216 protein-coding genes, 6 tRNA genes, 5 pseudogenes and 1 riboswitch (2 of these 228 cut by a window edge) are annotated in these 227321 nt (G+C 59.5%); of the genes and pseudogenes, 110 read left to right on the top strand and 117 right to left on the bottom strand.

From position 1 onward, the window contains the following. Positions 1-121: the 3' portion of a hypothetical protein gene (locus ACA065_RS04855; RefSeq protein WP_497693533.1), read on the top strand. The gene continues 1562 nt to the left of window position 1, outside the view; 121 of the gene's 1683 nt are visible here — the last part of the coding sequence; its start codon lies off the left edge, out of view; its stop codon occupies positions 119-121. A gap of 292 nt (positions 122-413) precedes the next feature. On the opposite strand, the pseudogene ACA065_RS04850 reads toward ACA065_RS04855, so the two are convergent. Then, a pseudogene (locus ACA065_RS04850) lies at positions 414-606 on the bottom strand (IS5/IS1182 family transposase); the annotation flags it as partial. 471 nt (positions 607-1077) lie between these two features. Here ACA065_RS04850 and ACA065_RS04845 point away from each other — a divergent pair. From ACA065_RS04845 to ACA065_RS04830, 4 genes are read left to right on the top strand one after another with little or no spacing between them, the layout of a single operon-like run. Further along, positions 1078-1668 carry a paraquat-inducible protein A gene (locus ACA065_RS04845; protein ID WP_497693532.1) on the top strand — a complete coding sequence of 197 codons (591 nt, stop codon included), beginning with the start codon at positions 1078-1080 and terminating at the stop codon, positions 1666-1668. After that, complete coding sequence (locus tag ACA065_RS04840) at positions 1665-2309, top strand: paraquat-inducible protein A (protein WP_497693531.1); 645 nt, start codon at positions 1665-1667, stop codon at positions 2307-2309. The genes ACA065_RS04845 and ACA065_RS04840 overlap by 4 nt, the downstream gene beginning before the upstream one ends. Next, on the top strand, positions 2290-3951 hold the full coding sequence (locus ACA065_RS04835; protein ID WP_497693530.1) for a PqiB family protein: 1662 nt from the start codon (positions 2290-2292) through the stop codon (positions 3949-3951). Before ACA065_RS04840 ends, ACA065_RS04835 begins: the two co-directional genes overlap by 20 nt. A 14-nt stretch (positions 3952-3965) precedes the next feature. Next, positions 3966-4526 carry a PqiC family protein gene (locus ACA065_RS04830; RefSeq protein ID WP_497693529.1) on the top strand — a complete coding sequence of 187 codons (561 nt, stop codon included), beginning with the start codon at positions 3966-3968 and terminating at the stop codon, positions 4524-4526. Positions 4527-4528: 2 nt separating this feature from the next. Here the strand turns inward: ACA065_RS04830 and ACA065_RS04825 are convergent, their stop codons facing one another. The 4 genes from ACA065_RS04825 to ACA065_RS04810 all read right to left on the bottom strand — a co-directional run bounded on the left by ACA065_RS04825 (position 4529) and on the right by ACA065_RS04810 (position 12860). Further along, positions 4529-7258: a winged helix-turn-helix domain-containing protein gene (locus tag ACA065_RS04825; RefSeq protein ID WP_497693528.1), complete on the bottom strand. Its 2730-nt coding sequence runs from the start codon at positions 7256-7258 to the stop codon at positions 4529-4531. 285 nt (positions 7259-7543) lie between these two features. Then, positions 7544-8908 (bottom strand): DUF1329 domain-containing protein, encoded by a 1365-nt coding sequence (locus ACA065_RS04820; RefSeq protein WP_497693527.1) that lies wholly within the window; start codon positions 8906-8908, stop codon positions 7544-7546. Between the two features lie 43 nt (positions 8909-8951). Continuing rightward, positions 8952-10844 (bottom strand): DUF1302 domain-containing protein, encoded by a 1893-nt coding sequence (locus tag ACA065_RS04815; protein ID WP_497693526.1) that lies wholly within the window; start codon positions 10842-10844, stop codon positions 8952-8954. Between the two features lie 333 nt (positions 10845-11177). Continuing rightward, positions 11178-12860: a fatty acid--CoA ligase gene (locus ACA065_RS04810; protein ID WP_497693525.1), complete on the bottom strand. Its 1683-nt coding sequence runs from the start codon at positions 12858-12860 to the stop codon at positions 11178-11180. 1222 nt (positions 12861-14082) lie between these two features. Here ACA065_RS04810 and ACA065_RS04805 point away from each other — a divergent pair. Continuing rightward, entirely contained in the window at positions 14083-15390 is a 1308-nt protein-coding gene (locus tag ACA065_RS04805) for an IS4 family transposase (RefSeq protein WP_497695301.1), read from the top strand. 113 nt (positions 15391-15503) lie between these two features. Here the strand turns inward: ACA065_RS04805 and ACA065_RS04800 are convergent, their stop codons facing one another. After that, on the bottom strand, positions 15504-16136 hold the full coding sequence (locus ACA065_RS04800) for a LysE family translocator (protein WP_497693524.1): 633 nt from the start codon (positions 16134-16136) through the stop codon (positions 15504-15506). A gap of 84 nt (positions 16137-16220) precedes the next feature. Here ACA065_RS04800 and ACA065_RS04795 point away from each other — a divergent pair, with 84 nt between their 5' ends. The 3 genes from ACA065_RS04795 (at position 16221) to ACA065_RS04785 (ending at position 19060) form a co-directional block, all read left to right on the top strand. Further along, positions 16221-17186 (top strand): 2-hydroxyacid dehydrogenase, encoded by a 966-nt coding sequence (locus ACA065_RS04795; RefSeq protein WP_497693523.1) that lies wholly within the window; start codon positions 16221-16223, stop codon positions 17184-17186. A 30-nt stretch (positions 17187-17216) separates the two neighbouring features. Then, positions 17217-18215, top strand: coding sequence for a methyltransferase (locus tag ACA065_RS04790; RefSeq protein WP_497693522.1), 999 nt, complete (start codon positions 17217-17219; stop codon positions 18213-18215). A 50-nt stretch (positions 18216-18265) separates the two neighbouring features. Further along, a riboswitch (yybP-ykoY riboswitch) is annotated at positions 18266-18387 on the top strand. A gap of 88 nt (positions 18388-18475) precedes the next feature. After that, positions 18476-19060 carry a TMEM165/GDT1 family protein gene (locus ACA065_RS04785; RefSeq protein ID WP_016974259.1) on the top strand — a complete coding sequence of 195 codons (585 nt, stop codon included), beginning with the start codon at positions 18476-18478 and terminating at the stop codon, positions 19058-19060. 123 nt (positions 19061-19183) lie between these two features. On the opposite strand, the gene ACA065_RS04780 is transcribed toward ACA065_RS04785, so the two are convergent. Beyond that, positions 19184-20002: a M48 family metallopeptidase gene (locus ACA065_RS04780; RefSeq protein ID WP_497693521.1), complete on the bottom strand. Its 819-nt coding sequence runs from the start codon at positions 20000-20002 to the stop codon at positions 19184-19186. A gap of 227 nt (positions 20003-20229) precedes the next feature. Here ACA065_RS04780 and ACA065_RS04775 point away from each other — a divergent pair. After that, positions 20230-21462: pseudogene (locus tag ACA065_RS04775) on the top strand (cache domain-containing protein); the annotation flags it as partial. A 63-nt stretch (positions 21463-21525) separates the two neighbouring features. Next, a complete protein-coding gene (locus ACA065_RS04770) occupies positions 21526-22368 on the top strand; it encodes a methyl-accepting chemotaxis protein (RefSeq protein ID WP_497695300.1) in 843 nt (280 codons plus the stop codon). Between the two features lie 116 nt (positions 22369-22484). Here ACA065_RS04770 and ACA065_RS04765 read toward each other — a convergent pair whose 3' ends face one another. The 3 genes from ACA065_RS04765 to ACA065_RS04755 are packed head-to-tail and all read right to left on the bottom strand — an operon-like array spanning position 22485 to position 23596. Next, the gene (locus ACA065_RS04765) at positions 22485-23105 is read right to left on the bottom strand and encodes an SOS response-associated peptidase (protein WP_497693520.1); all 621 of its coding nucleotides are present in this window, start codon (positions 23103-23105) and stop codon (positions 22485-22487) included. 36 nt (positions 23106-23141) lie between these two features. Continuing rightward, the gene (locus ACA065_RS04760) at positions 23142-23402 is read right to left on the bottom strand and encodes a putative signal transducing protein (RefSeq protein WP_497693519.1); all 261 of its coding nucleotides are present in this window, start codon (positions 23400-23402) and stop codon (positions 23142-23144) included. A gap of 11 nt (positions 23403-23413) precedes the next feature. After that, positions 23414-23596 carry a CPXCG motif-containing cysteine-rich protein gene (locus ACA065_RS04755; RefSeq protein ID WP_083360104.1) on the bottom strand — a complete coding sequence of 61 codons (183 nt, stop codon included), beginning with the start codon at positions 23594-23596 and terminating at the stop codon, positions 23414-23416. Positions 23597-23727: 131 nt separating this feature from the next. Here ACA065_RS04755 and ACA065_RS04750 point away from each other — a divergent pair, with 131 nt between their 5' ends. Continuing rightward, positions 23728-24891, top strand: coding sequence for a 1-acyl-sn-glycerol-3-phosphate acyltransferase (locus ACA065_RS04750; protein ID WP_497693518.1), 1164 nt, complete (start codon positions 23728-23730; stop codon positions 24889-24891). Between the two features lie 121 nt (positions 24892-25012). Here ACA065_RS04750 and ACA065_RS04745 read toward each other — a convergent pair whose 3' ends face one another. Continuing rightward, entirely contained in the window at positions 25013-25270 is a 258-nt protein-coding gene (locus tag ACA065_RS04745) for a hypothetical protein (protein WP_497693517.1), read from the bottom strand. Positions 25271-25453: 183 nt separating this feature from the next. Here ACA065_RS04745 and ACA065_RS04740 point away from each other — a divergent pair, with 183 nt between their 5' ends. Beyond that, complete coding sequence (locus ACA065_RS04740; RefSeq protein WP_497693516.1) at positions 25454-25663, top strand: hypothetical protein; 210 nt, start codon at positions 25454-25456, stop codon at positions 25661-25663. Positions 25664-25766: 103 nt separating this feature from the next. Here the strand turns inward: ACA065_RS04740 and ACA065_RS04735 are convergent, their stop codons facing one another. Continuing rightward, the gene (locus ACA065_RS04735) at positions 25767-26351 is read right to left on the bottom strand and encodes a YajG family lipoprotein (RefSeq protein WP_497693515.1); all 585 of its coding nucleotides are present in this window, start codon (positions 26349-26351) and stop codon (positions 25767-25769) included. Between the two features lie 182 nt (positions 26352-26533). On the opposite strand from ACA065_RS04735, the gene ACA065_RS04730 reads away from it, so the two are divergent. Both ACA065_RS04730 and mqo read left to right on the top strand, forming a co-directional pair. Next, a complete protein-coding gene (locus ACA065_RS04730; protein WP_497693514.1) occupies positions 26534-26767 on the top strand; it encodes a hypothetical protein in 234 nt (77 codons plus the stop codon). 725 nt (positions 26768-27492) lie between these two features. Beyond that, positions 27493-29001: a malate dehydrogenase (quinone) gene (mqo, locus tag ACA065_RS04725; protein WP_497693513.1), complete on the top strand. Its 1509-nt coding sequence runs from the start codon at positions 27493-27495 to the stop codon at positions 28999-29001. Positions 29002-29098: 97 nt separating this feature from the next. Here the strand turns inward: mqo and ACA065_RS04720 are convergent, their stop codons facing one another. Further along, on the bottom strand, positions 29099-29386 hold the full coding sequence (locus tag ACA065_RS04720) for a PA4642 family protein (RefSeq protein WP_497693512.1): 288 nt from the start codon (positions 29384-29386) through the stop codon (positions 29099-29101). Between the two features lie 109 nt (positions 29387-29495). Next, on the bottom strand, positions 29496-29981 hold the full coding sequence (locus tag ACA065_RS04715) for a hypothetical protein (protein WP_497693511.1): 486 nt from the start codon (positions 29979-29981) through the stop codon (positions 29496-29498). Positions 29982-30131: 150 nt separating this feature from the next. Here ACA065_RS04715 and ACA065_RS04710 point away from each other — a divergent pair, with 150 nt between their 5' ends. Beyond that, complete coding sequence (locus tag ACA065_RS04710; RefSeq protein ID WP_497693510.1) at positions 30132-31325, top strand: M20 aminoacylase family protein; 1194 nt, start codon at positions 30132-30134, stop codon at positions 31323-31325. 3 nt (positions 31326-31328) lie between these two features. Here the strand turns inward: ACA065_RS04710 and ACA065_RS04705 are convergent, their stop codons facing one another. Together ACA065_RS04705 and ACA065_RS04700 are read right to left on the bottom strand one after the other, a co-directional pair. Continuing rightward, complete coding sequence (locus tag ACA065_RS04705) at positions 31329-31796, bottom strand: WbuC family cupin fold metalloprotein (protein WP_497693509.1); 468 nt, start codon at positions 31794-31796, stop codon at positions 31329-31331. A 3-nt stretch (positions 31797-31799) separates the two neighbouring features. Continuing rightward, positions 31800-32357 (bottom strand): hypoxanthine-guanine phosphoribosyltransferase, encoded by a 558-nt coding sequence (locus tag ACA065_RS04700; protein ID WP_028618868.1) that lies wholly within the window; start codon positions 32355-32357, stop codon positions 31800-31802. Positions 32358-32521: 164 nt separating this feature from the next. On the opposite strand from ACA065_RS04700, the gene upp reads away from it, so the two are divergent. Further along, on the top strand, positions 32522-33160 hold the full coding sequence (gene upp, locus ACA065_RS04695; RefSeq protein WP_003188608.1) for a uracil phosphoribosyltransferase: 639 nt from the start codon (positions 32522-32524) through the stop codon (positions 33158-33160). A 2-nt stretch (positions 33161-33162) separates the two neighbouring features. Beyond that, the gene (locus tag ACA065_RS04690; protein ID WP_497693508.1) at positions 33163-34437 is read left to right on the top strand and encodes a uracil-xanthine permease family protein; all 1275 of its coding nucleotides are present in this window, start codon (positions 33163-33165) and stop codon (positions 34435-34437) included. A gap of 126 nt (positions 34438-34563) precedes the next feature. On the opposite strand, the gene hisC is transcribed toward ACA065_RS04690, so the two are convergent. From hisC to hisG, 3 genes are all read right to left on the bottom strand, one after another. Then, positions 34564-35616: a histidinol-phosphate transaminase gene (gene hisC / locus ACA065_RS04685; RefSeq protein WP_497693507.1), complete on the bottom strand. Its 1053-nt coding sequence runs from the start codon at positions 35614-35616 to the stop codon at positions 34564-34566. Between the two features lie 3 nt (positions 35617-35619). Continuing rightward, positions 35620-36939, bottom strand: a complete 1320-nt coding sequence (gene hisD / locus ACA065_RS04680) for a histidinol dehydrogenase (RefSeq protein WP_497693506.1) — start codon at positions 36937-36939, stop codon at positions 35620-35622. A gap of 377 nt (positions 36940-37316) precedes the next feature. After that, a complete protein-coding gene (gene hisG / locus ACA065_RS04675; protein ID WP_003188599.1) occupies positions 37317-37952 on the bottom strand; it encodes an ATP phosphoribosyltransferase in 636 nt (211 codons plus the stop codon). Between the two features lie 115 nt (positions 37953-38067). Here hisG and ACA065_RS04670 point away from each other — a divergent pair. Next, positions 38068-38160 (top strand): annotated as a pseudogene (locus ACA065_RS04670) (N-acetyltransferase); the annotation flags it as partial. 26 nt (positions 38161-38186) lie between these two features. On the opposite strand, the gene murA reads toward ACA065_RS04670, so the two are convergent. The 7 genes from murA to ACA065_RS04635 all read right to left on the bottom strand — a co-directional run bounded on the left by murA (position 38187) and on the right by ACA065_RS04635 (position 42864). Then, on the bottom strand, positions 38187-39452 hold the full coding sequence (gene murA / locus ACA065_RS04665) for a UDP-N-acetylglucosamine 1-carboxyvinyltransferase (protein WP_497693505.1): 1266 nt from the start codon (positions 39450-39452) through the stop codon (positions 38187-38189). A gap of 23 nt (positions 39453-39475) precedes the next feature. Next, positions 39476-39715 (bottom strand): BolA family protein, encoded by a 240-nt coding sequence (locus tag ACA065_RS04660; RefSeq protein ID WP_008434291.1) that lies wholly within the window; start codon positions 39713-39715, stop codon positions 39476-39478. Between the two features lie 114 nt (positions 39716-39829). After that, on the bottom strand, positions 39830-40135 hold the full coding sequence (locus ACA065_RS04655; RefSeq protein WP_497693504.1) for an STAS domain-containing protein: 306 nt from the start codon (positions 40133-40135) through the stop codon (positions 39830-39832). Beyond that, positions 40132-40779 (bottom strand): MlaC/ttg2D family ABC transporter substrate-binding protein, encoded by a 648-nt coding sequence (locus tag ACA065_RS04650; RefSeq protein ID WP_497693503.1) that lies wholly within the window; start codon positions 40777-40779, stop codon positions 40132-40134. Before ACA065_RS04650 ends, ACA065_RS04655 begins: the two co-directional genes overlap by 4 nt. A gap of 11 nt (positions 40780-40790) precedes the next feature. Further along, positions 40791-41258, bottom strand: coding sequence for an outer membrane lipid asymmetry maintenance protein MlaD (gene mlaD / locus ACA065_RS04645; protein WP_005784855.1), 468 nt, complete (start codon positions 41256-41258; stop codon positions 40791-40793). Beyond that, positions 41258-42055, bottom strand: coding sequence for a lipid asymmetry maintenance ABC transporter permease subunit MlaE (gene mlaE, locus ACA065_RS04640; RefSeq protein WP_094950435.1), 798 nt, complete (start codon positions 42053-42055; stop codon positions 41258-41260). The genes mlaD and mlaE overlap by 1 nt, the downstream gene beginning before the upstream one ends. Next, positions 42055-42864, bottom strand: a complete 810-nt coding sequence (locus tag ACA065_RS04635) for an ATP-binding cassette domain-containing protein (RefSeq protein ID WP_105520876.1) — start codon at positions 42862-42864, stop codon at positions 42055-42057. Before ACA065_RS04635 ends, mlaE begins: the two co-directional genes overlap by 1 nt. A 298-nt stretch (positions 42865-43162) precedes the next feature. Here ACA065_RS04635 and ACA065_RS04630 point away from each other — a divergent pair, with 298 nt between their 5' ends. The 10 genes from ACA065_RS04630 (at position 43163) to ACA065_RS04585 (ending at position 50215) form a co-directional block, all read left to right on the top strand. Continuing rightward, positions 43163-44137 (top strand): KpsF/GutQ family sugar-phosphate isomerase, encoded by a 975-nt coding sequence (locus tag ACA065_RS04630; RefSeq protein ID WP_497693502.1) that lies wholly within the window; start codon positions 43163-43165, stop codon positions 44135-44137. Next, positions 44138-44662 carry a KdsC family phosphatase gene (locus ACA065_RS04625; RefSeq protein ID WP_233893909.1) on the top strand — a complete coding sequence of 175 codons (525 nt, stop codon included), beginning with the start codon at positions 44138-44140 and terminating at the stop codon, positions 44660-44662. It abuts the gene before it with no gap. A gap of 8 nt (positions 44663-44670) precedes the next feature. Beyond that, a complete protein-coding gene (lptC, locus tag ACA065_RS04620) occupies positions 44671-45243 on the top strand; it encodes an LPS export ABC transporter periplasmic protein LptC (protein WP_497693501.1) in 573 nt (190 codons plus the stop codon). After that, the gene (lptA, locus tag ACA065_RS04615) at positions 45230-45805 is read left to right on the top strand and encodes a lipopolysaccharide transport periplasmic protein LptA (RefSeq protein WP_497693500.1); all 576 of its coding nucleotides are present in this window, start codon (positions 45230-45232) and stop codon (positions 45803-45805) included. Before lptC ends, lptA begins: the two co-directional genes overlap by 14 nt. Further along, complete coding sequence (gene lptB, locus ACA065_RS04610; protein WP_003171806.1) at positions 45805-46530, top strand: LPS export ABC transporter ATP-binding protein; 726 nt, start codon at positions 45805-45807, stop codon at positions 46528-46530. Before lptA ends, lptB begins: the two co-directional genes overlap by 1 nt. Before the next feature lie 184 nt (positions 46531-46714). After that, complete coding sequence (locus ACA065_RS04605) at positions 46715-48208, top strand: RNA polymerase factor sigma-54 (protein ID WP_497693499.1); 1494 nt, start codon at positions 46715-46717, stop codon at positions 48206-48208. Between the two features lie 75 nt (positions 48209-48283). Beyond that, positions 48284-48589: a ribosome hibernation-promoting factor, HPF/YfiA family gene (hpf, locus tag ACA065_RS04600; protein ID WP_017138237.1), complete on the top strand. Its 306-nt coding sequence runs from the start codon at positions 48284-48286 to the stop codon at positions 48587-48589. A gap of 12 nt (positions 48590-48601) precedes the next feature. Continuing rightward, complete coding sequence (gene ptsN / locus ACA065_RS04595; RefSeq protein WP_497693498.1) at positions 48602-49066, top strand: PTS IIA-like nitrogen regulatory protein PtsN; 465 nt, start codon at positions 48602-48604, stop codon at positions 49064-49066. A 2-nt stretch (positions 49067-49068) separates the two neighbouring features. Beyond that, positions 49069-49926 (top strand): RNase adapter RapZ, encoded by an 858-nt coding sequence (gene rapZ / locus ACA065_RS04590; protein WP_497693497.1) that lies wholly within the window; start codon positions 49069-49071, stop codon positions 49924-49926. A gap of 16 nt (positions 49927-49942) precedes the next feature. After that, positions 49943-50215 carry an HPr family phosphocarrier protein gene (locus ACA065_RS04585; RefSeq protein WP_497693496.1) on the top strand — a complete coding sequence of 91 codons (273 nt, stop codon included), beginning with the start codon at positions 49943-49945 and terminating at the stop codon, positions 50213-50215. Between the two features lie 37 nt (positions 50216-50252). Here the strand turns inward: ACA065_RS04585 and ACA065_RS04580 are convergent, their stop codons facing one another. From ACA065_RS04580 to pmbA, 6 genes are all read right to left on the bottom strand, one after another. After that, the gene (locus ACA065_RS04580; protein WP_497693495.1) at positions 50253-51146 is read right to left on the bottom strand and encodes a ZIP family metal transporter; all 894 of its coding nucleotides are present in this window, start codon (positions 51144-51146) and stop codon (positions 50253-50255) included. A 33-nt stretch (positions 51147-51179) separates the two neighbouring features. Further along, the gene (locus ACA065_RS04575; protein WP_497693494.1) at positions 51180-51791 is read right to left on the bottom strand and encodes a superoxide dismutase; all 612 of its coding nucleotides are present in this window, start codon (positions 51789-51791) and stop codon (positions 51180-51182) included. Between the two features lies 1 nt (position 51792). Further along, positions 51793-52236: a DUF2753 family protein gene (locus tag ACA065_RS04570; RefSeq protein WP_497693493.1), complete on the bottom strand. Its 444-nt coding sequence runs from the start codon at positions 52234-52236 to the stop codon at positions 51793-51795. A 27-nt stretch (positions 52237-52263) separates the two neighbouring features. Further along, complete coding sequence (locus ACA065_RS04565) at positions 52264-53640, bottom strand: class II fumarate hydratase (RefSeq protein ID WP_497693492.1); 1377 nt, start codon at positions 53638-53640, stop codon at positions 52264-52266. Next, the gene (locus ACA065_RS04560) at positions 53633-54028 is read right to left on the bottom strand and encodes a FagA protein (RefSeq protein WP_497693491.1); all 396 of its coding nucleotides are present in this window, start codon (positions 54026-54028) and stop codon (positions 53633-53635) included. Before ACA065_RS04560 ends, ACA065_RS04565 begins: the two co-directional genes overlap by 8 nt. A gap of 149 nt (positions 54029-54177) precedes the next feature. Next, positions 54178-55524, bottom strand: coding sequence for a metalloprotease PmbA (pmbA, locus tag ACA065_RS04555; RefSeq protein ID WP_497693490.1), 1347 nt, complete (start codon positions 55522-55524; stop codon positions 54178-54180). Between the two features lie 108 nt (positions 55525-55632). On the opposite strand from pmbA, the gene yjgA reads away from it, so the two are divergent. After that, complete coding sequence (gene yjgA / locus ACA065_RS04550; RefSeq protein ID WP_497693489.1) at positions 55633-56154, top strand: ribosome biogenesis factor YjgA; 522 nt, start codon at positions 55633-55635, stop codon at positions 56152-56154. 45 nt (positions 56155-56199) lie between these two features. Here yjgA and tldD read toward each other — a convergent pair whose 3' ends face one another. The 8 genes from tldD to mreB all read right to left on the bottom strand — a co-directional run bounded on the left by tldD (position 56200) and on the right by mreB (position 67416). Then, positions 56200-57642: a metalloprotease TldD gene (gene tldD / locus ACA065_RS04545; protein ID WP_497693488.1), complete on the bottom strand. Its 1443-nt coding sequence runs from the start codon at positions 57640-57642 to the stop codon at positions 56200-56202. 19 nt (positions 57643-57661) lie between these two features. After that, positions 57662-58507 (bottom strand): carbon-nitrogen hydrolase family protein, encoded by an 846-nt coding sequence (locus ACA065_RS04540; protein WP_497693487.1) that lies wholly within the window; start codon positions 58505-58507, stop codon positions 57662-57664. Positions 58508-58555: 48 nt separating this feature from the next. Next, positions 58556-62371, bottom strand: a complete 3816-nt coding sequence (locus ACA065_RS04535) for a YhdP family protein (protein ID WP_497693486.1) — start codon at positions 62369-62371, stop codon at positions 58556-58558. A gap of 76 nt (positions 62372-62447) precedes the next feature. Further along, positions 62448-63905, bottom strand: coding sequence for a ribonuclease G (gene rng / locus ACA065_RS04530; RefSeq protein WP_053254407.1), 1458 nt, complete (start codon positions 63903-63905; stop codon positions 62448-62450). A 70-nt stretch (positions 63906-63975) separates the two neighbouring features. Further along, on the bottom strand, positions 63976-64572 hold the full coding sequence (locus ACA065_RS04525) for a Maf family protein (RefSeq protein WP_497693485.1): 597 nt from the start codon (positions 64570-64572) through the stop codon (positions 63976-63978). Positions 64573-64623: 51 nt separating this feature from the next. Beyond that, positions 64624-65112, bottom strand: coding sequence for a rod shape-determining protein MreD (mreD, locus tag ACA065_RS04520; protein WP_497693484.1), 489 nt, complete (start codon positions 65110-65112; stop codon positions 64624-64626). Next, positions 65112-66209, bottom strand: a complete 1098-nt coding sequence (gene mreC / locus ACA065_RS04515) for a rod shape-determining protein MreC (RefSeq protein ID WP_497693483.1) — start codon at positions 66207-66209, stop codon at positions 65112-65114. The genes mreD and mreC overlap by 1 nt, the downstream gene beginning before the upstream one ends. A 169-nt stretch (positions 66210-66378) precedes the next feature. Continuing rightward, positions 66379-67416, bottom strand: a complete 1038-nt coding sequence (mreB, locus tag ACA065_RS04510) for a rod shape-determining protein MreB (protein WP_002555108.1) — start codon at positions 67414-67416, stop codon at positions 66379-66381. Positions 67417-67626: 210 nt separating this feature from the next. On the opposite strand from mreB, the gene gatC reads away from it, so the two are divergent. The 6 genes from gatC (at position 67627) to ACA065_RS04480 (ending at position 72856) form a co-directional block, all read left to right on the top strand. Then, entirely contained in the window at positions 67627-67914 is a 288-nt protein-coding gene (gene gatC / locus ACA065_RS04505; RefSeq protein ID WP_083360145.1) for an Asp-tRNA(Asn)/Glu-tRNA(Gln) amidotransferase subunit GatC, read from the top strand. A 17-nt stretch (positions 67915-67931) separates the two neighbouring features. Further along, positions 67932-69383 (top strand): Asp-tRNA(Asn)/Glu-tRNA(Gln) amidotransferase subunit GatA, encoded by a 1452-nt coding sequence (gene gatA / locus ACA065_RS04500; RefSeq protein WP_497693482.1) that lies wholly within the window; start codon positions 67932-67934, stop codon positions 69381-69383. 10 nt (positions 69384-69393) lie between these two features. Then, positions 69394-70839 (top strand): Asp-tRNA(Asn)/Glu-tRNA(Gln) amidotransferase subunit GatB, encoded by a 1446-nt coding sequence (gatB, locus tag ACA065_RS04495; protein WP_497693481.1) that lies wholly within the window; start codon positions 69394-69396, stop codon positions 70837-70839. A 159-nt stretch (positions 70840-70998) separates the two neighbouring features. After that, positions 70999-71370 (top strand): septal ring lytic transglycosylase RlpA family protein, encoded by a 372-nt coding sequence (locus tag ACA065_RS04490; protein WP_497693480.1) that lies wholly within the window; start codon positions 70999-71001, stop codon positions 71368-71370. Positions 71371-71429: 59 nt separating this feature from the next. Beyond that, on the top strand, positions 71430-72476 hold the full coding sequence (locus tag ACA065_RS04485) for a calcium/sodium antiporter (RefSeq protein WP_497695299.1): 1047 nt from the start codon (positions 71430-71432) through the stop codon (positions 72474-72476). Further along, a complete protein-coding gene (locus ACA065_RS04480; protein ID WP_065875108.1) occupies positions 72473-72856 on the top strand; it encodes a carboxymuconolactone decarboxylase family protein in 384 nt (127 codons plus the stop codon). The genes ACA065_RS04485 and ACA065_RS04480 overlap by 4 nt, the downstream gene beginning before the upstream one ends. 109 nt (positions 72857-72965) lie before the next feature. On the opposite strand, the gene ACA065_RS04475 is transcribed toward ACA065_RS04480, so the two are convergent. The 5 genes from ACA065_RS04475 to kdgD all read right to left on the bottom strand — a co-directional run bounded on the left by ACA065_RS04475 (position 72966) and on the right by kdgD (position 79602). Further along, positions 72966-73907 carry an AEC family transporter gene (locus ACA065_RS04475; RefSeq protein WP_497693479.1) on the bottom strand — a complete coding sequence of 314 codons (942 nt, stop codon included), beginning with the start codon at positions 73905-73907 and terminating at the stop codon, positions 72966-72968. Between the two features lie 174 nt (positions 73908-74081). After that, the gene (gene garD / locus ACA065_RS04470) at positions 74082-75635 is read right to left on the bottom strand and encodes a galactarate dehydratase (RefSeq protein WP_497693478.1); all 1554 of its coding nucleotides are present in this window, start codon (positions 75633-75635) and stop codon (positions 74082-74084) included. Between the two features lie 11 nt (positions 75636-75646). Further along, a complete protein-coding gene (locus ACA065_RS04465; protein WP_497693477.1) occupies positions 75647-77011 on the bottom strand; it encodes an MFS transporter in 1365 nt (454 codons plus the stop codon). Positions 77012-77190: 179 nt separating this feature from the next. Next, positions 77191-78636, bottom strand: coding sequence for an aldehyde dehydrogenase family protein (locus tag ACA065_RS04460; RefSeq protein WP_497693476.1), 1446 nt, complete (start codon positions 78634-78636; stop codon positions 77191-77193). Between the two features lie 54 nt (positions 78637-78690). After that, positions 78691-79602, bottom strand: coding sequence for a 5-dehydro-4-deoxyglucarate dehydratase (kdgD, locus tag ACA065_RS04455; RefSeq protein WP_159954238.1), 912 nt, complete (start codon positions 79600-79602; stop codon positions 78691-78693). 236 nt (positions 79603-79838) lie between these two features. Between kdgD and ACA065_RS04450 the strand changes: the two genes are divergently transcribed. After that, on the top strand, positions 79839-80996 hold the full coding sequence (locus ACA065_RS04450) for a phospholipase (protein WP_497693475.1): 1158 nt from the start codon (positions 79839-79841) through the stop codon (positions 80994-80996). 162 nt (positions 80997-81158) lie between these two features. Here ACA065_RS04450 and ACA065_RS04445 read toward each other — a convergent pair whose 3' ends face one another. The 8 genes from ACA065_RS04445 to rplM form a co-directional block, all read right to left on the bottom strand. After that, positions 81159-81908: a FadR/GntR family transcriptional regulator gene (locus ACA065_RS04445; RefSeq protein WP_497693474.1), complete on the bottom strand. Its 750-nt coding sequence runs from the start codon at positions 81906-81908 to the stop codon at positions 81159-81161. A gap of 158 nt (positions 81909-82066) precedes the next feature. Continuing rightward, on the bottom strand, positions 82067-82486 hold the full coding sequence (locus tag ACA065_RS04440; protein ID WP_497693473.1) for a ClpXP protease specificity-enhancing factor: 420 nt from the start codon (positions 82484-82486) through the stop codon (positions 82067-82069). A 17-nt stretch (positions 82487-82503) separates the two neighbouring features. After that, on the bottom strand, positions 82504-83121 hold the full coding sequence (locus ACA065_RS04435; protein WP_065911577.1) for a glutathione S-transferase N-terminal domain-containing protein: 618 nt from the start codon (positions 83119-83121) through the stop codon (positions 82504-82506). 149 nt (positions 83122-83270) lie between these two features. Continuing rightward, on the bottom strand, positions 83271-84050 hold the full coding sequence (locus tag ACA065_RS04430; protein WP_497693472.1) for a cytochrome c1: 780 nt from the start codon (positions 84048-84050) through the stop codon (positions 83271-83273). Next, positions 84050-85261 carry a cytochrome b gene (locus tag ACA065_RS04425; RefSeq protein ID WP_497693471.1) on the bottom strand — a complete coding sequence of 404 codons (1212 nt, stop codon included), beginning with the start codon at positions 85259-85261 and terminating at the stop codon, positions 84050-84052. Before ACA065_RS04425 ends, ACA065_RS04430 begins: the two co-directional genes overlap by 1 nt. Next, positions 85261-85857 (bottom strand): ubiquinol-cytochrome c reductase iron-sulfur subunit, encoded by a 597-nt coding sequence (petA, locus tag ACA065_RS04420; RefSeq protein ID WP_003216040.1) that lies wholly within the window; start codon positions 85855-85857, stop codon positions 85261-85263. The genes ACA065_RS04425 and petA overlap by 1 nt, the downstream gene beginning before the upstream one ends. Positions 85858-86123: 266 nt before the next feature. Beyond that, positions 86124-86516, bottom strand: a complete 393-nt coding sequence (gene rpsI / locus ACA065_RS04415) for a 30S ribosomal protein S9 (protein WP_003216038.1) — start codon at positions 86514-86516, stop codon at positions 86124-86126. A gap of 14 nt (positions 86517-86530) precedes the next feature. Further along, positions 86531-86959 (bottom strand): 50S ribosomal protein L13, encoded by a 429-nt coding sequence (gene rplM / locus ACA065_RS04410; protein WP_003171742.1) that lies wholly within the window; start codon positions 86957-86959, stop codon positions 86531-86533. 248 nt (positions 86960-87207) lie between these two features. Here rplM and ACA065_RS04405 point away from each other — a divergent pair, with 248 nt between their 5' ends. Continuing rightward, a complete protein-coding gene (locus tag ACA065_RS04405; protein WP_017138269.1) occupies positions 87208-88248 on the top strand; it encodes an NADP(H)-dependent aldo-keto reductase in 1041 nt (346 codons plus the stop codon). Between the two features lie 117 nt (positions 88249-88365). Here ACA065_RS04405 and ACA065_RS04400 read toward each other — a convergent pair whose 3' ends face one another. Beyond that, a complete protein-coding gene (locus ACA065_RS04400) occupies positions 88366-89502 on the bottom strand; it encodes an acyl-CoA dehydrogenase family protein (protein ID WP_497693470.1) in 1137 nt (378 codons plus the stop codon). Positions 89503-89722: 220 nt separating this feature from the next. On the opposite strand from ACA065_RS04400, the gene ACA065_RS04395 reads away from it, so the two are divergent. Both ACA065_RS04395 and ACA065_RS04390 read left to right on the top strand, forming a co-directional pair. Continuing rightward, positions 89723-90643: a GlxA family transcriptional regulator gene (locus ACA065_RS04395; RefSeq protein ID WP_497695298.1), complete on the top strand. Its 921-nt coding sequence runs from the start codon at positions 89723-89725 to the stop codon at positions 90641-90643. A 258-nt stretch (positions 90644-90901) separates the two neighbouring features. Further along, complete coding sequence (locus tag ACA065_RS04390) at positions 90902-91135, top strand: hypothetical protein (RefSeq protein WP_497693469.1); 234 nt, start codon at positions 90902-90904, stop codon at positions 91133-91135. Positions 91136-91196: 61 nt separating this feature from the next. Here ACA065_RS04390 and zapE read toward each other — a convergent pair whose 3' ends face one another. The 3 genes from zapE to ACA065_RS04375 all read right to left on the bottom strand — a co-directional run bounded on the left by zapE (position 91197) and on the right by ACA065_RS04375 (position 94380). Continuing rightward, on the bottom strand, positions 91197-92291 hold the full coding sequence (zapE, locus tag ACA065_RS04385; RefSeq protein WP_497693468.1) for a cell division protein ZapE: 1095 nt from the start codon (positions 92289-92291) through the stop codon (positions 91197-91199). Between the two features lie 79 nt (positions 92292-92370). After that, positions 92371-93726 carry a tryptophan--tRNA ligase gene (locus ACA065_RS04380; RefSeq protein ID WP_497693467.1) on the bottom strand — a complete coding sequence of 452 codons (1356 nt, stop codon included), beginning with the start codon at positions 93724-93726 and terminating at the stop codon, positions 92371-92373. A 24-nt stretch (positions 93727-93750) separates the two neighbouring features. Continuing rightward, positions 93751-94380: an alpha/beta hydrolase gene (locus tag ACA065_RS04375; protein ID WP_497693466.1), complete on the bottom strand. Its 630-nt coding sequence runs from the start codon at positions 94378-94380 to the stop codon at positions 93751-93753. A gap of 147 nt (positions 94381-94527) precedes the next feature. Between ACA065_RS04375 and ACA065_RS04370 the strand changes: the two genes are divergently transcribed. Continuing rightward, complete coding sequence (locus ACA065_RS04370) at positions 94528-94965, top strand: Z-ring associated ZapG family protein (protein WP_003171734.1); 438 nt, start codon at positions 94528-94530, stop codon at positions 94963-94965. Between the two features lie 771 nt (positions 94966-95736). On the opposite strand, the gene ACA065_RS04365 is transcribed toward ACA065_RS04370, so the two are convergent. Then, positions 95737-97461 carry an ABC transporter ATP-binding protein/permease gene (locus ACA065_RS04365; protein WP_497693465.1) on the bottom strand — a complete coding sequence of 575 codons (1725 nt, stop codon included), beginning with the start codon at positions 97459-97461 and terminating at the stop codon, positions 95737-95739. A 255-nt stretch (positions 97462-97716) separates the two neighbouring features. Here ACA065_RS04365 and ACA065_RS04360 point away from each other — a divergent pair, with 255 nt between their 5' ends. After that, positions 97717-100116 carry a dermonecrotic toxin domain-containing protein gene (locus ACA065_RS04360; protein WP_497693464.1) on the top strand — a complete coding sequence of 800 codons (2400 nt, stop codon included), beginning with the start codon at positions 97717-97719 and terminating at the stop codon, positions 100114-100116. Between the two features lie 171 nt (positions 100117-100287). On the opposite strand, the gene ACA065_RS04355 is transcribed toward ACA065_RS04360, so the two are convergent. Beyond that, a complete protein-coding gene (locus ACA065_RS04355) occupies positions 100288-100848 on the bottom strand; it encodes a response regulator transcription factor (protein ID WP_003171731.1) in 561 nt (186 codons plus the stop codon). Further along, positions 100841-102103, bottom strand: coding sequence for an ATP-binding protein (locus tag ACA065_RS04350; protein WP_497693463.1), 1263 nt, complete (start codon positions 102101-102103; stop codon positions 100841-100843). Before ACA065_RS04350 ends, ACA065_RS04355 begins: the two co-directional genes overlap by 8 nt. A gap of 205 nt (positions 102104-102308) precedes the next feature. Between ACA065_RS04350 and ACA065_RS04345 the strand changes: the two genes are divergently transcribed. From ACA065_RS04345 to ACA065_RS04290, 12 genes are all read left to right on the top strand, one after another. Further along, positions 102309-103022 (top strand): SIMPL domain-containing protein, encoded by a 714-nt coding sequence (locus ACA065_RS04345; protein WP_497693462.1) that lies wholly within the window; start codon positions 102309-102311, stop codon positions 103020-103022. Positions 103023-103357: 335 nt separating this feature from the next. Next, a complete protein-coding gene (locus tag ACA065_RS04340) occupies positions 103358-106567 on the top strand; it encodes a dermonecrotic toxin domain-containing protein (protein ID WP_497693461.1) in 3210 nt (1069 codons plus the stop codon). 102 nt (positions 106568-106669) lie between these two features. Continuing rightward, the gene (locus ACA065_RS04335) at positions 106670-108271 is read left to right on the top strand and encodes an ABC transporter substrate-binding protein (protein ID WP_497693460.1); all 1602 of its coding nucleotides are present in this window, start codon (positions 106670-106672) and stop codon (positions 108269-108271) included. A gap of 258 nt (positions 108272-108529) precedes the next feature. Beyond that, positions 108530-110158 (top strand): ABC transporter substrate-binding protein, encoded by a 1629-nt coding sequence (locus tag ACA065_RS04330; RefSeq protein WP_497693459.1) that lies wholly within the window; start codon positions 108530-108532, stop codon positions 110156-110158. Positions 110159-110521: 363 nt separating this feature from the next. After that, positions 110522-112066 (top strand): ABC transporter substrate-binding protein, encoded by a 1545-nt coding sequence (locus ACA065_RS04325; RefSeq protein ID WP_497695297.1) that lies wholly within the window; start codon positions 110522-110524, stop codon positions 112064-112066. Between the two features lie 170 nt (positions 112067-112236). Further along, positions 112237-113634 carry an OprD family outer membrane porin gene (locus ACA065_RS04320; protein ID WP_497693458.1) on the top strand — a complete coding sequence of 466 codons (1398 nt, stop codon included), beginning with the start codon at positions 112237-112239 and terminating at the stop codon, positions 113632-113634. A gap of 80 nt (positions 113635-113714) precedes the next feature. Continuing rightward, positions 113715-115313, top strand: coding sequence for an ABC transporter substrate-binding protein (locus ACA065_RS04315; protein WP_497693457.1), 1599 nt, complete (start codon positions 113715-113717; stop codon positions 115311-115313). A 76-nt stretch (positions 115314-115389) separates the two neighbouring features. Beyond that, a complete protein-coding gene (locus ACA065_RS04310) occupies positions 115390-116400 on the top strand; it encodes an ABC transporter permease subunit (protein ID WP_003215992.1) in 1011 nt (336 codons plus the stop codon). Positions 116401-116410: 10 nt separating this feature from the next. After that, on the top strand, positions 116411-117322 hold the full coding sequence (locus ACA065_RS04305; RefSeq protein WP_064450679.1) for an ABC transporter permease subunit: 912 nt from the start codon (positions 116411-116413) through the stop codon (positions 117320-117322). A 10-nt stretch (positions 117323-117332) separates the two neighbouring features. Continuing rightward, positions 117333-118301: an ABC transporter ATP-binding protein gene (locus tag ACA065_RS04300; RefSeq protein ID WP_012722187.1), complete on the top strand. Its 969-nt coding sequence runs from the start codon at positions 117333-117335 to the stop codon at positions 118299-118301. Next, the gene (locus tag ACA065_RS04295) at positions 118301-119272 is read left to right on the top strand and encodes a peptide ABC transporter ATP-binding protein (protein ID WP_497693456.1); all 972 of its coding nucleotides are present in this window, start codon (positions 118301-118303) and stop codon (positions 119270-119272) included. Before ACA065_RS04300 ends, ACA065_RS04295 begins: the two co-directional genes overlap by 1 nt. 247 nt (positions 119273-119519) lie before the next feature. After that, positions 119520-120656, top strand: a complete 1137-nt coding sequence (locus ACA065_RS04290) for a hypothetical protein (RefSeq protein ID WP_497693455.1) — start codon at positions 119520-119522, stop codon at positions 120654-120656. A gap of 140 nt (positions 120657-120796) precedes the next feature. On the opposite strand, the gene ACA065_RS04285 is transcribed toward ACA065_RS04290, so the two are convergent. Continuing rightward, on the bottom strand, positions 120797-121057 hold the full coding sequence (locus tag ACA065_RS04285) for a hypothetical protein (RefSeq protein ID WP_497693454.1): 261 nt from the start codon (positions 121055-121057) through the stop codon (positions 120797-120799). 96 nt (positions 121058-121153) lie between these two features. Beyond that, positions 121154-121429: a hypothetical protein gene (locus ACA065_RS04280; protein ID WP_497693453.1), complete on the bottom strand. Its 276-nt coding sequence runs from the start codon at positions 121427-121429 to the stop codon at positions 121154-121156. A gap of 398 nt (positions 121430-121827) precedes the next feature. On the opposite strand from ACA065_RS04280, the gene ACA065_RS04275 reads away from it, so the two are divergent. After that, on the top strand, positions 121828-122004 hold the full coding sequence (locus ACA065_RS04275; protein ID WP_497693452.1) for an EF-hand domain-containing protein: 177 nt from the start codon (positions 121828-121830) through the stop codon (positions 122002-122004). A gap of 95 nt (positions 122005-122099) precedes the next feature. Here ACA065_RS04275 and ACA065_RS04270 read toward each other — a convergent pair whose 3' ends face one another. Further along, positions 122100-123683, bottom strand: a complete 1584-nt coding sequence (locus ACA065_RS04270) for a peptide chain release factor 3 (RefSeq protein ID WP_497693451.1) — start codon at positions 123681-123683, stop codon at positions 122100-122102. Between the two features lie 331 nt (positions 123684-124014). On the opposite strand from ACA065_RS04270, the gene ACA065_RS04265 reads away from it, so the two are divergent. From ACA065_RS04265 to ACA065_RS04245, 5 genes are all read left to right on the top strand, one after another. Then, positions 124015-124731 carry an ABC transporter permease gene (locus ACA065_RS04265; protein WP_025856261.1) on the top strand — a complete coding sequence of 239 codons (717 nt, stop codon included), beginning with the start codon at positions 124015-124017 and terminating at the stop codon, positions 124729-124731. Positions 124732-124751: 20 nt separating this feature from the next. Continuing rightward, the gene (locus ACA065_RS04260; RefSeq protein WP_497693450.1) at positions 124752-125648 is read left to right on the top strand and encodes a glycine betaine ABC transporter substrate-binding protein; all 897 of its coding nucleotides are present in this window, start codon (positions 124752-124754) and stop codon (positions 125646-125648) included. A gap of 11 nt (positions 125649-125659) precedes the next feature. Beyond that, a complete protein-coding gene (locus ACA065_RS04255) occupies positions 125660-126313 on the top strand; it encodes an ABC transporter permease (RefSeq protein ID WP_497693449.1) in 654 nt (217 codons plus the stop codon). Continuing rightward, the gene (locus ACA065_RS04250) at positions 126310-127467 is read left to right on the top strand and encodes an osmoprotectant ABC transporter ATP-binding protein OsmV (protein ID WP_497693448.1); all 1158 of its coding nucleotides are present in this window, start codon (positions 126310-126312) and stop codon (positions 127465-127467) included. The genes ACA065_RS04255 and ACA065_RS04250 overlap by 4 nt, the downstream gene beginning before the upstream one ends. Before the next feature lie 477 nt (positions 127468-127944). Continuing rightward, a complete protein-coding gene (locus tag ACA065_RS04245; protein WP_497693447.1) occupies positions 127945-129108 on the top strand; it encodes a type III PLP-dependent enzyme in 1164 nt (387 codons plus the stop codon). A 77-nt stretch (positions 129109-129185) separates the two neighbouring features. On the opposite strand, the pseudogene ACA065_RS04240 reads toward ACA065_RS04245, so the two are convergent. Further along, positions 129186-129486, bottom strand: a pseudogene (locus ACA065_RS04240) (sel1 repeat family protein); the annotation flags it as partial. A gap of 17 nt (positions 129487-129503) precedes the next feature. Beyond that, positions 129504-129725 (bottom strand): annotated as a pseudogene (locus tag ACA065_RS04235) (PKHD-type hydroxylase); the annotation flags it as partial. A gap of 308 nt (positions 129726-130033) precedes the next feature. Between ACA065_RS04235 and ACA065_RS04230 the strand changes: the two are divergent. Next, complete coding sequence (locus ACA065_RS04230; protein ID WP_497693446.1) at positions 130034-132559, top strand: PepSY domain-containing protein; 2526 nt, start codon at positions 130034-130036, stop codon at positions 132557-132559. Between the two features lie 132 nt (positions 132560-132691). Here ACA065_RS04230 and ACA065_RS04225 read toward each other — a convergent pair whose 3' ends face one another. From ACA065_RS04225 to ptsP, 4 genes are all read right to left on the bottom strand, one after another. Next, positions 132692-134233 (bottom strand): alkaline phosphatase D family protein, encoded by a 1542-nt coding sequence (locus tag ACA065_RS04225; RefSeq protein WP_497693445.1) that lies wholly within the window; start codon positions 134231-134233, stop codon positions 132692-132694. Positions 134234-134426: 193 nt separating this feature from the next. Beyond that, positions 134427-136142 carry a PTS fructose-like transporter subunit IIB gene (locus ACA065_RS04220; protein ID WP_497693444.1) on the bottom strand — a complete coding sequence of 572 codons (1716 nt, stop codon included), beginning with the start codon at positions 136140-136142 and terminating at the stop codon, positions 134427-134429. 11 nt (positions 136143-136153) lie between these two features. Continuing rightward, positions 136154-137095 (bottom strand): 1-phosphofructokinase, encoded by a 942-nt coding sequence (gene pfkB, locus ACA065_RS04215; RefSeq protein ID WP_497693443.1) that lies wholly within the window; start codon positions 137093-137095, stop codon positions 136154-136156. Further along, positions 137096-139954, bottom strand: coding sequence for a phosphoenolpyruvate--protein phosphotransferase (gene ptsP, locus ACA065_RS04210; RefSeq protein ID WP_497693442.1), 2859 nt, complete (start codon positions 139952-139954; stop codon positions 137096-137098). Positions 139955-140248: 294 nt separating this feature from the next. Between ptsP and cra the strand changes: the two genes are divergently transcribed. Both cra and ACA065_RS04200 read left to right on the top strand, forming a co-directional pair. After that, positions 140249-141244, top strand: coding sequence for a catabolite repressor/activator (gene cra / locus ACA065_RS04205; protein ID WP_497693441.1), 996 nt, complete (start codon positions 140249-140251; stop codon positions 141242-141244). A 2-nt stretch (positions 141245-141246) separates the two neighbouring features. Next, entirely contained in the window at positions 141247-142023 is a 777-nt protein-coding gene (locus ACA065_RS04200; protein WP_497693440.1) for a TatD family hydrolase, read from the top strand. Here the strand turns inward: ACA065_RS04200 and ACA065_RS04195 are convergent. The 5 genes from ACA065_RS04195 to ACA065_RS04175 all read right to left on the bottom strand — a co-directional run bounded on the left by ACA065_RS04195 (position 141970) and on the right by ACA065_RS04175 (position 148427). After that, positions 141970-142398, bottom strand: coding sequence for a hypothetical protein (locus ACA065_RS04195; RefSeq protein WP_497693439.1), 429 nt, complete (start codon positions 142396-142398; stop codon positions 141970-141972). The genes ACA065_RS04200 and ACA065_RS04195 overlap by 54 nt on opposite strands. 127 nt (positions 142399-142525) lie before the next feature. After that, the gene (locus ACA065_RS04190) at positions 142526-143230 is read right to left on the bottom strand and encodes a methyl-accepting chemotaxis protein (protein WP_497695296.1); all 705 of its coding nucleotides are present in this window, start codon (positions 143228-143230) and stop codon (positions 142526-142528) included. A gap of 1582 nt (positions 143231-144812) precedes the next feature. Next, positions 144813-145649 carry a regulatory signaling modulator protein AmpE gene (gene ampE / locus ACA065_RS04185; RefSeq protein WP_497693438.1) on the bottom strand — a complete coding sequence of 279 codons (837 nt, stop codon included), beginning with the start codon at positions 145647-145649 and terminating at the stop codon, positions 144813-144815. Further along, positions 145646-146209 (bottom strand): 1,6-anhydro-N-acetylmuramyl-L-alanine amidase AmpD, encoded by a 564-nt coding sequence (gene ampD / locus ACA065_RS04180; protein WP_497693437.1) that lies wholly within the window; start codon positions 146207-146209, stop codon positions 145646-145648. Before ampD ends, ampE begins: the two co-directional genes overlap by 4 nt. 61 nt (positions 146210-146270) lie before the next feature. Then, the gene (locus tag ACA065_RS04175; RefSeq protein WP_497693436.1) at positions 146271-148427 is read right to left on the bottom strand and encodes a DUF1631 domain-containing protein; all 2157 of its coding nucleotides are present in this window, start codon (positions 148425-148427) and stop codon (positions 146271-146273) included. 244 nt (positions 148428-148671) lie between these two features. On the opposite strand from ACA065_RS04175, the gene nadC reads away from it, so the two are divergent. Then, positions 148672-149520, top strand: coding sequence for a carboxylating nicotinate-nucleotide diphosphorylase (nadC, locus tag ACA065_RS04170; RefSeq protein ID WP_497693435.1), 849 nt, complete (start codon positions 148672-148674; stop codon positions 149518-149520). Positions 149521-149564: 44 nt separating this feature from the next. Here the strand turns inward: nadC and ACA065_RS04165 are convergent, their stop codons facing one another. The 5 genes from ACA065_RS04165 to ACA065_RS04145 form a co-directional block, all read right to left on the bottom strand. After that, positions 149565-149870 carry a DUF6388 family protein gene (locus ACA065_RS04165; protein ID WP_497693434.1) on the bottom strand — a complete coding sequence of 102 codons (306 nt, stop codon included), beginning with the start codon at positions 149868-149870 and terminating at the stop codon, positions 149565-149567. Positions 149871-150212: 342 nt separating this feature from the next. Next, a complete protein-coding gene (locus tag ACA065_RS04160) occupies positions 150213-151238 on the bottom strand; it encodes a methyltransferase domain-containing protein (RefSeq protein ID WP_497693433.1) in 1026 nt (341 codons plus the stop codon). Positions 151239-151306: 68 nt separating this feature from the next. Continuing rightward, positions 151307-152455, bottom strand: a complete 1149-nt coding sequence (locus ACA065_RS04155) for an acyltransferase family protein (RefSeq protein WP_497693432.1) — start codon at positions 152453-152455, stop codon at positions 151307-151309. A gap of 586 nt (positions 152456-153041) precedes the next feature. After that, positions 153042-153114: transfer RNA gene (locus ACA065_RS04150), tRNA-Thr, on the bottom strand. Positions 153115-153178: 64 nt separating this feature from the next. Further along, positions 153179-153592: a pilin gene (locus ACA065_RS04145; protein ID WP_497695295.1), complete on the bottom strand. Its 414-nt coding sequence runs from the start codon at positions 153590-153592 to the stop codon at positions 153179-153181. 203 nt (positions 153593-153795) lie between these two features. Here ACA065_RS04145 and ACA065_RS04140 point away from each other — a divergent pair, with 203 nt between their 5' ends. From ACA065_RS04140 to yacG, 4 genes are read left to right on the top strand one after another with little or no spacing between them, the layout of a single operon-like run. Next, positions 153796-155004, top strand: a complete 1209-nt coding sequence (locus ACA065_RS04140) for a type II secretion system F family protein (RefSeq protein WP_497693431.1) — start codon at positions 153796-153798, stop codon at positions 155002-155004. Beyond that, positions 155001-155867 (top strand): prepilin peptidase, encoded by an 867-nt coding sequence (locus ACA065_RS04135; protein ID WP_497693430.1) that lies wholly within the window; start codon positions 155001-155003, stop codon positions 155865-155867. The genes ACA065_RS04140 and ACA065_RS04135 overlap by 4 nt, the downstream gene beginning before the upstream one ends. Then, positions 155864-156487 carry a dephospho-CoA kinase gene (gene coaE, locus ACA065_RS04130; RefSeq protein ID WP_497693429.1) on the top strand — a complete coding sequence of 208 codons (624 nt, stop codon included), beginning with the start codon at positions 155864-155866 and terminating at the stop codon, positions 156485-156487. The genes ACA065_RS04135 and coaE overlap by 4 nt, the downstream gene beginning before the upstream one ends. Further along, entirely contained in the window at positions 156484-156684 is a 201-nt protein-coding gene (gene yacG, locus ACA065_RS04125) for a DNA gyrase inhibitor YacG (protein ID WP_497693428.1), read from the top strand. Before coaE ends, yacG begins: the two co-directional genes overlap by 4 nt. On the opposite strand, the gene ACA065_RS04120 is transcribed toward yacG, so the two are convergent. From ACA065_RS04120 to ACA065_RS04110, 3 genes are all read right to left on the bottom strand, one after another. Then, a complete protein-coding gene (locus ACA065_RS04120; protein WP_497693427.1) occupies positions 156681-156896 on the bottom strand; it encodes a hypothetical protein in 216 nt (71 codons plus the stop codon). The two genes, yacG and ACA065_RS04120, sit on opposite strands and share 4 nt — an antisense overlap. 66 nt (positions 156897-156962) lie before the next feature. Further along, positions 156963-157652, bottom strand: coding sequence for an energy-coupling factor ABC transporter permease (locus ACA065_RS04115; RefSeq protein WP_497693426.1), 690 nt, complete (start codon positions 157650-157652; stop codon positions 156963-156965). Next, a complete protein-coding gene (locus ACA065_RS04110) occupies positions 157649-158116 on the bottom strand; it encodes an FAD/FMN-containing dehydrogenase (RefSeq protein WP_497693425.1) in 468 nt (155 codons plus the stop codon). Before ACA065_RS04110 ends, ACA065_RS04115 begins: the two co-directional genes overlap by 4 nt. 100 nt (positions 158117-158216) lie before the next feature. On the opposite strand from ACA065_RS04110, the gene ACA065_RS04105 reads away from it, so the two are divergent. The 3 genes from ACA065_RS04105 (at position 158217) to ACA065_RS04095 (ending at position 160468) form a co-directional block, all read left to right on the top strand. Further along, a complete protein-coding gene (locus ACA065_RS04105) occupies positions 158217-158846 on the top strand; it encodes a DUF1780 domain-containing protein (protein ID WP_083360208.1) in 630 nt (209 codons plus the stop codon). A gap of 89 nt (positions 158847-158935) precedes the next feature. Further along, positions 158936-159109, top strand: a complete 174-nt coding sequence (locus tag ACA065_RS04100) for a DUF3094 family protein (protein WP_048724181.1) — start codon at positions 158936-158938, stop codon at positions 159107-159109. A gap of 60 nt (positions 159110-159169) precedes the next feature. Continuing rightward, positions 159170-160468: an NAD(P)/FAD-dependent oxidoreductase gene (locus ACA065_RS04095; protein ID WP_065900570.1), complete on the top strand. Its 1299-nt coding sequence runs from the start codon at positions 159170-159172 to the stop codon at positions 160466-160468. A 60-nt stretch (positions 160469-160528) separates the two neighbouring features. On the opposite strand, the gene ACA065_RS04090 is transcribed toward ACA065_RS04095, so the two are convergent. The 9 genes from ACA065_RS04090 to rluD all read right to left on the bottom strand — a co-directional run bounded on the left by ACA065_RS04090 (position 160529) and on the right by rluD (position 167462). Continuing rightward, positions 160529-161416, bottom strand: a complete 888-nt coding sequence (locus tag ACA065_RS04090; RefSeq protein ID WP_497693424.1) for a LysR family transcriptional regulator — start codon at positions 161414-161416, stop codon at positions 160529-160531. A gap of 30 nt (positions 161417-161446) precedes the next feature. Beyond that, a complete protein-coding gene (locus ACA065_RS04085) occupies positions 161447-162181 on the bottom strand; it encodes a cysteine hydrolase family protein (protein ID WP_497693423.1) in 735 nt (244 codons plus the stop codon). A 167-nt stretch (positions 162182-162348) separates the two neighbouring features. Next, positions 162349-162425, bottom strand: a tRNA-Pro gene (locus ACA065_RS04080). A 94-nt stretch (positions 162426-162519) separates the two neighbouring features. After that, a tRNA-Lys gene (locus ACA065_RS04075) sits at positions 162520-162595 on the bottom strand. A gap of 5 nt (positions 162596-162600) precedes the next feature. Next, positions 162601-162677 (bottom strand) — tRNA-Pro (locus ACA065_RS04070). A 10-nt stretch (positions 162678-162687) separates the two neighbouring features. Continuing rightward, a tRNA-Asn gene (locus ACA065_RS04065) sits at positions 162688-162763 on the bottom strand. A gap of 303 nt (positions 162764-163066) precedes the next feature. Further along, positions 163067-165631, bottom strand: a complete 2565-nt coding sequence (gene clpB / locus ACA065_RS04060; protein WP_446434647.1) for an ATP-dependent chaperone ClpB — start codon at positions 165629-165631, stop codon at positions 163067-163069. A gap of 146 nt (positions 165632-165777) precedes the next feature. Continuing rightward, entirely contained in the window at positions 165778-166503 is a 726-nt protein-coding gene (gene pgeF, locus ACA065_RS04055; protein WP_497693422.1) for a peptidoglycan editing factor PgeF, read from the bottom strand. Next, positions 166500-167462 (bottom strand): 23S rRNA pseudouridine(1911/1915/1917) synthase RluD, encoded by a 963-nt coding sequence (gene rluD, locus ACA065_RS04050; RefSeq protein WP_005784662.1) that lies wholly within the window; start codon positions 167460-167462, stop codon positions 166500-166502. The genes pgeF and rluD overlap by 4 nt, the downstream gene beginning before the upstream one ends. A 149-nt stretch (positions 167463-167611) precedes the next feature. Here rluD and ACA065_RS04045 point away from each other — a divergent pair, with 149 nt between their 5' ends. Both ACA065_RS04045 and ACA065_RS04040 read left to right on the top strand, forming a co-directional pair. Next, a complete protein-coding gene (locus ACA065_RS04045) occupies positions 167612-168637 on the top strand; it encodes an outer membrane protein assembly factor BamD (protein ID WP_497693421.1) in 1026 nt (341 codons plus the stop codon). Between the two features lie 126 nt (positions 168638-168763). Continuing rightward, positions 168764-168997: a PP0621 family protein gene (locus tag ACA065_RS04040; RefSeq protein ID WP_497693420.1), complete on the top strand. Its 234-nt coding sequence runs from the start codon at positions 168764-168766 to the stop codon at positions 168995-168997. Here ACA065_RS04040 and thiO read toward each other — a convergent pair. The 5 genes from thiO to pilV form a co-directional block, all read right to left on the bottom strand. Continuing rightward, the gene (gene thiO, locus ACA065_RS04035) at positions 168984-170093 is read right to left on the bottom strand and encodes a glycine oxidase ThiO (protein WP_497693419.1); all 1110 of its coding nucleotides are present in this window, start codon (positions 170091-170093) and stop codon (positions 168984-168986) included. The genes ACA065_RS04040 and thiO overlap by 14 nt on opposite strands. A 62-nt stretch (positions 170094-170155) precedes the next feature. Continuing rightward, positions 170156-170557, bottom strand: coding sequence for a type IV pilin protein (locus tag ACA065_RS04030; RefSeq protein WP_497693418.1), 402 nt, complete (start codon positions 170555-170557; stop codon positions 170156-170158). Positions 170558-170568: 11 nt separating this feature from the next. Continuing rightward, positions 170569-171099, bottom strand: a complete 531-nt coding sequence (locus tag ACA065_RS04025) for a pilus assembly PilX family protein (RefSeq protein ID WP_497693417.1) — start codon at positions 171097-171099, stop codon at positions 170569-170571. Positions 171100-171105: 6 nt separating this feature from the next. Beyond that, positions 171106-171813: a PilW family protein gene (locus ACA065_RS04020; RefSeq protein WP_497693416.1), complete on the bottom strand. Its 708-nt coding sequence runs from the start codon at positions 171811-171813 to the stop codon at positions 171106-171108. Beyond that, entirely contained in the window at positions 171810-172295 is a 486-nt protein-coding gene (gene pilV, locus ACA065_RS04015) for a type IV pilus modification protein PilV (protein WP_497693415.1), read from the bottom strand. The genes ACA065_RS04020 and pilV overlap by 4 nt, the downstream gene beginning before the upstream one ends. 206 nt (positions 172296-172501) lie before the next feature. Between pilV and ACA065_RS04010 the strand changes: the two genes are divergently transcribed. Next, positions 172502-173083, top strand: a complete 582-nt coding sequence (locus tag ACA065_RS04010) for a GspH/FimT family pseudopilin (protein WP_497693414.1) — start codon at positions 172502-172504, stop codon at positions 173081-173083. Here the strand turns inward: ACA065_RS04010 and ispH are convergent. The 6 genes from ispH to murJ form a co-directional block, all read right to left on the bottom strand. Then, on the bottom strand, positions 173037-173984 hold the full coding sequence (gene ispH, locus ACA065_RS04005) for a 4-hydroxy-3-methylbut-2-enyl diphosphate reductase (RefSeq protein WP_106578589.1): 948 nt from the start codon (positions 173982-173984) through the stop codon (positions 173037-173039). The genes ACA065_RS04010 and ispH overlap by 47 nt on opposite strands. A gap of 204 nt (positions 173985-174188) precedes the next feature. Beyond that, positions 174189-174626 carry an FKBP-type peptidyl-prolyl cis-trans isomerase gene (gene fkpB, locus ACA065_RS04000; RefSeq protein WP_010213263.1) on the bottom strand — a complete coding sequence of 146 codons (438 nt, stop codon included), beginning with the start codon at positions 174624-174626 and terminating at the stop codon, positions 174189-174191. Positions 174627-174633: 7 nt separating this feature from the next. Next, complete coding sequence (lspA, locus tag ACA065_RS03995; protein WP_053254292.1) at positions 174634-175146, bottom strand: signal peptidase II; 513 nt, start codon at positions 175144-175146, stop codon at positions 174634-174636. Further along, positions 175139-177970, bottom strand: a complete 2832-nt coding sequence (gene ileS, locus ACA065_RS03990) for an isoleucine--tRNA ligase (RefSeq protein WP_497693413.1) — start codon at positions 177968-177970, stop codon at positions 175139-175141. Before ileS ends, lspA begins: the two co-directional genes overlap by 8 nt. Before the next feature lie 14 nt (positions 177971-177984). Continuing rightward, positions 177985-178923 (bottom strand): bifunctional riboflavin kinase/FAD synthetase, encoded by a 939-nt coding sequence (ribF, locus tag ACA065_RS03985; protein WP_083360223.1) that lies wholly within the window; start codon positions 178921-178923, stop codon positions 177985-177987. A 119-nt stretch (positions 178924-179042) separates the two neighbouring features. Then, positions 179043-180581 carry a murein biosynthesis integral membrane protein MurJ gene (gene murJ, locus ACA065_RS03980; RefSeq protein ID WP_497693412.1) on the bottom strand — a complete coding sequence of 513 codons (1539 nt, stop codon included), beginning with the start codon at positions 180579-180581 and terminating at the stop codon, positions 179043-179045. Positions 180582-180834: 253 nt separating this feature from the next. Between murJ and rpsT the strand changes: the two genes are divergently transcribed. Next, positions 180835-181113, top strand: coding sequence for a 30S ribosomal protein S20 (rpsT, locus tag ACA065_RS03975; protein ID WP_003171647.1), 279 nt, complete (start codon positions 180835-180837; stop codon positions 181111-181113). Positions 181114-181303: 190 nt separating this feature from the next. Here the strand turns inward: rpsT and ACA065_RS03970 are convergent, their stop codons facing one another. Further along, positions 181304-181789, bottom strand: coding sequence for an FKBP-type peptidyl-prolyl cis-trans isomerase (locus tag ACA065_RS03970; protein ID WP_017737905.1), 486 nt, complete (start codon positions 181787-181789; stop codon positions 181304-181306). Between ACA065_RS03970 and ACA065_RS03965 the strand changes: the two genes are divergently transcribed. From ACA065_RS03965 to yihG, 3 genes are all read left to right on the top strand, one after another. Further along, positions 181758-182078 carry a DUF3565 domain-containing protein gene (locus ACA065_RS03965; RefSeq protein ID WP_497693411.1) on the top strand — a complete coding sequence of 107 codons (321 nt, stop codon included), beginning with the start codon at positions 181758-181760 and terminating at the stop codon, positions 182076-182078. The two genes, ACA065_RS03970 and ACA065_RS03965, sit on opposite strands and share 32 nt — an antisense overlap. Before the next feature lie 79 nt (positions 182079-182157). Then, positions 182158-184257, top strand: a complete 2100-nt coding sequence (pta, locus tag ACA065_RS03960) for a phosphate acetyltransferase (RefSeq protein ID WP_159954096.1) — start codon at positions 182158-182160, stop codon at positions 184255-184257. Further along, positions 184258-185157, top strand: a complete 900-nt coding sequence (yihG, locus tag ACA065_RS03955) for a 1-acylglycerol-3-phosphate O-acyltransferase, YihG family (protein ID WP_497693410.1) — start codon at positions 184258-184260, stop codon at positions 185155-185157. 174 nt (positions 185158-185331) lie between these two features. Here the strand turns inward: yihG and cysN are convergent, their stop codons facing one another. From cysN to ACA065_RS03940, 3 genes are all read right to left on the bottom strand, one after another. Next, entirely contained in the window at positions 185332-187230 is a 1899-nt protein-coding gene (gene cysN / locus ACA065_RS03950; protein ID WP_497693409.1) for a sulfate adenylyltransferase subunit CysN, read from the bottom strand. A 9-nt stretch (positions 187231-187239) separates the two neighbouring features. Continuing rightward, positions 187240-188157: a sulfate adenylyltransferase subunit CysD gene (cysD, locus tag ACA065_RS03945; protein WP_003171640.1), complete on the bottom strand. Its 918-nt coding sequence runs from the start codon at positions 188155-188157 to the stop codon at positions 187240-187242. 256 nt (positions 188158-188413) lie between these two features. Next, positions 188414-189172, bottom strand: coding sequence for a Nif3-like dinuclear metal center hexameric protein (locus ACA065_RS03940; RefSeq protein WP_497693408.1), 759 nt, complete (start codon positions 189170-189172; stop codon positions 188414-188416). Positions 189173-189274: 102 nt separating this feature from the next. Between ACA065_RS03940 and algW the strand changes: the two genes are divergently transcribed. The 3 genes from algW (at position 189275) to ACA065_RS03925 (ending at position 193378) form a co-directional block, all read left to right on the top strand. Further along, positions 189275-190429 (top strand): Do family serine endopeptidase AlgW, encoded by a 1155-nt coding sequence (gene algW / locus ACA065_RS03935; protein ID WP_177016570.1) that lies wholly within the window; start codon positions 189275-189277, stop codon positions 190427-190429. A gap of 108 nt (positions 190430-190537) precedes the next feature. Beyond that, the gene (locus ACA065_RS03930; RefSeq protein WP_497693407.1) at positions 190538-192646 is read left to right on the top strand and encodes a TonB-dependent siderophore receptor; all 2109 of its coding nucleotides are present in this window, start codon (positions 190538-190540) and stop codon (positions 192644-192646) included. A gap of 12 nt (positions 192647-192658) precedes the next feature. Continuing rightward, the gene (locus ACA065_RS03925) at positions 192659-193378 is read left to right on the top strand and encodes a DUF4198 domain-containing protein (protein WP_497693406.1); all 720 of its coding nucleotides are present in this window, start codon (positions 192659-192661) and stop codon (positions 193376-193378) included. A gap of 155 nt (positions 193379-193533) precedes the next feature. On the opposite strand, the gene hemH is transcribed toward ACA065_RS03925, so the two are convergent. Together hemH and ACA065_RS03915 are read right to left on the bottom strand one after the other, a co-directional pair. Further along, entirely contained in the window at positions 193534-194559 is a 1026-nt protein-coding gene (gene hemH / locus ACA065_RS03920) for a ferrochelatase (protein ID WP_497693405.1), read from the bottom strand. Between the two features lie 14 nt (positions 194560-194573). Continuing rightward, positions 194574-195473: a TIGR01777 family oxidoreductase gene (locus ACA065_RS03915; RefSeq protein ID WP_497693404.1), complete on the bottom strand. Its 900-nt coding sequence runs from the start codon at positions 195471-195473 to the stop codon at positions 194574-194576. A 212-nt stretch (positions 195474-195685) separates the two neighbouring features. Here ACA065_RS03915 and ACA065_RS03910 point away from each other — a divergent pair, with 212 nt between their 5' ends. The 12 genes from ACA065_RS03910 (at position 195686) to ACA065_RS03855 (ending at position 205692) form a co-directional block, all read left to right on the top strand. Beyond that, positions 195686-196672: an NAD(P)/FAD-dependent oxidoreductase gene (locus ACA065_RS03910; RefSeq protein ID WP_497693403.1), complete on the top strand. Its 987-nt coding sequence runs from the start codon at positions 195686-195688 to the stop codon at positions 196670-196672. Beyond that, entirely contained in the window at positions 196669-196884 is a 216-nt protein-coding gene (locus ACA065_RS03905) for a TIGR02450 family Trp-rich protein (RefSeq protein ID WP_497693402.1), read from the top strand. Before ACA065_RS03910 ends, ACA065_RS03905 begins: the two co-directional genes overlap by 4 nt. Before the next feature lie 114 nt (positions 196885-196998). After that, positions 196999-197958, top strand: a complete 960-nt coding sequence (locus ACA065_RS03900; protein ID WP_497693401.1) for a YbgA family protein — start codon at positions 196999-197001, stop codon at positions 197956-197958. A 15-nt stretch (positions 197959-197973) separates the two neighbouring features. Further along, positions 197974-198903 carry a MerR family transcriptional regulator gene (locus tag ACA065_RS03895; protein ID WP_497693400.1) on the top strand — a complete coding sequence of 310 codons (930 nt, stop codon included), beginning with the start codon at positions 197974-197976 and terminating at the stop codon, positions 198901-198903. Further along, complete coding sequence (phrB, locus tag ACA065_RS03890; RefSeq protein ID WP_497693399.1) at positions 198904-200346, top strand: deoxyribodipyrimidine photo-lyase; 1443 nt, start codon at positions 198904-198906, stop codon at positions 200344-200346. Further along, the gene (locus tag ACA065_RS03885; RefSeq protein WP_497693398.1) at positions 200339-200761 is read left to right on the top strand and encodes a nuclear transport factor 2 family protein; all 423 of its coding nucleotides are present in this window, start codon (positions 200339-200341) and stop codon (positions 200759-200761) included. Before phrB ends, ACA065_RS03885 begins: the two co-directional genes overlap by 8 nt. Then, the gene (locus tag ACA065_RS03880; RefSeq protein WP_497693397.1) at positions 200758-201540 is read left to right on the top strand and encodes an SDR family NAD(P)-dependent oxidoreductase; all 783 of its coding nucleotides are present in this window, start codon (positions 200758-200760) and stop codon (positions 201538-201540) included. The genes ACA065_RS03885 and ACA065_RS03880 overlap by 4 nt, the downstream gene beginning before the upstream one ends. Then, on the top strand, positions 201537-202784 hold the full coding sequence (locus ACA065_RS03875) for an NAD(P)/FAD-dependent oxidoreductase (protein ID WP_497693396.1): 1248 nt from the start codon (positions 201537-201539) through the stop codon (positions 202782-202784). Before ACA065_RS03880 ends, ACA065_RS03875 begins: the two co-directional genes overlap by 4 nt. Continuing rightward, the gene (locus ACA065_RS03870; RefSeq protein ID WP_497693395.1) at positions 202781-203590 is read left to right on the top strand and encodes a DUF1365 domain-containing protein; all 810 of its coding nucleotides are present in this window, start codon (positions 202781-202783) and stop codon (positions 203588-203590) included. The genes ACA065_RS03875 and ACA065_RS03870 overlap by 4 nt, the downstream gene beginning before the upstream one ends. After that, complete coding sequence (locus tag ACA065_RS03865) at positions 203577-204848, top strand: class I SAM-dependent methyltransferase (protein WP_497693394.1); 1272 nt, start codon at positions 203577-203579, stop codon at positions 204846-204848. The genes ACA065_RS03870 and ACA065_RS03865 overlap by 14 nt, the downstream gene beginning before the upstream one ends. After that, complete coding sequence (locus ACA065_RS03860; protein ID WP_497693393.1) at positions 204841-205332, top strand: DUF2878 domain-containing protein; 492 nt, start codon at positions 204841-204843, stop codon at positions 205330-205332. Before ACA065_RS03865 ends, ACA065_RS03860 begins: the two co-directional genes overlap by 8 nt. 54 nt (positions 205333-205386) lie before the next feature. Then, positions 205387-205692: a YkgJ family cysteine cluster protein gene (locus ACA065_RS03855; protein WP_016977069.1), complete on the top strand. Its 306-nt coding sequence runs from the start codon at positions 205387-205389 to the stop codon at positions 205690-205692. Between the two features lie 153 nt (positions 205693-205845). On the opposite strand, the gene ACA065_RS03850 is transcribed toward ACA065_RS03855, so the two are convergent. The 6 genes from ACA065_RS03850 to hemA form a co-directional block, all read right to left on the bottom strand. After that, positions 205846-206364 carry an acyloxyacyl hydrolase gene (locus ACA065_RS03850; protein WP_497693392.1) on the bottom strand — a complete coding sequence of 173 codons (519 nt, stop codon included), beginning with the start codon at positions 206362-206364 and terminating at the stop codon, positions 205846-205848. A gap of 112 nt (positions 206365-206476) precedes the next feature. Further along, positions 206477-207271, bottom strand: coding sequence for a glutamate racemase (gene murI, locus ACA065_RS03845; RefSeq protein ID WP_497693391.1), 795 nt, complete (start codon positions 207269-207271; stop codon positions 206477-206479). Beyond that, positions 207264-208019, bottom strand: coding sequence for a molybdopterin-synthase adenylyltransferase MoeB (gene moeB, locus ACA065_RS03840; protein WP_497693390.1), 756 nt, complete (start codon positions 208017-208019; stop codon positions 207264-207266). Before moeB ends, murI begins: the two co-directional genes overlap by 8 nt. Beyond that, positions 208013-208843 (bottom strand): peptide chain release factor N(5)-glutamine methyltransferase, encoded by an 831-nt coding sequence (prmC, locus tag ACA065_RS03835; protein WP_497693389.1) that lies wholly within the window; start codon positions 208841-208843, stop codon positions 208013-208015. Before prmC ends, moeB begins: the two co-directional genes overlap by 7 nt. Beyond that, a complete protein-coding gene (gene prfA / locus ACA065_RS03830) occupies positions 208844-209926 on the bottom strand; it encodes a peptide chain release factor 1 (RefSeq protein ID WP_497693388.1) in 1083 nt (360 codons plus the stop codon). After that, complete coding sequence (gene hemA / locus ACA065_RS03825) at positions 209923-211212, bottom strand: glutamyl-tRNA reductase (RefSeq protein WP_497693387.1); 1290 nt, start codon at positions 211210-211212, stop codon at positions 209923-209925. Before hemA ends, prfA begins: the two co-directional genes overlap by 4 nt. A gap of 182 nt (positions 211213-211394) precedes the next feature. On the opposite strand from hemA, the gene ACA065_RS03820 reads away from it, so the two are divergent. The 17 genes from ACA065_RS03820 to hrpT all read left to right on the top strand — a co-directional run bounded on the left by ACA065_RS03820 (position 211395) and on the right by hrpT (position 225321). Continuing rightward, positions 211395-213119 carry a tetratricopeptide repeat protein gene (locus ACA065_RS03820; RefSeq protein WP_497693386.1) on the top strand — a complete coding sequence of 575 codons (1725 nt, stop codon included), beginning with the start codon at positions 211395-211397 and terminating at the stop codon, positions 213117-213119. A gap of 4 nt (positions 213120-213123) precedes the next feature. Beyond that, the gene (lolB, locus tag ACA065_RS03815) at positions 213124-213741 is read left to right on the top strand and encodes a lipoprotein insertase outer membrane protein LolB (RefSeq protein ID WP_497693385.1); all 618 of its coding nucleotides are present in this window, start codon (positions 213124-213126) and stop codon (positions 213739-213741) included. Positions 213742-213799: 58 nt separating this feature from the next. Further along, entirely contained in the window at positions 213800-214603 is an 804-nt protein-coding gene (gene ispE, locus ACA065_RS03810) for a 4-(cytidine 5'-diphospho)-2-C-methyl-D-erythritol kinase (protein WP_497695294.1), read from the top strand. Positions 214604-214639: 36 nt separating this feature from the next. After that, a tRNA-Gln gene (locus ACA065_RS03805) sits at positions 214640-214714 on the top strand. A 46-nt stretch (positions 214715-214760) separates the two neighbouring features. Beyond that, entirely contained in the window at positions 214761-215702 is a 942-nt protein-coding gene (locus ACA065_RS03800) for a ribose-phosphate pyrophosphokinase (protein WP_003208392.1), read from the top strand. Between the two features lie 139 nt (positions 215703-215841). After that, positions 215842-216441 (top strand): 50S ribosomal protein L25/general stress protein Ctc, encoded by a 600-nt coding sequence (locus ACA065_RS03795; protein WP_497693384.1) that lies wholly within the window; start codon positions 215842-215844, stop codon positions 216439-216441. 168 nt (positions 216442-216609) lie between these two features. Further along, positions 216610-217194 carry an aminoacyl-tRNA hydrolase gene (gene pth / locus ACA065_RS03790; RefSeq protein WP_497693383.1) on the top strand — a complete coding sequence of 195 codons (585 nt, stop codon included), beginning with the start codon at positions 216610-216612 and terminating at the stop codon, positions 217192-217194. A gap of 21 nt (positions 217195-217215) precedes the next feature. Continuing rightward, entirely contained in the window at positions 217216-218316 is a 1101-nt protein-coding gene (gene ychF / locus ACA065_RS03785; protein WP_497693382.1) for a redox-regulated ATPase YchF, read from the top strand. A 292-nt stretch (positions 218317-218608) separates the two neighbouring features. Further along, the gene (locus ACA065_RS03780) at positions 218609-219532 is read left to right on the top strand and encodes a sigma 54-interacting transcriptional regulator (protein WP_497693381.1); all 924 of its coding nucleotides are present in this window, start codon (positions 218609-218611) and stop codon (positions 219530-219532) included. Between the two features lie 213 nt (positions 219533-219745). Further along, positions 219746-219898, top strand: coding sequence for a hypothetical protein (locus ACA065_RS03775; RefSeq protein ID WP_497693380.1), 153 nt, complete (start codon positions 219746-219748; stop codon positions 219896-219898). 86 nt (positions 219899-219984) lie between these two features. Next, positions 219985-220341, top strand: coding sequence for a hypothetical protein (locus tag ACA065_RS03770; protein ID WP_497693379.1), 357 nt, complete (start codon positions 219985-219987; stop codon positions 220339-220341). A gap of 3 nt (positions 220342-220344) precedes the next feature. Then, positions 220345-221127, top strand: coding sequence for a type III secretion system inner membrane ring lipoprotein SctJ (gene sctJ / locus ACA065_RS03765; RefSeq protein WP_497693378.1), 783 nt, complete (start codon positions 220345-220347; stop codon positions 221125-221127). After that, complete coding sequence (locus ACA065_RS03760; RefSeq protein ID WP_497693377.1) at positions 221124-221699, top strand: type III secretion protein; 576 nt, start codon at positions 221124-221126, stop codon at positions 221697-221699. The genes sctJ and ACA065_RS03760 overlap by 4 nt, the downstream gene beginning before the upstream one ends. Further along, positions 221683-222273 carry a type III secretion system stator protein SctL gene (gene sctL / locus ACA065_RS03755; RefSeq protein ID WP_497693376.1) on the top strand — a complete coding sequence of 197 codons (591 nt, stop codon included), beginning with the start codon at positions 221683-221685 and terminating at the stop codon, positions 222271-222273. Before ACA065_RS03760 ends, sctL begins: the two co-directional genes overlap by 17 nt. A gap of 98 nt (positions 222274-222371) precedes the next feature. Then, positions 222372-222605 carry a hypothetical protein gene (locus ACA065_RS03750; protein ID WP_497693375.1) on the top strand — a complete coding sequence of 78 codons (234 nt, stop codon included), beginning with the start codon at positions 222372-222374 and terminating at the stop codon, positions 222603-222605. 389 nt (positions 222606-222994) lie between these two features. Next, the gene (gene sctC, locus ACA065_RS03745) at positions 222995-225121 is read left to right on the top strand and encodes a type III secretion system outer membrane ring subunit SctC (RefSeq protein ID WP_497693374.1); all 2127 of its coding nucleotides are present in this window, start codon (positions 222995-222997) and stop codon (positions 225119-225121) included. Continuing rightward, positions 225118-225321, top strand: a complete 204-nt coding sequence (hrpT, locus tag ACA065_RS03740; protein ID WP_497693373.1) for an HrpT family type III secretion system protein — start codon at positions 225118-225120, stop codon at positions 225319-225321. The genes sctC and hrpT overlap by 4 nt, the downstream gene beginning before the upstream one ends. A gap of 104 nt (positions 225322-225425) precedes the next feature. Here hrpT and sctU read toward each other — a convergent pair whose 3' ends face one another. The 3 genes in view from sctU to sctS are tightly spaced (at most 10 nt apart) and all read right to left on the bottom strand, a layout consistent with a single transcriptional unit that may run on beyond the window. After that, entirely contained in the window at positions 225426-226523 is a 1098-nt protein-coding gene (gene sctU, locus ACA065_RS03735) for a type III secretion system export apparatus subunit SctU (protein WP_497693372.1), read from the bottom strand. Then, positions 226520-227308, bottom strand: a complete 789-nt coding sequence (gene sctT / locus ACA065_RS03730) for a type III secretion system export apparatus subunit SctT (RefSeq protein WP_497693371.1) — start codon at positions 227306-227308, stop codon at positions 226520-226522. The genes sctU and sctT overlap by 4 nt, the downstream gene beginning before the upstream one ends. A 10-nt stretch (positions 227309-227318) precedes the next feature. Then, positions 227319-227321, bottom strand: partial view of a type III secretion system export apparatus subunit SctS gene (gene sctS / locus ACA065_RS03725; RefSeq protein WP_497693370.1) — the end only. 261 nt of this gene lie beyond the right edge of the window; the window shows 3 of its 264 coding nt (coding positions 262-264); its start codon lies beyond the right edge, outside the window; its stop codon occupies positions 227319-227321.

Below are 227321 nucleotides of genomic sequence, written 5' to 3'. Positions count from 1 at the left end.
ATTCGGTGTGAATCGCGCGAAAACTCTCGATCAGGTCAACTCCGAGCTCGATGCATCCCTTCACTCCCTGGAAAATCAAGAATCTACCCTTATTGGTCATTTCCGATCTCTGGCTTTCTAACTGCGCGCACGGATGGGGAAGCTGGTTAAACACTGAGGTCTGGCTAGCTTCCTGCCCGACATGGGCGATAGCAGGAGATGCGAGTTTCACCTTTTGGTCGATGGGTGGTCCTAGTCATCGATGGCTGTTATTGGCCGTCTTCTGCCGGTCATGGCCACGGAGCGTACTGGTCCAATCCGTTGCAAATGACTGGTCAGGTCGAATGCAAATGTGGGGTAAGTCTGTGCGATTACCCACCTGATGTCATACAGCGCCTTTCCATCGCCGGGTCGCTCTGAGAGAACCAGTTTTACGCTATAGGGATGCGCAGCACGGTTTCTAGAGGATAGGGCTTGCGACTACCGTCAGCCTTGGGTAATACGGTTCGATCAGCTTCAGTAAACCGCTGTTGAGCACAATATGATCCATCTCGGCAAGGAACCGTTCGCGGCGACTTCGCTTAGTTCGCCGGCGTATTCGAGGTCGGAAAAGCTCATCTGGCTCATGCCGGGCTCGGGCCAGGTGATGAGGGCATATTTCAGAATATTTGGGGATCTGTTCTGGGTCTCCCTAGGGCTCTGACCCAACACTTGTGCGGGCACAATTTTGGCACACTGAGAGAGCAAAACACTGCAAAAGTACGCTTCGAAACGCACATCACTGCATGAACACAAACATTTGAAATAAAAGGTGTTTTAACATAAATACCTTGTAGATCAACGTGGGAGCCACGTCACGCATCATTGCAGTTGCACTGCAACGGGCCAACGGGGAAGGTTTCGCGGATCAGCGCGGCTTTTTCGATATTCATGGGCGTTCCTGCAAGCTCTATGGCACATTCCAGGCGCAGTATGGTTGACCTTGCCCCTGATCCGGAAGGGATCAAGCCGCAACACTTCAACTGCTAAACTGTCCAAGCGCCATTCAACCAGCAGCACTGTCCAAGACCGCAGCGCGTCGCGTTTGGAGCAAGACATATGGCGAATCAACGGGTCATCTGCGAACACTGCGACTGCGTGTACGAAAAAGTCACGCTCGCCAAACACCAAAAAGCCCTGTGCACCCGCTGCGAGGGCGTATTGCAGCGTTACAACGGCCTGTCGGTGCAGCAACGTCTCGCCCTGAGCGTCACCGCCGCCGTCCTGTGGACGTTTGCCAACTTTTATCCGGTGATGAGTATCAGCCTGCAAGGCTTGAAAAACAGCGCAACCCTGTGGGATTCGGTGGTCGCGCTGAGCCTGGGGCCGATCACGTTTATTGCGCTGGTGGCAGCGATTTCCATCATCATTGCGCCGGTATTCCAACTGGTGCTGCTGATCTGGGTTTTGAGTTTCGCCCTGTCCGGCAGGCGCTCTCCCGCGTTCAAGCTGTGCATGCGCTGGCTGGAAGCACTCAGGCCCTGGAGCATGCTGGAGGTCTGCCTGCTCGGCGCCATGGTGGCGGTGTTCAAGCTGGCCGGCATGCTCGATGTGGTGCCCGGCACCGGCCTGTTTGCGCTGGCTGCACTGAGCCTGTTGCTGATCCGCATCGCCGGGCGTGATGTGCGCGATTTGTGGGACGTTCTATGAGTTCGCCCCCGACTGCCCGCGAGCTCAACCTGTGCCTGTGCCACACCTGCGGCCAGCCCTGCGACATGAGCACCGCGCCCATCGAGTGTGACCGTTGCGGCGCGACCCTGCACCGGCGCAAAGTGCACTCACTGACCCGCACCTGGGCCTATATGCTCACGGCACTGGCGTTTTATTTTCCGGCGAACCTGTTGCCGGTGATGAACACCACGATGCTCGGCTCGGGCGCGGACAGCACTATCATGAGTGGTGTGCTGGAGTTCTGGCAGCACGGCGCCTGGGACATTGCCTTGATCATTTTCATCGCCAGCATTGCGGTGCCCGGCATCAAGTTCGTGTCGCTGACGCTGCTGCTGGTCACCGTGCAACGCAACAGCCGGTGGGCGCGCAAGGAGCGCTCGAAGCTGTTTCGATTTGTCGAGCTGATCGGCTACTGGTCAATGCTCGATGTGATCGTGGTGGCGCTGGTGGCCGCACTGGTGCAGTTCCAGGCCTTGGGCACTATTGAGCCGCGCCTGGGCATTTTGTTTTTTGGCTTGGTGGTGGTGTTTACGATGCTTGCAGCCATGAGTTTCGATCCGCGGTTGATCTGGGAAACGCAACACAACGAGGAGCGCTTGGATGACGCCACACAACGCTGACACCCCAGCAGGCACATCGGCAGGCACGCCTGCAATCAAGACGCGGCGCTTCAGCATTTCGCTGGTGTGGATCGTGCCGATTGTCGCGGTGCTGGTGGGCATCTCGCTGGTGGTCCACAACGTCCTGCAACAGGGCCCGACCATCACCCTCAACTTCAAGACCGGCAGCGGCCTGGTCGCCAACAAAACCGAAGTCAAATACCGCAACGTGGTGATTGGCCAAGTTTCCGACGTCGCCTTGAGCGATGACCAGAAAAGCGTCAACGCCACCATCAAACTGGCTAAACAGGCGGAAAGCTTTACCCGCGAAGACTCGAAATTCTGGGTGGTGCGCCCGCGCATCGGCGCCGGTGGCGTGTCTGGCATCGACACCTTGCTGTCCGGCGACTACATCGGTGCCGACATCGGCCAGTCCGACACCCGCGCCAAACAGTTCAAAGGCCTGGAAAACCCGCCCCCCATCACCTACGGCGAGCCCGGCAAGCGCTTCACCCTGCATACCCAGGGCCTGGGGTCGCTGGATATCGGCTCGCCGGTCTATTACCGCAAAATCCCGGTGGGCCAGGTGGTGGCCTATGAGCTGGATGATGATGGCAAAGGCGTGAAGATCGAGGTCTTCGTGCATGCGCCCAATGATGTGTATGTCACCGAAAACACCCGCTTCTGGAATGCCAGCGGTATTGATCTGAGCGTCGGCGCCAATGGTTTCGCGCTGAAAACCGAGTCCTTGTCATCGATGCTGGCCGGCGGCATCGCGTTCCAGGCGCCACCCTACAGCCCTAATGACAAGCCGGCCGATGAAGATCACACCTACGAGTTGTTCGACGACCAGCAAAGCGCCCTTGCCCCGCCCAATGGCCAAGGGCAATACATGGCCTTGCGGTTTGATCAGGCATTGCGCGGGCTCAAAGTCGGCGCACCGGTGGAATTCCTTGGCGTCGAATTCGGCAAAGTGGTGTCGATCAACCTGGATTTCGACGCGAAGAAGCGCAGCTTTCCGATCAACGTCGGCATCGTGATTTATCCACAGCTGCTCGGGGAGGCCAATACCAAGCTGCTCAAGGCCACGAAACATGACCCGAACGATGAAGCGGGCGGCGTACGCTTGATCGGCACGTTTATCGAAAACGGCCTGCGCGCCCAGGCGCGCAGCGGCAGCCTGCTGACCGGCCAGTTGTACATCGCCCTGGATTTCTTCCCCAAGGCCGAGAAAGTCGCGTTTGACCCGAGCCTGCGCCCGGTCAGCATTCCGACAATCCCCGGTAACCTGGAACAGTTGCAGGAAAAACTCGAAGGCATCGTCAACAAGATCAACCAACTGCCGATGGAACGCATTGCCGGCAACCTCGACGGCAGCCTGGTCGAGCTGCGCAAGGGGCTCGCCCAGCTCAACGCCAAGACCCTGCCCGGCGTGCAGAACACACTGGGCGACGTGAGCAAAACCCTGCAATCGGCCAACTCAACCCTGGCCGAAGACTCGCCGCAACGTGAGCAACTGACCCAGACCCTGGATGAATTGGGCCGCATGTCGCGCTCCTTGCGCGAGCTGTCGGATTACCTCGGCCGGCACCCTGAATCGCTGATTCGCGGCCGCCCCGACAACGCCGCGCCGACAGACCTGCAAGGGCCACCCCGCAAATGAGGATTGGAGCAGCCATGACGTTTCCATTGAAGATCACCTGGGTCGCCACCTTGCTGTTCCTGGCGGCCTGTAGCAGTGAGCCGATTGCGTTCCACACCCTGACCCCGGCGCACTGGAGCAACAGCACGCGCGCCGATGCCGCGGGTATTCGCATCGAAAGCATCAGCGTGCCGCCGCAGGTCGACCGGCCTCAGATCGTGATTCGCCAGGGCGACAGCGGCATAGCGATTCTCGAAACCCAATGGTGGGCTGCCAGCCTCGCGGATGAACTGAAAAGTGCGCTGGTGGATCAATTGGCCAACAGCAGCGCCCGGCAAGCCATGTCGTTGCGTGTTGAAGTGCAGCGCTTCGACTCGGTGCCCGGGCAGTACGCGTTGCTCGACGTGAGGTGGCGGCTCAGGCCTACCGGCGGTGGTGATCGCCCTGCCCTGACCTGCCGAACCACCTTACAGTCACCGGCCGGCCCGAGCATCGACGACGTGGTGGTTGCGCACCAGAACAACGTCAAACGCTTCGCCGCGCTGATCAGCCAAGTGGTCGACAAGTCCCTGCAAGCGTGCCCGACCGCGCCGTGACGTCAGGCCAGCAAGCCCATCGATTTGGCGCGCGCCACTGCCTGGGTGCGCCGCTCCACACCCAGCTTGCTGTTGATATGGCTGGCGTGGGTTTTCACCGTGTGCAGGGAGATGAACAGCTGATTGCTGATCTCCTGGTTTGAACAGCCCTGGGCGATCAGTTGCAGCACCGCCAGTTCGCGGGTGCTGAGGGTTTCGTGAGTGGGCGGCGCCTCGACGGCAGCAACCACCGGCAGCAGCGCCAACAGGCTCTGGCTCAACACACCCTGCGGGTCTTTGCCCAGTTGTTCGCGCATCCAGTCCGGGTAGCTTTCCAGCAAGCGCTGGAACGGTTGCAGCGCACCACCCGCGCCGGCCTCAAGCGCCTGGGCCACGATCGGCCGCGCCTTGGCTTCCTGGCCACACGCCAACAATAAATGCGCCTGCTGGGTCAGGGCCATCAAGGCAATCATCTGGCGCCCGCTGTTATGCGCCTGCTGCGCCAGTTCTTCGAGGCGTTGCAGGGCCGCAGCCGGTTGATGGCGGATGGCATCGAGGGCAGCCTGTTGCAGCCCTATGTGTTGCGGCAAATGTGGATGGAATTCCGGCGCGGCGGCGGCCTGCTCACCGTTGTAGGTCTGCCCCAGACGGGTTAGCCAGGCGTCGGCAAGGTCGGTGCGGCCTTGGGCCAGCCACAGCTCGCATTTGATCAGGGTGATCATCGCCAGGTAATAGATCGGCGGCACATCCCAGATGTGCATCAAGCGCTCCGCCTCGGCAAGTTCGGCGAAGGCCTTCGCAAAATCACCGCGTCGCCCTTCGAAGTTGGCGATCACGCAGTGCCCGATCAGCACACTGATGTCCCGACAGGCACGGGCTTCGCTCAAGCCGGCACGCAGACGGGCCAAGCCGGCTTCGGGCTGATAACGCACCAGCAGCAGGTAGCCTTCGTACAGCGATAACCGCGCGCGCACGGCGTACAGCCGCTGGGGCGCCAGGCCGTGCAAGCGTTGCAGGCCTTGGCGCACTTCGTCCAGAGAACGCAGGATTTCGCCGCGCGCCTGTAAGACGCGTGCACGGTCGTAGTGGGCCAAGGCTTCAAACAGCGGGTTGCCGACGCGCTGCGCCAGCTCCAGCGATTCGCGATTCAGGCCACGGGCGCGCCACAGGTCGGCGTCCACGATGGCCAGGTTGGACAGGGTCGACAGGCACATCAGACGCTGGCCGTAGCGCTTGTGCGGCAGGCTTTCCAAGGCCTCGCTGCAATAGCGCTGGGTCAACTCGCGATCACCTCGCCCACGGGCGATGATCCCGCTCAGCGCCAGCCATTGGGCCAGCATCGATTTTTGTGCGGTGGCCGACGGCGCCGGCAGGAAGCGACTGAGGTAGCCGGACAATTCTTCGGCGGCATCCAACTGGCAAGCCAACCCCAACGCCCAGCTGTACAGCACGATCAAGCGCGGCGTGCTGATCAGCAGGCTGTCGGGCAAGTCCATTTTCCAGCGCAGCAGCATGCCGACATTCTGTTCGGCCAGCAGTTGCTCCTCGGACAGGTTCTGCACCAGGTTCGCCGCCACATCGAGGTGGCCGGCGCGCAACGCCTGCTCCACCGCTTCGTCGATCAAACCTTGGGCGTTGAACCAGCGGCAGGCCCGCAAGTGCAGGCTGGCAATCGGCAAGGTGGCATTGCTCGCACGGCGGGTGCGCAGCAAGTCGGAAAACAGGTGGTGATAACGATACCAGTGGCCTTGTTCGTCCAATGGCACCAGAAACACTTGATGGGCCTGCAAATAACGCAGGATTTCCGCGCTGTCGTGGGATTCGCGCACGGCGTCGCACAACTCGCTGCAAAAACGATCTTGTGGCGCGGTGTCGTACAGGAACGCTTGCACTTCAACCGGCAGGCAGTCGATGACCTCTTCGAGCAGGTAATCGCGAATCAGCCCTTCACCACCGTGCAAGCTTTGCGGCAGCGCGCTTTCATTGCCGGCTTCGGCGATGGCCAACAGCCAGAAACGCAGGCCGGCCACCCACCCTTCACTGCGGCGGATCAAGTTGTCCAGCGCCTCGCCGCGCAACGAACTGCTGTGCCGGTCCAGCACGGCCAGGGATTCGTCGTGGGTCAGGCGCAGGTCTTGTTCGTGCAGTTCCAGCAGGTGCCGTGACAGCCGCAACCGCGCCAGGTGCCAGTCGGGGCGCTGTCGGCTGGTGACCATGACCACCAGGCCATCAGGCAAATGATTGAGGAAAAATTGCAGGCAGCGATCCAGCACCGGGCCCTGGGCCAGATGGTAGTCATCCAGCACCAGCAATAACGGCGCGCGGGTGGACAGGTGCAGCGTCAACTCATCGAGCAGGCCGTCGAGCCACTCTTCAAAGGCAAAGGGTTGGTGACGCTGGCGCATTTTCAGCAGGCCCAGGGATTGGGCGCCAAGTTGCGGGAAGTACTGTTGCAAACCGTCGAGCAGGCGCTCGAGGAAACGGCCGGGGTCGTTGTCCCGTGGGCTCAAGCCCAGCCACAGGCTTTGCCAATGCGTCGGCAAACTCTGGCAAAACTCCACCGCCAACGAACTCTTGCCAAAACCCGCCGGGGCGCTGACCAGCAACAGTCGCCCTGCAAGGCCGGCACTCAGCCGTTCGCACAGGCGTGGGCGCAGCACATAGCCGTCAGGCAACGGTGGCCTGTAGAAACGCGCTTCCAGCGTTGGAATTACCGCGCTTGCAGGCCCTTGGATTCGGGACAGATCAGTCATCGCCGGGCTCTTGTAGAAGGCTGTTGTCGGCATTGCAGATGTCCGCAGACTAGCGGTAAAAGCGGCAGGTTTGTAGATCTTTGCAACATTTGCCTGAAAAAGAACTGCGACAAAAAATGTGGGAGCTGCCTCGTGCAAGGCTGGCTTGTGTGGGAGCTGGCTTGCCTGCGATAGCATCAGCTCGGTGTAACTGATACACCGAGGCGCCTGCATCGCGGGCAAGCCCGACTCCCACACAAGCCAGCTTTACACAAGCCAGCTCCCACAGTGTCGAGCGAGTGCGGCTTAGCGAACACCATCCTGGCGCAAGGCCGCTGGGGTGAAGTCGCTGGTGGTGGCGGTGAAGCCGAAGTCATACGCCTGTTTCTCTTCGTTCTTCATGCCCAGGGCCAGGTAGCGGCCGGACTGCAGGTCGTAGAGGGTTTCGATGGCGTACCACGGCACTTGCTTGTCGTAGTAGTTCTCGGCATGCGCTTCGGCGACGCGCCACAGTTGGCCACGGCCGTCGTAGTGGTCGATCACCGCCGCTTGCCAGGTGTCTTCGTCGATGAAGAAGTCACGCTTGGCGTAGATGTGGCGCTGACCTTCCTTCAGGGTGGCGACCACGTGCCAGACGCGGCGCAGCTCATAGCGGGCCAGGTCCTGGTTGATGTGGCCGGCCTTGATGATGTCGGCATACTTGAGCTTAGGGTCGTCGATCTTGTAGCTGTTGGAGGCGATGTAGATTTCTTTTTTGCCTTCCAGTTTCCAGTCGTAGCGGTCCGGTGCACCGTTGTACATGTCAAGGTTGTCGGAGGTGCGCAGGCCGTCGGCCGCCGTACCCGGGCCGTCATAGGACACTTGCGGCGCCCGGCGCACACGGCGCTGGCCGGCGTTGTAGACCCACGCCGAACGCGGCTCTTTCACCTGGTCCAGGGTTTCGTGCACCAGCAGTACACCACCGGCCAGACGCGCCGGCGCGGTCACTTGCTGCTTGAAGTAGAACAACACGTTGCCCGGGTTTTTCGGGTCGAAGTCCTTCATTTTGTCGCGGAATACGAACTGGTCCTTGAAATACACCAGGCTGAACGAGCCGTTGGTTTGCGGGGTGGCCTGGGTCACGAGGCGGGTCACGCTGCCGCCGCGATAGCGGGTGATGTGGTTCCAGATCACCTCTACGCCGCTTTTCGGAATCGGGAACGGCACCGCGGTTTCGAAGTTTTCCAGGCCGTTGCCGCCGGACACCAGGTTGGTGGTGGTGGCGTTCTTCTTGATGGCCGCGAACACATCAGCCGGCACAGTGGCGCCACGATGAGTCGGGTAGACCGGCATCTTGAAGGTGTCCGGGTAGCGCTTGAACATCGCGTACTGCCCCGGCGCCAGCTTGTCTTTGTACTGTTCGACGTTTTGCGCGGTGATGGTGAACTGCGGTTGTTCGCTGGCGTACGGGTTGGCCAGGAAACCCCGGGCGTCCACGGCGCCGGCATTCGTCGGCAAAGGTGACCATTTGGGGATGGTGCCGGCCGCGTTACCGGCCATTTCAGCGCCCATTGGGGTCAGGCTCGTGCCCAGCTTGGCGGCTTCATCCGCCGAGACTGCCGCCATGACGCTACCCGCCATGATCGACAGCCCAAGCACACCCACGTGCAACAGACTTTTCGTTATTTTCATGTTCTGGTTCTTCCTGAAAACAGACTGCTTAAAGAGAGTGTGCTTAGAAGTTCATGCCTGCGCTCAAGGCGATAAAGTCACGATCGTCCACGGTGGTGAACTTGCCACCAAAGAAGTTGGTGTAGTTCAAGCCCACGGTATAGGTGTTTTGATACTCGGCATCCACACCCAGGCTGACAGCCTTGCGGCCTTCTTCGAAGTTGCCGCCAGGGCCTGGCGAGTAACCTTTGACGTCGTGGGACCAGGCCACGCTTGGCTTGAGGTTCACACCGGCAAACGTGTCCGGGTATTCCCAGATGGCGCGGCCACGGTAGCCCCAGGAGGTGGCAGTGGTGAAACCATCGTTGTCGCAGTATTTGGAAACATTGCTGGCATCTGCGCCTGGGCCGGCGCCGCCGATGGTGGACGGGTTGAGGATCTGCGAGCAGGTGTTACGCCCGCCAGTAGACGGCAACGCCCCAGGGCCGAAGACGGGGTCGCGGCCATAACGCACCTTGTTCTTGCTTTCAAGCCCGCCCACATGGGTTACACCCACTTCACCCACCAGGGTCAAGCGACTGGCGCCCATCACCTGATCAAAAAAGTGCGTCAGTGTGGTCTGGAACTGAGTGATTTCCTTACGACGGTAACCATTCAGGTCCTGGCCCTTGGCGCCGCTGAGCAGGGAGGCGTTCGAAAATGCGCCACCCAGGTCTTTCACGCCCGCATAAAGGATGTCGGTGGTATTGAGCTGCACCGGTGCGTTAGGGCGATAGCTCAGCTCACCGCTCCAGGCAGTCCCCGTCGGCAATGTGGTCGAGAAACTCAAGCCGTACAGACGGATATCTTCCGGGTACTCGATAAAGTACTTGGAGTTACCGGCGATAAACACCGGCGCCAGCGAGCCGAAGGCCGGCGCAATGGCATAAGCGGACGCGGGCGCCGCGGTTGCGCTGAAGATCGGCGCGCGGCTGTGGTAGTTCATGAAGAAGGCACCGAATTCGGTGTCCAGTGGTTCGAAGTTGTAGTGCATGGCTACGCCAAACTGGCCGCTGTCACGCGCATCCCGATCACCGCCACGACGGACCAGGGTGCCCTCTTCGTTGGTGTCCACGCCCCGCGCCGCGAACTGAGCGAGCGCCCCACGACCCGCCGCCGTAGCGGCAATGGTCGAGCGCTTGGCAAGCAGGCGCAGGTTATCGCTGCAACCGTCGGAGACCACATCCGGCTGGGAGAAGAAGGTGCCGCAGTTATCGGTAACGGTCTGGTCCCACTCCAACTGGTAGAACGCTTCGGCCGACAGGTTATCGGTCAGCGTCTGCGACACGTAGAACATGTTGACCGGAATCAGGCCTTCCTTGATTTCAGCCCCCGGGCGACGGAATGCGGACACGTCGATCGGGTTGATGGAGTTGATACCGCCACCAATGAAGGTACTTTCACCCCAACTCACCACCTGCTTACCGAAGCGCACGTTGCCTGGCTGATCGGCGATGGTGTAGTTGTGATAGATGAAGGCATCGAGGATCTGCCCGCCGGAGGATTTGGCGCCCTCTTTACGGTTGTTGTTGCTGACGTTCTTGAAGTCCAGGTCTTCGTTTTGCAGCGCAAAGTCGTACCAGTACTTGCCACGCACAAAGATGCCGGTGTCGCCGTATTTCAATTCAAGGTCGTGAATACCCTTGAAGATCTTCGAGAAGGCATCGCCCTTGTCAAAGTTCAAGTGGCCGTCATCGGAGGTTTGCGACAACCCCTTGCCACCGTTGTTGACGCCGATCAGGTCCTTGTTTCGACCCGCCGTCGACCAGCTCGCCCCCACCGACAGGGAGGAGTCAAAGCTACCTTCGATTTCACCGATATTGAAACTGACGCCGAATGCGGGCCCGGCGAGCGTAGAAGCGAGACTGACGGCCAAGGGCAGTCTTGCCCGGCGCCAGAACTGGTTTACTGAGGTCATCGACGCTACTCCATGTGCATTATTGTTATGGCAGTGAGTTCTGTCTTCTGGATGCATGTATCGGCCGGAACACAACGATTCCAATGCCGAACGACAACCGGGCCCCCATGGCCCGAAGTGCAACATCCTTGAAAAACTCTGAAGGGGACTATAGCCAGCGGGGGGTATCGCTTGATCCCTCTAAAGTGTGATTTGCATCACCAACCCGTCTGCCACAACCCTTTCGCCACGCCAACGAAGGTCGGCGTGGCAAGGATGGCTGAAAATTGGCAAATCACAAGTGAAGGCGCGAGATAGAGCATTGCCGCGCCCGAATGGGCGCGGCGAGGGGCGTCAGAGGGTGGACAGGAACGTACTGTTGTTGGCCTGCCATTCAATGATGTCGATGCGGATACGTTTTTTGTCGAGTTTTCCTACACTGGTCTTGGGAATTTCCGTAACAACGGCGATCTGGCTTGGAATCGCCCACTTGCTCAAATGGCCCAGTTCCACGAAAGGCTTGAGGTGTTCCTTGAGCTCGCGAGCACCTATCACATGGCCATCACGCACTACCAGAAGCGCAAATGGGCGCTCGCCCCACTGCGGGTCGGCGATGCCCACCACCGCTACTTCGCGTACCGCTGGGTGGCGGCTCACGAGGTCTTCGAGGGCCAGCGAGGAAATCCACTCGCCGCCGGTCTTGATCACGTCCTTGATGCGGTCGCGAATATCGATCACGCCAAACGCGTCCAGGGTGGCCACGTCGCCGGTGTGCATCCAGCCGCCTTCCCACAACTCAGCGCCCTTTTGCGGCTCGTTGTAATAGCCCTCGGTCAGCCAGGGTGCGCGTAGCACCAGCTCACCTTGGGACTCGCCGTCGGCGGGCAGGAAGTTGCCCTCGCTGTCGACAATCGCCGCCTCCACCAACGGCCCAGGCACGCCGGCCTTGATGCGGTAGGTGGTGCGCTCGTCCTCGGTGCCGGCCATCAGTTCTTCGTTGAGGTGGGCGCAGGACACCAGCGGCCCGGTCTCGGACATGCCGTACGCGGCGGTCAGTTGAATGCCACGCGCCTTGGACGCTTCATACAGCGTGCGATTAAGCGCACTGCCGCCGATGACGATTTTCCAGCCACCAAAATCCACGTCTTGGGCAGCCTTGGCGTTGAGCACCATTTGCAGGATGGTCGGCACGCAGTGGGAGAAGGTGACCTTTTCCTTGCGCCACAACTCCACCAGGTATTCCGGGTCGTAGCGGCCGGGGTAGACCTGTTTCAAACCGAGCATGGTCGCCACATACGGCAAGCCCCAGGCGTGTACGTGGAACATCGGCGTGATCGGCATGTACACGTCGTTGGTGCCCAGCAGGCGCACGCTGTCGACGCTGCCCATGATGGTCGCCACGCCCATGGTGTGCAGCACCAGTTGGCGGTGGGTGAAGTACACGCCCTTGGGGTTGCCGGTGGTGCCGGTGGTGTAGAAGGTGGTGGCGACGGAATTTTCGTCGAAGTCCTGGAAGTCATACTGGGGGCTGGCGGCCGCCAGCAGGGTTTCGTACTCGCCGACCAGGTTGGGCAACTCGGCGGTCTTGGACTCGCCGTCGGTGAGCAGCAGGGTCTTGTCGACCGTGGTCAGGTGCCCGGCGATGGCCTGGTAAAGCCCCACGAACTCACTGTTGACCAGTACAAAGCGGTCTTCGGCGTGGTTCATGGTGTAGAGAATTTGTTCCGGGGACAGGCGCACGTTGATGGTGTGGATCACCGCGCCGATCATCGGGATGGCGAACATGCATTCCAGGTAACGGTGGCTGTCCCAGTCCATCACGGCGACGGTGTCACCGGCCTTGACCCCGGCTTCGGTCAGCACGTTGGCCAGGCGCGCAACGCGCTCGATCAGGGTTGGGTAGGTGTAACGCAGTTTGTCGCGGTAGATGATTTCCCGGGTCTTTTCGTAGCGCGCCCCGGACATCAACAGGCGTTTGATCAACAGTGGGTATTGGTAAGCGCCTTCGGCGGGTGGGATAACACGGGTCTGCAACATACGAATCCCTTATCTGACTGCACGGTCTTGGCTTGAAGATCTGCACTTTAGAGAGCTTATGTGTCAGCTAAATCAGCCAAAGGAATGATTTGCAGAGGCCGATGAATGCTAGCTTTGGGCCATCACCTGGGTGGTTGGGTTGTCGCTGGGCCGCTGGGCCGCCGGGTGAATATCCGTTATTTGGGTGATGGCTTGGATTGGTTCCGCTCTTACAGCGGGTCACTTTTGAAAAGAGCCCAAAAGTAACCAAAAGGCTCTTGCCCCACCACTCGGCACCTCGCCTCCGGCTCGGTGTGCCCTCACGCAGGCTTTGGAGCGGGGGCCGCCGCGATGGGCCATCCTTGGCCCAGCGCGGCTAAACCGGCGTCCTGCCGGTTTACCCCCGCTCCAAAGCCTGCGTTCGGCCAGCGTGGTTTAACGGGGCGCCTAAGATCAAAATCAAGATCAAAAGCAAGAGCACGGCGGCCTAGTAGCCGACCTGAGTGGTTGAATCAAAAGCAAAGCCAAGGCGGCCTGACAGCCGACCTGCTCTTGGAAGCTGAACTGGGTTAAATGTGGGAGGGACTTGCTCCCCATGGCGGTGTGTCAGTCAGCTCATTTGTAACTGACACACCGCATTCGCGAGCAAGCCCGCTCCCACATTTTGAGCTCAGTACATCAGGTAGGTGTGTGTTTACTCGGTCAATGTGGGAGCTGGCTTGCCTGCGAAGGCATCAACTGGGTTTGCCTGATGTACCGAGGTGTCTGCATCGCAGGCAAGCCAGCTCCCACAGAAAAGCAGCTCTGCTTTTGCTCTGCTTTTGCCCTGTTTTTGCTTCAACCACTCAGGTCGGCTACTAGGCCGCCGTGCTGTAGATTTTGATCTTGATCTGACAGGCCCCATTAACCACGATGGCCGCAAGTAGGCACGGTGGAGCGGGTAAACCGGCAGGGATGCCGGTTTAGCCGCGCTGGGCCATGGATGGCCCATCGCGGCGACCCGCGGAAACGGGCCGGAGTGCGGGCATGCCGAGCCTAGGCGAGGCACCGAGTGGTGGGGCAAAGACCTTTTGGTTACTTTTGGCTGGGCCGGCATTCCGGGCGTTTGCCAAAAGTGACCCGCTGTAAGAGCCATGCCTTTCAAGGTCTTGGTTTAAAATCCCCCCCAAACTTCAGTCAGGATGACGAAACCATGTGGGAAAAGGTTCTAGAGCGGTTCGAAAAACAAGCACCGGCCAGTGTCATGACCAAGCTGGTATTAGAGCAGGCCGTACCTGCCGAATGGGTTGATAAGGTGTTCAATGATCACCGCCAACGTCAGTACTCCCGTGAGCTTTTATTTTCAACCGTTGTAGAGCTGATGTCCCTAGTTTCATTGGGCCTGAGACCCTCTCTACACGCGGCAGCGCGCAAGATGGAGGGGCTTTCAGTCACCCTTTCGGCGCTCTATGACAAGATTAATCGGACCGAGCCCGAGCTGCTTCGAGCCCTGATTTCGGGTAGCGCAGAGCGTTTAGAGCCGACCATAAAAACGCTCGGCCATTCATCGATCCTACCCGGCTGGCAATTGCGTATTGTTGACGGCAACCACCTGCCCTCCACTGAAAAACGTCTTGGCGCTTTGCGCACTGAACGAGCTGCGGCTCGCCCGGGCTTTTCCGTAGTGGCCTACGACCCTGATCTGGATTTAGTCGTTGATCTTCAGCCTTGTGAAGACGCCCATGCCAGCGAGCGGGTCAGTGTTTTACCGCTGTTGGCCCGCGCAAGCGCGGGCCAACTGTGGGTGGCTGACCGGCTCTACTGCACGCTGCCGGTCCTACAAGCCTGCGAAGACACGGGGGCTTCGTTCATCGTTCGCGAACACAGCAAACATCCTCGCATAATTCAGGAAAGCGACTGGCAAGAGTCAGGGATCGTCGACAGCGGAAGCGTTCGTGAGCAAATCATTGAAGTAAAAGGTGGCCGCCGCTGGCGACGCGTTGAGTTGAGCCTGCAAACGGCAAATGATTCAGGCGATTCGGTGATGCGGTTCTGGAGCAACTTGCCCGACACCATTAGCGCTCGGCAAATAGCTGATTTGTACCGCCGCCGCTGGACTATTGAGGGAATGTTCCAACGCCTTGAATCGGTGCTGGACAGTGAGATTAAGAGCCTTGGTAGCCCTAAAGCCGCGCTGCTGGGCTTTGCCTCAGCGGTTCTGGCTTACAACGTTTTGTCGGTTCTCAAACGCAGTGTTGATCAGGCCCACCGCGAAACGCAGCCAGCGGGTTGGGAGGCCTCGATTTACCATTTGGCGGTGCATGTTCGCAGTGATTATCAGGGAATGCAGATCGCATTGCCTGCGGAGAATTTCCCTATTGAAAAGACCTCGCAAGGGCTGGCAGAGCGGTTGTTGGCCCTGGCGAGGTTGATCAAACCCAAGGCCGTCGCGAAAAGTCCTCGTGGTCCTAAAGTCGCCAAACCTAAGGAGTGGCTGGAAGGTAAGGCTGCACGGGCCCATGTCTCAACAGCTCGGGTGCTCAAGGCTGCCAAGTCGGATAAACAAGCTTAAACATGACTTTAAACGGATCTTTAAACGCAGACCTTGAAAGGCATGGCTGTAAGAGCGGAACCATACGAAGCCGTTACCGCAGCAACGGATATGCCCCCAATCTCCCGCACGCCTCATTTCATGCTAGTAAACGCAAGCTTCACCCCAATCGCAATCAACACCGCACCCATGGTCCGATCAAACCAGTGCCCCATGCGCGCAAACCCTGCACGCACCCGCTGCTGGCTGAACAACATCGCCACCAGGCAAAACCACAGCGCCGTCGCCACCGCCAGGTACACGCCGTAACCGGCCTGAATCGCCAGCGGCGTATGCGGGTTGATCACCACAGTGAACAACGACAGGAAAAACAACGTGGCCTTAGGGTTCAAGCCATTGGTCACAAAACCTGCAGTAAACGCCCCACGCGGGGTGCGTTCGCCCACTTCACGGTGCAACTCGCCCTCGGCGACAGGCTTGGCCGGCTGCGCGCGCAACGCCTTGAAGCCGATGTACAGCAGGTACGCCGCCGCCGCCCACTTCAGCGCGTTGAACAGCACGATGGACTGCGACACGATCAAACCAATGCCCAGCAACGAGTAACCCACGTGCAGGAAAATCGCCGAACCCACACCCAATGCCGTCCACGTCCCAGCACGACGGCCATGGGTCACACTCTCGCGCACCACCACGGCGAAATCCGGGCCGGGGCTGGCCACCGCCAACAAGTGAATCAAGGCTACGGTCAAAAACTCGGCGGCGTACATGCTCACTCCATTAAGTAACTGATTATTTCATCTGATAGGCTCGGCAGATTACGCCTTCGAACCCTGTCGCAAAAGGTACAGTTGATGACGAACAATCGCCGCGCCGCCTTCCTTGATCACCCGTCCCTCGACTTGGGAGACCTCGACCTCAGCGAATTGCGCAACAGCTTCAGCGACCTGCAGCTGTACGCGCATACCACGCCGCAAAATGTGATCGAACGCCTGCAAGGCGCCCAGGTGGCCATCAGCAATAAGATCGCGCTGAATACCGAAACCCTGGAGGCCTGCCCCGAGCTCAAGCTGATCCTCGTTTCAGCCACCGGCACCAACAACGTCGACCTCGCCGCCGCCCGCGCCCATGGCATCACCGTGAGCAACTGCCAGGGCTACGGCACGCCGTCGGTGGCGCAGCACACGATCATGCTGTTGCTCAACCTGGCAACCCGCTTGAAGGACTATCAACGCGATGTTGCCGCAGGCAAATGGCAAGAGGCCAAGCAGTTCTGCCTGCTGGACTACCCGATTGTCGAGCTGGAAGGCAAAACCCTTGGCCTGCTTGGCCACGGCGAACTGGGCAGCGCCGTGGCGCGCCTGGCCGAAGCCTTCGGCATGCGCGTGCTGCTCGGCGCAATTCCCGGGCGCCCTGCCCGCGCCGACCGCGTGCCGCTGGATGAACTGCTCGCGCAGGTCGATGCGCTAACCCTGCACTGCCCGCTCAACGAACACACCCGCGACTTTATCGGCGCCCGCGAACTGGCATTGCTCAAGCCCGGCGCGTTTATCGTCAACACGGCGCGTGGCGGTTTGATCAACGAACAGGCGCTGGCGGACGCCCTGCGCAGCGGCCATCTGGGCGGCGCGGCCACCGATGTGCTGAGCGTGGAGCCACCGGTGAATGGCAACCCACTGCTGGCTGATGACATTCCTCGGCTGATCGTCACGCCGCACAACGCCTGGGGCAGCCGCGAAGCACGGCAGCGCATCGTCGGCCAATTGGCGGAAAACGCCCGAGGCTTTTTCAGCGGCGCCCCGCTGCGCGTCGTCAGTTGATAAACTGCGCCCCTTTTCAAGGAGCAGACCATGGATCCGCGCAGTGAAGTACTGCTTCGTCAGGCCGAACTTTTTCAAGGCAACCTGTTGCTGGTAGGGTTGCCCGCCGACGACTTACTCGGCCGCCTGCCCAACGCGCACGGCTGGAGCTGGCACGCCGGCGACCAGGCGGCGCTCGACGCGCGCTTCCCCGAGCGCAGTCAGTTCGGCGTAAACGTGCCCGATCGCGGGTTTGATGCGGCGGTGATTTTCCTGCCCAAATCCAAGGACCTCACCGACTACCTGCTCAACGCCGTGGCCGCGCGCCTGCCCGGTGCCGAGCTGTATCTGGTCGGCGAGAAGAAAGGCGGTATCGAAAGCGCTGCCAAGCAGATGACGCCGTTCGGCAAGCCGCGCAAGCTCGACAACGCGCGGCACTGCCAGCTGTGGCAGGTCACCGTGGTCAATGCCCCGCAGGCGGTTGAACTGGAGAGCCTGGCGCAGGTGTTCGACGTGCCGCTGGCCGAAGGACCGCTCAAGGTGGTGAGCCTGCCGGGCGTGTTCAGCCACGGCCGCCTGGATCGCGGCACGCAGCTGTTGCTTGCGCACCTGGACAAGTTGCCCAGCGGGCATTTGCTCGACTTTGGTTGCGGCGCCGGCGTGCTCGGGGCGGCGGTCAAGCGGCGCTACCCGCATAACACGGTGACGATGCTCGACGTGGATGCGTTTGCTGCCGCCAGCAGTCGCCTGACATTGGCGGCCAATGGCCTGGACGCCGAGGTGTTGACCGGTGACGGCATCGATGCCGCGCCGATGGGTTTGAACGCAATTTTGAGCAACCCGCCGTTCCATGTCGGGGTGCACACGGATTATTTCGCCACGGAAAACTTGCTGCGAAAAGCCGCGAAACACCTGGCAAAAGGCGGCGAACTTCGCTTGGTCGCCAACAGCTTCCTCAAGTACCAACCGCTGATCGAAGAGCATTTGGGCGTGTGTGCGATCAAGGCTGAAGGCAATGGCTTCCGCATTTACCGTGCCAAACGCGGCTGATGGCGCTTTGAAAAAGAAGGCTTGCCGAATGGGTTTTGCCTAGGCAGAATCCGCTCCGTCCTAGGGGAGTAGTCTCCCACGAGCGAAACGCTCGTCCGGCATACGTCAACATACTTGGTCAGCAGACCATGGCGTATGCGACCCAGGAGTCCGCACAGACGGACCGGGGTTTGACAAGACCTATGACACGCACACCTTACCCGGGGCGGGAAGGCTGTACGTGTCATAGCCGTGTCGACCCGCCCCTGGAAACTTACCTGATGCTGGATTCATTACTCGTTCCTACCGCAATCGTTGCCTTGGCCGAAATCGGCGACAAGACGCAGCTGCTCGCGCTCATCCTTGCCGCACGCTTTCGCAAACCCTGGCCGATCATCGCCGGCATCGTCGCCGCGACCCTGGCCAACCATGCGGCTGCCGGTGCCGTGGGGGCCTGGTTCGGCAGTTTCTTCTCGGATGCGGTGTTGCACTGGATCCTCGCGGCAAGCTTCTGCGCCACGGCGCTATGGACCTTGGTGCCGGACAAACTCGACGATGACGAAGCCAGTACTACGCGCAAATTCGGGCCGTTCCTGACCACGCTGATTGCGTTCTTCCTTGCAGAAATCGGTGACAAGACGCAGATCGCCACGGTGATGCTGGCGGCGCAATACCCTGAGCTGTGGCTGGTGATTATCGGCACCACGCTGGGCATGCTGATTGCCAACGTGCCGGTGGTTCTGGCGGGGAATTTCGCGGCGGAGAAACTGCCATTGACGTTGATTCGCCGGCTGGCGGCTACGGCGTTCTTCGTTCTGGCGGTGGTGGCGGTGTACAAGGCCATGCAGAGCAGCGGTTGGATCTAGCCCGACCTGATCATTCCCACGCTGCGCGTGGGAATGCATTCTGTGACGCTCTGCGTCGCGCTTTTAAGAGCGGACGCAGAGCGTCCAGAGCGGCATTCCCACACGGAGCGTGGGAACGATCAATCAGGACTTTTTGGCCTGCTGGTACAGCGGCATCACCTTCGGAATCGCCGCCTGCAACGAGGCGATTCGGCTGTCGGACGCCGGGTGCGTGCTCATGAACTCCGGTGGAGAACCTTCCGACGCCTTGGCCATCTTGTTCCACAACGTGATGGCTGCGTTCGGGTTGTACCCGGCACGAGCCGAGAGCTCCAGGCCGATCAGGTCCGCTTCGTTTTCATTCGCGCGGCTGTTGGGCAAGGTCATGCCGTAGTTGGCCACAGTATCAGCCAACGCCAGGCTGTCCTGGCCCAGACCGAACAACGCACCGGCGCCTTGCTTGGCCATCTGGATGCCGTAGGCCTTGGACATGGCTTCACGCCCGTGCTCGCGCAAGGCGTGGGCGATTTCATGGCCCATCACTGCAGCCAGCTCATCATCCGTGAGCTTGAGGTTGTCGATCAATGCGCTGTACACAAAGATCTTGCCGCCAGGCCCGCAGTTGGCGTTCATCTCATCGCTTTTGATCAGGTTCACTTCCCACTTCCACTGCGCCGCATCCGGGCGGAAGGTCGGTGCCTGGGCGATCAGGCGATTGGCGATGGCCTTCACGCGCTTGGCGTTGGCGCTGGTCTTGTCGAGCATGCCCTTGCCGCTCGCCTCACCCAGCGTCTGCTGGTAGGACTGGGCATACATCTGGTCGACTTCTTGGCTCGACAGCATGCTGAACATGTACTGCTTGCGCTCTACCCCAACGGCACCGCCGCTGGTGGTATTGACCGACTGACAACCGGCCAGCAGCATCGCTGCACTGAGTACGCTTACTGCCAATGATTTTTTCATGACGCTCTCCCTGGATACCTGGCGCGTATCGTAGGCGGTCAAATGTATCTGCGCCAGATACACAGGAAGTGTAACCGCTGATTTTCAGATACATCCCACACACCACAACGGCGGCGACCAGCCCATTTGCGACATCCGGCACTATTTCACAGGCCCGGCCTTAAGCCTCCCGAGCCCGCGGCCGATACAAAAAAGGCAGCCCATCTGCCCCTGCGCCCGGAGCCTTCATGAAATTCAAGTCGATTCAGTTTTCTGTCGCCGCACTGACCGGGGCCATCGTGCTGAGCGTGGTCGCGGTGCTGGTGCTCTACGCCGTGTTTGCCGGCGCGCGCACTCAGGAACTGGTGCAGGAACGCACCCAGGCGCAGTTCGAGCAGATCATCGAGCAGCGTCTCACGGCGCTGGCGCAAACCCAGGCCACACTGATCCAGCGTGAATTGGAAGCGCCATTGGTGACCGCCAAAGGCCTGGCCACGGCCAACGCCCTGCTCGGCATGAAAGACGCCAAGGGCGAACCCGCCTTGCACGTGGGCCGCGAACAACTGATCAACTTGCTGCACGAGACCGTGGTGCGCAACCCGAAAATCCTCGGCGCCTATATCGGCTGGGAACCCAATGCCATCGACCACAACGACGCCGCCTACGTGAACACACCGATTGTCGGCATGGCCGCCGACGGCCGCTTCCTGCCGTGGTGGTATCGCAATGCCGATGGCAGCCTGGGCCTGGATAAACTCGCCGACGTTAACGACCAGAACATCCTCGCCACCGGCGTGCGCGCCAGCGAGTACTACCTGTGTTCCAAAGAAAGCAAAAAGCCCTGCGCCATCGACCCCGCGCCTTATAAGGTCGGCAATGCGATGGTGATGCTGGCCTCGTTTATCGAGCCGATCATGATCGACGGCGCCTTCCAGGGCATCGTCGGCGCCGACCTGTCGGTGAACTTCATCCAGGACATGCTCACCCGCGCCGACCAGAACCTCTATAACGGCGCCGGCGAAATGGCGCTGATTTCCAGCAACGGACGCCTGGTGGCCTACACCAAGGACGCCAGCAAGCTCGGCGAAAAAGCCACTGACTTGCTCGACAGTAAGGAGCTGGCAAACCTGGGCCAACTGAAAGTCGGCGAAGTGCGCTACGACATCGACAAGGAACACGGGCATATCGAGCTGTTCCTGCCGTTCAATATCGGCCAGGCCGAAGCGCGCTGGACCCTGATGCTGCAACTGCCACTGAACGCGGTGATGGCCGACTCGCAGAAACTGCAAAGCGACCTGCAAGCCCAGCGCAAGACCGACACCTTCGGCATGGCCATGGTTGGCCTGCTGATCGCCGGCATCGGCTTGCTGGTGATCTGGCTGGTGGGCCACGGCATCGCCCGGCCGCTCAAGCAAATGGTGGCCATGCTCAACGACATCGCCCAAGGCGAAGGCGACCTGACGCGCCGCTTGACCAGCGATCGCGCCGATGAATTGGGCGCAATCGCCACGGGCTTCAATACGTTCCTGATCAAGCTGCAGGGCATGATTACTCAGGTGGTGAGTTCGGTGCAGAAGGTCAGCGATTCGTCGGAGCACACCGCCGACATCGCGATCCGCACCAACCAGGGCGTGCACAAACAGATGGTCGAGATCGACCAGGTGGCCACCGCCGTGCACGAGATGACCGCCACCGCCCAGGACGTGGCGCGCAACGCCACCCAGGCGGCACAAGCCGCCAGCCATGCCGACCAGGCCGCCAGCCAAGGCATGCGCATCGTGCGCGACACCTCGACGTCTATCGGTGCGCTGGCGCAAGAAATCGGCAAGGCGGTGGGCGCGGTGCAAGCCCTGGCCAAGGACAGCGAGAACATCAACGCGATCCTCACGGCGATTCGCGGGATTGCCGAGCAGACCAACCTGCTGGCGCTCAACGCCGCCATCGAGGCGGCGCGGGCCGGCGAACAAGGCCGTGGTTTTGCCGTGGTGGCCGATGAGGTGCGCAACCTGGCGCAGAAAACCCAGAAGGCTACCGAAGAAATCCAGACCATGATCCAGCAGCTGCAACAAGGCACGCGGGACGTAGTGAAGGTGATGGAGGACAGCCAGAACCGCACCGATGAAAGCGTGCAGCATGCGGCCAAGGCAGCGCAGGCGCTGGAGACCATTACTCAGGCAGTGTCAGTGATCAACGACATGAACACCCAGATTGCCAGCGCGGCCGAGGAGCAGAGCGCGGTGGCTGAGGATATCAATCGCAATGTGATCAATATCGGCCAGGTGGCGAATGAAGTGGCGGGCGGCGCGGATGAGTCGAGTGCGGCCAGTGCGGATTTGACCAAGCTGGCGGAGCAGCAGCGGCGGTTGATCAATCAGTTTAGGGTTTAGGAATTGGCGGTGGTCTTCAGGCCGCTATCGCAGGCAAGCCAGCTCCCACATTTTGATGTGTGAACACCTTCAAATGTGGGAGCTGGCTTGCCTGCGATGGGGCCAGTGAATCCAACTCAACCCGGGGTCAGGCACTCCGGCCCATTCAGCTTCGGATCATTTACCATGTTGGCCAACACCCGCTCACGCAACGCCGTGGGCTCACCCGCCAACAACCCCTGCAACACATGCAACGGCGTCTGCGGATCCAGCCACGCCTCTTGCCCCGCCGCATCCAGTATCAACGGCCGCCGCTGACTCTGCGCCGCCTGGGTCACCACGGCCGTACTCAGCCACACTTGCTCCTGCACCGGGTACGCTTCCCAGATCGCCGCAAAAAACAACGTAGAGCCCTCCCCCGGCGTCAGCCAGTAGGGGCGCTTGCGCTGGGTGCCGCGCCATTCGTAAAACCCGTTGGCCGGCAGCAGGCAGCGACGCTGGCGAAAGGCTTCGCGAAACATCGGCTGCTCGGCCAGGGTTTCGGCGCGGGCGTGGGCAGGCGTACGGGAAAGGTCGGTCAGCCAGGGCGGCGTGAGGCCCCAGCGTGCACGCGCCAGGGTGCGCTGGCCTTCGTCCAGGCGCTGGATCAGCACCGAATCATTTGGGGAGATGTTCCACTGAGCCTGCTGATCTGCCGGGAAACCGGGCAAGGCAGCGAAGGCGGGGTTCCAGCGAAACAGGGCATAACGTCCACACATGGGGTAACACGACTCTTGGGTAAACCGACCGACAGCCTAACAGACCAATACGTCGGGGAAGCTGTCGGGTTCATCGCCGGGCAGCGGTTGCGCCAAGTTGTAGGCCGTAATCAGCTCGCGTGCGTAACCGGCCTGGTCGTTGCCCACTTCCAAGCCCAGCAGGCCGAAAATCGGCAGCTCGCCGGTGCCACCGAGCAAATGGCGCCCCACCAGGTGCGCCTCGATGCCTTCGCTGGCGAGCATCTGTTGCAGCAGCTCGCCTTCCATCAGGTTTTCCGGTTCGTAGATTCGCTGCATGGGCGTACCTGTTATTCGTTCTCGCTGCGTACCGAGAGCATCCATTCGTCATCGTGTACCTGCAGATCAAAGATAATCGGCCGGCAACACACCGGACAGTCTTCAATGTATGACTGATCGCCGCCGGAAAGATCCAGTACGGCCTCGGCCGGCTCACCACAATAAGGACAATCGTACGACTCGGTTTCCAGCATCGCGGTCTCCCAGGTGACTTGTGCGTATAATCGCCGGTCTATTTACAGGGCTATTCACGGCAGAGCCAATATTGCGGCCGCACCCTGATATTTCCTTTACTTACCCTAGCCGTTTCTAACAAGAGAGCATGATGGGCGAATTCGATACCATCCGACCTTACAACGACAGCGAAGTCCCGGCAGTGCTGGCACGTCTGTTCAGTGACAAGGCCTTTCTGGACATCCTGACTCACTTCCGTTTCCCGCGCTTTGCCGGCGCCCTGGGCTGGCTGCTCAAGCCAATGATCGCCCGCAAGCTGCGCCGTGAGTTCGCCGGCGTCACCACCGTGGCCACGCTGCAGGACAAAGTCGAGTATTACGTCGACCACACCATTGACCGCGCGACCGACGGCGTTACTTATACCGGCGTCGAGCAGCTCCAGTCCGGCACTGCCTACCTGTTTCTGGCCAACCACCGCGACATCGTGATGGACCCGGCCTTCGTCAACTATGCCGTGTACCACGCCGGTCTGCCGACACCGCGCATCGCCATTGGCGACAACCTGCTGCAAAAGCCGTTCGTCAGCGACCTGATGCGCTTGAACAAGAGCTTCATCGTGCACCGCTCGATCACCGGGCGAAAGGAAAAGATGGCGGCGTATAACCTGCTGTCGGCTTACATCAACCATTCGATTCGCAACGATTGCCAGTCGATCTGGATCGCCCAGGCCGAAGGCCGCGCCAAAGATGGGGATGATCGCACCGAGTCGGCGATCCTCAAGATGTTTCACGTCAGCCGCAAGGATGAGCCGTTCGCCGAAGTGATCCAATCGCTGAACCTGACGCCGGTGTCGATCAGCTACGAATACGACCCGTGTGACACCGCCAAGGCCCGCGAGCTGTACATCCGCGCCACCACCGGCACCTACAGCAAAGCGCCGGGCGAAGACGATGTGAGCATTGCCTTGGGCATCACCGGCTACAAGGGCCGTGTGCATGTGAACTTTGCGCCGCCGATCACTGAGCGGTTTGAAGACACCAAGCTGCTGGCGGTAGAAATGGACCGGCAGATTCTGGGCGGCTATCGGTTATTCCCGGTGCATTACCTGGCGTATGCGCAGTGGAGCGACGCCGACCCGCAATTGCAGGTGCCGACGGCTGCCGAGGTGTTCGCGGCCGATGAATTGGCCAAGGCGAAAGCAGAGTGGGAGCGGCGCTTGAATGAGTGCCCGGCGGAGCACCGGCCATTTCTGGTGGTGCAGTATGCGACGCCGGTGAGGAATCAATATCGGGTCAAGGCCGGGATTCCACTGTAAACACCGTATCAAAATGTGGGAGCGGGCTTGCTCGCGAAAGCGGTGGTTCAGTCAAGGATGTATCGACTGAGACCCAGCATTCGCGGGCAAGCCCGCTCCCACATTTGTTTTGTGGTGTTTTTTAGAGGTGAGTACTGAGCCAAGATGTGGCCAGCGCCAGCCCAAGGCAGGCAAACCCGACGCGGTAAGCCAGGCGATGCGCCCGTTCGGTGCGCACATCCAGAAACAACATCGGTTGGTCGATCGCGCGATCTTCGCTTTGCGCGGTCAGCTTGGCCAGCGCACGCTGCTCGCGCAGGCGGGTAATAAACAGCAGCGCCGCACCCAAGCAGGCCACCAATAAAGCCACAGCATTGATCAGCAGTACGGGCAGCGCCATCGCAAACCTCAATCGGACAGTGTTCTGGTATCAATTCAGATACAAACCTGAACGATATTGGCCTCCTGCCGCTGAAACGTTCCGTCCCCCATGTACGATTAATGTATCCATTAATTTACAGCGTCACCTGAACGTCACCTTAACAAGCCACTCTGTTGCCCTTCGAACGCTCGGGAGCTTGTCATGTTGCATGCGCAGAACCAGGATCGGCTGTATTTGATCGCCCAGACGGATGAGCAGGAGGCGCTGGTCGGCGGCTTGGCGTTCAATGTTCAGGATCGCCACTGGCTGGTGTATTGCGCGCTGGGCGGGCACCAACATGCCGACCTGCCGGAGCTGGACCTGCTCACGGGCGTGAGTGTGCTGGACTTGTATGTCGAAACGGCTGCATGAACGTTACGGGCGTAAAAAAACCGGGCTCATCACTGAGCCCGGTTGATCGTTCCCACGCTCTGCGTGGGAACAGCACTTGGGGCGCTCCGCGCCCGCCCGACGGTTACTGCGAGCTGAGAAGCGAACCGATGCTTGGGTCCTTGAACAGACGCGTCAGCGCGTCGCTCAACACATCGCTGACCAGCTTGGTGTTGGTTTCCTGGTTCGGCGACATGCCAAAACGCTGGTTCAGCGACGCACCGTAGCGGCCACTGTAGCGGCGCGTGCCAGCACTGACGTCGGACTTGAACGTCGCGCCAATCGCAGCTTCAGTCACATACAGCCCGTCTTTGGGCGACTGATATTTCAACTCGGCCAGGGTGATGGTCAATTGAGGCGCGCCCGGCGAGTTGGCCGGCGTAAAGCCCAGCAGGCGCACGGCCGCTTCAGCCTGGGCTTGCAGCTTGGGCAGTACGTCCTGGCCGGTCACCGAAATCAGCGCGGTCTCAGGGTACAGACCGCCACGCGAACCCAAAGTCGGCGACGGACGACCATCCACAACACGCACCGATACCGGCTGACCGTGGCCAACAGGGGCCAACTGCGCGGTAACTTTAGGTTGCGGGCTGAGTTGTTGCGGGCTGTTGGCGCAGCCAACCAGGGTCAAACTGGTCACAGTGATCAAACCGAACAGCAGGCGTTGCAACATACTCATTTCTCCAGGACTAGGTGCAAACAGGCCGCCAGTATAACGGTGCACACGCGCCACTCACCAGCCATCCTGAACGGCAGCTGAAGGCTTGCTGAAATTACAATTTCGCATAAATCCGTCATTCCAGTGTCATGGCACACTGGCAACCTTCGAGCAAGTAACGTAACAGGTACAAAGCCATGCGCCTTCTCAAGTCATTGTTCATGCCCCGCGGCCGTCATCGCCACTATGCGCTGCTCGATTCCCGCGGCCATTGCCTGGCGTTCAAACAGTGCAGCTTGCCGCCCGTCGGCGAAGGCTGGGTAGAGGTCGCAGAGACCCACCTTGGCTGGATGCACCGTCCGCTGCCGGCAAGTGCCCGGATCAGCCCGAAGGTTGCACACGCACAAACCCGGCATGCGTTGGCCTCCTGACCGAGACACGAATAAAAGTCATAAAACACGCCCATTTCCCTGACGTTCTTCGCTACAATCTCCCCCCGATTATAAGGACGTCTCCTGATCGGGCCTCGCAGCATCGTTAATGCCTCGGTATTAACCCCAAAAATCGCCCACAGAGAGCCGCCCACACAGATCGAGTGAAGCTGGCGCGCTTGCTGTTTTCTTTGCAAACCACCCGCCTTACCGAATCTGCCAGAGCTGCCATTGCGCTCGGCCACTTGAGTTGTTTGCCCGTCTTGCCGCGTGTCGGCAGAGGTTTGCGGGCCAGGTGCCAGGCTGGGGCAGCCCTTTTTTGAGGTTCACGTCTTCAAAAGAGCGTGAAAAAACGGGTTTTCACAACTTCACAAGAGTGTGGCGAGCAAATGAATAGTTTGGCGTTTGTACAAGCACCATCAGCGTCTGGAACAGCCCAACCACACAGGACCGAGTACTCCTCAAACACCGGAGCTTGAGCCTGTCCGCTACGGATTGGTTGCACGAATCACACGCTTTGACCATAAGTCGAATTGCCACAGGCGCCCATGAATGCGTTCATAGGCAGATTAGCCCGGCAGGAAGCGTGTGCTGAAAATGCAAAGAATTGCGAATCGGACATGGCGATCCTGGCCATGGGTAACCTGGGGCAACACGTGAACCGCCCCGTCACTCCTGGCAGCCATGCCGTCAATTTGGTGCTGCAGATTTTGGAGACGCGTTAAATGGCGCATAACGAAGCAGTCGACGTAGTACTGGTAGGGGCCGGCATCATGAGTGCCACCCTGGCCGTACTGCTCAAAGAGCTCGACCCCAGCCTGACGCTGGAAGTCGTTGAGCTGATGGATTCGGGTGCCGCGGAAAGTTCCAACCCGTGGAACAACGCCGGCACCGGTCACGCCGGGCTGTGTGAGCTGAACTACACACCGCAGGCTGCCGATGGCTCCATCGACATCAAGAAAGCCGTGCACATCAATACCCAGTTCGAGGTGTCGAAGCAGTTCTGGGCGTACCTGACCCAAAAAGGCACCTTTGGCTCGTCCAAATCCTTTATCAGCCCGGTGCCGCACCTGAGCTTCGTGCAGGGCGACAAAGGCGTTTCCTTCCTCAAGAAGCGCTTTGAAACCCTCAGCCAGCACCACGCGTTCTCGGACATGCACTACACCGAAGACCGCAGCGAGATGGCCGAGTGGATGCCACTGATGATGCCGGGCCGCCCGCTCGACGAAAAAATCGCCGCCACCCGCGTGATGAATGGCACCGACGTCAACTTCGGCGCCCTGACCAACCAACTGCTGTCGCACCTGACCAGCGCGCCGGATGCGCAGGTCAAGTACAGCAAGCGCGTCACCGGCCTCAAGCGCAACGGCGCCGGCTGGACCGTGAGCATCAAGGACGTCAACAGCGGCAACAGCCGTGAAGTGGACGCCAAGTTCGTGTTCCTCGGCGCCGGTGGCGCGGCGCTGCCGCTGCTGCAAGCTTCGGGCATCGAAGAAAGCAAAGGCTTCGGCGGCTTCCCGGTCAGCGGCCAGTGGCTGCGTTGCGACAACCCGGAAGTGGTCAAACACCACCAGGCCAAGGTCTACAGCCAGGCTGCCGTGGGTTCACCGCCGATGTCCGTGCCGCACCTGGACACGCGCGTAGTCGACGGCAAAAAGGCCCTGCTGTTCGGGCCATACGCCGGGTTCACCACCAAGTTCCTCAAGCACGGCTCGTTCCTGGACCTGCCAATGTCGATTCGCGCCGGCAACATCGGCCCGATGTTGGCCGTGGCCCGCGACAACATGGACCTGACCAAGTACCTGGTCAGCGAAGTGCGCCAGTCCATGGAACAACGCCTGGAATCCCTGCGCCGCTTCTACCCTGAAGCGAAAGCCGAAGACTGGCGCCTGGAAGTGGCCGGCCAACGGGTGCAGATCATCAAGAAAGACCCGAAAAAAGGCGGCGTGCTGCAATTTGGCACCGAGCTGGTTGCGGCCAAAGACGGCTCGCTGGCAGCCCTGCTGGGCGCGTCCCCAGGCGCTTCGGTAACGGTTTCGATCATGCTGGACCTGATCGAGCGTTGCTTCCCGGAAAAAGCTGCCGGTGAATGGGCAGCCAAGCTGCACGAGATCTTCCCGGCTCGGGAGAAAGTCCTCGAGACCGACGCCGAGCTGTACCGCAAGATCAACACGCAGAACAACATCAGCCTGGAACTGGTTGAACAAAGCAACGAAGCCGAAAGCTTCGCTTGAGGACGTGACGCAGAGCGTCACAAGATGCACTCCCACGCAGAGCGTGGGAACGATCAAAAAAAACGCCCCTCGGGGCGTTTTTTTATGCCTCGTATAATCAGCCGCGGGCGGCTTTGATCAACTCGATGTACTCGGCGGCGTTGCGCTGATCCTTGATCACCTCAACGAAGGTCTGGCCGTGCTCGTCCTTGCCGTCCAGATCCAGGCCTGCTTCCTTGAAAAAGCCCAGGAACCTCTCGAAGTCGTCGATACGCAGGCCGCGGTAAGCCTTGATCAGTTTGTGCAGGGACGGTGAAGTCGCGTCAACCGGCTCGAAGTGCAGGAACAACTTGATCTGCTCGTCGCCGATCTCGTCACCAATCACCTGTTTCTTATCTTTACGCATTACCGACTCCAGCCTGCAGACATTTACACGGGAAACGCAGTTTACCTGCGGGGCACACGCTTCGGAAGCGGCACTGGTTCAATGTGGGAGCTGGCTTTTTGTGTTCAAACTACCGCGCGCGAACGGCGCCAGTGTGCAGGTCCGCCCAGATATGCCCGTTGGCATAACTGAGGAACTGCACATACACCGTGTCGTTGCGCAGCAGGTCGACAATCACGCGGTACTGGGCCACCGGGTAAGACAAGGTCAGGGTTTTACTGCTCTCATCGAACACCGGCTTTTTCAGGCTTTTGCTTTCGGCATCAAAATTGAGCACCACCTGCGCAATGGTCGCGCCTTTGTTCAAGGGTTTGCCCTTGAGGCGAATCATCAGCGGCGACGTCACCGGGATGGGTTGTTGAGTGGACTGGCGCTGGTTACCCACCACCACCGCGTACTCGGTGATTTGCAGCAGTTGCTGCTGGTCGGGGGTTTGCGCCCGCAGGGTCAGGTCGTCAGGCGGCAGGAATTGGCTGTGCATCAGTGCCGGAGCGGCAGACAAAGGCAAACTGAAGATCAACGCCAAGACGGCGCAGGTGCGGATCAAAACACTCATGTACACCTCCGAAGGGGCAGCCATGCTAGCACGCAGGTCGCCTTTGAGCGGCCCCATCACGCTCGACATCTCTGGTTGCACAGGCCTGATTGAAACAACATGCGAAGACTGTAGATTCCAAGCTCAACCAAAATAACAAGAGTCCCGCCCATGGCCACGAATCCTGTCGAACACATCCAGGCACAGCTTCCAGCACTTACTGCCTTGAGACGCGACCTCCACGCACACCCTGAGCTGGGGTTTGATGAACACCGGACCAGCGGGATTGTTGCCGGTTTTCTTGAAGAACACGGTATTGAAGTACACCGCGGGCTGGCGGGCACGGGCTTAATCGGCGTTATTTCTGGCGCGCAGCCTGGTGCGAGCATGGGCCTGCGCGCCGACATGGATTGCCTGCCCATGTTCGAAGCCAACGACTTCGCCCACCGCTCCATCCACCCGGGCCTGATGCACGGCTGCGGGCATGACGGGCATACAGTGATGCTGATGGCCGCTGCACGTTATCTGGCCCAGACGCGCCGATTCAGCGGCAAAGCCGTGGTGATTTTCCAACCGGCCGAAGAAGGTGGTGGCGGTGCCCGCGTGATGATCGAACAAGGGCTCTTCAAGCAGTTCCCAGTGGACTCGGTGTATGCCCTGCACAACAACCCCGACTACCCCGCCGGGGTGATTGCCGTACAGCCCGGCCCGGTGGAAGCTGCGGCGGACAGCTTTGAAATTATCGTAACCGGCCGCGGCGGCCATGCGGCTATCCCTCATGCTGCAATCGACCCGGTACTGGCTGCCAGCCATATCATTGTTGCCTTGCAAAGCATCATCAGCCGCAACCTGCACCCGCTGGAGTCGGGCGTGGTGACGGTGGCCAGCCTGCAAACCAGCCAGCTCACCGCGAACAACGTGATTCCCGCCCACGTGAAGATGATCGGAACCGCACGCAGCTTTACCAGCGCCAATCGAGATCTGCTGGAGAAACGCATTGGCGAAATCGCCCACGGCGTCGCGACCGCGTTTGGCGCTACCGTCACCTATAACTTTCAACGAGGCTATCCCGCAACCGTCAACCATACCGAGCAGGCATTGTTCGCGGCACGCGTTGCCAGAAGTCTGGTTGGCGAGGCAAACGTGAGGTGCGACGAACCCCTCACCATGGGGGCCGAAGACTTTTCATACATGCTGCAGGAGCGGCCGGGCGCCTATATTTATCTGGGCCAGGGCGGCTCGTCGAGCGAAGGTGCTGGCCATTGCCAATTGCACAACGACCGGTATGACTTCAATGACAGCATCATCCCGCTGGGCGCGGGCCTGCTGGCCTCGCTGGTAGAGCAAGGGTTACCGTTGCGCTGAGGCTCAATCGAACTGGGCAAGCATCCAGCGCTGGTACTCGGCAACACCGGCATCGCCTTCGCGCGGTGCCCAGTCAGCCAATTCGCCCACGCCTACCGGTCGATACGGCCCGGCCTTGCATTCGAACATCACGCTGTCGGGCTCCAGCACCACCAGGCCGTGAAACACGCCCGGTGGCAGGTCAACGCCCGAGCACTCCCCGCCCGCCTGCATCACGCGCTTGGCGATAACCTCGCCGGTGTCGCTGAACACCAACAGGCCCAGGCTGCCCTTGAGCACCAGCAGGGTCTCCGCCTTGTCGGCGCTCAGGTGTCGATGCGGCGGCACATACGTGTCGGGCTGCAGGCCCACGGCCAGGCGATGGCAGGGCTCTTCCATCTGATGGAAGTTGTGGTGGTGCCGACCACGAGGGTTGGCGGCCGCTTTCTCGGCCAATTCGGTGAACAGCGACTGATCAAGAAAGCGGGCCATGGGTTACATCCCTTTAACGGCGTAGATCCCATTGGCGTTACGCCAGTAGCCTTTGTAGTCCATGCCGTAACCGAAGATGTAGCGGTCGATGCACGGCAGGCCGACGTAATCGGCTTTCAGGTCAGGGCGAGCTTTGCGGTCGTGCTCTTTGTCGATCAGCACGGCGGTGTGCACTTTGCGCGCGCCGGCGTGCTTGCAGAAGTCGATGATCGCGCCCAGGGTGTGACCTTCATCAAGGATGTCGTCGATGATCAGCACGTCGCGGTCAATGAACGAGACTTCCGGCTTGGCCTTCCAGAACAGGTCGCCGCCGCTGGTTTCGTTGCGATAACGGGTGGCGTGCAGGTAGGAGGCTTCCAGCGGGAATTGCAGGTGGGTCAGCAATTTGCCGGCGAAGATCAGGCCACCGTTCATCACGCAAAAGACCACCGGGTTGGTGTCGGCCATTTCGCGGGTGATGTGAGCGCCGACCTTGGCGATTGCCTCTTCGACTTGCGCTTCGGTGTACAGGCAGTCAGCCTCGCGCATGATTTGACGGATATGCTCGAGATCAGCGGACATGGCGCTCTCCAAGGGGGTGCTGTGGCAAGAAAAGCGGGCAAAGGTACGCATGTGAGGCGCAACGATCAAGCCTTAATGGACTAACGTACTAGATGTCTATAGGACAACACCCTCGGATAGATTAATCTAGGCCGGTTTTTTTGCCCGCCGCCGGAGCTTTTCCCATGCCCACTCGCGAGATCCGCCACCCGCTGATCAGACACAAACTCGGCCTTATGCGCCGTGCCGACATTAGCACGAAGAACTTCCGTGAGCTTGCTCAGGAAGTCGGAGCGCTGCTCACTTACGAAGCCACCAAAGATTTGCCCCTGGAAACCTACGAGATCCCCGGTTGGGCCGGTCCCGTGCAGGTGGAGAAAATCGCTGGTAAGAAAATCACCGTGGTGCCGATCCTGCGCGCCGGTATCGGCATGCTCGAAGGCGTACTCAGCCTGATCCCGGGCGCCAAAGTCAGCGCCGTCGGCGTGGCCCGCAACGAAGAAACCTTGCAGGCCCACACCTACCTGGAAAAACTCGTTCCGGAAATCAACGAGCGCCTGGCAATGATCATCGACCCGATGCTCGCCACCGGTAGCTCCATGGTTGCCACCATCGACCTGCTGAAAAAGGCCGGTTGCAGGGACATCCGCGCCATGGTGCTGGTCGCCGCCCCCGAAGGCATCGCTGCCGTCGAGAAGGCCCACCCGGACGTGCAGATCTACACCGCGTCTATTGATGAGCGCCTGAACGAACACGGCTACATCATCCCAGGCCTGGGCGATGCCGGTGACAAGATCTTCGGCACCAAGCAGAAGGACGCGTGAGCATGCAGGATGATTTCAACGACCCGCTTTGGCGCCAGATCCTGTCTGGCGCACAGATGCTCTTTGTAGCATTTGGTGCGTTGGTGTTGATGCCGCTGATCACAGGTCTTGATCCAAACGTCGCACTGTTTACCGCAGGCCTGGGCACGTTGCTGTTCCAGGTGGTGACAGGGCGGCAGGTGCCGGTATTCCTGGCATCGAGCTTTGCGTTTATCACCCCGATCATTCTCGCCAAGGGCCAATTCGGCCTCGCGGCGACCATGGGCGGGGTGATGGCGGCCGGTTTCGTTTATACCTTCCTGGGGCTGGCCGTGAAGGTCAAAGGCACCGGTTTTATCGACCGGCTGCTGCCACCCGTTGTGATCGGCCCGGTGATTATTTCCATCGGCCTGGCCATGGCACCGATAGCCGCCAACATGGCGATGGGTAAAGGCGGCGACGGTGCCGAACTGATCCCCTACAAGACGGCCATGCTGATCTCGATGCCGGCGCTGCTCACCACGTTGATCGTGGCAGTGTTCGGCAAAGGGATTTTCCGTTTGGTACCGATTATCTCCGGCGTGCTGGTCGGCTTTGCCATGTCGTTCTACTTTGGTGTGGTCGACACGGCGAAGATCGCCGCTGCGCCCTGGTTCGCCCTGCCCCACTTCACCGCGCCGGAATTCAACTGGCAGGCGATTCTGTTCATCGTCCCCGTGGCCCTGGCCCCGGCGATCGAGCATATCGGTGGTGTAATTGCGGTGGGCAGTGTGACCGGTCGCGACTACCTGAAGAAGCCTGGCCTGCATCGCACCCTGCTGGGGGACGGTATTGCCACCACGGCTGCCGGCCTGTTTGGCGGCCCGCCGAACACCACTTATGCCGAAGTGACCGGCGCGGTCATGCTGACCAAGAACTACAACCCGAAAATCATGACCTGGGCGGCAGTGTTTGCCATCAGCCTGGCGTTTATCGGCAAGTTCGGTGCACTGCTGCAAAGCATTCCGATTCCGGTAATGGGCGGGATTCTGTGCTTGCTGTTCGGCTCGATTGCGGCCGTGGGCATGAACACGCTGATTCGCCACAAGATCGACCTCGGCGAGGCGCGCAATCTGGTGATTGTGTCGGTGACCCTGGTGTTCGGCATTGGCGGTGTGCTGGTCGGCACCGGCACTGGCCCGGATGATTTCGGCCTCAAGGGCATCGCCCTGTGTGCGGTGGTAGCAATTGGTTTGAACCTGCTGCTGCCGGGCAATGATGGCTGGAAGAACAAGAAGCCGGATGAGCCTCTGCTCTAACTAACACCACAAAACTAAATGTGGGAGCGGGCTTGCTCGCGAAAGCGGAGTGTCAGTCGATACGTATGTGACTGATACACCGCCTTCGCGAGCAAGCCCGCTCCTACATTTGCTTTTCAGCGGATGTTAAAGCTCGCCGAGCCCGTCAATCAACGCCTGGTTCTGCTCCGGCGTACCGATGCTGATCCGCAGGAACTGGGCAATCCGCGCCTGCTTGAAGTGCCGCACAATCACGCCCTGCTCACGCAACTTGGCCGCCAGGCCTGCTGCGTCGTGCCGTGGGTGGCGGGCAAAGATGAAGTTGGCCGCCGACGGCAACACTTCAAAACCCTTGCCTTCCAACTGCGCGACCACCTTGTTGCGACTGTCGACCACCCACTGGCACGTCTTCTCGAAGTATTCACGGTCGTCGAACGCCGCTGCCGCGCCGACAATCGCCAAGCGATCCAGCGGGTAGGAGTTGAAGCTGTTCTTGACCCGCTCCAGCGCCTCGATGAGGTCTGGGTGCCCCACCGCCAGGCCCACACGCAAACCGGCCAGTGAGCGCGATTTGGACAGGGTCTGGGTCACCAGCAGGTTCGGGTAACGGTCCACCAGGCTGATAGCCGTTTCGCCGCCGAAGTCGATATAGGCTTCATCGACCACCACCACCGAATCCGGGCTGGCTTTGAGGATCTGTTCTACCGCATCCAATGCCAATACGCAGCCGGTGGGCGCGTTCGGGTTGGGGAAGATGATCCCGCCGTTGGGCTTGGCATAATCGGCCACGCGGATCTGGAACTGCTCATCCAACGGCAACGGGTCGGATTTGATGCCGTAGAGCCCGCAATAGACCGGATAGAAGCTGTAGCTGATGTCTGGAAACAGCAGCGGCAAATCGTGCTGGAACAGGCCGTGGAAGATGTGCGCCAGCACTTCATCGGAACCGTTGCCGAGGAAGACCTTGCCGGCGTCGATACCGTAATACTTGGCCACAGCCTGCTTGAGCAGATCGCTGTTGGGGTCCGGGTACAAGCGCAAGTTGTCGTTCAACTCGGCCTGCATCGCCGCGAGCGCCTTGGGCGATGGGCCGTAGGGGTTCTCGTTGGTGTTGAGCTTGACCAGCTTGGTCAGCTTCGGCTGCTCGCCGGGCACGTATGGCACGAGATTCTTGACGAAGGGGCTCCAGAATTTGCTCATGTCTCAGTTCCCTTCTTCAAGGATGCGGTATTCGGCGCTGCGGGCGTGAGCGCTGAGGGATTCACCACGGGCGAGCACCGAGGCGGTCTTGCCCAGCTCGGAAGCGCCTTGTGGCGAGCAGAAGATAATCGACGAACGCTTCTGGAAGTCGTACACCCCCAGCGGCGACGAGAAACGCGCGGTGCCGGAGGTCGGCAGCACGTGGTTCGGGCCTGCGCAGTAGTCGCCCAGGGCTTCGCTGGTGTGGCGGCCCATGAAGATCGCACCGGCATGGCGAATCGACGGCAGCCAGGCTTGTGGGTCGGCGACGGACAATTCCAAGTGCTCCGGGGCGATACGGTTGGCCACTTCGATAGCCTGCTCCATGTCACGCACCAGGATCAGCGCGCCACGGCCATTGATCGACTTCTCGATGATCTCGGCACGGTCCATGGTCGGCAGCAGCTTGTTGATGCTGGCGGCAACCTTGTCGAGGAACTCGGCGTCTGGGCTGACCAGAATCGCCTGGGCGTCTTCGTCGTGCTCAGCCTGAGAGAACAGGTCCATGGCGATCCAGTCCGGGTCGGTCTGGCCGTCGCACACCACGAGAATTTCCGAAGGACCGGCGATCATGTCGATGCCGACCTGGCCAAACACGTGGCGCTTGGCGGTGGCCACATAGATATTGCCTGGACCAACCACCTTGTCGACTTTCGGCACGCTTTCGGTGCCGTAGGCCAAGGCCGCAACGGCTTGTGCGCCGCCGATGGTGAACACGCGGTCGACACCAGCGATGCACGCGGCGGCCAACACCAGCTCGTTGATTTCACCGCGCGGCGTCGGCACCACCATGACCACTTCGGTCACGCCCGCCACTTTGGCCGGTATAGCGTTCATCAATACCGACGAGGGGTACGAGGCTTTACCGCCCGGCACGTACAAACCGGCGCGATCCAGCGGCGTGACCTTCTGGCCCAACACGGTGCCATCGGCCTCGGTGTAGCTCCAGGAATCCTGCTTCTGTTTTTCGTGGTAGCTGCGCACACGCGCTGCCGCCACTTCCAGGGCTTCACGCTGAGGCGCGGTGATGCGCGTCAGGGCCAGCTCGAGGCGTTCGCGCGGCAGGATCAGGTCGGACATCGACGCCACATCCAGGCCGTCGAACTGGCGGGTGAAGTCCACCAGCGCCGCATCACCGCGCTCGCGCACGGCCTTGATAATGTCGAGCACCCGCTGGTTGACCGAGTCGTCGGACACGCTTTCCCAGCTCAGCAGATGATCCAGATGATGGGCGAAATCCGGGTCGGCAGCGTTGAGTCGGGCAATTGCAGTGGACGTGGTCATAGCGAGGGCCTCATAGGATTGGCAAAAACTCAGGCGCCCGAAGGTGCGCTGACGTTCAATAACGAAGCGCGTTGGTACTGTGGTTGTGCCAGGCAAGGCGCGGGACGCTGGTAAGGGTTGTTTCCTTACCAAGTCCCGCAACGCAGCATGGCGCGACCACAGTGCCAACCCGCAGGGCCTTACCTCAAAAGGCAAGCTGCTACGCGTCGCTAATTATTGAAAAAAGAATCTTCTACTAACATAAGTTGCCTTTTGGGGTAAGGCGCGCTTCGTTATTGAACGTCAGCGCACCTTCCCAGCAGTCGATCCGCTTGGGCACCTGAGAATTCTGGCTATGAGGCGGATAGACGGGCGCGACCCAGGGTCGCGCAGGTGAGTCAACCGCGGTGTCGAGACTCCACTGCCTTGCGCAGGGTGTCGATCAACGCCTGGATACGGGCGTGTTGCATTTTCATGGAGGCTTTGTTGACGATCAGGCGGGAGCTGATGTCAGCAATGAAATCCTGAGGCTCGAGACCGTTGGCACGCAGCGTGTTGCCGGTATCGACCACGTCGATGATCTTGTCGGCCAAGCCAATCAGCGGGGCCAACTCCATCGAGCCGTAGAGCTTGATGATGTCGACCTGACGGCCCTGCTCGGCGTAGTAGCGCTTGGCAACGTTGACAAACTTGGTGGCCACACGCAGGCGGCCTTTGGGCTCGACGTCACCGACACGGCCGGCGGTCATCAGCTTGCACAGCGCGATACGCAGGTCCAGCGGCTCGTACAGGCCCTGGCCGCCGTATTCCATCAGCACGTCTTTACCCGCCACGCCGAGGTCGGCCGCGCCATGTTCAACGTAGGTCGGCACGTCGGTAGCCCGTACGATCAGCAGGCGAACGTCGTCCTGGGTCGTGGGGATGATCAGCTTGCGGCTCTTGTCCGGATTCTCGGTCGGCACGATGCCCGCTTCAGCCAGAAGCGGCAAAGTGTCGTCAAGGATGCGGCCCTTGGACAGTGCGATGGTCAACATGGGAAACGTCAGTCCTTCATCAGGCTATTGCTGTCCGGTCGCAAACGGCGCCAGACACAGATCGAGGCCATTACAGCCTCGATTTGAAACAAACCATTTAACAACAAACACCTTCCTGTGGCGAGGGAGCTTGCTCCCGTTGGGTCGCGAAGCGGCCCCAAAGAGCGGGACTGCTACGCAGTCCAGCGGGAGCAAGCTCCCTCGCCACAGTGACGGTGTTTGCAGCTACTGGGACTAGCCCGGTACGCGGCGGATTTTGGCGCCGAGCATCTGCAGTTTCTCTTCGATGCACTCATAACCACGGTCGATGTGGTAGATGCGGTCGATCAAGGTGTCGCCGTCGGCGCACAGCGCCGAGATTACCAGGCTGGCCGAAGCACGCAGGTCGGTGGCCATCACTGGCGCGCCCTTGAGCTTGTCGATACCGGTAACGATGGCCGTGTTGCCTTCGACTTGAATCTTGGCGCCCATGCGGTGCAGTTCGTAAACGTGCATGAAGCGGTTTTCGAAGATGGTCTCGATCACAGCACCGGTGCCTTCGGCAATCGCGTTCAAGGAAATGAACTGCGCTTGCATGTCGGTCGGGAACGCCGGGTAAGGAGCGGTGCGCACGTTCACGGCTTTTGGCCGCTTGCCGTGCATGTTCAGCTCGATCCAGTCGGCACCTGTGGTGATTTCAGCGCCGGCTTCCTTGAGTTTTTCCAGGACAGCTTCAAGGATGGTCGGGTCGGTGTCCTTGACCTTGACGCGGCCACCAGTAACAGCAGCGGCTACCAGGTAGGTGCCGGTCTCGATACGATCCGGCATCACTTTATAGGTGGCCGAGTGCAGGCGCTTAACACCTTCGATGGTGATGGTGTCGGTGCCGGCGCCGGTGATGTTGGCACCCATGGCGATCAGGAAGTTGGCCAGGTCGACCACTTCCGGCTCGCGCGCGGCGTTTTGCAGGACGCTGCGACCGTTGGCCAGGGCTGCGGCCATCATGATGTTCTCAGTACCCGTCACGCTGACGGTATCAAAGAAGAAGCTGGCACCACGCAGGCCGCCTTCCGGCGCCTTGGCCTTGATGTAACCGCCTTCGACGTCGATGGTCGCGCCCATGGCTTCAAGGCCACGGATGTGCAGGTCGACCGGACGCGAACCGATGGCGCAACCGCCAGGCAGTGCCACTTCGGCTTCGCCGAAACGGGCAACCATCGGGCCCAGTACCAGGATCGAGGCACGCATGGTTTTCACCAGTTCGTACGGGGCGATCAGGGTTTTGATGGTGCGCGGGTCGATTTCGACGGAGAGTTTCTCGTCGATCACCGGCTCAATGCCCATGCGACCGAACAGCTCGATCATGGTGGTGATGTCGTGCAGGTGCGGCAGGTTGGCCACAGTCACCGGACCATCGCACAGCAGGGTCGCTGCCAGAATCGGCAAGGCGGAGTTTTTCGCACCGGAAATGCGAATCTCGCCATCTAGGCGGGCACCGCCGGTAATAATCAATTTATCCATAAGAATCTCGACGCCTTGGGGGCTCAGGTGCGCTCGGCCCAGGCCGCGCGGCTGAAAAATTTCATAGTGACCGCGTGGATGCTGCCATCGGTGATCCACGGGTTCAAATGGGCATAGATCTGCTGTTGACGCTTGACCGGGCTCAGTGCCGCCAGTTCATCGCTAATCACGTTCAGCTGGAAATTGCAGCCTTCGCCTTCAACTTCTACGTTCGTTTCGGGCAGCTTTCCTTCAAGGAAGCTTTTAACTTCTAGGGCCTGCATGCTCAACCTCTATCGGCGCCCAGTGCGCACGGGTCGCACATCATACAAAAAAGCCCCGCGCCTGCGAACCCCGCATAGCAGGACTCTGACGGGGGGCTTCTTTAATAATGTGTATTAAGGATGTGCCAACAGCTCGGTCAGACCGGAAACCTGAGCAATTTCACGCATATCTTCAGGCAGTGCGCGAATGCTGACCGGCTTCTTGACCGCTTCGGCATCGCGCATGAAGCACAGCAACAACGACAAGCCGACGCTGCTGGACTTGGTCACCGCAGAGCAATCCAGCACCAGCGCAGGCGCGTTGCTGCTGTTGATCAGCGCCTGGCCCTGCTTGCGCAGGTCAGGCCCGGAGCGGTAATCCAGCACGCCGCTGAGGAACAACTCACCGGCGTCGCCAAGACGAACAGCCGATCCGGTCATTGCGCAGGCTTCCCAGCTTGTTTGTCGGTTTCTTCCTTGGCCTTGGCAACTTCACCGGCCCAACCATTGATGGTCTTGTCCAGGTCATTGCCATTGCGCTGCATCGCATCAGCGAACTGATCGCGGAACAGCTTGCCGATGTTGATGCCATTGATGATCACATTGCGCAGCTTCCACTCGCCGTTAACCTTCTCCAGCGTGTACTGCACAGGATAAACGGCGCCGTTGGTGCCCTTGACGCTCATGTTGACGCTGGTGCGATCACCCGATTCATCGCCGGCTGGAGCAACGGTAATGCCCTGGTTGTTGTATTCCAGCAGGGCGTTGCCGTAGAACTGGAACAGGCCCTTCTTGAAGTTTTCCTGGAATGTTTTCATCTGCGCAGGCGTAGCCTTGCGCGAATACTTGACCGTCATGATGCTGCGGGAAATGCCTTCGGCATCGACCACCGGACCGACGATGGTATTCAGTGCATCGTAAAACCTGGTCGGGTCTTGCTTGTACTGCTCTTTGTTGGCAGTCAGGTCCGCCAACATCTTGTTGGTCGTGTCCTGCACCAGATCGTGCGCAGAACCCGCCGCGTTGGCCATCAGTGGCAGTGCCGCAAGCAGCACCAGCAGGCCACGTCGCAAGGTAGAGATCATGAACAGATTCCTCATTTGGCGTCTTTATTGACCGTATTGAGCAGGAATTTACCGATCAAGTCTTCAAGCACCAACGACGACTGTGTGTCGTGGATTGTCGAACCATCCTTGAGCAGGGCTGTTTCCCCGCCCACGCTGACACCGATGTACTTCTCGCCCAGCAGACCCGCAGTGAGGATAGATGCAGTGGAGTCAGTCGGCAGATTATCTACCTTCTTGTCGACTTGCATGGTCACCCGGCCGGTGAAGCTGTCGCGATCCAGATCGATTGCCGTGACCTTGCCGATGGTTACACCGGCCATGGTCACTTTAGCTCTGACAGTCAAACCGGCGATATTGTCGAAGTACGCGTAAAGTTTATAAGTATCGGCGGTGGGGCTGGCCGACAGGCCGCTGACTCGCAGGGCCAGCAACAGTAAAGCCAGGATGCCAGCCAGCAAGAAAAGGCCGACACCGATTTCCACAGTGCGGTTTTGCATCAGAAATCTCCAAACATCAAGGCGGTCAAAATGAAGTCAAGGCCCAGTACCGCCAGCGAGGCGTACACAACGGTCTTGGTGGTGGCGCGACTGATCCCTTCTGAAGTGGGCTCACAGTCATAGCCTTGGAATACGGCGATCCAGGTCACTACAAAGGCGAAGACGATGCTCTTTATGATGCCGTTGAGCACGTCACCGCTGAAGGTCACGCTGTTTTGCATGTTGCCCCAGTACGAGCCGTCATAGACGCCCAACCAGTCAACCGCCACCCACGAACCGCCCCAGATACCGACCACACTGAAAATCATTGCCAGCAGAGGCAGGGAAATGAAGCCGGCCCACAGGCGCGGGGCAACAATGTACTTGAGCGGGTCCACGCCGATCATTTCCAGGCTGGACAACTGCTCGGTGGACTTCATGTTACCGATCTCGGCGGTCAGTGCAGAACCTGCGCGCCCGGCAAACAGCAAGGCGGTGACCACCGGGCCGAGTTCACGCAACAGCGTCAAGGCAACCATCTGCCCTACCGCCTGCTCCGAACCGTAGCTGGAGAGAATATTGAACCCCTGCAGCGCCAGCACCATGCCGATGAAAATCCCGGAAACCACGATAATGACCAGGGACATCACGCCGATCGAATGCAGTTGCTTGAGCAGCAGGCCAAAACCGCCGCCAATGCCGCCGCGACCGAGCAACGCGTGAAACAGGAAAATCGTCGAACGCCCCAGCACCTCGACCAGGTCGATGCCGGAACGACCGAAAAGGCGAACCTTCTCGAGTAAAGATGTCTTGCGCATCAGCGCTTCCCCAGAAGATCTGCGCGGTAGTCCGCTGCCGGAAAATGAAAAGGCACCGGGCCATCGGGATCGCCGGTCATGAATTGGCGAATACGCGGGTTATCAGCATTCATCAGTTCTTCAGGTGTGCCCTGCCCCAGTACCTGTCCATCGCCTACTACATAGAGGTAGTCGGCAATGCTCGCGGTTTCGGCCAGGTCATGGGACACCACGATACTGGTGATCCCCAGCGCATCGTTGAGCAGGCGGATCAGGCGCACCAATACGCCCATGGCGATCGGGTCCTGGCCTACGAAGGGCTCGTCATACATGAGGATCTGCGGATCGAGGGCGATGGCCCGCGCCAGGGCGACACGGCGCTTCATGCCGCCGGACAACTCGTCGGGCATCAGGTCGATGGCACCGCGAAGGCCGACGGCCTGCAGTTTCAGCAACACGATGTCACGAATCATCTCATCAGACAGCTGCGTATGCACCCGCAGCGGAAACGCCACGTTTTCGAAAACATCGAGGTCGGTGAACAGCGCGCCGCTCTGGAACAGCACGCCCATATGCTTGCGCGCATCGAACAGATCGCTGCGCGACAGCGTCGGCAGGTTCTGGCCATTGACCCAAACTTCGCCGGCACTAGGCCGCAATTGCATGCCCATCAGGCGCAACAGGGTGGTCTTGCCGCAACCGGAAGGCCCCATGATGCCCGTGACCTTGCCGCGGGGAATGCGAATATCGACGTTATTGAAGATGCTGCGCGTCCCGCGCTTGAAGGTAAGGCCCTTCAGCTCGACCGCGTAGGCGTTATCGGCACTCATCTAATCTCCTTGGGATGCAGCCTTTCACTCAGACACCACGCTTGCGACTTTCGTTTGCGACAGATGCGCAATAATTAGCAACATGGGTTGGGCGGACCGAACTGGCGGCGAACTATATCACTGCTGGTACAGCGCCCCCAAGGCCGGAACCGCGCTCGTTCAGATTTGGGACAGGGAAAAATCGCTGCTGGGGACGAATCTCAGGCAACTGCAGAATAAAGCCTGACGAACTTGCGTGAGGGAATTGATCATTACCGCTATAATCGCCGACTTTTCGTCAGGCTATACGATTTCAGACATGAGCCAATCCAGCGACCTTATTCAATCCGCACAACGCACCATTCGCCTCGAGCTTGAAGCCGTAGAAGGTTTACTGGCCCATATCGACGCGGATTTCGTACGCGCCTGCGAGATGATTCTGGCCAGCAAGGGCCGCGTTGTCGTGGTGGGCATGGGCAAATCCGGCCACGTCGGCAACAAGATCGCCGCCACCCTGGCGAGCACCGGCACCACGGCTTTTTTTGTGCACCCGGCCGAAGCCAGCCATGGCGACATGGGCATGATCACCAAGGACGACATCATTCTGGCGCTGTCGAACTCCGGCACCACCAATGAAATCGTGACGTTGCTGCCGCTGATCAAGCGCCTGGGCATCAAGATGATCAGCGTCACCGGCAACCCGGAATCCACGCTGGCCAAGGCCGCCGAAGTTAATCTGAATGTGCATGTAGCCCATGAAGCCTGCCCGCTGAACCTGGCACCGACCTCCTCCACTACCGCCGCTTTGGTCATGGGCGACGCGCTGGCCGTGGCACTGCTGGAAGCCCGCGGTTTTACCGCTGAAGACTTTGCGTTTTCCCACCCAGGCGGTGCCCTCGGCCGTCGCCTGCTGCTGAAAGTCGAAAATGTCATGCACTCGGGCGATGAGTTGCCCCACGTGCAGCGCGGCACCTTGCTGAAGGACGCGCTGATGGAAATGACCCGCAAGGGCCTGGGCATGACCGTGATCCTGGAAGCCGACGGGCGACTGGCCGGGGTGTTCACCGACGGTGACCTGCGCCGCACCCTGGACCGCACCATCGATATCCACACCGCAACTATTGACGCGGTAATGACGCCACACGGCAAGACCGCCCGCCCCGAAATGCTTGCAGCCGAAGCATTGAAGATCATGGAAGACCACAAGATCGGCGCGCTGGTGGTGGTCAATAGCGACGACCGCCCGATTGGCGCCCTGAACATGCACGACTTGCTGCGTGCGGGAGTGATGTAAATGTCCAGCGACCTGTTGCAACGCGGTAAAAACATCAAGCTGGCGATTTTCGACGTCGATGGCGTGCTGACCGATGGCCGCCTGTACTTTCTCGAAGACGGCAGCGAATTCAAGACGTTCAACACGCTCGACGGCCAAGGCATCAAGATGCTGATGGCCGCGGGCGTGCAAACGGCGATTATCAGTGGTCGAAAAACACCGGTAGTGGAACGCCGCGCACAAAACCTGGGGATTCCTCACCTGTATCAGGGCCGTGAGGATAAACTGGTGGTTCTGGACGAGCTTCTTGGCCAACTCAACCTAAGCTATGAGCAAGTCGCCTACCTGGGTGACGATCTGCCTGACCTGCCGGTGATTCGCCGGGTGGGCCTGGGCATGGCCGTCGCGAATGCCGCGGCGTTTGTTCGTGAACACGCCCACGGCATTACTACCGCACGTGGCGGTGAAGGTGCTGCCCGCGAGTTCTGCGAGTTGATCCTGCGCGCCCAAGGCAGCCTTGAAGCGGCCCACGCCGCCTACCTATAGAGCTTTTTATGCTGAGCAAAAAGATTCGCAACTTCCTGCTATTCGCAGTGATCGCCGCGCTGTTCCTGGCGGTGGGCTACTGGAATATCAGCCCGGAGCGCTTCCTAGACAAGCCTGTAGCGGCTGTCGATGAAAGCGCTATCGCCTATTACGCCATCAACGCTCACACCATACAGTTCCTGCCCGATGGCAAGGTTCAGTACGAAATGACCGCTGACAAAGTCGAGAACCTCAAGGCCACGGATGTCAGCCTGCTGACCAATCCCGACCTGAACCTCTACCGGGGCACCGAGTTCCCATGGCATGTCACCAGCAAGCGCGGTGAGGTGAACAAGGGCGGCACTCAGGTGGAACTGATCGACTCGGTGCGCGTTGCGCGCACTGACGACAAGAACCGCGACACCATCATTACCAGCAGTCGCATGACCGTTTTCCCACAACAGCAATATGCGCAGACCGAGCAAGACGTTAGAATCGACGGCGCTGGCGGTGTATCGACTGGCAAGGGAATGAAAGCGTATTTGAAAGAAAGCAGGATACACCTGCTATCGAACGTAAGAGGACAGTATGAGGCTCGTTAAAACCCTCCCTATTTTGCTCGGTCTGGGCGCAGCACTGGGAAGCGTGAGCGCCTGGGCTCTGCCGAACGATAGCCAGCAACCGATCCACATTCAGGCTGACGATGCGCAGCTGGATGACAAGCAAGGTGTAGCCACCTACACCGGCGCCGTGATCATCACCCAAGGTTCGATGAAAATCACCGGCAATACGGTGACGCTCACGCGCACCCCGGCCGGTGACATTGACGTGGTGACTTCGGTGGGCAACCTGGCCTATTTCGAACAGAAGCAGGCGCCTGCCGATACTGCCCCGATGAAAGGCTACGGCAAGACCATCCAGTACCACGCCCAGCAGAACCGCATTGTCCTGATCGATCAGGCCAAAGTGGTCAGCACCGATGGCAACACCACGGAAGGTGAAAAAATCACCTATGACACCGTGAAACAGATCGCCCAGGCCGGCCGCGCCAATGGCACCAAGGTCTCCACCGCTCGCCCGCGTATCGACATGGTTATCCAGCCTAAGCAGAAAGCTGACGCGACCAAGCCGGCGCCGAAACCCGACGCGAAGAAGGCGAACTAATGGCAACCCTGAAAGCCCAGCATTTGGCCAAGGCCTATAAAAGCCGTCAGGTCGTACGCGACGTGAGCCTGTCGATCGACAGCGGCCAGATCGTCGGCTTGCTTGGCCCGAACGGTGCCGGCAAGACCACATGCTTCTATATGATCGTCGGCCTGGTTCAGGCGGATCAAGGGCGCGTACTGATCGACGACCTGGACGTCAGCCACCAGCCGATGCACGGTCGTGCACGCGCCGGTATCGGCTATCTTCCCCAGGAAGCGTCGATCTTCCGCAAACTGTCGGTTGCCGATAACATCATGGCGATCCTCGAGACCCGCAAGGAACTCGACCGTGACGGCCGTCGCAAGGAGCTGGAAAGCCTGCTGCAGGAATTCCACATCAACCACATTCGTGACAACCTGGGCATGAGTTTGTCCGGTGGTGAGCGTCGTCGCGTCGAAATCGCCCGCGCCCTGGCCACTGCACCGAAATTCATCCTGCTGGACGAACCGTTTGCCGGCGTCGACCCGATCTCGGTTGGCGACATCAAGCAGATCATCCATCACCTCAAGGCCAAGGGTATCGGCGTGCTGATCACCGACCACAACGTCCGTGAGACCCTCGATATCTGTGAAACAGCTTATATCGTCAACGATGGCCAGCTGATCGCCGAAGGCGACTCCGCCACCATCCTGGCTAACGAACTGGTCAAGGAAGTGTACCTGGGCCACGAGTTCCGCCTGTAAGCACTGTGGTGTCTGGCCATTCGCCAAGGCGCGCGGGAGTCAATAAAAACCTCCATTTTTTTATTGTTACCGCGCTCTAGGCAAAGCCCCCGATATCAGGCATATAATTTGCTTATGTTTGGCGCTCACGCGCCCTGTCGTGGATGGCGCATTGCGCCGGCGAATAAGGTGTTAAGCCCCTGCCATGAAACCATCGCTAGTCCTGAGAATGGGCCAGCAGCTGACGATGACACCGCAGCTGCAACAGGCCATCCGCCTGCTCCAATTGTCGACCCTGGACCTGCAACAGGAAATCCAGGAGGCCCTGGAGTCCAATCCGATGCTCGAACGCCAGGAAGAAGGCGACGACTTCGATAATGCAGACCCGCTGGCCGACAACATCGAGCAAAAACCCAACGCCGACGTGCAGGAACCCTCCTATCAGGAAACCGCCCCTACGGTGGACAACCTTGAGGAAGGCGAATGGAACGAGCGCATTCCCAACGAGCTTCCCGTGGACACCGCGTGGGAAGACGTCTACCAGACCAGCGCCAGCAGCCTGCCGAGCAACGATGATGACGAGTGGGATTTCACCACCCGCACGTCCGCCGGCGAGAGCCTGCAGAGCCATTTGCTGTGGCAGCTGAACCTGGCACCGATGTCCGACACTGATCGCCTGATCGCCGTCACCCTGATCGACTGCATCAATAACCAGGGCTACCTGGACGAAACCCTCGATGAAATTCTCGAGGCGTTCGACCCGGAGCTGGACATTGAGCTGGACGAAATCGAAGCCGTCCTGCACCGCATCCAACAATTCGAGCCTGCCGGCATTGGTGCCCGCACCCTCAGCGAATGCCTGCAGCTGCAACTGCGTCAACTGCCCGCCAAGACCCCTTGGCTTGCCGAGGCCCAGCGCCTGGTCACCGACTACATCGACCTGCTGGGCAGCCGCGACTACAGCCAGTTGATGCGCCGCATGAAGCTCAAGGAAGATGACCTGCGCCAGGTCATCGAGCTGGTACAGAGCCTCAACCCTCGCCCAGGCTCGCAGATCGAGTCCAGCGAAGCCGAGTATGTCGTGCCCGATGTGATCGTGCGCAAGGACAATGAGCGCTGGCTGGTGGAGCTGAACCAGGAATCGGTGCCACGCCTGCGCGTCAACCCGCAATACGCAGGCTTTGTGCGCCGCGCCGACACCAGCGCCGACAACACCTTCATGCGCAACCAGTTGCAGGAAGCGCGCTGGTTCATCAAGAGCCTGCAAAGCCGCAACGAAACCCTGATGAAAGTGGCTACCCAGATCGTCGAGCACCAGCGCGGCTTCCTGGAATATGGCGACGAGGCCATGAAACCGCTGGTGCTGCATGACATCGCCGAAGCGGTGGGCATGCACGAATCGACGATTTCGCGGGTGACCACGCAAAAATTCATGCATACCCCACGGGGTATTTATGAGTTGAAATACTTTTTCTCCAGCCACGTCAGCACCTCCGAGGGCGGCGAATGCTCGTCCACGGCGATCCGCGCGATCATCAAAAAACTGGTTGCCGCGGAAAATCAGAAAAAGCCATTGAGTGACAGTAAGATCGCTGGTTTACTGGAGGCACAAGGCATTCAGGTCGCCCGTCGAACCGTCGCCAAGTACCGCGAGTCCCTCGGGATCGCGCCTTCCAGCGAGCGTAAGCGTTTGATGTGACGGGCGGGCCATAGCGTTCCAGTGGCGGGTATTCCTACCCGTCGCTTTATGCACTGGCAACGAAGGAGAAGCTGTATGCAAGTCAACATCAGTGGACACCATGTAGAAGTCACCCCTCCATTGCGCGAATATGTCGAGCAGAAGCTGAAGCGGCTTGAGGGTCATTTTGACAAGATCACCAATGTGCAAGTGATCATGAAGGTCGACAAACTCCAGCAGAAAATCGAGGCGACCCTCCAGATTCCCGGCGGCGAAGTAGTCGCCAATGCCGAGCATGAAGACATGTATGCATCAATTGATGCCTTGACTGACAAGCTTGACCGCCAACTTAAAAAGCATAAGGAAAAGCAGCAGAGCCTTCTTCAGGGCACAGGCCGCTAACACTCCCCACCCATGATCCGACTTGAAACCATCCTGACCCCCGGCCGTTCCCTCGTGAACGTGCCGGGCGGCAGTAAAAAGCGCGCCCTCGAACAAATTGCCAACCTGATCGGCCGCGAAGTGCCCGAACTGGATACGCAAGCTGTGTATGAGGCACTTATCGCCCGTGAAAAACTTGGTTCAACCGGTTTTGGCAACGGTATCGCGATTCCACACTGCCGCCTGCAAGGCTGTGAAGCGCCAGTGAGTGCCCTGCTGCACCTCGACGCCCCAATCGATTTCGACGCCATCGACGGCGCGCCGGTCGACCTGCTGTTCGTTCTGCTGGTCCCGCAAGCCGCCACCGATGCGCACCTGGAACTGCTCCGGCAGATTGCCAGCATGCTCGACCGCAAGGAAGTACGCGACAAACTGCGCAGTGCCAGCAGCAACGAGGCGCTCTATCAGGTTGTCCTGGATGAACAAAACGGGCAGTAATCATGCGTTTGATCATCGTCAGCGGCCGCTCCGGCTCGGGTAAAAGTACTGCCCTCAACGTTCTTGAGGACAACGGCTTCTATTGCATTGATAACCTGCCCGCGGGCCTGCTGCCGGAACTGGCGGAGCGCGCGCTGATCCACACGGAACTGGCGCAACCTCTGGTTGCCGTTTCGATCGATGCCCGTAACCTGCCCAGCCACCTTGAGCGATTCCCGCAATTGCTCGAGGAAGTACGTGCCAAGCATATTCATTGCGACGTGCTGTACCTGGATGCCGACGAGGAAACGCTGCTCAAGCGCTTCTCCGAGACCCGCCGACGCCACCCCCTCAGCAGTTCCCACCGCTCGCTGGCCGAAGCCATCGAGGACGAGACCACGCTGTTAGGGCCGATCATTGATCTCGCCGACCTCAAGATCAACACCACCGGCCTGAACCTGTATCAGTTGCGCGATGCCATCAAGCTGCGTTTGCTGAACCAACCCGAGCCCGGTACGGCATTTCTCGTCGAGTCATTCGGTTTCAAGCGCGGTATGCCCGTGGATGCCGACCTGGTCTTCGATGTGCGCTGCCTGCCCAATCCTTATTGGAAGCCGGAACTGCGCGATCAGTCCGGGCTGGATCAACCGGTGGCTGAATACCTGGCCGCGCAACCGGATGTGGAGGAGATGTTCCAGGATATCTCCAGCTACCTGCTCAAATGGTTGCCGCGCTTTGCTGCGAGCAATCGGGCCTATGTCACCATTGCCATTGGCTGCACCGGTGGTCACCATCGCTCCGTCTACCTGACAGAACGCCTGGGCCAGGTGCTGCAACAAACCCTCAAGAACGTCCAGGTTCGCCACCGCGACCTTAGCTGAAAGGAACACCCCCGCGATGCCCGCTCTGGAAATTGAAATCATCAACAAGCTGGGCCTGCACGCTCGCGCTTCCGCCAAATTCGTCGGCGTTGCCGGGCAATTTCCCTGCGAGATCTACGCCGGGCGCACGCCGCAATCCATGGTCAACGGTAAGAGCATCATGTCCATGATGATGCTGGCCGCCGGCAAGGGCACCAAGATTCACTTGAAGACGCAAGGCGAGCAAGAACAGGAAGCGATGGACGCTTTGGTGAAGTTGATCAATAACTTCTTTGACGAGGGTGAGTAAACTCACCGTTTAAGACAGGCGTGAGGCCGCAATAGCCTCACCCTAACGCAGTATCCATCACCATCATCAAGCAGAACCCGATGCACAACCCGAGGCTGGCGAGCTTTTCGTTGCCGTTACGCCGTGATTCGGGAATGACTTCATGCGTCACCACCAACAGCATGGCCCCCGCGGCCAGCGCCAGCCCCAAAGGCAACAGCACTTCGGCCAAGCTCACCAGCCAGGCACAGAGGACGGCAAACACCGGCTCAACCAGGCCTGACGCCGCGCCGATCAGAAAAGCTTTGACTCGCGACATCCCGGCCCCAGCCAAAACCAAGGCAATCACCAAACCTTCCGGCACGTCCTGCAGGGCAATGCCCATGGCCAAGCTGTCGGCATCCGGCATCCCGCCACCTGCCGAGACGCCCACGGCCATGCCTTCCGGGATGTTGTGGGCAATGATGGCAAACACAAAGAGCCAGATTCGCGGCGGAATAACCGGTTTATCCGGCGTGCCCACCAGCATTTCCGGGCTGGCACCAGAGACCTTGCGGTCGACCAGGTACAGACCGAATGCCCCCAACATGATGCCGAAACTGATCAAGCCACTGGCGCCCCAAGGCGAAAGCCCCAAGCTCTCAGCGGCGGCAATACCGGGGACGACCAGCGAAAATGCCGTCGCCGCCAACATGACCCCGGCACCGAAGCCCAGCAAAGTATCACTGAGCGCCACCGGCATCCGACGAATCACCAGCACCGGGACCGCGCCCAGCGCCGTGCCAAGCGCGCAGATCGCTCCGCCCTGCAAGGCACGCAGGATGCGCGGTTCAAGATCCAGCCAGGCCAGCCCGTGGGCCACCAGCAATGCAGTGCCTGCCAATAGCAGCAGCGAGCCAAACGCATAACGAAACATTCGTCCGCTGCTGATCGCCAGTGTTTCAGTGCCCATAGTCGGCCTTAGATCTTGTTATAGAGGTAAATGTCAGGACAAAGCGGCCTGGTAGCGTGCGGTAACTTCCGGCCAATTGATGACACTGTAGAACGCATTGATGTATTCCGGGCGACGGTTCTGATAGAGCAGGTAGTAGGCGTGCTCCCAGACGTCCAGGCCGAGGATCGGCGTATTGCCGCTCATCAGTGGGCTGTCCTGGTTACCACTGCTTTCGACCACCAAGGTCTTTTGCGGCGTGACGCTGAGCCAGGCCCAGCCGCTGCCGAAACGGGTCAAGGCCGCCTTGGTGAAGGCCTCCTTGAAACTGTCGAAGCCGCCCAACTGTTCATCAATCGCTTTGCCCAACGCACCTTCGGGTTTGCCGCCGCCCTTTGGCGACATCACCACCCAGAAGAGCGAGTGGTTAGCATGACCACCGCCTTGGTTGATGACCGCAGCACGCAACTTTTCCGGCAGTTGCTGAACGCTGGAAACCAGCTTCTCAACTGGCCAGCCCGCGAACTCAGTGCCCTCGACCGCCGCATTCAAGTTGTTGATATAGGTCTGGTGATGTTTGGTGTAGTGGATTTCCATGGTTTGCGCATCAATATGCGGCTCCAGGGCATCATAGGCGTAAGGCAAGGCAGGCAAGGTGTAAGACATATCAATGTGCTCCGTAATAAGGACTGTTGCGGGTCGATGCATCCGGTTGCGCCGCAGTGCCACCGAGCAAGCGATGAGTTCGCGGGTACTCACCGTGATCGCTGATGAAGTTCAACAACTCGACGTAAGTCTTGCTGCTCTGGCGCAACGCCGCCTCGCGCAATTGCGGGCTCAGGCGCGGGTCCTGCATGGTCTGCAGCAGGCGCTGATGGATAGCGCAGAGGTATTCCGCGCTTTCTTCGGGCTGGTTAAGGCGCAGGTGCAGGTCCGCCAGGTTGTGATGGGAAATGACGCAAGCCGCCACTGCTTCGTCGGCATCCGCCCACCGCTCGAATAACACTTGAGCCAGCGCCAGGGCTTGCAAATAAGCCTCGCGAGCGTCAACCAGTTCGCCCTGCATAAAGCAGCGATTGGCCCGTTCGATCGTGCGTTTCCAGTGCTCCATGGTGAGCCTCCAAAGCAGAGTCGGTGATTACACGCCGCCAGCCGTGAGCTTTTCCGGATCCAGCAGGACTTCCAGTTGGCTACGGGGCAAGTCGGTGTGTTCGAGGGCGACATCAATTACCGGACGGCCTTGCTGATAGGCCTTCTTGGCGATTTCAGCGGCTTTTTGGTAACCAATGATTGGGTTGAGTGCAGTGACCAGGATCGGGTTGCGCGACAGCGCCTCCTTAAGCTTGGCTTCGTTAACCTTGAAGCTGGCGATGGCCTTGTCGGCTAGCAAACGGCTGGAGTTAGCCAGCAGTTCGAGGCTGCTGAGCAGGTTCTGCGCAATGATCGGCAGCATCACGTTCAGCTCAAAGTTGCCAGATTGACCAGCAACGGTAATCACCGTGTCATTGCCGATCACCTGGGCCGCGACCATGGCGGTCGCTTCCGGGATCACCGGGTTGACCTTGCCCGGCATGATCGAGGAGCCTGGCTGCAGGCCTTCCAGTTCAATCTCACCCAGGCCTGCAAGCGGGCCGGAGTTCATCCAGCGCAGGTCGTTGGCAATTTTCATCAGCGAGACGGCGGTGGCTTTCAACTGACCGGAGACGGCGACGGCGGTGTCCTGGGAGCCGATCAACGCGAACAGGTTCTTGCCCGGAGTGAATTTCACCCCGGTCAGGCTGCTCAGTTGCTGGCTGAAACGCGCCGCGAATTCCGGGTGTGCGTTGATCCCGGTGCCGACCGCCGTGCCGCCTTGGGCCAGGGCCTGCAAGCTCGGCAGCAGGTCCTGCAAGTGGCCGATATTGGCCTTGAGCTGCTGCGCCCAGCCGTTGAGCACCTGGCTCATGCGCACCGGCATGGCGTCCATCAAGTGCGTGCGGCCGGTCTTGATGAACGGGTGAACCTCCTCGGCCTTGCGTTCGATTACCTGCACCAGATGCAGCAGGGCCGGCAGCGTTTGCTCATGCAGCACCAACGCCGCGCTGACGTGAATGGTGGTCGGGATGATGTCGTTGCTGCTTTGGCCGCAGTTCACATGGTCGTTAGGGTTGACCGCCTCGCCCAACAACCGTGTGGCCAGAGTCGCAATCACTTCGTTGGCGTTCATGTTGGAGCTGGTGCCGGAGCCTGTCTGGAAGATATCCACCGGAAAATGCGGCATGTAATCGCCCTCCAGCAAGCCTTGGGCGGCATCGACAATGGCTTTGCCCTGCCCTTCGCTGATCTGCTTGAGGTCGACGTTAACCTTGGCGGCGGCGGCCTTGGCCAGGATCAGCGCGCGGATAAATTGCGCAGGCATGCGTTGGTTGCTGATCGGAAAATTGTTCACCGCGCGCTGGGTTTGCGCACCATACAAGGCCTCGGCTGGCACTTGCAGTTCGCCCATGCTGTCGCGTTCGATACGGGTGTTACTCATCGGAGGATCCTTGCACCAGGTCAGAAACAGAAATGGAAGGCAGCAATTCGCAGGTCGCCAATTGCCAGGCAAAGGTCTGCCAGCGCTTGAGGCGGCAGGCACAGTGAGAGAGTTTTTCCAGGTCGCGCAGCGGGCGCCACGCTTGGTCGAGACACATGGATCGCCAATGCCAGGGCAAGGCAATATCGCTGGCGGTGTCGATCAACAGGTGAAAGGACGTTTCGGCGATCGTCCACGGGTGAGTCGCGGTGCAACACGCCAGGTATCGCCCCTCGTTGAGGTAATGTTCGATCAGGCGAGGTTCATTGGGATCGAGGCCGCAGCGAATCTGACGACTCATCCAACGCCAGCTTTCCAGGTACGGATCCTCATGCAGGACAGAACTCATGAGCCACACTCATTCGGTAATGATATTTATTATTAAATGATATTGAGAATCAAAACAAGAGTGGCACCTTAATCCACTTGTGACACAGCCATAAAAAAAGGCGCGCCATCTATAAGATGGCGCGCCTTTTTGATTGAGCGTCGCGGGGTTTAGCTACCGGCGACGGTCATCCGCTCGATCAGTACCGAACCCGTGCGAATGTTGCTGCGCAGCTCCAAGTCATTACCCACCGCGACGATTTGCTTGAACATATCGCGCATATTGCCGGCAATGGTCACTTCCTGGACGGCGAACTGAATCTCACCGTTTTCCACCCAGAAACCAGCAGCACCGCGTGAGTAGTCACCGGTCACCATATTCAGGCCACTGCCCATCAATTCGGTTACCAGCAAGCCGCGGCCCATACGACGCAACAGCGCAGCCTGGTCTTCGTCGCCATGGGTGACGAACAGGTTGTGCACGCCACCGGAGTTGGCCGTACTGGGCAGGCCAAGCTTGCGGCCGGCGTAAGTACCCAGGACATAGGAGACCAACTCGCCCTTCTCGACGAACGGTTTGGCATACGTGGCCAGACCATCACCGTCGAACGCCGAACTGCCCATGGCGCGCATCAGGTGCGGACGCTCATCAATGGTCAACCACTCAGGAAACAGCTTCTGGCCGATTGCGCCCTCAAGGAATGAGGACTTGCGGTACAGGTTGCCACCGGAAATCGCCCCCAGAAAGCTGCCGAACAAGCCCCCGGCGAGTTCGGCCGAAAACAGCACCGGCACTTCACAAGTCGGCACTGGGCGCGCGCCCAGACGGCTCGCCGCGCGCTGTGCAGCGCGCTGGCCAATGCTCACCGGGTCCGCCAGCAATTCGCCTTGGCGGCTCACGTCGTACCAGTAATCACGCTGCATCTGGCCATCGGCTTCGGCGATCATCACGCAGCTCAAGCTGTGGCGAGTGGAGGCGTAACCGCCAATAAAACCGTGGCTGTTGCCGTATACGCGGCAGCCCTGGTGCGTGCTCAAGGTGGTGCCGTCAGCATTCTTGATACGAGGATCCGCATCAAATGCCGCCGCTTCGCAGGTCAGCGCCTGTTCGATCGCTTGTTCTGGCGTGATGTCCCACGCGTGAAACAGGTCGAAATCCTTCAAATCCTTGGCCATCAGCGCCTTGTCAGCCAAGCCCGAGCTCTCATCTTCGGACGTGTGCTTGGCAATCGCCAATGCAGCAGCGACAGTCTCGCGAATCGCTTCCGGCCCGCTGGCCGACGTGCTGGCCGAGCCCTTGCGCTGCCCCAGATACAATGTGATGCCAAAACCTTGGTCGCGATTGAATTCGACGGTTTCCACTTCCCGCTGGCGCACCGACGTCGACAGCCCCTGCTCCAGCGACACCGCCACTTCACAGGCACTGGCACCCTGGCGCTTGGCCTCGGCAAGGATCTGCTCGACTTGTTCCTGCAGTGCCGGTAACGCTTGCGGACCGACGCTTTGGGCTGCACTCATGGTTTTCTCCACTCAAATTCTGCTTTCGGTTAAGGCCATCGAGCGACCGGGCCGGACAAGCGGCCCCCGACTGGTTATCATGGCGGCGTTTCTTTGCGGACTGCCACCATGGTTGATTCTTACGACGACTCCCTCGATGGGGAGAAAAGCAAAACCCAGGTCAAACGTGAGCTGCATGCTCTGGTTGACCTCGGCGAGCGCCTTATAACGCTCAAGAAAGACTTGATTGCAAAATTGCCACTGACTGACGAAATGCGCCGAGCACTTGCGGATGCACCCAAGCACACCGCAAATATCGCGCGTAAACGGCACATCATGTTTATCGGCAAGCTGATGCGCGATCAGGACATTGACGCCATTCTGGCTTTGCTTGATCAAACCGATGCCTCCACTCGCCAGTACAACGAACGTTTCCATAACCTGGAACGTTGGCGTGACCGCCTGATCTCGGGCGATGACGCAGTGCTGGAGAAATTCGTGTTGGACTACCCGGATGCGGACCGCCAGCAATTGCGCTCCCTGATCCGTCAGGCCCAGCACGAGCAGGCGCACAACAAAGCGCCCGCCACCAGCCGTAAAATCTTCAAGTACATCCGTGAGCTGGACGAGACTCAACGCGGCCTGCGCTGATCCTCTTCCCCGGGTGGCGTTCTGCGCCACCCGAAGCTCCACCTCTTACGACCCCGTGCCACCCACGGTGATCGCATCAATCTTCAAGGTTGGCTGGCCAACGCCGACTGGCACCGACTGCCCATCCTTGCCGCACGTGCCCACGCCGCTGTCCAGCGACAGGTCGTTACCGACCATCGACACCTTGCTCATGGCTTCCGGCCCATTACCAATCAACGTCGCCCCTTTGACCGGCGCGGTAATCTTGCCGTCTTCGATCAGGTACGCCTCGCTGGTGGAGAACACGAACTTACCGCTGGTGATGTCCACCTGGCCGCCGCCGAGGTTCGCGCAGTAGATCCCGCGTTTTACCGAGGCGATGATCTCCGCCGGGTCGCTTTCGCCACCGAGCATGTAGGTGTTGGTCATACGCGGCATCGGCAGGTGCGCGTAGGACTCGCGACGGCCGTTACCGGTACGCGCAACGCCCATCAGACGAGCATTGAGCTTGTCTTGCATGTAGCCCTTGAGCACGCCGTTTTCAATCAGCGTGGTGCATTCGGTGGGCGTGCCTTCGTCGTCGACGCTCAGCGAGCCACGGCGACCAGCCAGGGTGCCGTCATCAACAATGGTGCACAACTTGGAGGCGACCATTTCACCCATGCGACCGCTGTAGGCTGAGCTGCCCTTGCGGTTGAAGTCGCCTTCCAGGCCGTGGCCCACCGCTTCGTGGAGCAGAACCCCGGACCAACCCGAACCCAATACCACCGGGAATGTACCGGCCGGCGCCGGAATGGCCTCCAGGTTGACCAGTGCCTGGCGCAGCGCTTCACGGGCGTAGCCCATGGCGCGGTCTTCAGCGAGGAAATAACGATAGTCCGTACGCCCGCCCCCGCCATGACCACCGCGTTCGCGGCGACCATTTTGCTCGACGATCACGCTGACATTGAACCGCACCAGCGGCCGCACATCCGCGGCCAGGCCGCCGTCGGTGGACGCCACCAGAATGCGTTCCCACACACCGGCCATGCTCACGGTGACTCGCTGGATACGCGGGTCGAGGGCGCGGGTAGCGGCGTCGATACGCTTGAGCAATTCAACCTTTTCCGCACGGCTGATCACCTCCAGGGGGTTGTCCGGCGCATACAACTGCGCCACGTCCTGAGTGCTGAATGCCTGCACCGTGCCGTTCTGGCCCGCACGGGAAATCGAGCGTGCCGCACGCGCCGCCAGGCCCAGGGCTTCAAGGGTGATTGCGTTGCTGTAGGCAAAACCGGTCTTTTCACCGGATTGCGCGCGCACGCCCACGCCTTGATCAAGGTTGAAGCTGCCTTCCTTGACGATGCCGTCTTCGAGGGCCCAGGATTCGGAAATCTGCCCTTGGAAATACAGGTCGGCTGCGTCGATGCCTGGCCCGGCCAGATCGCCGAGCACGGTTTGCAAACTTTCGATGGTCACGCCACCGGGTGCCAGGAGGTGTTCACTGACTGAGGACAACAACTCGCTCATAGGTTTGGCCTTAAATTCATCATTCCGAGGCAGGCCGCTGCGCGCCCTGCGAAAAAAAGCGCCGATGGTTGACCACCGGCATGCGCGCCCGTATCGACGCTTGCTCACTGCTATCGCGTTCGGCCAATAACACCGCTTCGCCTTGATCCTGTTGTGTCAGTACGCGCCCCCAAGGGTCGACAATCGCCGCGTGGCCAAAGGTTTCCCGCGGGCCGGGGTGTATGCCGCCTTGAGCGGCCGCCAGCAGGTAGCACTGGGTTTCGATGGCTCGCGCACGAATCAGCACATCCCAATGCGCAGCACCGGTCACCGCCGTAAAGGCCGAGGGCGCGGTAATCAATTCAGCCCCCGCCGCGCGCAATTCGCTGTACAGCTCGGGAAAGCGCAAGTCGTAGCACACCGTCAGGCCCAAGCGCCCCACCGGCGTGTCCGCTACCACCACATTGCCACCGAAAGCATAGTCGTCGGATTCGCGATAACGACCTCGAGCGTCCGCCACGTCGACATCGAACAGGTGCAGCTTGTCGTAACGGGCAACAATTTCGCCCTGATCGTCGATCAGCAGCGAGCAGGCGTTGGACTTGGCGTTGGGTTGGTCCTTGGGCGGCAACGGCAAAGTGCCGGCCACTATCCATAAGGTGAGGTCGCGGGCGGTCTGTTTCAACCATGGCAGGATCGGGCCGTCACCTAATGCTTCGGCACGGCCAATATCGGCTACGTCACGGCGGCCCATAGCGGCGAAATTTTCCGGTAATACCGCCAGCTTCGCACCGCCTGCCGCCGCGCGCTCCAGCAAGCGACGCGCCTGGGCCAGGTTGGCCAGGACATCGCTCTGGCTGACCATTTGAATTACCGCAAAAGACATAGGCCGACACTCCGCAAAGGGCATGCGGCCATGCTACTCCACAGGCTCTCAGTTTGGTTTTTCAAATGGCTTGTCGAAGGTGATTTTTGGATCCTTCCAAGGACCTTGCACCTTGTATTGCACGCTGGCGAAGCGCGACACACGGTCACCGATCAACTTGTCGATCAAGAACAGCGCGCCACCAATGGCCGGCGCACCCACGAGCAGCGCGGCAATCGGCAGGTTATTGGTCACCGGCAATGTAACCAGCAGCTTGGCATCGACCCGATCGGCCACCAGGTCCAACGTGCCATTGAGCTCCAGGTTAGTGGAGGGCCCGGTCATGGTGATGGGCTCACGGGTCACGAACGCACCATTACTGGCCGCCAGCAAACCTTTGACCCGGTCATAACTCAAGCCTTTGCCAAGCAAGTCCGAGAAGTCCAGTCGCAAACGCCGCCCGATAGAGTTGAAGTTCAGCAAACCAAACACCCGCAGGGCTTGGGCGCCGCCTTCCACCTCAACGAACTGGCCTTTGCGGAACGCCGCATCCAGGCTACCGGAGAAGCGCTTGGGCCCAACCCAGGCGGGCGAACCCGGCCAGCGACCATCCACGTCCAGGTGGAAATCCTCGCTGGTCACCGTTGGCGCAAAGCCCCAACCCTTGAGCACATCGGCGATGTTCTTGCCATCCAGACGGCCTTTGTACCAACTGCTGCTATCGCCTGGCGCACCTTCCCAACCACCGGCGCCTTTGAGTTGCATGCCTTTGAGGCCCAGGTCCAGGTTGTTGAAGGCCAGGCCTTTGGCGGTTGGCCGGATCTTCAACGACCAGGCCCCCACCAGGTCCGGCCCCTGGAACAATTGATCAATGGCGATATCCAGTGCCGGGATATCTTTTGGGTCAATATCAGCCAATGGGTCCGGCGCGTTCTCGTCCGCCTGTACCGTTGGGTCCACCGCCGGCAATTTCACGTACTGCAAGTTGATCGCAACAGGCGCGCCCTTGGCATCCGGCAGGTTCACCGCGCCTTTGGCCTGCTGGCTGTCGAGCTGCAAACCCCAGGCAGCCGGCTTGCGATTGAGTTGCAAGCTGACCTGATCAAACTGTGTACCAAACCCGGTCAGCTTGCCTACCTTGAAATCAGCGCCACTGAGCAGTTGCTTGGCACTGCCGCCTGGATCATTGCCGGCGTAGCGGTTTACCAGCTTTTTCCAAGGGTCGATGTCCAGTTCCGACAACACACCGCGAATGCGCAAGCCTTTGCCAGCCGGCAGCACGGCATCCCCATCACCCAGGAACAACTCCCCGCGACCGTCGTTGAATTTGTCCGGAGGCGAGGCAAAGGTGAAGCTTGCCAGCTCGCCGTAATCAAACCAGTAGCGACGCTCGGCGCCCTGCAAGGTCATGCGGAACACGCTGTCACGACCTTGGCTTGCGGGCATGCCAAACGGTGCCGGCAGATCCACCGCTACGCCTTTCATATTGGAGCTGACCATCATTTGGCTATCAGCACCGTCCAGGGTCAACTGTAATTGGTACGGGATATCGCCAGACACCGGCAGCGGCTGGCTGATTTTCAACCAGTCCGTCAGGCGCTTGACCGTGACTTGGCCCTTGGCGGCAACGCGCGTGCTGATATTGCCCGGCTTGCCATCGGCAAAGATCTGCGCAGTGATCGGACGGTCGAACGCCTGCGCCGAGATATTCTGACCACTCAGGCCCTTGGCGCTGTCGAAGCGGAAATTACCTTTGAGCTGAGTCAGGTCAAGGGTCGGCTCGGCCAATTGCAGGCGGGACTTGTCGGTCTGGAAGTCCACCACGATTTTCGGCTCGGTACCTTTGACCAACGGAATGTCCAGATCCAGCGAGCCTTGCAGGTCACCCTCGCCTTTCCAACCGGCAAAGGTCGAGCCCGTGCCTATCGGCGCATCCTGGAGAATCTTCAAGCCATCGCCCAAACCGCCAGCAAAGCCACCGGTGATCAACAGGTGACTGTCCTTGCCGGCTGGCGCATGGGGAATATTGACATAGACGTCCTTGACCTTGGTGTCGAGCAATTGGCCCTTGCTCGCCAGGATGCGCACGCCGCTCTCCTCGACAAACACTTCGCCATTGACTTTGCTCACATGAGGCCAACCTGGCTGGAACGCCAGTTCGGCATCATGCACCTTGAAGAACAGGCTGATATTACGCGCGGCCGGCAGTGCATCGTGGTTCAGCGAGCCTTGGTACTGGAAAAAGCCTTGGTCAACCGCACCTTTGAGAATCGCCGTGCGCAACCACTCATCCAGTGACGGGCTCAACACCGCCGGCAAGTACTTGGGCGTAAAACGGCCATCGCCATCGACCATGCCGACCCGCAGGTCCATGTAGTCTTCCTGGCTGTGGTCAAAATGCAGACGAATCAGGAAATCGGCAGCGACCTTACCCTCTTCGCCCAGCACCTTGATGTACGGAGCGATCAGCGTGAAGCCTTCCTTGTCCAGCTTCCATGTCAGGCGTGCATTGGCCTGGATGTACTGCCATGGCTTGGCGAAGATCGGGGACAGGTGCAAGGAAAAGTCCTTGCTGTCCATACGCAACTCGCCGTGGCCCAAGTCGCCGCTGATGCTGCCGGACACGTTCCGCGCGGCCGGCGCGCCGGAGTAAGCATCAAAGCCGATACGCTCAAGGTTGGCGGCAAAGCTGACCTTTTGGTCGCTGGTGTCCTGGGGGCGGAAATCCACCAGCACATTGCGCAGCAAGCCGGTGGCTTTGAGGTGTTCAATGGTTTTGGCAAAGCCTTCCGGCAAGGGTGCCAAGGCATTCAGCAGCGGCGTGATGGGCGTCAGGTCGAGGCGGTCGGCCTGCAGCTTCCAGACTTCCAGATTCTTGTCGGTGGCCAGGCGCTGCTGCAATTGCAGGCGTGACTCCCAGCGCGTCTCGCCGATGTTCATCGCAAGCGAATCAAACAGCACGTTGAGGCCGGTATCGCTACGTTGCAGGTAGGCCGTAAGGGCGAGATTTTCAATATGGACGGGCTTGCGGTCGGCGTAGCTGCCCTTCACCTGGGGTGAATTGAGGCGTACCACTGCGTTTTGCACAGTGCCCTTTGCCCAAGTCAGCCAGAACTCGCCACCCGCTTTGAATTGGGTGAGTTTCCACTGTTGGGTCAGCTTGGCCGGAATCCATTTTGCCCAGTCGCTTTGGGGCAGGCTCAGGTAGGCCTCGATTTCGCCCTGCTTCCATTGACTGGCACGAATGCGGCTGCGCAGGCTCAGGGCAAGGGGCTGGCCATCAGGCAAGGTCAGGCGGGCATCGAGACGTTGGCGGGCGCCGCCGGTGTGCAGGCTCAGGCCCACGTAAGTCAGGGTCAGCGGCGCCTGCTCGAAAGGTTGCAACGTGACCTGGCTATCGAGCAAAGACACACGCTTGACCACCTGCATGCGCTTGAGCAATTGCTCCGGGTCCAGCGGCTGGTCATCCTGCACCGGCAAGCCTTGCAGGGCCCAGTGCCCATCCTTGTCTTCCTTGATGCTCAATTGCAGGCCGCTGACTTCCAAGTGAGCAATGCGTACTTCGCGAGCCATCAGGCTGGCCCAGAGATCCGGCACCACTTCAACCTGGTCCAGGCGCAAAGCACTGCTGCCCTCGCCGACCATCACGTCGTGGGCCAGCAATACCGGCGCGAAGCCGCTCCAACGCCCTTCCAGGCTGCCGATTTGCACGGGCATGTCCACCGCGGCCTGGGCCTTGGCTTCGATTTCGGCGCGGTATTCAGCCACCAGCGGGGTCAATTCACGACCCAGGCTCACGTACACCGCCGCCAACACCAGCAGCAAGGCGCACAAGCCCAGGCCCCAACGGGTCAAAGCGGCAAAAAAGCGTTTCAGACGCTCCATGTCGGGCGACCCTCAAGGCAGTTAGCGAACGGCAGATAAAGGCCTGCCGGTCTCGAAGAAAGAAAGCGATTGGGGATCAGAGCAGCACCACGTCGTATTGTTCCTGGGAATACATGGTTTCGACCTGGAAGCGAATCGTGCGCCCGATAAAACCCTCCAGCTCGGCGACGTTACCGGACTCTTCATCCAGCAACCGATCGACCACTTTCTGGTTGGCGAGCACTCTATAACCTTCGGCTTGATAGGCGCGCGCCTCCCGTAGGATTTCGCGGAAAATCTCGTAGCAAACCGTTTCCGGGGTCTTCAACTTGCCGCGCCCCTGGCAACTGCTGCAGGGTTCGCAGAGCACTTGCTCGAGGCTTTCGCGGGTACGCTTACGGGTCATCTGCACCAGGCCAAGCTCGGTGATGCCGATGATATTGGTCTTGGCGTGATCGCGCTCCAGCTGCTTCTCAAGCGTACGCAGCACCTGGCGCTGATGCTCTTCATCTTCCATGTCGATGAAGTCGATGATGATGATCCCGCCCAGGTTGCGCAGGCGCATCTGGCGGGCAATGGCGGTGGCCGCCTCAAGGTTGGTCTTGAAGATGGTCTCTTCAAGGTTGCGGTGGCCGACAAACGCGCCCGTGTTAACGTCAATGGTGGTCATGGCTTCCGCCGGGTCCACCACCAGATAGCCGCCGGACTTGAGCGGTACTTTGCGCTCCAGGGCCTTCTGAATTTCGTCTTCGACGCCATACAGGTCGAAAATCGGCCGTTCGCCTGGGTAGTGCTCCAAGCGGTCGGCGATTTCCGGCATCAGTTCGGCGACAAATTGCGTGGTGCGCTGGAAGGTTTCCCGCGAGTCGATGCGAATCTTCTCGATCTTCGGGCTGACCAGATCACGCAGGGTACGCAGGGCCAGGCCGAGGTCTTCATAGATCACGCTCGGTGCGCCGATGGTTTTGATCTGCGCGCCGATTTGATCCCAAAGGCGCCGCAGGTAACGGATGTCCATGAGGATTTCATCGGCGCCGGCACCTTCTGCGGCAGTGCGCAAGATAAAGCCGCCCGCTTCCTTGATGCCTTCGGCAGCCACGCAGTCGCTGACCACCTTTTTCAGGCGCTCGCGCTCGGCTTCATCTTCAATTTTCAAGGAAATGCCGACGTGAGCAGTACGGGGCATATACACCAGGTAACGCGAAGGAATCGACAGCTGAGTCGTCAGCCGCGCGCCTTTGGAGCCGATGGGGTCTTTGGTGACTTGCACCACCAGGCTCTGCCCCTCATGCACAAGTGCACTGATGCTTTCGACCGCCGGGCCTTCGCGCAGGGATATTTCCGAGGCATGGATAAACGCGGCGCGGTCCAGGCCAATGTCGACGAATGCAGCCTGCATCCCCGGCAATACACGCACTACTTTGCCTTTATAGATATTGCCGACAATGCCGCGCTTTTGGGTGCGCTCGACGTGCACTTCTTGCAGAACACCGTTCTCTACCACCGCCACGCGTGATTCCATCGGCGTGATATTGATCAGAATCTCTTCACTCATGGCTGGGTCTCGTTCAGGCGTTTTCACAATAGTGACCGATCGCTTAAGGCTTGGCGCGCAAGTAAGACGTTCAGCGCGCGGTAAGGTTTTGCCAACAGGGTATGCCGAATTGGTCGAGCAGTTGCGCGGTTTCGCACACCGGCAGGCCAACTACGGCGGAATAGCTGCCATTGAGCCCGGCGACAAACACTGAACCGAGCCCCTGGATAGCATAGCCGCCTGCCTTGTCCTGAGGTTCGCCACTGTGCCAGTAGGTTGTAGCCTCCTCGACAGAAATACCGCGAAACCGTACGCGACTGCTTACACAGCGCGTTTCGCAGCGCGAACCGTCGGTGACGGCAATGGCGGTCAGCACTTCGTGCTCACGCCCGGCCAAGGCCATCAGCATCGCCAAGGCGTCGGCCTGGTCCACCGGCTTGCCGAGGATCTGCCCATCAACGATCACGGCCGTGTCAGCACCCAGCACGCAGGTGCCCGCGGTGCGTTCAAGCGCAGCAAAACCCGCCATAGCCTTACCGCGCGCAAGGCGCTCGACGTAGGCAACAGCAGATTCATTTGTAAGAGGTGTTTCATCAATGGCGGCGCTGACCACGGTGAAGGGCACACCGATCTGGGTCAGCAATTCACGCCGCCTTGGGGAGCCCGAGGCCAGATAAAGCGAATTCATTGCAGACTCTCCCTGTAGGGTTCGATAACCAGGCAGAGCCTCGCAATCCATTCAATTGATTTTATAGCGACGACGTAACCCACGCAGACCGAAACTGACCCATGGCCACAGCAATGCACTGACCAGCGCCGGCAGCACCAACGCCAGCGTAGGCTGGCGGTTACCGGTCAAGGCGCTGAGCCACAGTTGCACCAACTGCGCCAGGCCGAAGATCACCAGGATGACCAGGCACTGCTGCCACATCGGGAACATGCGCAACCGCTGCTGCAACGACAGCACCAGAAAAGTAATCAGGGTGAGGATCAACGCGTTCTGACCCAGCAAGGTGCCATAGAGCACGTCTTCCGCCAAGCCCAGGCACATCGCGGTGACCATCCCGACTTTATGCGGCAAGGTCAGTGACCAGAAAGCCAGCAGCAACGCCAGCCATAAAGGACGCAGGATTTCCATGAATTGCGGCAGCGGCGAAACGCTGAGCAGCAAGCCGATGGCGAACGTCAGCCAGACGAGCCAGCCATTGTGCGAATGAGTACCGGCCATTATTCCTCCCTCTGCCGCGTGGTGGCCGGGGCTGCGGCCGCTGGCCGGGTTACCGGCGCGGCAGCAGGCGGTTTAGCCGCCGGGGCCGTGGCAGCCGGCGTCGACGCTGGTGGTTTGGCGGCACGCGTGCTGTGAGCCGCAGGCTTGACAGGCGTTGCAACGGGCGCTGCCGGCGCTGCCGCAGGTGCTGGCGGCCCGACGAACGCAGGTTTGGGCACCGTGGCAGGAAGGGTGGGCACGGCGCCGTTCTGCTTGTCTTCCGCTTCCTGCGCCTGTGCGGCGTCGTTGGCACGCTCTTCCGGCGTGCGGTTGTCGCTGAACACCAGCAGCAGGTAGCGGCTCCGGTTCAAAGCGGCAGTCGGCACGGCACGCACAATGGCGAATGGCTGGCCGGAATCGTGGATCACTTCCTTGACCGTCGCCACCGGGTAACCCGCCGGGAAGCGCTGGCCCAGGCCGGAGCTGACCAACAGGTCGCCCTCCTTGATGTCGGCAGTGTCGGCCACATGGCGCAACTCCAGACGCTCCGGGTTACCGGTGCCGCTGGCAATCGCGCGCAAGCCGTTGCGATTAACCTGCACAGGGATGCTGTGGGTGGTGTCCGTCAGCAGCAATACCCGCGAGGTGTAGGGCATCAACTCGACCACCTGGCCCATCAAGCCACGTGCGTCGAGCACCGGCTGGCCAAGGACCACACCGTCACGCTCACCTTTGTTGATGATGATGCGATGGGTAAACGGATTAGGGTCCATGCCGATCAACTCGGCCACTTCGACCTTCTCGTTGACCAGTGCGGAAGAGTTGAGCAACTCGCGCAGCCGAACGTTCTGCTCGGTGAGGGCCGCCAGCTTTTGCATGCGCCCCTGCAACAGCAGGTTTTCAGTCTTGAGTTTTTCGTTCTCGGCGACCAGCTCAGTGCGGCTGCCGAATTGGCTGGCCACGCCCTGGTAGAGACGTTGCGGCAGGTCAGTGATCCAGTAAGTCTGCATCAACACCAGCGACATCTGGCTACGCACGGGCTTGAGCAGTGCAAAGCGGGCATCGACCACCATCAGCGCGACCGAAAGCACGACCAGCACCAATAAGCGCACGCCCAATGAGGGGCCTTTGGCGAAAAGCGGTTTAATAAGCCGCTCCTCCCAGGCAAATGTTCTCTTTATTCATACGGCATCAAACCGGCCTGGATGCAGATTGAAGAAGATAAACGCCAACAGGCAGCACTGCAAAGTGCTGCCTGCGGGCGAAGCATGAACCATCCGAGCAATCTTATTCGCTGGAGAGCAGGTCCATGGTGTGTTTATCCATCATTTCCAGTGCACGGCCACCGCCACGTGCGACGCAGGTCAACGGGTCTTCGGCGACGATCACCGGCAGACCGGTTTCCTGGGCCAGCAGCTTGTCGAGGTCGCGCAGCAAGGCGCCACCACCGGTCAGCACCAGGCCACGCTCGGCGATATCGGAAGCCAGTTCCGGGGGCGATTGCTCCAGGGCGCTCTTCACGGCCTGAACGATGGTGGCCAGAGACTCTTGCAGAGCTTCCAGCACTTCATTGGAGTTCAGGGTGAAAGCACGTGGAACGCCTTCGGCCAGGTTGCGACCGCGAACATCAACTTCGCGCACTTCGCCGCCCGGGTAAGCGGTGCCGATTTCCTGCTTGATGCGCTCGGCGGTGGATTCGCCGATCAGGCTGCCGTAGTTGCGGCGCACATACGTGATGATCGCTTCGTCGAAGCGATCGCCGCCTACGCGTACGGATTCGGCATACACCACACCGTTCAGGGAAATCAGGGCGATTTCGGTAGTACCACCGCCGATATCCACCACCATCGAACCGCGCGCTTCTTCAACCGGCAGGCCGGCACCGATCGCGGCAGCCATTGGCTCTTCGATCAGGAACACTTCACGGGCACCGGCACCAAGGGCCGATTCACGGATGGCACGACGCTCAACCTGGGTGGACTTGCACGGAACGCAGATCAGCACACGAGGGCTGGGCTGCAGGAAACTGTTTTCGTGAACTTTGTTGATGAAGTACTGCAGCATCTTCTCGCAGACACTGAAGTCGGCGATCACGCCGTCTTTCATCGGACGAATGGCAGCAATATTGCCTGGTGTTCGGCCGAGCATGCGCTTGGCCTCAGTGCCAACGGCAACGACACTTTTCTGATTACCATGGGTCCGAATGGCCACAACCGATGGCTCATTCAGAACGATTCCGCGCTCGCGCACGTAAATAAGGGTGTTGGCAGTGCCCAGGTCAATGGAAAGATCGCTGGAAAACATGCCACGCAGTTTCTTGAACATGGGGAAAGGACCCTAGGCAACGCGTGGGTAAAAAAGTGCGGCAAACTCTAACAACGACAGGGATTTTGGGCAAGGCGCCAATGTGCTAAATTGGCCGACTTTCTGTGCACCAACCCCCACAATCGCGGCCATATGACCGTAGAAATGCGGTAGTGTTCCGACAATCTAACACACGGACGCCCTCCGTTCTGTTTTCCACTGGAGAATCCCATGGCGCTTGAACGCTCCGACGTGGAAAAAATCGCTCACCTGGCCCACTTGGACCTGGTTGAAGCCGATCTTCCACAGACCACCGCAGCCCTGAACAGCATTCTCGGGCTGGTTGACCAAATGCAGGCCGTCAATACCGACGGCATCGAACCCCTGGCTCACCCACTGGAAGCCAGCCAGCGCCTGCGCGCAGACGTTGTGACCGAGCGTAATAATCGCGAGGCCTACCAGTCCATCGCGCCAGCGGTCGAAAACGGCCTGTACCTGGTTCCGAAAGTCATCGACTAATAGGGAAAGAGCCTGCAATGCATCACATGACTCTGGCCGAGATCGCGCGCGGTCTCGCCGACAAAAAGTTTTCTTCCGAAGAGCTGACCAAGACCCTGCTTGCGCGCATCGCCGAGCACGATCCCAAGGTAAACAGCTTCATCAGCCTCACCGAAGACCTGGCCCTGAGCCAGGCCAAGGCCGCCGATGTGCGTCGCGCCAACGGTGAAAACGGCGCACTGCTGGGTGCACCGATCGCCCACAAAGACCTGTTCTGCACCCAGGGCATTCGCACCAGCTGCGGCTCGAAGATGCTCGACAACTTCAAAGCGCCCTACGACGCCACCGTGGTCTCCAAGCTGGCTGCCGCCGGGGCTGTGACCCTGGGCAAGACCAACATGGACGAATTCGCCATGGGTTCGGCCAACGAGTCGAGCTACTACGGCGCGGTAAAAAACCCGTGGAACCTGGAACACGTGCCCGGCGGCTCGTCGGGCGGTTCGGCGGCTGCCGTTGCCGCGCGCTTCCTGCCGGCTGCTACTGCAACCGACACTGGCGGCTCGATCCGTCAGCCAGCCGCGTTCACCAACCTCACCGGTTTGAAGCCGACCTACGGTCGCGTTTCCCGTTGGGGCATGATCGCCTACGCCTCCAGCCTCGATCAGGGCGGCCCGTTGGCACGCACTGCCGAAGACTGCGCAATATTGTTACAAGGTATGGCAGGGTTCGATAAACAGGACTCCACCAGCATCGATGAGCCAGTGCCGGACTACAGCGCCAGCCTGAATACCTCGATCAAAGGCCTGCGCATTGGCGTGCCGAAAGAGTATTTCAGCGCCGGCCTAGACCCGCGTATCACCGAGCTTGTGCATAACAGCGTCAAGGCGCTGGAAAAGCTCGGCGCCGTGATCAAGGAAATCAGCCTGCCGAACAACCAGCACGCGATTCCTGCCTACTATGTGATCGCGCCGGCCGAAGCCTCCTCCAACCTGTCGCGCTTCGACGGCGTGCGTTTCGGCTATCGCTGCGAGAACCCCAAAGATCTCACCGACCTTTATAAGCGCTCGCGTGGCGAAGGCTTCGGCAGCGAAGTACAACGCCGGATCATGGTCGGTGCCTACGCCCTGTCGGCCGGTTACTACGACGCGTACTACCTCAAGGCGCAAAAAATCCGTCGCCTGATCAAAAACGACTTCATGGCCGCCTTTGAAGAAGTCGACGTGATCCTCGGCCCAACCACGCCAAACCCGGCCTGGAAGATTGGCGCCAAGACCGGCGACCCGATCGCCGAGTACCTTGAAGACTTGTACACCATCACCGCCAACCTCGCGGGCTTGCCGGGCTTGTCCATGCCAGCCGGTTTCGTCGATGGCCTGCCGGTTGGCGTGCAATTGCTCGCCCCGTATTTCCAGGAAGGCCGCCTGCTCAATGTGGCGCACCAGTACCAGTTGAACACCGACTGGCACACTCGCACCCCTACCGGCTTCTGAGGAGAACACTATGCAATGGGAAGTTGTGATCGGGCTGGAGATTCATACCCAGCTCGCCACCCAATCGAAGATTTTCTCCGGTAGCGCCACCACGTTCGGCGCAGAACCGAACACCCAGGCCAGCCTGGTAGACCTGGGCATGCCCGGCGTATTGCCGGTGCTGAACCAGGAAGCGGTGCGCATGGCGGTGATGTTCGGCCTGGCGATTGACGCCGAGATCGGCCAGCACAACGTGTTCGCGCGCAAAAACTACTTCTACCCGGACCTGCCCAAGGGCTACCAGATCAGCCAGATGGAACTGCCGATCGTCGGCAAGGGCTACCTGGACATTCCGCTGGAAGACGGCACGATCAAACGTGTCGGCGTGACCCGCGCGCACCTGGAAGAAGACGCCGGCAAGAGCCTGCACGAAGAATTCCCGGGCGCCACTGGCATCGACCTGAACCGTGCCGGCACGCCGCTGCTGGAGATCGTTTCCGAGCCGGACATGCGCAGCGCCAAGGAAGCCGTGGCCTACGTCAAGACGATCCACGCACTGGTGCGCTACCTGGGCATCTGCGATGGCAACATGGCCGAAGGTTCGCTGCGTTGTGACTGCAACGTGTCGATCCGTCCAAAGGGCCAGGTCGAGTTCGGCACCCGCTGCGAGATCAAGAACGTCAACTCGTTCCGCTTCATCGAGAAGGCGATCAACAGTGAAGTGCGTCGCCAGATCGAACTGATCGAAGACGGCGGCAAGGTGATCCAGCAAACCCGCCTGTACGACCCGAACAAAGACGAAACCCGCGCCATGCGCAGCAAAGAGGAAGCCAACGACTACCGTTACTTCCCCGACCCGGACCTGTTGCCGGTGGTGCTTGAGGATTCGTTCCTCAATGACATCCGCGCCACCCTGCCGGAATTGCCGCAGCAGAAACGCGAGCGCTTCCAGGCGCAGTTCGGCCTGTCGGTCTACGATGCCAGCGTGTTGGCGTCCAGCCGTGAACAAGCCAACTACTTCGAAAAAGTCGTGAGCATTGCCGGCGACGCCAAACTGGCGGCCAACTGGGTGATGGTTGAACTGGGCAGCCTGTTGAACAAACAGGGCCTGGAAATCGACGAAGCACCCGTTACCGCCGAGCAACTGGGCGGCATGCTGCTGCGCATCAAGGACAACACCATCTCCGGCAAAATCGCCAAGACGGTGTTTGAGGCCATGGCCAGCGGTGAAGGCACTGCCGACGAGATCATCGAGAAGCGCGGCCTCAAGCAAGTCACCGACAGCGGCGCGATTTCGGCCGTACTCGACGAGATGCTGGCGGCCAACGCTGAACAGGTCGAGCAGTACCGCGCCGCAGACGAAGCCAAGCGCTGCAAGATGTTCGGCTTCTTTGTCGGCCAGGCAATGAAAGCGTCCAAAGGCAAGGCCAACCCGCAACAGGTGAACGAACTGCTGAAGAGCAAGCTCGAAGGCTGATTCGCGATTGCCTCACTGCAGGGACCGGCTTGTGTGGGAGCTGGCTTGCCTGCGATAGCATCTGCTCGGTGTATCTGAACAACCGAGGCGTTTGCATCGCGGGCAAGCCCGGCTCCCACACAAGCCGGTTTCTACATTACTTTTGGGGATTTCCTGAAAATGAAGCGTCTACTCGGCCTGCTGGCCCTGTTCTCCCTGTTGGCCGGTTGCGCCAGCGGCCTCATCGACCCCAACGGCTACGACGAAACCGGCACCGCCTCGTATTACGGCGCCAAGCACCATGGCAACCGAACCGCCAGCGGTGAACCCTTCAACCAGAACGCCCTGACCGCCGCCCATCGGCGCCTGCCCTTCGGCACGCAGGTCAAGGTGACCAATCTCGACAACAACAAATCCGTGGTACTGCGCATCAATGATCGCGGCCCGCACACCCGTGGGCGCCTGATCGACGTTTCACGCAAGGCGGCTGAACAACTCGGTATGCTGGGCAGCGGCACTGCACGGGTTCGCGTGCAAGCCATGAGCAACTAATCAAAGGAGCCTTGGCCATTTCCGCATTAACCGCCCTCTCGCCCTGGAGCCTGATCGAACTGGTCAGCGGCCTGCTGCTGCTGATTGTCGGCGCCGAAATCCTGGTGCGTGCCGCCGTGCGCCTGGCGGCCAGCCTCAAGGTGCGGCCGCTGATCATTGGCTTGAGCATTGTCGCCTTCGGCAGCAGCGCGCCGCAGATGACCGTGAGCCTGCAAGCCACACTGGCCGGCAATACCGATATCGCCGTGGGCAGTGTGATCGGCAGCAGTATCTTCAACACGCTCGTTACCTTGGGCCTCGCCGCACTCATCATTCCGCTGCGGGTCTCGCGGCAACTGGTGCGCCTGGATATCCCGGTGATGATTTGCGCCGGCCTGCTGGTGTTTACCCTGGCCGCCAATGAAGAACTGACACCGTTCGATGGCCTGCTACTGCTGGTTGCACTGGTGGCCTATCTAGGTGTTTTGCACTATCAGACCCGCCATTCGCGCCGCCCACGCACACTGGACACTGTGGCCAGGGCGCCCTGGCTGAGCAGCGTTTTACTGATGCTGGGCGGGCTGTTGATCCTGGTGCTGGCCGGGCATCTGCTGCTGGGTGCGGCGGTGGATGTGGCGAGCGACTTGGGCTTGTCGGAGCGCATTATCGGCCTGACGCTGATCGGCGTCGGCACTTCGCTGCCGTGCCTGGCGACCTCGCTGATTGCCGCCCTGCGCGGCGAGCGCGAGATTGCGGTGGGCAACGTGATCGGCAGCAACCTGTTCAACCTGCTTGGGGTGCTCGGGTTTACCGCCCTCGTGGCGCCCTCGCCGTTGTCGGTGTCACCCAATGCGCTGGACTTCGACTTGCCGGTGATGCTCGGCGTGGTGGTGCTGTGCCTGCCGGTGTTCTACAGCGGCTATCGCGTCACCCGTGCCGAAGGCCTGGTGTTCCTGGGCCTGTACCTGGCGTATGGGCTGCATGTGGTGTCGTTCACCTTCGGCATGCCGCTGGCTAACAAGCTTGAACAATTGATGCTGTATTACGTTCTGCCAGCGCTGGTGGCATTCCTGGTGTTCACCTCACTGCGAGCCTGGCGCCGCCAACACAAGAGGGAATCGCAATGACCGATCAGAAAAAGCCCGGGGTTGAAATGCGTCGTCAGGTGATGGGCGATGTGTTCGTCGACCGCGCCCTGGGCAATGCCACCGAGTTCACCCAGCCGCTGCAGGATTTCGTCAACGAACACGCGTGGGGCAGCGTGTGGAACCGCGAAGGTTTGCCATTAAAGACCCGCAGCCTGATCACCCTCGCCGCTCTCACCGCCCTCAAATGCCCGCAGGAGCTCAAGGGCCACGTGCGCGGTGCGCTGAACAATGGCTGCACCGTGGAAGAGATTCGCGAGGCGTTGCTGCATTGCGCGGTGTATGCCGGCGTGCCGGCGGCGATTGATGCGTTTCGCGCGGCGCAGGAAGTGATTGAGGCGTATCAGGCAGATAAGCAGTGACGGTCAGATAGTCATCGCAGGCAAGCCAGCTCCCACATTTGAATGTATTCACAAATCTGAATGTGGGAGCTGGCTTGCCTGCGATTGGCCCTCAACCCCACCACAACTTTCAGATCCAACCACCCGCCTGCAACACAAAAATCCCGATATTGGTGGTCACCGCCGCCATCAAGGTAGTGATCACGATAATCGCCGCCGCCAGCTCATGATTGCCCTCGGCCGCCCTGGCCATGACAAAACTCGCCGCCGCAGTCGGCGCGCCGAAGTACAGAAACAGAATCCCCAGCTCCGGCCCCCGAAAGCCCAGCAGCCAGGCGCCCAGAGTCGCGACCAGCGGCAAGCCGATCATCTTCACCAGGCTGGCACTCAGGGCCATGCTCCCGCTTTTGCGCAAGGCCGCCAACGACAAGGTGCCGCCGATGCAGATCAATGCCAGCGGCAAGGTCATGTCCGCCAGGTACTGCCCGGACGACTCCAGCCACCCCGGCAGGCCGATCTTGAAAATCGCGAACGGCGCGGCCGCAATCACGCTGATGATCAGCGGGTTGGCCACCACGCTTTTGAAGATGCTCCACGGGTCGGACTTGATCACCGGGCTGTACACCGCCAGCACGATGGTCGACAGCGTGTTGTAGAACAGGATCACCAGTGCGGCGAGGATCGCGCCGAGGGAGATGCCGTAGTCGCCGTACATGCTGGCCGCCAGCGCCAGGCCGATCACGCCATTGTTGCCGCGGAACGCGCCCTGAGTGTAGATGCCGCGATCTTCGCGCGGGCAGCGAAAAATCGCCCAGCCCCAGGCCAGGGCAAAGCTCAGCAGCGTGGCGACAGCAAAGTAAATCAGCAAGCCCGGTTTGAGCGCCGCGTGCAGGTCGGCATGCAGGATGCCCAGGAACAGCAGCGCCGGCATGGTGACGTTGAACACCAGGGACGAGGCGGTGTGGATAAAGTTGTCGTTGATCCAGTTGATGCGCTTGAGCAGCACACCCAGAAACAGCATGGCAAACACCGGCGCGGTGATGGTGAGAGTGGTGAGGAAGATAGCCAGCATGCCGGGGAGAACCTTGGTGGGTGTCGTCAGGGGGCTAATGATAAGCCATGCCGACGGCGGCGTCTGGTAGGCCGCCTTCGCGAGCAAGCCCGCTCCCACCTTTGACCGAGTTCCAACATGAGAATGCGGTCAAAGGTGGGAGCGGGCTTGCTCGCGAATACAGGCGACTCGGTCTCAGGTGATGGGCGCCGGGTTGAACAGGGTGATGTCGTTATGCAGCTTGTGCTGCTGCGCCCACGTCTGCTTCTTGCCGCTGGCCACATCCAGGTAGAAGTGGAACAACTCCCAGCCCAACTCCTCAATGCTCGCACGCCCAGTGGCGATACGTCCGGCATCGATATCGATGAGGTCCGGCCAGCGCTGCGCCAACTCCGTACGCGTCGAGACCTTCACCACCGGCGCCATCGCCAACCCGTACGGCGTGCCACGCCCAGTGGTGAACACATGCAGGTTCATCCCGGCCGCCAGTTGCAACGTACCGCACACAAAGTCACTGGCCGGCGTCGCGCAAAAAATCAGGCCCTTGCCTTTGACACGCTCGCCCGGGCCGAGCACGCCGTTGATCGCGCTGCTGCCGGATTTGACGATGGAGCCCAGGGACTTTTCGACGATATTCGACAACCCACCTTTCTTGTTACCCGGCGTGGTGTTGGCACTGCGGTCCGCCTCGCCTTTGGCCAGGTAACGGTCGTACCAGTCCATTTCCCTGACCAGCGCTTGGGCAACTTCTTTGCTTTCAGCGCGCGACGTCAGCAGGTAAATCGCATCACGTACTTCAGTGACTTCGGAAAACAGCACCGTCGCCCCGGCCCGCAGCAGCAGGTCCGAGGCGTACCCCAGCGCCGGGTTGGCGGTGATGCCGGAAAACGCATCACTGCCGCCGCACTGCATGCCCAGGATCAACTCCGACGCGGGCACGGTTTCGCGGCGGCGCTGGTCGAGTTTCTTCAAGCGCACCTCGGCCAGGCCCATGATCTGCTCGATCATCTCGGTAAACCCATGGCTGGAATCCTGCAACCGATACAGCCAGGGCTCACTCAGGTCAACGGAGCTGTCGTTGTCGTGCATCACCTGCCCGGCCTGCAATTTCTCGCAGCCCAGGCTGATCACCAAGGCCTCGCCACCCAGGTTCGGGTTGCGCGCCAAGTTGCGCACGGTACGGATCGGAATGTAGGCATCCGTCGCGGTAATTGCCACGCCACAGCCGTAGCTGTGGGTCAGCGCCACCACGTCATCGACATGTGGATACTTGGGCAGCAACTCATCCTTGATGCGCTTGACCGCATGGTCCAGCACCCCGGTGACGCACTGCACCGTGGTGGTGATGCCAAGGATATTGCGTGTACCCACGGTGCCGTCGGCGTTGCGGTAACCCTCAAATGTGAAGCCTTCCAACGGCGCCTGGGCTTCAGGGACTTCAGTGGACAGCGGCAGGCTGTCCAACGGCGGCGCGGTGGGCATGCGCAGTTGGTCTTCCTGCACCCAACTGCCACGCGGAATCGGCGCCAGGGCGTAACCGATGGTCTGGCCGTAGCGAATAATCTGACCGCCTTCGGGAATGTCTTCCAGGGTCACCTTGTGGCTTTGTGGGATGAAATCCACGGTCACCAGGCCGTCCGGGAACTCGGTCCCGGCCGGTACGCCTTGGTCGTTGACCACGATCACCACGTTGTCACGCGCGTGCAAACGGATCGAGCGCGGCGAGTCGGCATGTTCAATCAACTGCATTACATCGCCCCTCAGGAATGCGCTTCGGTAAGTTGGGTCAGCTCAGGCCCTTTGCTGGGCGGCTCTTTGAGCACAACACGCTTGATCGGGCCGACGATCACCAGGTAGCTGAACACTGCCACCAGCGCGTTGGCGCCGACGAACACCAGGGCCCACTTGAACGAGCCGGTGGTGCTGATGATGTAGCCGATCACGATAGGCGTACTGATAGACGCCAGGTTGCCAAACATATTGAACAAGCCGCCACTGAGGCCGGCGATTTGTTTCGGCGAGGTGTCGGACACCACCGCCCAACCCAGTGCGCCAACGCCCTTGCCGAAGAAGGCCAACGCCATGAAACCCACGACCATCCACTCGATGTCGACATAGTTGCAGGCCACGATGCTACTGGAGATCAGCAACCCACCGATGATCGGCGCCTTGCGGGCAAACGTCAGCGAATGGCCCTTGCGCAGCAGGTAATCGGATATCACGCCGCCCAGCACCCCGCCGATAAACCCGCAGATCGCCGGCAGCGAGGCAATGAAGCCAGCCTTGAGAATGGTCATGCCGCGCTCCTGCACCAGGTACACCGGGAACCAGGTCAGGAAAAAATAGGTGATGCCATTGATGCAGTACTGGCCCAGGTACACGCCGAGCATCATGCGGTTGGTCAGCAGCTGGCGGATGTAATCCCACTTCGGGCCGTCGGTTTTCTGGCCCTTGGCCTTGTCCTGATCCATGTCGACCATCGCACCGTTCTCAGCAATATGCTTAAGCTCGGCTTCGTTGATCATCGGATGCTGGCGCGGGCTGTGGATAATTTTCAGCCAAATCAGCGAGAACAGAATGCCGATGCCGCCCATCACGATAAACACGTGCTGCCAGCCGAAGGTGTAGACGATCCAGCCCATCAGTGGTGCAAACAGCACGGTGGCGAAATACTGCGCCGAGTTGAAGATCGCCGAAGCCGTACCGCGCTCAGCCGTAGGAAACCACGCCGCAACAATGCGGGCATTTCCGGGAAACGACGGCGCTTCAGCCAGGCCCACCAGAAAGCGCAGCATGAACAGCGCAACGATGGCGGTGGAAACCCCGAACTCACCGACATAGCCTTGCAGCACGGTGAACAGCGACCAGGTGAAGATGCTCAACGCATAGACTTTTTTCGAGCCGAACCGGTCCAGCAGCCAGCCACCGGGGATTTGCCCGGCCACGTAGGCCCAACCGAATGCGGAAAAGATATAACCGAGGGTGACCGCGCTGATACCGAGGTCTTTTTGCAGGCTGGAGCCGGCGATGGCGATAGTGGCCCGGTCGGCGTAGTTGATCGTGGTCACCAGAAACAGCATGAGCAGGATCAAATAGCGGACGTGGGTCGGCTTGGTCGCTTGCATGAAGATGTACTCCCACTAATTATTTTTTTTGCGGGTAAGCATTTTTTGTGTGCGAGGCCGGCCTTTGTGGGAGCTGGCTTGCCTGCGATAGCATCGCCTCGGTCTCATTGAAGCACCGAGGTGTCTGCATCGCAGGCAAGCCAGCTCCTACACAAGCCGGTTCCCACGGGTGTCGCGTGTTACGAACCGATGTAGCTGGTTTTCACCACGGTGTAGAACTCTTGCGCGTAGCGACCTTGCTCGCGCGAACCATAGGATGAGCCCTTACGGCCACCGAACGGCACGTGGTAATCCACACCGGCAGTCGGCAGGTTGACCATCACCATCCCGGCCTGGGAGTGGCGCTTGAAGTGGTTGGCGTACTTCAGCGAGGTGGTGGCAATACCCGCTGACAGGCCGAACTCGGTGTCGTTGGCCATGGCCAGCGCCGCCTCGTAATCCGCCACGCGCACCACGTTAGCCACCGGGCCGAAGATTTCTTCACGGCTGATACGCATGGCGGCTTCGCTGTCGGCAAACAGCGTCGGCGCCAGGTAGTAACCTTCGGTATCGCAGGTGACCAGGCCGCCACCGCTGACCAGCCGCGCACCTTCGCTTTGGCCGATGTCGATGTACTTCATGTCCTGGTCCAACTGGGCCTGGGAAACCACCGGGCCAATGTCGGTGCCGCTTTTCAGCGCGTGGCCGACTTTGATCGACTTCATGCGCTCGGCCATGGCCGCGACAAACTGGTCGTGAATACCGGCGGTGACGATCAAGCGGCTGGAGGCGGTGCAACGCTGGCCGGTGGAGTAGAACGCGCTCTGTACCGACAGCTCGACAGCCTGCTTGAGGTCGGCGTCGTCGAGAATGATCTGCGGGTTTTTGCCGCCCATTTCCAACTGCACTTTGGCCTGGCGCGACACACAGCTGACGGCGATCTGACGACCTACACCCACCGAACCGGTAAAGCTGATGCCGTCGACTTTCGGGCTGTTGACCAACACATCGCCGACTACACGGCCGCTGCCCATCACCAGGTTGAACACACCGGCGGGGAAGCCGGCGCGGGAGATGATGTCGGCCAGGGCCCAGGCGCAACCCGGCACCAATTCGGCCGGCTTGATGACCACGCAGTTGCCGTAGGCCAGGGCCGGGGCGATTTTCCAGGCGGGGATCGCAATCGGGAAGTTCCACGGCGTGATCAAGCCGACCACACCCAGGGCCTCGCGGGTGACTTCAACATTAACGCCCGGGCGCACCGACGGCACGTAGTCACCGGACAGGCGCAGGCATTCACCGGCGAAGAACTTGAAGATGTTACCGGCGCGGGTCACTTCGCCGATGGCTTCGGGCAGGGTCTTGCCCTCTTCCCGGGCCAGCAGGGTGCCGAGTTCTTCGCGGCGCGCGAGGATTTCGCTGCCGACTTTATCCAGGGCATCGTGGCGAGCCTGGATACCGGAGGTCGACCAGGCCGGGAAGGCCGCGCGGGCGGCGTCGATGGCGGCGTGGACTTGGGCTACGTCAGCCTTGGCGTATTCGCCAATGACATCGGACAACTCCGACGGGTTGATGTTGTTGCAGTAGTCGGCACCGGCCACCCACTCGCCATTGATGTAGTTCTCAAAACGTTTGGCTTGGGACACAAATCTTCTCCTGACGCAAAAGGCCGCTGATCTCTCAGCGGCCTTGTTGATAAGTTACTGCGGACCTTGCTTGTCGATCAGCGCGGCCAGGGCTTCGTATTCTTCCGGCAGCAGGTCGGTCAGCGGCGTGCGCACCGGGCCTGCGTCGTAGCCGGCGATTTTTGCACCGGCCTTGACGATGCTCACGGCATACCCGGCTTTACGGTTGCGGATATCGAGGTAAGGCAGGAAGAAGTTGTCGATGATCTTGCCGACAGTGGCGTGATCGTCCTGGGCAATCGCGTGGTAGAAGTCCATCGCGGTTTTCGGGATGAAGTTGAACACCGCCGAGGAGTACACCGGAACGCCCAGGGCCTTGTAGGCAGCGGCGTAAACCTCTGCGGTCGGCAGGCCGCCGAGGTAGCTGAATCGGTCACCGAGGCGGCGGCGAATCGAAACCATCAATTCGATATCACCCAGGCCGTCTTTGTAGCCGATCAGGTTCGGACAGCGCTCGGCCAGGCGTTCCAGCAACGGCGCGGTCAGGCGGCACACATTGCGGTTGTAGACCACCACGCCGATCTTGACCGACTTGCACACCGCTTCCACGTGGGCGGCAACGCCGTCCTGGCTGGCTTCGGTCAGGTAATGCGGCAGCAGCAGCAAACCTTTGGCGCCAAGGCGCTCGGCTTCTTGAGCGTACTCGATGGCTTGGCGGGTCGAACCACCGACACCGGCGAGGATCGGCACGCTGGTGGCGCAGGTATCAACAGCGGTCTTCACCACTTGGGAGTACTCGCTGGCGGCCAGGGAGAAAAACTCACCGGTGCCGCCGGCGGCGAACAAGGCGGTGGCGCCGTACGGGGCGAGCCATTCCAGACGCTTGATGTAGCCCGCCTGGTGGAAGTCACCCTGCGCATTGAAATCGGTCACGGGGAAAGACAGCAAACCGTGGGAGAGGATGGACTTCAGTTCTTGTGGATTCATTATTCGAACACCCTGGGCGAAGACTTTCTGTCGAAAGGTTGTTGTTGGTTTTGGTGATGTCGTACGTCATCGTACAACTATAAATGAATTCGTCAACAGCAATTCATCGGGCTTCATCGAGTGCTGGGTGTTTAAACACGACTTCTTGACGTAGGAAATTATTCCTCTATGCTCAGAATGACTGTATATACATACAGTCATTAAGGAAGATTCCTACGACATTGCAAGGAGCTAACATGTCAGGTCTTGATCTCGCAGCACCCGAAAAAAACCCACCTACTCTGCGTTTCGAAGGCGGTGAACACACCGCCATCGGCGATGACACGCTGCTGCGTTTCGTCAAGGACGCGCCAGCGATTCCCGCACACCAAGTCGAGCTGCACCTGCCTAACGGGCTGGCACTCACCTACGGCCAAGTGATCGCCTTGGGCGGCGACTTTTATGGCATTCCCGGCCAGCCGATCAGTGATGGCGCGTCCGCCTCCGACCGTGTGCAACGTTTTGCCGCTGCGTTCAATTCGCTGGCAGTGCTGCCCGCCTCGCGAGAAGAAGCCGGGAAAATCCTCGCGGTGATGCAAAAGGAGATCAACGCGGTCAAGCAGGCGATCAAGGATGGCAAACAGCCTCACGAAGCCTATGACGCGCTGGGTGATACGTTGTCCGAAGAATGGAACCGCATCACCGGCGGTGGCAGTGCGGTGTCGGCGTTGATTCCGCTGGGGCGCTATTTGAAGCTGGCCGCGGACAACGCCGATCACTTCGGCGAATGGGCACTGTCGGCGTACCTGGCCGGGCATACGGCGGCGCTGCAACAAGCGGTCGTGGCCCATCAAACCGGCACCGACCAGGCACTGGAATTGGCCTATGCCATGAACAGCTTTGCTGATCACTTTTTGACCGACCTGTTTTCCGCCGGCCACCTGCGCGTGCCGCGCAAACAATTGGCGGCAGTGGTGACGCCGGGAGAGCTCGGCTCGCTGATCAGCCGTTTCATGCACGATGAAGACAGCAAGTTCGGGCTCAAGGTGCGCAATGCCAAGGGTGATCAATGGCATGCCTATGGGGATAAACGTTACTTCGACGCCATCGACGCGGACAATCGGGCGATGGTCAAACGTGCGGTGCAGGCCTCGGCCGATGAGATCTTCGAGACCTTTATCAGTGGTGTCGCGCCCTCCCCGGCCAGCTTCAAGGCGCCGCTGTATGTGCCGGACCTGAATGCCGCACAGAACCCGGCGAATAACTTCTCGCCGCTGTTCAAGATGGAAGGCGACAAGGTCCTGCGCCGCAAGGACGTGAATGACCTGAACGACAAGCACTGGACCAATGATTGGTGGGGCTGGAGTACTTACTTGCTGCTCAAGGACTACAAGCCGAACCAGCCTGCCAGCTAAATAGACGCAAACCTCCAGGCCAAGGAGATCAAATGTGCGAGCGGGCTTGCTCGCGAAGGCATTCTTTCAGTTGATGCATGGGCAGGCTGGCACACCGCATTCGCGAGCAAGCCCGCTCCCACACTTGCGTCGATTCACACCCGGCACAACTCGGTTGCCCGGTTAACTGCGCTGCGCCTCTGCCTCTTCATGGGCATGGCGCAGCCGCTCGCGGCTATTGGTCAGATGCAGGCGCATGGCCGCCCGCGCCGCGTCCGAATCCTGGCGGGCAATCGCCTCGTAAATCTCTTCGTGTTCACGACTCAGGCGGCCCATGTAGTGCTGCTGGTCATCATGGGCCAGGCGCGCCGAATTCAAGCGGGTACGCGGAATGATGCTGGTGCCCAGGTGGGTCATGATGTCAGTGAAGTAGCGGTTGCCGGTGGACAGCGCAATTTCCAGGTGGAACGCAAAGTCTGAGGCCACCGCATCGCCGGCGTGGGCCGCGCTTTCATTCAGCGCGTCGAGGGCCGCACGCATGGCCGCCAGTTGCGCATCGCTGCGACGTAACGCGGCAAGGCCGGCGGACTCCACTTCCAGGCTGATACGCAGTTCCAGAATCGCCAGCACATCACGCAGTGTCACCACTGTAGCCGGGTCAATGCGGAAACCGCTGGGGCTTGGCGTGTCCAGCACAAAGGTGCCGATACCGTGACGGGTTTCGACCTGCCCCGCCGCCTGCAACCGCGAGATGGCTTCACGCACTACGGTGCGGCTGACCCCATGGGCTTCCATGATTGCCGACTCGGTGGGCAGCTTATCGCCACGCTTGAGTTGGCCGTCGCGGATCTGCTCGGACAACACCGTGACCAATTCCTGGGCAAGGCTGCGGCGCTTGCGGGGAAGACGAGGGGCGGTGTTGGCGTTTTCCATGATGAATCATCTTTCTCGGCGAACTTGAGCCCGCATCATAGCCCATGGCGGTTGTACGATCACCGTTCTGTCACGACTTTCATCCACATCCTTCGCGCAAAAAAATGCCCCGACACACGTCGAGGCAGTTTTCCGGCTTACCCGAGGGTAATAGCCGCTTACTTCACCACTTTCAAGCTCGGCCGGCCACTTGGGCGCGGTGGCTCGGAATCCGGTGGTGGCACGTCGTCGCCGTCTTCGCTTTCGATCGCTTCGTCGTCCTCGAAAGGCGACTCCAGATCGAACACCATGCCTTGGCCATTCTCACGGGCATAGATCCCGAGAATCGCGCCAATCGGCACGAACAGCGTATGCGGCACACCGCCAAAACGCCCTTCGAAGCTTACCGCTTCGTTGTCCATGTGCAGGTGGCGCACAGCACTGGGTGATACGTTCAGCACAATTTGCCCATCACTGGCAAAACCCTGCGGCACGTCAACCTTGGGAAATTCAGAGTTGACCAGCATGTGCGGGGTGCAATCGTTGTCCACAATCCACTCATAGAGCGCGCGGACCAGGTAGGGTCGACTGGAGTTCATCAGCGGCTCCTTAAGCCTTAGCGCATATCGCGTTCGACACCAGACAGACTCGCCTGGAAAGCCTCACGCGCAAACTGGCGCTCCATGTAATCAAGCAACGGCTTGGCCGGCCGTGGCAGTTCAATGCCCAGGATCGGCAAGCGCCAGAGTATGGGTAATAGGCAGCAATCCACCAAGCTTTGTTCCTCGCTGAGGAAAAAAGGTTTGTCGGCGAACAGCGGCGAAACGCCGGTCAGGCTCTCACGCAATTCCTTGCGTGCCTGCACCCGAACGGCTTCTTTACTGCGGGTATCCAGAATCACATCCACCAGCCCGCACCAGTCACGCTGGATCCGATGGATCAGCAGGCGGCTGTTGGCACGCGCCACCGGGTATACCGGCAGCAAAGGTGGATGAGGGTAACGCTCATCCAGGTATTCCATCACCACGGTTGACTCCCACAACGCCAGGTCACGATCGACCAGGGTGGGCAAGCTGCCGTAAGGGTTCACTTCGATCAGTTTTGGCGGATGACGACCCACCTCCACACTGATGATCTCGGCGCTGACACCCTTCTCTGCGAGCACGATGCGTACTCGGTGGGAATAGTGGTCGGCGGGGTCGGAGTAACAGGCCAACCGATTGGTCACGCCCATGGCGGTCCTCCTCGCTTGTTGAAATTATCGAAAGCTCAAAAACGAGCGCGCCCAGAGAGCATCTCTGTAGTGCCTGGTTAAACCAGACTGCTACGTGTTCAGAGATGCCGCTGGGCGCGCAAGATTAACAGCAATTGCTTACGGTTGGATCAATGCACATCCTTCCAGTATTCGCGTTTGAGCAGATAGGCGAACACAAAGAAGAAAGCCAGGTACAGCAATACATAGGTCCCGATGCGCTGATGCTGCAGTTTGACCGGGTTGGCCGAGTAGGCCAGGAAGGTCACCAGATTTTTGACCTTCTCGTCGAACTGCTCTTCGTTCAGCGTACCGGTCTTGGGCACGATGGTCAGTTGATCGCACGCTTCATGAGTCAGAGGCGTACCGGTCAACGGATCATATTGCTTCTTGCCGTCTTCAACGACCTGAACCTGCTTGCATCCTACCACTTGGCGACCCTGCAGGCCGACTAGAACGTTAGGCATACCGACGTTCGGGAAGACTTTGTTGTTCACACCCCAAGGGCGTAGCGGGTCTTCGTAGAAGGATTTGAGGTAGCCATACAGCCAATCGGTGCCGCGCACGCGCGCCACCAGGGTCAGGTCAGGCGGTGCAGCACCGAACCAGGCCTTGGCATCGGCAGGCTGCATGCCGATGTTCATGTGGTCGCCAATCTTGGCGCCGGTGAACACCAGTTTCTCCATCATCAGTTCATGGGGGATGCCCAGGTCATCGGCAACACGCTCATAACGCTGAAACTTGGCGCTGTGGCAGCCCATGCAGTAGTTGGCGAACGTACGGGCGCCATCCTGCATGGCGGCCTTGTCAGACACGTCGATGTCGACGCTCTCCAGTTCCGCGCCATGCTCGGCGGCGAAGGACAGTAGCGGCAGCGCCGCAAGCATCAATGCAACAAATAATTTTTTCATCAGCCAGTCACCCTTTCCGGAACCGGTTTGGTCTTCTCGAGCCGGGTGTAGAACGGCATCAGAATGAAGTAGGCGAAGTACAGGAAGGTGCAGACCTGCGACAGCAGTGTCAGCGCAGGCGACGGCGCCTTCACGCCCGTCCAGCCCAGCAGCACGAAGGCGATACAGAACACGACCAGCCAGATTCGGCTCAACCAGCCTTTGTAGCGCATCGATTTGACCGGACTGCGGTCAAGCCAGGGCAGCACAAACAACAGCGCAATCGACGCCCCCATGGCAACTACGCCCATAAGCTTGTCTGGAATGGCTCGCAAGATCGCGTAGAACGGCGTGAAGTACCAGACCGGCGCGATGTGCTCAGGTGTCTTAAAGGCGTTGGCCTGTTCGAAGTTAGGCTTCTCCAGGAAATACCCGCCCATCTCCGGGAAAAAGAACACGATCGAGCAGAAGATGAACAGGAACACCACCACGCCGACAATGTCTTTCACGGTGTAGTACGGGTGGAACGGAATGCCGTCCAGCGGTATGCCGTTTTCGTCTTTGTGCTTCTTGATGTCCACGCCATCCGGGTTGTTCGAACCCACTTCGTGCAGCGCCAGGATGTGCAGCACCACAAGGCCCAGGATTACGATCGGCAGCGCCACAACGTGCAAGGCAAAGAAGCGGTTCAGGGTGATGCCGGAGATCAGGTAGTCACCACGAATCCACTGGGTCAGGTCGTTGCCGATGACCGGGATCGCGCCAAACAGCGAGATGATCACCTGGGCGCCCCAGTACGACATCTGGCCCCACGGCAGCAAGTAGCCCATGAAGGCCTCGGCCATCAGCGCCAGGTAGATCAGCATGCCAAACACCCACACCAGCTCGCGGGGTTTCTGGTACGAACCGTAAAGCAAGCCACGGAACATATGCATATAGACCACGATGAAGAACGCCGATGCGCCGGTAGAGTGCAGCAAGCGCAGGATCGAGCCGTACTCGACGTCGCGCATGATCCCCTCAACGGAGGCGAAGGCCTCTTCGGCCGACGGCGTGTAGCTCATCGTCAACCAGACACCGGTAACGAGCTGGTTGACCAACACCAACAATGCCAGTGAGCCGAAGAAGTAGAAGAAGTTGAAGTTTTTTGGTGCGTAATATTTGCTGAGATGGTCTTCCCACATTTTGGTAGCGGGGAAGCGTGCATCCACCCAATCCATGAACTTGCTCATCAGGCTTTCTCCCCCTCGTCGACGCCAATGACAATGACACTGTCAGTCTCGTAGTGATGTGGCGGAACTGGCAGGTTCAGTGGTGCAGGTTGTGACTTGTAGACGCGACCGGCCAAGTCGTAGTGGGAACCGTGGCAGGGGCAGAAATAACCCCCCACCCAGTCTTTGCCCAAATCGGCAGGAGCAACTTCAGGGCGGAAAGTAGGCGAGCAACCCAGGTGGGTGCAGATACCGATCAGCAGCAGAATCTCTGGCTTGATCGAACGAATTTCCTTATCGACGTAGGCGGGCTGGTCGGAATTCTTTGAGTCGGGGTCAGACAGCTGACCTTCGATTTTCTTCAGATTCCCCAGGATTTCCTCAGTACGACGAACGATGAAGACCGGCTGACCGCGCCACTCAGCAATCATCTGCTGGCCTGGGTCGATCTTGCTGACATTCACCTTCACCGGTGCACCTGCGGCTTTCGCCTTGGCACTGGGAAACCATGACCCCACGAACGGGACCGCAGCCCCCACCGCTCCTGCAGCACCCACCACGGATGTGGCTGCTACCAAGAAGCGACGCCGGCCTGCATTCACGCCGTCATTGCTCATTCAGTCCTCTCCCATCAGCTTTTTGGCCTGTTAAATCAGGCGTCTACTAAGTGTTGAATCTTTTACTTATAAAAATTTTGCCGAATGGTAATGAAAAGCCCCACGTATGACAAGGGAATTGCCCGGGGCTCCCTCTCCAGGCCCTGTAGTATAGGGGGTCTACGGATGTGGCAAGTTGTCACGGCGAAAAATGTGCATAAATCGCAGGCAATAAAAAACGCCCAGCTCCGTGAGGAGTTGGGCGTTTTTGTGGAACGTAAAGCGAATTAACGCTTCGAGTACTGCGGACGCTTACGCGCTTTACGCAGACCGACTTTCTTACGTTCAACTTCACGAGCATCGCGAGTAACGAAGCCAGCTTTGCGCAGAGCGCCACGCAGGGTTTCGTCGTACTGCATCAGAGCGCGAGTGATACCGTGGCGGATCGCGCCAGCTTGACCACTTACACCGCCACCGATAACGGTGACGTAGATGTCGAACTTTTCAACGGTCTCGGTCAATTCCAGCGGCTGACGAACTACCATACGGGCAGTTTCGCGACCGAAGAAGTTTTCCAGAGTGCGGTTGTTGATCGAGATGTTACCAGTGCCCGGACGCAGGAAAACGCGTGCGGTTGCGGTTTTGCGACGGCCAGTGCCGTAATTTTGAGTCGCCGACATAATGAACTATTCCGTTAAAACTTCAGTTCTTGGGGCTGCTGAGCAGCATGAGGGTGTACAGCGCCCGCATAGACTTTCAGCTTGCGAAACATATCGCGACCCAGTGGGCCCTTCGGCAGCATGCCTTTGACCGCGATTTCGATCGGGGCTTCAGGCTTCTTGGAAATCAGACCTTCGAAGTTCGAAGACTTGATACCGCCTGGGAAACCGGAGTGACGGTAGTACATTTTGTCTTGCGCTTTGTTGCCGGTAACACGTACCTGCTCAGCGTTGATGATCACGATGTAGTCACCGGTGTCAACGTGAGGGGTGTACTCAGGCTTGTGCTTGCCACGCAGACGGCTGGCGACTTCAGTGGCCAGACGACCCAGGGTCTGACCAGCGGCGTCGACGACAAACCAGTCGCGCTGAACTGTTTCCGGTTTTGCAGTAAAAGTTGTCATTCTTTAATAGCCTCAGGGGCCGCCCTGTAAATTAGACGGCGGATCTTACTGAATAGTGCGTACTTTGACAAGTCAAAGGCAGCCGGATACAGACGCTATCGGGGGCTCGGGTCGGCGCGTCCGTTCAACGGCAAGATTCTTCGGCAGGCGGCGCATCACTTCCACTGCAGAAAGAGGTGGGCAATTATGCAGATTGCGAAAAAAAATTCAACCTGCTTTTATGATTGTTTTCCCTGAAGGAGTACCCGATGGATTATCGACAGCTGGGCCGAACCGATCTGAACGTGAGCGCGATAGCCTTGGGCACCATGACCTGGGGCGAGCAGAACAGCGAGGCAGAGGCCTTCGCGCAGATCGAACGGGCCAAGGCCGCGGGGATCAACTTCCTCGACACGGCAGAAATGTACCCGGTGCCGCCCAAGGCCGACACCTATGCCACCACTGAGCGTTACATCGGTAATTACTTCAAAAGCCGCGGCGACCGTGCCGACTGGATCCTCGCCAGCAAGATCGCCGGCCCCGGCAACACCATCGACTACATCCGTGATGGCCACCTGCGCCACAACCGCAAGCACATCGTCGACGCCCTGGATGCCAGCCTAAAGCGCCTGCAGACCGACTGGATCGACCTCTACCAGTTGCACTGGCCAGAGCGCAGCACCAACTTCTTCGGCCAACTGAGCTACAAACACAAGGACGAAGACGACCTGACCCCACTGGAAGAAACCCTCGAAGCGCTGGACGAGCAGGTCAAGGCCGGCAAGATCCGCCACATCGGCCTGTCCAACGAAACCCCGTGGGGCACCATGAAATTCCTGGCCCTGGCCGAAGCCCGTGGCTGGACCCGCGCGGTGTCGATCCAGAACCCCTACAACCTGCTCAACCGCAGCTTTGAAGTGGGCCTGGCGGAAGTCGCCATTCGTGAGCAATGCGGCTTGCTGGCCTACTCGCCGCTGGCATTCGGCATGCTCAGCGGCAAGTACGAGAATGGCGCACGCCCAGCCAAAGCGCGCCTGACCGAATACAGCCGCTTCAGCCGCTACTTCAACCCACAGTCGGAAGCGGCGTGCAGCCGTTATGTGGCCCTGGCGCGGGAACATGGCCTGGACCCGGCGCAGATGGCGCTGGCATTCGTGACGCAGCAGCCGTTTGTGACCAGCAACATCATTGGGGCCACGTCACTGGAGCAGCTGGACAGCAACATCGCCAGTGCTGACCTGAAACTGTCCAAAGAGGTGCTGGAAGGGATTGAGGCGATTCAGAAGGATCATCCGAACCCTGCGCCTTGATTGATCTATAGACCGCTATCGCAGGCAAGCCAGCTCCCACATGTTGAATTGTGAACACTTTCAAAATGTGGGAGCTGGCTTGCCTGCGATGGGGCCCCAAGCAGCACTACAAAATCATCAAAGCGCCCGCGCAATAATCTCCTTCATGATCTCATTGGTCCCCGCATAAATCCGCTGCACCCGCGCATCCGCCCAGGCCCGCGCAATCGGGTATTCCCACATAAAGCCGTAGCCGCCGTGCAACTGCACGCACTCGTCGAGCACCTTGCATTGCAGGTCCGTGGCCCAGTACTTGGCCATCGCGGCCGTGGGCACGTCGAGCTTGCCTTCCAGGTGCAACGCCATGCACTTGTCGACAAACACGCGGCCGATCTGAATCTGCGTGGCCATCTCCGCCAGCTTGAACCGGGTGTTCTGGAAATCGGCAATCGCCTTGCCGAACGCCTTGCGCTCGCGGGTGTATTCCAAGGTCCATTGCAGCGCCGCCTCGGCTGATGAGAGCGCGCCAATCGCTACGGTCAGGCGCTCCTGGGGCAGCTCCTGCATCAAATACGCGAAGCCCATGCCTGCCTGGCCCAGCAAGTTTTCCTTGGGCACGCGCACGTCCTGGAAGAACAGCTCCGAGGTGTCCTGGGCCTTCATACCCACCTTCTCCAGGCGCTTGCCCTTGTCGAAGCCCGGCGTAGCGGCTTCCACCAGAAACAGGCTGGTGCCCTTCGCGCCGGCCTTGGGGTCGGTCTTGGCCACGACGATCACCAGCTCGGCGAGAAAGCCGTTGGTGATAAAGGTCTTGGAACCATTGATCACGTACTCATCGCCGTCCAGCACCGCCGTGGTCTTGACGCCCTGCAAGTCGGAACCGGCGCCTGGCTCGGTCATGGCGATGGCGGTGACCATCTCGCCCGAAATCAATTTTGGCAGGTACTTCTGTTTCAGCGCCTCACTGGCGTAATGCAGGATGTACGGCGCGACGATGTCCGAATGCAGGGAAAACCCAATGCCGGTCAAACCGAGGCGGCTGATCTCTTCAATCACTACCGCGCTGTACAAAAAGTCCGCGCCCAGGCCGCCATATTCCTCCGGCAGGTGCGAACACAACATGCCCGCCTCCCCCGCTTTGCTCCACAGCCCACGGTCGATATAGCCCTGTTTCTCCCATTGCGCATGGAACGGCGCGGCGTGCTTTTCGAGGAAGGTGCGCACGCTCTCACGGAAGAGTTCGTGCTCCGAGCTGAACAAGGTTCTGGGGATCATGGGTCACCTGCGTGGATTGTCGGACAAAGACCAGACCACAGAGCCTATGCCGCGAAGGCCTCACAGGACACTGGACACATGCGACAAAAAATAAGACGATCCAGCCGTCTGGTGACCACTTTCCCCTATAAGAATAAATGAAATTATGTCTAACCAAATCTCCACGCCGTTGCGGCGCGTCAGCATTTTGGCCATTGATCGGGTATTCGCTTCAACCCTCATGCAAGCCAAGGATTTCTTCCATCTCGCCAGCCTGCGGTATGGCAAACAACAAGGCTTGGGCCTGACCCCAGCGTTTGAAACGCGCCTGGTCAGCCCCGACGGGCAATCGGTGTGCAGCTTCAGTGATGTGATCATGCCGGTGGACGGCGGCCTCGAAGACGCCGACATCATCGTGCTACCGGCCTTCTGGGACGACTTCGACGCCCTGTGCACACGCTACCCGCAAGTGCTGCCCTGGCTGCGCGAACAACATGCGCGGGGTGCGGTGTTGTGCGGCGAAGCCACCGGGGTGTTCTGGCTGGCTGAAGCCGGCCTGCTCGATGGCAAGGAGGCGACCACTTACTGGCGCTTCTTCACTGCCTTCAGCGAGCGCTTCCCTCAGGTGCAGCTCAACCAGGACAAGCACCTGACCGACGCCGACAACCTGTATTGCGCCGGTGGCACCACCTCGGCGTGCGACCTCTACATCTATTTGATCGAACGCTTCTGCGGCGCCAACATCGCCCAGGCCGTGGCCCGCGACATCCTCTATGAAGTGCAGCGCAGCTACGCACCGGGGCGTATCGGTTTTGGTGGGCAGAAGCTGCACCAGGACGTGATTATCCTGCAGATCCAGCACTGGCTCGAAGAGCACTTCGCCGACAAGTTTCGCTTCGAAGACGTCGCCCGGGAACACGGCATGAGCATCCGCAACTTCATGCGCCGCTTCCAGACCGCTACCGGTGACAAGCCACTGCATTACCTGCAACGCCTGCGCATCGAGACCGCCAAGGGCTTGCTTTCGGGCAGCCGCAAGAGCATCAAGACCATCAGCTATGAGGTGGGTTACGACGATGCGAGCTTCTTTGCGCGGTTGTTCAGGCAGCACACGGAGCTGTCACCGAACCAATACCGGCAACAATTTCAGCAAGCCGCATAGATACGACCCCTGACGAGGCAAGCGACCCTGCCATACCGCAATGGTGCAGGGTCGAACAAAAACCTGTTGAGCCTTACCCATACCTTAGCAAGGCCTCCAATTCCTACAGCAGTACAGGACGAAGACGAATCTCCTGCGTCCAGTGCGACTGGCATGTTAAGCGCTAGAAGAAGTCGGCTATTTCTGGTGGATTGAATTCAGATTTATGCAGGGCTTTTTCTAAATTCATTTGGCTTAAACCAGGACGGAGATTCAATCATGTCATCCATAGGAAGCAACGCTTTCAACCCGGCTGTAAAGCCGAACGAGACAGACGTCAGTAGATCAAACGAAAATCAGACTGAACTGTTGAGCAAAAAACGGGAGAAAGAGGAAGAGGAAGGCGCGCCCGAAATTGTTAAAGGGGCGGACGGCGCGATCTACGAGGTGAAGGACAACATAAAGAACCTCATACAACCGGCGCCGCCCACTCAAGACCAGATCACTTTTTAACCAGTACCCAAAATGAAAGGCCCGCAATCGCTGCGGGCCTTTTTATAGAGATCACATCAGCTTACGGCTTATGCCCACGCGACAGGAACTCGTGGGATTGCATTTCCAACAAGCGGCTCAGCGTGCGCTGGAACTCGAAGTTCAAGCGACCGCCGGTGTAGAGATCCTTGAGTTCGACTTCCGCCGAGATGATCAGCTTGACGTTACGGTCGTAGAACTCGTCGACCATGTTGATAAACCGGCGCGCGATGTCGTCGGTGGTCACGCTCATCTGTTCCACGCCGCTCAAGATCACCGCGTGGAAGATCTTGCCCAGTTCGATGTAGTCATTCTGGCTGCGCGGGCCGTCGCAAAGCTGGCGGAATTCGAACCAGGCCACGTCATCGCAGGTACGCAGCGCGATGATTTCGCGGTTTTCGATCATCAGCTTGTCGTTTTCCACCGCCTGGGTGCATTCCGGCGTGAGCGCACGGAAGCTCTTTTTCAGGCTTTCGTGCGCGGCTTCGTTGAGCGGGAAGTGGAACAGCTCGGCTTGCTCAAGGTGACGCAGGCGGTAGTCGACGCCGCTGTCGACGTTGACGATCTCGGTGTTCTGCTTGATCAGCGCGATGGCCGGCAGGAAACGCGCGCGCTGCAGGCCGTCCTTGTACAGGCCGTCGGGCACGATGTTCGAGGTGGCGACCAGGGTCACGCCGTTCTTGAACAGCTCTTCCATCAGCGTGCCAAGGATCATGGCGTCGGTGATGTCGGAGACGAAAAATTCATCGAAGCAGATCACCCGTGCCTCGTCCGAGAAGCGCTTGGCGATGATGGTCAGCGGGTTTTTCTCGCCCGGCAGGGTCTTCATCTCTTCGTGCACGCGCTTCATGAAGCGGTGGAAGTGCGTACGTACCTTTTCCTTGAACGGCAGCGCTTCAAAGAAGGTGTCGACCAGGTAAGTCTTGCCGCGGCCCACGCCACCCCAGAAGTACAAGCCTTTGACCGGCGTCTGGTCTTTCTTGCCAAACAGCTTGCTGAACATCCCTGGCTTGTTGTGCGAGGCCGCGACCAGGTCGTCGTACAGGCGCTGCAAATGACGCACCGCATTTTCCTGCGCGGCGTCATGGAAGAATTCAGGGCGTTTCAGATCAGCTTGATATCGTTCTAGGGGCGTCATAATTTCGTTAGCAAGGCAACAAAAACGGGCCGTCACTGTAACGACGGCCCTGGAGAATGGCAATCAACCCTTGGTCGGGTTAATCCTCGATGGGGGTTAACGCAACGCGCAGGGCTGCGATGGCCGCATCACGCGATGCCATATCGGCGAAGGTCGCACTGTCGGCCACGGCAGCGCCATCCAGCCATACGCTGAAGCTCAGCACTTCAGTGCGCACATCCAGCACGTCGCCGTTTTGCAATTGCTTGGTCACCGCGCCAGCCGCTTTGCCGTCGGCAAAGTTGCGCGACAGCAGCAATTGCTCGCCATCGGCCGACAGCAGGCGGAAGCGGAAGCTGCCGTCGTCTTCGCGAAAGCTCACAAAGCGTGCGGCTTTGGCGGCTTTCTTCTTCGTAGCCACCGGCGCCGCCGCCTGGTTGACGAACGAGCGCAGGCCAACCGCCTCACGCAGCTCGGCCAGGAACGGCGCCGCCACCGCGCGGGCTTTTTTGGCGCCGATCAGCAGCAGGTCTTCCATGTCGGAGGGGCGCGACATCAGTTGGTGGTAACGCTCGCGCGCCTCACCCAGTTGACCGTCGAGCAGTTGGAACAGACGGTTTTTCGCCTCGCCCCAGCCCAAACCTTGCAGCAACTCTGCGCGGAACTCTTCTTCCTGGGCCTTGGTGGCAAACGCCTGGAACAGGGTGAACAGGTGCGAGTTGTCCGGGTCTTTGGCTTCACCGGGCGCGCGGGAATCGGTGACGATCCGCGAGATCGCGTCTTTCATGTCCTTGGCGCTGGTGAACAACGGGATGGTGTTGTCGTAGCTCTTCGACATCTTGCGGCCATCAAGGCCTGGCAAGGTGGCGACGCTTTCTTCGATCAACGCCTCAGGCATGGTGAAGAATTCTTTACCGTTGCCGAACAGGTGGTTAAAGCGCTGGCCGATGTCGCGGGCCATTTCCACGTGCTGGATCTGGTCGCGGCCGACCGGCACTTTGTGCGCGTTGAACATCAAGATGTCCGCCGCCATCAGCACCGGGTAGCTGTACAGGCCCATGGTGATGCCCGCGTCCGGGTCTTCGCCGGTTTCCACGTTCTTGTCCACCGAGGCCTTGTAGGCGTGGGCGCGGTTGAGCAGGCCCTTGGCGGCGACGCAGGTCAGCAGCCAGGTCAGCTCGGGGATTTCCGGGATGTCGGACTGGCGATAGAAAGTCACCCGGTTCACATCCAGGCCACCGGCCAGCCAGGTCGCCGCGATTTCCATACGCGAGCGCTGAATGCGCTGCGGGTCATCGCACTTGATCAGGGCGTGGTAGTCGGCCAGGAAGTAGAAGGAATCGGCATTGGCGTCTTGGCTGGCGAGGATCGCCGGGCGGATCGCGCCGGCATAGTTGCCCAGGTGCGGCGTGCCGGTGGTGGTGATGCCGGTGAGGATACGGGTACGAGTCGTCATGGGTAATCGCTTATCAGACTGCTATCAATTCGAGAGGCGCGGCAGCACCAGATCCTTGAGATCGGTCAGCTTGCCATGAAAAAAGTGTCCGCATTCTGCCACTTTCAGAAGCTCATGGGGGCGTTTCAGGGCGGCGGACCAGTCGTAGACCGCTTGCGGGTCGACCACTTCGTCGGTTTCCGGCTGAATCAGGGTCAATGGGCAGCCTTGGGGCAGCACGTCGGTATCGCCCAGGCGCATCACGGCGGCGGCAACCATGAACAGGTGCGCAAGCTTTTCACCTTTGGCTTCCAAGCGGCCGCCGAGGCTGGCTGCTACGTAACCGCCGAAGGAGAAACCGAGCAAGGTGATCGGCAGGTCCGGGTGTTTTGCCCTTAGCCAGGTGGCAGCCGCTTCGGCATCGTCCACTTCGCCAGCGGCCATGTCGTGAGTACCGGCGCTGGCACCGACACCACGATAATTGAAACGTAAAGTAATCAAACCGGCATCACGGGCGGTGCGTTGCAAGGTCGATACGACTTTATTGAGCATGGTCCCGCCCTGCACCGGGTTAGGGTGGCAGATCAGCGCCAGGCCACGTGGCTCGGGGTGATCCAGGTACAGGGCTTCCAATTGGCCAACCGGGCCATCGATCAAAACGGGGGTTTCACGCATGAGCAAGGAATGAACTCCGTGACCTCTCAAAGGGTCGACTCGTCTAGCTAAAAGTCTGTGCATGGCATCATTGCGAGCTTAATCGCGGTATACAGCGCAGGTCCGAGCCGTTAACGTAAAGCAAAGCCGTTTATAGAGGAAGGACTCGTGGAACACTCGCTCTTAGTTTGGTTGTTGCCGACTCTCGCCTTGGTTGCCGGTGTCGCGATTGGATTCCTGGTTGCCCGCCTGCTGCCGAATGCCGCGCCTAACCGCACGCAGCGTCAGTTGGATGACATTCAGGAACGTTTTGACAGTTATCAGAACGAGGTTGTTACCCACTTCAACAGCACCGCGACCCTGGTCAAGAAGCTCACCCAGAGCTACCAGGAAGTACAGGATCACCTCGCCGATGGCGCCAACCGCCTGGCCCTCGACGACATCACCCGTCAGCGTCTGCTGGCTGCGCTGCATTCCGATGCGCCGCAAACTCCGCGGGAACGCCTTACCCCTCCGCGGGAAAACCAGGAGCCACCACGGGACTACGCGCCAAAAACGCCGAACGCCCCAGGCATGCTGGATGAGCATTACGGCTTGAAGAAGTAAGTCATCTTCAAGCACTGAAAAAGCCCGGCTGATCGATGATCAGCCGGGCTTTTTTGTGGGTACTCAGTGCATCAAACAACACCGGTCAAATGTGGGAGCTGGCTTGCCTGCGATAGCATCACCTCGGTCTGCCTGATACACCCAGGTGCCGGCATCGCAGCCTAGGTATCTACACATCTTTTTTTACGAATTTAGTTCTGTGGTGGTTGCGGGGGGCGCTGAGGGGCATATCCGTTATTTTTGTGATGGCTGATATGGGTTCCGCTCTTACAGCGGGTCACTTTTGAAAAGAGCCCAAAAGTAACCAAAAGGCTCTTGCCCCACCACTCGGCACCTCGCCTCCGGCTCGGTGTGCCCTCACGCAGGCTTTGGAGCGGGGGCCGCCGCGATGGGCCATCCTTGGCCCAGCGCGGCTAAACCGGCGTCCTGCCGGTTTACCCCCGCTCCAAAGCCTGCGTTCGGCCAGCGTGGTTGACGGGGCGCCTAAGATCAAAATCAAGATCAAGATCTACAGCACGGCGGCCTGGTAGCCGACCTGAGTGGTTAGATCAAAAGCGAAAGCGAGGCGGCCTGACAGCCGACCTGTTTACTGAAGCTGTTCTCGGTCTAATTGTGGGAGGGGCGGTGCGACGGTTCGACTTGCTCGCGAATGCGGTGTGTCAGTCAGTTTATTTGTAACTGACACACCGCATTCGCGAGCAAGCCCGCTCCCACATTTAGATCTCATTACATTCAAGGTAGATGTGTGTACTCGGTCAAATGTGTGTGACCTTAAGCCGGTTGCTGTTCCTGCAACCGCCCACTCTCAATCCGCACATGCCGCCCATGGAAGCGCTTGAGGCTGCTGCGATGGCCGACGCTGACGATGCTCAACCCCGGCAACTCATCGATCAACGCTTGGTACAACGTTGCCTCATCCTCTTCGTCCATCGCCGAGGTTGCCTCGTCCATGTACAGCCATTGCGGTGCGTACAGCAACGCGCGGGCGAACGCCAGGCGCTGTTGCTCGCCTGGCGAGAGCATGCGCTGCCAGTGGTTGGCTTCGTCCAGGCGCGCCACCAGATGCGGCAAGCGGCAGGTTTCCAAGACCTGTGCATAACGTTCGGTCGGGTAGACGCTGTCGTCCTGTGGATAACTCAACACCGCCTTCAACGTACCAATCGGCAGGTAAGGCTTTTGCGGCAGAAACAGGTAACGCGCAGCCGGCAGCCGAATGCTGCCGTGACCCGCCGGCCACAAGTGCCCCATCGCCCGCAGCAGCGTACTTTTACCGCTGCCGGAGCGTCCGCTGAGCATCACCCGTTGGCCCGGTTCTACGATCATGTCGGCATCGGTGAGCAACTGACGGCCGTCGGCCAGGTCCATGCCCAAGTTTGTCACCACCAAGCGCTCGCCTTCCGGGCGCACATCGATGGCCGGAGCTCGCTGCTCGTTTTCGCTCATGGCCTGATGGAAACTCAGCAGACGATCACTGGTGGCACGCCAGCTGGCCAGGTCGGAGTAGGCGGTGATAAACCAACTGAAGTTGCCCTGCACGTTGCCGAACGCCGAGTTGATTTGCATCAGCTCGCCCAGCTCGATCTTGCCGGAGAAGTAGCGTGGGGCCGCCACGATAAACGCAAAGACCATCGCAATCTGCTCGTAGCCGGCGGTGAAGAACGTCAGGCGCTTGGACACTCGCATAATGTCCCAGTAGTTGTGCCAGACCCTACCGAACCGCGCGCTCAAACGCTGATTTTCGTTTGACTCGCCGTTATACAGGGCGATGCTCTCGGCATTCTCTCGCACCCGAATCATCGAGAAACGCAGGTCCGCCTCAAAACGTTGTTGTTGGTTGCTCAAGCCAATCAAGCGACGGCCGATCAGGTGCGTCAGCCAACTGCCGATGGCGGCGTACAGCAGCGCACACCAGAACATGTAGCCGGGAATGGAAATGCCGAAGACTTCGATACTGCCCGACACGCCCCACAGGATGATGGAGAACGACACCAGGCTGACCACGTTACGTAGCAGCCCCAGGCTGAGGCTCAAGGTGTTCGAGGTGAAGTTATTGAGGTCTTCGGAAATCCGCTGGTCCGGGTTATCGGTGTAGCCGCCCTGCTCCAGCTGGTAGTAATTCTTGTTGCTGAGCCAGCGCGCAAAATACTTTTCGGTGAGCCAGGCCCGCCAGCGAATGGTCAGCATCTGCGTCAGGTACAGGCGATAGACCGCACCGACGATGGCCACGGCGGCGAGCACGCAGAAGTAACCGATCAGTTGCCAGAAGGCCGCCGTGTCCTTCGTCTCAAGGGCGTTGTAGAAGTCTTTGTACCAATGGTTGATCCAAACGGAAAAAGCCACGCTGAACAGCGACAAACCAATCACTGCGGCCAGCAACAACCAGGCCTTGCCCTTCTCTTCACTGCGCCAATAGGGCGCGATCAGCGCCCAGGTGCGACGCAAGAATTGCCCATGCACCGCGTCGTTGACCGCGCAATACTCAGCGTTCTGATTCATCGTTCAGGCTCGGTAGGGAAAGGATGACAGGCGTTGGAGCCGATCATAGACGATCGGTTCAGGGCTCCGTGCGGCCTGAAGCAGATTGTTCAGACTTCGTTCAGCGCACGGCAGGACGTTTTGGTTATTTAGCAGCGCCAGCCAAGGAAGCCCAATCCTACATAAAAGGGCGAACAGGGAAGCCATCAACGGAACCTTACTTACTAAGCCGCCACACAAGACTCACCTGGCCTTGTAAGTTTCCGAGATTTCCTAATGCAAATTGGCAGCTCACCCTCGCACCCTTTCTCTACGCCGACTGAGTCAAAGCGGCCTTCCGAGAGCAACGCCCCTCAGAAACCAGACACAAAGCCGCGCCATAAGCGCTCAGTCGACCTCAGTCGCGCAAACGCTGTCAGTGATAGTCCGGATGCTAATAAGGCTATCGAGCACGTTCGCAAAGCACCGGCGCCCGTCGAGTTGGGCTCCAATCCAACTATCGACTCCGTCATAGCGGAGATTGCCAGCGCGTTCAAAACAGCCACACAAGATGCCTCGATTTTTCTGAAGGAAAAATTCGCCGAAATGGCAAAGAAGGCAACGACCCCTGTCGATAAGGAAAAATGGGCTATAGATCCCGATAACACTTACCTCGTCACGTTCGATTACAACACTACAGGCGAAAGGCCTTACCCGGCAAAAATCATCCAACACCTCTCATTAACCCAGGCGCTCATAACCAACGCACAAGACACACCCAAGGGCGAAGGTTTCCCGGTGAGCTTCTACAAGGGTGGGCCAGAGGTCATCATTAAACCTTGTATAAATACGTACTCACCGGGAATTTTCGACTTTGCAAGTCGCTTTAATCCTTACAGGGAAAAGGCTAACAACACGCATACCTATCAGGGCATTTACGAAGAATTCCCTGAAGCAGACGCAGCCGTGCAGGTTTACAACGGAACATTCCAGAGCCCAATCACACCCGAAGAATTCAAGAGACTGGCGTGGGCATCAGACTATCAAAAGCCTTACAAGAAATTCCTGGATGAATTCTGGAGTAGCCATCAAGAAAACTACCCCACAATGGCCAAAGCCTCTTTGGTCAAATCAGCCATTGCCCAGCATCAAGAGGGCAGCCTGACGCTAGAAGGCCGCAAGCTGGTCATGCGGGCGGCGGGTTTGTCAGACCATCAAGCGTCATGGCCTGACATAGAGCTTAAAGATCTACGCAAGAATCCGCGGAACGACCCTACCCTTGAAATAGGGTTGTTAACACTCGGCAACTTTAAATCCACCGACCTTGTTTACATAACAGACACTCAGGTCAAATTTGATGCCGACGGCATAAAAATACCCCCGCTGACCCTGCTTTATATAACGGGAAACTCCTCCCCCATTCACAGTTTCAGCAGCCTGGTAGAAATGAAGGCATGGCTCGCCAAGCAAATGGTTGACCCTATCAAAAGTGACGCCTTGGCTTCGCACTGTGCCTTGAGAGACAAACCCAATGGCCTCGCATACGCAGGCATCGATGAGACACTGGCCGGGCTCGCTGCCTGGCCTGAAAAACGCGAAACGCCAGGCGGGTTATTTTCCTATGACCATCGCGCTTTCAGCGGCTTCTGGGACCCGCAAAAACTCATCACGACACACCCTGAAAAACTGCCGTTCGCTGAAATCGCAAAACGCCAGAAATGTCGTTCATATGCGGATGCCGATGTCAGCATAACCAGTGACAGAGACGTCACTAAAAAACACATCCTCTCGGGCTTGGAAAAGGCGGCAAAAGCGGCCATGTTTCTGAGCCCGCTGGCGTTGGTGATACCTGAGGTGGGGCTGGCACTGGATGCTTTCTTTCTGGCCAATGCGGCAACCACTACGGGTATAGGCATTGACGACAAAGTACATGGCAAACCCAAAGCCACTGAGCACATTGTATTCGGCGTTCTCAATGCTGCACTCGTGACGGTCCCGCGTATCCTAAGCGTTGTGAAAAGCGAGGAAGGCGTCGTTAACGAGGTCGAATCTTCTGCGTTAACAACAGGCGGCAAAAGTGACAAAGTAACACTCAAGACCCCCTATAAAGTTTCACTTAATAAGACCGCCGCAAAGAGCATCTCCCATAAACAGCTGAAAAAGAATTGGGTGTCTCTACACAAGGCTCCGGGCAATCAAGGCCTGAACTGTTACGAGGCGTCTATACGTGTGGGGCAGGCTGAGAAAACCCTTTCGCCTGACGTTTTCGACGCGGTCATTAGCGCCACAAACCGTCAGGGCGGTACAAACTATTCAGAGGCTTATTTGGCGTTGATGGGCATTAATCCCAACAGCCTCAAAAAGGTGTTCAATACCGCTGACATTCCAGAGTCAGGGTTTCTAAATTTCAAGCATGCCCATGAGGGCGGCGAGTTTGCCCACACCGTCTACATTCAAAAAGCCGACAACAATGAGTTGTACCTCTACAACACCAACAGCCCCGACCTGGACTTGGCGATGATCAGAAATGGCCATCCGCTGGAAGTGAACGCAGGGATGACCGTCTACCACCTTGGTAAAGGCAAAGAAAAAGGCCTTCAAGATTTCCTCGATGGGCTTGACGGAAAAAGCGGTTGGCAATTTGCCTACACTCCGGCCAGTACACTCAACGCCCATGTGAAAAACTTAAAACATTGACCCGTTAAGATTGGCGCAATCCAAGCGTTCAGCGCCTATCGTTCACACGGCTTGACCCGAGTACGCAGCTATAAGGCATCTTAGTTGAGCAGGCTAAATACCTCCCGACGTGGGCTGCCACGCCGGAGTATTACTTCTGTTCAGGATGCATCAACGGTTGCACCCGCGCGCTCAGCGCCGTACCGGGCGCTTCTGCAGCTTGCGTTGCAAGGTGCGGCGGTGCATGCCCAAGGCGCGGGCAGTGGCGGAGATATTACCTTCGTGCTCGGTCAGCACGCGCTGGATGTGTTCCCACTGCAGGCGGTCCACCGACATCGGGTTTTCCGGCACCAGGGTGTCGAGGTCGGCGTGCTCGGAGAGCAAGGCGGCCAGCACGTCGTCGGCGTCCGCCGGCTTGCACAGATAGTTGCAGGCGCCACGCTTGATGGCCTCGACGGCGGTGGCGATGCTGGAGTAACCGGTGAGGATCACCACGCGCATTTCCGGGTCGAGTTCCAGCAGCTTGGGCAGCAGCACCAGGCCGGAGTCACCGTCCATTTTCAGGTCGAGCGCGGCGTAGTCCGGCAAATCGGCCTGGGCGATGGTCAGGCCTTCTTCGGCCGAGCCTGCGGTGCTCACGCGAAAGCCGCGGCGGCTCATGGCGCGCGCCATCACGCGGGTAAAGGTGGCGTCGTCATCTACCAGCAACAGGTGCGGCAGTTCTTCGCCTTCGACTTGGATCTCGTCACTCATCGATATCTCCTCGTGCGACACGGGGCAGGCGCAGCTCGGTGAGCGTGCCGCCTTCCTCATGACTATAGAGCTTCACTGAGCCGCCCGCGCGGGTCACGCTGGCCTTGCTCAAAAACAGGCCGAGGCCGAAGCCTTTGCCCTTGGTGGTAAAGAAGGGTTTGCCGATTTGCTCGGCAATGGCCAGCGGCACGCCCGCGCCGTGGTCACGAATGCTGATGGTGACGTCTTCCGCATCCCAGTCCAGCTGCACGCCCAGGCCTTCAGGGCAGGCGTCGGCGGCGTTGTTCAGCAGGTTGAGCAAGGCTTGGGTCAGGTCTGGCGGCGGCGCCATGCGCGGCACACTGCCCTGGCCCAGCAGGTTGAAGCGGTAACTGGCTTCGGGGCGCATCAGATGCCAGCGGTTCAGGGCTTCGTCGAGCCACTGGGTCACGTCCTGCATCTCGACTGCCAGGCGGCGATTGGCCTCGGCGGCACGCACCAGTTGCTGCAAGGTCTGCTTGCACTGCTTGACCTGTTCCTGCAACACACTCAAGTCATCTTGCAGGGCCGGGTCGTGATGGTCCTGGACCATTTCATTGAGCAGTACGCTCATGGTCGCCAGCGGCGTACCCAGTTCATGGGCGGCGCCGGCAGCCTGAGTGGCGACGGCCAGCAATTGCTGGTCGCGCAGGCCCTCTTCGCGGCGAATGGCGCGCAATTCTTCCTGGCGACGCAGCTCTTCGGCCATGCGCGCCGCGAAGAAGGTAATCACTGCGGCAGACAAGGCGAAACTCAGCCACATCCCGTAGATCTGCAGATTTTCCCGAGCGATGGGGAACGTCTGCAACGGGTAAAACTGTGCCAGCAACAAGGTGTACAGAGTCAACGCAATACCCGAAAGCGCCACCGAGTAGCGCCATGGCAACGTGACCGCCGCGATGGTCAGTGGCACCAGGTAATACGAAACAAAAGGGTTGGTGGAACCACCGGAGAAATACAGCAACACACTGTGGATAAACAGGTCGCAGGCCAGTTGCAGGGCGTATTCCAACTCGGTCACAGGCCACGTGGTACGCAGCCGAATGGCCGTGAACACACACAGTACGATGGAGAAACAGAGGGTCACGGCCAGTTGCAGCCAAGGCAACGGCAGCAGGTCGAACCAATACGCGAGCCCGACGGAGCCGGCCTGTGCGGCCAGTACCAGGGTGCGGATAAACGTCAGGCGCCAGAGGTTCTGGCGTGTGGCGGAAGTCAGTTTTACGGCGGCGAGCATGAGCTCTCCCGGTGAGCGCTGCAGGCGGATCGGCAGGAGTATAAACGAAGCCGACCCGCTGACACGGCGCGTGTGGCTCTTTGCCGCAGGCCGAGCAAATGACCGTTCGTCGGCGCCCCGCCGACTTGTAGCGAATGTGTAAACCCGAAGAACCCGATAGCACCGTCTACAGTCATACCGAACACGAACATCCCAAGGAGCTTCCATGTCTCGTTTCACTCGCAATGCAGCTGTTATCACCCTCGGCATCGCCACACTTGCCAGCCTCCCCGCGTTGGCAGCCGAAGGGTTGAACTACAACCAGATTTCCCTGCGTGCCGAAGTCAGCCAGGAAGTGGCTCGCGACAAGATGATCGTCACCCTCTACACCGAGGCGCAAAATACCGACCCGGCCAAGCTCGCCGCCGAAATCACCACCACCCTGAACAAGGCCTTGGGCGAAGCGCGCGAAGTCAAAGGCGTGACCCTGCGCCAAGGCAGCCGTAACAGCTACCCGATCTACGACAACAAGAACCAGAAGATCACCGGCTGGCGTGAGCGCGCTGAACTGCGCCTGGAAAGCGCGGACTTCCCGGCGCTGTCCAAGCTCACCGGCGAACTGCTCAATACCCTGAAAATGGAAAACATGGACTTCGCCATCGCCGACAACACGCGCAAGGCCAGCGAAGATGCCTTGCTCAAAGATGCGGTCGCCGCGTTCAAGGCTCGCGCCCAACTGGCCACCGACGCACTGGGCGGCAAGGGCTACAAGATCGTCAACCTGAACTTCAACACCAATGGCTACCCGATGCCTTATGCCCGCAACGGCGGGATGATGATGAAAGCGGCCATGGCGGATTCGGCGCCGACGCCGGAAGTGGAAGCTGGCACCAGCCAGGTCAACATGAGCGCTGACGGGGTCATTGAAGTACTGCAATAAGCCCGTCCGGAACGAAAAAACGGCGCAACCTGTAGGTTTGCGCCGTTTTTTTTGGAGATTCCGCCACCTACGTATGTAGTACTCAGCGACAAATCACCACGGAATCAAACACTCGGTTCTCACAACTCACTGTTGCCACTGCCACCACGGAGGGACACGCAGGCAATCACTTCTTGAGAACCGAAATCATGACCTTAACGCTCAACCCAAGACTCTCTGTGCGCATGCCCCAAGACACCGGCCTTCCTGCCGATTCTGTCTCCCCACCCCAACTGTCAGCGACAAAAGCGCCTCAACCACCAGCCGGTGAAATGGCTCGACCTCAAGAAACAGAGTTGCTCAAGTCTTACCTGTTAGCGGTACAAAGCATCGTGCTGGGCGTGACCCCCAAGCTGGTAGACGTTCCAGCTGAGAGCACATTAGGCCAGTGGCTTGCACTGTATCGGGCCCAACTGGAGCATCCAGTTGTTCAAGGCTGGATGCGTGAACAGAAAATCGACCTCGACAGCCTGCTCTCGATCAACCCCTCTACAGGTACATTAAGGGCCACGGTGAGAGGCGAAGAGAAAACCTTCAGTCTCACGGACACCACGGGATGGGGACAAATTTCAGGGCCACTGTTGGCGGCAGCCAAAGTCATCGCACCTGGAAACAGTGGCGTACTGCAAGTGGGCTTGCGTGATGGCTACGTACAAGTCACCGCAAAGGTAGTGGCAAACTTCACAGGTATACCACTCCCTGCCACCCTCGCTGAGGGTCGAGCACAAATCAGGCAGATGGAACATAAAGTTGCCTTCGACCCCATCTCCCCCGATGACCGCCTACGGCCTGCCAGCAGTCGTTCGGCCGATGCCCTGCAAGTGCATAAAGAGAGCGCTGTCACGTATTACAGTGCCGCCCCCCAAACACTGGCTTATAAACACCTGGCCGTTGAGGTTGCCAACAACCTGCCTAACACGCGGGCAGAAGCCAAGAAGTGGGCCGAAGCGCTGATTTTTAAATTGACCGGCAAAGTCGTCGACGCTGACACGATTTATTTGAACCGTTTCCATAGTTACAACACCCCACCAACCGGTGATCCGACACCCATTACTGGCTGGGAGCACCCCGGTGAAGAGCCGTATTCTTCACTACGCCTACCGGATGCCCTGCTGAAAAACTTCTCCGAACACGATGGGATCCCGGGCACCCTGGATGCACAAGCCGGGTTGTATACCGTAGGCGCAGGTGAAAGCACAAAGAGCGGGTACGGCGCCCATAACGAATTCCCTCTCGAACCGTCCAGGCTCATGCACGCAAGCTGGAAGACTGACTTTCAAGCCCAGATGACCCAGAAGATCGACAATTTCTGGAACACTCATGCGGGTAACTACGAGACCGCAATCAAAGGCGAGTTCGTCTACCAAGCCCGCAAGCAATTAAAAATGGCTGAAGCCCGATCACCGGCCGAGCGCGCGCTGCAGGCACCCGAGGAGCGCTTCACCCGCGAAGATTACGAACGGGTGATGGGGGCAGCGTCCAACCTCCCGCTCGATGAAAATACGCCGCTCACCGTCGAACAACTCAAGAACAGGGCGCAGGTGAAAGGCAACGTTCAAGTGAACGCCCTTAACATCCACGGCTATACCTCCAGCGACATCATGCGATTCAGTGCTGGCGACCATGGGTGGCAGGCCCTTTACTTCCCTGGAGCCACACCCGCTTTTCTCAGGTTTGACTCTCTTGAGAAACTCGATCAATGGGTTGTCAACCAAACCAAAGATCCAAAAAAACGAGCCACATTGATGGCGCGTTTTCCATTGATGTATCACCAGGACCAAACCGCCAACTTTTTTTCACGCCTGGAAAAAGTAATTATCCCGGTGTTGTGGTTCACACACGTTGGGGAAAAGAAGGACGGCCTGAACACCCTCTTCGACAAGATGGCCACAGGTAAATTGAAAGACCCTGTGGTCAATGACAAACACTCGAAAATTGAAGGGGATGTGTTTCAACAACTAGCATCGGCCAGTAAAGCGCGGATGGACAGTGATGCCGACGTTGTTATCAAGTCCAAATCCGAGGTCATTCGGGATACTTGGCTGAACGACATCACCGTAGCGGCCGGGTTGCTAGCCAAGCTTGCGCCCATCGCTGCGCCGGTTGCCGCCGCCGCAATAATCACTGGGGTAACTGAACTGGTGCTGGGAGCGGAAAAAACATCGTCCGGCGACACTGAGGCGGAACGCAACGACGGTGCTTCCAAGGCATTCGACGGTTTGCTGAATACGCTGTTCTCGGTCGGGGCCAGTACGGTCCCTGAAGACCCTTTTGCACGCCCTCCAGAAGTGGGATTACCCGCCATGGAGTTGCCTGCGGCGCCCAAACCAACTGAAATAGAGGAAGCAAAACCTGGCCCTTCCTCCGGTAAACCTTCCGTATTCAACGAACCTGTACCACTGCCCCTGCCTAGATCCCAGTCACTCATCCCCCTGGCGCAACATGCCGTACCCAACGGTGAGGCGTTGATAAAAAATGCCACCCGTGACGCGCTGGGGGTGTACCGAATGACCGACGCCACTGGGGCGTTCCGCCAATTCGTGCGCCTTACCGATGAAACCGGGACAAGCCAAGTGTTTGAGATATCCGGTCGCTACCGATCAGGCGATACCTTTGCCAAAATCATTAACCGCGAGGGTGCAGGACTGGTGGTAGTCACACCCGGTCGCGAGGGTGAATGGGCGCGTGCGCCGGGAGATGGCGGCGTTCGACTTTGGCCATGGCAGCGCTCAGCCTCGCCAACGCCCAGTGAACAACTTAAACCGGAGTTCTCTGACCTGTTCGCCGAGGTGGATGAGCAAGCGATAAAGCAGGCGGGGGTATTCGACGAATTGCTTAAGGTTGATGAGGCAAAACCCTACACGGTGTCCACAAGCGGCTACGAAGAAAATGGCGTCCTGAAAAGAAAGCTGAATATTTCCTGGACCGCACAAAAAGAGAAGTTTGAAGTGTTGGAATCGGAGAAGGCGAGACCGATACCCGACAGCACCAGTCTCTATTCGAATAATTTCTTTCTTGATCTCAATCGCGCCGACTATGCGGTGACTCGCTATACGGAAAACGGAGAGATTCATTTTAAGCTCGACGCCGGCGGGGACTCCACCGACAGCATCCGACACAACAGGCTTCAACAGTTCGAGAAAGCGATTCCTGATGCAGACCTGCGCGCGCGTATTTCCGAGGTCGCCCATCAAGGTTCGTCCGCCCCGGCCAACATTGATTTGCTGAACAACGTGAAAGAAGGCTACAGCCCAAAAGTCAATAACATCGCCTATTTTATTGACTATGACCCGGTCAAAAACGAGGCCCAAGTCAAAGTCGTCGCCAAGTGGCACCTGAATGACTTACGGGGCAAGAACATGAAATTTATTCCGGATATGGAAATGACCAGCTCCCGCCACTTCAAAATCAGCCTGGGTAACGAAGTGTCGGACAACCCTTACATCATCGAAGAGGTGGCACCTACTCTGTTGACTGCCTCGGTGCCAGAAGCCCCAGGCCAATAAATCCAAACGCGTGTATCTACCTGGATAAGCAGAACGGCGGTAACCTCGGTGACCGCCGTTTTCTTTTGGGTCGCTTATAGAGCGGCCATTTCAGGGGCATCCATGGAAAGAATCACCTTAAAACCGCTGCTCTTTGCTGCAAGCCTGCTGGCATGCATGCCGATGGCTCAGGCGGCCAGCACCCTGGTCTACTGCTCCGAAGCCAGCCCCGCCGGCTTCGACCCCAGCCAGTACACCAGCGGCACCGACTTCGATGCCTCCGCCGAAACCGTGTTCAACCGCCTGACCCAGTTCAAGCGTGGCGGCACCGAAGTCGAACCCGGCCTGGCGACCCGCTGGGATGTATCCAAAGACGGCCTGACCTACACTTTCCATCTGCGCGATGGCGTCAAGTTCCACACTACCGACTACTTCACCCCTACCCGCGACTTCAACGCGGATGACGTGTTGTTCACTTTCAACCGCCTGCTGGATGCCGACAGCCCCTTTCGCAAGGCTTACCCGTCCGAGTCGCCGTACTTCACCGACATGGGCTTGAACACCACGATCAAAAACGTCGAAAAACTCGACGATCAAACCGTGCGCTTCAACCTGAACAACGTCGATGCCTCGTTCGTGCAGAACCTGGCAATGAGTTTTGCCTCGGTGCAATCGGCCGAATACGCCGCCCAGCTCTTAAAAGAAGGCAAGGCCGAAGAGATCAACCAAAAGCCCGTGGGCACCGGGCCATTTGTGTTCAAGCGCTACCAGAAAGACTCGCAGATTCGCTATGTCGCCAATAAACAGTATTGGAAACCCGAGGATGTGAAGCTCGACAACCTGGTGTTCGCCATCACCCCGGACGCCGCTTCGCGCTTGCAGAAACTCAAGGCCGGCGAGTGCCAGGTCAGCGGTTACCCGCGCCCGGCCGACATCGAGGTGATGAAACAGGACCCGAACCTGCGGGTGCTGCAACAAGCCGGCTTCAACCTGGGCTTTCTTGCCTACAACGTGACCCACCCGCCGCTGGACCAGCTCAAGGTGCGCCAGGCCTTGGACATGGCGATCGATAAGCCGGCGATTATCAAGGCCGTCTACCAAAGCGCCGGGCAATTGGCGCGGAACGCACTGCCACCGGCGCAGTGGTCTTATGACCCCACCATCAAGGACGCGCCGTACGACCCGACCAAGGCGCGGGCGCTACTAAAAGAAGCAGGGGTTGCACCAGGCACAACCATCAACTTGTGGGCGATGACCGTGCAGCGCGCATCCAATCCCAACGCGCGGATGTCGGCGCAAATGATCCAACAGGATTGGGAGAAAGTCGGTATCAACGCCAACATCGTCAGCTATGAGTGGGGCGAATACATCAAGCGCGCCAAAAATGGCGAGCACGACGCGATGATTTATGGCTGGACCGGCGACAATGGCGACCCGGATAACTGGCTCGGCGTGCTCTACAGTTGTGCCGCAGTCAAAGGCAGTAACTACGCCAAATGGTGTAACCCGGCCTACGACAAACTCGTACAACAGGCGAAGGTCAACAGCGACCGTGAGCAGCGCATCAAGTGGTATCAACAGGCACAGAAAATCCTTAAGGAACAAGTACCTATAACACCTATTGCGAACTCGACGGTTTTCCAGCCACTTCGAAAGGAAGTGCAGGACTTCAAGATCAGTCCTTTTGGCCTGACGCCCTTTTATGGTGTCAGTCTAGATAAGTAACAGCCGCGCCCCAACCGAGTGCGCCAGACGGCTCGGCTGGGCGCTTTTGGTGCGCGCAATGCACCGAAAAAACCCTCTATATATATGCATTTATGTACAAACTTTCATAAATGCGACATTCCTGTACGTTCGTACCACAGTTTGGCCCTCACGACGGTTCAGCATCTTGCAATGGGTATGGCCCCTGCATAAGTATCCGCAGGCCGACTCACGAGGTCGCCCTCACCACCAAAAATGACAACAAATCATGAGGCCAACATGCTTAAACACGCAGTCATTCCGCTTTTAGTTAGTGCTGGCCTTATGGCCGCAGCCCCTTTCGCCCAAGCGGCGACTAACCTGGTGTTCTGCTCCGAAGGGAGCCCGGCCGGTTTTGACCCAGGCCAGTACACCACCGGAACAGACTTCGATGCTTCGGCCGAAACCATGTTCAACCGTCTGACCCAGTTCGAACGCGGCGGCACCGCTGTGGTTCCTGGGTTGGCCACCACTTGGGACGTGTCCCCGGATGGCCTGACGTACACCTTCCACTTGCGTGATGGTGTGAAATTCCACACCACCTCGTACTTCAAGCCGACCCGTACCTTCAATGCCGATGACGTGCTGTTCACGTTCAACCGCATGATCAACAAGGACGATCCGTTCCGCAAAGCCTACCCAACCGAGTTCCCGTACTTCACGGACATGGGGATGGACACCAACATCAAGAACATCGAGAAAGTCGATGACCACACCGTCAAGTTCACCCTTGGCACCGTGGACGCTGCTTTCATCCAGAACCTGGCGATGAGCTTCGCTTCGATCCAGTCGGCTGAATACGCCGCCCAACTGTTGAAAGAAGGCAAGGCCCAGGACATCAACCAGAAGCCAATCGGCACTGGCCCGTTCGTGTTCAAGAGCTACCAGAAAGACTCCAACATCCGTTACACCGGCAACAAGGATTACTGGAAGCCTGAGGACGTGAAGATCGACAACCTGATCTTCGCCATCACCACCGACCCGTCGGTGCGTATCCAGAAGCTGAAGAAAAACGAATGCCAGGTGACCCTGTTCCCACGTCCAGCCGACCTCAAGGCGCTGGGTGAAGACAAGGACCTGAAACTGCCGCACCAAGCCGGTTTCAACCTGGGCTACATCGCTTACAACGTGATGCCGGTACTCAAAGGCCAGACCGCGCCTAACCCGCTGTCGGACATCCGGGTGCGTGAAGCCCTGGACATGTCGGTGAACAAGCAGCAAATCATCGACTCCGTGTACCAAGGTGCCGGCCAACTGGCCGTCAACGCCATGCCGCCGACCCAGTGGTCCTACGACACCACCATCAAGGATGCCCCGCACGACGTGACCAAAGCCAAGGCTTTGCTCAAGGAAGCAGGCGTCAAGGAAGGCACCGAAATCACCCTGTGGGCGATGCCGGTTCAGCGTCCGTACAACCCGAACGCCAAGCTGATGGCTGAGATGCTGCAGAACGACTGGAAACAGATCGGCCTGAAGGTCAACATCGTCAGCTACGAGTGGGGCGAGTACATCAAGCGTTCCAAAGGTGGCGAGAACCAGGCCATGATCATTGGCTGGAGCGGCGACAATGGTGACCCGGACAACTGGCTGAACGTGCTGTTCGGCTGCGACTCGCTGGCCGGTAACAACTTCTCCAAATGGTGTGACAAAAAATTCGATGGCATCGTGAAAGAAGCCAAGGCCACATCGGATGTCGCCAAACGCACCGAGCTGTACAAGCAGGCGCAACATATCCTCAAAGATGCAGTCCCGATGACACCTATCGCGCACTCGACGGTGTATCAACCCATGCGCAATACCGTGCAGGACTTCAAGATCAGCCCATTTGGCTTGAACTCCTTCTACGGCGTGAGCGTAAGCGGCAAGTAAGGATTAATAACGGCGACGTCTCATAACGTCGCCGTTATTGCATCCGCCTAGACCGTAGGAAACAGGCCACGACCGCACTCATTGTGTCTTACGGCAATGAGCCGCGACGTATAGCTACGTTACCTACAAGGTCAATCCGTTTTGGCGCATTTACTGCAAAGTCAGCGACCCATAACGTCGTAGGACAGCACAAGCACCAATCACGGAAAGGCACTTGCTGTGTGTGGGATCAGTGATGTCTCCCAGGCGAAAGCCTGGGTGATTGCTCACTGATGACAACTACAAACAAGGATCGGGATCGTCATGCGCCATACCACCGTTCTATCCGCAATTTTTGGCACCAGCCTGCTGGCTGTGGCCACGATGGGCCAAGCCGCCGAGAAAAAGAGCCTGGTGTTCTGCTCTGAAGGCAGCCCGGCAGGGTTTGACACCGCGCAATACACCGCCGCCACCGACAACGATGCGGCCGAGCCGCTGTACAACCGCCTGGTTGAGTTCGAAAAGGGCGCGACCAATGTGGTGCCTGGGCTGGCAACCAAGTGGGATATTTCCGAAGACGGCCTGACCTACACCTTTCATCTGCGTGAAGGGGTGAAATTCCACAGCAACAAGGAGTTCAAGCCGACCCGCGACTTCAACGCCGACGACGTGCTGTTCACCTTCAACCGCATGCTTGACCCCGACCATCCGTTTCGCAAGGCCTACCCCACCGAGTTTCCGTACTTCAACGGGATGAGCCTGAACAAGAATATTGCCAAGGTCGAGAAAACCGACCCGCACACCGTGGTGATGACCCTGAACACGGTCGACGCCGCGTTCGTACAAAACATCGCCATGAGCTTTGCCTCGATTCTGTCGGCCGAGTACGCCGAGCAGCTGCTTAAAGAAGGCAAGCCCAGCGACATCAACCAGAAGCCGATCGGCACTGGCCCGTTTGTATTCCAGCGCTACCAGAAAGACTCGCAGATCCGGTATGTGGGCAACAAACAGTACTGGGACCCGAGCCGGGTCAAGCTCGATCAACTGATCTTCGCCATCAACACCGACGCGTCGGTGCGGGTGCAAAAACTCAAGGCCGGCGAGTGCCAAGTGACCTTGCACCCGCGCCCCGCCGACGTCGACGCCCTCAAGGCCGACCCGAACCTGCAATTGCTCACCAAGCCAGGCTTCAACCTCGGCTACATCGCCTACAACGTGCGCCACAAACCCTTCGACCAGCTCCAAGTGCGCCAAGCACTGGACATGGCGGTGAACAAGCAAAGCATTCTGAATGCCGTGTACCAGGGCGCTGGCCAGCTGGCGGTCAACGCCATGCCGCCGACCCAGTGGTCCTACGACGACACCATCAAGGACGCCGCCTACAACCCGGAAAAAGCCAAGGCACTGCTCAAGGCTGCCGGCGTAAAGGAAGGCACCGAAATCACCCTGTGGGCGATGCCGGTGCAACGGCCGTACAACCCCAACGCCAAGCTGATGGCCGAGATGCTGCAAAGCGATTGGGCCAAGATCGGCCTCAAGGTCAAGATCGTCAGCTACGAATGGGGCGAATACATCAAGCGCACCAAGAATGGTGAGCACGATATCAGCCTGATCGGCTGGACCGGCGACAACGGTGACCCGGACAACTGGTTGGGCACTCTGTATAGCTGCGACGCCATCGGCGGGAACAACTACTCCATGTGGTGTGACCCGGCGTACGACAAGCTGATCAAGCAAGCCAAGGTCGTCACCGACCGCGAACAAAGGACTGTTCTGTACAAACAGGCGCAGCAACTGCTTAAAACACAGGTGCCGATCACGCCAGTCGCCCACTCAACGGTCAACCAACCGTTAAGCGCCAAAGTCGAAGGTTTCAAAGTCAGCCCCTTCGGCCGCAACGTGTTCTCGGGCGTCAGTATCACCCCATAAAAAAATAACCGGATTGCAGGGAGCGAAGTTGGCTTCCTAGCAAACGTGCAGCCTTTTGTTGGGAAATTTCCTACGGCAAACGTTTGCAAAGGCTTGAACGAGTTACACACCCAATAGCCGGTTCACCTAAAAAGACCGGCATTAAAAAGAGAACCAAAGGAGCTCCACCCATGAAACTGAGCAGCAAAGCGCTTCTGGCCCTGGCCATCAGCAGCATCACGGCGACCGCATTCGCTGATACCCAAAGCCAGGACTTCGTTCCAACGACCTTGGCCGGCACCAGCGCCCAAAGCGAGGCTAAAGGCTTTATCGACGGTCAAAGCCTGGGCGGTACTACCCGTAACTGGTTCTCCAGCGAGCGTAAATTCCGTGGCCAGCGCTTCTCGTATCAGAAGCACGGCGTGACAGAAACCGACGCAAACCGCACGAACTGGCTGCAAGGCACCATCCTCAACTACTCCTCGGGCTTCACCCAAGGCACTGTGGGCGTGTCGACCGAAGTGGCGGCTTACAACGTTGTGGCCCTGGACCGCAGCAAGCGTGACATCAAGGGCGGTTCCAACCGTACCCTGGCTGACTCCGACGGCGATGCCGTAGGCCAGTGGAGCAAACTGGGCCTGGCCAACGTCAAGTTCCGTGTTTCCAACACCACCTTGACCGCCGGTCGCCAAAACTTCAGCAGCGGCATCGTCGACACCATCGGCAACCGTGCGCTGCCGTCGAGCTTTGAAGGTGTGTCGTTCGACAGCCAGGAATTCAGCAACCTGTCCTTCCAGGGCGGTATTTTTGATCGCGTATCGCCACGTACCGAGCAGAGCCTGTCGAAATTCCGTTCCGAATACGGCAATGGCAAGCAGGAAACCGACAAGGTCAGCACCGTTGGTTTTAACTACCAGCCGTTTAAAAGCCTGAAGACCAGCGTGTTCGCCGCTAACGTGGAAGACTTCTGGAACCAGTACTATGTCGGTGCTACCCACGAGTTGGGTGACAGCCAGACCCTGTCCCTGACCACCGGCCTGAACTACTACAAAACCGTCGACGAAGGCAAAAAGTTGATGGGCAAGATCGACAACGACACCTACTCGCTGTCGCTCGGCCTGACTCACCAAGCTCACAGCCTGACCTTCTCCTACCAGGCCGTTAACGGTGACGAGTACTTCGACTACCTGCACGAAACCAACGGCATCTACCTGGCCAACTCCCTGACTTCTGACTTTAACGGTCCGAACGAGAAGTCCTTCCAGGTCGCCTACGGCCTCAACATGGCCGAATACGGCGTGCCAGGCCTGAAGTTCAACATCTACTCGGCGCGCGGTTGGGGCATCGATGGTACTCACTACACCGGCGACGGCGGCGTGAAAGGCTTCGCTTACAACGGCATTCAGTCCCAGGACGGCGAGAAGCACCAGGAATACGGCGTGGGTAGTTCCTACGCTATCCAGAGCGGCCCTCTGAAAGCCACCACCATCCGTGGCACCTACGTCACTCACCGTGCCAGCGCCCAACAGGCTGACGGCAACATCCGTGAGTTCCGTCTGGTCACCACCATCCCGTTCAACATTCTTTAATTAGCGCCAGGTAAACAGCGGGCTCATCACGAGCCCGCTGTCTACGCTTGTCTGGTTCAATCGATTGCAGAGGGCTCTGAATGAAAATGCTCCCGCTACAAGCCGCCATTGCCGCTGCGCTGTTGAGCGTCGCGATCGGCGTTTCGGCCAAACCGCTGGTGGTCTGCACCGAAGCCAGCCCGGAGGGTTTCGACCCGGTCTTGTACACCACAGCCGTCACCGCTGACGCCGCCGCCGAAACCATCTTCAACCGCCTGGTGGACTTCAAGCCCGGGACCACCGACGTGGTGCCTGCACTGGCCAAAGCCCTGCCGGAAATCAGCGCCGATGGCCTGACCTACACGTTCCACCTGCGTGACGACATCAAGTTCCACACCACCGACTACTTCAAACCCACGCGCAACATGAACGCCGACGACGTGCTTTGGAGCTTCCAGCGCCAGCTGGACCCGAACCACCCTTGGCACAACAAGTCCGCCGTGGGCTACCCATACTTTGAAAGCATGGGCTTCAAGGAACTGCTCAAGAGCGTCACGAAGACCGACGACCATACTGTTGTCTTCACCCTGACCCGGCCTGAAGCACCGTTCCTGGCCGACCTGGCCATGGCGTTTTCCTCGATCCACTCCGCCGAATACGCCGACCAGTTGCTCAAGTCCGGAAAGACCGATGACCTGAACGCCAAGCCGATCGGCACCGGGCCATTCATCTTCACCCGCTACGCCAAAGACGCCCAAGTGCGCTTCAAGGCCAACCCGGAGTACTTCCGTGGCAAGCCGCCAGCCGACCCGCTGATCCTGGCGATTACCACTGACAACAACGTGCGCCTGCAAAAGCTCAAGGCCAACGAGTGCCAGATCGCGCTGTATCCCAAGCCCGATGACGTGCCAAGCATGAAGGCCGACCCGAACCTGAAGGTTGCGGAACTGGCGGCGATGACCACCGCTTACACTGCGATGAACACCACGCACAAGTACATGAGCGACGCTCGCGTGCGTCACGCGATCAACATCGCGTTCGACAAAAAAGGCTACAACGAATCCCTGTACGGCAAAGGCAACGCCATCGATGCCACCGGCCCGTATCCGCCAACACTGTTGGGTTTCAGCGACAAGCTGAAGAACCCGCCACGTGACCTGGATAAAGCTCGCGCCCTGCTCAAGGAAGCCGGCGTACCGGAAGGCACCGAGATCACCTTGTTCACCCGTAACGGTGGCGGCCCGACCAACCCGAACCCAATGCTCGGCGCCCAGCGCATGCAGGCGGATTTGGCGCAGATTGGCCTGAAGGTCAATATCAAAGTTATGGAATGGGGCGAGATGCTCAAGCGTGCTAAAAACGGCGAGCACGACATGGTGTCTGCTGGCTGGGCAGGCGATAACGGCGACCCGGATAACTTCCTCACCCCAAACCTGAGTTGCGATGCAGCGAAAAACGGCGAAAACTACGCCCGCTGGTGTAACAAAGAGTTTCAAGACTTGATCGATAAGGCACGCGCCATCGAGGAACCCTCGAAACGGGCCGCACTCTACGAACAAGCCATGGACGTTTTCGAGAAGGACCAACCCTGGATTCCCATGGCTTACCCGAAAATGTTCACCGCCATGCGCAAAAACGTCGAAGGCTTTACCCAAAGCCCTCTGACTACCAATAACTTCGCCACCACCCAGGTGAAGTAATAAGAGAAGACGCTCGGCACCGTCGACATTGACGGTGCCGAACCTGCCTAACCGGCTGATTGAGGTACACAACAAGATGTTTAGTTTTATTGCCCGCCGATTGGGGTTATTAATCCCCACGTTTTTCGGCATCACGTTGCTGACGTTTGCGTTGATTCGCATGATCCCAGGCGACCCCGTCGAAGTCATGATGGGCGAACGACGAGTCGACCCCGAGATGCACGCACAGGCAATGGAACGCCTTGGCCTTAACAAGCCGTTGTACGCGCAATACCTGGACTACGTAGGCAAGCTCGCCCATGGCGACCTCGGCGAATCCCTGCGCACGCGCACCAGCGTGTGGACCGAATTCACCGCCCTCTTCCCCGCGACCCTGGAACTGTCCATGGCCGCCCTGTTGTTCGCCGGTATCCTGGGCCTGTTGGCCGGGGTGATCGCGGCCTTGAAACGAGGATCCCTGTTCGACCATGGGGTGATGGGCATCTCCCTTGCGGGATATTCGATGCCGATCTTCTGGTGGGGCCTGATCCTGATCATGTTCTTCTCGGTGAGCCTGGGCTGGACCCCGGTTTCCGGGCGTATCGACCTGCTTTACGACATCGAGCCGCGCACCGGCTTCATGCTGATCGACACCCTGCTGGCCGACGAGCCGGACGCCTTCTGGGATGCCTTGCACCACCTGATCCTGCCGGCCATCGTGCTGGGCACCATCCCGCTGGCGGTGATTGCGCGGATGACCCGTTCGTCGATGCTCGAAGTACTGCGTGAAGACTATATCCGCACCGCCAAGGCCAAAGGCCTGTCGCCGGCGCGCGTGGTATTCGTGCACGGCCTGCGTAACGCGCTGATTCCGGTACTCACCGTGGTCGGCCTGCAAGTCGGCACCCTGCTGGCCGGTGCTGTCCTGACCGAAACCATCTTCTCGTGGCCCGGCATCGGCAAATGGCTGATCGAAGCCATTGGCGCGCGGGACTACCCGGTGGTGCAAAACGGCATCCTGCTGATCGCCTGCCTGGTGATCCTGGTGAATTTCGTGGTGGACATCCTCTACGGCTTCGCCAACCCACGCATCCGTCACCAGCGCTGAGATCATGACCATGACCACACCTACTCAAGTGTCAGCAGTCGATCAAAGCCTGCTGTACCCGTCCCCGTACAAAGAATTCTGGCAAGCCTTTTCCAAGAACAAAGGCGCGGTTGCCGGCCTGCTGTTCATGTTGCTGATCGTGTTTTGCGCGCTTTTTGCCCCGTGGGTTGCGCCGCATAACCCGAGCGAGCAATACCGCGACTTCCTGCTCACCCCTCCAGCCTGGCTGGAAGGCGGCCAGATGCAGTTCCTGCTCGGCACCGATGAACTGGGCCGTGACTTGCTCTCGCGCCTGATCCAGGGCTCGCGCCTGTCGCTGCTGATCGGCTTGTCGTCGGTGGTGATGTCGCTGATTCCGGGCATCCTGCTCGGTCTGTTCGCCGGGTTCTTCCCGCGCATGCTTGGCCCAACCATCATGCGCTTGATGGACATCATGCTGGCCCTGCCGTCGCTGCTGCTGGCTGTGGCCATTGTCGCGATCCTCGGCCCTGGCCTGATCAACACCGTGATCGCTATCGCCATCGTGTCCTTGCCGTCCTACGTCCGCTTGACCCGCGCTGCGGTGATGGGCGAACTGAACCGCGACTACGTGACGGCCGCCCGCCTCGCCGGCGCCGGCCTGCCCCGCCTGATGTTCATCACCGTGCTGCCCAACTGCATGGCGCCGTTGATTGTACAGGCTACGTTGAGCTTCTCTTCGGCGATTCTCGATGCCGCGGCCCTGGGTTTCCTTGGCCTTGGCGTACAACCGCCAACCCCTGAGTGGGGCACCATGCTGGCTTCGGCCCGTGACTACATCGAACGCGCCTGGTGGGTGGTGAGCTTGCCTGGTTTGACCATTTTGCTCAGCGTGCTGGCAATCAACTTGATGGGTGACGGCCTGCGCGACGCGCTGGACCCGAAACTCAAGAACGCCGCCTGAGGAGATTCCCATGTCACTGTTAGAAATCAAGAATCTCAACGTCCGCTTCGGCGACAAGACCGCCGTGCCGGTGGTCGATGGCCTCGACATTACCGTGGACAAAGGCGAAGTACTGGCAATCGTTGGCGAGTCGGGCTCGGGTAAATCCGTGACCATGATGGCGCTGATGGGCCTGATCGAGCACCCCGGCATCGTCACCGCCGACGCCCTGAACTTCGACGGCAAGGACATGCTCAAGCTGAGCAACCGCCAGCGCCGCCAGATCGTCGGCAAAGACCTGGCGATGGTGTTTCAGGACCCGATGACCGCGCTGAACCCCAGCTACACCGTGGGTTTCCAGATTGAAGAAGTGCTGCGCCTGCATTTGAAAATGTCCGGCAAGCAAGCGCGTAAACGCGCCATCGAACTGCTCGAAAAAGTTGAAATCCCAGGCGCCGCCAGCCGAATGGATGCCTACCCGCACCAACTGTCCGGCGGTATGAGCCAGCGTGTTGCAATCGCCATGGCAATTGCCGGCGAGCCGAAACTGCTGATCGCCGACGAACCGACCACGGCCTTGGACGTGACCATCCAGGCGCAGATCATGGAACTGCTGCTGGCCCTGCAGAAAGAGCAGAACATGGGCCTGGTGCTGATCACCCACGACTTGGCCGTCGTGGCCGAAACCGCCCAGCGCGTGTGTGTGATGTACGCAGGGCAAGCCGTGGAAGTCGGCCAGGTCCCGCAGTTGTTCGACATCCCGGCGCACCCGTACAGCGAAGCGCTGCTCAAGGCGATCCCGGAACACAGCCTGGGCGCCACGCGCCTGGCCACGCTGCCGGGTATCGTGCCCGGTCGTTATGACCGCCCGCAGGGTTGCCTGCTGTCGCCACGCTGCCCGTACGTGCAGGAATCCTGCCGTACCCAGCGCCCCGGCCTTGACCCAAAAAGCAACAGCCTCGCGCGCTGCTTCTACCCCTTGAACCAGGAGGTGGCGTAATGGCCGTCGTTCTTACCGCCCGCGACCTCACCCGTCACTACGAAGTGTCCCGTGGCCTGTTCAAGGGCCATGCGCTGGTACGCGCGCTTAATGGCGTGTCGTTTGAGCTGGAAGCCGGCAAGACCCTGGCGGTCGTTGGCGAATCCGGTTGCGGCAAATCCACCCTGGCCCGTGCGCTCACGCTGATTGAAGAGCCGTCTTCAGGCTCCTTGAAAATCGCCGGCCAAGAAGTGGCCGGCGCCGACAAGGCCCAACGCAAGCAATTGCGCAAAGACGTGCAGATGGTGTTCCAGAGCCCCTATGCCTCGTTGAACCCGCGCCAGAAGGTCGGTGACCAGCTCGGCGAGCCGCTGCTGATCAACACCAACCTGTCCGCCGCCGAGCGCCGCGAGAAAGTGCAGGCAATGATGAAGCAAGTGGGCCTGCGCCCTGAGCATTATCAGCGCTACCCGCACATGTTCTCCGGTGGCCAGCGCCAGCGCATCGCGCTGGCCCGCGCGATGATGCTGCAACCCAAAGTGCTGGTGGCGGATGAGCCGACCTCGGCACTCGACGTGTCGATCCAGGCCCAGGTGCTCAACCTGTTCATGGATTTGCAGCAGGAATTCAACACCGCCTACGTGTTCATTTCCCACAACCTGGCGGTGGTACAACACGTCGCCGATGACGTGATGGTGATGTACCTCGGCCGCCCGGTGGAAGTCGGCCCCAAGGACGACATCTACGCACGCCCTCTGCACCCGTACACCCAGGCGCTGCTGTCGGCCACCCCGACCATCCACCCGGACCCGAACAAACCGAAGATCAAAATCGTCGGCGAACTGCCCAACCCGCTGAACCCGCCGCCTGGCTGTGCGTTCCACAAGCGCTGCCCCTATGCAACAGCACGGTGCAGCACAGAAGAGCCGCTGCTGCGGCCGCTGGATAACCGTCAGGTGGCTTGCCACTACGCGGAGCAGTTTGTGGCCTGACCGGTAAAAAATGCCCTGGGACACACCCAGCGCATGACCCGTGTTCTACAGCCCTTCCCATCAGGTTGCGCATCAGCCTGGCGGGAGGGGCTTTCTTTTTGGGGCGCTCACCCGCAGTTTTCTATTAATAACACCCGTTAAGTATTCGAAAGCAATCTAACCACCTGTGAGTTCTCACAGTAGTCAGCCACGTCTATTTGCACTTTCATGGGCTCACGAACTTTATCCAACGGACGGGTAAGCGCTCATGACAACCTTCACTGTGTTTTTCTGCGGCACCGGCTCAACTAAATTCGATGACAGCAACGCCAACTATTGGAACGGAGAACTCATTTCCACCCTCGCGCAAAACACCCAAAGCCTCAGTAAAGAGTTTGCCGAATGGATCGTCATCGACGGCCCCGGCAGTGGCAACTTGCAAGCCGATGAGATGTTCACAGAGTCCGGTAATTACCTTCCCCTCAAGGGAACCGCCCTGGGTTCCGGCTGGGAAGAAAATGTGACGCATGCCGTGAACATCATGAAAGGTACGTTCACGTGGCAGCGGGTAAAACTGACCGAGGAAAACTACAACCAGTTGCTCAAAGCCGGCGTCCCGATTGAAGAAGTCAAAGCCACAGGCAGCTGGTATTGGCGCACGTATGATTACGGTACGCGCAAAGTCACGCAACAAGCCTTGCAAGAGCAGATCATCAAGACCTTTCGTAAAGACGGCATCATTCCGACCCAGGTCAATCTGGTCGGTTGGAGTCGCGGCGGGATCAGCTGCCATATGCTCGCCAATGCCATGTTGAATGACAGCGTCTTAAAGAACGTGCCCGTTAACATCTTCGCCGTCGACCCTGTTCCGGGGCTCTTGAACTTCCAGGACAGCCGGGTACAGCTCGGTAGCAACGTCAAAGAATATGTGGCTTTTTACGCAAGAGATGAACGATCACTGGGCTTTGCGTGCGTTGTTCCGGAATGCGATAAAACCACCAACGTTCATATCTACCCCCTGCCCGGCCGCCACGCGACCTTAGTGGGCAATGCCGCCGCCGATGGCAACCAGGGTGCAAAGGTTTATGCAGAACCGGGCCAGATTGTTCGCCACTTTGCAGAGGTGTGCCTGACGCGTTGGGGCGTTCGCTTGGAAAAGAAACTCAACCTGACGCCAGCGCAGATAGATGAACGGCTCGCCAAAATGAAAGAAGATGCGGGCGGGTATATGAAGATGCGCAGTACCGTGTACACCACCAGTACGCAAACTGCAGGTGAGCGCAGTATTACCAAAGGCAGTAAGGATATTAAATTTACTGCAGCCACCCGTGCCGGCTACACCCCTGAAGCGGGGCTTTCAATCGACCCTATTCTGAGCAGCGATCACTTCACAGATATCAGTTAATAGGTATCTGGCGACTGTCCTTTGCAACGTGCAGGCAAAAAAATGCCCTGGTGCTTCAATCCAGGGCATTGCTCAAGTCCTACCGCTACTCCCATTGGGTTGCGCATCAGTCCGGCAGGTGGGGCTTTTTTCCTGGCCACTCAGGTATCGCTGTCACCGTCAGTGTTATCGTCGTCTGGCGGGGCTTGCTGGTCATCATCATCGTTGGAGCCGCCCTGATCTTCATCACCGGCCTCCGACTCGCTCTTTGCCAGTTGCAAGCCTTTGCCCTGCGTCGTCTGCACCGCCGAAAAGCCCGCCTGACTGCCCTGCACCGGGTTATGCGCCCAGGCCGTCGACATCCCCAGCGACAACAGCACCAGCACTTTTATCAACAGCACTACTCGTTGAAAAATACTCATGGTCGATTTCCGTCCAGTCAGTAGATGACACCTGCACGACAGCGGTTACCGTCGCCAGGTTAGACGCTAGCCCCAATGCCGGGTTTGCGCCAGGCCTCAGGTGTCGCCGTCATCGTAGGTTTCACTGTCTTCACCTTCGTTGTAGGGGTTTTCTGCATCTTCCTTGGGGGCCGGCTGGACCTGTGGCTGCCAACTGCCAGAGTTGACCTCGTTCTGCTTTTTCTTGGTCACCGGGCCGGTGTCTTTCCACTGGGGCTTTCCTGCATCCGCCAATAGTGGGCCGGAGACCGGCACGGGGGTGTGCGCCCAGGCGGTGGAGATGCCCAAGGCTGCCAGCAGCACCAGTTGGGTAGCACGTTGAATACTCGGCACGACGGCCTCCTTTTCAGTCGATGGGGGAACGGTGTCAGGCCCCTTTATCAACCTAGTCGCGCATCATGGTTTTCGCAATTAAGGCCATGCGCCATCCGGCCCGTTGCAAAACGCTTACCCATAAAACCGTTTCCATTCCAGCCGTAGGATTGTTCCGAAAGTTTTAGCCATTCAACCGAGTTTATTGCATCCAGCGGATATCAATCACTAAAGTCCGGGTTCCACGAACTCTCGAGACAAGCAAAGTGAAGTCTATCCTCGTCGCCTGTGCACTCATCGCCGTCTTTGTGAATACCACCGCCTGCGGAGGTCTTTACAACACGATCTACAATGATAACTGGGACTATTCCGAGCGAAACAAGGATGGGCAACTGTCAAGACAGGAATGGAGCTTATACATGGATGATCGCTACGTTAAAACAGCAGCGGAACTGGGTTATTCCAATAAATCAGAATTTGATGACGCCGCCTTCAAGGCTGCAGACAAAGACAATAACGGTTTTATCTCACGGCCCGAATACGACCGCTTTGTCAAAGAGGCAACCACCCACAGTTACTTCCCATCTAAAACATAGTGAGCTGAAAGGCTGGCCTGAGTTATTTCAGTATTAGTTGCTAATACTAAACACGCTAATACGGGCCATACGTATCGTATGGCCCGTATCATTTTTTAGTGGTGCTCGCGAGTCGCGCGGAATTTCACATCCGGCCAGCGCTCTTCCATCAACGCCAGGTTCACCCGCGTCGGCGCCAGGTAGGTCAGGTGACCCCCGCCGTCCACTGCCAGGTTTTCCACGGCCTTGTTGGAGAACTCTTCCAACTTCTTCTTATCGCTGCAATCGATCCAGCGCGCGGAGTACACGGTGATCGGCTCATAGGAGCATTCGACCTTGTATTCCTCTTTCAAGCGGCTGGCGACCACATCGAACTGCAGCACACCGACGGCGCCGAGGATGATGTCGTTGCTGCGCTCAGGGAAGAACACCTGGGTGGCGCCCTCTTCCGCCAATTGCTGCAGGCCTTGGCGCAGTTGCTTGGACTTGAGCGGGTCACGCAGGCGCACGCGGCGGAACAGTTCCGGGGCGAAGTGCGGAATACCGGTAAAGCCCAGCGCTTCGCCTTCGGTGAAGGTGTCGCCGATCTGGATAGTGCCGTGGTTGTGCAAACCGATGATGTCGCCGGCGAAGGCTTCTTCGAGCTGTTCACGCTCGGAGGAGAAGAACGTCAGGGCGTCGCCGATGCGCACGTCCTTGCCGGTGCGCACGTGGCGCATCTTCATGCCTTTTTCGTATTTGCCGGAGCAGATACGCATGAAGGCGATACGGTCGCGGTGTTTGGGGTCCATGTTCGCCTGGATCTTGAACACGAAGCCGGTGAATTTCTCTTCAACCGGCTCCACGGTGCGCTCATTGGCGACGCGAGCCAGAGGCTGCGGCGCCCAGTTCACGACGGCGTCGAGTACGTGGTCGACCCCGAAGTTGCCCAAGGCAGTACCGAAGAACACCGGCGTCAGCTGGCCGTCGAGGAATTCCTGCTGGTTGAACGCGTGGCAGGCGCCCTGCACCAGTTCCAGCTGATCGACGAAGCGGTCGTACTCGTCACCCAAGTGGGCGCGGGCTTCGTCAGAGTCGAGCTTCTCGATGATCTTGACGTCGGTGCGCTCGTGGCCGTGGCCGGCGGTGTAGACAATGATGTAGTCGTCGGCCAGGTGGTACACGCCCTTGAAGTCGCGGTAGCAGCCAATCGGCCAAGTGATCGGCGCGGCTTTAATCTTCAGCACCGCTTCAATTTCATCCAGCAACTCAATCGGGTCGCGGATATCGCGGTCGAGTTTATTGATGAAGCTGACGATTGGCGTGTCACGCAGACGGCACACGTCCATCAGCGCAATGGTACGTGGCTCAACGCCCTTACCGCCGTCGAGGACCATAAGGGCCGAATCCACCGCGGTCAGGGTGCGGTAGGTGTCTTCGGAGAAATCTTCGTGGCCCGGGGTGTCGAGCAGGTTGACCATGTGGTCGCGATACGGGAACTGCATGACCGACGTGGTAATGGAAATACCCCGTTGCTTCTCCATCTCCATCCAGTCGGATGTCGCATGGCGGTCGGATTTGCGGGATTTCACCGTGCCGGCCACTGCGATTGCCTTGCCCATCAGCAGGAGCTTCTCGGTGATGGTGGTTTTACCGGCATCGGGGTGGGAAATAATGGCGAAAGTGCGGCGTTTCGCGACTTCGGCGGCCTGGTGGGTCATGGGAAATCGCCTGGCAGGTGAGTCAAAAAAGGGCGGCGAGTATAGCGCAAACCCCAGGCGCCGGACCACCGTTCAGCCCATTAGGGGTGGCTAAATGCTGCCAAGTGTGGAACCTTTTAAAAGGTAGAGACGTCCACTCCCCTGCTATCGCACTCGGAACAGGGGCTGATAAATCAGCAAGTTAGCCTGACGAGGCTGCGCTCATGGCTCGATCGCATACCGCGTTGCCGGTATCGGCGAGCTGCTTTTCGCGAACTCATTGCCGACAGCCAGGAATGGCATTGCCGCTCGGAAATGTGTTCGCCGACAAAAGAAAAAAAGGAGTCCGCCTGTGGCTATTCGCTATGGCAAAGGGCTGATAGGAGGAGCGGTTGTCGTCGCTCTCCTGGCCCTGCTGGTCCACTGGATCGGCATCAACACGATCGAACTGTACCGCGACGATTTGTTGTTTTACCTGCAAGCACACCTGATCCTCGTTCTTGTCTCCATGCTGGCTGCCCTCGTTGTAGGGATCCCCGCCGGTATCCTGCTCAGCCGACCGAACATGGTCGGGCGCGCAGAACGCTTCATGCAGATCTTCAACATCGGCAACACCGTCCCTCCCCTGGCCGTACTGGCCATCGCCCTCGGCGTCCTCGGCATCGGCAGTGGCCCGGCCATCTTCGCGCTGTTCCTCGCCTCGTTGCTGCCCATTGTGCGCAACACCTACGAAGGCCTCAAAAACGTTCAAGGCTCGCTGAAAGAAGCCGCCACCGGCATCGGCATGACGCCGCGTCAGGTGCTGTTTCGCGTGGAGTTGCCCAACGCCGTGCCGATCATCATCGGCGGTGTGCGTGTGGCCCTGGCGATCAACGTCGGCACCGCACCGCTGGCGTTTCTGATTGGCGCCAACAGCCTGGGCAGCCTGATCTTCCCCGGCATCGCCCTGAACAATCAGCCGCAATTGCTGCTCGGCGCCGCGTGCACCGCGTTGCTGGCTTTGCTGCTCGACGGTCTGGTGACCATGGCCAGCCGCCTCTGGCTGGAACGCGGGTTGCGTCCGTCTTAAGGCTTGGCAAAGGAAATCACATGAAAAAATTGACGTTGATATTGAGCTGCGTCCTGCTGTTTGCAGGTTTTGCGCAAGCCGCAGAAAAACCAGTCATTCGCATCGGCGCCCGGGTGTTCACCGAACAGACTCTGCTCGCCGAAATCACTTCCCAGTACCTGCGCGCCAAGGGCTATGACACCCGCGTGACCGGCGGCCTGGGCAGCAACCTGGCGCGCAGTGCCCAGGAAAGCGGGCAACTGGACCTGATTTGGGAATACACCGGTGTGTCGCTGGTGGCCTACAACCATGTGGACGAGAAGCTCGACAGCGAACAGTCCTACGCTCGGGTTAAAGAACTCGACGCGAAAAAAGGCCTGGTCTGGCTGTCGCCGTCGAAATTCAGCAACACCTACGCGTTGGCGCTGCCGGAGAACGTGGCCCAGGAATTCCCGCAGATCAACAGCATCAGCGACCTGACCACCGCCCTGGCGGAAAAAACCAAAGGCACGCGCCTGGTGGCCCTGGACACCGAGTTCGCCAACCGTTCCGACGGCATGGCTGGCATGGTCAAGCTGTACGGCATGAACTTGACCCGCAAAAACACCCGGCAGATGGACGCCGGCCTGGTCTACACCGCGCTGCGTAATGGCCAAGTGTTTGCCGGTTTGGTCTACACCACCGACGGTCGCCTGGACGCCTTCAAATTGAAGCTGCTCGAAGACGACAAGCACTACTTCCCGGACTACACCGCCGCGCCCGTGGTGCGTCAGGTTTATCTGGATGCTCACCCGCAGCTGGAAGCTGACCTCAAGCCTCTCGCCGCGCTGTTCGACGATGCAACCATGCGCCAGCTGAACGCGCGGGTCGACGTCGACCATGAAAGCCCTTCCGCCGTGGCCGCAGACTTCCTGCGCCAACATCCGATCAACCCATAAGAGGAGAAGACATGGAATTCCTGAACGCCTTTTCCCATCTTGATTGGGCACTTGTCCTGCAACTGACCTGGCAGCACATCACCCTGGTCGGCATTGCCGTCATTCTGGCAATCGTCGTGGGTGTGCCTCTGGGCGTGCTGATGACGCGCTTCCCAACCCTGGCCGGCCCACTGCAAGCCAGCGCCACGGTACTGCTGACGGTGCCGTCCATCGCCCTGTTCGGCCTGCTGCTGCCGTTCTACTCCAAGTTCGGCCAGGGCCTGGGGCCGATGCCGGCGATCACTGCGGTGTTTCTCTATTCGCTGCTGCCGATCATGCGTAACACCTACCTGGCGTTGACCGGCGTAGATCCGGGCATTCGCGAAGCTGCACGCGGCATCGGCATGACCTTCGGCCAGCGCCTGCGCATGGTCGAACTGCCTATCGCCGTGCCGGTGATCCTCGCCGGTGTGCGCACCGCCGTGGTGATGAACATTGGTGTGATGACCATCGCCGCCACCATCGGCGCCGGTGGCCTGGGTGTACTTATTCTGGCTTCCATCAGCCGCAGCGACATGTCGATGCTGATCGTTGGCGCCGTACTGGTCAGTCTTCTGGCCATCTTCGCCGACCTGCTTCTGCAATGGCTGCAACGCTCGCTGACTCCAAAAGGACTGCTCAAATGATCGAACTTCAAAACCTGACCAAGACTTTTCAAAGCAACGGCAAAACTGTCTCCGCCGTGAACGACGTAAGCCTGACCGTCAATGAAGGCGAGATTTGTGTGTTCCTCGGCCCGTCGGGTTGCGGCAAGAGCACCACGCTGAAAATGATCAACCGCCTGATCAAGCCCACCTCGGGCAAGATTTTGATCAACGGCGAAGACACCACCGACCTGGATGAGGTGACCTTGCGCCGCAACATCGGTTACGTGATCCAGCAGATCGGCCTGTTTCCGAACATGACCATCGAGGAAAATATCGTGGTCGTGCCCAAGCTGCTCGGCTGGGACAAGCAGAAATGCCACGACCGCGCCCGCGAGTTGATGAGCATGATCAAGCTGGAGCCCAAGCAGTACCTGCACCGCTACCCGCGTGAGCTGTCGGGTGGCCAACAACAGCGTATCGGTGTGATCCGCGCCCTGGCGGCCGATGCGCCGCTGCTGCTGATGGACGAACCGTTCGGCGCGGTCGACCCGATCAACCGCGAGATGATCCAGAACGAGTTCTTCGAGATGCAGCGCGCGCTGAACAAGACCGTGATCATGGTCAGCCACGACATCGACGAAGCCATCAAGCTGGGCGACAAGATTGCGATCTTCCGCGCCGGCAAGCTGCTGCAGATCGACCATCCGGACACCCTGCTGGCGCATCCGGCTGATGAGTTCGTGAGCAATTTTGTCGGCCAGGACAGCACCCTCAAGCGCCTGCTGCTGGTGAAAGCCGAAGACGCGGCGGACAACGCCCCGTCGGTAAGCCCGGAAACCCCCGTAGCTGAGGCGCTGGAGCTGATGGACGAAACCGACCGCCGCTACGTGGTGGTCACCTGTGCCGAGAACAAAGCGCTGGGTTATGTACGACGTCGCGACCTGCACCGTCAGACCGGTACGTGCAGCCAGTACTTGCGCGAGTTCAACGCCACAGCGGCGTATGACGAGCATTTGCGCATCCTGTTGTCGCGCATGTACGAGTTCAACCGTTCGTGGTTGCCGGTGATGGACGCGGAGCGGGTGTTCCTGGGGGAAGTGACCCAGGAGTCGATTGCTGAGTACCTGAGCTCTGGTAAGTCGCGTGGCGGCAAGACCAGCATCGTTTCGCCTGCCGAGACAGCATTGGCCTGACCTGACACCACTCAGTACAAACTGTGGGAGCGGGCTTGCTCGCGAATACGGAGTGTCAGTCACTGAATATATTGACTGATACACCGCTTTCGCGAGCAAGCCCGCTCCCACATTTGGCTTCCGGTGTGTCAGGGAAACCCTTCCAATTATCCCCATCCGGGGAACATCAATCCGTCACACCTGTCGGTTACATAAGTAGCTGCACCGGGTCCTGCGACGAACGCGTGCAAAAACGCGACATTTTTAGTTGATCTATAGCCCCTCACGTCCTAAAGTTCGCGCCGAACGTCCATGCTGGAAACGATCCATCCGGCTCAAGTACTGACGACGAGACAGCAAGGCCAAGGGCAGCGGTTATCCCATGGCCTTTTTGCTTTCGGCGACATGCCTTGGGAAGTAGGCGAACCAAAGTGGGGATACGGAGGACGTTCAGTTGCACCCATTGATTACTACCGTTTGCCCTTAGGAGTTCCCAGCATGTCGATCAACGTCGAAGATTATTTCGCGCGCGCCACTTTTGACAAAATGAAGGCGTTCGCCGACAAGCAAGAAACCCCGTTCGTGGTGATCGACACCGCGATGATCAGCCAGGCCTACGATGACCTGCGCGCCGGTTTCGAATTCGCCAAAGTCTATTACGCGGTCAAGGCCAACCCGGCCGTCGAGATCATCGACCTGTTGAAAGACAAGGGTTCGAGCTTCGACATCGCCTCGATCTACGAGCTGGACAAGGTGATGGATCGCGGCGTCAGCGCCGACCGTATCAGCTACGGCAACACCATCAAGAAATCCAAGGATATCCGCTACTTCTTTGATAAAGGCGTGCGCCTGTTCTCCACCGACTCCGAAGCCGACCTGCGCAACATTGCCAAGGCTGCGCCGGGCTCGAAAGTGTATGTGCGTATTCTCACCGAAGGCTCGACCACGGCTGACTGGCCGTTGTCGCGCAAATTCGGCTGCCAGACCGACATGGCCATGGACCTGCTGATCCTCGCCCGCGACCTGGGCCTGGTGCCGTACGGCATCTCGTTCCACGTCGGTTCGCAACAGCGCGACATCAGCGTGTGGGACGCAGCGATCGCCAAGGTCAAAGTGATCTTCGAGCGCCTGAAAGAAGAAGACGGCATCCACCTCAAGCTGATCAACATGGGCGGCGGCTTCCCGGCCAACTACATCACCCGCACCAACAGCCTGGAAACCTACGCCCAGGAAATCATCCGTTTCCTCAAGGAAGACTTCGGCGACGACCTGCCGGAAATCATCCTGGAGCCGGGCCGTTCGTTGATCGCCAACGCCGGTATCCTGGTCAGCGAAGTGGTATTGGTTGCACGTAAATCGCGCACCGCCGTCGAGCGTTGGGTGTACACGGATGTGGGCAAATTCTCTGGCCTGATCGAAACCATGGACGAAGCCATCAAGTTCCCGATCTGGACCGAGAAGAAAGGTGAGATGGAAGAAGTGGTGATTGCCGGCCCTACCTGCGACAGCGCCGACATCATGTACGAAAACTACAAGTACGGCCTGCCGCTGAACCTGGCAATTGGTGACCGTTTGTACTGGCTGTCGACCGGTGCGTACACCACCAGCTACAGCGCGGTTGAGTTCAATGGCTTCCCGCCGTTGAAGTCTTACTACGTCTGATCATCCGTCCCGGGAACGACCTGATCGTGCCCACGCTCTGCGTGGGCACGCATCCGGTGACGCTCCGCGTCACGCCGTTAGAGCGGACGCGGAGCGCCCAAGGCGGCATTCCCACGCAGAGCGTGGGAACGATCAAGTTCCGTAGCATAGCTGTTGGTACACCTTGGCCATCGCCCGAATCTGCGGATCACTCGCCGCCGCCAACGCCGGGTGCGCCACCCGTAAAAACTTCAAATTCCCGCCTGCCAGGGCTTTGCGCAACCACTTCAGCGCATCGTCGACCTGCCCTCTATCGGCCAACGCCGCCGCAAAACTGAATTGCCCTCGAAAATCGCCGCCCTCGGCTGAACGTCGATACCCCTCGACAGCTGCCTCCAGGACTTTGGAAGCCCACCTCAGACCTCGACCCAGCGGCGCAACAGGTTGTGGTACGTACCGGTGAGCTGGATCAGCGCCGGGTGGTCGGGTACATCGCGGGTCAGTTGCTGGAGGGCGCCGTCCATCTCGAACAGCAAGGTACGCTGGCTGTCTTCACGCACCAGGCCTTGAGTCCAGAAAAACCCGGCGTAGCGCGCGCCGCGAGTCACCTCGTTGACCTTGTGCAGACTGGAGCCCGGCGGTGACTTTACCGTCGGCCCACTCGGTGTTTTCCAGGGCTTGGCGAATGCGCAGCATCTCCTCGCGAGAGAACAGGCCGGGAATGTGGCGCAGCATGGGGAGCATCACCTGAAATCAGAGAGGCGCCAATGGCATTGATTCCTATCCGCGGTGTAAAACACAGCAGACGGCAGCGATCAAAACCGCCCGGCCGAAACCCACGCATCGGATGCGTGGGGCTTTTGCGTGCAAAACAGAATATTTCTCGTTAACCCACGGCATAATGCGCGCCGTAACCTATCTATCCCGTTCAGCGAGGCCGTCAGACGTGTTGAAGAAAACCCTGTTCCAGTTGCACTGGTTCTTCGGCATTACCGCCGGGCTGGTGCTGGCATTGATGGGGATTACCGGGGCGACGGTCTCGTTTCAGGATGAAATTCTGCGGGCGCTTAACCCCACGGTCCTGCACGTCGAAAAACGCGAAGCTGGCGTACTGCCGCCCGCCGAGTTGGTGCGCAAGCTTGAGGCCACCGAAGGCAAGACCGTGTCAATGCTGTGGGTGGAAAGCGAAAGTGGCAATGCCGCGCGCGTGATCTTCAGCGCACCGCCCGGCGAGCGTCGTGGCCAGATGCGCTACTTCGACCCGTACACGGGCGACTACATGGGCGACGCTGTCGGCCAGGATGTGTTCGTCTTTATCCTGCAGTTGCACCGCTTCCTCGCCATGGGCGACACCGGCCGGCAAATCACCGGCGCCTGCACGCTGATCCTGCTGTTTTTCTGCCTCTCCGGCCTGTACCTGCGCTGGCCGCGCCAAGTGGCAAGCTGGCGCGCCTGGCTGACGGTTGACTGGCGCAAAAAAGGCCGCAGCTTCAACTGGGATTTGCACTCGGTGTTCGGCACCTGGTGCCTGCTGTTTTATCTGTTGGCGGCGCTGACCGGCTTGTCGTGGTCCTACGATTGGTACAACCAGGGCCTGACCAAACTGTTGTCCGATGCCCCGAACAATGAGCGCATGCGCAAACGCGGCCCACCGCCCGAAGGCCCCGCGCCCGTGGCCAATTACGACGCCATCTGGAGCAGCATCTACGCCAACGCCGGTCCCGGCCTGAGCGCTTACAACATCCGCATGCCGGCCGTCGCCGGGCAACCGGCCATTGTGTATTACCTGCTCAAATCATCGCCGCATGACCGCGCGCTGAACCAGATCAACCTCGACCCTGCCACCGGCGAGGTCAACGTCCATGACCGGTACGCCAGCAAGACCCTCAAGTCGCAACTGCTGACCAGTATTTACGCGCTGCACACCGGCAGTTATTTCGGCCTGGTCGGGCGCATCATCCTCACCGTCAGCGCGCTGTGCATGCCACTGTTCTTTATTACCGGCTGGCTGCTGTACCTGGACCGTCGGCGTAAAAAACGCCAGGTACGCGATGCGCGCAAAGGCCTCGGCGCCAACCCTGGCGATGCCCCGGCCTGGCTGATCGGTTTTGCCAGCCAAAGTGGTTTTGCCGAGCAACTGGCGTGGCAGACGGCCGGTCAACTCCAGGCCGCTGGCTTGCCGGTGAAGGTGCAGCCCTTGGGCAGCGTCAGCCAGGATGACCTGCGCCAGTCTGAAAATGCGCTGTTCGTAGTCAGCACTTTCGGCGACGGCGAAGCGCCCGACAGCGCCCGTGGTTTTGAACGCAGCGTGCTCGGCCAGGACCTGTCGCTCAAAGGCCTGAACTACTCGGTACTGGCCCTGGGTGATCGCCAGTACGAACACTTTTGCGGCTTTGCCCGGCGCCTGCATTTCTGGCTGACCCACCAAGGCGGCAACCCGTTGTTCGCGCCGGTGGAAGTCGACAGTGGTGACGCCGATGCCTTGCTCACCTGGCAGCAGCAACTGGGCCAGATCACCGGTCACGCGCCGGCAGCAGCGTGGCAGACCGCCCAGTACGAAAACTGGACACTGGCCCAGCGCACCCTGCTCAATCGTGGCAGCGTCGGTTCGAGCATCTACCTGCTCGGTCTCACACCGCCGTCGCCACACGGCTGGCTGGCCGGTGACTTGGTGGGAGTGCTGCCACGCAATGGCCCATCGGCCGTCGAACACTTCCTCGAAGGCCTCGGCCTGGCCGGCAGCGATGGCGTGCTGATCGACGGCCTGGCGCAAACCCTCAACCAAGCCCTGGCTACACGCCAACTGCCGGACAACCGTGCGCACCTGGTCGGCCTGCATGCCCAAGCGCTGGTGAACGCCTTGGTGCCCTTGGGCATGCGCGAATACTCCATCGCCTCGATTGCCAGCGACGGCCTATTGGAGCTGATCGTGCGCCAGGAGCGTCACCCCGACGGCAGCCTGGGTCTGGGCTCGGGCTGGCTGACGGAACACGCCGCCATCGGTTCTAGCATCAGCTTGCGCCTGCGCCGCAACAGTGGCTTCCACTTGCCGGACACGCCGATGCCGCTGATCCTGCTGGGTAACGGCACAGGCCTTGCCGGCTTGCGCAGCTTGCTCAAGGCACGTATTGCCGAGGGCCAGCAGCGCAACTGGTTGCTGTTCGGCGAACGCAATATCGCCCATGACTACTTGTGCCAGGACGAGCTGCAAGGCTGGCTGGCGAGCGGTGATCTGGCCTTGCTGGACCTGGCATTTTCGCGGGATCAGCAAGAGAAGATCTATGTACAGGATCGCCTGCGCGAATCGGCAGACGTGCTGCGTAGATGGCTGGCCGATGGCGCCGCGATTTATGTGTGCGGCAGTTTGCAGGGCATGGCAACCGGCGTGGATCAGGTGCTGCACGAGGTGCTGGGCAGCGAGGCGGTTGAGCGCTTGATTGAGCAAGGGCGCTATCGTCGGGACGTCTATTAATGCTTGAAGATACATAGATCAAACTGTGGGAGCGGGCTTGCTCGCGAAAGCGATGTATCAGTGACAGATGAAGTGGCTGACACACCGCATTCGCGAGCAAGCCCGCTCCCACAGTTTTAATTGCATTTCAAATCAGACCGGTTGCAGCTTCTGCTCGAACACTGAAACGCCATCCAGATCACGCAAAATCACGGTCAGCTCCGCCGTCTGCCCATCAATCTGCACCTCACCAAAGAACTGAAACCCGGCGAACGGCGAGGTGTTTTGCGCCGGCGGCGCCTTCTCGAACACCACCTCAGGCCCAAACGTCTTGTCCAGTGGATTAGGCCCAAAACTCCCCGCGTTCAACGGCCCGGCGACAAACTCCCAGAACGGCTCGAAATCCTGAAACGCCGCACGATCCGGGTGGTAGTGATGCGCCGCGCAGTAGTGCACATCCGCAGTCAGCCACACATGGTTGCGCACCTGTTGCGCGCGCAAAAAGCCCAACAGCTCGGCAATTTCCAGCTCGCGGCCTTGCGCCGGGCCAGGGTCGCCGTTGGCGATGGCTTCCCAGCGCGGCACGCCGGGGCTGACCTCGCCGTCGGGCACGCCAAGGCCGATGGGCATGTCGGCGGCGATGACTTTCCATTGCGCCTGGGAAGCCTTGAGTTCGCGCTTGAGCCAGTCCAGCTGCTCGCGGCCCATGAAAGGTTTTGCGCCGCCCAGGTTGTCGTCGTTGGGGCCGCGATAGCTGCGCATATCCAGCACAAACACATCCAGCAATGGGCCGTAATTGAGCTTGCGATAAATCCGCCCGCCACCGTCGGCGCTTTGCCGGCGCATCGGTGAATACTCCAGCCAGGCCTGGCGCGCGCGCGCGACCAGGGTGTTGATGTCCTTGGTCTGGTAACGCTCATCAAGCTGCTTGCTCGGCGACCAGTTATTCACCACCTCGTGATCATCCCACTGCCAGATCTGCGGCACCTCGGCATTGAAGCGACGCACGTTTTCGTCGAGCAGGTTGTAGCGGTAATTGCCGCGATATTCATCCAGGGTTTCGGCCACTTTACTCTTGGCGTCGGTGGTGATGTTGCGCCAGATGCGTCCGTCTTCAACGGTCAGTTGCGCCGGCACCGGGCCGTCGGCGTAGATGGTGTCGCCGCTGTGGATAAAGAAGTCCGGCAGGCGCAGGCGCATGGCTTCATAGATGCGCATGCCGCCGATGTCCGGGTTGATGCCGAAGCCCTGGCCGACGGTGTCGCCACTCCACACAAACCGGATGTCGCGACGCTGTTGCGGCACGCTGCGCAAGTGGCCGAACCACGGTTCACTGACGACGCCGGTCTGGGCGTCTTCGAAGTGCACGCGGTAGAAAATCGCCTGGTCGACCGGCAGCCCGGTGAGTTCGACGCGGGCGGTAAAGTCGGTGCGGCTGTCGGCCAATGGCGAGACGAATTTGCGCGGGTTGCTGAACACACTGCGGGTGTCCCACTCCACGACCATTTTTGCCGGGCGGTCGCTGCGGCTCCAGATCATCGCACGGTCGCCAAACAGGTCGCCGGACTGCACGCCGTCGGTGAGTTGCGGCCGGTCCTTGACCGAGGCGATGACCGCTGGCGCCAGGCCCGGCAGTAACAGCCCGGCGCCAACGGCTTGCATCACGCGGCGACGGCCGAGATCGAAGTGGCTCATGCAGGTGCCCTCTTGAATATCAAAAGGGCAACTAAAGCATGGCGGGATGAAGCAGAGATGACACCCGGTTCAGCAACGGTGGAGATCCAAATGTGGGAGCGGGCTTGCTCGCGAAAGCGCAGTGTCAGTCGCCGAATAGGGTGACTGACAGATTGCTTTCGCGAGCAAGCCCGCTCCCACATTTTGAACGGTGTCAGGCCTGTACCGGCGCTACCGACAGCTCCACCGCTTCCGGACGCTTGATCAGCGCATACACCAACCCCGTCAACAGGCTACCGGCAACAATCGCCAGCAAGTACAGCAACGCATGGTTCATCGCATTCGGGATCACCAGCACAAACAAGCCACCGTGCGGCGCGGCGAGTTTACAGCCGAAGTACATCGACAATGCGCCGGTCAGCGCACCACCGGCGATGCTGGCCGGGATTACGCGCAGCGGGTCTTTGGCCGCAAACGGAATCGCGCCCTCGGAGATAAAGCACAGGCCCAGAATCATCGCGGCCTTACCGGCTTCGCGCTCGGTCTGCGCAAACTTGCGGCGTGCCAGAAACGTGGCGATGCCCATGCCAATCGGCGGCACCATCCCGGCGGCCATGGTCGCGGCCATCGGCGCACCGCTGGAAGCCGCCAGCAAGCCGACCGAAAACGCGTACGCCGCTTTGTTGATCGGCCCGCCCAAGTCGACACACATCATGGCGCCCAACAGAATGCCCAGCAGCACCGCGTTGGTGGTGCCCATGGTGCTGAGAAAGTCCGTGAGGCTGGTGAGCAACCGCGCAACCGGTGGGCCGACCAGGTAGATCATCGCCAGGCCCGTGAACAAACTCGCCAGCAACGGAATGATCAGTATCGGCTTGAGTGCTTCCAGGCTTTGCGGCAACTTCACTGCGCGAGTGATCAGCTTGACGCAGTAACCTGCCAGGAAACCGGCGAGGATGCCGCCGATAAAACCTGCCCCCAATGTACCCGCCAACAACCCGCCGATCATGCCGGGCGCCAGCCCAGGCCGATCAGCAATCGAGTAGGCGATGTAACCCGCCAGCAGCGGCACCATCAGCATGAAGGCCTGGTCGCCGACGGTTTTGAGGGCCGCCGCCAAGGTGCCTTTTTCTTCAAACGCATGAATGCCGAACACAAACGACAAGGCGATCAACAACCCGCCCGCCACCACCATCGGCAACATGAACGACACGCCGGTGAGCAGGTGCTTGTACACGCCGGTTTTTTCCGACTTCTTAGCCACCGCGCCCGTCGCCGCACTTTCCACCGCGCCTTCGGCCAAGGCCTTGTTGAGGGTCGCTTCGGATTGCTTGAGGGCAATGCCGGTGCCGCAACGGTAGATCTTCTTGCCGGCGAAGCGCTCGGTGGCGACTTCGATATCGGCCGCCAGCAACACCACATCGGCATTGGCGATGGCCTCCGGGCTCAACGGCGTGCGCGCGCCGACCGAGCCTTGGGTCTCGACCTGCAAGTCGTAGCCCAGGCGCTTGGCCGTTTGCTGCAAGGCTTCGGCAGCCATGAAGGTGTGGGCCACGCCGGTTGGGCAGGCAGTGACCGCCACGATACGCGGCGCGGTTTTGGCCACCTGTTGCGTCGCGACATAGACCTCGGCCTCTTCGGCGCCGCGACGCAATACCGCGTCCACATCCGCCAGCGCCTGGGCCGGCGTGCTCTGGAACACACGCTTGCCCACAAACCGCTGCATGTCGACCGGCGTGCTGCTGACCAGCAACACCCATTCGGCGTCGTCGAGCGTGGCCTGGGACAACTGGCGTTCCGGGCGCTGCACGTCCACCACTTCAACGCTGGTGCGCAAGCCCTGGCGCTGCGCAGCGGCGTCCAACAAGCGGGCGCACAGCACACTGGTGACCATGCCGTTCGGGCAGGCAGTAACAATGGCTAACTTCATCACAAACCCTCTTATTGTTCTGTTAGCGCGCGCACATGGACGCCGCTTTCGAGGCGCGCCAATTGCGCGTCATCGCTGATACCAAAACCAATCTGCGTAACCGCCATCGCAGCAATCGCCGTGGCCCGGCGCAGGGTGGTTTCCGGCAGATCAAAGCTGAGCAACCCATGGAGCATCCCGGCCAGCAACGAGTCGCCCGCACCCACCGTGCTGGCGACGCTGACCTTGGGCGGCGTGGCATGCAGCGCCGTGCCTGGGCTGAACCAGTTCACACCGTCGGCGCCATGGGAGATCACCACATGCTCCACGCCTTGAGCGTGCAAGCGCTCGGCAGCCTGGGCCTGTTGTGCGATGGAATCGGTGGGGCAATCCAGGGCTTCGGCGAGTTCTTCAGTGTTGGGTTTGATCAACCACGGGCCCACCTTGAGGCCTGCGCGCAAGGCTTCGCCGCTGGTGTCGAGGGCGATTTTCAAACCGAGCGATTTCAGTTCCTCCAGCAATGCCTGGAACCACTGCACGCTGACGCCACGCGGCAAGCTGCCGGCGACCACCACCACATCGAATTCAGGCGCGATCACCGCCAGTAGCTTCAGCAATTTTTTTTGCGCCTGCTCACTCACCAAAGGCCCCGGCGCGTTGATGTCGGTGACCCGGCCGTCCTCTTCGGCAATCTTGATATTGCTGCGGGTTTCGCCCGGCACGCGGATGAACGCGTCGCCAAACCCACGGCTGGCGATCAGTGCATCGAAAGCCTCGGGGTTTGCGCCGCCGAGAAAACCGCCCACGCTCACGTAATGGCCAAGATCGGCCAACACCTGCGCCACATTCACGCCTTTGCCGGCGGCGTGGGTCAGCAAGGTTTCGCTGCGGTTGACTTCACCCGGCTGCAGGCGTGCCAGGCGTACTGTGAGGTCCAACGCCGGGTTGAGCGTCAGGGTCAGAATATTCGCCATTTACACGGCCTCCACTAGGGCTCGCACTTGCGCGGGCGAACCCACCGCAAGGGCTTTTTGCGCCAGGCCCTGGGCCTCGCTCAGACTGAATTCACGCACCCGCGCTTTTACTTCAGGAATGCTGCGGGCCGACACACTCAACTCATCCACACCCAGGCCGATCAGCACCGGCACCGCCAACGGGTCCGCCGCCAACTCGCCACACACGCCAACCCATTTGCCATGGGCATGGGCGGCGCGCACGGTGATGTCGATCAGCTGCAACACCGCCGGGTGCAGGCCATCGGCCTGGGCCGACAGCGTCGGGTGGCCACGGTCGATGGCCAGGGTGTACTGGGTCAGGTCGTTGGTGCCGACGCTGAAAAAGTCGACTTCCTTGGCGAGTACCGGCGCCAGCAACGCGGCGGACGGCACTTCGATCATGATGCCCAGCTGCAAGTCCGCCACCGGGATTTCCAGGCGCAGGCGCTCGGTCATGTCACGGGCCGCGCGCCATTCATCGACGCTGCCGACCATGGGAAACATGATGCGCAGCGGCCGGCTATCCGCCGAACGCAGCAGCGCGCGCAGTTGGGCTTCCATGATCTGCGGGCGCTGCAAGGTCAGGCGAATACCGCGCACGCCGAGGAACGGGTTTTCTTCCTGGGCAATCGGCCAATACGGCAGCGGCTTATCACCACCGACGTCGAGGGTGCGCACCACCAGCGGGCGGCCACCGAGGCCATCAAGCACGCGACGGTATTCGGCTTCCTGGGTGGCCTCATCCGGCGCTTGCGGGTGCGCCATGAAAATCAGCTCGGTGCGCAGCAGGCCGATGCCTTCGGCGCCCTGCTCCACCGCCGCGGCAACACCGGCGCTTTCGCCGATATTGGCGAACACTTCCACGGCGTGGCCATCGCGGGTCAGCGCCGGTTCGTGACGCTGGGCCGAGGCGGCTTGCAGGCGTTGCTCGCGGGTGTCGCGCTCGACGGTGGCGCGTTGCAGGGCGGCGGCGTCGGGGTCGATATGCAGGCGACCGCGCTGGCCATCAAGCAACAACGGCGTGCCGGGCACGAGCAACAATACGGCCGGGCCTGCACCTACCAACGCGGGAATGCCCAACGCCCGCGCGACGATGGCGCTGTGGGCCGTGGCGCCACCACGCGCCGTGAGAATACCGGCGACGCGGGCCGGGTCCAGGCGCGCGACGTCAGAAGGGCCGACCTCGTCCATCACCAGGATGTAAGGCTCGCTCGGCTCCTCGGCGGTGTCGACGCCGCACAGTTGCGCCAGCACACGGCGGCCGATGTCGCGCAGGTCGGCGGCGCGCTCGGCGAGCAAGGCGTCCTGCAGCGCCTCCTGCTGCTTGGCAGCAGCCTCGATCACGCTCATCCACGCGGCTTCGGCGCTCTCGCCTTGCTTGAGGCGGGTGTCGACTTCGTCGGTCAGTTCCGGGTCGTCGAGCATTTCCTGGTGGGTGATGAAAATCTCGCGAATGGCTTTGGCTTGGCTGCGCTCGATCAGGCCCTGGATGTCACGGCGCACATCGGCCAGGGCGCTCTGCAGGCGCTGGCGTTCAACGGCTGAAGACTCGCCGCGCAGTGGGTAATCGAATACGTGCTGAACCTGGATATGCGCAGGCCCGATGGCAATGCCAGGCGCGGCGGCGATGGCCTGGATCTGGCTGCCGGCTGTGGGCGCGCTGATGACCGGTTCGATGTCGACCGTGGCGGGCTGGGCACTTACGGTCGGCAGCGGCTCGATTTCTTCGCCGAGGCCCTCTTCTACCGCCGCCAATAGAGCGGGCAGCGCATCGCCAGCAATCGACGGCTCAGCGATAAACTCCAGCACCTGGCCACGCCGCGCGCCGAGGCTCAGCAGCTTGCTCAGGCTTTTCACAGACACGGCGCCCACTGGGCCATCTTTGACGCGCACGCGGATATCGCCGTCAAAACTTTTCGCCAATTGCGCGAGGATCTTTGCCGGGCGGGCGTGCAAACCATGGGCGTTGGCCAGGGTGATGCGCGCGCTTGGCCAATCAGGCGGCAGTTCGCCGCCGAGCACTTCGAGCACCGCACGGCTGCTGGTGGCGCGGCCCAGTTCCTGGCCGCGACCTTCAATCAACAACGCGCACAGGCGCTCGAGCAAGGTCTGGTGCGCTTCACCGAGGCTGGCCAAGCAAAACAGACCGTTGAGTGGCTGGCCGAGGTAACGCATCGGTTTGTCCGGCGTCACGAACGCAAGGCCCGGGCGTTTCACGGTCTGCTCGCTGTGCAGCCACCACAGGCCGTCGCCCAGGGGCAATGCGTCAACTTGCTGCAATACGGCGGCAAAGCCGTTGCTCACACAGTCGGCCTGGCGCAGCAGGCGCGCACCGCGCCACACCAGTTCTTCAAAATCATCGGCGGACACGCCCAGGCTGATCATCTGCGCATCCAGCGCCAGTTCCTGCGGCGCGCCTTGCAGCAGCTTCAGCAAGGCTTCGGCGGAACTGGCACGGCGCAACGCCTGGCCCAGGTCGGTTTCACCGAGGGCACGGGTGAGCAGTTGCAACAGGCGCAGGTGTTCATCGGATTTGGCGGCAATGCCAATCGCCAGGTAGACGATCTGGCCGTCGCCCCAGTCCACGCCTTCGGGGAACTGCAGCAGGCGCACGCCGGTAGAAAACACTTGGTCGCGGGTTTGCGGAGTGCCATGAGGGATGGCAATACCTTGGCCGAGAAAGGTCGAGCCTTGGGCTTCACGGGCTTGCAAGCCACTGAGGTAACCCTCGGCGACCAGGCCATCGGCCACCAGTTTGTCAGCGAGCAGGTGCAAGGCAGCAGATTTGTCCACAGCCACCTGGCCCATGGATATCTGCTCTACAGTGAGCTCAAGCATGCCGTTCTCCTAGTTAGTGCAGTGTATGCACTAGGTATTGTTTTGAATAAATCAGCGTGGCGGCGTTCAAAAATAACTGACTGAGTGGTCAATTGGCAGTAGTCACTCAGTGGCGAACATCGCAAAAATACGCCTGCTGAAACGTTTAATCTAGAATTTATGGCAGATTACGCGCTAATTATGCAAGCTTGAAGGACCACTCAGCGCTTGAGCTCAGACAATAGCCGTGTGCAGGAATCGGTTACGATTGGACAAAATGTCGGGGCAGGCTCTAAAAAACAAGGAAATCCCGGTTTGAAACTCAGTGATATCGCACGTCTGGCCGGTGTGTCCGTGACCACCGCAAGCTACGTCATCAATGGCAAGGCCGCACAGCAACGCATCAGCCCCGCAACGGTGGAGCGGGTGCGTGCGGTGGTCGAAGCCCATGGCTTTACCCCCAACCCCCAGGCGGCCGGGCTGCGCAGCCGGCATACGCGCACCTTGGGCTTTATCCTGCCGGACCTGGAAAACCCCAGTTACGCACGGATTGCCAAGTTGTTGGAACAAGGCGCGCGAGCTCGCGGCTATCAGTTACTGATCGCAAGCTCCGACGATGAGGCGGGCAGTGAGCGCCAGCTGCTGCAACTGTTCCGCGCTCGGCGCTGCGATGCGCTGTTCGTCGCCAGCTGCCTGCCGGCCAGCGATGACAGCTACCGCGAGCTGCAAGCCAAAGGCCTGCCAGTGATTGCCATCGACCGAGTGATGGCACCGGATCAGTTCTGCTCGGTAGTCAGCGATGACCGTCAAGCCTGCCAGCAACTGACCAGTAGCCTGTTGCAGCCGCTGCCCAAGCAGATCGCGCTGATCGGCGCACGGCCTGAGCTGAGTATCAGCCAGGAGCGTGCCGCCGGTTTCCGCGAAGCCCTGCAAGGGTTCACCGGTGACGTCATCATCGAAGAGGGTGAAGCCTTCAGCCGTGACTGCGGCCGACAGCTGATGGAGCAACTTCTACAGCAATTGGGGCATTTGCCTGACGCGCTGGTGACCACGTCCTACGTGCTGCTGCAAGGGGTGTTTGATGCGCTGCACGACTTCCCGCTCAAATCCCGACCGCTGCGCCTGGGCACATTTGGCGACACCCAATTGCTCGACTTCCTGCCGCTCCCGGTCAACGCCATGGCCCAGCAGCACCAACTGATTGCCGACACCGCCCTGCGCCTGGCCCTGGCCGCCATCGAGGAAGAACAGTACCAACCGGGCGTGCACGCCATTGGCCGGACCTTCAAGCAGCGCATTCACGAGGCCTGAATGTGGAGCTGATCGACACCCACACCCACCTGGACTTCCCGGACTTCGATCATGATCGTCGCGAAGTCCTCGCCCACAGCCGGCAACTCGGCGTGCAGCGCATGGTGGTGTTGGGGGTGTATCAGCAGAACTGGCAACGGCTGTGGGATCTGGTGCAAGACGATGAAGGTTTGTTCGCCGCCTTCGGCCTGCACCCGGTGTACCTCGATGAGCATCGCCCCGCCGACCTGACCGAGTTGGGCGATTGGCTTTCGCGCCTGCACGGCCACCGCCAACTGTGCGCCGTCGGCGAAATCGGCCTGGACTACTTTCTCGAACAGCTGGACCGCGAGCGCCAGCAAAGCCTGTTTGAAGCCCAGCTGAAACTGGCGGTGGACTTCCAGCTTCCGGCGCTGCTGCACGTGCGCCGCAGCCACGCGGCGGTGGTCGCCACGCTCAAGCGCATCCGCGTGCCACGCGGCGGCATCATCCATGCGTTCGCCGGCAGTGTTGAAGAGGCCCGCGAGTACATCAAGCTCGGCTTCAAACTGGGCCTGGGCGGTGCGGCCACGTGGCCGCAGGCGCTGCGCATGCACAAGGTGCTCGCCCAATTGCCGCTTGACGCGGTGGTACTGGAAACCGATTCACCGGACATGGCGCCCGCCATGTACCCAGGCCAGCGCAACAGCCCGCAACACCTGCCGGACATCTGCACCGCCTTGGCCGAACGCCTGGGCATCAGCCCCTTATTGTTGGCCGAGACGAGCACACGCAATGCGTGCGAGCTGTTCAATTGGTAGTGGGTTGACGGCTTGCAAGTCCAGCGTCAGCCGCTGGCGATGACGGGCATAACGCAGCACCAGGAAATGCACCAGCACGACCACCAGTGAAACATTGAGTTGCCCGATCACGCTGAGCAACCCCACCCACTCAGCCACCATCGCCACAATCAGCACCACACTGGTCAGTACCATCATGCTCGGGTGCACCATGGCCCAGTGGTCCAGCGATTTAAATTGGCGCAGCTGCCTTGGGCAGTTCAACTGCAGGATTAGTTGGCAGTACGGGCAGCCAAAGGGCTCATCGATGGCAATGGCGTTCAGTTGCCAAGGCCTGAGTGAAAACGTGATGTCGCAATGGGCGCAGTGCCCTTTGATGCCGATAACAGCGGCCATCGCCGTGCCTCCCTTGGTCCGTGACTGGTTGAAATAAATTCTCACCCATTCGCGCACCCAAAAAAGACCCACAGGTAAATCAGGACAGGCACCACATCACTCAAGGGTAAATTCCTACGCGCCAGACTTACACGCGAAACGCTCCGATCAATTGCTTCAACTCGATGACCTGCATCGACAGCAGTCGGCTCGCCGTTTCGGTCTGATGCGCGCCCTGGGCCGCATGCTCGCCCGCACGATTGATCGCGACGATGTTCTGGTCGATATCGTGGGCGACAGCGGTCTGCTGCTCTACCGCGGCGGCGATCTGCTGGTTCTGGTCGACGATCATGCCGACGGCACCGAGGATATTTTCCAGGGCCTGCTGCACCTTTTCCGACTGCCCCACGGTGCCATTCGCCATGGTGTGGCTGGTGCCCATGGCCTTCACCGCTGCGCCGACCCCGCTGTGCAATCGGCTGATCATCTGTTCGATTTCTTCGGTGGAATGCTGGGTGCGCCGGGCCAGGGTGCGCACCTCGTCGGCCACCACCGCAAAACCACGGCCTTGCTCGCCGGCGCGTGCCGCTTCGATCGCGGCATTCAGCGCCAGCAGGTTGGTTTGTTCGGCGATGCTCTTGATCACTTCCAGCACACTGCTGATCGATTGGCTGTCGATGGCCAATTGATTGATGACGCGCACCGACTCCTCAATCTCCGAGGCCAGGCGCGCAATGCTGCCCTGCTGGGATTGCACCAGGCCACGGCCGCTGACGGTTTCATCATTGACGCTATGGGCACTGCTGACCGCCGCTGCCGCGCTGCGCGCCACTTCCTGGGCCGTGGAGGACATTTGATTCATGGCCGTAGCCACCTGTTCGATCTGGCTGCGCTGCCCGCAAACCGCCTGATTGCTCTGGGCCGACACCGCCTGCACCTGGCCGGCTTGCAACTCGACCTGGCTGACGGTGTGGCCGACGCGCTCGATCAGGTCGTGAATTTTGGCTACGGTGGCGTTGAATACCTGGCCCAGATCGCCCAGCTCATCGCGGCTCTGCGCAACGAAGGTGACGGTCATATCACCCGCCGCAACCTTGTCCATCATCGCCCCCAGGCGGCGCAAGGTTGTGCGGGTCGAGGCATAGAAACCCGCGTACAAGTAGAAAATCAGCAAAAACACCGCCGCCAGGGCGCAGACCAGCACCATCATATGCGTGCGGTTTTGGGCAAGGCGCAGCTCCAGTTGCTGTTCGAGGAACATCAGCGTGGCTTCGTTGAGCTGATAGGTCTGGGCCATCAGCGTGCTGACGTCTTCGTAGAAAGGCTGCCACGGGGCGTCAAGGGTATCGACCATGACGACCTGCTCTTCAAACACTTCACTGCCTTGCTTGAGGCTCGCACTGCTGGCCTTGGCCAGGTTATCGAGCGCCGCATGCGCGGCTTGGCTGGCCCCCAGGGCATCCTGCAACTTCAAGGCGTACTCGGCCTGGAGTTTTTCCAACTGCTGCAGCAGCTCGTCAAAGCGCGTGCTGGAGGAAGAGTTAAGAAAGCCCTGACCCAGGGAATATGCACCCATGGCCCGCCCTTCACCCAAGGTTTGAGTGACCTGCGGGGTAACACTGTTGACCAGCTCACTGAGTTGGCGTAAATCGCTCTGGGCGTCGCGACTCAAGCCGGATTGGCTGGCAATGATCTGGCTGAGCATCTGCGCCTGGTTGAGCAATTTGCCGATCAGCGCGCTTTTGCTCAGCAGCGAGGTTTCCTCTTGTTGGGCCTTGAACGCGGTAATCATCTCATCGCGTTTACCGTCAAAAACGCTGATGTGTTCAGGGGCGGTGGCCATTGCGTCAAGGCTTTGCAGGCGGCTCAGTACGCGTTGTTCCAAAGCGCTGATTTTGCCCTCCAGATCACCGGCCTTGCCGGATTGGCCGAGCACCGCGTTGATCTGTACCTGGTTGTTGAGGGTTTCCAGATCGCGGCGCAGCGCCAGGCTGCTGCCGAGCAGGTCGAGGCTTTGCAGTTCGATCCGCGTGCCCTGGTATTCAGACCAGGAATCGCGCACCAGGAAATAGTTGGTCGCCAGCATCGGCAGCAGGAACAGCACGCTGATCAGGCTGAATTTCATGCCGAAACTCAGGCGATTCATCAGTGCGACGGCGGGATAGAGCAAGCTCTTCACGGGTGAACTCCCTTTCTATTATTTTTATTGAGGCGCAGGGAAATACGGCAGATAGCCACTATTTGGCGCTCTGTCTGTATAGCTCAATTTGAAAGGTAGTTTTGTAACGTAAGGTTAACGGCCTGTGGTGAGCAGGTTTATTGTGGCGAGGCAGCTTGCTGCCGCGGGGGCGCGAAACGGCCCCAAACGCTGGCGACTGCTACGCAGTCGAGCGCGAGCTTGCTCCCTCGCCACAAAAGCCCGAACTTCTTGCTCGCTAGGGCAGCACCGTCCAAATCGCAAACCCGGCATACCACAGCACCGCCGCACGCAGCAGCAGTTCCCACAAACGATCGAGGCTGTTGATGCCGTCGGCCCCCACTGCCGGCGGTGGGATTTCAGCCGCCACCAAACCGACTTTTTCCATCAGTTGTGCAGCGCTGATGTCCCAACTCAGCAGTTCATGCAGCATCACACGGCTGACCGCGACAAAGTTACCCACCAAGGCAAAACTCGCCGCCAGCAAGCGTACCGGCAACCAGTCAAACGCGTGGCGCAACTGCCCGGCACGCTCGGCCACCAAGGGGTTTTGGCTATGTTCGCTGGCCAACGCCAACAGGCGATAGGCCAGCGCCGCGACCGGCCCCAATAGGAAATACCAGAAAATCACCGCAAAAAAGCTTTGGTAGGCCTGCCAGAGCAGACGGCCTTGCACGCGTTCCAGTAACTGCTCGCCACTGTCGGCCGCAATCTTCAGGTCGCGCTCGGCCACGTGCTCGGCGGCTTGCAGATCGCCGCGCCGCCACGCATCGCGAAACGGCCCCAGTTCAGCCAGCAAGTCGCCACGGCCCAAGCTGTAAATCACCACCAGCAAGTGCACCGGCAGCGCCAGCAAACCATAAGCCACCGGCTCCAACACCAACAGCAACAGCGCCAGCAGGGCCACCGGCAACAACACCAACAGCACGAGAATCAACCAAGGCCGTTTGCCCATGCGTGGGCTCGACTCCAGCTTGGCCAGCTCACGCAACCATCCGCCGTCGCGCTGCAATCGCCGACGCAAGGCCGAGAACTTCTCGATCCAGACCGCCAGCACCAACACCAGGAAACTCATCGTGCGTGTCCTCCATCCTGCAGGGCGCTGCGAAAGCGCACCCAATCAAAAGCCGGGCCCGGGTCGGTCTTGCGTCCCGGAGCGATATCACTGTGACCACAAATACGTTGCTGAGTAATGGCCGGATAGGCCGCCAGCAACTGGCGTGTCAGGTCGATCAGCGACGCATATTGAGCCTCGGTAAACGGTAGCTCGTCCGTCCCTTCCAGCTCGATCCCCAAGGAGAAGTCATTGCAGACTTCACGCCCCTCGAAGCTGGACACCCCGGCATGCCAGGCGCGGTCCAGGCACGATACAAATTGCGTCAGCTTACCGTCGCGCTCAATCAGAAAGTGCGCAGACACCCGTAGGTCGCAAATTCCTTCAAAGTAGGGATGTTCCGTGACATCCAGGCGATTCTGGAAAAACTCATGCACCTTGCCGGTGGCAAACTGCGCCGGTGGCAAACTGATGTTATGCACCACCAACAGTGAGATTTCGCCTGCAGGGCGCTCGTTGAAGTTGGGCGAAGGGCAATGACGAACGCCCTGGCACCAACCACTGGCGGGGTCCAACTGCATACAGGTTCCTTGAGTGAGACGAGGTGTTACCAGTATGCCGCGTTCAGCCCTGCGGTTGCGATCACTTGCCGCGATTGAGTTGACGCAGGTTGCTCACCACACACGCCAACGCACGGTCGAACAGCAGCCTGTCGTCCAAGGTGCGCAGCGCGTCGCGCTTGAACGCCATCGCCAGTTGGCCGGCACTTTGCTCCAGGACTTTGAGCCCGGTGCGGCTGACAAAAATATACGTATTGGCCGGTGCCATGATCGCCGCCAGCTTGCACCGCAGGCAGGTGCCTGCGTCTTGCTGGAACTCAAACCAGCCGCCGATGCGCAATTGGTGAGCCTTGAGCAGGTCCGGGTCATCGCTCGGCAGGTTGTCGATTGGATCAGGCAGCCCGGTACTGAATGAAAAGGGCTCGCACACCTTAATCACCGCGTCGAAGCCCAGGCTATCGAAAGACTGAACATGCATGGCCTGCAACCGCACAAAAAATTCACGTGTGCTGAAGGAATCAAACGCCGCACTGGTCAAGCCATTGCGCAATGCCGCGAGCAGCCCAGGCAGTTGCTCCAACAGGTGCCGGCCAGCTTCCGTGTCTCTCTGCAGGCCCACACTCCAGATCAATTCGTCCATGGTGCGCACCGCCGACTGCCATTGCACCGACTGTTCGTCGTGCTTGAGGCAGGCCAACAACAGCACCTGGCTCCAGGCCTGCTGGAGAAATTGCACCACAGATTGCGGCAATACCTTACCCAGCAACCGCCGGTTGAGTAGATCAGCCACGCGCGCGCGGGCGGCTTGCGTACGCACGCGCCCTTCTTCGGCTTCACGGGTGTGCTGTTCAAGCAGCTCGCTACGGCGACGCTCCTGCGAGGTAAACGCGGTGAACTGCGCGAGCAATTGGGTAAAAATCGCCGGGTCTTCGACGAAATCATTCAGCAAACACTGCACCACTTGCTCAATCTGCAGGTACAGGTTGTCACGCTGATAGTCGGCATGCGGGGTCCAGCCCATGGCAGTAACGGCGATCTCATTGAGCAATTGCCGCGCCGGGTGATGGGTACGACTGAAGAAACTCTTGTCCAGCACCGCGACTTTCAACAGCGGGATCTGCAAGCGCGCGATCAAGCCCTTGAAGATGTCAGGTACGGTGCAGTCGTTGAGGATAAATTCGAACAGCAGGGCCACCAGGTTGATTGCATCCTCATCGGCACCTTCCACCACACGGGATTTGCCACTCTTGACGCTGACGCGGGTCAACAGCTGCCCAAGCTGGTTACGCAGGTCGAAATCATCTTCAGCCTCGGGTTCCGGCACGTATTGCTGCAGATGCGAGAGCAAACGCAGCAGGTCACGGGTGGCGATGGGTTGCGGCTCGGCGCTGGCCTCCAGGGTGGGCGCTACGCTGCCACGCACGGCAGCCAGCAATTTTTGCAAGGCGGCGAACGCTTCCTGGCCGCTTTCATCGAGCGGCTGGTCGACGTGGGGCAGGCTGCCTTCATGCTGTTGTTCGCGAGCCGCACGCCCGCCGGGGCGACGTGACGGCACCGCCTTGAGTTCAGGCAAAACCCCGGTGGCAATCAGCAACTGGTTGGCCTCGCCGAACAGCTGGTCAGCGTCACTGAGCACATACTTTTCAAAGAGCTTGAGCATGATCAGCTTGACGCGGATCTCCACCCCCAAACTGCGCCCCGCGCGCAAAAAGAACTCGCACAGCAGTGCCGGGCCCAGCGGGTTATCGCGCTCATCCAGGGGCCTGCCGAGCAACACGCTCAAGCGCGCGGTCAATTGCCCCAGCGCCAAGCCATCGCGGTGTCGCACCCGACCGAGCATGGCCTCCAGCGCGACGGCTTTTTCCAGCTCATCGCTGGACGCACCGGGCGCCGCTTCGTAGGACACCACTGGCACCAAGTGCGGCTCGCCCTGCCCCACATGACCCAGGTTGGCGAACGCGGCAAACAGTTGCGCCATGAACACGCGCTCGAAATTCTTGCGCTTGAGGCGTAAGTCGCGCATGGCTTCAAAGAAAATGTGATGGTCAACATTGCTGCGGGTCTTGTCGGCCATTTCGAACAGCGTGTCGTCGGCGTTATCGAACAGCTCCTGCAAGCCTTGCTGAAGTTGTTGGGCAGCCTTGTCGCGAACCTGCAGCAACACCACCGGCAAGCGCGCGAGCGGCGATGGCGTGGCCTGTGCCTTTTTGATGGGCACCACCTTTCCGTCAATGTGCATCCTGGCCTCCTGAAACGGCGGTGTTGGATCGGGGAAATATCGGCGACAGGCCCCATTGGGTCTGCAAAAACCGTTTACCCCCAAGACGTCAAAGCTATGACGCCAATTGCAAGGCGCGAGATTATCTTGCAAATGAGGGTAGTTGCGCCAGCAAACTCTGCCGTTGCGCTGTAAATGAATAGGCAGCCTGGGTTCAAAGGCGCACTGCCCCTATAATCGATGCACTTTGTTTGTGGAGCCTGTTATGCCGAACCTCCGTCTTGCCGACCTCACCGCCGAAATCGAAGCCAACGTGCGCCGCGCGCTGCTGGAAGACATCGGCAGCGGCGACATCACTGCGCAATTGATCCCGGCTGAACGGCTGGCCAAGGCCACGATCATCACTCGCGACGCGGCCGTTATCGCCGGCACCGCCTGGGTGGACGCGGTCTTCCGCCAGCTCGACCCTCGGGTCGCGGTGCATTGGCAGGTCGCCGACGGTGAGCGCGTCAGCCCCAATCAGGTGTTGTTCCATCTGGAAGGCCCGGCCCGTTCGCTGCTGAGCGGTGAACGTTGCGCCCTGAATTTTCTGCAGATGTTGTCAGGCGTCGCCACGCGCGCTCAGTTCCTGGCGGATTTTGTCGCCTCTACCCAGGTCAAGCTGCTGGACACCCGCAAAACCCTGCCGGGCCTGCGCCTGGCGCAGAAATACGCGGTGACCTGCGGCGGTTGCCATAACCACCGCATCGGGCTGTATGACGCGTTCCTGATCAAGGAAAACCATATCGCTGCCTGTGGCGGCATTGCCCAGGCGGTGACGGCCGCCCACAAAATCGCCCCGGGCAAGCCGGTCGAAATCGAAGTGGAAAGCCTGGATGAACTGCGCGAAGCACTGGCGGCGGGCGCCGACATCATCATGCTCGACGAGTTGAGCCTGGATGACATGCGTGAAGCCGTGCGCCTGAACGCCGGCAAGGCCAAACTGGAAGCCAGCGGCGGGATCAATGAAACCACCCTGCTGCCCATCGCTGAAACCGGGGTGGACTACATCTCCATCGGCGCGATGACCAAGGATGTGAAGGCGGTGGATTTGTCGATGCGCCTGAGTATCTGAGGCTTTTAATGCAGGAGCCGGCTTACCGGCTCCTGCACAGTGTTTCAGATCGCGAGGTTATTCATCCCGCAATACTCGTTCCAGTCGACACCCAGCACCTCGGCGGCCTCCTTGTGCAAGGCCAGGCGTGCGGCTTCGAATTCTTCCGGAGTCGAGGTGTACTTGAGGCTCAGCTCCCATGGCTGCAGGCCCTGGGCCTCGGCCTCATCCTCAAACGCCCATTGGATCTGGTCCTTTTGATCATCGGGGCTCAGGTCCTTGATCTCATCCAGCAGTTCCGGCGACTCCGCGACGTACTTTTTGAGGGCTGCTTCGTGCCGCGCTTCCTGGGTCATTTCTGATGTGGTCATGTTGTTCTCTTAGATCGAGGAATGGGGATGCATCTGGGTCATCAAGGTTGCGCAGATACGAAAGAGCAGGCACGAATGCCGGCTCGTCTGGCCTTCAGAACCATTCTGGGATCATCTGAAAACGTTGCCTTTGAAACATTGTGCTGACCCACTGATCATAGGTCAGCTGTCGAACCAAGAATAGACCACATAGCTCAAACCACATCAACCCTGACGCAGGCAGCGTTCGCTCGCAGCACGCGCCGCCAAGCACCCGCCCCGAGTTCGCCATATGATACGAATGACCGCTTGCGCGCGCAGTTCAAAGCCAAGGGTGGACGCCGGATAGCCCATCGTCCTGCTTTATGCCCTGCCAATAAGCTGGCGCAGCACACGCTTTACAGAGGGTGCGAAACGCAGTTGCTCCTTCAACTCATCCTGGATAACGACCGCATCATTGAAGGCTTTACGCGCATGCTGAAGATCGCTATGCAGAGTCAGAGGCGCAGGTGCAGGTGCAGGTGCAGGTGCAGGTGCAGGAATTATGTCGTTCGTAGCCGGGATTGCTGGCAAAGCGCCTAGCTTTGGCTCACCGAGCTTGATCAGTGTGATCATAAACTCGCTGGAGACCTCCCCAAAATCGACCGATGGCTCGCCTTGATCTGGGTCTGACATCGACACATTCAAAAGACCAAGCTCAACCAGTGTGGTGATGACCTCTATAAAGCTTTCCGGCGAGAATGCAGAGCAATGCACATCAAGGTATTCATCAGAGCTGAATGAGTTGATCGCGTACTGCATGGCCTGCTCTAGCGTATAGGTACGCTTGGCCTCGGCAAGCGGCAGATGCAAATCAAAAGAGCGGGAGCCAGGCGGGTCGGTATCGACTACCGCAAGCGACAGACAATCAAATATTTGCTTAGGTGATGGCTTGCTGGCATTTCGAATCCAGGCGTCGACAAACTCAGCGACTGGGGTTGGCTGGCGATAGTAATCAAAGCAGGCCGCCTTATTAGGGATAACCAGTGCCAGCTTGCCGCCAACTTTGAGAACTGAAAGGATCTCGTTAAGCCACCCAATCATGTTAGGGACATGCTCGATTACGTGCGACGCCAGAGCGTAATCAAACACAACGCCGGTGGGCGCGGAATCGGCAAGGCTGCTACCGGGAGACCATACAAAGTCAATTGTTTGAAGGCCGGAGTAGATCCCTGCATGCGCTGTGACGTTGGTAGCGTTTTTTTCTCGTAGCGCTTCTGTTGACGTGTAGTCGGTGTAGTAGACGTTGTACCCATCCTTGGGCACTACCGGGCGGAAAAGGGGTGCAATCTCCAACCCGCATCCTGAAAGGTCCAGGTGCTTGGTGATCAGCGTTTGTCGACTATCCATGACATCCATCCTTGTATTTTTGTATCGCGACACTATCACGGGTTGTTGGCAATTTGTCACCGCTGCTCCTACAGGGCTTTGTTGGCAATGGGGGCTATTGACGCCTTGGTCTTTCCGGCTAACTCTATTCGTTGCGCGATACGTCGCCCCTTTTCAAGCAGGGGCATTTCGAAAAACCGGTAGCTACATTCGGTGACGAGGAAGGTTGCGACGATCCAAGTTAAAAATATGGAGAAATTGTTTTCTGCTGAGTAGCTGTGCCCTGTATGGGGGCCTACAAACATCCAGAAATATCTGACCACGTAGATCATCGGTAGGTGTGTCAGATACAGCGTGAACGATCGGCTGCCAAGCCAGTAAAGAATTCGTTCGGTGCGAGGGATAGCGAGAACAGCCCCTTTGCCGAGTGCCGCGATACACACAAAGCAGGTACACACGACGCCCATTATTAGCAGATAGTGGGGCGTGAAGGGCCTGATCAGAGGAATGACAAAGAGGGCGATGCTCAATAATGCCGCGAGCAAGGTGAGCGTGCCCTTGCTTAAAAATTTTGAGCTTCTCAGCTTTTCTAAAAGATCGTATTTTCTATCAACTAAATACAGCGCAACACCGCCCACTATGGGGGGTATCTGAAAGGCGCCAGTTATCCACTGCGAGCCTCCAAACTCCGTTACTGCAACCATCAACAGCAAGGTAATAAGCCTGCTTTTAGTAGTTCTCAATAGAAGAAGAATGACAGGGAGGGCAACATAGAATTGTTCTTCAAGCGAAAGCGACCAATACACACCGTAAACGTTTGGGAGTGCGTAACCGCTAACGGCGTAGATATTGAAGAAGTTCATGAGGGCGGCGAGTGCTGCATACACGTTGCCCTTAATGTTTACCGGGTCAACTACGAAGGCGACAAGCAATGTAATTGCAATCCACACGGTGGCTGTCGGGGTTATTCTAAATAGTCGTTTGCAGAAAAACCCAAGAAGGATGCTTGATATACTGCCCTTTTCCGATACGGCCTTTTCTAACTTTGGAATCAGGCTTGCGCTGATGACAAATCCAGAAATGGTGAAAAACAGAAGAACGCCATCATAGCCAGCCAAAAACGTTCTCATCGCCTCTATAAACGGAACGCGCCACATCCATAAGTCTGGAACATGAGCGTAGACCGTGGCAACTATTGCGAGCGCCCTAAGCCTGTCAATTTCCTCGTTTCTTTTCACGTGTCGCCTCATGTTTAGACGCGCCTGAATTCTGTCCCAAAAGACGCAGTAATTTTGTTCGCTTATGCTACTCGTAACGCCCCTGATTCAAAACCCTGCGTGGAAAACCTTCATGTTTCCAACGCCTTTAACAGAAGCGCCATAACGGTCAGGGAGGTAACGACTATCGCCCAGATGTAACGCGTGAAGGCTCTTAGGTCGTCGAGACCGAGTATTGAGCCCTGACGGTGGTTCAAGCAATACAAAAATTTGAATTCGACTTTACGGTCAGGTTTCAAATTATCTGCGTGTGGGTGCCAGTGGCGTATTCATTCAGTTTACCCGACAAGTTGTCAAGGTTCGAGTAACCGGTAATCGAAAAGTTGACAATATCGACAACTTTAAGCCTGATACGATAACGCTGAATATTACCCGTGCACGTACTGATATCGCTGTAGCACTGAGCGCCGCTGATGACGTTTTACCGTTGTTGATGTCGTCCTAGGAATATAAGCGTAGATAAAAACAGGCGAAAAAAAGAAAGCTGCTCAAGGCGGCGTCTTATTTGCGGATGCAGAACGACTGGTAGTGTTTGGGAACAACTCTGTGCCCGAGACAGGAATCGAACCTGCGACCTTCGCGTTACGAGTGCGCTGCTCTACCGGCTGAGCTACACGGGCGGTGGGCTAAAGCTAGCACCGCATTGGGCATGCGGCAACTAACTCGCCTACCGCCCAGCGGCCATCAGGCCCCGTCGGCGCCGCAGCCCTTGGCGACGTATTGCGCCTCGGCGTTGGTGGCGCACTTCCAGCCCGTGGTGGCGCTGCGCGTCAACGTGATGGTCTTGCCCAGCACGGGCGCAGGTGCATCCAGGATTTCACAGCTGATGGAGCCGGCGCCGGTCGCCACATCGCCTGCCACGTCGATCTTGCAATTGGCGGTGGAGCTGATGCCACCGATCAACTCCAGGGTCGGCACCGTGCCCTGGTTGAGGGTGTCCTCGAAACCGGCCTTCAACGCGGCGATTTCAGCCAACCCCGCGGTGAACTTGGCCTTGGCCTGGTGCTTGGTGTACAGCGGCAAACACACGGTGGCCAAAATGCCGATGATTGCCACGACGATCAATAACTCAATCAAGGTAAAGCCTTTCTGACGCATCACTTTCACTCTCCAGATATAGAACCCATAACAAGGCGCGTCCTGCGCCCCGCATTGTGCAGCGGCGCCAGTGTACTCATCCGCGAGCGGCCAATCGCGTGCAAGACGCACAATCTGACATTTTATCGTGCGCCGCCAGCCTGTCCGATTCCCGCACCTGACTAAGCTATAAATCTTCAACGACCTGCGTGCGGAAACGTGACATGAATGACGCTGCAACGATCTACGCCTGGGAAGGCATCAACCGCAAAGGGCTCAGGGTGTCCGGGCAAACCGTCGGCCAAAACCTGGCGCTGATCAAGGCCCAGTTGCGCCAGCAAGGGATCTGCCCCGGCCGTGTGCGCAAGAAGACCACACGCCTGCCACGCTTCGCGCCGCCGATTAAACCTGCCGATATTGCCTTGTTCACCCGCCAGCTGGCGACATTGCTGAAGGCCGGCATCCCCTTGCTGCAAGCCTTCGACATTATCCGTGAAGGCTTCGATAACCGCCTGATGCGCGAGCTGGTCAGGGCCTTGAAACAGGAGATCGCCGCCGGCAACAACCTCGCAGCAGCGCTACGCAAGCAACCACGCTACTTCGATGACCTGTATTGCAACCTGGTTGCAGCCGGTGAGCAGGCCGGCGCACTGGAAACCCTGCTGGAACGGCTGGCGGTACACCTGGAGAAAAGCCAGCAGCTCAAGGCACGCATCAAGAAGGCCATGACCTACCCTATCGCCGTCATCGTGGTCGCCTGCCTGGTCAGCAGCGTCCTGCTGATCCACGTGGTGCCGCAGTTCCAGAACCTGTTTGCAGGGGGCGACGGAAAACTGCCCGGCCTTACCTTGAAAGTGATTGCCCTGTCCGAATTCCTGCAGCACGCCTGGTGGATGCTCGCGCTCGGCCTGGCTGCCGCCCTTGCCAGCCTGCGCCAGGCCTACCGAGCAGTTCCAGTTTTTCGCCGCTGGCTGGATACCGGTTTGTTGAACGCGCCCCTGGCAGGCACACTGCTGAAAAAATCCGCCGTCGCCCGCTATGCCCGCACACTCTCAACGACCTTTGCAGCGGGCGTGCCCTTGGTGCAGGCGCTGGACTCCGTGGCGGGCGCGGTAGGTAATGGGTTGTTCAAACAGGCGATCGAGCATATGCGTCACGATGTATCCACAGGCATGCAGTTGCATCAATCCATGGCCAGCAAGGGGCTGTTTCCCGCCATGGCAATCCAGATGACCGCGATCGGCGAAGAGTCGGGCACCCTGGACACCATGCTGGAAAAAGTCGCCAATCACTACGAGGCCGACGTGGACAACCTGGTCGACAACCTCACCAGCCTGATGGAGCCACTGATCATGCTGGTATTGGGTGGCATTGTCGGCGTCTTGGTCATCGCCATGTACCTGCCGGTATTCCAGCTGGGGTCGGCATTTTGAGCCTGCTGCTGGGTGAACAACCCTGGATTTTTGTCGGGATAGCGCTGTTGCTCGGCCTGATCGTCGGCAGTTTCCTCAATGTGCTGGTGTGGCGCCTGCCGAAGATGCTCGAGCGCGAATGGCGCGGCCAAGCCCAGGAAGTGCTCGGTTTACCTGCCGACCCTGCGGGCCCCATTTACAACCTGATGCACCCCAATTCCAGTTGCCCGCAGTGCCACCAACCGATTCGTGCCTGGGAAAATATTCCACTGCTCAGTTACCTGCTACTCAAAGGGCGTTGCGCCCATTGCCGTGAGCCGATCGGTGCCCGCTACCCCTTCACCGAGCTGGCCTGTGCGCTGATTTCGGCCACCGTTGCCTGGCATTTCGGCTTCGGCTGGCAAGCCGGTGCGGTGCTGCTGCTGAGTTGGGGGTTGCTGGCGATGAGCCTGATCGATGTGGATCATCAAAGACTGCCGGACGTATTGGTACTGCCGCTGTTATGGCTGGGTTTGATGCTTAACAGTGCTGACTTGCTGGCGACACTGCCTGACGCGCTCTGGGGCGCGATCATTGGGTACATGAGCTTGTGGACGGTGTTCTGGCTGTTCAAGGTGATCACCGGCAAGGACGGCATGGGCTATGGCGACTTCAAGTTATTGGCCCTGCTCGGCGCCTGGGGTGGCTGGCAGATTCTGCCGATGACGCTGCTGATATCCTCGCTGCTCGGGGTGCTCGCCGGGCTGATCCTGATGCGCTTGCGCAAGCTCCAGGCGTCGATACCGATGCCGTTTGGTCCGTGCCTGGCGATTGCTGGCTGGATTGCATTGCTCTGGGGTGGTCAAATAACCGACTTCTATTTGCAGTCTGTCGGTTTCAGATGACCACTTCTGTTGCAACACCCTGGATTCTAGGCCTCACCGGCGGCATCGGCAGCGGTAAAAGCGCGGCGGCCCAGCACTTTATGGACTTGGGCATCGACTTGGTCGACGCCGACCATGCCGCCCGCTGGGTGGTTGAGCCTGGCCGGCCGGCACTGACGCAGATCGCCGAGCACTTCGGTGCAGGCGTGCTGCTGCCCGACGGCCAGCTCGACCGCGCCGCGTTGCGCAAGCTGATCTTTGAAGTACCCGAAGAGCGCCGCTGGCTGGAAGCCTTGCTGCACCCGCTGATTGGTGAGGAAATTCGCAGCCACCTGGCGCGCGCCCGGTCGCCTTACGCGATCCTGGTGTCGCCGCTGCTGATCGAGTCCGGCCAGTACAGCATGACCCAGCGCATCCTGGTGATCGACGTGCCGCAATCGCTGCAGATTCAGCGTACCCTGCAGCGCGACGGCATCAGCGAACAGCAGGTGCAGGCGATTCTGAAGGCTCAGTCCAGCCGTGAAGACCGCCTGAACCATGCCGATGACGTGCTGGTCAATGACCAGGACCTTGCCTGGCTGCACAGCGAGGTCGAGCGACTGCACCACTTTTACCTTACTTTGCGTGGAGGCCGATCATGAGCCAACCTATGACCGTCGACTGTCCAACCTGCGGTGCACCCGTGGAATGGAAAACAGACAACGCCAACCGGCCGTTCTGCTCGGACCGTTGCAAACTTATCGACCTGGGCGCCTGGGCGTCGGAAGAACACAAGATTCCGGTCAGCCCGGATGCCGAGGACGACCTGTTCTCCGAAGACCTGCCGCCGCGCCACTAAGGCCGCATAAAGGCGTATTCCTGCTGGTCGTCGAGGTTTTCTGCAAGGTATTGCAGCTCGTCGGCCAGGTCTTCGAAACTGCGCACGCCCTTGCTCTGCTGCACCACTGCGCTGAGCATGGCGCGCAAGGTCAAGCCTGGGTCAAATCCGATTTCCTGTGCGGCGTCCTGGCTTCTGCTTAACTCCTGCCGTGCCCATTCGTACACACTCATGCCTAAAGCCCCTTAAAGAATTTCGCAGAGCATGGGCCTGCGCAGGTGCCCGGGAATTGATCTGGATCAACGCCGCGAATCGTCATCCTTCCACGGTGCCGACAAGTAGCGCGTGCGGTTAAAGGTCTCCAACCATTCAGGGCAGAACACCACCAGGGCGCTGATGACCATGCCGTTGATGAAGGCCTCGGGAAAGATGATCAGCCATAGGTAGCCGACAAAATCCTCCAGCCATTCCGGCATCGCGAAACGGCCGTCGAACCACAGCAGGCCCAATGCCGCCAACAGGCAAAGCAGCGCCGACAGCGCCGCGGCAAAAAAGCCCGAGCAGAAGATATACACAAAGGGATTGCGTGGCTGTGCCCGCTCGACCAGCACCGCGCAAGCCTCGGTTACCAGCACCGGCAGCACGATCAGCAATAAGCCATTAATGCCGACAGCAGCAAGATCCTGACGCCCCAACACCACCAGACCAACCTGCGCTGCCAACCCTGCGACAATTGCCAAGGGCCAATCGAGCAGCAGGGTCACGGCGGTCATTCCGATAAAGTGGTAGGAAACGCCGGTATCAAAATCCCGCCGTACCAGCCACAACATGAACAACGCGAACACCGTGCCAAACAGCAAATGCTGACGCCGACGGTCGGCAAACAGCTCGACCCACGGCGAACGCAGGACCGCCCAGATCACCAGCGGCGCATACAACAGCCAGCCGATGCTGAGGGTTTGCGGCGCCAGCACGGCGGCGCTGATCACGGCTTCACCTGCTCCAGCGCCTGGCGCAACTCGGCGGCGGAGCTGTATTCGTGTTGCGCGCTCAACTTGCCGTTATCGAGTTGCAGCCACAGCACCTTATCCACAGCCCCCGGGTAACGCGGGGCAATACGCGCGTCGCGGTCGAGCATGACCCGGTAGTTGTAGGCTTGCATGGCCGGCACGGCGAACAGCTTGGCGATCAGCCGGGGCATGCGCTGGATATCGGCGACAAACACCGCATGCCGCCCTTCGAGATAGCCCTTGGGCTGGCCTTGCAGCGCCGCGTCTACCCGCTTGGCTGCGTCCATACTGCGCGCGACCAGCAGAATCTGCGCCTGATCATCCAGGGTGTAGGCCCGGTCGAACTGGTCGAGCAAGGTCCACGGCGCCACGCGCTCACCGACTTCGATGGCTTGGGCCCACAAGGGTAAAAGGCTTAAAAACAGCACCACGAAAAACTTCACCACAGACTCCTTGGTTCGGATGACAGTCGAATAGCCAGTCTACACCGGCGTTTTAAAGCAGGACTTCCTGCGGTCATCATTTGGGCGCTAAGCTGCAAATATGGATGACTCAGATTACTTGCGCCTGCTCACCGTAGCAGCCGAACAAGCCAACGCGTTCCTGTCCAATGCCCGCAAATGGGAGCGTGAGCGTTGGGTCTGCCAGCGCCTGCTGCAAGGCTTGAATGTGCCCTACCGGGCCGAAGAGTTTCATGCCGCCGGCCAAGAGCCGCCGGACGTGCTGTTTCGCGACGCCAGTTTCGAGGTGTTTTTCGTACTGGATGAAGGCCGACGCCTGAACGACGAATGGCGCGATGAACTGCTGCGCCGACGCAGCGCGTTTTCCTTGAGCCAATTGGTACGGCGCGAAGCCAAGCCGCGGCGTATCCCCGCCCATGAGTTCCTGCTGCGCCTGGCGCCGACGCTGCGCAAGAAAGCGCATAACTATAAAGAGCGCGGCATGGACCTGGGCGAGCTGGACCTCATCGCCTTCACCAGCCTCAAGCGCGAAGTGCTGGACCTCAACAGCCACTTCCCGCCACCCACCGAATACCTGCGCCAAGGTTGGCGCTCATTGTCCCTGGTAGGGCCGACCTTTGCCCGTGTGCTGTTCGCCCACCCCGATGCACCGGACTTCTTGCGCAACAACCTGGGGCGCAGCATAGTATTCGACGTGGGCATCAGCCTGTGACGCGGGCACAGGCTACGCTTGTGGCGATGCCGCCAATCTCCTGACTGTAACGTGGCGCCCTTTTGCAACGTCTACCTGACGAGGCCTTTATGACCAGCCGCCTGAACCCCGATGACCAACAGCATGTCGAAGAGTACCTGCAACTCTCCCAGAACCAAGTCGAGCGCAAGCCTTTCCGGCCATGGCTGCTCCTTGGTGTGGTGCTGGTAGTGGTGATCGGGCTCGGTCTGCTGAGCCGCCTTTTGAGTTACCTGACGCTATGAGCTGCCTGGCGCTCGCGGGGGTAACTGCTCCGATTTCTTTTAGCCTTGCGAGATATCCCCATGACCCATCGTATTATTATCGTCGGCGGCGGCGCCGGCGGCCTGGAGTTGGCTACCCGCCTGGGTAAGACTCTGGGCAAGCGCGGCACCGCCAGCATTACGCTGGTGGACGCCAACCTGACCCATATCTGGAAGCCGTTGCTGCACGAGGTAGCTGCCGGGTCGCTGAACTCTTCGGAAGACGAACTCAATTATGTCGCCCAGGCCAAATGGAACCACTTCGAGTTCCAGCTGGGGCGCATGAGCGGGCTCGACCGTGAACAGAAGAAAATCCAGCTGGCCGCCACCCTTGATGAAGAAGGCCGCGAACTGGTGCCTGCGCGCGTGCTGGGCTATGACAGCCTGGTGATTGCGGTCGGCAGCACCACCAATGATTTCGGCACCGAGGGCGCGGCGCAACACTGCCTGTTCCTCGACACGCGCAAGCAGGCCGAGCGTTTCCACCAGCAATTGCTCAACCACTACCTGCGCGCCCATGCCGGGCAGACCGATACGATTGAACAAATCAGCGTCGCCATCGTGGGCGCCGGTGCCACCGGTGTCGAGCTGGCCGCCGAGCTGCATAACGCAGCCCATGAGCTGGCGGCTTATGGCCTGGACCGGATCAAACCGGAAAACATGCACATCACCCTGATCGAAGCCGGCCCACGGGTATTGCCCGCGCTGCCCGAGCGGATCGGCGGGCCGGTGCATAAAACCCTGGAAAAACTCGGGGTCACCGTGCTGACCAACTCGGCGGTCAGCGAAGTGACGGCTGACGCGCTGATCACCAGCAGCGGCCAGGTCATCCCGGCCAGTCTCAAGGTGTGGGCGGCCGGTATTCGCGCGCCGGGGTTCCTCAAGGATATCGATGGCCTGGAAACCAACCGCATCAACCAGCTTCAAGTGCTGCCGACACTGCAGACTACCCGCGACGAAAATATCTTCGCCTTCGGCGACTGCGCCGCCTGCCCGCAACCGGGCACCGACCGTAACGTACCGCCACGCGCCCAGGCGGCTCACCAGCAGGCTTCGCTGCTGGCCAAGTCGCTGAAGCTGCGAATCGAGGGCAAGGACCTGCCGTCCTACAAGTACACCGACTACGGTTCGCTGATTTCGCTGTCGCGGTTCTCGGCGGTGGGTAACTTGATGGGCAACCTCACCGGCAGCGTGATGCTCGAAGGCTGGCTGGCGCGGATGTTCTATGTGTCGCTGTATCGCATGCACCAGATGGCGCTGTACGGTTTTTTCCGCACGGCAATGCTGATGTTGGGCAGCAAGATTGGGCGCGGGACCGAGCCGAGGCTCAAACTGCACTGATCGACTGAACAGCAGCAAAAAAAATCCCCCTATCGAGCGATAGGGGGATTTTTTATTGGGCTAAATCTGCTGGTAGAACTCGGCCATATAGTCGACAAAGGCCCGCACTTTGGGCGCCAAGTGCCGGGACTGTGGATAGAGTGCGTAATAGTGCCGCTCGCCCAAGGCGTAGCTGGGCAGAATGCGCACCAACAGGCCCTGCGTCAGATCATTGTGCACGGTGGCCTGAGTGAAACATGCAATGCCGGCCCCGGCCAAGGTTGCCGCGTGCAGCGCACTGATGGTGTTGGTGCTGAACCGCCCCGATGGGGTGATATTGACCACCGCGCCACGTGCCGCGCTCAACGCCCAATCCGAAGACGCCCCCAGGAAAGTCAGCAAGCGATGCTTGTCGAGCTCCTGGGCCGAACGCGGCAAACCATGGCGACCGATGTAACCCGCCGAAGCCACCAGGACCAGACTGGAAACCGTCAACGTGCGGGCAATCAATGATGTATCCGCCAGGGCGCTGGCAATGCGTATCGCGACATCAAAGCCGTCAGCAACCAAGTCGACGAACTGATCATCACAGCATAACTCCAGCTCAATATCGGGATAGCGTCGCTGAAAGCCCGGCAGCCAGTGCGCAAGGTCCAAGGTCCCCACCACCAACGGCACACTGACTCTCAGCACGCCGGCGGGGCGTTGGTGCCCGTGGGCGATGGCCTGGGATGCCGCGTCGATACGATCGAGGATATCCACACACGCCGCGTAGTACTGCTCCCCGGCCGACGTCAGACTAAAGCGCCGCGTATTGCGGTTGATCAACTGGGCGCCCAGTTCAATTTCCAGCTGCTGCAACTGCCGAGATATCGTCGAGTGCGTGGTGTCCAGGCGCTCTGCTGCGGCAGAAAAGCCTTTGGCGTCGACGATGCACCGAAAGGCGCGCATGGCGGATAACTGGTTCATGCAACGGGCGTCCCAGCGAGTTGGGGGAAATCAGTTAACCGGCAAAGCGATAATTTGCGTGGTGGTCAGTACCGAACCGAACGTGTCTTCGATTTCAGCCAGCGCCGAGTTGTGCAACTCATCCTTGGTTACCGAGCGGCCATCGGCGCGGGTAATCGCCCGGGTGGCACTGGCATCGGATGCTACCACAACGTCATAACCCAACGGCGCGGCATCCCGGGCGGCGCCAGCGACACAGGCGTGGGTCATCAGGCCACTGATAATGAGGGTCTTGATGCCGGCTTTTTTCAATTGCGCATCCAGGTCGGTGCTGGCGAATACGCTGACTGTGGTCTTCTGCACGAGTGTGTCTTGCGGGCGAGGCTTCATCAGTGGGTGAAAATCAACGGTCTTGCCGTTCTTGGCAAATACCGCGGCGTCATCCGGGGCGATGTGCTGCACGTGAATGACCTGAATTTTTTGCTCGTCGGCAAACTTGATCAGGCGCTGGGTATTTTCCAGGGCCTTCATACCGTCCGGGATCGGCATGCGACCGGTGAAGTACTCGTTCTGGAAGTCGATCACCACCAAGGCGGTGGTTTTCGGGTCCAGGCGGTCGGTCGGCTTGGCGCCCAGCATGGCGCGAATGGTCGGCTGTTTATTGGTAGCTGGCTCAGCGGCGACCGCGAATTGGCCGAACCCCATCATCATGCCAAGGCCAACGAGGGTGGACTTGAGCAACGCAGGCAAGGAACGGACGGGTTGAGCGGCAATGGCGAGGGTCATGATGCGAATTCCTTTGGGTGAGTAAATTGACGAGGCCCAGTCTAGGAAGACTCGACCTGCGCACCAACGCACCAATCAGCACAATATCTGTTTGGAATTCGCACAAGTAAGATAAAACCTGCAGGCAAAAAAAATCCCCGTATCTTTCGATACGAGGATTTTTAATATGGTCGGGGTAAGGGGATTCGAACTCCTGACATCCTGCTCCCAAAGCAGGCGCGCTACCGGACTGCGCTATACCCCGGTAAAAAAAAGGCGACCTTTCAGTCGCCTTCTTCGATCATGGCTTTTGGCCTCTGATCTTAAGATTCGATTCCAGCGTTAACTGGTCTCAAAAATGGTGGGTCGTGTGGGATTCGAACCTACGACCAATTGGTTAAAAGCCAACTGCTCTACCAACTGAGCTAACGACCCAAAAATGGTCGGGGTAAGGGGATTCGAACTCCTGACATCCTGCTCCCAAAGCAGGCGCGCTACCGGACTGCGCTATACCCCGGTTTTGAAATTGGCTCCGTGACCAGGACTCGAACCTGGGACCCAATGATTAACAGTCATTTGCTCTACCGACTGAGCTATCACGGAACTACATATTTCAAATGTACAACTTTTACTACGATGTAACCTTCTCTTCGACCCGTCCGTATCGCTACGTTCATGTCTCTGAGGCGCGCTATTCTACAATCTTAAAAACCCCTGTCAACCCTTTAAATTGCTTTTAAGACAATGATTTGCGCTTCTTTCTGATTTCTTCTTGGGGAGAAGAAACCCGTGGGCTGACGTTGCTGCGGGGCGCACTTTACAAGCCTTTGCCTTACAGTTCAACGCCCTATCGAAAAAAAAGGCCCCGCAATGCGGGGCCTCCTCTTATCGCCATACAGGCTGGGCTTAGTGGAAGACGATTTCGTCGTTTTCCACCGTGGCCGCGACGCTGGTCCCCGGCATGAAGCTGCCCGACAGGATCAACTGCGCCAGCGGGTTCTCGATCCAGCGCTGGATCGCACGTTTGAGAGGCCGTGCGCCATACACCGGGTCGTAACCCACCGCGATCAGCTTGTCCAACGCCTCGCTGCTCAGTTCCAGGTCCAGCTCGCGCTCGGCCAGACGGCTGCGCAGGCGGCCCAACTGGATCTCGGTGATGCCCGCGATCTGATCCCGCGCCAAAGGCTCGAAGATCACCACTTCATCGACCCGGTTGATAAATTCCGGGCGGAAGTGCGAGGTCAGCGCATCCATGACCGCAGCGCGCTGCGCCTCACGATCGCCTACCAGCTCCTGGATCTGCGAAGAGCCCAGGTTGGAGGTCATCACGATCACCGTGTTGCGAAAATCCACGGTACGCCCGTGGCTGTCCGTCAGACGGCCATCTTCCAGCACTTGCAGCAAGATGTTGAATACATCCGGGTGAGCCTTCTCGACCTCGTCCAGCAGGATCACCGAGTAAGGCTTACGCCGCACGGCTTCGGTCAGGTAACCGCCCTCCTCGTAGCCCACGTAGCCTGGTGGGGCACCAATCAAGCGCGCCACCGAGTGTTTCTCCATGAATTCGGACATATCGATCCGCACCATGGCCTCTTCAGTATCAAACAGGAACTCGGCCAACGCCTTGCATAGCTCGGTCTTACCCACGCCGGTCGGGCCGAGGAACATGAACGAGCCGCTTGGACGGTTCGGGTCAGACAAGCCAGCCCGGGAACGCCGCACCGCGTTGGACACCGCCACCACCGCCTCTTCCTGGCCGATGACGCGCTGGTGCAACAGGCTTTCCATTTTCAGCAGCTTGTCACGCTCGCCTTCGAGCATTTTCGACACAGGGATACCGGTCCACTTCGAGACGACTTCGGCGATTTCTTCCTCGGTCACCTTGCTGCGCAGCAACTGGTTTTCGCTTTTACCGTGCTGGTCGACCATCTGCAGGCTGCGCTCCAGGTCCGGGATCACCCCGTACTGCAACTCGGCCATGCGGTTCAGGTCGCCTTTACGGCGTGCGGCTTCCAGCTCCTGGCGGGACTGCTCGATCTTTTGTTGGATCTGCGCAGAACCCTGCACTTCGGCTTTTTCCGAGGTCCAGATTTCTTCGAGGTCCGAATATTCACGCTCCAGCCGCACGATTTCTTCCTGGAGTTTTTCCAGGCGTTTCTTCGCGGCTTCGTCCTCTTCCTTTTTCAGGGCCTGAGATTCGACTTTCAGTTGAATCAGGCGTCGATCCAGGCGGTCGAGCACTTCCGGCTTGGAGTCGATCTCCATGCGAATTCGGCTGGCCGCTTCGTCGATCAGGTCGATGGCCTTGTCCGGCAACTGACGGTCGGTGATATAGCGATGGCTCAATTTGGCCGCCGCAATAATCGCACCGTCAGTGATCGCCACTTTATGGTGGACCTCATAGCGCTCTTTCAGGCCACGCAGGATTGCGATGGTGTCTTCTTCGCTCGGTTCTTCCACCAGCACTTTCTGGAAACGACGCTCAAGGGCGGCGTCCTTTTCAATGTACTGGCGGTATTCGTTGAGCGTGGTCGCGCCAACGCAATGCAACTCACCCCGAGCCAGTGCTGGCTTGAGCATGTTGCCCGCATCCATTGAGCCTTCGCCTTTACCGGCGCCGACCATGGTGTGCAGTTCGTCGATAAACAGAATGATCTGCCCGTCCTGCTTCGACAGCTCATTGAGCAGGGATTTCAGGCGTTCTTCGAACTCGCCACGGAACTTGGCACCGGCGATCAGCGAGCCCATGTCCAAAGACAACAGACGCTTGCCTTTAAGGCCGTCCGGCACCTCACCATTAATGATGCGCTGGGCCAGGCCCTCGGCAATCGCGGTTTTACCCACGCCAGGCTCGCCGATCAACACCGGGTTGTTCTTGGTACGACGTTGCAGCACCTGGATGGTGCGACGAATTTCGTCGTCACGGCCGATCACCGGGTCAAGCTTGCCTTCTTCGGCACGCTTGGTCAGGTCGACGGTGTATTTGTCCAGGGCCTGGCGCGACTCCTCGTGATTGGGGTCGTTTACTGCCTCACCGCCACGCAGGTTGTTGATGGCGTTTTCCAGGGCTTTTTTGCTCACGCCCTGGCCCAGCAACAATTTGCCAAGCTTGCTGTTGTCGTCCATCGCGGCGAGCAGCACCAGTTCGCTGGAGATGAACTGGTCACCTTTCTGCTGGGCCAGGCGATCCGCCTGGTTGAGCAGGCGCGCCAAGTCCTGCGACATGTTCACGTCGCCGGTCGGGTTTTGGATTTTCGGCAGTTGGTCGAGCTCTTTGCTCAACTCCTTGCGCAGGCTGTTGACGTCAAAGCCCACCTGCATCAGCAAGGGCTTGATAGAACCACCTTGCTGTTCCAGGAGCGCCTGCATCAAGTGCGCAGGCTCGATGGCCGGGTGGTCGAGGCCCACCGCCAAGGATTGAGAGTCTGATAAGGCCAATTGCAACTTGCTGGTTAAACGATCAATACGCATTAGTCACCTTCCTTTTGAGCAGGCCGGAGCTATAAAACATCCTGAATGAAGAAACCTGCCAGATACCCCTATAGATGGGGTGGATTCTGCAAGATTCAAGCGGGTTATCGTTGATGTGGATCAGCATTGATCCAGGTCAGGAGAGTCTAGCGGTCAAGCCAGATCAGGGAGGCAAACCGACCGGTGCGAGGGCTGCGGCGGTAAGAAAAGAAGCGTGGGTCGGTCACGGTGCAGAACCCGCCACCATACACAGCGGTGACGCCGCGAGCGGCCAGGCGCAGGCGCGCCAGCTGATAGATGTCAGCCATGTACTTGCCGGGGTTGTGGCTTGGGGCGAAGGCCTCGGCAGTCATCGGCAATGGCTGCATAAAGGCTTCGCGTACTTCCGGGCCGACTTCAAAGGCTTGCGGGCCGATGGCCGGGCCCAGCCAGACCAAGACTTCGCCGGGCTCGGACGCCAGGCTTTCGAGTGCAGCCTCAAGCACGCCTGCCGCCAAGCCACGCCAACCGGCATGGGCGGCGGCCACGCGAGTGCCGGCACGATTGCAGAACAATGCGGGCAAGCAATCGGCAGTCATCGAGGTGCAGGCGATACCTGGCGTGCTGGTCCAACTGCCATCGGCTTCGGCAATGCGCGATGGGTCAGCCTCGACCACGGTTGTCCCGTGGACCTGGCGCAACCAGGCAGGCTGAATATCGAAGGCATCGGTAAGACGGCGGCGATTTTCAAGGACGGCCTCAAGGCGGTCCTCGACATGATCGCCCAGGTTGAGGCTGTCGAACGGCGCCAGACTGACGCCGCCCGCACGGGTAGTGACGCAGGCCTTCACCTGATCCGGCGCGGGCCAGTCAGGAATCAGCCAGTCACTCATCCGATAAACGCCTCGCGATCCTGCTTGAGCAGCGACAACAACCAGACCAAATCGTCTGGAAGAGGCGATTCCCAGCTCATCCGCTTACCGCTCGTCGGATGATCCAGCTCCAGGAAGCGTGCATGCAGTGCCTGGCGCGGGAAGGATTTCAGCGATTCAACCATGGTCTGGCTCGCCGCCGGCGGAATACGGAAGCGACCGCCGTAGGCCGGATCTCCGACCAACGGGAAGTTAATATGCGCCATGTGCACGCGAATCTGGTGCGTACGACCGGTTTCCAGCTTGACCCGCACGTGAGTGTGGGAGCGGAAACGCTCGAGTACACGGTAGTGGCTGACGGCCTGCTTGCCGCCCTCCATTACCGCCATACGCTGGCGCTGCTGGCCGTGGCGGCCGATAGGGGCGTTGATCTTGCCACCCGCCACCACCACGCCGATCACGATGCATTCGTAGATCCGGCTGACGCTGCGGCTCTGCAATTGTGTGACCAACTGCGTCTGGGCCTGGATAGTCTTGGCCACCACCATCAAACCGGTGGTGTCCTTGTCCAGGCGGTGCACGATGCCGCAGCGCGGGACATTGATGATGTCCGGCACGTGGTGCAACAGGGCATTGAGCAGGGTGCCATCAGCGTGCCCGGCCGCCGGGTGAACCACCAGGCCTGCGGGTTTATTGATGACCAGGATGTCGTCGTCTTCATAGACGATATCCAGCTCGATGTCCTGGGCGACCCATTCTCCCTGGGCTTCCTGCTCGGCAGTCAGCTCAAGAATCGCACCGCCATGAACTATGTCTCGCGGGCGGATAACCGCTCCATCCACAGTCAGGCGGCCGTCTTTGATCCAGGCGGAAAGGCGCGAGCGCGAGTGCTCAGCGAATAATTGTGCGGCGACTTGATCGAGGCGTTGGCCGCCCAATTCGGACGGCACCTCTGCGCGAAGTTCAATTTTATCGGACATGCTCAGACTAGGCGTGGCACAGCCTTTGGTTTCGGCTGCGCGCTTGTGGTTAAATACGGCGTCTTTTGCCCCGAGGCTTTCAACGGGGCGCTCATCATAACAGGACGGCCCCGCCCAAGACAGCGGCCGTCATAGGGACGCAAGCCGCCATGCAAGTGAAACACCTGCTGCTGATCGCCATCCTCGCCATGACTGCTGCTTGCTCGTCAACAAAGGAAGTCGTCGACGAAAACCTGAGCGAAGTCGAGCTGTATCAATTAGCTCAAAAAGACTTGGACAATAATAGCTACACCAGTGCCACAGCCAAGCTGAAGGCCCTGGAGTCGCGCTATCCGTTCGGGCGCTACGCCGACCAGGCACAGCTCGAGCTGATCTACGCCAACTACAAGAACGCCGAGCCGGAAGCTGCCAAGTCCGCCGCCGAGCGTTTTATCCGCCTGCACCCGCAGCACCCGAACGTGGACTACGCCTACTACATGAAGGGCCTGACCTCGTTCGACCAGGACGTTGGCCTGCTGGCGCGCTTCCTGCCGCTGGACATGACCAAGCGTGACCCGGGCGCTGCCCGCGACTCCTACAACGAGTTCGCCCAGCTGACCAGCCGCTACCCCAACAGCCGCTACGCGCCGGACGCCAAGCAGCGCATGATCTACCTGCGCAACCTGCTGGCTTCCTACGAGATTCACGTGGCGCACTACTACCTGACCCGTCAGGCGTACGTGGCAGCCGCCAACCGTGGCCGCTATGTAGTGGAAAACTTCCAGGAAACCCCATCCGTGGGTGACGGCCTGGCAGTGATGACCGAGGCTTACCAGCGCCTGCACCTGGACGCCCTGGCGACCACCAGCCTGGAAACCCTGAAACTCAACTACCCGGATCACCCAAGCCTGAAGGACGGCCAGTTCGTGCCTCAGGTGGCTGAAGCGGACAACCGTTCGTGGCTGAGCAAGTACACCCTGGGCCTGATCGAATCCCGTCCACCGCTGCCGCCGGGCGAAACCCGCGCCAACCAGGACGTGATGAAGCAGTTCCAGGACGCGAAGGAGTCGATTCCTTCGGAGCTCAAGCCGCACGACGAAAACGGCGACGTGATCGAAGAGCAGGAGCCAGAGGCCTTGGGCAACAACCAGGACCGCTCGTGGTTCAGCTACATGACCTTCGGTGTGTTCGACTGATTGTTCGACGCAACGCAAAAAGGGAGCCCCTCGGGGCTCCCTTTTTTATGGGCCAGCATTATTGCGCTGTGCGCCTGCTACGTCCTTGGCTAAACTGGCGCATTCCTTGTCGAGAAACTGCCCATCATGCTTCGTCTACTGTTCTGGATTGCCGTCATTGCTGCCGCGGTATGGTTCTGGCGCAAATTCAAAAGCCCGGCCGCCAAGCAGCAACGCTCCGGCGAGCCCGACGCCGCCTTGATGGTGCGCTGCGCCCATTGCGGCGTGCACCTGCCGCAGGATCGCGCACTGAGTTCACACCAACAGTGGTATTGCACCCAGGCACACCTGGAGCAAGGGCCGAAGTCTATCCAGCGTTGATCCGACCTTCAGGCGCATAAGGCGCCGGGTCGATGATCGGTGTACGCCCCAGCAACAAGTCGACAAACAATTGGCAGGATGCCGGCGCAAGTACCAGGCCATTGCGGTAATGCCCGCAATTGAGCCACAGCCCTTTTACGCCAGGGACCTCGCCGATATAAGGGATACCCTCCGGGGAGCCGGGCCGCAAACCGGCCCAATGCCCTACGACCTCGGCGTTCGCCAACGCGGGAATCAATTCCACTGCCGAAGCCTTGAGGCTTTCCAGCGCCGATTCGGTCGGGGTCTTGTCGAACCCTTCATGCTCCAAGGTGCTGCCAATCAGAATGTGCCCATCACGCCGAGGGATCGCATAGCGACCTTTGGCCAGGACCATGCTCGACAAAAAGTCTGACGCGCACTTGTACAAAATCATTTGGCCTTTGACCGGCTCCACGGGGAGCGACAAGCCCAAAGTGCCCAGCAGTTCGCCACTCCAGGCACCGGCAGCCAACACGACCTGATCCCCGAGGATCGGCCCCGCAGCCGTATTCACGCCCACGACATCTGTGCCCTCAAGAACAAACCCTTGCACCTCGCACTGCTCATGAATAGTCACGCCAGGTAACGCCAACAGCGCCGCCTTGAGGGATTTAACCAGGCGCGGGTTGCGCACATTGGCCACGTCCGCCATGTAGATCGCCTGGGAATACCCACCGCCCAGCACCGGCACCGCATCGTGAGCAGCCGACACATCCACTTTGCTCAATGGCCGGCCTTCACGGGTAGCCCAGGCCAGTGCTTGGGCTTCATCATCCAGGTCCAGCCAATACAAACCCGTGGTATGCACCTCCGGGTCAACCCCCGTGGCGGCGAACAGCCGTTGCGCCAGCTGTGGATAAAAATCCTGAGACCAATGCGCCAGTGCCGTGACCGCCGGGCTGTAGCGCCACGGGTACAGCGGCGACACAATGCCGCCGCCCGCCCAGGAAGACTCCTGCCCAAGCCCCGCGCGCTCCAGCAGTATGACTGCCTGCCCCTGGGTAGCCAGGTTGTACGCCGTCAACAACCCGATTACTCCGCCACCGACAATCACCACTTGCTGTTGCTTAGCCATCACTTGATCCAGCCGATAAAAAGGAAAAAGCGCACCCGGCGCCCACTCATCCAGCACTCTCATCATTGCCCCCAGCACGCCTTGCGCGACATTTCAGGTGCCGCGCCCGGATTGCTGCGTACGCCGGAGCTGCTCAAGCTGAACTCACCGCAGGGGTCCCCTGCCATGACTGAGCCGATGGCAGGCGTAGCCACCAGGCTGAACTCCTGAGGGTTCAATGCAGCGCTGATTCTATAGCGATCATTGCCCGCACTGACGCCGCTTGCATCAATAAAAGTGCCGTGGCGTGTGTAAAAACGCTCCAGGTAGTGAACTTGCTCGGTCAACAACGCCGCGATTTCTGCGCGATAGACTTTTTTTACATGGCCGGTATACACGGGGTAAGCGATCCCGGCCAGAAACGCCATGATCGCTACAGCGATCAGTAACTCGATCAGGGTAAACCCTTGGCAATCCTTGCCCATTGTTACGCTCCTTATTGAAGTTGCCGCCATAAAACCCGACGAAATCTCAGATCTGACTCTTCGTTTACCCGTGCATATACCGTCTCCAGAACCGTGCGCGATTGACCACTGAGCCCCACCGCCGTCACGCGGTACAACGCGGCCGGTTTTCCCGGCGCAAAACCCGCCAGCCCCGCTCCCTGCCCCAGCGATTGGACTGCATACAGGCCACCCTTCAAGGCAACCCAGTTAACTGCTGAAACAGGATTCGCCCCAGCACCCACCACCGAAAACGACTCCTGCGGCGGTGCGCAGTTGCTGATCGACCGGCACAACGGCAGCGCAGCCCCGGTACGCTGCACGATCAACTCCCCCAGCCTCAGGCCGCTTTCGGCGCTTTGAAATGATTGATTGCGATGCCAGACACTGCCGGCAATCTTTTGCTGGGACACCGCCCCCTGCATCGAAGCCAGGCCAATCAGTGATAACACCAACAGAAACACCAGACTGATCAGCAGGACCATGCCGGTCTGGCGCGAGTAAACGCCGTGATAACTCAGCATATCGCCCTACCCCAACCGATTACGCAGCGCGGCGACGACGCTGTAGGCCTGATCCTTCACGCGCCCCGTCGGGTCTCGCAGCGTCATCTGCAAGCGCACACTGCGTATCAGCGACTCATCAGCCGGGCTGGCGTCGTAGCGCACCACGCGAACCGAGCCGGGTTTGGCCGCCATACCAAAACTGATGTCGAACGCCTGTACGTTATCCACCAGCACCGTCTTGGCCGGCGCTGCGGGTGTACTGACCTTCAACTGACCCGTTTCAAAGGTGTAGGTGAGCTGGTGTATCGCGAACCGAATTTGGCCAGGCGCCGGTGGCGGCGAGCTCCCCGTATAGGCTTGGGCTGTGCCGGTACAATCAGAGAGCACCGTCCAGTCAGGTTTGCCACCCTCGCCTGCCGAATCGGCGGAGACCACCGTGAGTGACCTGGAGCTGCCCGTGGCATTCCAGCCAATCGGTCGATCAAAGGCGGGCGGTGCGTTATCGATATACGCCGTCGCCAGGCAACCAAACATGCCCGCCTGGCGAACGTCCTGAATCATCTTGCCCAGCACAAACCGCGCATCGTCCTGCAGCAACATGGCGGCCTGCTGGCTGGCGTGGGTGGTTCGAGCGCTGATGACGACCTGACTGACGCCGAGGGTCAGCACCAGCCCGACCGCCAGCGCCAGTAGCAACTCCACCAGGCTGAAACCCCGCGCAAAGCGATTCATTGCGCCAGCTCCCACGCGCTGGCAATGCGACTGGTGAGGGTGAAGGTTTCCCGTGCGCCGCGGTTTTTCGCTCCCCTGGCATCGTCCCAACTGATACTGACGGTCACCTCGCTACCGCTGACCACCACAGAGCCTTTGGCGCTCACCCCGGCAAACCCGACGATATTGGCTTCGAAATCATGCAAGTCCAGGTCACGTACGCTGGCGGTAGACGTGCTGGGCGGCGCGCTTTCGGTTCGGCCCCAAGAGTAATCGGCACCCGAGTTGGCCCGAACGCGGTCCAGCATGTCGTAGGCAATGAAACTGGCCTGGCTGATCATTCTTGAACTGTCGGTGTACTTGAGTGCATTGAGCTGGATCACCGCAGCGCCCAGCAGGCCAACCGCAAGAATCAGCACCGCCACCAGCACCTCGATCAGGGTCATGCCGGATTGGTGCCGGGGCAAAGCGCAGGCAGAGTGTGTGTTCGGGCAAACAAGCATTACCGTCGTCATCCGTGTCGAAGGCCGGAAAAAAGCAGGCGAAACCTGCTGTACGGCCCAAGACTAGCGCCGGTTTTTGGCTGGCGCTGCTCCCGGAACAAAGGGAAATACTTTGGACATAAAGGCCATCATTCAGCACCCGGAGAGCGGCGCTATACCTATGCCTATCACCGGAAACACTGACTACGTCCACGGAGGGACGGCACATGAAAGAACGCGGCTTCACCCTGATCGAACTGCTGCTCAGCCTGCTTCTGAGCGGCATCCTGGCAAACCTGGCAGTACCCGGTTTCAGAGGCTTGCTTGAATCGCAGCAACGACAAACCGCTGCGCAGTCGCTGGTCGGCGGCCTGCGCTACGCCCGCACTGAGGCCATTGCGCGCAATCGGGCGGTGGTCATTTACGCACAGGACGAGAACTGGAGCCTGGGTTGGCGAGTGATCGTGGACGAAAGCGGGCGCGGCCCCTTGGACGACAACAACCCAGTGCTGCTGGAACGACAGGGCAGCGGGCAAATACCGATTGTCGGTAATGGGCCGGTCAAGAGCCAGGTACGCTTCAGCGGGTCGGGCGAGCCGATATTCTCAGCGGGAGGTTTCCGTGCAGGCACGGTGCATGTGTGCGACACGGGCCAGGCGCAAAGCCTGTTTCAGCTGGTACTTGCCCCCAGCGGGCGCATCAGCCTGCGCAGCGACACCGCCGAGCAGGCGTTGTGCCGGAATGACTCCGGCACCTTGGGGCTTACAGCAACGAGCGAACCCGCAGCTCCTTCGGCATCGAGAACGTGATGTTCTCTTCACGGCCGGCCAGCTCATCGGCACCGGTTGCACCCCAGGCCTGCAGCTGTTGGATCACACCGCGTACCAGGACTTCCGGGGCCGAGGCGCCCGCGGTAATGCCGATGCGCTCGACACCATCGAACCAGCTGCGCTGCATGTCTTCGGCACCGTCGATCAGGTACGCCGGGGTAGCCATGCGTTCAGCCAATTCGCGTAGGCGGTTGGAGTTGGAACTGTTGGGGCTGCCGACCACTAACACCACATCGCATTCATCAGCCAATTGCTTGACTGCATCCTGGCGGTTTTGCGTGGCATAGCAGATGTCGTCTTTGCGCGGGCCGCCGATGGCCGGGAAGCGCGTGCGCAGGGCATCGATTACACGGCTGGTGTCGTCCATCGACAAGGTGGTCTGCGTGACAAAGGCCAGCCGCTCAGGGTTTTGCACCTGCAGGTTGGCAACATCCTTTTCGTCTTCCACCAGGTAGATGGCGCCGCCATTGCTGGCGTCGTACTGGCCCATGGTGCCTTCAACCTCGGGGTGGCCGGCATGGCCGATCAGGATGCATTCACGGCCGTCGCGGCTGTAACGCGCGACTTCGATGTGCACCTTGGTCACCAATGGGCAGGTGGCGTCGAATACCTTAAGGCCACGGCCGGCAGCTTCGGTACGCACGGCCTGGGATACACCGTGGGCACTGAAGATGACGATAACGTCGTCCGGCACCTGCTCGAGTTCTTCAACAAAGATGGCGCCGCGCGCGCGCAGGTCTTCAACCACGAATTTGTTGTGGACGACTTCATGGCGCACATAAATCGGCGGCCCGAAGACTTCCAGGGCGCGGTTGACGATTTCGATCGCCCGGTCCACTCCGGCGCAGAAGCCACGGGGGTTGGCGAGTTTGATTTGCATGCTGTGCCTCGTGTCTTGCCCTGTAGAAGCGAGCTTGTGTGGCGAGGGAGCTTGCTCCCGCTGGGCTGCAAAGCAGCCCCAACCTGGGTGATCGAGAAACATCAGATGGATCTCGGTGAACCGTTTGGGAGTGCTGCGCACTCCAGCGGGAGCAAGCCCCCTCGCCACAACAAGCTCGCCCCTACAATAGGCCGAATTCGTCAGTCAGAGCGCTTTAACGTCGATGATTTCGACGTCAAACGTCAAGGTTTTACCGGCCAACGGGTGGTTGAAGTCGATGGTCACTTGCGCGTCATCGAAGGTTTTCACCACGCCGGGCAGCTCAGTATTGGCCGCATCGTTGAAGATCACCAACAGGCCTTCCGACAGGTCCATGTCCTGGAACTGCGAACGCGGGATGATCTGCACATTTTGCGGGTTGGGCTGGCCAAAGGCGTTTTCCGGCAGGATCTGCAGGGTACGCTTGTCTCCGGCCTTGAAACCGAACAGCGCCGCTTCAAAACCCGGCAGCAGGTTGCCATCGCCCACCTTGAAGGTCGCCGGGGCTTTGTCGAACGTGCTGTCGACCGTGTCGCCATTCTCCAGGCGCAGTGCGAAATGCAAAGTGACTTCCGTGTTCTGGCCGATGCGTTGCTCAGCCAATACCTGATCAGTCATTGACGGTCTCTCCGGTTTTCTTACTTTTGAACATGTCCAACGCCAGCATGATTGCACCGACGGTGATCGCGCTGTCGGCAAAGTTGAACGCTGGGAAGTACCAGCGGTTCTGCCAATGCACCAGGATAAAGTCGATCACATGGCCCAGGGCAATGCGGTCGTACAGGTTGCCCAGCGCGCCGCCCAGCACCAGGGCCAGGGCGATGGCGAGCCAGGTGTCATCGCGGCCCAGGCGTTTGAGCCAGACCACCAGCACCGCGCTGACCACCACGGCGATCAGGGCGAACAACCAGCGCTGCCAGCCGGAGCTGTCAGCGAGGAAGCTGAAGGCGGCGCCGGTGTTGTAGGCCAGGGTCCAGCTGAAGTAGTCAGGAATGACCACGATCTGCTGGTACATCTGTAAGGCGCCTTCGAAGTGAGCCTTGCTGAGCTGGTCAATGACCAGCACCAGCACGCTCAGTACGAGCCAGCCCAGACGTCCGAAACGGCTGGAAGCATTAGGCATAGTGGCGAACCTCGCCAGCACCGCTGATGTTGTCGACGCAACGACCGCAGATTTCCGGATGCTCAGGGTTCACGCCAACGTCTTCACGGCAGTGCCAGCAACGGGCGCACTTAGGGAAGGCCGACTTGACCACTTGCAGCTTGAGGCCTGGTACTTCGGTGGCCACGGCGTCCGCGGGGGCCTGGGCAAACGGTGCCAGGCTTGCGGTCGAGGTGATCAGCACGAAGCGCAGTTCGTTGCTCAGCTTGGCCAGGTCGGCGGTCAGGCCTTCCTCGGCAAACAGGGTGACTTCGGCTTGCAGGTTGCCACCGACGGCCTTGGCCGCGCGCTGCACTTCCAGCTCCTTGTTCACCGCAACTTTGACGGCCATCACGCCTTCCCAGTACTCGCGGCCCAGCTCGAAGTCGGCCGGCAATTCGGTCAGGCCTTCGTACCAGGTGTTGAGCATCACCGACTCGTTACGCTCGCCCGGCAGGTATTCCCACAGTTCGTCGGCGGTAAAGGCCAGGATCGGTGCAATCCAGCGCACCAGTGCTTCGCTGATGTGGTACAGCGCGGTCTGCGCCGAACGGCGCGCCTTGCTGTTGGCGCCGGTGGTGTACTGGCGGTCCTTGATGATGTCGAGGTAGAAACCACCCAACTCCTGCACGCAGAAGTTGTGGATCTTGGAGTACACGTTCCAGAAGCGGTATTCGCCGTAATGCTCCTGCAACTCGCGCTGCAGCAACAGGGTACGGTCCACAGCCCAACGGTCCAGGGCAAGCATGTCCTCGGCCGGCAGGATGTCGGTGGCCGGGTTGAAACCGGTCAGGTTCGACAACAGGAAGCGTGCGGTATTACGGATACGGCGGTAGGCATCGGCGCTACGGGCCAGGATCTGGTCCGACACGGCGATCTCACCCGAGTAATCGGTCGACGCTACCCACAGACGCATGATGTCGGCGCCCAAGGTGTCGTTGATCTTTTTCGGCTCGATCACGTTTTTCAGCGACTTGGACATCTTGCGGCCCGTCTCGTCGACGGTGAAGCCGTGGGTCAGCAGTTCGCGGTACGGCGCGTGGTTGTCGATGGCGCAGCCGGTCAGCAAGGAGGAGTGGAACCAGCCGCGGTGTTGGTCCGAACCTTCCAGGTACAGGTCGGCACGCGGGCCGGTCTCGTGGCCCATCGGGTGCGAACCGCGCAGCACGTGCCAGTGAGTGGTGCCGGAGTCGAACCACACGTCGAGGGTGTCGCTGATCTTGTCGTACAGCGGCGCTTCGTCGCCCAGCAACTCGGCGGCGTCCAGCTTGAACCAGGCTTCGATGCCTTCCTGCTCGACACGCTGAGCCACGACTTCCATCAGCTCGACAGTGCGTGGGTGCAGTTCGCCGCTTTCCTTGTTGAGGAAGAACGGGATCGGCACGCCCCAGTTGCGCTGGCGGGAGATGCACCAGTCTGGGCGGTTGGCAATCATCGAGTGCAGGCGCGCCTGGCCCCACGCCGGGACGAACTGGGTGTCTTCGATGGCTTTGAGGGAGCGCACACGCAGGGTGTCGCCGCTGGTCGGCTCTTTGTCCATACCGATAAACCACTGCGCGGTGGCGCGATAGATCAACGGAGTCTTGTGGCGCCAGCAGTGCATATAGCTGTGCTTGATGGTTTCGGTGTGCAGCAGCGCACCGACTTCGCGCAGCTTGTCGATGATCGGCTCGTTAGCCTTGAAGATGAACTGGCCGCCGAAGAACTCCAGCGACGGCGCGTATACGCCATTGCTCTGCACCGGGTTGAGGATGTCATCGTTGACCATGCCGTAGGCTTTGCAGGTCACAAAGTCGTCAACGCCGTAGGCCGGCGCGGAGTGAACCACACCCGTGCCCGACCCCAGCTCAACGTAGTCAGCCAGGTACACCGGCGACAGACGGTCATAGAACGGGTGACGGAAGTTGATCAGTTCCAGCGCGGTGCCGGTGGTGGTGGCGATTACCGAACCTTGCAGCTCATAACGGGCCAGGCAGGCTTCAACCATTTCCTCGGCCAGCACCAGCAGGCGGTCACCGACGTCCACCAGGGCGTAGGTGAATTCCGGGTGCACGTTCAGCGCTTGGTTGGCCGGGATGGTCCACGGGGTGGTGGTCCAGATCACGATGGCAGCCGGCTTGCTCAGGCTTGCCAGCCCAAAGGCCTCGGCCAGCTTGGCGTCGTCGGCGATCGGGAAGGCCACGTCGATGGTCGAGGACTTCTTGTCTTCGTACTCGACTTCCGCTTCAGCCAGGGCCGAACCGCAGTCGAAGCACCAGTTCACGGGCTTGAGGCCCTTGAACACGAAACCGCCCTTGACGATTTCGGCCAAGGCACGGATTTCACCGGCCTCGTTCTTGAAGTTCATGGTTTTGTACGGGTTGTCCCACTCGCCCAACACGCCCAGGCGGATGAATTCGGACTTCTGCCCTTCGATCTGCTCGGTGGCGTAGGCACGGCACAGTTCGCGGGTTTTATCCGCGCCCAGGTTCTTGCCGTAGGTCACTTCGACTTTGTGCTCGATCGGCAGGCCGTGGCAGTCCCAGCCCGGAACATAAGGTGCGTCGAAACCCGAGAGGGTTTTGGAGCGCAGGATCATGTCCTTGAGGATTTTGTTCAGCGCATGACCGATGTGAATCGTGCCGTTGGCATAAGGAGGGCCGTCGTGCAGGACGAATTTCGGACGATCCTTGCCAATTTCGCGCAACTTTCCGTACAGGCCAATACTGTCCCAGCGCTGCAGGATCTGCGGTTCGCGCTGTGGCAGGCCGGCCTTCATTGGGAAGGCGGTGTCCGGAAGGTTTAGCGTGGCTTTATAGTCGGTCATTTAAGGCTCTTCGGTTAGCGATGGGCGCTAGGTGCGGCTAGTGCACGGGCGGCGGCGACATCCGCATTGATCGCCGTTTTCAACGCCTCAAGCGAGGCGAAACGCTGCTCTTCACGCAGCTTCTGGTGGAAAACCACCGTCAAACGCCGGTCATACAAATCACCGGCAAAATCCAAAAGGTGAACTTCCAGGTGGGCCTTGCCATCACCTGCAACCGTGGGCCTGACGCCTATGTTGGCGACTCCCGGCCACGATTGGCCATCGATGTCGACGCTCACCAGGTAAACCCCGGTGAGTGGCACACGACGGCGCTTGAGTTGCACGTTGGCGGTTGGCGTACCGAGTTGGCGCGCCAGCTTCTGGCCGTGCAATACCCGCCCTGCAATGCGGAACGGGCGACCGAGCAAACGCTCGGCCAACGCGAAGTCGGCAGCGGCCAGAGCATTACGCACCTGGGTACTGCTCACGCGCAGGCCGTCCAGTTCGACGGTTTGCGCGGCTTCGACGGTAAAACCTTGGTTCACGCCGGCGTGTTGCAGGAAGTCGAAATCCCCGACGCGGTCGCAACCGAAACGGAAGTCGTCGCCGACCTCCAGGTGCTGTACGCCCAGGCCGTCCACCAGGATACGGTCGACGAACTCGGCGGCGCTGAGGCTTTGCAAACGCTGGTTGAAGGCCAGGCAGAGCACACGGTCCACGCCCTCTTCCGCCAGCAGTTGCAACTTGTCGCGCAGGCGGGCCAGACGTGCAGGCGCCGTTTGCGGGGTAAAGAATTCCCGTGGCTGCGGCTCAAAAATCACCACGCAGCTGGGCACGCCCAACTCGACCGCACGTTCACGCAGCCGGCCCAGGATAGCCTGGTGGCCACGGTGAACACCGTCAAAGTTGCCAATAGTGGCGACGCAGCCCCGATGCTCGGGGCGCAGGTTGTGGAGACCTCGAACCAGCTGCATAACGCGCTTCTTGCTCATAAAGTGGTCGATTATAACCACACCCAGCCCCGGACGACAGGCAACAGCGCAGGCCAAATGGATCGAATCGATAAAACATCCGTTTTATCGCGGCAAACTCTCTATCCCAGGGACTTGCGATTGAAATCTCGCAGGCGGAAGCCTTGCAGCAGCAACATCCCGAAGTACACCACCACGCCTGCGACCACCAATACGCCAAGGCGCAGGAAGCGCTCCAGCATATGGCCTTGATCCCAGGCCGGCATAAAGTGCATCAGGCCCAGCAGTACCGCCGACATTGCCGCCACCGCCACCACCAGCTTGAGGGCAAACATCCCCCAGCCCGGCTGCGGCTGGAACATTTGCTGCTTGCGCAGTTGGTAAAACAGCAGGCCGGCGTTGATGCAGGCACCCGCACTGATGGCCAGCGCCAGGCCGGCGTGGGCCAGCGGGCCAATGAACACCAGGTTGAGCAGTTGGGTGACGATCAGCGTGAAGATCGCGATTTTCACCGGCGTGCGGATGTTTTGCTGGGCGTAGAAGCCCGGCGCCAGCACTTTGATTACGATAATGCCAAGCAGCCCGACGGAATAAGCCACCAGCGCGTGCTGGGTCATCAATGCGTCATGCGCATCAAACTGGCCGTATTGGAACAACGCGACCGTCAACGGCTCGGCCAAAATACCCAATGCCAGTGAGCACGGCAGCACCAGCATGAAACACAGGCGCAAACCCCAGTCGAGGATGCGCGAATACTCCTGGCGGTCTTTGCTGGCGTAGGTACGCGCCAGGGTCGGCAGCAGAATCGTGCCCAGCGCCACGCCAAGCACGCCGGACGGCAGCTCCATCAGACGGTCGGCGTAATACATCCACGAAACCGAGCCCGAGACCAGCAGCGAGGCGAAGGCGGTGTTGATGATCAGGGAAATCTGGCTGACCGAAACGCCAAGGATCGCCGGCAGCATATTGCGCATCACGCGCCATACGCCGGTGTCCTTGAGGTTGAGGCGCGGCAGTACGAGCATGCCGATCTTTTTCAGGTGCGGCAGTTGGTAGAGCAACTGTGCCAGGCCACCGGCCAGTACGGCCCAGCCCAGAGCCATCACCGGCGGGTCGAAGTACGGCGTGAGGAACAGCGCGAAAATAATCATGCTGACGTTCAGCAAGGTCGGCACAAAAGCCGGCACTGAGAAGCGGTTCCAGGTGTTGAGGATAGCCCCGGCCAGGGACGACAGGGAAATCAGCAATATATAAGGAAAGGTCACCCGCAGCAGATCAGTGGTCAGCGCGAATTTTTCCGGGGTGTTGGCAAAACCAGGCGCCGTGGCCCAGATCACCCAGGGCGCGGCGAGCATGCCGGCGATGGTCACCAGCATCAGCACCAGGGTCAGCAGGCCCGAAACGTACGCAATAAACGTGCGGGTCGCCTCTTCGCCCTGCTGGGTCTTGTATTCGGCCAGGATTGGCACGAACGCTTGGGAAAAAGCCCCCTCGGCGAAGATCCGCCGCAGCAGGTTGGGCAGTTTAAAGGCAATAAAGAAGGCATCCGTGGCCATGCTGGCGCCAAAAATACGCGCCAGCAGGGTGTCACGTACGAACCCCAAAACCCGGGAAATCATGGTGATAGAGCTGACGGCAGCCAACGATTTGAGCAGATTCATTGAAAGAGTTTGCGCCTATAGATAAAGAGCAGGCGAACAAAGCGCCCACTTATGCGATACTGCGCGCCTGCAACAGCACAGAGCCAAAGCTCGCGAGTTTACAGGTCAAGCGCCGGAAATAAATCACCCGCCTCTTCAGATCGACCACTCAGCAGTTCGCATCAGCCGCCCTTGACAACCCATCAAGTCATCGGCATGATTCGCGGCCTATTTTGTTTGCTATTTCCTAAAAAGTCTTTCGAGGAGCTCGACGGTGGCCAACACACCTTCCGCCAAAAAACGTGCAAAACAGGCTGAGAAGCGTCGCAGCCACAACGCCAGCCTGCGTTCCATGGTTCGTACCTACATCAAGAATGTAGTTAAAGCCATCGACACCAAAGACGCTGAAAAAGCCCAAGCTGCTTACGTTCTGGCCGTGCCAGTTATCGACCGTATGGCCGATAAAGGCATCATCCACAAGAACAAGGCCGCTCGTCATAAGAGCCGCCTGAATGGCCACATCAAGGCTCTGAACGTCGCTGCAGCAGCCTAAGTGGTAACAACTGCCGCGTAGCCCAGGTTACGTAACAGTTAAGAAATGCCCCGTACCGAAAGGTGCGGGGCATTTTTGTTTGCCCACAGAATCACCACAGTTCTCCTTGTGGGAGCGGTGCATTTTCAGGCCAAAAAAAACGCCCCGAACCAGTCGGGGCGTTTTTGCTACCAACTGATCAATACATCAATCAGTGCTGGTGACCGCCTTCACCGTGAACGTGGCCGTGGGCCACTTCTTCTTGGGAAGCGTCGCGGATGGCAACGATCTTCACTTGGAAGTTCAGGCGCTGGCCAGCCAGAGGGTGGTTACCGTCGACAGTCACATCATCGCCGTCCAGGTCGCGGATGGTGACGATCTGCATTTGGCCGTCCGGCGCGGAAGCGTGGAACTGCATGCCCACTTCCAGCTCGTCAACACCTTCGAACATGCTGCGGCTCAGGGTGCTGACCAGTTCGGCGGAGTATTCGCCGTAAGCATCTTCAGGTTCTACGGCGACGGTCAGTTCGTCACCGACGCTCTTGCCTTCCAGAGCCTTTTCCAGGCCCGGGATGATGTTGCCTGCGCCTTGCAGGTAGACCAGCGGCGCGCCGCCGGCGGAGCTGTCGATGACCTCACCAGCGTCGTTGGTCAGGGTATAGTCGATGGAGACAGCCTTGTTAGCGGCGATCGTCATGGGGCGAGACCTTTTGCATAAGAATGAAGAACGGACAAGTCTAAACAAGGATTTGCCCGAAAGCGAACACAACCCGGACAGACGGGGCCGATCAACGGCATCCTTCATCATTGGCTTTCGACAGGACGACGACCAGCACTGGGTCGCCGAGCTGTCCTGCGGCCACACCCAACACCTGCGCCATCAGCCGCCCTGGCAGTCCCGCGCCTGGGTTCTCGACCCCGCGCAACGCCTTGAAAAAATAGGCCAAGCCTTTGCGTGCGGCTGGTGTGCGCAAGAGCGCGAATAACGATAACCTTGTTGCCTGATTCCCGGTAGGCGCTCAGCCATAGAGCGCCACCGAAGCCATGCACCTCCAGAGAATTCGCATGCAGACTTTTTTTATCGCGCCCACCGATTTTGGTGTGGGTCTGACCTCCATCAGCCTTGGGCTGGTGCGCACACTTGAGCGAGCCGGGCTGAAAGTCGGCTTTTTCAAACCGATTGCCCAGCCGCACCCGGGCGACACCGGCCCCGAGCGCTCTACCGAGCTGGTGGCTCGTACACACGGCCTGAAACCGCCACAACCGCTGGGCCTGGCCCATGTGGAGCGGATGCTCGGTGACGGCCAGCTCGATGAGCTGCTCGAAGAAATCATCACCCTGTATCAGCAAGCCGCCGTGGGCAAGGACGTGCTGATCGTCGAAGGCATGGTGCCGACCCGCAGCGCCAGCTACGCAGCACGGGTCAACCTGCACCTGGCCAAGAGCCTGGATGCGGAAGTGATCCTGGTCTCGGCCCCGGAAAACGAAGTGCTCACCGAGCTCTCCGGCCGCGTGGAATTGCAGGCCCAACTGTTCGGCGGCCCCAAAGACCCGAAAGTGCTGGGCGTGATCCTCAACAAGGTGCGCACCGACGAAAGCATGGAAGCGTTCTCGGCGCGCCTCAAAGAGCATTCGCCCCTGTTGCGCAGCGGTGATTTCCGCCTGCTCGGCTGCATTCCCTACCAGCCCGAACTGAACGCGCCGCGCACCCGCGACGTGGCCGACCTGATGGGCGCGCAGATCCTCAACGCCGGTGACTATGAAAGCCGGCGCATGACCAAAATCATCATCTGCGCGCGCACCATGCGTAACACCGTGGAGCTGCTCAAGCCCGGCGTGCTGGTGGTCACCCCAGGCGACCGCGACGACATCATCCTCGCCGTCAGCCTGGCCGCGATCAACGGCGTGCCGCTGGCCGGGCTGCTGCTGACCAGCGACACGCTGCCCGACCCGCGCATCATGGATTTGTGCCGTGGCGCGTTCCAGGCCGGGCTGCCGGTGTTGTCGGTGAGCACGGGTTCCTACGACACCGCCAACCAACTCAACAGCCTCAACAAAGAAATCCCGATTGATGACCGCGAACGCGCAGAAATCATCACTGACTTCGTCGCCAGCCACCTCGACGCGCGCTGGCTGCACCAACGCTGCGGCACGCCACGGGAGATGCGCTTGTCGCCGGCCGTGTTCCGCTACCAGCTGATCCAGCGCGCCCAGGCCGCGAACAAACGTATTGTGCTGCCCGAGGGCAGCGAACCGCTGACCGTGCAAGCCGCCGCCATTTGTCAGGCACGCGGCATTGCCCGTTGCGTGCTGCTGGCCAAACCGGCAGATGTGGAAGCCGTGGCCCGTGCCCACGGTATCGAGTTACCCGAAGGCCTGGAGATTCTTGATCCGGACCTGATTCGCCAGCGTTATGTCGAACCGATGGTCGCACTGCGCAAGAGCAAGAGCCTCAACGCGCCGATGGCCGAGCAGCAACTGGAAGACACCGTGGTGATCGCCACCATGATGCTCGCGCTGGATGAAGTGGACGGCCTGGTCTCGGGCGTTATCCACTCCACCGCCAACACCATCCGCCCTGCCCTGCAGCTGATTAAAACCGCGCCCGGCTGCACGTTGGTGTCGTCGGTGTTTTTCATGCTGTTCCCCGAGCAGGTGCTGGTATATGGCGACTGCGTGATGAACCCGCACCCAAGCGCCGCCGAGCTGGCGGAAATCGCCCTGCAAAGCGCCGACTCGGCCGCCGCGTTTGGGATTACACCGCGCGTGGCGATGATCAGCTACTCCAGCGGCGACTCGGCCAGCGGCGAAGAAGTGGAAAAAGTTCGCGAAGCGACCCTGCTCGCCCACGAACAGCAAAGCTCACTGCTGATCGACGGCCCGTTGCAGTACGACGCCGCCGCCAACGAAACCGTGGCCCGACAGCTGGCGCCCAACAGCTTGGTCGCCGGTAAGGCCACGGTGTTTGTGTTCCCGGACCTCAACACCGGCAACACCACGCACAAAGCCGTACAACGCAGCGCCGACTGCGTGAGCCTGGGCCCAATGCTGCAAGGCCTGCGCAAACCGGTAAACGACCTGCCGCGCGGTGCGCAGGTCGACGACATCGTGTACACCATCGCACTGACTGCGATTCAAGCCGCCAACCGACCTATGGATATCTAAATGCTGGATTTTCTACCTGCCGCCGTGCGCGGGGTGATCGCGTCCTTATTGTTGGCGCTGAACACGATCCTGCTGTGCTCGTTCCTGTTTATCGTCGCGCTGTTCAAGGCGCTGCCGTTTGCCAAGCGCTTCAGCGAGTGGCTGATGAACCACACCCACGAAGCCTGGGTTACCAATAACAAGGGCTGGATGAACCTGGTACGGCGCACGCGCTGGCACCTGACCGGGCTTGAGGGCCTGGACTATCAGCACTCGTACCTGGTGACCAGTAACCACCAGAGCTGGGTGGACATCATGGTGTTGCAATATGTGCTCAATCGACGCATTCGCCCGCTGAAGTTCTTCCTCAAGCAGGAACTGATCTGGGTGCCGGTGATCGGCCTGGCGTGGTGGGCGTTGGGCTTCCCGTTCATGAAGCGCTACACCAAGGCCTATTTGGAGAAGCACCCGGAGAAGAAAGGCAAAGACCTGGAAACCACGCGCAAGACCTGTGCGAAGTTTCGCAGCAACCCGGTGGGCATTTTCAACTTTGCCGAGGGCACCCGGTTTACGCCGGGCAAGCATGCGCAGCAGAAATCCCCGTTTCGCTATTTGCTCAAACCCAAGGCGGGCGGGATTGCGTTTGTACTGGATGCCATGGGCGAGCAGCTGAAGTCACTGGTGAACGTGACTATTCACTATCCTGGCGGGCGCCCTGGGTACTGGGACTTGCTGTGTGGGAATGTGAAGGACGTGGTGGTGCACTTTGAAGAGGTGCAGATTCCGGCCGGGTTTATCGGCAAGAATTATGAGCAGGACGGGGAGTATCGGTTGGCGTTTCAGGGCTGGATCAACGGGCTTTGGGAAGACAAAGATGCGCTGCTGGAAAAGCTGCACACAGATTATCCAGAAAACAGATGATAAAAATGTGGGAGCGGGCTTGCTCGCGAAGGCGGAGTGTCAGCCAATACATGTGTGGCTGATAAACCGCTTTCGCGAGCAAGCCCGCTCCCACATTTAACCGTGCCCGATCTTGAGCATGTAAAAAACCCGCCACCGAGTGATCGGTGGCGGGCTTTTTTGTGGCGGCGAGGTTTAGATCGCGCCGCGCTGACGCAACAGTTCCAGCACTTGCTTGACGCTGTCTTCCAGCGACAGGGCCTGGGTGTCGATCACCAGATCGGCATTCAACGGCACGTCGTACGGGAAGGACTCGCCAGGGATGTTATCCCCACCGGCTGCGTACAGGCCTTGCGGATCACGCTCGGCGCACACCAGCGGCGACGCTTGCAAGTAAACCGTCAGCAGGCGATCGGCACCAATCAGCGCCTTGGCCTGTTCGCGGCCTTCGGCATCCGGGGCGACGAACGCAGCCAGGGTCAGCAGGCCGGCTTCGTTGAACTGGCGCGCTACGTGGGCGGCACGTCGCCAGTTTTCAGTACGCCCGGCGCGGTCCTGCGCCAAGCCCTTGTTCAGGTCGTGACGCAGGTTCTGGCCATCCAGTACGAACACTGCACGGCCCATGTCGAACAGCTTGCGCTCAACCGCGTAGGCCAAGGTGCTTTTACCCGCACCCGACAGGCCGCTGAACAACACGGTGGCCGGCTGCTGGCCGAAGCGCAGAGCGCGTTCTTCGGTGGCTACATGGGCGAGGCTGCCGTGTTGCGCAGAACCGCCGTGGTTGACGGGTGGCGCGATGATCATGCCTGCGGCCACAGTGCCGTTGGTCAAACGGTCGATGACGATAAACGCACCGGTGGTGCGGTTGCTGTCGTAACCGTCCAGCGCGATGGCGGCGTCGAGGCTGACCTTGACCCGGCCAATCTCGTTCAACTGCAGCGAACTCGCCGGGCCTTCGGCCAGGGTGTTCACGTCCACGCGGTGCACGATGCTGGTGATGGAACCCGGCACGTAGCTGGTGGCGCGCTTGATGTCGTACTTCTTGCCCGGCAGCATCGGTTCTTCAGCCATCCACACCAGCATGGCGTCGAAGGCGTCGGTCACTTGCGGCACGTTGTCGGCATGTACCAGCAGGTCGCCACGGGAGATGTCGATCTCGTCTTCCATGGTCAGGGTCACGGCCTGGCCTGGGCCGGCGTGCTCCAGCTCACCTTCGAAGGTGACGATGGATTTGACGCGACTGCTCTTGCCCGACGGCAGCACTACAACCTCGTCGCCCTTGTGCACGATGCCGCTGGCCAAGGTGCCGGCGAAACCACGGAAGTTCAGGTTCGGACGGTTGACGTACTGCACCGGGAAACGCAGGTCGGTGTAGTTGCGGTCGTTGGCGATCTCGACAGTTTCGAGAATCTCCATCAGCGACTGGCCGGTGTACCAAGGCGAACGCTCGCTCTTGTTCACCACGTTGTCGCCCTTGAGCGCCGACATCGGCACGAAGGCCATGGTGCTCGGCTTGAAGGCAATGCCGTCGGCGAACTTCAGGTAATCAGCTTTGATCTGCTCGAACACACTCTGGTCAAAGCCATTGATGTCCATCTTGTTGACGGCCACCACGATGTGTTTGATGCCCAGCAACGAGGCGATAAAGCTGTGGCGACGGGTCTGGGTCTGCACGCCGTAGCGGGCGTCGATCAGGATGATCGCCAGGTCACAGGTGGAGGCACCGGTGGCCATGTTGCGGGTGTACTGCTCATGGCCGGGGGTGTCGGCGATGATGAATTTGCGCTTGGCGGTAGAGAAGTAGCGGTAGGCAACATCAATGGTGATGCCCTGCTCGCGTTCAGCCTGCAGGCCGTCGACCAGCAAGGCCAGGTCGATGTCGTCACCGGTGGTGCCAGACTTCTTCGAATCGCGGGTGATGGCTTCCAGGTGATCTTCGTAGATCATCTTGGAGTCGTGCAGCAGGCGCCCGATCAGGGTGCTCTTGCCGTCGTCGACGTTGCCGCAGGTCAGGAAGCGCAACATTTCCTTGCGCTCGTGCTGGCCCAGGTAGGCGAGGATGTCCTCGCTGATCAAATCAGATACGTGCGACATGACAGCCCCTTAGAAATAGCCTTGACGTTTTTTATCTTCCATCGAGCCGGCGCCATCGTGGTCGATGACACGGCCCTGGCGCTCGGAAGTTCGCGTCAGGAGCATTTCCTGAATGATGTCCGTCAGCGTCTCGGCTTCGGACTCCACCGCGCCCGTCAACGGGTAGCAGCCAAGGGTACGGAAACGTACTTTCTTTTTGACGATTCGGGCTTTGTCTTCGTCGGACAAGTGCTCGAGGATGCGGTCGTCGTCGATCATGATCAACGTGCCGTTCTTTTCGATCACGTCGCGCTCGGCGGCGAAGTACAGCGGAACGATCGGGATGCCTTCCAGGTAGATGTACTGCCAGATGTCCAGCTCGGTCCAGTTGGACAGCGGGAACACACGGATCGACTCGCCCTTGTTGACGTTGCCGTTGTAGACGTTCCACAGCTCCGGGCGCTGGTTCTTCGGGTCCCAGCGGTGCTTGCTGTCGCGGAACGAGTACACGCGCTCTTTGGCGCGGGATTTCTCTTCATCGCGACGGGCACCGCCGAACGCTGCGTCGAAACCATGCTTGTCCAAGGCCTGCTTGAGGCCTTCGGTTTTCATGATGTCGGTGTGCTTGGCGCTGCCGTGGGTGAACGGGTTGATGTTCTGCGCCACGCCATCCGGGTTGATGTGGGTGATCAGGTCCAGGCCAAGCTCTTCGACCATTTTGTCGCGGAACTTGTACATTTCCTGGAATTTCCAGCGGGTGTCGACGTGCATCACTGGGAACGGCAATTTGCCCGGAAAAAAGGCTTTGCGCGCCAGGTGCAGCATCACGGCGGAGTCTTTACCGATCGAGTAGAGCATCACCGGGTTGTCGAACTCGGCGGCGACCTCGCGGATGATGTGGATGCTTTCCGCCTCCAGCTGTTTCAGATGCGTCAGTTTGTCGACCATGGCTACTCACGGAAAAACGATCTTATGGACGGCCAGCGGGCCGTGTTCGAGCGGGGCATGCTAGCACAGCACCTGCTTCTATTCAGGGAGCCAGCTAGATCGAAACGGTATATGAATATGCCGCTGAGTTTGGCCCAACTTAGTCGAATGTGGGAGCGGGCTTGCTCGCGAAAGCAGAGTGTCAGTCAACATATGTATCAACTGGCACACCGCATTCGCGAGCAAGCCCGCTCCCACATTTGCTCCCAGGTGGTAGTTAGATCGGGTTGGGGCAATCGATGAAAAGGTGTTCCAGGGCAAACCGTCGGGCCAGGTAATCGCCCAACGCTTGGACACCGTAGCGCTCAGTGGCGTGGTGCCCGGCAGCGATAAAGCTGATGTCGTTTTCCCGCGCGCTGTGGAAGGTTTGTTCAGAGGCTTCGCCACTCAGGTACAGGTCGACACCGGCGGCAATCGCCTGGTCGATATAGCCCTGGCCACCGCCAGTGCACCAGCCGACACGGCGGATCATCTCGCTGCCCTCGATCAGCAGCGGCTCGCGGCCCATCACATCCTGCACACGGCGGGCGAAGTCGCGGGGCGACAACGGCTCGGCGAGGGAGCCGACCAGGCCGACGATTTTGGGGTTGCTCGGGTCGAGCGGGCCTTCGACGGTGATATCCAACTGGCGAGCAAGTTGCACGTTGTTGCCCACGTCCACGTGCAGGTCCAGCGGCAGGTGGTAGGCGAGCAAACTGATGTCGTGCTTGAGCAGGGTTTTCAGGCGGCGCTGCTTCATGCCGGTGATGCACGGGTTTTCGCCCTTCCAGAAATAACCGTGGTGCACCAGCACCAGGTCGGCCTGGGCTTCGACGGCGGCGTCGAGCAGGGCTTGGCTGGCGGTCACGCCGCTGACGATGCGCATCACCTGCGGGCGGCCCTCGACCTGCAGGCCATTGGGGCAATAATCGGCAATTTTTGCACTGCCAAGGTAGCGGTCTGCTTCCTCGACGAGGGTGGTAAGGGGGACGGCCATAAAAGACTCCTAAATATCCCGTTCCGAGGCGCTCGCAGCCTCGTATAATGCGCGACATTATGGGCGCTCTCCCGCCCCCTGCAACCTGTCAGGACTTACTTGATGCTCAAGGCACTGCGTTTTTTTGGATGGCCATTGTTGGCTGGCGTGCTGATCGCGATGCTGATTATTCAGCGTTATCCCCAATGGGTGGGCTTACCCAGCCTTGATGTGAACCTGCAACAGGCCCCGCAAAGCAGCTCGGTGGTGCAAGGCCCGGTGACCTATGCCGATGCTGTGGTCATCGCCGCGCCCGCCGTGGTCAACCTGTACACCACCAAGGTCATCAACAAACCGGCGCATCCGTTGTTTGAAGACCCGCAATTTCGCCGCTATTTCGGCGACAACGGGCCCAAGCAGCGCCGGATGGAATCGAGCCTCGGTTCCGGGGTGATCATGAGCCCCGAAGGCTACATCCTCACCAACAACCACGTGACCACCGGCGCCGACCAGATTGTGGTGGCCCTGCGCGACGGCCGCGAAACCCTGGCCCGCGTGGTCGGCAGCGACCCGGAAACCGACCTCGCCGTATTGAAAATCGATTTAAAAAGCCTGCCTTCGATCACCATCGGCCGCTCCGAAGGGCTGCGCGTCGGTGATGTGGCGCTGGCCATCGGCAACCCGTTCGGCGTCGGCCAGACGGTGACCATGGGCATCATCAGCGCCACGGGGCGTAATCAGCTGGGGCTCAACAGCTACGAAGACTTTATCCAGACCGACGCGGCGATCAACCCGGGCAACTCCGGTGGCGCGCTGGTGGATGCAAATGGCAACCTGACCGGTATCAACACGGCGATTTTCTCCAAGTCCGGCGGCTCTCAGGGCATCGGTTTTGCGATCCCGGTGAAGTTGGCCATGGAAGTGATGAAGTCGATCATCGAGCACGGCCAGGTGATTCGCGGCTGGCTGGGCATCGAAGTACAGCCGCTGACCAAGGAACTGGCCGAGTCGTTCGGCTTGACCGGCCGCCCAGGCATCGTGGTCGCCGGGATCTTCCGCGACGGCCCGGCGCAGAAAGCCGGCCTGCAATTGGGTGATGTGATCCTCAGCATCGACGGCGAGCCGGCGGGTGATGGCCGTAAGTCGATGAACCAGGTGGCGCGGATCAAGCCAACCGACAAGGTGGCGATCCAGGTAATGCGCAACGGCAAAGAGATCAAGCTGCTGGCGGAAATCGGCCTGCGCCCACCGCCTGCGCCGGTGAAAGAAGAGGAATAATGGGGTTGGGAGCCCGTTCGCGGGCTCCTGTAACCTAATATTTCAAAAGAAATCCATTCTCATTAGTCATGTTATATTGTTTCAATATAGACATTGGAACGCTCTAGCATGCCGCCTCGAAAAATCGCGCCCTTGGCTGGCCTGGCCTTGGGTTTGCTGCTCGACCCCGCCTACGCCGAAGAAAACTACGCCGAAGAAACTGTAGAACTGGACACCATCAGCGTCACCTCCGACGCCTATGAATCGGCCACCGGCCCGGTCAAAGGTTATCGCGCCACCCGCTCTGCCAGCGCGACCAAGACTGACACGGCGCTGCGTGACATCCCGCAATCGATCAGCGTCATTCCCGCCACGGTGCTCAAGGACCTGGGCAGCACCAACGTCGAGCGCGCCCTGGAATTTGCCGGCGGCGTGTCCAAGCAAAACAACTTCGGCGGCCTGACGCTTTACGAATACAGCGTGCGCGGCTTCACCACCTCGGAGTTCTACCAGGACGGTTTCAGCGCCAACCGGGGCTACCCGAGCACGCCGGACGCGGCCAACATCGAGCGCATTGAAGTGCTCAAAGGCCCCGCTGCCAGCCTGTACGGGCGCGGCGATCCTGGCGGTACGGTGAATATCGTCACCAAGAAGCCCCAACCGCAAGCCTTCACCACCGTGCAAACCAGCGCCGGCAGTTGGGACCGCTATCGCACCGCATTGGATGTGAACACGCCGCTGGACAGCGAAGGCCGCGTGCTGTCGCGCGTGAACTTGGCGGTTGAAGACAACCACAGCTTTCGCGATCACGTCGACGCCCAGCGCGTATTCGTCGCGCCGTCTTTCAGCTGGCAGTTGGACCCGGACACCCGTCTGCTGGTGGAAAGCGAATTCGTGCGCCACCGCTCAACCTTCGACCGTGGCATCGTCGCGCCACAGCGCATGTCCCGCTCCACCTTCCTCGGCGAGCCCAACGACGGCAACATCCGCAACCACAACAACCGCCTCCAGGCCGCCTTGGAACATCACCTCAACGACGCCTGGCAACTGCGCCTCGCCAGCCACTATAAACAGGGCAGCCTGTGGGGCGACGCCTCGGAAAGCCGCGCGCTGAATGCCGACGGCCATACCGTCAACCGCCGCTACCGCGAACGCTCCACCGGTTGGCATGACAGCATCACCCAACTGGAACTGCGCGGTCTGTTCGACATTGGCCGTTGGCAGCACGAACTGCTGATCGGCACCGAGTACGAGGACTACCGCAAGAAAGAACGCGTGACAGCCATCGCCGGCAGCCCCTACGCCATCGACATCTATAAGCCCATCTACGGCCAGCCCAAACCCAACGGCGCGCGCTCCGGCACCGACTTCTTCGAACAGGTGAAAAGCCAGGCGCTGAACCTGCAGGACCAGATCGTCTTCACTGACCGCCTGCGCGGCATGCTCGGTGCGCGCTTGGAGCACGTCGAACAAAGCAACGATGACTTCACCCGCAACCATGCCAAAAGCCGGCAAACCCACAACGCCCTCACTCAGCGCGCCGGTTTGCTGTACCAGCTCACCCCGCAAGTCGGCGTATTCGCCAATGCCTCAACCTCGTTCAAACCGAACAACGGCCTGGACGCAGGCGGCAAATCCTTCAAGCCGGAAGAAGGCGTAGGTTATGAAGTGGGGATCAAGAGTGAGCTGTTCGACGACCGCCTGAGCACCACCCTCGCCGCCTTCCATATCGAAAAGGAAAATGTCCTGGCGCTGGACCCGGCCACCGATACCAACCGCGCCATGGGCAAAGCGCGCAGCCAAGGTTTTGACCTGCAACTGAGCGGGCAATTGACGGACGCCGTAAGAGTCATTGGCGCCTTCGCCTACATCGACGCCGAGGTGACCAAGGGCGACAAAACCATCCCCACTGGCAGCCGGATTCTTGGCGTGGCCAAGCGCAGCGGCAGTCTGTTGGGTGTGTATGAGTTCCAGGAGGGCCTGCTGCGCGGCTCGGACCTGGGCGCAGCATTTACCTACGTTGGTGACCGCTCCGGCGAGGCGGGTAGCCGTTTCGAACTGCCCGCCTACCACACCGTCGACCTGCTCGCCCACTACAAGGCCAGCGACAACGTCACCGTGGGCCTGAACCTCAACAACCTATTTGACGAAAAGTACTACGAGCGCTCCTACAGCAATTACTGGGTCACACCCGGCGAGCCGCGCAACTTCACCGTCAGCCTGACCCTCAACCTGTAAAAGGACGCCCCCATGCAAGCTTTCAAATCCCTGGCCCTGCTCAGCCTGCTGTTTGCCAGCCACGTCTCGGCCCACGGCCTGTGGACCGAACAACGGCGCGGCAATATCGAAGTGATCTACGGCCACGGCGCCGAGGACAACGCGTTCAAGGCACAGAAAATCAGCGGCGCCTGGGCGTATGACGCCAGCGGCAAAATGATCCCGGTTACCGTGGAACGCCTGGCCGACCACGCACGCCTCAAGCCGCTCAAATCGCCCGCTGTTTTAGCGGTCGCCTTGGATAACGGGATGTGGTCGCAAACGCCGGACAAGAAATGGATCAACCAGGGCCGCAGCCAAGTGCCAGGGGCGATTGAATCGACCCAGACCTTCAAGTACAGCCTGGCGATTTACCAGCCGGGGGCAAAGTTGCCCAAGCTGGATCAGATCAAGCTGCTGATCCTGCCCGAAGTAGACCCGCTGACCGTAGGACCGGGCCATTCACTGCCGGTGCGGGTGCTATTGGATGGCAAGCCCGCGGCGGGGATCAAGCTGGTGGGCGACTATCGCAATGCCCCCAACACCTTGAGCACCGAGACCGACAAGGATGGCCGGGCCCAGGTGCTGGTGCGCAATGAAGGGTTGAATGTGATTGCTGCGCAGGTAGAGATCCCGCTCAAAGACAATGCCGAGGTGGCGACGCGTGGGTTATTCACCTCGCTGACGTTCCTCGGTGAACCGCATCACGAGTAACACCAAAAATTCAAAGTGGGCACAGTAAATGTGGGAGCGGGCTTGCTCGCGAAGGCGGAGTGTCAGTCGTCGAATGTATTGACTGACCCACCGCATTCGCGAGCAAGTCGAATCGTCGCACCGCCGCTCCCACATTTAGTCCGCGTTCGGCTTGCTTAAAGTGATAACGGCGCTCTTTCACACAACGTGTTAAGCGCCGCCGCCCACTGCGGGTCATCATTCAAGCACGGCACCAACACCAACTCTTCGCCCCCCGCCTCACGGAACTGCTCCAGCCCGCGATCACCAATCTCTTCCAGCGTCTCAATGCAGTCGGCGACAAACGCCGGGCACATGACCAGCAGCTTTTTCACGCCTTGCTGGGCCAACGCCTCAAGACGGGCCTCGGTGTAGGGTTCGATCCACTTCGCCCGGCCCAGGCGCGACTGGAAGGCCACCGACCACTTGCCCTCCGGCAAGCCCATGCGCGCGGCAAAGTCCCGGGCGACACTGAAGCATTGCGCGCGATAACAGGTGGCAAGCACCTCAGGCGAGGCGTTCTTGCAGCAGTCCGCATCCTTGAAACAATGCTGGCCGGTAGGGTCGAGCTTGGTCAGATGACGCTCAGGCAGGCCGTGAAAACTCAGCAGTAAATGATCGTAATCCTGTTCCACATACGGCCGGGCGCTCGCCACCAGCGCATCGAGGTATTCCGGCTGATCGTAGAAGGGTTGCAGGATCGAGAACTGCACTTTGAGCTTTTTGTCGCGCACCACACGTTTGGCTTCTTCAATCACCGTGGTCACGGTGCTGTCGGCAAACTGCGGGTACAGCGGCGCCAGGGTGACTTTCTCAATGCCCTGGGCAGCCAGGCGCGTCAACGTCGTTTCAAGGGACGGCTCGCCGTAACGCATCGCCAATTCCACCGGGCCTTGCGTCCACTGCGCAGTCATTTGCTGTTGCAAACGACGGCTCAGGACGACAAGCGGCGAACCCTCGTCCCACCAGATCGATGCGTAGGCATGCGCCGACTGCTCGGGGCGCTTGATCAGGATCAGCGACACCAGCAACCGCCGCACCGGCCACGGCAGGTCGATCACGTAAGGGTCCATCAGGAACTGATTGAGGTAGCTGCGCACATCGGCCACCGAAGTGGACGCCGGTGAGCCCAGGTTGACCAGTAACAACGCGTGATCCGTCATGCAACATCCTATGGCTAGAGGCGGCTGGACAAGTCTTCCAGGGCCGCATGCAACTCAGTGAACTGAAAAGTGAAACCGGCAGCCAGCAGCCGTTCGGGAACGGCCTTCTGCCCGCCCAGCAACAACCCGGACAATTCGCCCAGTAAGGCCTTCAAGGCAAACGCCGGCATCGGCATGAACGCAGGGCGGTGCAGCACTTGGCCCAAGGCCTTGGCAAATTCGCGGTTACGCACCGGGTGTGGCGCGCAGGCATTATAAGGACCGCTGGCGTCTTCCTTGTGCAGAAGAAAATCAATCAGGGCGATTTGATCTTTGATATGCACCCACGGCATCCACTGCCGACCATTACCGATAGGCCCGCCCAGCGCCAGTTTGAACGGCAGCAGCAGCCGCGACAAAAAGCCGCCCTTGGCCGCCAGCACCAACCCCGTGCGCACCAGCACCACGCGAATGCCCATGGCTTCGGCGCGCAGGGCGGTTTCTTCCCAGGCGATACACAACTGGCTAGGGAAGTCGTCCTGCACCGGGCCGCTGGCCTCGGTCAGTTCACGCTCGCCGCCGTCGCCGTACCAGCCCACCGCCGAACCGGAAATCAACACCGCCGGTTTTTGTGCCAGCCCGTCCATCCACGCCAACAGGGTTTCGGTGAGGCTGATGCGGCTACTCCACAGCAGCGCCTTGCGTTTTTTGGTCCACGGGCGATCAGCGATGGGGGCGCCGGCCAGGTTGACCACCGCATCCACATTGCCGATCACGTCTTGCAAGCGGCCGACCCCCAACACCTCAGGGCCGCACCATTTGGCGACGGTGTCGGGTTCGCGGCTCCACACGGTCAGGCGATGCCCTTGGGCAAGCCAGTGCAGGCAAAGCTTTCGACCGATCAAGCCTGTACCGCCGGTCAGCAAAATGTGCATGGGACACTCCTCATGTAACGTTCGCCGCCGATCACTGGTCTATTTTATAGAGAGGGATCATTTGTAATCCGGCGCGGCTTTTCGTTTAAGCCCGAGCTTTAACCATAGGCCACGCCGTAAGAACAGGTACGCCAAAACTTATACCAAAAAACAATATTGTACAGCTATTGGTGTCGGCGTAGTCTGTACCCAACGGTAAAACGAGGCCTCCCATGACTGTTCCCATCGCGATCATCGGCACCGGCATCGCCGGTCTCTCCGCCGCCCGAGCGTTGCAAGACGCGGGGCACGCTGTACAACTCTTCGATAAAAGCCGCGGCAGCGGTGGCCGCATGTCCAGCAAGCGCAGTGATGCCGGTGCGTTAGACATGGGCGCACAGTACTTCACCGCCCGCGACCGGCGCTTCGTCAACGAAGTGCACCGCTGGCAAAACAACGGCTGGGCCGAGCAGTGGAAGCCCCAGCTGTACAACTTCAAGTCCGGTCAACTCACGCCCTCCCCCGATGAGCAGATCCGCTGGGTCGGCACGCCGCGCATGAGCGCGATCACGCGCGCGTTGCTCGACGACTTGCCGGTGGCGTTCGGTTGCCGCATCACCGAAGTGTTCCAAGGCAAACAGCACTGGAACCTGCTCGACGCCGACGGCGGCAATCACGGCCCGTTCAGCCACGTGGTCATCGCCACGCCGGCGCCTCAGGCCACCGCCCTGCTGGCCGCCGCGCCCAAACTGGCGAGTGCCGCCGCCGGGGTAAAGATGGACCCGACCTGGGCCATCGCCCTGGCCTTCGACCAACCCTTGGATACCCCCATGGAAGGCTGTTTTGTACAAGACAGCCCGCTCGACTGGCTGGCGCGCAACCGCAGCAAACCCGGGCGCGACACCCCCCTCGACACCTGGGTGCTGCACGCCACCAGCGCGTGGAGCAAGGCGCACTTGGACCTGCCCAAGGAAGCCGTGATCGAACACCTGCACGGCGCTTTCGCCGAACTGTTGCACAGCGCCATGCCCGCGCCGTCCTTCAGCCTGGCGCATCGCTGGCTCTACGCGCGCCCCTCCAGCGCCCATGAATTCGGCGTGCTGGCCGACGCCGACCTGGGCCTGTACGTGTGCGGCGACTGGTGCTTGTCCGGCCGGGTAGAAGGGGCTTGGCTCAGCGGCCAGGAAGCCGCGCGACGCCTGATCGAGCACCTGCAATGAACCGCATCAATCCCGCCAAACTGCTGCTGTCGAAGTGGACAGCAGCCGCGCCTCGCAACAAGGAAAAACACTTCCTGGTCACCGAACTGTTTCGTGACGAAGAAGGCACCGTGCTCGAAATCGAGCTGCAAGCCATCATGACCCGCCGCGTTGAACGCCTGGCCTGGCAAACCCTGCAAAACGCCGAGGCCTGGAAAATCGGCTGGAAATAGCGCCGGCAAAAAAATACTTATACAAAATATTTGACTTGTACAGCATCAAACCTATGATGAGATTTAGTTGTACAAGCTTTATAGCTTGTATAGGAATTTTGCAGAGGTTCGGCCATGTCCAGCACCGTCAAACCCAAGATTGCCATCAGCGCCTGCTTGCTGGGCGAGAATGTGCGCTTCAACGGCGGACACAAACAATCCCTGCTGTGCAGCCAAACCCTCGCCGACTATTTCGACTTCGTGCCGCTGTGCCCCGAAGTCGCCATCGGCCTGGGCATTCCCCGCGAACCGATTCGCCTGGTCGGCGACCCTGCCCACCCGCAAGCCATCGGCACCGTGCGTCGCGAGCTCAATGTCACTCAACCGCTGGACGACTACGGCCAGCAGATGGCCCAGGAACACACCGACCTGTGCGGCTACATCTTCATGCAGAAATCGCCGTCGTGCGGCCTGGAACGGGTCAAGGTCTACCGCGACAACGGCACGCCCGTCGACGGTGGCGGGCGTGGCATTTACGCCCAGGCTTTTTGTGCCCGTCACCCCAACCTGCCGGTGGAAGAAGACGGCCGGCTGAATGACCCGGTACTGCGGGAAAACTTTTTAACCCGGGTTTTCGTCTACGCCATCTGGCAACAGCTGCTCGCCGAAGGCCTCACCCGCCACCGGCTGCTGGCCTTCCATTCCCGCTACAAATATTTGTTGATGGCCCACAGTCCTGCGCACTACAAAAGCCTCGGCCACCTGCTTGGCAGTATGAGCAAGGGCACTGATCTCGACGCATTGGCCACCGGCTATTTCAGCGAGCTGATGACCGGCCTTAAAAAGTGCGCCACCCGTGGCACCCACACCAATGTGCTGCAACACATCAGCGGCTACCTCAAGCAAGCCATCAGCGCCGATGACAAACAGGAAATGCAAACCGTCATCGGCCAATACCGCCAGGGCATCGTGCCACTGGTGGTGCCCCTGACGTTGCTCAAACATCACTTTCGCCAACACCCGGACCGCTACATCGCCCAGCAGGCCTACTTGCAGCCGCACCCGGAAAATCTCAGCCTGCGTAATGCGATCTAACCCATGAAAAGCATCATGAACGCTGCCCTGCAAGACGAACCCGGCGAAGACATTGCCCAGGCCCTCGAGGACGGCTGGCTGCCGATTCGCGAAGTGGCGCGCCAGACCGGCGTCAACGCCGTGACCCTGCGCGCCTGGGAACGCCGCTACGGCCTGATCGTTCCCCAGCGCACGCCCAAAGGCCATCGGCTGTTCAGCGCCGAACATGTACAACGCATCCACGCCATCCTGACCTGGCTCAACCGCGGCGTACCGGTCAGTCAAGTGAAAGGCTTGATCGACTCCAACCAAGGCAGCCCCGACACCGTCGAAAATGAATGGCATACCCTGCGCCAGAACCTGGTAACCGCGATCAGCGAGTTGGCCGAGCGCCGAGTCGACGACGCCGTCAACCAAGCCATGGCGCTGTACCCGCCACGCACGTTGTGCGAACAACTGATGCTGCCACTGCTCAATGAGCTTGAAAAAAGATGGCAGGGCCAATTTGGCGCGCAGATGGAGCGGGTGTTTTTCCTGTCCTGGCTGCGCAGCAAGTTCGGCGCGCGCATCTACCACAACAATCGCCAACTCCAAGGTGCCCCGCTGCTGCTGGTCAACCACTCCGACCTGCCGTTGGAGCCGCACCTGTGGCTCAGCGCCTGGCTGGCCAGCAGCGCCGACTGCCCGGTGGAAGTCTTCGATTGGCCCCTGCCGGCTGGCGAACTGGCCCTGGCGGTGGAACACCTGCAACCGCGCGCCGTGCTGCTGTATTCAAGCAAGGCCCTCCACCTGTCGGCACTCAGCAAACTCTTGAGCGGCGTCAGTTGCCCGACCTTGATTGCCGGACCAACGGTATGCATCCACCAGGCCGAGTTAGCCGTATTAACCCGTGACACTCCTGAGTTGTTCGTGGCCGAAGACCCGTTGTCGGCCCACCAGTTACTGATCCAGCGTGGAATTGTTTAAATGCATTTGATCTGGCTGCGCACCGACCTGCGCCTACACGACAACACCGCCCTGGCCGCCGCACGCCAGCGAGGCCCGCTGGCGGCCGTGTACCTGATCACCCCCGAGCAATGGCTGGCCCACGATGACGCGCCGTGCAAAGTCGACTTCTGGCTGCGCAACCTGCAGCACTTGAGCCAGGCGCTCGGCGAGCTGAACATTCCCCTGCTGATCCGCACCGCCGCCACCTGGGCCCAGGCGCCCGGCGTGCTGAGCACGCTGTGCCGGGAACTCGCGGTCGAGTCGTTGCACGTCAACGAGGAATACGGCATCCACGAGAGCCGCCGCGATACCGCAGTGGCCAAGGCACTGCAAGCAGACGGCGTGACCTTCCACAGCTACCTGGACCAACTGTTCTTCCAACCCGGCAGCGTGCTGACCAAAACCGGCACTTACTTCCAGGTCTTCAGCCAATTCCGCAAAGTCTGCTACACGCGCCTGCACAGTGCCTTGCCGCGATTGGTGGCCACACCAGAAGCCCAGGCAACACTGCACCTGAAAAGCGACCCCATTCCAACCCACGTCGAAGGTTTCGAGCCGCCCAGCGACACGTTGCGCGCCCTTTGGCCAGCCGGTGAAGACGAGGCGCGCCGCCGCCTCGATGCCTTCGCCGATCAACAAATCAGTTACTACAAAGACGAGCGCGACTTCCCGGCCAAACCCGGCACCAGCCAGCTTTCCGCCTACCTCGCCGCCGGTGTGGTTTCGCCGCGCCAGTGCTTGCATGCCGCCTTGCACACCAATCAGGGCGAGTTTGAAAGTGGCGACATCGGCGCAATCACGTGGATCAACGAGCTGCTGTGGCGCGAGTTCTACAAGCACATTCTGGTGGGCTACCCACGGGTTTCCCGCCACCGTGCCTTTCGCCCCGAAACCGAAGCAGTGGCGTGGCGCGATGCGCCCAAGGACCTCGCCGCCTGGCAAGAAGCGCGCACCGGCCTGCCGATCATCGACGCCGCCATGCGCCAGTTGCTCGAAACCGGCTGGATGCACAACCGCCTGCGCATGGTGGTGGCGATGTTCCTGACCAAGAACCTGCTGATTGACTGGCGTGAAGGCGAGCGTTTCTTTATGCGCCACTTGATCGACGGCGACTTGGCCGCCAACAACGGCGGCTGGCAATGGAGCTCATCCACCGGCACCGACTCGGCGCCGTATTTCAGGATTTTCAGCCCGTTGAGCCAGTCGGAAAAATTCGACGGCGAAGGCGTGTTTATCAAGCACTGGCTGCCAGAGCTGGCCGCGCTGAATAAAAAGGAAGTGCACAACCCCGAGGCAGTTGGCGGCCTGTTTGGTGTAGCGAACTACCCGCGCGCGATTGTTGACCTGAAAAAATCCCGCGAACGCGCATTGGCCGCTTTCCGCAGCCTGCCTTCACGTCAGGAGGTGGCCGAGCATGAGTGACTTCCTGCGCAGGTTCGCCCAGGCCTTTGCCACGCTGGACAAGCACAACCTGCACCTGCTCGACAGCCTGTACAGCAAAGACATCGCCTTCGCCGACCCGCTGCATGAAGTGCACGGGCTGCCCGCAATGCACCGCTACTTTGCCGAGCTGTACAGCAATGTCAGCCAACTGCGCTTCGACTTCCACGGCTTCGACCAAGTGGGCGAAGGCGAAGGCTACCTGCGCTGGAAAATGAGTTTTTGCCACCCGCGGCTGAACAACGGCCAAGTGATCCGGGTGGAAGGCTGCTCACACCTGATGTGGCACGACAAAGTGTACCGCCATCGTGATTACTTCGATGCCGGCGCCCTGCTCTATGAACACCTGCCAGTACTCGGCCGCGTTGTCAGTTGGCTGAAAAGGAGAATCGGATGAGCCTTTCGTTGCCCCGTCGTTATTGGTTGACCGGCGCCAGCAGTGGCATCGGCGCCTCGCTGGCCGTTGAATTACTCAACAGCGGCGCTCACGTAGCGCTCAGCTCTCGTACCAAAGGCCCACTTGAAGCACTCGCTCATCGGTATCCAGGCCAAGTATTGGTGGTGGCCGGCGACTTGACCAACAGCCAAACCGTACGCGAGATCGGCGAACACATCAGCGTGGTCTGGGGCTCTCTGGACACCGTGATCCTCAACGCCGGCACCTGTGAATACGTGGACGCGCGGCAGTTTGACTCCTCTATCGTCGAGCACGTGGTACGCACCAACCTGCTCGCGAGCAGCTATTGCATCGAAGCGGCATTGCCGCTGTTGCGCAAAGGGCAAACGCCGCACCTGGTTGGCGTCGCCAGCGCGGTGACTTATCTGCCGATGCCGCGCGCCGAAGCCTATGGTGCGTCCAAGGCCGGGCTGCGCTACCTGTTCGAATCCCTGCGCATCAGCCTGTCGCCCGAGAACATCGACGTTACGGTGATCAGCCCAGGCTTTGTCGACACGCCGTTGACCGAACGCAATGACTTCCCGATGCCCTTGAGCTGGTCCGCCGACAAGGCCGCACGGCATATCTTTGCCAAGCTGGATAAACGCCCGCTGGAAATCGCCTTTCCGGCGCTGTTTATCGCCACCCTGTGGCCGCTGTCGAAGCTGCCCAGCCGTGCTCAACTGATCATCGGCAAACGCATGTTGCGCAGCCCGCCGCCGCAGAAGGACGACCTGTGAAGATCGCCATTATCGGCAGCGGCATCGCCGGGCTCACCAGCGCCTACCTGCTCAGCCGTCGCCACGACATCACGCTGTTTGAGGCGGGCGAGCGCATCGGCGGGCATACCCACACGGTCAACGTGACGGTCGAGGGTAAACGTTATGCGGTGGACACCGGCTTTATCGTGTTCAACGACTGGACCTATCCCAACTTCATTCGCCTGCTGGGGCAGATTGGCGTTACCTTCAAACCTACCGAGATGAGCTTTTCGGTGTGCGATAAAAGCGCGGGGTTTGAGTACAACGGCAACAACCTCAACAGCCTGTTTGCCCAGCGGCGCAATATCCTGTCACCGGGTTTCTGGGGCATGTTGCGCGACATCGTGCGCTTCAACCGCCAGGCGCCGCTGGACCTGCAAGAGCAGCGCATCAGTGCCGAAATGACCCTAGGCGATTACCTCGAAGCCGAAGGGTATGGCCCGCGGTTTATCCGGCATTACATCGTGCCGATGGGCGCGGCGATCTGGTCGATGTCTTTAGCCGACATGCTCGGCTTTCCGTTGCAGTTTTTCGTGCGGTTCTTCAAGAACCACGGTTTGCTCTCGGTGAATAATCGCCCGCAGTGGTGCGTGATCGAAGGCGGATCGAGCAGTTACATCGAACCGCTGACGCGTAGCTTTCGCGAACAGATTCGGCTCAATTGCCCTGTGCATAACGTCGAGCGCACAGAGGACGGCGTAGTTATCCACAGCGCTGCCGGCAGTGAGGCATTTGATCGCGTGGTGTTCGCCTGCCACAGCGACCAGGCGCTGGCACTGCTGGCCGACCCAAGCCTGGCGGAGCAGGAAATTCTCGGAGCATTGCCCTACGCCGACAACGACGTGGTGCTGCATACCGACACGCGCCTGCTACCCGACCGCAAACTGGCCTGGGCCAGCTGGAATTACCGGCTCAGCGGCGATGCGCAAACCCAGGCCGCAGTCACCTATGACATGAACATCCTGCAAGGCATCGACAGCGCCACCACCTTTTGCGTCAGCCTCAACCAGACGCCGATGATCAACCCGCTGAAGATCCTCGCGCGCTACACCTACGCGCATCCGCAATACAGCCTCGCGGCGGTCGCTGCCCAAGGGCGTTGGGAAGAATTGGCGGGTGCGCGCAACACCTTTTATTGCGGCGCCTACTGGGCCAACGGTTTCCATGAAGACGGTGTGGTCAGCGCCTTGCGGGTGGCACAAGCCTTTGGAGAAACCCTGTGAACAGCGCCCTGTACAGCGGCTGGATCGCCCATCGCCGGTTTGCGCCCAAGGCCCACGCCTTTCGCTACCGCATCGGCCTGCTGTACCTGGACTTAAGCGAACAAGACGAAGTACTTGGGCTCTCGCCCCTGGCCGGCGCCGGTCGCCTGGCACCCTTCGGCTTTCGCCAGCAGGACTACCTGCGTGAATTTACGCGCCACGGCATGAGCTTGATCGATGCCGTGCGCCAAGAAGTCGGCAAGGCGCTGGGGCGTGAGCCTCAGGGCGTTATCTGCCTACTGACCCAGGCCCGCAGTTGGGGCCTGGCTTTTAATCCGGTGAGTTTCTTCTACTGCTTCGAGGCCGATGGGCAACTGGCCGCGATCCTGTGTGAAGTGACCAACACCCCATGGCGCGAGCGCTATCACTACGTGCTGCCGGCTCAGGCCCTCGGCGCGAATGAGCATCAGCACTTCGCCGTGGCCAAAGCCTTCCATGTGTCGCCGTTTTTGCCGCGCGACCTGGAATACCGCATGAGCTTCAGCCCGCCCGCCGCCAAGCTCGGCGTGCACATGGCCGATTGGCAGGGCGACCTGAAAGTCTTCGACGCCACCTTGAGCCTGCACAAAGAAACGCTCAACCGCGCCAGCCTGCATCGCTACCTGTGGCGCTTCCCGTGGATGACCGCCAAGACGTGCCTGGCCATTTATTGGCAGGCCATGCGCCTGTTGCTCAAACGCACACCGATTTTTTCCCATCAGGCCGCCGATGGCGCCTCTCGCACCGCAGTCGGGTATACCAAGGATCGCCGCCATGAAATCCCCTAGCTTATCGGTCAAGACAAACCGCCTGAACGTCAACGGCCTGACCAGCGCACTGCTGCGCAAGGCTGTGCTGCGCCAACTCAGCCAACTGCGCCACGGCCAGTTGGTGGTGATCGAAGACGGTGAGCGCCAGGTGTTCGGCGCACGTGAAGCGCACCTGCTGGGGGAAATCCAGATTCTTGATCCGGCCGTGTGGGGCCTGGTGGCTGCCAACGGTTCGATCGGCGCCGGCGAGGCCTTTATTCACGGTTACTGGACCACCCCGGACCTGACCGCGGTGGTGCGCGTGATGGTCAGCAACCTGGACGTGCTCGACGCCATGGAAGGTGGCCTGGCGCGCTTGGCCCGCCCGTTCACCCAAGGCCTGCACTGGCTCAACCGCAATACGCGCAAGGGCTCGCAGAAAAACATCGCCGCCCACTACGACCTGGGCAACGACCTGTTCGAAGAATTCCTCGACCCGACCATGATGTATTCGGCGGCGCAATTTCTGACGCCCGATGACACCCTGGAACAGGCGCAGTTGAACAAGCTGGAACGCATCTGCCAAAAACTCGCGATCAAACCCACCGACCATCTGCTGGAAATCGGAACCGGTTGGGGCAGCATGGCGTTGTATGCGGCGCAGCATTACGGTTGCAAAGTCACCACCACGACCTTGTCCAAAGAGCAGTTTGCCTACACCGAAAAGCGCATTGAGGCCTTGGGCCTGAAGGACCAAGTGACCCTGCTGCTGCAGGACTATCGCGACCTGACCGGCCAATACGACAAGCTGGTGTCCATCGAGATGATCGAAGCGGTGGGCCATCGCTTCCTGCCGACCTACTTCAAACAGTGCGCGCACCTGCTCAAAAGCGACGGCCTGATGCTGCTGCAAGCCATCACCATTCGTGAGCAACGTTTTGAGCAGGCCAAGAACAGCGTCGACTTTATCCAACGCTATATCTTCCCCGGTGGCGCCCTGCCCTGTGTGCAGAACATGTTGCACATCGTCAGCCGCGATACCGACATGAACCTGTTGCACATGGAAGACTTCGGCCTGCACTACGCAAAAACCCTGCGCCTGTGGCATGAGAACTTTCGCCGCGCCCATGGCCGTCTCACCGAGTTGGGCTACGATGAGTATTTCCTGCGTTTGTGGGAATTCTACTTGTGCTACTGCGAAGGCGGCTTCATGGAACGTACGATCGGCACTGCGCAGTTACTGCTGGCCAAGCCTGCGGCGATCAACCCACCATTGCTCGGGCGTTTCAGTGCTTAAACCGCTGGCGAATGCCGTACTGTTCCAGTGCGGCTGGTTTGCTTGCGTGCTGGGCGGTGACAGCCCCTGGCTGCTGGTGGCGGGCGCAGTGCTGGCCATCCACCTGCTGTGGATAAGTTCATGGTCTGCAGAGGGCCAAGTGATCCTCGCAGTGACCTTGCTGGGCACCGTCGTCGACACCTCATTACGCACCTTCGGCGTATTTCACTTCAGTTTTCCGGGGCCGCTGATTCCTTTTTGGCTGGTGCTGCTGTGGGCGTTACTCGCCACCACGCTGCGCCATTGCCTGGCCTGGAGCGCACAGCCCTGGTGGCGCGCCAGCCTGTTAGGCGCAGTCGGTGGGCCATTGTCTTATTACGCCGGTAGCCAATTGGCCGGTGTGAGTTTCGGTTACGGCACAACGCCCACCCTGATCGGCCTGGCGTTGCTGTGGGCACTGCTGTTTCCGGTGCTGCACTGGATCGCGCGGCAATTGGGGCACTGACGTCCGTCAGTGCTTTCACACGTACCGGGCGCGCTTGCCTTACACTGCGCGCCTATGACCAACATCCCCCACACTCAAATCACCGAACCCGCAGTCACTTGCTCGACGTGCGCAGCGTGCTGCTGTCAGTTGGAAGTGATGCTGATCACCGACACCGGCGTGCCGGAGCGCTACATCGATACCGACGATTGGGGCGGCGAAGTGATGCTGCGCCTGGACGACGGCTGGTGTGCGGCGCTGGACCGGGACACGATGATGTGCACGATTTACGAGCGCCGGCCGCTGATCTGCCGGGAGTTCGAGATGGGCGCGCCAGAGTGCTTGACCGAGCGCGAAGGGATTGCGACGGCGTATCGCTGACGTCAGGGCAGACAGAGATCAAAAATGTGGGAGCGGGCTTGCTCGCGAAAGCGGTGTATCAGTCAATTATTCGGTGACTGACACTGCGCCTTCGCGAGCAAGCCCGCTCCCACATTTGGTTTTGCAGTGTTCTGGAAAACTGTGTTCTGAGGTTTACAACGCCAGAGTGTAGTGCAACGAGTAGCTTTCTACACCGTCGTTGTTGCTGCTGATGCCTGCGTTGGAATAGTGCGTGGCACGAATGCCCACCTCATGCCCGCCGGCAAAGCGCAAACCAAAGCCCAGGCGGTCTTCGAACTGGAAAGCCTGGCCGATGTTGTTGTCTTCCAGGCGTGTGCGTGAGAACACCGCCACGCCGACCCCAGCCTCGATGTAAGGCTTGACCGACTCCCCGGCAAACTCATACACAAACACCGGCGAGAACGACAGGCTACTGGCGCCCGCGCGTTTGTCGCCGTCCCAGTAGGTGTAGGCGCCACTCCAGTAGCCGGTCAAACGACCGACATCGCTCTGCCACCAGCTTTTATCCCAATCCGACGTCAACCCCAGCCGATAGGTCATGGTCGAATCGCTGGTGCTCCCCACCCCAAATTCCAGGCCTGCAGCCTGAGCCGAAACAGCGTGCCCCACCACGACGGCCGCAAGCGCGGCCAAACAGAACAAACGCTTCATAAGAAACAGTCCCTTGAGAACGAAGTTGTATGGTTTTGTACAGGCTAACTCGCTATAGAAGGCGACGAATAGGCAGAAGTTCAGCTTCTATCCGCGCTATTTCACGAATTTTTCACGCGTCGAAGCTTCGCACAACTCCGGGATACTTCCATAGAGTCGGTAGGATATTTCTTAAGTGATCGACGTCACCGCTGGTCCAGAACTGGGTAGGTTCAGGGTTGCCTGCGGCCAACAGATCGCGCTCGTTCAATAAACGCTTGAGCTGGCGAGCCACGGCTGCGCCGGTGTCAATCAGGACAATGCTTGGGGTAAGCATCTGTGCCAGAAGTGGCTTGAGGAAGGGGTAGTGGGTGCAGCCGAGAATAATCGTGTCGCAGCCCGCGTTGAGCAGCGGATCGACATAGCCTTGCAACATCTGGCGCAACGCAGGGCTGCCAAGGTCGCCGGTTTCAATCAGTTCCACCAGGCCGGGGCACGGCTGGGTAATGACGCGCACGTCGGTAGCGAAACGGTCGAGCAAGGCGGCAAATTTGGCGCTTTGCAGGGTGCCGGTGGTGGCGAGTACGCCGACCACGCCACTGCGAGTAGCGGCGGCCGCAGGTTTGACGGCGGGCTCCATACCCACAAGTGGCCAGTCGGGATAGTCCTGGCGCAAATCGGCGACGGCAGCGACGGTCGCAGTGTTACAGGCAATCACAAACGCCTTGGCGCCTTGCTCGCGGAAAAACTCGGCGACGCGCCGGGAGCGCTCAAGAATGAACGCCGGGGTTTTCTCGCCGTAGGGAATATTTCCGCCGTCAGCGACGTACAGCAGTGACTCATGGGGCAGTAACTGTTGGATTTCGTCCAGCACGGTCAGGCCGCCAATACCGGAATCGAACACCCCGATGGGCGCACTCTTAACCATGCTGCGTCCCGCAGACACTGCAGCCGGGGTCGCGCTTGACACGTAATTCGCGAAAGCGCGTGGTCAATGCATCGATCAACAACAAGCGGCCGACCAATGGCTCACCGAAGCCCGCCAGCAACTTCAAAGCTTCCAGCGCTTGCAGGCTGCCGACCACCCCTACCAGCGGGCCGACGACGCCGGCTTCGCTGCAGGTCAATTCGGTGTCGCTGCCATGCCCGTATAAACAGTGGTAACACGGGCTGTCGGCGCGGCGCGGGTCAAACACCGACAGCTGACCCTCAAGACGAATCGCGGCGCCGCTCACCAGTGGCTTGGCGGCGGCGAAGCAGGCGGCGTTGACGGCTTCACGGGTGGAGAAGTTGTCGCTGCAATCGAGCACCACGTCCACCGCCGCCACCGCTGCCGCCAGCGAGTCCGCATCCAACGCCGTGCGATGGGCGAGCAACTTCACGTCAGGGTTGATGGCAGCCAGCCGGCGCATGGCCGAATCGACCTTGGTCTGCCCGACGCTGTCGGTGTCGTGGATGATCTGGCGTTGCAGGTTGGTCAGGTCAACGGTGTCGAAGTCGGCCAGATGCAACTCACCGACACCGGCCGCGGCCAGGTAAAGCGCGACGGGCGCGCCCAGGCCACCCAGGCCGACGATCAGTGCGCGAGCATTTTTCAGGCGCAACTGGCCTTCGATGTCGACATGTTGCAACAGAATCTGTCGGCTATAGCGCAACAGCTCCTGATCGGTCAGCACGGCCGGCGTCCCAGAGTGATGCGCTCATGGCCGCCGAGGTCGATGCGGCTGTGCACGTCTTCAAAGCCCTCGCTCAGCAACAGGTCACGCACGGCTGAGGCCTGATCGTAACCGTGTTCAAGCAACAGCCAACCGCCGGCGTTCAAGTGGGCCGGGGATTGGGCGATGATCAACCGCAAGTCGTCCAGACCATCATGGCCCGCCACCAGGGCGCTGGCGGGTTCAAAGCGCACATCGCCCGCCACCAGATGCGGGTCATTGTCGGCAATGTACGGCGGGTTGCTGATGATCAGGTCGAAGGTGTGATCTTGCAGGGCGCTGAACCAATGGCTGTTCAGGACCGTGGCGTTCTTCAGGTGCAAGCGCTGGCGGTTGCGCTCGGCCAAGGCCACCGCTTCCAACACACGGTCGACCGCAGTCACCTGCCAGGCTGGGCGCTCGCTGGCCAGGGCCAGGGCGATAGCCCCGCTGCCGGTGCCCAGGTCGAGGACTTTGGCGGGCGTGGCCGGCAGCAGTTCCAGTGCGGCTTCCACCAGCAACTCGGTTTCCGGACGCGGTATCAGCGTGTGAGGCGCGACCTCCAGGTCCAGCTTCCAGAAGCCTTGCTGGCCGAGGATATACGCCACCGGCTCACCGCCACGGCGACGTTGCAGGTAGCCGGCAAAGGTCAGCGCCGCTTCGCTGCTGACGATTTTTTCCGGCCAGGTGTGCAGGTAACTGCGCGATTTGCCCAAGGCAGCGGCCAGCAACAGTTCCACATCCAGACGCGCGGTGGGCGAGTCGGGCAGGTCGGCTGCGCGCAATAGGCTGGCAATGATGGTCATTTATTCACCTATCGCCGCCAATTGATCGGCCTGGTATTCGGCGAGCAAGGGCTCGATCACTGCATCAACGCCGCCGGCGAGAATCTCGTCGAGGGAATACAGCGTGAGGTTGACCCGGTGGTCGGTGACCCGGCCCTGGGCAAAATTGTAAGTACGGATGCGTTCGGAACGGTCGCCGGAGCCCACCAGCAACTTGCGCTCGCTGGCAATCGCGTTGGCGGCGGCGCTGGTCTGCTGGTCGTTGAGCTTGGCCGACAGCCAGGACATGGCCCGCGCACGGTTTTTGTGCTGGGAACGTTCTTCCTGACACTCAACCACAATGCCCGAGGGCAAGTGCGTGATACGGATCGCCGAGTCGGTCTTGTTGACGTGCTGGCCACCAGCGCCCGATGAGCGGTAGGTGTCGACACGCAAGTCCGCCGGGTTGATCTCGATGGCTTCCTGCTCGTCCGGCTCGGGCAGCACCGCCACGGTGCACGCCGAAGTGTGGATACGGCCCTGGGATTCAGTCGCCGGAACCCGCTGCACGCGGTGTGCGCCGGATTCGAATTTGAGCTTGCCGTAGACGTTGTCGCCTTCCACCCGGGCGATGACTTCTTTATAGCCGCCGTGTTCACCGATGTTCTCGGACAGAATCTCGACACGCCAGCCACGCCGTTCGGCAAAACGCGAGTACATGCGGAACAGGTCGCCGGAGAAGATCGCCGCCTCGTCGCCACCAGTGCCGGCGCGAATTTCGAGGAACACATTGCGCCCGTCGTTAGGGTCTTTGGGCAGCAACATGCGCTGCAGGTCGCCTTCCAGCTCAGCCAATTTCTCTTTGGCCTCGCGGACTTCTTCCACGGCCATTTCACGCATGTCCGGGTCGCTGTCCTTGAGCAGCGCCTGGGCGCCCTCGAGGTCGGCCTGCACCTTGGTCAGGTGCTTGTAGGTGGCCACAATCGGCTCAACTTCGGCGTATTCCTTGGAATAAGCGCGAAATTTGGTCTGATCGGCAATGACCTCGCCGTCGCCGAGCAAGGCGGTCAGTTCTTCGAAACGGTCCTGGAGCACGTCCAGTTTATTGAGCAGTGACGCTTTCATTGCGGTTTTTTATCCGAAGAGCTATCTGACGCGCCCTCACCGAGGGCAAAGAGTTCCTGGGCCATGGCCAGCGCATCGAGGCGGCCTTCGGCGGTAAGCTTTTTCAACTGAACGCTGGGGGCGTGGAGCAACTTGTTGGTCAAACCACGCGCCAGTTGCATCAACACCTCTTCGGCGCCGCTGCCGTTGGCCAGCATCCGCTGGGCCTTGATCAACTCCTCGTCGCGCAGACGTTCGCCCTGCTGACGATACGCCTTGAGCACGTCGACCGCCGCCAGTTCACGCAGGCGCACCATAAAGTCTTCGGCGCCGACGCTGACCATTTCTTCGGCGGCCTGGGCTGCGCCCTGGCGACTCTTGAGGTTTTCGGCGACCACTTCGTGCAAATCATCGACGCTATAGAGGTAAACGTCGTCCAACTCGCCGACTTCCGGCTCGATATCGCGCGGAACGGCGATATCCACCATGAAGATCGGCTTGTGCTTGCGCAGCTTCAGCGCGCTCTCGACCGCGCCCTTGCCGAGGATCGGCAACTGGCTGGCGGTGGAGCTGATGACGATATCACTGCGCACCAGTTCGGCCGGGATATCCGACAGCAGCACGGCGTGGGCGCCGAACTGCTCGGCCAGAATGCTCGCGCGCTCCAGCGTGCGGTTGGCGACCACAATACGCTTAACACCCAGCTCGTGCAGGTGGCGGGCAACCAGGGTGATGGTTTCGCCGGCACCGATCAGCAGGGCCTGGCTGCGCTGCAAGTCGCTGAAAATCTGTTTGGCCAGGCTGACGGCGGCAAACGCCACGGACACCGGGTTTTCACCGATGGCGGTGTCGGTGCGCACCTGCTTGGCGGAATTGAAGGTGGCCTGGAACAGCCGGCCCAGCAGCGGCCCCACGGTGCCGGCCTCACGCGCCACGGCGTAGGCGGATTTCATCTGCCCCAGGATCTGCGGCTCGCCCAACACCAGCGAATCGAGCCCCGAGGCGACGCGCATCATGTGACGAACTGCCGCATCCTCTTCGTGCACATAGGCACTGGCGCGCAGGTCATCGAGGTCCAAATGGTGATAATCGGCCAGCCAGCGCAGTACGACATCCGCGCAAAGATGTTCCTGCTCTATATAAAGCTCACTGCGATTGCAGGTCGAAAGGATCGCAGCTTCGCGGCTGTCGGTGAGCCGGCAGAGCTGCTGCAAGGCCTCAACCAACTGCTCTGGCGTAAACGCCACGCGCTCGCGCACGTCTACGGAAGCAGTCTTGTGGTTAATACCGAGTGCGAGGAAGGCCATTCAATATCGCTGATGATGTCGGGAAGCCGACAATTGTCCTACTTCGAAAGATCCAGAACAACCACCGTCGTCTATTGTCCTAGTAGCTTATGCCTATAAAGGCGCCAACTGAGACTCGGTTATGTTTGGCCGAAGGCTTGTGTCATGATGATCCGACCGCAGGTTAGTCGTCCTCTTCCTATATGAATAGATCTTCCGCGTTGCTCCTTGCTTTTGTCTTCCTCAGCGGCTGCCAGGCCTTGGCACCCGTGTCGCCGGACGGTACGCCGCCGGTCGAAGACAGCACCCCAGCCCCTGAAAAGCCCAAGGTTTACTCCTCGTTCAATGAAGAAACGATCTACAGCCTGCTGACCGCGGAACTCGCCGGCCAGCGCAATCGTTTCGATATTGCCCTGGATAACTACGTGACCCAGGCCATCAATACCCAGGACCCGGGCATTTCGGAGCGTGCATTTCGCATCGCCGAATACCTGGGCGCTGACCAGGCCGCGCTGGACACCTCGCTGATCTGGGCGAAAAACGCGCCGGACGACCTGGAAGCGCAGCGGGCAGCGGCCATTCAACTGGCGCGTGCGGGGCGCTATGACGACTCCATGGTCTATATGGAGAAAGTCCTGCAGGGCAAGGGCGACACGCATTTCGACTTCCTCGCGCTGTCGGCTGCCGACACCGACCAGGACACGCGCAATGGCTTGATGAAGAGTTTCGACCGCCTGCTGCAAAAACACCCCAAGAACAGCCAGCTGATTTTCGGCAAGGCGTTGCTGCTGCAACAGGATGATGAGGCCGACGCCGCACTGAAGCTGCTGGAACAGAACCCGCCGGAAGACGGCGAGATCGCGCCGATTCTGCTGCGTGCCCGCCTGCTGCAGAACCTCAATCGCGGCAAGGAAGCGGTTCCGCTGCTGGAAAAAAGCATCAAGAAGTATCCGGACGACAAGCGCCTGCGCCTGACCTATGCGCGCACGCTGGTTGAGCAGGACCGTATGGAGGACGCCAAAGTGCAGTTCGCCAACCTGGTGCAGCAATACCCGGACGACGACGAATTGCGCTATTCCCTGGCACTGGTGTGCCTGGAAGCCAAGGCCTGGGACGAGGCCAAGGGTTACCTGGAAGAGCTGATCCAGCGCGACAGCCATGTGGATTCGGCGCACCTGAACCTGGGCCGTATCGCTGAAGAACGCAACGACCCGCAGGCCGCTCTGCTGGAATACGCCCAGGTCGGCCCCGGCAATGACTACCTGCCGGCCCAATTGCGCCAAGCTGACATCCTGATGAGCAACGGCCGCACCGACGAGGCGGAAAAACGCCTGGCTGCGGCGCGCGATGCCGAACCGGACTACGCGATCCAGCTGTACCTTATCCAGGCCGAAACCTTGTCGGCCAACAAGCAGGGCGAACGCGCCTGGAAATTGCTGCAACAAGCGTTGCTGCAATACCCCGACGATTTGAACCTGCTGTACACCCGCGCCATGCAGGCGGAAAAACGCAATGACCTGGCGCAGATGGAAAAAGACCTGCGCCTGATCATCAAGCGCGACCCGGACAACGCCATGGCGCTGAACGCCCTGGGCTACACCTTGTCCGACCGTACTACACGCTACGCCGAAGCCAAGGTGCTGATCGAACAAGCCCACAAGCTCAACCCGGAAGACCCGGCCGTGCTCGACAGCCTGGGCTGGGTGAATTACCGCCTGGGTAACCTGGACGAAGCCGAACGCTTGCTGCGTCAGGCATTGGAACGCTTCCCTGACCAGGAAGTGGCCGCTCACCTGGGCGAAGTGCTCTGGGCCAATGGCAAACAGCGCGAAGCACGACAAATCTGGGAGAAGTTCCTTAAGGAACAACCCGAAAGCCCCATCCTGCGCGGCACCATCAAGCGCCTGACCGGTTCCGAGACCCTTTAAGCTTATGTTCTTGCGCCACGTTATTGTTTTCAGCCTCATCGCCTTGCTCGCCGGTTGCGCGGGCATAGGCAGCCGCGAATCCGTTGAAGGCCAGGGCAACCCGGCGCAGTGGAAACAGCACAAGGACCAGCTCAGCAGCATCGATGGCTGGCAGATCGAAGGTAAAGTCGGGGTGCGTGCGCCGAAAGATTCCGGCAGCGGCACCTTGTTCTGGCTGCAACGCCAGGATTATTACGACATTCGTCTGTCCGGCCCACTCGGCCGAGGCGCAGCACGCCTGACCGGTCGACCGGGGCAAGTCAGCCTGGAAGTGGCCAACCAGGGCCGCTATGAAGCGGCGACGCCGGAAGAATTGCTGGAACAGCAAATGGGCTGGAAGCTGCCCGTTTCGCACCTGGTCTGGTGGGTACGCGGCTTGCCCGCGCCGGACAGCAAAAGCCGCCTGAGCCTCAATGGCGACAGCCGCCTGGCCACTCTTGAGCAAGATGGCTGGCAGGTCGAGTACCTCAGCTACGTGCAACAAAGCGGTTATTGGTTGCCCGAACGCATCAAACTGCACGGCACCGACCTTGACGTCACGCTGGTGATCAAGGACTGGCAACCGCGCAAGCTGGGGCAATAACGTGTCTGTTTTAGAAAAGCGGGAATTAGTCCTGCCCTCCCCGGCCAAACTCAATTTGATGCTGCACATTCTGGGGCGCCGTGAAGACGGCTACCACGAGCTGCAGACGCTGTTTCAATTTCTCGACTACGGCGATGAACTGACCTTCGCCGTGCGCGACGATGGCGTGATCCAACTGCATACCGAATTCGAAGGTGTGCCCCACGACAGCAATCTGATTGTGAAGGCTGCAAAAAAACTTCAGGAACACTCCGGCTGCCCACTCGGCATCGACATCTGGATCGATAAAATCCTGCCCATGGGCGGCGGCATCGGTGGCGGCAGCTCAAATGCCGCGACTACGCTGCTCGGTCTCAATCATTTGTGGCAACTGGGTTGGGACCACGATCGCCTGGCCACGCTGGGCCTGACACTGGGCGCCGACGTCCCGGTTTTCGTGCGCGGGCACGCGGCTTTTGCCGAGGGCGTGGGCGAGAAACTCACCCCGGAATACCCCGAAGAGCCGTGGTATGTCGTGCTTGTTCCGCAAGTATCTGTAAGTACAGCAGAAATTTTTTCAGATCCACTGTTGACACGTAACTCTCCTCCCATTAAAGTGCGCCCCGTTCCCAAGGGAAACAGTCGAAATGACTGCTTACCGGTTGTAGCAAGGCGTTATCCAGAAGTACGTAACGCTTTGAATTTGTTAGGTAAATTTACCGAAGCAAAATTAACCGGAACTGGAAGTTGTGTGTTTGGGGGCTTCCCAAGCAAAGCTGAAGCTGATAAAGTCTCGGCCCTTCTTACAGAGACCCTTACAGGGTTTGTAGCAAAGGGAAGCAACGTTTCGATGTTGCATCGCAAGCTGCAAAGTCTGCTCTAAAGGAACCGAGTACTGGGTACTCGTTGCAACAGATACAGGGGCGTCGCCAAGCGGTAAGGCAGCAGGTTTTGATCCTGCCATGCGTTGGTTCGAATCCAGCCGCCCCTGCCATTTTCTAATACTCATCCAGGTTACCCTCAGCCTCTAGGTACTGCGCGTGTCCAAGATGATGGTCTTTACGGGGAACGCCAACCCCGATCTGGCTCGACGTGTCGTACGTCAGCTGCATATCCCTCTCGGTGACATCTCTGTCGGTAAATTCTCCGACGGCGAAATTACAGCCGAGATCAATGAAAACGTCCGCGGTAAAGACGTCTTCATTATTCAGCCGACTTGCGCTCCGACCAACGATAACCTGATGGAACTCGTCGTGATGGCTGATGCCTTCCGCCGCTCCTCAGCGACTCGAATCACAGCTGTAATCCCTTACTTTGGTTATGCCCGTCAGGATCGCCGTCCGCGTTCCGCACGTGTGGCTATCAGCGCGAAAGTCGTGGCTGACATGCTGACCGTGGTAGGCATCGACCGTGTTCTCACGGTTGACCTGCACGCTGACCAAATTCAGGGGTTCTTCGATATTCCAGTAGATAACATCTACGGCTCCCCAGTATTGGTGGATGACATCGAAGACCAGCGCTTTGAAAACCTGATGATCGTGTCCCCGGACATTGGTGGCGTCGTGCGTGCACGGGCCGTTGCCAAATCCCTGGGCGTGGACCTCGGGATCATCGACAAACGCCGTGAAAAAGCTAATCACTCTGAAGTGATGCATATCATTGGTGATGTCGAAGGGCGTACCTGTATTCTGGTTGATGACATGGTCGACACCGCCGGCACCCTGTGCCACGCGGCAAAAGCCTTGAAAGAGCACGGTGCAGCAAAAGTCTTCGCCTACTGCACACACCCTGTGCTGTCGGGCCGAGCGATCGAGAACATCGAGAACTCCATGCTGGACGAACTGGTGGTGACTAACACCATCCCGTTGTCCGCTGCTGCTCAAGCCTGTTCGCGTATCCGTCAACTGGATATCGCACCGGTAGTTGCCGAAGCGGTTCGCCGCATCAGCAACGAAGAATCGATCAGCGCGATGTTCCGTTAAGGGTCAAACCTTACGAAACATCCCACTGACGAAAAGCGCCCCGCCCCAACATACTGTTGGGGCGGGGCTTTTTTGCCCATATCGCCTTTAGCGCTGGTCGCAAACGCTGGGGCGAATGTGGTTATTTTGGAGATACAACATGAACGATTTTACTTTGAATGCTGAACTGCGTTCCGACCTGGGGAAAGGTGCGAGCCGCCGCCTGCGTCGTCTCGCAAGCCTGGTTCCAGCTGTAGTTTACGGTGGCGAAAAAGCCCCTGAATCCATCAGCATGCTGGCTAAAGAAATCGCCAAACTGCTCGAAAACGACGCGGCTTACAGCCACATCATCGAGCTGAACGTTGGTGGTTCCAAGCAGAACGTCATCATCAAGGCACTGCAACGTCACCCAGCTAAAGGCCACGTGCTGCACGCTGACTTCGTTCGCGTAGTAGCCGGTCAGAAACTGACCGCTATCGTGCCTGTGCACTTCGTTGGCGAAGCTGCTCCGGTCAAGAAAGGCGGCGAAATCTCGCACGTTGTTGCCGAGATCGAAGTGACCTGCCTGCCGAAAGACCTGCCTGAGTTCATCGAAGTCGACCTGTCGGCTGCTGAAATCGGCGACATCATCCACCTGTCCGACCTCAAAGCCCCTAAAGGCGTTGAGTTTGTCGCACTGGCTCACGGTGATGACAAAGCTGTTGCAAACGTTCACGCTCCACGCGTTGCACCAGAAGCTGAAGAAGGCGCTGCAGAGTAATTCACTCTGTATTGCCGGAGCTTGAGGAAACATCGCGGACCGAAACGTAGCGAGAAAGCGGGCGATAACGCGGCGTTTACTCTTGAGTAAATGATCTTTTGTTGTCCACTTTCGCCGCACGCAGGTTGCGGCGATGTTATCCACAACTCCAAAGGAAGGGCCCCTGTCGTGACTGCCATTAAACTGATCGTTGGCCTGGGAAATCCAGGCGCCGAATACGAACAGACCCGGCATAACGCGGGGGCCCTTTTTGTTGAGCGTATCGCCCACGCCCAAGGTGTAAACCTTGTGGCCGATCGCAAATATTTTGGCCTGACCGGGCGCTTCTCGCATCAAGGTCAGGATGTTCGTCTGCTGATTCCCACTACCTACATGAACCGTAGCGGCCAGGCTGTCGCGGCGCTTGCGGGGTTCTTCCGGATCAAACCCGAAGAAATCCTGGTGGCCCATGACGAACTGGACCTGCCACCCGGTGTTGCCAAGCTCAAGCTGGGCGGCGGGCATGGCGGGCACAACGGCCTGCGCGACATCATCGCGCAGTTGGGTAATCAGAATAATTTTTACCGTCTGCGGCTCGGCATTGGCCACCCAGGCGTTGCCAGTATGGTTTCAAATTTCGTCCTGGGTCGTGCGCCACACGCCGAACAGGAAAAACTCGATGCCAGCATCGACTTTGCCCTCGGCGTGCTGCCGGATATCTTCGCCGGTGAATGGAACCGTGCGATGAAAAACCTGCACAGCCAGAAGGCCTGACTCTTACCGAGGGGAAACACCATGGGATTCAATTGCGGCATCGTCGGCCTGCCCAACGTCGGCAAATCCACCCTGTTCAACGCCTTGACCAAATCCGGTATTGCGGCGGAGAACTTCCCCTTCTGCACCATCGAACCCAACAGCGGCATCGTGGCCATGCCGGACCCGCGCCTGCAAGAGTTGGCGGCTATCGTTAACCCTAAGCGCATCCTGCCGACCACCATGGAATTCGTCGATATCGCAGGCCTCGTGGCCGGCGCGTCGAAAGGTGAAGGCCTGGGCAACAAGTTTTTGGCCAACATCCGCGAAACCGATGCCATCGCCCACGTGGTCCGCTGCTTTGAAGACGAGAACGTGATTCACGTTTCCAACAGCGTCGACCCGAAACGCGATATCGAGATCATCGACCTGGAACTGATCTTCGCCGACCTCGACAGCTGCGAAAAGCAATTGCAGAAAGTCGCGCGTAACGCCAAGGGCGGCGACAAGGATGCCGTGGTCCAGAAAGGCCTGCTGGAGCAATTGATCGCTCACTTCACCTTGGGCAAGCCCGCACGCAGCCTGATGAAGAGCATGAACACCGACGAGAAAGCGGTGATCAAAGGCTTCCACCTGCTGACCACCAAGCCGGTCATGTACATCGCCAACGTCGCTGAAGACGGCTTCGAGAACAACCCATTGCTCGACGTGGTCAGGGCCATCGCTGAGGAAGAAGGCGCGATCGTGGTGCCGGTGTGCAACAAGATCGAAGCCGAAATTGCCGAGCTGGATGACGGCGAAGAGAAAGACATGTTCCTCGAGGCCCTGGGCCTGGAAGAGCCTGGCTTGAACCGCGTGATCCGCGCCGGCTACGAAATGCTGCACCTGCAGACTTACTTCACCGCCGGTGTCGAAGAAGTCCGCGCGTGGACCGTCAAAGTCGGCGCCACCGCGCCACAGGCTGCCGGCGTGATCCACACCGACTTCGAAAAAGGCTTTATCCGCGCCGAAGTCATCGCCTACAACGACTTCATCCAGTACAAGGGCGAAGCCGGTACCAAGGAAGCCGGTAAGTGGCGCTTGGAAGGCAAGGAATACATCGTTAAGGATGGTGATGTAATGCACTTCCGTTTTAACGTGTAAGCATTATCTGCGGTTTACGTCGCAAATAAAAAGCCGATGCAATGCATCGGCTTTTTTGTGGGCAACACTTACACATACTGCCAACAAACTTATAGATACCTTTGATTTTAAGATTCCCCCTACTGACTCCCCGTCAACAGAAATAAACCTGCAGCCATCTAACTTATCCTACACCGCTGGCGCAAGCTCCTACTTTAATGCGGGAAGAAAAACCTTATGCTTTCCATTCTACTGAACCGCGCCTGCTGACTCTTTTCTCAATAGCGCAAAGTAATAATGGAGCACCCTTTCGATGCCGGCCGCCCCTCTCTGGGAAAATGAAACAGATAGCTCATTGATAGAAAGCCCGGAAATTGAAAGTACGCTCATTAGCACAGCGTCTCTGAGCATTGACATACTGCTATTGGGCGAAACCGGCACAGGCAAAGATACCTTGGCCCAACGCATACATAGTCTATCGGAGCGGCGAGGTAACTTTGTTGCCGTGAACTGCGCAGCCATCCCGGAAAGTCTCGCAGAAAGCCAGTTGTTCGGTGTCAACAGCGGCGCGTATACAGGCGCACTGCAATCGCGGGCCGGCGTTGTCGAAGCCGCTCACTTGGGCACCCTGTATCTCGATGAGATCGACAGCATGCCATTGAGCATGCAAGCCAAGCTGCTGCGCGTACTGGAGACGCGGGGCGTGGAGCGCCTGGGCTCAACCCGATTCATCCCTGTGGATATGCGTGTTATTGCGTCGGCCCAGCAGTCATTGCTTGAAATGGTCGAGCAAGGCACCTTCCGTCGTGACTTATACTTTCGCCTGAATGTCGTCAGCTTCCAACTTCCCGCCCTGCGAGACCGACGAGAGCGGATCATTCCGTTATTCCTGGGGATGATCCAGCAAGAAGCCGAGCTCTTCAAATGCCCTGCTCCGACGCCGCCCGGTGAATTGCTGCAGCAATTACTATGTCATTCCTGGCAAGGCAATATCCGCGAATTGCGCTCTTCAGCCAAGCGGTTCGTCTTGGGCCTGCCACCGCTTCCCACCCCGATTTTCAACCCGCATGCCCAGGAAACGAGCCTGAAGGCACGCCTGCAGCAAATTGAAAAAGCCCTGATTGAAGAGTCGCTGCGCCGCAACGACCACTGTGTAGACAGCGTGGCAGTTGAGCTGAAGGTCGCCAAGCGTACGCTCTATTACCGAATGAAACAGCTCGATGTACAGCTGGCATAAAGCACTTGGACGTATCGCCGAAAATTGCCTACTGTTACGTAATGAGGTAGAAAAAACATGATGAAATAATTATACACAACCCTCCTCCGTGAAAATTGGAACGCTTCTTGTCTTGTATGCCACATAGTCGGTGAGCAATTTCAATATTGCTCATAATACAACGATAGCGATCAGCCGCTACTCAATCTTATTTAAAGCTCACGAGGTGTAATTATGGCTAACGGCGTTATGGGTTCCGCACAAACCGGAGCAGTACAAGCAACCACACAGCAAAAGATGGCGGAAGGCGTAGAAAACACAAAGGAAGATACGGAACTCACTAAGTTCAACGCAAAAATAGCCCTTTGCAAAAAAATTCAATACTAAGTAGATCAAGCCTTCTCAACTTTCACGTCGAGGGGGCTTTTACTTAACATGGCTCACCCCACTCGATACTGTCGATAGAGGTAAATATGTTCATCCCCCCCAAAGACCTCATAACGAACGGAAAGATCAACACAGGGTCGGATACACCTGCTGAAAGTTATCGCTCTTCTGAAGTCAATTTTTTCCTGGCCGAATTGAACAAGCCTGATCAGCCCGATAAAAGAAGCCCACGCGTCGTAGCCTCTACCGATTCAGCCTGGGGCCTCGGTGATTCGACGGAAACGTCGAAACGTCTCTCCAAAGGGCTTCGGGACGCTAGCAAGAATCAGCGTATGAACGTGCTCCCCCAATTGCTGGTGGAATCGCATGTCAATGTGATCGCACAAGTCAAGGTAGTTGGCGCAATCGCAAAAGCCTGCGACAAAATTTCAAGCATGGGGTAGTGCATGTACCGCCGCCTAAGCACCCTCATATTTTTGTCATTGGCGCTGTTGCTCACCGGCTGCGGTGAAAGTGTAGAACTGCATCGCAATATTTCCGAACAGGAAGCCAATGAAGTCATCGCGGAACTGGCTGACAAACAGATCCGTGCCCAAAAGATTCCGGGAAAAGACGGCGTCGCTGTCCGCGTCAAAGCAAGTGACATCAATCGAGCCGTTCGTACCCTGGACGCCGCTGGGCTGCCCAAGGTTGCACGCTCGACGTTAGGGGAGATCTTTCGCAAAGAAGGGGTCATCTCTACCCCACTTGAAGAGCGCGCGCGCTACATCTATGCACTGTCACAGGAGCTGGAAGCGACCTTATCCAATATAGACGGTGTACTCGTCGCTCGGGTGCACGTGGTATTGCCTGAGCGGATAGCACCAGGAGAGCCCGTACAGCCTGCATCCGCCTCTATATTCATCAAGCACGACCCGCGACTGGACCCTGACAATATCAATGCGCGAGTACGCAGGTTGGTGGCCAGCAGCATCCCCGGCATGGCCTCGGCTATAGACAACACAACAAAGCTGACCGTCGTGTTCGTACCGGCCGCGGCCTACATAGAAAAACAACAGCTTGCCTATTTCGGCCCTTTCCTGGTGCCGGAAAAAGACCTCGGTATCTGGTTTATCAGCATTTTTGCGCCTCTGCTCGCTCTCTTGTTGGGTACCGGTGCCTGGCTGGTCTGGCGCCGCAGGAAGGGGCTCGCTTCGGCACCCAAGCCTGAGCTGGCACACGTTACATGAGTGATGAGCTTAGCTGGGTCAAATGGTGGGCCTGCCCATGGGAGAGCGCCCACATCGACTGGCTTACGCTAACGGGGTTTGTGGAAACAGCAGCGCTCTCTCGCAGCCATCATGTCCGGGCGAGCAACCTGTTCGGCATCAAACCTGAACTTCCCCCGCTCATGTCTGCGGCCTTGCTGCAACTGGTGCTGACAAGCTCGCAACAACGAGACCTCATACTCGCCCTCGTCAATGAGGTATACAACGCATCGAACAACAGTCGATTGAGTCAAGAACAGCTTCTTTGGTGCCAGCGCTTGGCCAAGGCTCTGCCACCAGGCCCAACACCGCAGAGCATCGACGACCCCTTGCACTATCTGCGTGCGTGGGTCACACCCGCTCTATGGCAGCGGCTGCGCTTGAGTTTTGCTCACCATAGGGTGCTTGAATTGGAGCAGTCCCCAAAGCTGGGGGGCGCTCAAGGCCGCCTGGACATTCTGTGGCAAGCCGCTATTTGGCGTGCAACTTCTACCTCCATAGATGACGCGCTGCGCGCCTCCAGCGAGATATCCAACCATGTTTTGCACCCATAAAGTCGAGCTGCACGCCCGCTCTCACGACCTGTCGACAGCCCTGATTCCTCGGGAAATGCTTGCCGAATATACCCAGGCCCATCAAATCCTTGAACAAGCCGAAACCCAAGCACAGGCGCTCATACGTCAAGCCGAAAGCCAGTGCGAGAAAATACTGGAAAGTGCAAGCAATGAGTTCTGGCAGCGCGCCAATGCCCAACTTCATCGCTGGGAGTCGGAACGACAAGCGATGTTCGACCAATTGGAAACTGCTGCCAGCGCAGTCATCAACACGGCTATCCAAAGTTTGCTGGAAGAGACCGTACCCGCTCAACGCCTTACGGTACTGCTCAATAAGCTGTTGACTGCCCAACTCCCGACTGTGGAGGCGAACTTACTGTGTAACCCGTTGGACCGCGAACATGTCGAGCAATGGCTGAGCAGGCACTGTGATGTGCCATGGGCACTGCGCGTCGAGAACGGGCTCGCCGCCAGGTCGCTGATTCTTGAAACAGAAGATGGTGGGTTTCACATCAACTGGACTGATGCCGTCAACAACCTGGTGATCATCCCCCCCGAAGGTCGGAACAAGTAACAACGCTTTTAGTTTTTTTTTAACAAATTAATCCGTGCAGGGAACTGGTCATCCATCGGGCGCCACATAGGAGTAGAACCCCAACTGGAGTTAATGCAATGAATAGTGACGCCCGCTTTCTTGACAGTCTCTACAGGCAGCAAGCCCGTTCCGATGCAGCCTCCAAGCAAATCAAAGAAGATATTTCAAACGGCATGGACGAAGAAGAGCTCTCAATGTTCTTCGAAAATATGTTGCAAGAGAGGATCAACGATGGTGTCAGCTATACGGTGACCTCGTCCCTCATCAACTACGAGCACGCAGTTATCAAAAGTGCCATAAATGTCGTTTAGCGCCTCGCAGCACTATCTGGCTGACTGTTTGAGCGGTTGCAAACAGCGCTTTCAGATGGTCGAACAGGATGTCAACGTCGACGTGCATTGCTGCGCAGCCAACTACACCATCCAAACCAAAGAACTCCGCTGCAGCCTTGGTGTCATTTCGGTCGACCCAGCCTGGCGCATGTCCAAGGAGCACTTGCCTTAGCGCCACGCCCTGGCTACTTCTGGCCTGTGTAATGCCCGCCACGAAACTTCAGGCAGGAGTACCTGTTGAATGCCTTGGAAGCCCTTTCAACCGACGCAAAGCCTTGCGTGGCGTAACTGCGCGCCTGACTAAAGCTGGGTGCGATTTGCAGCCCACTCCCCTACGTAAGCTACCGCACTGAAACAGAGAACTTGTCATGTATAGCAAGATCAACAAGCACTCCGGCTTGCGCATAAACTCGCCTGCCGCCCTGGTAAAACGCGCTCATTGGCGCTGTTTGCTCGCGCTGCCCTTGTTGTTGGCGCCGCTGCACAGCACCCTTGCCGCCATTCCCTCCGAGTGGAAAAATACCGCCTACGCCTATGAAGCCGAACATAAGCCCCTACGCGATGTATTGGAGGATTTTGCTCAGACGTTTGGCACCCAACTGCAAGTGGATGGCCTCCTGGACGGAACCGTCAATGGCAAGATACGCGCCAATACCCCACAGTCGATGCTCGACAGGCTGGCGGTAGAACACCGTTTCCAGTGGTACTTGTACAACAACACCCTTTATATCAGCACCCTCGACCTGCAAGAGTCCGCGCGCCTGGAAGTCTCTGCCGAGACCGTCGCCGACCTCAAGCGGGCCCTGACCGACATCGGCTTGCTCGACAGCCGTTTCGGCTGGGGTGAACTGCCTGATGATGGAGTTGTGCTGGTCTCTGGCCCCAAGCGCTACATCGACCAGATCAAGCAATTCAGTAGCCAACGTAAGTCGCCCGACGAAAAGCAGAGCGTGCTCAGCTACCCGCTGAAATTCGCCAACGCGGGGGATCGCCAGATCGATTATCGCGGCGAAAAAATCACCATCCCAGGCGTTGCCAGCATGCTGCGTGGGTTGTTGGAGCCTCGGTCAACTTCATCCCTTTCGACAACGCCCCCAAGCCGTTCACAGCCTTCTCCCATCACACCCAACTTTCCCCGGTTGAACAACCCGATGCTGGGGCAAATGCTCGGCCAGGCAGCGGACTCGGGGCAGTTAGCCACTGGCGCGACGCTTACCCCCCGGGCGCCTGTGTCTGCCGGCAGAGTTCGCGTCGAAGCCGATGTGCGCAACAACGCCGTACTCATCTATGACCTCCCGGAACGCCAGACGATGTACCGCGAGCTGATTAACCAGCTCGATGTGGCGCGAAAAATGGTGGAGATCGACGCAATCATCCTCGATATAGAGCGCACCCAATTGCGCGAATTCGGGGTCAACTGGGGCAACAGTCACTTCAGTAGCGACGCGAGAATAGCGCCTGGGAGCTCATCGCAGCTGTCGATCACAAACCGCGACCGCTTCTTTGCCAAGATACGCGCACTGGAGCAACGCGGCCTGGCAACCATGGTGTCCAACCCGTCGGTCCTTACTCTTGAAAACCAGCCGTCGGTGATTGATTTCGCCCGCACTCAATACCTGACGGCAGGCACGGAGATCGCGACCGTCTTGCCCATCACTGTCGGCACCAGCCTACAGGTGGTGCCAAGGGTAATTACCACCCGCGGCACTCATCAGGTTCACCTGATGGTCGATATCGAGGACGGAAACTTCGACGAGTCCAACCCTGATCGCAAAGGTCCGGATGTACGCCGGGGCAATGTCAGTACCCAGGCGGTCATGGCGGAACAACGCTCGCTGGTGATCGGTGGGTTCCATGTCACCGAAAGCACCGACAAGCGCAACAAGATTCCCCTGCTCGGCGATATACCGCTGTTGGGCAAGGCGTTGTTCTCCTCCACCGAACGCCTGAACAATCGCCGCGAGCGCCTGTTTATCCTGACCCCACGCGTGATCGGTGACCAAGCTGACCCTTCACGTTATTTGCCGCAGGACGATCAGGTAGAGCTGCAAGCCGCACTCAAGCCACTGGCCAGGCGTTATGCCGCACACGAGCCGGTCATCAAACGCAGTGACATCACCAGCACCCTGGCGCATCTCGTCAGCGGGGAGGTTCCGCTGGCATTCAAGGCGGCCCCCATGCCACTGGGCCTGGGCACCTTGTGCAACACCCGCGATCTACTGGCAATGAACACCGATCGCAGCCAGTGGTATGCCGGCCCGCAGTTTAATGTGGCTGTGATAGTGCTGCGTAATCAGTTCAAGCGCACTGTGCGGATCGACGAAAAGGAGTGCAGCAATTCGCAAACCCTGGCCGTCACCGTGTGGCCGCGTGCGTGGCTCAAACCGGGTGAAGAAGCCGAGGTATTTATCGCCATGCGTCCGGTGGTGAAGGATGAACACATCGGCGTGCCGCGTCCCTCCTTGATCACTCCTGCTCAAAAGGCCAAGCCATGAAACGCCGTTTGTTGTGCCTCACCCTGATCAGCACCGTGCTGCTCATCGCCGGCTGCAGCCCCACCTGCAAAGGCGACTCCTGCTCACGCCCGCAAGCGACCAAGGATAAAATGGTGATCTGGTGGCCGCCGCAGATGCGCGTCGAGCCAGGGCCCTCCGGGGAACGCGCGGACTACCAAACGATCTCGCTGGAACGCTGATTTTTCAGTTACCTGTCAACGATCAACACCAGGTGTTCCTGGGCTAACGGGTGAGCAGCATTGCTGCTCACCCGTTCTTGCTTGCGGTATACACCTGGCACCGATCAGCGCTGCTCAAGCTCCGGCAACTCCAGGGTTTCGCGCTTGGCTTCATCATCAAGCTCACGCAATGTGCGATAGATCAGCGCCACCGCCTGCAAGGTTTCGCGGGGGATGCTTGCGCCCAGTTTTTTCGTGTAAAGCGTGCGGGCCAGCCATACACACTGAATCACCGGAACCTCGGCGGCCTTCGCCTGCCGAATCAATTCACGTGCCCCGTCGTCCGTGCCTTTGTTGACCAACATCGGCAGCGGCGTCTTACCGGGGCGGTAATACAGGGCGACAGCAAAGTGTGTCGGGTTGACCACCAGCATGTCGGCTTCCTCCAGCTTGGGCAGTTTGACCTTCGGTTCCTCCTGGGCCAATTGCTGTGCCAACGCGCGGCGTTGCCCCTTCACATGGGGGTCACCCTCCATGTCCTTGTACTCTTTGACGACCTCGACCTGCGTCATGCGCATGCGCTTGGCGAAGAAGTGCTTTTGCATCGTCAGGTCAATGAGCGCCAACACCAGCAATAGCCCCAGGCAGGCATGCAGTAAGTGGCGGAACAGGATGATCAGCGCAAGAATGTAGGTTTGCAGGTCACTGTTGGCCAAGTTAATCAATGTGCCCAATGAAGGCTTGATGACCACATACAAAATCACCCCCAACAGCACCGCCTTGGCAATACTCATCAACAGATTCATGACCGATTGAGCGGAGAACATCTGCTTGAGCTGCTTGAGAGGGTTGAGACGATTGAAATCCAGCTTCAAGGTCTCCGGCGCAAACAGCAACCCGAACTGCATCCAGCTGCTGATCAGCTTCGCGGCAATGGCCATCCCAACCATCAACAGGGCGAACGAGAAAAACATCAACAGCCCTTCAAACAGCACCTCTTCCAGTGCTCGAGTGAAGGGCTGAGCCATGCTCGACATGGGCAACACCATCAGTTGCTGAAAGCGTTGCATGCTCGTTTCGGCGGTGAACAATGCAACCTCGCTGATGGCCGTCAGCGCCAGTAGCTTGCTGACATCCTGGCTTTGGGAAACCTGGCCTTTCTTGCGTTGATCGCGCAGTTTCTTGGCGGACGCCGGGTGCTTCTTTTCACCGGAGTCACTCATGGCGCCGAGACCTGGAACATCACCCCGAGTGAGTGCTTGAGGTCACCCAGCAGGTTCAAGCGCCCGACGATCAGGTCCTGCAGCAACGCAAAGTACAACAACAGAATACCGATACCCGCCAGGCTTTTGAGCGGTGGTGCCAACGTGCTCACCTGCAATTGCTGACTGTAGACCCCCAGGAGTGCGATACCGAACTCCAGAAATAACAACACGGCAATAAAGGGCGCAACGTAAAGCATCATGTGGGTAAAGGTATCGCCGAGTATGCCAAGGAACGTACTGAAACCATTGACTGCCGGCAGCGGCACCCAGGCCGTGGCCGGCCAGATCAAATAACTGTCCCAGATCACTTGGGTAAGCACGCTCAAACCCAGGACAGCAATCAGCAAGTAAATCACCAACTGCTTGAACAGATGCCCGATGGGCGTTGCGTCCGGCCCCAGTGAAGGGTTGAGTTGACCACCCGCCAGGGCGCCACGCTGGTTATCCAACAGCGCGCCGACTGACTCGAACATCCAAAAAGGCATGGCCAACAGGACACCCAGCAAAATGCCCAAGGCGGCCTCCTTGAATATCAGGCCGATGATCATCAGCGCGGAGTAGTCCTGCTCCATCAGTACAGCATGGATACCTGGCGCCGGAATGAATGCCATGACCATCACGATGACGTGCCGAGGCATGCCGCGTATATGTTGGAAGCAGAACGCCGGCACCAGAATGGCACAAGGGTAGATCCTCGCCATGGCCACCAGCAGGCTTGGCAGATAGTCAAGATAAGGCAGCACGTGCAGGCCCTCA

The organism is Pseudomonas sp. LBUM1640, assembly GCF_059716225.1.
The sequence above is the reverse complement of the archived record's forward strand: the minus strand, read 5'-3'. Positions and strand labels throughout refer to the sequence as shown.

What these genes read in the sequence shown, in the direction of transcription:
- ACA065_RS04845 (WP_497693532.1), top strand. Translation starts at nt 1,078, where the DNA reads ATGGCGAATCAACGGGTCATCTGCGAACACTGCGACTGCGTGTACGAA.
- ACA065_RS04840 (WP_497693531.1), top strand. Translation starts at nt 1,665, where the DNA reads ATGAGTTCGCCCCCGACTGCCCGCGAGCTCAACCTGTGCCTGTGCCAC.
- ACA065_RS04835 (WP_497693530.1), top strand. Translation starts at nt 2,290, where the DNA reads ATGACGCCACACAACGCTGACACCCCAGCAGGCACATCGGCAGGCACG.
- ACA065_RS04830 (WP_497693529.1), top strand. Translation starts at nt 3,966, where the DNA reads ATGACGTTTCCATTGAAGATCACCTGGGTCGCCACCTTGCTGTTCCTG.
- ACA065_RS04825 (WP_497693528.1), bottom strand. Translation starts at nt 7,258, where the DNA reads ATGACTGATCTGTCCCGAATCCAAGGGCCTGCAAGCGCGGTAATTCCA.
- ACA065_RS04820 (WP_497693527.1), bottom strand. Translation starts at nt 8,908, where the DNA reads ATGAAAATAACGAAAAGTCTGTTGCACGTGGGTGTGCTTGGGCTGTCG.
- ACA065_RS04815 (WP_497693526.1), bottom strand. Translation starts at nt 10,844, where the DNA reads ATGACCTCAGTAAACCAGTTCTGGCGCCGGGCAAGACTGCCCTTGGCC.
- ACA065_RS04810 (WP_497693525.1), bottom strand. Translation starts at nt 12,860, where the DNA reads ATGTTGCAGACCCGTGTTATCCCACCCGCCGAAGGCGCTTACCAATAC.
- ACA065_RS04805 (WP_497695301.1), top strand. Translation starts at nt 14,083, where the DNA reads ATGACCAAGCTGGTATTAGAGCAGGCCGTACCTGCCGAATGGGTTGAT.
- ACA065_RS04800 (WP_497693524.1), bottom strand. Translation starts at nt 16,136, where the DNA reads ATGTACGCCGCCGAGTTTTTGACCGTAGCCTTGATTCACTTGTTGGCG.
- ACA065_RS04795 (WP_497693523.1), top strand. Translation starts at nt 16,221, where the DNA reads ATGACGAACAATCGCCGCGCCGCCTTCCTTGATCACCCGTCCCTCGAC.
- ACA065_RS04790 (WP_497693522.1), top strand. Translation starts at nt 17,217, where the DNA reads ATGGATCCGCGCAGTGAAGTACTGCTTCGTCAGGCCGAACTTTTTCAA.
- ACA065_RS04785 (WP_016974259.1), top strand. Translation starts at nt 18,476, where the DNA reads ATGCTGGATTCATTACTCGTTCCTACCGCAATCGTTGCCTTGGCCGAA.
- ACA065_RS04780 (WP_497693521.1), bottom strand. Translation starts at nt 20,002, where the DNA reads ATGAAAAAATCATTGGCAGTAAGCGTACTCAGTGCAGCGATGCTGCTG.
- ACA065_RS04770 (WP_497695300.1), top strand. Translation starts at nt 21,526, where the DNA reads ATGATTACTCAGGTGGTGAGTTCGGTGCAGAAGGTCAGCGATTCGTCG.
- ACA065_RS04765 (WP_497693520.1), bottom strand. Translation starts at nt 23,105, where the DNA reads ATGTGTGGACGTTATGCCCTGTTTCGCTGGAACCCCGCCTTCGCTGCC.
- ACA065_RS04760 (WP_497693519.1), bottom strand. Translation starts at nt 23,402, where the DNA reads ATGCAGCGAATCTACGAACCGGAAAACCTGATGGAAGGCGAGCTGCTG.
- ACA065_RS04755 (WP_083360104.1), bottom strand. Translation starts at nt 23,596, where the DNA reads ATGCTGGAAACCGAGTCGTACGATTGTCCTTATTGTGGTGAGCCGGCC.
- ACA065_RS04750 (WP_497693518.1), top strand. Translation starts at nt 23,728, where the DNA reads ATGGGCGAATTCGATACCATCCGACCTTACAACGACAGCGAAGTCCCG.
- ACA065_RS04745 (WP_497693517.1), bottom strand. Translation starts at nt 25,270, where the DNA reads ATGGCGCTGCCCGTACTGCTGATCAATGCTGTGGCTTTATTGGTGGCC.
- ACA065_RS04740 (WP_497693516.1), top strand. Translation starts at nt 25,454, where the DNA reads ATGTTGCATGCGCAGAACCAGGATCGGCTGTATTTGATCGCCCAGACG.
- ACA065_RS04735 (WP_497693515.1), bottom strand. Translation starts at nt 26,351, where the DNA reads ATGTTGCAACGCCTGCTGTTCGGTTTGATCACTGTGACCAGTTTGACC.
- ACA065_RS04730 (WP_497693514.1), top strand. Translation starts at nt 26,534, where the DNA reads ATGCGCCTTCTCAAGTCATTGTTCATGCCCCGCGGCCGTCATCGCCAC.
- mqo (WP_497693513.1), top strand. Translation starts at nt 27,493, where the DNA reads ATGGCGCATAACGAAGCAGTCGACGTAGTACTGGTAGGGGCCGGCATC.
- ACA065_RS04720 (WP_497693512.1), bottom strand. Translation starts at nt 29,386, where the DNA reads ATGCGTAAAGATAAGAAACAGGTGATTGGTGACGAGATCGGCGACGAG.
- ACA065_RS04715 (WP_497693511.1), bottom strand. Translation starts at nt 29,981, where the DNA reads ATGAGTGTTTTGATCCGCACCTGCGCCGTCTTGGCGTTGATCTTCAGT.
- ACA065_RS04710 (WP_497693510.1), top strand. Translation starts at nt 30,132, where the DNA reads ATGGCCACGAATCCTGTCGAACACATCCAGGCACAGCTTCCAGCACTT.
- ACA065_RS04705 (WP_497693509.1), bottom strand. Translation starts at nt 31,796, where the DNA reads ATGGCCCGCTTTCTTGATCAGTCGCTGTTCACCGAATTGGCCGAGAAA.
- ACA065_RS04700 (WP_028618868.1), bottom strand. Translation starts at nt 32,357, where the DNA reads ATGTCCGCTGATCTCGAGCATATCCGTCAAATCATGCGCGAGGCTGAC.
- upp (WP_003188608.1), top strand. Translation starts at nt 32,522, where the DNA reads ATGCCCACTCGCGAGATCCGCCACCCGCTGATCAGACACAAACTCGGC.
- ACA065_RS04690 (WP_497693508.1), top strand. Translation starts at nt 33,163, where the DNA reads ATGCAGGATGATTTCAACGACCCGCTTTGGCGCCAGATCCTGTCTGGC.
- hisC (WP_497693507.1), bottom strand. Translation starts at nt 35,616, where the DNA reads ATGAGCAAATTCTGGAGCCCCTTCGTCAAGAATCTCGTGCCATACGTG.
- hisD (WP_497693506.1), bottom strand. Translation starts at nt 36,939, where the DNA reads ATGACCACGTCCACTGCAATTGCCCGACTCAACGCTGCCGACCCGGAT.
- hisG (WP_003188599.1), bottom strand. Translation starts at nt 37,952, where the DNA reads ATGTTGACCATCGCACTGTCCAAGGGCCGCATCCTTGACGACACTTTG.
- murA (WP_497693505.1), bottom strand. Translation starts at nt 39,452, where the DNA reads ATGGATAAATTGATTATTACCGGCGGTGCCCGCCTAGATGGCGAGATT.
- ACA065_RS04660 (WP_008434291.1), bottom strand. Translation starts at nt 39,715, where the DNA reads ATGCAGGCCCTAGAAGTTAAAAGCTTCCTTGAAGGAAAGCTGCCCGAA.
- ACA065_RS04655 (WP_497693504.1), bottom strand. Translation starts at nt 40,135, where the DNA reads ATGACCGGATCGGCTGTTCGTCTTGGCGACGCCGGTGAGTTGTTCCTC.
- ACA065_RS04650 (WP_497693503.1), bottom strand. Translation starts at nt 40,779, where the DNA reads ATGATCTCTACCTTGCGACGTGGCCTGCTGGTGCTGCTTGCGGCACTG.
- mlaD (WP_005784855.1), bottom strand. Translation starts at nt 41,258, where the DNA reads ATGCAAAACCGCACTGTGGAAATCGGTGTCGGCCTTTTCTTGCTGGCT.
- mlaE (WP_094950435.1), bottom strand. Translation starts at nt 42,055, where the DNA reads ATGCGCAAGACATCTTTACTCGAGAAGGTTCGCCTTTTCGGTCGTTCC.
- ACA065_RS04635 (WP_105520876.1), bottom strand. Translation starts at nt 42,864, where the DNA reads ATGAGTGCCGATAACGCCTACGCGGTCGAGCTGAAGGGCCTTACCTTC.
- ACA065_RS04630 (WP_497693502.1), top strand. Translation starts at nt 43,163, where the DNA reads ATGAGCCAATCCAGCGACCTTATTCAATCCGCACAACGCACCATTCGC.
- ACA065_RS04625 (WP_233893909.1), top strand. Translation starts at nt 44,138, where the DNA reads ATGTCCAGCGACCTGTTGCAACGCGGTAAAAACATCAAGCTGGCGATT.
- lptC (WP_497693501.1), top strand. Translation starts at nt 44,671, where the DNA reads ATGCTGAGCAAAAAGATTCGCAACTTCCTGCTATTCGCAGTGATCGCC.
- lptA (WP_497693500.1), top strand. Translation starts at nt 45,230, where the DNA reads ATGAGGCTCGTTAAAACCCTCCCTATTTTGCTCGGTCTGGGCGCAGCA.
- lptB (WP_003171806.1), top strand. Translation starts at nt 45,805, where the DNA reads ATGGCAACCCTGAAAGCCCAGCATTTGGCCAAGGCCTATAAAAGCCGT.
- ACA065_RS04605 (WP_497693499.1), top strand. Translation starts at nt 46,715, where the DNA reads ATGAAACCATCGCTAGTCCTGAGAATGGGCCAGCAGCTGACGATGACA.
- hpf (WP_017138237.1), top strand. Translation starts at nt 48,284, where the DNA reads ATGCAAGTCAACATCAGTGGACACCATGTAGAAGTCACCCCTCCATTG.
- ptsN (WP_497693498.1), top strand. Translation starts at nt 48,602, where the DNA reads ATGATCCGACTTGAAACCATCCTGACCCCCGGCCGTTCCCTCGTGAAC.
- rapZ (WP_497693497.1), top strand. Translation starts at nt 49,069, where the DNA reads ATGCGTTTGATCATCGTCAGCGGCCGCTCCGGCTCGGGTAAAAGTACT.
- ACA065_RS04585 (WP_497693496.1), top strand. Translation starts at nt 49,943, where the DNA reads ATGCCCGCTCTGGAAATTGAAATCATCAACAAGCTGGGCCTGCACGCT.
- ACA065_RS04580 (WP_497693495.1), bottom strand. Translation starts at nt 51,146, where the DNA reads ATGGGCACTGAAACACTGGCGATCAGCAGCGGACGAATGTTTCGTTAT.
- ACA065_RS04575 (WP_497693494.1), bottom strand. Translation starts at nt 51,791, where the DNA reads ATGTCTTACACCTTGCCTGCCTTGCCTTACGCCTATGATGCCCTGGAG.
- ACA065_RS04570 (WP_497693493.1), bottom strand. Translation starts at nt 52,236, where the DNA reads ATGGAGCACTGGAAACGCACGATCGAACGGGCCAATCGCTGCTTTATG.
- ACA065_RS04565 (WP_497693492.1), bottom strand. Translation starts at nt 53,640, where the DNA reads ATGAGTAACACCCGTATCGAACGCGACAGCATGGGCGAACTGCAAGTG.
- ACA065_RS04560 (WP_497693491.1), bottom strand. Translation starts at nt 54,028, where the DNA reads ATGAGTTCTGTCCTGCATGAGGATCCGTACCTGGAAAGCTGGCGTTGG.
- pmbA (WP_497693490.1), bottom strand. Translation starts at nt 55,524, where the DNA reads ATGAGTGCAGCCCAAAGCGTCGGTCCGCAAGCGTTACCGGCACTGCAG.
- yjgA (WP_497693489.1), top strand. Translation starts at nt 55,633, where the DNA reads ATGGTTGATTCTTACGACGACTCCCTCGATGGGGAGAAAAGCAAAACC.
- tldD (WP_497693488.1), bottom strand. Translation starts at nt 57,642, where the DNA reads ATGAGCGAGTTGTTGTCCTCAGTCAGTGAACACCTCCTGGCACCCGGT.
- ACA065_RS04540 (WP_497693487.1), bottom strand. Translation starts at nt 58,507, where the DNA reads ATGTCTTTTGCGGTAATTCAAATGGTCAGCCAGAGCGATGTCCTGGCC.
- ACA065_RS04535 (WP_497693486.1), bottom strand. Translation starts at nt 62,371, where the DNA reads ATGGAGCGTCTGAAACGCTTTTTTGCCGCTTTGACCCGTTGGGGCCTG.
- rng (WP_053254407.1), bottom strand. Translation starts at nt 63,905, where the DNA reads ATGAGTGAAGAGATTCTGATCAATATCACGCCGATGGAATCACGCGTG.
- ACA065_RS04525 (WP_497693485.1), bottom strand. Translation starts at nt 64,572, where the DNA reads ATGAATTCGCTTTATCTGGCCTCGGGCTCCCCAAGGCGGCGTGAATTG.
- mreD (WP_497693484.1), bottom strand. Translation starts at nt 65,112, where the DNA reads ATGGCCGGTACTCATTCGCACAATGGCTGGCTCGTCTGGCTGACGTTC.
- mreB (WP_002555108.1), bottom strand. Translation starts at nt 67,416, where the DNA reads ATGTTCAAGAAACTGCGTGGCATGTTTTCCAGCGATCTTTCCATTGAC.
- gatC (WP_083360145.1), top strand. Translation starts at nt 67,627, where the DNA reads ATGGCGCTTGAACGCTCCGACGTGGAAAAAATCGCTCACCTGGCCCAC.
- gatA (WP_497693482.1), top strand. Translation starts at nt 67,932, where the DNA reads ATGCATCACATGACTCTGGCCGAGATCGCGCGCGGTCTCGCCGACAAA.
- gatB (WP_497693481.1), top strand. Translation starts at nt 69,394, where the DNA reads ATGCAATGGGAAGTTGTGATCGGGCTGGAGATTCATACCCAGCTCGCC.
- ACA065_RS04490 (WP_497693480.1), top strand. Translation starts at nt 70,999, where the DNA reads ATGAAGCGTCTACTCGGCCTGCTGGCCCTGTTCTCCCTGTTGGCCGGT.
- ACA065_RS04480 (WP_065875108.1), top strand. Translation starts at nt 72,473, where the DNA reads ATGACCGATCAGAAAAAGCCCGGGGTTGAAATGCGTCGTCAGGTGATG.
- ACA065_RS04475 (WP_497693479.1), bottom strand. Translation starts at nt 73,907, where the DNA reads ATGCTGGCTATCTTCCTCACCACTCTCACCATCACCGCGCCGGTGTTT.
- garD (WP_497693478.1), bottom strand. Translation starts at nt 75,635, where the DNA reads ATGCAGTTGATTGAACATGCCGACTCGCCGCGCTCGATCCGTTTGCAC.
- ACA065_RS04465 (WP_497693477.1), bottom strand. Translation starts at nt 77,011, where the DNA reads ATGCAAGCGACCAAGCCGACCCACGTCCGCTATTTGATCCTGCTCATG.
- kdgD (WP_159954238.1), bottom strand. Translation starts at nt 79,602, where the DNA reads ATGAATCCACAAGAACTGAAGTCCATCCTCTCCCACGGTTTGCTGTCT.
- ACA065_RS04450 (WP_497693475.1), top strand. Translation starts at nt 79,839, where the DNA reads ATGTCAGGTCTTGATCTCGCAGCACCCGAAAAAAACCCACCTACTCTG.
- ACA065_RS04445 (WP_497693474.1), bottom strand. Translation starts at nt 81,908, where the DNA reads ATGGAAAACGCCAACACCGCCCCTCGTCTTCCCCGCAAGCGCCGCAGC.
- ACA065_RS04440 (WP_497693473.1), bottom strand. Translation starts at nt 82,486, where the DNA reads ATGAACTCCAGTCGACCCTACCTGGTCCGCGCGCTCTATGAGTGGATT.
- ACA065_RS04435 (WP_065911577.1), bottom strand. Translation starts at nt 83,121, where the DNA reads ATGGGCGTGACCAATCGGTTGGCCTGTTACTCCGACCCCGCCGACCAC.
- ACA065_RS04430 (WP_497693472.1), bottom strand. Translation starts at nt 84,050, where the DNA reads ATGAAAAAATTATTTGTTGCATTGATGCTTGCGGCGCTGCCGCTACTG.
- ACA065_RS04425 (WP_497693471.1), bottom strand. Translation starts at nt 85,261, where the DNA reads ATGAGCAAGTTCATGGATTGGGTGGATGCACGCTTCCCCGCTACCAAA.
- petA (WP_003216040.1), bottom strand. Translation starts at nt 85,857, where the DNA reads ATGAGCAATGACGGCGTGAATGCAGGCCGGCGTCGCTTCTTGGTAGCA.
- rpsI (WP_003216038.1), bottom strand. Translation starts at nt 86,516, where the DNA reads ATGTCGGCGACTCAAAATTACGGCACTGGCCGTCGCAAAACCGCAACC.
- rplM (WP_003171742.1), bottom strand. Translation starts at nt 86,959, where the DNA reads ATGACAACTTTTACTGCAAAACCGGAAACAGTTCAGCGCGACTGGTTT.
- ACA065_RS04405 (WP_017138269.1), top strand. Translation starts at nt 87,208, where the DNA reads ATGGATTATCGACAGCTGGGCCGAACCGATCTGAACGTGAGCGCGATA.
- ACA065_RS04400 (WP_497693470.1), bottom strand. Translation starts at nt 89,502, where the DNA reads ATGATCCCCAGAACCTTGTTCAGCTCGGAGCACGAACTCTTCCGTGAG.
- ACA065_RS04395 (WP_497695298.1), top strand. Translation starts at nt 89,723, where the DNA reads ATGCAAGCCAAGGATTTCTTCCATCTCGCCAGCCTGCGGTATGGCAAA.
- ACA065_RS04390 (WP_497693469.1), top strand. Translation starts at nt 90,902, where the DNA reads ATGTCATCCATAGGAAGCAACGCTTTCAACCCGGCTGTAAAGCCGAAC.
- zapE (WP_497693468.1), bottom strand. Translation starts at nt 92,291, where the DNA reads ATGACGCCCCTAGAACGATATCAAGCTGATCTGAAACGCCCTGAATTC.
- ACA065_RS04380 (WP_497693467.1), bottom strand. Translation starts at nt 93,726, where the DNA reads ATGACGACTCGTACCCGTATCCTCACCGGCATCACCACCACCGGCACG.
- ACA065_RS04375 (WP_497693466.1), bottom strand. Translation starts at nt 94,380, where the DNA reads ATGCGTGAAACCCCCGTTTTGATCGATGGCCCGGTTGGCCAATTGGAA.
- ACA065_RS04365 (WP_497693465.1), bottom strand. Translation starts at nt 97,461, where the DNA reads ATGAATCAGAACGCTGAGTATTGCGCGGTCAACGACGCGGTGCATGGG.
- ACA065_RS04360 (WP_497693464.1), top strand. Translation starts at nt 97,717, where the DNA reads ATGCAAATTGGCAGCTCACCCTCGCACCCTTTCTCTACGCCGACTGAG.
- ACA065_RS04355 (WP_003171731.1), bottom strand. Translation starts at nt 100,848, where the DNA reads ATGAGTGACGAGATCCAAGTCGAAGGCGAAGAACTGCCGCACCTGTTG.
- ACA065_RS04350 (WP_497693463.1), bottom strand. Translation starts at nt 102,103, where the DNA reads ATGCTCGCCGCCGTAAAACTGACTTCCGCCACACGCCAGAACCTCTGG.
- ACA065_RS04345 (WP_497693462.1), top strand. Translation starts at nt 102,309, where the DNA reads ATGTCTCGTTTCACTCGCAATGCAGCTGTTATCACCCTCGGCATCGCC.
- ACA065_RS04335 (WP_497693460.1), top strand. Translation starts at nt 106,670, where the DNA reads ATGGAAAGAATCACCTTAAAACCGCTGCTCTTTGCTGCAAGCCTGCTG.
- ACA065_RS04330 (WP_497693459.1), top strand. Translation starts at nt 108,530, where the DNA reads ATGCTTAAACACGCAGTCATTCCGCTTTTAGTTAGTGCTGGCCTTATG.
- ACA065_RS04325 (WP_497695297.1), top strand. Translation starts at nt 110,522, where the DNA reads ATGGGCCAAGCCGCCGAGAAAAAGAGCCTGGTGTTCTGCTCTGAAGGC.
- ACA065_RS04320 (WP_497693458.1), top strand. Translation starts at nt 112,237, where the DNA reads ATGAAACTGAGCAGCAAAGCGCTTCTGGCCCTGGCCATCAGCAGCATC.
- ACA065_RS04315 (WP_497693457.1), top strand. Translation starts at nt 113,715, where the DNA reads ATGAAAATGCTCCCGCTACAAGCCGCCATTGCCGCTGCGCTGTTGAGC.
- ACA065_RS04310 (WP_003215992.1), top strand. Translation starts at nt 115,390, where the DNA reads ATGTTTAGTTTTATTGCCCGCCGATTGGGGTTATTAATCCCCACGTTT.
- ACA065_RS04305 (WP_064450679.1), top strand. Translation starts at nt 116,411, where the DNA reads ATGACCACACCTACTCAAGTGTCAGCAGTCGATCAAAGCCTGCTGTAC.
- ACA065_RS04300 (WP_012722187.1), top strand. Translation starts at nt 117,333, where the DNA reads ATGTCACTGTTAGAAATCAAGAATCTCAACGTCCGCTTCGGCGACAAG.
- ACA065_RS04295 (WP_497693456.1), top strand. Translation starts at nt 118,301, where the DNA reads ATGGCCGTCGTTCTTACCGCCCGCGACCTCACCCGTCACTACGAAGTG.
- ACA065_RS04290 (WP_497693455.1), top strand. Translation starts at nt 119,520, where the DNA reads ATGACAACCTTCACTGTGTTTTTCTGCGGCACCGGCTCAACTAAATTC.
- ACA065_RS04285 (WP_497693454.1), bottom strand. Translation starts at nt 121,057, where the DNA reads ATGAGTATTTTTCAACGAGTAGTGCTGTTGATAAAAGTGCTGGTGCTG.
- ACA065_RS04275 (WP_497693452.1), top strand. Translation starts at nt 121,828, where the DNA reads ATGGATGATCGCTACGTTAAAACAGCAGCGGAACTGGGTTATTCCAAT.
- ACA065_RS04270 (WP_497693451.1), bottom strand. Translation starts at nt 123,683, where the DNA reads ATGACCCACCAGGCCGCCGAAGTCGCGAAACGCCGCACTTTCGCCATT.
- ACA065_RS04260 (WP_497693450.1), top strand. Translation starts at nt 124,752, where the DNA reads ATGAAAAAATTGACGTTGATATTGAGCTGCGTCCTGCTGTTTGCAGGT.
- ACA065_RS04255 (WP_497693449.1), top strand. Translation starts at nt 125,660, where the DNA reads ATGGAATTCCTGAACGCCTTTTCCCATCTTGATTGGGCACTTGTCCTG.
- ACA065_RS04250 (WP_497693448.1), top strand. Translation starts at nt 126,310, where the DNA reads ATGATCGAACTTCAAAACCTGACCAAGACTTTTCAAAGCAACGGCAAA.
- ACA065_RS04245 (WP_497693447.1), top strand. Translation starts at nt 127,945, where the DNA reads ATGTCGATCAACGTCGAAGATTATTTCGCGCGCGCCACTTTTGACAAA.
- ACA065_RS04225 (WP_497693445.1), bottom strand. Translation starts at nt 134,233, where the DNA reads ATGAGCCACTTCGATCTCGGCCGTCGCCGCGTGATGCAAGCCGTTGGC.
- ACA065_RS04220 (WP_497693444.1), bottom strand. Translation starts at nt 136,142, where the DNA reads ATGAAGTTAGCCATTGTTACTGCCTGCCCGAACGGCATGGTCACCAGT.
- pfkB (WP_497693443.1), bottom strand. Translation starts at nt 137,095, where the DNA reads ATGGCGAATATTCTGACCCTGACGCTCAACCCGGCGTTGGACCTCACA.
- ptsP (WP_497693442.1), bottom strand. Translation starts at nt 139,954, where the DNA reads ATGCTTGAGCTCACTGTAGAGCAGATATCCATGGGCCAGGTGGCTGTG.
- ACA065_RS04195 (WP_497693439.1), bottom strand. Translation starts at nt 142,398, where the DNA reads ATGGCCGCTGTTATCGGCATCAAAGGGCACTGCGCCCATTGCGACATC.
- ACA065_RS04190 (WP_497695296.1), bottom strand. Translation starts at nt 143,230, where the DNA reads ATGTCCTCCACGGCCCAGGAAGTGGCGCGCAGCGCGGCAGCGGCGGTC.
- ampE (WP_497693438.1), bottom strand. Translation starts at nt 145,649, where the DNA reads ATGAGTTTCCTGGTGTTGGTGCTGGCGGTCTGGATCGAGAAGTTCTCG.
- ampD (WP_497693437.1), bottom strand. Translation starts at nt 146,209, where the DNA reads ATGCAGTTGGACCCCGCCAGTGGTTGGTGCCAGGGCGTTCGTCATTGC.
- ACA065_RS04175 (WP_497693436.1), bottom strand. Translation starts at nt 148,427, where the DNA reads ATGCACATTGACGGAAAGGTGGTGCCCATCAAAAAGGCACAGGCCACG.
- nadC (WP_497693435.1), top strand. Translation starts at nt 148,672, where the DNA reads ATGCCGAACCTCCGTCTTGCCGACCTCACCGCCGAAATCGAAGCCAAC.
- ACA065_RS04165 (WP_497693434.1), bottom strand. Translation starts at nt 149,870, where the DNA reads ATGACCACATCAGAAATGACCCAGGAAGCGCGGCACGAAGCAGCCCTC.
- ACA065_RS04160 (WP_497693433.1), bottom strand. Translation starts at nt 151,238, where the DNA reads ATGGATAGTCGACAAACGCTGATCACCAAGCACCTGGACCTTTCAGGA.
- ACA065_RS04145 (WP_497695295.1), bottom strand. Translation starts at nt 153,592, where the DNA reads ATGCGTCAGAAAGGCTTTACCTTGATTGAGTTATTGATCGTCGTGGCA.
- ACA065_RS04140 (WP_497693431.1), top strand. Translation starts at nt 153,796, where the DNA reads ATGAATGACGCTGCAACGATCTACGCCTGGGAAGGCATCAACCGCAAA.
- coaE (WP_497693429.1), top strand. Translation starts at nt 155,864, where the DNA reads ATGACCACTTCTGTTGCAACACCCTGGATTCTAGGCCTCACCGGCGGC.
- yacG (WP_497693428.1), top strand. Translation starts at nt 156,484, where the DNA reads ATGAGCCAACCTATGACCGTCGACTGTCCAACCTGCGGTGCACCCGTG.
- ACA065_RS04120 (WP_497693427.1), bottom strand. Translation starts at nt 156,896, where the DNA reads ATGAGTGTGTACGAATGGGCACGGCAGGAGTTAAGCAGAAGCCAGGAC.
- ACA065_RS04105 (WP_083360208.1), top strand. Translation starts at nt 158,217, where the DNA reads ATGGATGACTCAGATTACTTGCGCCTGCTCACCGTAGCAGCCGAACAA.
- ACA065_RS04100 (WP_048724181.1), top strand. Translation starts at nt 158,936, where the DNA reads ATGACCAGCCGCCTGAACCCCGATGACCAACAGCATGTCGAAGAGTAC.
- ACA065_RS04095 (WP_065900570.1), top strand. Translation starts at nt 159,170, where the DNA reads ATGACCCATCGTATTATTATCGTCGGCGGCGGCGCCGGCGGCCTGGAG.
- ACA065_RS04090 (WP_497693424.1), bottom strand. Translation starts at nt 161,416, where the DNA reads ATGAACCAGTTATCCGCCATGCGCGCCTTTCGGTGCATCGTCGACGCC.
- ACA065_RS04085 (WP_497693423.1), bottom strand. Translation starts at nt 162,181, where the DNA reads ATGACCCTCGCCATTGCCGCTCAACCCGTCCGTTCCTTGCCTGCGTTG.
- clpB (WP_446434647.1), bottom strand. Translation starts at nt 165,631, where the DNA reads ATGCGTATTGATCGTTTAACCAGCAAGTTGCAATTGGCCTTATCAGAC.
- pgeF (WP_497693422.1), bottom strand. Translation starts at nt 166,503, where the DNA reads ATGAGTGACTGGCTGATTCCTGACTGGCCCGCGCCGGATCAGGTGAAG.
- rluD (WP_005784662.1), bottom strand. Translation starts at nt 167,462, where the DNA reads ATGTCCGATAAAATTGAACTTCGCGCAGAGGTGCCGTCCGAATTGGGC.
- ACA065_RS04045 (WP_497693421.1), top strand. Translation starts at nt 167,612, where the DNA reads ATGCAAGTGAAACACCTGCTGCTGATCGCCATCCTCGCCATGACTGCT.
- ACA065_RS04040 (WP_497693420.1), top strand. Translation starts at nt 168,764, where the DNA reads ATGCTTCGTCTACTGTTCTGGATTGCCGTCATTGCTGCCGCGGTATGG.
- thiO (WP_497693419.1), bottom strand. Translation starts at nt 170,093, where the DNA reads ATGGCTAAGCAACAGCAAGTGGTGATTGTCGGTGGCGGAGTAATCGGG.
- ACA065_RS04030 (WP_497693418.1), bottom strand. Translation starts at nt 170,557, where the DNA reads ATGGGCAAGGATTGCCAAGGGTTTACCCTGATCGAGTTACTGATCGCT.
- ACA065_RS04025 (WP_497693417.1), bottom strand. Translation starts at nt 171,099, where the DNA reads ATGCTGAGTTATCACGGCGTTTACTCGCGCCAGACCGGCATGGTCCTG.
- ACA065_RS04020 (WP_497693416.1), bottom strand. Translation starts at nt 171,813, where the DNA reads ATGAATCGCTTTGCGCGGGGTTTCAGCCTGGTGGAGTTGCTACTGGCG.
- pilV (WP_497693415.1), bottom strand. Translation starts at nt 172,295, where the DNA reads ATGCTTGTTTGCCCGAACACACACTCTGCCTGCGCTTTGCCCCGGCAC.
- ACA065_RS04010 (WP_497693414.1), top strand. Translation starts at nt 172,502, where the DNA reads ATGAAAGAACGCGGCTTCACCCTGATCGAACTGCTGCTCAGCCTGCTT.
- ispH (WP_106578589.1), bottom strand. Translation starts at nt 173,984, where the DNA reads ATGCAAATCAAACTCGCCAACCCCCGTGGCTTCTGCGCCGGAGTGGAC.
- lspA (WP_053254292.1), bottom strand. Translation starts at nt 175,146, where the DNA reads ATGCCTAATGCTTCCAGCCGTTTCGGACGTCTGGGCTGGCTCGTACTG.
- ileS (WP_497693413.1), bottom strand. Translation starts at nt 177,970, where the DNA reads ATGACCGACTATAAAGCCACGCTAAACCTTCCGGACACCGCCTTCCCA.
- ribF (WP_083360223.1), bottom strand. Translation starts at nt 178,923, where the DNA reads ATGCAGCTGGTTCGAGGTCTCCACAACCTGCGCCCCGAGCATCGGGGC.
- murJ (WP_497693412.1), bottom strand. Translation starts at nt 180,581, where the DNA reads ATGAATCTGCTCAAATCGTTGGCTGCCGTCAGCTCTATCACCATGATT.
- ACA065_RS03965 (WP_497693411.1), top strand. Translation starts at nt 181,758, where the DNA reads ATGGAGACAGCCTTGTTAGCGGCGATCGTCATGGGGCGAGACCTTTTG.
- ACA065_RS03970 (WP_017737905.1), bottom strand. Translation starts at nt 181,789, where the DNA reads ATGACGATCGCCGCTAACAAGGCTGTCTCCATCGACTATACCCTGACC.
- pta (WP_159954096.1), top strand. Translation starts at nt 182,158, where the DNA reads ATGCAGACTTTTTTTATCGCGCCCACCGATTTTGGTGTGGGTCTGACC.
- yihG (WP_497693410.1), top strand. Translation starts at nt 184,258, where the DNA reads ATGCTGGATTTTCTACCTGCCGCCGTGCGCGGGGTGATCGCGTCCTTA.
- cysN (WP_497693409.1), bottom strand. Translation starts at nt 187,230, where the DNA reads ATGTCGCACGTATCTGATTTGATCAGCGAGGACATCCTCGCCTACCTG.
- cysD (WP_003171640.1), bottom strand. Translation starts at nt 188,157, where the DNA reads ATGGTCGACAAACTGACGCATCTGAAACAGCTGGAGGCGGAAAGCATC.
- ACA065_RS03940 (WP_497693408.1), bottom strand. Translation starts at nt 189,172, where the DNA reads ATGGCCGTCCCCCTTACCACCCTCGTCGAGGAAGCAGACCGCTACCTT.
- algW (WP_177016570.1), top strand. Translation starts at nt 189,275, where the DNA reads ATGCTCAAGGCACTGCGTTTTTTTGGATGGCCATTGTTGGCTGGCGTG.
- ACA065_RS03930 (WP_497693407.1), top strand. Translation starts at nt 190,538, where the DNA reads ATGCCGCCTCGAAAAATCGCGCCCTTGGCTGGCCTGGCCTTGGGTTTG.
- ACA065_RS03925 (WP_497693406.1), top strand. Translation starts at nt 192,659, where the DNA reads ATGCAAGCTTTCAAATCCCTGGCCCTGCTCAGCCTGCTGTTTGCCAGC.
- hemH (WP_497693405.1), bottom strand. Translation starts at nt 194,559, where the DNA reads ATGACGGATCACGCGTTGTTACTGGTCAACCTGGGCTCACCGGCGTCC.
- ACA065_RS03915 (WP_497693404.1), bottom strand. Translation starts at nt 195,473, where the DNA reads ATGCACATTTTGCTGACCGGCGGTACAGGCTTGATCGGTCGAAAGCTT.
- ACA065_RS03910 (WP_497693403.1), top strand. Translation starts at nt 195,686, where the DNA reads ATGACTGTTCCCATCGCGATCATCGGCACCGGCATCGCCGGTCTCTCC.
- ACA065_RS03905 (WP_497693402.1), top strand. Translation starts at nt 196,669, where the DNA reads ATGAACCGCATCAATCCCGCCAAACTGCTGCTGTCGAAGTGGACAGCA.
- ACA065_RS03900 (WP_497693401.1), top strand. Translation starts at nt 196,999, where the DNA reads ATGTCCAGCACCGTCAAACCCAAGATTGCCATCAGCGCCTGCTTGCTG.
- ACA065_RS03895 (WP_497693400.1), top strand. Translation starts at nt 197,974, where the DNA reads ATGAACGCTGCCCTGCAAGACGAACCCGGCGAAGACATTGCCCAGGCC.
- phrB (WP_497693399.1), top strand. Translation starts at nt 198,904, where the DNA reads ATGCATTTGATCTGGCTGCGCACCGACCTGCGCCTACACGACAACACC.
- ACA065_RS03885 (WP_497693398.1), top strand. Translation starts at nt 200,339, where the DNA reads ATGAGTGACTTCCTGCGCAGGTTCGCCCAGGCCTTTGCCACGCTGGAC.
- ACA065_RS03880 (WP_497693397.1), top strand. Translation starts at nt 200,758, where the DNA reads ATGAGCCTTTCGTTGCCCCGTCGTTATTGGTTGACCGGCGCCAGCAGT.
- ACA065_RS03865 (WP_497693394.1), top strand. Translation starts at nt 203,577, where the DNA reads ATGAAATCCCCTAGCTTATCGGTCAAGACAAACCGCCTGAACGTCAAC.
- ACA065_RS03855 (WP_016977069.1), top strand. Translation starts at nt 205,387, where the DNA reads ATGACCAACATCCCCCACACTCAAATCACCGAACCCGCAGTCACTTGC.
- ACA065_RS03850 (WP_497693392.1), bottom strand. Translation starts at nt 206,364, where the DNA reads ATGAAGCGTTTGTTCTGTTTGGCCGCGCTTGCGGCCGTCGTGGTGGGG.
- murI (WP_497693391.1), bottom strand. Translation starts at nt 207,271, where the DNA reads ATGGTTAAGAGTGCGCCCATCGGGGTGTTCGATTCCGGTATTGGCGGC.
- prmC (WP_497693389.1), bottom strand. Translation starts at nt 208,843, where the DNA reads ATGACCATCATTGCCAGCCTATTGCGCGCAGCCGACCTGCCCGACTCG.
- prfA (WP_497693388.1), bottom strand. Translation starts at nt 209,926, where the DNA reads ATGAAAGCGTCACTGCTCAATAAACTGGACGTGCTCCAGGACCGTTTC.
- hemA (WP_497693387.1), bottom strand. Translation starts at nt 211,212, where the DNA reads ATGGCCTTCCTCGCACTCGGTATTAACCACAAGACTGCTTCCGTAGAC.
- ACA065_RS03820 (WP_497693386.1), top strand. Translation starts at nt 211,395, where the DNA reads ATGAATAGATCTTCCGCGTTGCTCCTTGCTTTTGTCTTCCTCAGCGGC.
- lolB (WP_497693385.1), top strand. Translation starts at nt 213,124, where the DNA reads ATGTTCTTGCGCCACGTTATTGTTTTCAGCCTCATCGCCTTGCTCGCC.
- ispE (WP_497695294.1), top strand. Translation starts at nt 213,800, where the DNA reads ATGCTGCACATTCTGGGGCGCCGTGAAGACGGCTACCACGAGCTGCAG.
- ACA065_RS03795 (WP_497693384.1), top strand. Translation starts at nt 215,842, where the DNA reads ATGAACGATTTTACTTTGAATGCTGAACTGCGTTCCGACCTGGGGAAA.
- ychF (WP_497693382.1), top strand. Translation starts at nt 217,216, where the DNA reads ATGGGATTCAATTGCGGCATCGTCGGCCTGCCCAACGTCGGCAAATCC.
- ACA065_RS03780 (WP_497693381.1), top strand. Translation starts at nt 218,609, where the DNA reads ATGCCGGCCGCCCCTCTCTGGGAAAATGAAACAGATAGCTCATTGATA.
- ACA065_RS03775 (WP_497693380.1), top strand. Translation starts at nt 219,746, where the DNA reads ATGGCTAACGGCGTTATGGGTTCCGCACAAACCGGAGCAGTACAAGCA.
- ACA065_RS03770 (WP_497693379.1), top strand. Translation starts at nt 219,985, where the DNA reads ATGTTCATCCCCCCCAAAGACCTCATAACGAACGGAAAGATCAACACA.
- sctJ (WP_497693378.1), top strand. Translation starts at nt 220,345, where the DNA reads ATGTACCGCCGCCTAAGCACCCTCATATTTTTGTCATTGGCGCTGTTG.
- ACA065_RS03760 (WP_497693377.1), top strand. Translation starts at nt 221,124, where the DNA reads ATGAGTGATGAGCTTAGCTGGGTCAAATGGTGGGCCTGCCCATGGGAG.
- sctL (WP_497693376.1), top strand. Translation starts at nt 221,683, where the DNA reads ATGTTTTGCACCCATAAAGTCGAGCTGCACGCCCGCTCTCACGACCTG.
- ACA065_RS03750 (WP_497693375.1), top strand. Translation starts at nt 222,372, where the DNA reads ATGAATAGTGACGCCCGCTTTCTTGACAGTCTCTACAGGCAGCAAGCC.
- sctC (WP_497693374.1), top strand. Translation starts at nt 222,995, where the DNA reads ATGTATAGCAAGATCAACAAGCACTCCGGCTTGCGCATAAACTCGCCT.
- hrpT (WP_497693373.1), top strand. Translation starts at nt 225,118, where the DNA reads ATGAAACGCCGTTTGTTGTGCCTCACCCTGATCAGCACCGTGCTGCTC.
- sctU (WP_497693372.1), bottom strand. Translation starts at nt 226,523, where the DNA reads ATGAGTGACTCCGGTGAAAAGAAGCACCCGGCGTCCGCCAAGAAACTG.